The sequence below is a fragment of the Tindallia texcoconensis genome (assembly GCF_055383815.1).
Genome location: NZ_AP042431.1, coordinates 2,248,898 through 2,479,583 on the forward strand (window position 1 = coordinate 2,248,898; position 230,686 = coordinate 2,479,583).

Consider the following 230,686-nt stretch of genomic DNA (forward strand, 5'->3'; position numbering starts at 1 on the left):
AAGCATTGCGGTTTATGAGGAATTAAAATTAGTTCTTGAGAGGGAACTGTCTGTTTCTCCTGATGATGAAACAAAAGAACTATTTGATCAGATTCTTTGTCTGAAGAGAAACACGGGTAAGGGTATAAAAACATCGGATATAGGGTTTGGAGATATATTTTATGGAAGAGAACAACAACTACAGATCATGGATTCGAATCATCAACGTTTTTTAAATAATGAAGGAGCGCAATCTATCTTAATAACCGGTGAAGCTGGGATTGGCAAAAGTAAACTTATTGAAGAATTTATAAAAAAAACAAATCGAAATACTTGCAGCTGGATTCTTTCGTATTGCTATAAGCCAGAAGAGAATGACTATTATAAACCATGGATGCCAGTTATTTCGAAAATAGTAAGCGTGGCTGAACGTCTTCAAATAGATATTCCGATGCAAACAATTGAAATTTTAGAAGGAGTATTTCCAGAGTTAACCCGCATGAAGAAAAAATCATATGAAACAAAGGAATATAGAAGATACAGAGATCAGATGATTGAAAATCAGATACTTCAATTGATTAAAACAATAGCTGAAAAAAGCAGGTTATTTATTATTTTTGAAGACATTCAATGGATGGATGAAAAAAGTCGATCATTACTACATTATGTACTAATAAACACTGGGTATGATTTTTACATGATTACTTCACTTCGATATGAGAGTGCTTATGAAGATCATAGTTGCTTTGATCAGCTTCAGATAAAAGGTGTTTTGAAAAAAATTGCATTGGAACCTTTTAGTGAAGAAAAAACCATCGATTTTTCAAAGAAACTATGGAAAAGAGCTGATTTTCCTAAAAATTTAGAAGAAGCGGTTTATCCAGAAACTCAGGGGAATACATTTTTTATTAAAGAGTTATTAAATTGCTACATGAAAACAAGTGAACAAAGAATGGGGAATATTCCCATGGAAAATGCTATTAAATCAAGGTTTCTCGATTTAACAGAAGAAGAGATTAAAATAGTTAATATGGCGTCTCTCTTTTTTGATAAAATTTCTATAGAAAATTTAAAGCAATTGACTGGAAAGGATGATTTAGAATTAATTGATTTGTTGGTTAATCTCCAGCAGAAGAATATTTTGAAGGAAATTGTTGGATTTAATGAAGCGCCTTTTGAAAGCAAGTTTATTTTTACACATCAGAAAGTTCGTGAATATGTTTACAGCCATATTCCAGTTTTCAAAAGAAAAGTACTTCACCTGAAAATAGCAAAAATGTTGGAACAACGTATGGAAAATCAACATAATCCAATAGTGTTGTACACGAAGCTGATGCATCATTATAAGAACGCATCTGACGAAGTGAATTTTCTACATTATAAAATCAAAAATGTAGAAAAACACTTGGATTTTAATCATGAGATGTTTCCGATCCTGAAGCATGAAGGCGATAGTATAAATCTATCGTGGGATAGGGAGAGGGTTACTGTTGAGCTGAAGCAAGTTCATAAGTTATTGGTAGAAATTCGGAAAAAGAATCCTGTAAGAGTTTATGAGGAGATGGAGGTAAAGTATTTAAACATCTTGTCTAGATTTCAAATTTTGCAGGGTAATCATGAAAAAGGGATGGCTATTAATCGAAATATGATCGAAAAATCAGAAAAAATCAACAACCCAGAAACCATGCTTCAGGGCTATAAGCATGCCATCTATTATTGCATAAACATTCGGCGACCTGAGGAAATGAGACGTTGTATTCATAAAGCATTTCAAGTCCTTAGAAATAATGAGTTTTTGAATGTAAAGGAAGAGACAGCAATTTTTTTTCGATTAAAGGGTAAAATGAAAATTATGACAGGAAATTATCATGAAGCGGAAGGCTATTTTAAAAAAGCCCTAAAGCTCTTTATAAGCGCTGACCATATCCATCCCTACATTTTAAATATAGCAGCTTGTTATAGTTTTTTAGGAGAATGTCGTAGACTAGTGGGGGATCTAGAAGGAGCGATGACCCATTATCGAAAAGCTGTTATTATATGCGAAAAAAAGAAATTGAAAAAAGGTCTCTCGGTTTTCTATGTGCACTTAGGGAAACTATACTTTGATACGAACCAGTGGAATGAGGCAGAGAAATGTTTTTGCAAATATATTGAATATTATAAACATTCAGACTGTTTGTGGAAAAAATCGATACCTTATGGATGTATGGCAGTCATACTTCTAAAAAAAGATCGAAAAATGGAAGCTCTTCAATACTTTAAAGAAGCATCTGTTTGTGTTGAACGTTTTCAGAATCCATATGAAATAGGAACGCACTATCGAATTTGTTGGATGATTGCAAAAAAAATGAGGGAAGACAAGGGGTTGAAAAAAACATTTAAAGGGGTTTTGTCGAAAGATCCAGATTTTTATTTGCAAGGGATTAGAGAAAATGCAGATAAGACAAGTTCAGATTATGAATTAAATCAGTCACTAGACAGCCCTTCGACACTTTATTGACGCTCACGCCGTATAATAAAGGAAAACAATAGGAATATATGCCATAGAAGAATGGATGAAAGGAGCGAATACTATGTTAGATAGAAAAAATATTGGGCAAGCTATGACGATTAAGCTAGAAGGCCCCCTGCCAGAGAAGAAATCATTTCTTGAAGGAATTAGAAGGGCTCCAGACAGAGGGTTTAAGCTAACACCAGCTCAGACGGAGGTAGCGTTAAAAAACGCATTGCGATACATTCCAGAGGAGTACCATGCGGAGATGGCTCCAGAGTTTCTGGATGAATTGTTGACCATGGGACGCATATATGGCTATCGGTTTCGTCCTGAAGGAAATATTAAAGCAAAATCAATTAATGAATACCCAGGGAAATGTACAGAAGGCAAAGCATTTCAATTGATGATGGATAATAATTTGGATTTTGAGGTGGCGCTTTACCCCTATGAATTGGTTACCTACGGCGAAACAGGAAAAGTTTGTCAAAACTGGATGCAGTATCTTTTGATTCAAAAGTATCTACAAGAACTGACTCAGGATCAAACTCTTGTTGTTTCTTCTGGACATCCAGTAGGGCTTTTCAAGTCTAAGCCAGACAGCCCACGGGTGATTATTACCAATTCGTTGATGATAGGTATGTTTGATAACGCAAAAGATCAAGATATTGCAGAGCAGATGGGTGTTGCTAACTACGGTCAAATGACTGCTGGTGGATGGATGTATATTGGCCCTCAAGGTATTGTTCATGGAACGTTTAATACGCTGCTGAATGCTGCGAGGTTGAAGATGGGTCTCGCCGATGACAAAGATTTAGAGGGTATTCTTTTTGTATCTTCAGGACTGGGTGGAATGAGTGGTGCTCAGCCAAAAGCTGTAGAGATTGCCAACGGCGTAGGGATTGTTGCGGAGGTAGATGAATCCAGAATTAAAACACGGCATGATCAAGGATGGGTTCAAAAAGTGAGTGGAGATTTAGAAGAGGTTTATAGGTGGGCAAAAGAAGCTCAAAAGAATAAAAAACCACTATCTATTGCTTATCATGGAAATGTAGTGGACTTACTGGCTTATGCTGTAGAAAAAGACATTAAAATTGATCTGCTTTCTGATCAAACTTCCTGCCATGTTGCCTACGAAGGTGGGTATTGTCCACAGGGCATGACATTTGAAGAACGAACGCAGATGCTAAAAAATGATCGAGAAACTTTTATTCAGCGAGTAGACGAAACCCTGAAGACTCATTTTAAAGTTATTCAAAAACTAGTCGATAAAGGAACTTATTTCTTTGACTATGGCAATGCTTTCTTGAAAGCTGTTTTTGATGCTGGTGTTCAAGAAGTGTCTTTGAATGGTGTAGATGAAAAAGATGGGTTTATATTCCCTTCCTATGTGGAAGATATTTTAGGGCCAGAATTATTTGATTATGGGTATGGTCCTTTCCGTTGGGTTTGCCTCAGTGGTGACCCAGAAGATCTAAGAAAAACAGATGCAGCAGCCATGGAATGCATTGATCCAGAGCGTAGGGGACAAGATAGAGATAATTATGTCTGGATTCGAGATGCAGAGAAGAACAAAATGGTGGTAGGAAGTCAAGCTCGTATTCTTTATCAGGATGCTTATGGCAGAACCAATATAGCTCTCCGTTTCAATGAAATGGTGCGGAGGGGCGAAGTTGGCCCCATAATGCTAGGGAGAGATCATCATGATGTAAGTGGAACTGATTCGCCTTTTAGAGAGACTTCCAACATTAAAGATGGCAGCAATATCATGGCAGATATGGCTACACAGTGCTTCGCTGGCGATGCAGCAAGAGGAATGAGCTTAGTAGCCCTTCACAACGGGGGAGGCGTAGGTATTGGAAAATCCATTAATGGAGGATTTGGAATGGTATTAGATGGCAGCCGTAGAGCCGATAAAATTCTTGAAACTGCCATGTTGTGGGATGTTATGGGCGGTGTTGCAAGACGTGCCTGGGCTACCAATGAAAATGCCTTGACAACTAGTATGGAGTACAATGAACTGAATAAGGGTCAGGATCACATCACGCTACCCTATTTGGCAGATGATGAAATGGTGACAAAACTAGTAGCTGAGAAACTAACGTAACTAGTACAAAAGTGGAGAAGTCTTTACTTTGCAAATTGATTGCAAGGTAAAGGCTTCTGGCTATGAAGGACGAGTTTTGGTTTATGATGGTTTCATTAATCACTAGACTTACTGGAGGGATACGTATGAAGAAAGGTAAAATGATCATAAAAAACGCAGGTCAGTTGGTAACCTGCAGCGGTCATCATGCCAAACAAGGGAAAGAAATGGAAGAACTGCATATTATTGAAAAAGGAGCTATCATCATAGAAGATGGCATCATTCAATCTGTTGGAATAGAAGAAGATCTTCTAAAGGGTGTAGATCAGAGCCAATATGAAGTGGTAGACGCAGAGGGAAAGGCGGTGCTTCCTGGCTTCGTTGACTCCCACACCCATTTTGTTTTTGGCGGATACCGAGCGGAGGAATTCACCTGGAGGTTGCACGGTGTTGACTACATGGATATTATGAATCGTGGAGGCGGTATTATTAGCACCGTAAAAGCCACCCGAGAAGAAACCCAAGAGGAACTCTATGAAAATGGCTATAGGCGACTAACGTCTATGTTGTCTTTTGGTGTCACAACGGCGGAAGGAAAAAGCGGCTATGGTCTTAATAAAGAAACAGAACTAAAACAGCTAGAGGTCATGAAAAGGATTAATGAAAAACATCCGGTGGATGTGATTCCTACGTTTATGGAAGCCCATGCCGTGCCAGAAGAATATAAAGGCAAAGAAGATGAAATGATTGACAAAATCATTCAAGAAAGTTTGGTAGAAGTAAAAGAAAAAAATCTAGCAGAATTCTGCGATATTTTCACAGAAAAAAACGTCTTTACTATTGAACAGTCCCGAAAATTATTGACAGCAGCGGCTGAAATGGGCTTTAAACTAAAAATGCATGCAGATGAAATTGTGCCACTGGGGGGAGCGGAATTAGCCGCTGAAGTAGGAGCTGTTTCGGCTGATCATTTGCTACAAGCCTCGGATGCGGGTATTGCTGCCATGGCAGAAAAAGTGGTAGTGGCAACGTTATTACCAGGAACCGCATTTAGTTTAAAAGAACCATATGCCAGAGCCAGAGATATGATCAATGCCAATTGTGCTGTAGCATTGGCTTCGGATTTTAATCCAGGGAGTTGTCATACAGAGTCTATTCCACTTATTATTGCCTTAGCAACCCTTTATATGAAAATGACACCAGAAGAAGTCATTACAGCTTTGACTATTAATGGAGCTGCTGCAGTAGACAGGGCAGATCAAATAGGAAGTCTAGATCCTGGTAAAAAAGCAGATGTTATTATTTTGCAGGATGCTTCCTACCATTTCTTAGCCTATCATATAGGTGTTAATTCTGTTGAAAGGGTCATAAAAGATGGTATACTAGTAATGGATAACCGGCATAAACTTTTATAATTTGAAAATAATCAAGGACATAAGGAGGAAGTAATATGAGTGAAAAAAAACAAATTGTGCAGTGTGTTCCAAACTTTAGTGAGGGGCGAGATCAGAGTATTATTGAAAAAATTGCAGATGCATTTCGAAACACTGCGGATGTAAAATTATTAGACTATAGCAGCGATGAAGATCATAATCGTTGCGTTATCACAGCTTTAGGCGAAGCTCAAGCCATGAAAAAAGCCGTGGTGAAAGCAGTAGGAACAGCCTATGAACTAATTGATATGACAAAGCATGAAGGTCAGCATCCTCGCATGGGTGCCGCTGATGTGGTGCCTTTTGTACCAATCAAAGATATTACCATGGAAGAAACCGTAGCGTTGGCAGAAAGTGTGGCCAAAGAAATTGCAGAAACCTATGGCCAACCAATCTTCTTATATGAAAAAGCAGCCAAGACACCAGGTAGAGAAAACTTGGCAAAAGTTCGAAAAGGTCAATATGAAGCTATGGCAGCAAAAATTAAAGAACCTGAATGGAAGCCGGATTTTGGTCCCACAGAAATGCCTCCTCAAACTGGAGTAACCGCAGTGGGAGCACGTATGCCTTTAGTGGCCTATAATATCAACCTAGACTCTGCTGATTTAGCAATAGCGGATAAAATTGCTAAGCAGGTGAGACATCTTAGTGGAGGGTTGCGTTACTGCAAAGGAATGGGCGTTGAGTTAAAAGACAGAGGGATTGTTCAAGTTTCCATGAATATGACGGATTACAGCAAAACAGCCCTATATAGAGTGTTTGAACTAGTTAAAATTGAAGCTCAGCGATATGGTGTTAATGTGGTAGGAAGTGAAATTGTTGGAGCGGTTCCTATGGAAGCGTTAATTGATTCTGCTGCTTACTATTTACGCTTGGAAGAGTTCACCATGGAACAAGTATTAGAAACATCTTTAATGGAATAGAAAACCTATAATCTATGAAAGGAAAGGTGATATATATGTTAGCGGATAAAAGTGTAAAAGATTTTTTGCAGGAAACAGCATCGGATGCTCCCGTTCCAGGTGGAGGAAGCATTGCTGCTATGAGTGGAGCCACAGCAGCAGCTTTGACAGCCATGGTAGCAAATCTAACCATTGGCAAGAAGAAGTATTTAGAAGTTGAAGCACATATGAAAGAAATTCATGAGCGAGTGAATGCATCACGTCATCAGTTGATTGAATTGATTGATAAAGATGCTGAATCTTTTAATGGTGTGATGGCTTGCTTTAAAATGCCAAAAGAAACGGATGAAGAAAAAGAATCTAGAAAAGAAGCGATCCAGCAGGCGACAAAAGAAGCTGCAAGAGTTCCAATGAGTATTGCTGAAACTGTAATGGAACTGATGATTGATATTGAAATAGTAGTACAAAAAGGTAATAGCAATGCGATTACAGATGGAGCTGTTGCTGCAATGATGGGACGTACAGCCATTTTAGCGGCTCTGTATAATGTTAAGATTAACCTGGGAAGTATTAAAGACGAAAGTTTTGTCAAGGAAATGGCTGAAAAAGCTGCAAGTTTAGAAGAACAGGCGCAGATTCAAGAAAAACAAATTCTTCAACAGGTTGTTCTAGACTAGATTTAAAGTATATCTATTTGTTATCATTTAAGCTTTGCTCCTAGGAGCAAGGCTTTTGCCTTTGAACTATTCTCATTGAGGGTATTAATCTGGTGTGAATCATTATGAAAGGAAGTGGAAAAATGAGATTAACAAAAGAAAATACAGCGGCGGTTATCATTGATATGCAAGAAAAGTTAACACCTCATGTTCAAAACCACAAAGATCTTATTGAACGAATAAAAATTCTTATTAAAGGATTGCAAGCCTTAGGAGTTCCTATGATTGTGACGGAACAATACCGAAAAGGACTTGGTCCAACGATACCTGAACTAACAGAGGTTTTAGATGTAGGGGAGCCTCTTGAAAAAATGGCTTTTAGCTGCTGGGATGACCATGAGTTTCAAAAGGCAATGGATCAAACTGGAAGAAAACAAGTAATAGTAGCAGGAATTGAAGCTCATGTTTGTGTGTTGCAAACAGTTATCGATTTAAAAGAAAAAGGATTTCAGCCAGTGGTGGTAGAGGACTGTCTTTCATCTCGTAAAACAGCAGATAAAGACATTGCCATGAAAAGAATGATTCAAGAAGGCGCATTGATCGTAAGCTGTGAGTCGATTCTATTTGAATTATGTCGCTACGCTGGAACAGAAACCTTTAAGAAAATTTCTAAATTAGTAAAATAAGGGCATGTAAAATAAAAGCGTAGAATCTTTGAATGAAAATGAATGCATAGAAAAAAGGGTGCGAGTGATAACGACTCGCACCCTTTTTGTGCCCAATGAAAACAGATGATTTTAGTAATTCATAGAAAATAGGGCCAATTCATGCTAAGATATATTCGAATCAAGTAGGTGATACGAAAAAAGGGAGTGAGAGTGTGTCTAAAATAACCACCCAAAAACTTAAGAAAATGAAAGAAGAAGGCAGGAAAATAACCATGGTAACGGCGTATGATTATCCAACAGCAGTACTGGCAAATCAAGCTGGCATTGAAGTGATTCTAGTGGGAGATTCCTTAGCGATGACGGTTCTTGGAGAGGAAACCACGGTATCCATAAGCATGAAAGAAATGCTGCATCATATTCGACCAGTTGTTAAAGGTGCACCTGATGCCTTTATTGTGGGAGATTTGCCCTTTGGATCCTATCAAATATCTCCCCAAAAGGCAGTTAAAAATGCCATTAAGTTTATGAAAAAAGGTGGTTGTGACACGGTCAAACTAGAAGGGGGCAAGGAAGTTGCTGGAATTGTTAAAGCCATAGTTGATGCAGGCGTTCCGGTTATGGGACATATTGGCCTTACACCTCAAACGATATCAAAACTAGGTGGATTTAAAGTTCAAGGAAAAACGGTGGAAGCAGCTGAAATCCTTCTAGAAGATGCATATCAGCTTCAAGAAGCTGGAGCATGGGGATTGATTCTTGAAGCAATCCCTGAAGAAGTAGGGAGACTCATTACGGAAAACGTGACCATACCTACTATTGGGATAGGTGGTGGACGATATTGCGATGGTCAGGTTTTGGTTTTTCATGATATGTTTGGTCTTTTTCAAAAATTTGTTCCAAAGTTTGTCAAACAATATAGACACTTGGGTGAAGAAATAGTGAGTGGTCTGGAAGAATTTAAGAAAGAAGTTCAGGAAGGGCAATTTCCGGAAGAGAAGCATACATTTGGTGGTATAAGCCAAGAAGAGTTGAGGAAGCGGTTTCATTCAAAAAAAGCAGGAGGGGAAGAGTGTTGAAAATTGCCATTGTAGGATCTGGTGCCATGGGATGTCTCTATGGGTATCTTTTGAAAAGGATAGATTGTCAGGTTACCTTGATAGACACCTGGGAAGAACATGTGAAAGTTATTAAGGAAAAAGGATTGACAGTAATGGATGGCCTTGAAAGAAAGACAATATCCATGGAGGCTGTGACCGATGCCAGTAGCCTTACAGAAAAAATGGATTTAATCATTCTTTTTGTAAAAGCCTATGACACCAAATCTGCTTTTGCTCCTTGTTTGCACTTGATAGACCAAGATACTCGAGTATTGACATTGCAAAATGGAGCAGGGAATATTGAGGCAATTAGCTGTTTTGTACCCAAGAATAAAATCCTTAGTGGAACAACGGCCCATGGCGCGACCATGCAAGATAAAGGAGTAGTAATACATGCGGGGAAAGGGAAAACCTTTATTGGATGCGTAGAGGGTGAAAATGAGGAAGAAGTGAAGGAAATCCTTGCCATATTCAACAAGGCAGGGATTGAGACAGAACTTAAACCTAATATAGAGGAAATAATGTGGGATAAACTACTGGTGAATGTGGGGATCAATGGGTTAACAGCTATTCTGGAAATTGAAAATGGAAAATTACTAGAAATGGAGGAAACTCAAAAGTTAATGGGCTCCTTAGTAGCTGAGGCGGAAGAAGTGGCTAGGCATGAGAATATAAAGATATCTCATAAATTGCCGCTGGAACATGTTAAATCAGTTGCTAAAGCAACTGGGAACAATCAATCCTCAATGCTCCAGGATTTGAAGAGAGGTAGAAAAACAGAAATCGAATACATCAATGGTGCTATTGTGAGAAAAGGCCACTCACTAGGGGTTCCAACACCCTACAACGAAACCGTAGAGTTGCTGGTGAAAGCAAAAGAAAAATCATGGCTGTTAAGTGACCTTGATAGAACTAAGGAGCTGAAAAGAGAAGAATAAGGAGGGTTTTGATGCAGATAGAATCCAAAGAAAGAAAAAAAGGACAGGTATTTGTGGAGGATCCCCGATACAAGCAATGCAATCGAGAAGCTTTAATGGGAGTTGGCTTAGGGCTTTTAAACCTTATTTGGTGGTATGCATGGGGATATGGACTAGGTTCTGGACCTCCCGAAAATTACAGGTATATTTTAGGGTTTCCTGCATGGTTTTTTATGAGCTGTATTGCAGGGGCGGTCTTGTTTACTGGATTAACTATTTTGATGGTCTCTAGGTATTATAAAGAGATGCCTTTAGGAAAAATAACCAAAGAGGAAGCTGCTCATATAAAGAAAAACTTGGAATGATCTGGAGGGTAGTAGAATGGAAACTGTGAATTATGGAGTCTTGATGGCCTTGGTGGGATATTTTGCTATTGTTTTTGGCATTGGATTTTATAGCCTTGGCTATGTTTCCAAAGCACGGAAGGATAATGAAGCAGGTCCCAGTGGGTTTTTAACAGAATATCTGGCGGGTGGTCGTGACCTGGGTGGTTTTGTTTTGGCCATGACAATGGTGGCTACCTATCTTAGTGCAGGCAGCTTTATTGGAGGGCCAGGTACTGCCTATACCTTTGGTCTTGGTTGGGTATTTCTTGCCATGAGTCAAATGCCAACCGGGTACTTTACTTTGTCAGTTTTGGGTAAAAAATTTGCAATTATCGCAAGGAAAATTGAGGCGGTAACCGTGACGGATTTTCTACGGGCTAGGTATCAGAGTAAAGCCATTGTTATTCTTTCTTCGCTATCAATTATATTCTTTTTTATTGCCGCCATGAGTGCTCAATGGATAGGCGCTGCTCGATTGATAGAAGGCTCTGTTGGATTGAGCTATCAAGCAGCTTTATTTTTCTTTGCGGTAACGGTTTTAGCATATACAACCATAGGAGGATTTCGTGCCGTAGCCCTTACGGACAGTTTGCAGGGAATTGTGATGACCATTGGAACGATTGTTCTTTTAATTGCTACCATTATGGCTGGTGGTGGAGTCAGCAATATTATCCAAGGAATGTATGCAAAAGATCCGGGCCTTATTACTCCTTATGGGATTGAAGAAGGTTTTATGACAAAAGCATGGGTAACATCTTTCTGGATTTTGGTTGGATTTGCAATTGTTGGACTTCCGCAGGTAGCTACAAGAGCCATGAGTTATAAAAATAGCAAAAGCCTGAAGAATGGCATTATTTATGGCACTGTGGTATCCATGGTTTTGCTCTTGGGCATGCATTTTGTAGGTGCCTTTGGCAGTGTTTTGGTTCCAGGCATCGAAGCGGGAGATTTGGTGGTTCCCATTTTAACGACGGAACTTTTTCCTAGTGTGATTGCAGGGATCATTCTAGCAGGTCCGCTGGCAGCGGTGATGTCCACCGTAGACTCTCAGCTTTTGGTTGTTGTAGGGGCTATGGTAAATGATCTTTACACAAACTATATAAATCCCAAAGCTAAAAACAACGCTAAGCTTACCGCTAAAGTGAGTTATGGGGCTACGGTAGTGGTGGGAGTTATTATTTTTATGATCGCTTTTAATCCGCCACCATTGATGGTATGGCTTAATCTTTATGCCAACGCAGGACTCATTTCTACTTTTATTTGGACGGTTATTCTGGGGCTATATTGGAAAAGGGCGAATGCATCTGGTGCCCTGGCTTCTATTATCGTGGGTACAGGATCCTATATTCTGTTCGACAACATATGGGTAAGACCATTTGGGACCCATAATATTGTATTGCCTTTAGTCTTATCATTGATTGCTTTTGTGTTGGTAAGCGTATGTACGGAAGCACCGGATGATGAAGTGATGGATTTGTTTTGGGGTATTTAGGGGATGGGAGTTGGAATGTAAAATTGTGGGAAAGCCTATTTCTAGGAGAGGAACTTGAAGATCTTTAGGTGGTGGCCATTAGAGGATGGATAGGTTAAAATTGAAGGAAAACAGGTAGATTTCTATAAATCAACCTATAGGAAGGAGAAAGAATATGTCGGTTTTAGTTACGGGAGGTGCTGGATATATTGGTAGCCACACCTGCTTGCAATTACTAAAGGAAAACTACGAAGTAGTGGTATTAGACAATTTGTCCAACAGTAGTGTGAAAGCAGTAAAAAGAATAGAAAAGATGTCAGGTAAATCTGTTGTGTTTTATCAGGGGGACTTGCTGGATCCTAAGGTAGTAAATCAGGTTTTTCGAGAAAATAAGATTACTGAAGTCCTTCATTTTGCAGGCTTAAAAGCAGTGGGAGAATCTGTGGAAAAGCCTCTTTGGTATTATCACAATAATATTACAGGCACTCTTATTTTGTGTGAAACGATGAAATCTTTTGGCGTAAGAACATTGGTTTTTAGTTCGTCGGCGACTGTCTATGGAAGGCCAGAAGGGGTGCCTATTTCTGAAGAAGCGCCTACGGGGGCAACGAACCCGTATGGTCGAACGAAATGGATGATTGAAGAAATACTTCGGGATATGCATCAAGCAGATCCCGAGTGGCGGATTGCACTACTTCGATATTTTAATCCCATAGGAGCGGATGAAAGCGGTGAAATAGGAGAAGATCCAGAGGGGTTGCCTAACAATCTGATGCCTTTTATTACACAGGTAGCCGTAGGGAAACGAGATAAATTAATGGTTTTTGGGGACGACTACGATACGCCGGATGGCACTGGTGTCCGGGACTACATTCATGTAACGGATTTGGCAGAAGGCCATTTGAGGGCTTTGGAAAAAATTAAAAAAGATACCGGTGTGAAGACCTATAATCTTGGAACGGGAATTGGTTATAGCGTGATGGATATTGTAAATGCCTTTGAAAAAGCAACAGGTATTTGTGTGCCCTACGAAATAACAGAAAGAAGACCAGGAGATATTGCTAGTTGTTACGCTGATCCATCTTTATCTGCACAAGAATTGGATTGGAAGGCAAAAAAATCCATTCAGGATATGTGCTGTGACGCATGGCGCTGGCAGCAAAATAACCCGAATGGTTACCGATAAACTGAATTTCTTGTTTTGTAGTCTGGCAAGGATTCATGAAGAGCTGGCTGGGAAGCCAGCTCTCAGACTTGTAAAAGGATTTTTTCCAATTCAAAGGGGGTTATTTGTCGGCCTTTCTCATAGGCACGCATATTGCCACCGGAAATTTCGTCGATTAATACAATTTCTCCGTTGGATCTTCCGAATTCAAACTTAATATCATATAAGGTTAGTCCCTTGGCTTCCATTAATTCTCTCACAATGGATGCAATTTTTTTGGTCAGTTCTTTGAGGGAGACGTACTCATCCTTAGAGAGGATGCCCAGCATCTCCAGAGCGTCTTCTGAAATAGGCGGATCTTGTCTATGGTCATCTTTCAAGGTAACTTCCACAAAAGCATCTAAAGGTTGACCTTCTTCTACATATTGGCCATAACGCCGATAAAAACTACCGACTGCTTTATAGCGGCATATTACTTCCAAGCCTTTACCAAATAGGTTGGCAGGTTTCACTGTCATGGTAGCAGTATCCAGGTCTGCATCTATATAATGAGTGGGGATGCCTTTTTCGTGAAGCTTTTCAAAGAAAAACTTACTCAGTCGAAGCCCAGACTTGCCAGCTCCTTCTATGGAGAGTCCGATTTCGTTAGAGCCAGGATCAAAGACCCCATCCTTACCTGTCATATCGTCTTTAAACTTCAATAAAATAAATCCATTGGGCAGCTGAAATACATCTTTTGTTTTTCCTGTATAAATTCGTTTCACTGTGAAAAAAACCCCTTTCCTTATTGTCTTGATTCTATTATGCTCTATCATGATGATTTTTTCAATGTTTAGGATTATTCGAGGGTACTTGCCAGTGAAATGAGAACATGGTAAGGTACAATAGGAATACACGAAATGCAACCTTAATAGACGAAAGAGGTGGACCATGAAATTAATATCGTGGAATGTAAATGGGTTAAGAGCTTGTGTTAAAAAAGGATTTTTGGATTATTTTAATGCTGTTAATGCAGATATATTCTGCCTTCAGGAAACAAAATTACAGCCGGATCAAATCGATCTGGAACTGGAAGGGTATTTACAGTATTGGAATTCTGCAGAAAAAAAAGGATATTCTGGAACTGCTGTCTTTAGTCGCATAAAGCCATTATCCATTCAATATGGACTTGGATTAGATGCTTATGACGGGGAAGGTAGAGTCATTACTTTAGAGTATGAAGATTTTTATTTAGTGAATGTCTATACTCCCAACTCACAAAGAGAGCTAACCAGGTTGGATTTCAGAATGGATTGGGAAGATGTGTTTCGATACTATTTGATGACCCTAGATGAAAAAAAGCCTGTGGTATTATGCGGTGATTTGAATGTAGCGCATCAAGAAATTGATTTAAAGAACCCCAAAAACAATCGTCGCAATGCAGGATTCACGGAAGAAGAGCGCGAAAAAATGACACAGCTTTTAAACACTGGATTTGTGGATACCTTTCGATATTTTTATCCAGAGAAAGAAGGTGCCTATACATGGTGGTCTTACATGAGGCAGGCGAGAGATCGGAATGCTGGATGGAGAATTGATTATTTTATTGTGTCCGAAACCCTTCAGTCCAAATTAAAAAAAGCGGAAATCCATGCAGACGTTATGGGAAGTGATCATTGTCCTGTTATGCTTGAATTATGAGCAGCAGGGAATGAGTGTTGACATTGAGGAATGCGTGGCCTATAATAGATATTGGAAATGTGGTTACTTTTTTAACAGCAATTAAAGCAAAAGGCATGTGGTATCATAAATAGAGGAGCGGTCATAGGGTAATCGGAAAATGATAAGGAGGCACACCTCCGACGATTCTGGTGAAGGCTTTGACTGCCGAAAGAACAATACTGGTGTGCGGTGGGTTCTTGACAGGTCAGGACAGTCCTGGGTTGTTGTCATGCCGTTTTCTGTGCATGGAGAGCTATTTATGTAATGAGGCATCATTACGTAGATGGCTTTTTTTATACCCATAACCATTGATGCCTAAAGCCTGAGTACGTTAATAATCAGCGAAAAGAAAGGTGGTTATTTCATGAACAGTGTACCAAAATTAAACCTTGAGAAGTCGATGAAGATGTTTGAAGAGGCTAAAGAAGTTTCGCCTGGAGGATTGCTAGGTATTAGACGTCCATACAACTTTGTAGAAGGTGAATATCCGATTTTCATTGAAAAAGGATATGGCGGGCATATTGTCGATGTGGATGGAAATGATTACATTGATATGCTTTGTGGATATGGGCCTATTATCCTGGGATACAGAGAGCCAGAAATAAATCAGGCTGTCATTGAACAGATGGAAAAAGGTTTTTGTTTTTCCTTAGTACAAGAGATACAAAATACACTGACGAAGCGTCTTATTCGTTTGATTCCATCAGCAGAGATGGTTGTGCTGGCTAAAACTGGATCGGATGTTACCACCATGGCGGTTAGAGTAGCTCGAGGCTTCAATGGTAAAACCAAGGTTCTGCGTTGTGGTTACCATGGATGGCATGATTGGTGTGTAGAAGTTCCAGGTGGGGTGCCAGAAGAAATTCAAAAGATGACCGTAGAGTTTCCTTATGGAGACTTAGATGCATTAGAAGCAACCTTAAAAGAACATGGCGATGATGCGGCTTGTATTGTGCTTACGCCAGTGGGTCATCCACTTTCTGCTCCTGTAGAAGAACCTCCGGCTGGATACCTAGAAGGAGTTCGGGAATTAGCAGATAAATATGAAACGGTATTGGTCTTTGATGAAATACGCACCGGTTTTCGTGTTGCCATGGGTGGAGCTCAGCAGCGTTACGGAGTAACACCAGATCTTTCTACCTTTGGAAAAGCAATGGCCAATGGTTACCCTATTAGTGCACTGGTTGGGAAAAAAGAAATCATGAAAGTAATTGAAAAAGAAGTATTTATCAGTTCTACTTTCTTTCCGAACAGCTTAGAAATGCAGGCATCTATGAAGTGTATCGATATTCTGGAAAGAGATAATGTATTAGAAAGCATTTGGGAGCGGGGAGAAGATTTCCTTAGCAAAATGGAAAAAATCGTACAAGAATCTGACGTGCCTGCAACGGCGTCTGGAATTCCTCCTATGCCTTACATTACTTTTGATAAAGTGGATGATCAGTATAAGGAAAGAAGGAAATTTTTCTATACAGAGACTATCCGTAGAGGTTTATTTATTCAGCCATATCACCATGGCTATATTTGTCATCGCCACACAGATCAAGACTTAAAAGATGCCTTGGGTGCAATGGAAGAAGCGTTGAAGCATACCCATCAGGTGTTTCCGCAGAAAAAATAAAAGCATTACTTGAAGAGTTGAGTCCTTGTCGAAGCAGAACGTTTGTCGACAAGGGCTTTTTCAGCTCTATTGTAACCAATTTAGAGTTTCGTTTGAAAGTTTACTTATTCTATGTTAAAATAGCCTTCATGCTTAAAAAGGATATGGAAAGGGGTTATCAAGTGAAGTTCAATAAAAAAGGGTTTTTAATAATGGTGGCACTTTTGGTAGTGATGCTTACAGCGTGTGGCGACTCAGCAGAGGAAAAAGATTATGAAGAAGCGGCTGAAGTGGATCAAGGCGAAGTAGCGGCTGAAGTGGATCAAGGCGAAGTAGTGGCGTTGGTTAACGGAGAAGAAATCTATGAGATGGAGTTTCAAAGACAGGTTGACAGAATGATCGCAGCCAATGAAAACCAAGGAATGGTGTTGGAAGACAACGAAGAAGGAGAAATGGTGAAAGCTCAGATAAAAGATCAGGTAATTCAGTATCTGATCCATCAGCAATTGTTTATGCAAGAAGCCCAAAAACGCAATATAGAAGTGACGGATGAAGAGGTAGAGAATGACCTGAAAACGATTAAGGATCATTTTGGTTCAGAAGAAGAGTTTGAACAGACCATGGAAGAAAATTTGTATACAGAAATGGAATTGAAACAAACCTTGAGAACTGAACTCACAGTGGAAGCGTTGCTAGAAGACGAAAGTCCAGATGTGGTCGTGGAAGAAGATGAGCTAAGGGAATACTATAGTTTTTATGAAATGCAGCATCAACAGCAAATGGCAATGATTCAACAGCAAGAGATGGAGATTTCCGAAGAGGAGATGGAGTTGATGCAACTACCGTCTTTTGAAGAAATGAAAGACGATTTGCGTCATCAAATCATCATGGAAAAACAACAGGAATATCACATGAAGATGGTTGATGAGCTGATGGAAGCCAGTGAAATAGAAATACTTATTTAAAGATGAACACCTCATTTGAATGGGGTGTTTTTTTATATGGTTTTGTCATCACCCTAGATTTATTGCAATATTTAGATGAGTTGATGAAGTTCGAATTTTGCTTGACATCATAAAGCAGTTAATCGTATGATAAACAGAAAGTATGTCTTAAGAGATTAGGCATTTCTATTTTTCTGAACTACAGAGCATGTAGGAAAGAACCACTGTTATCGTGAGAAAAGAGAAAATGATTCAGGTTACTGGTGGGATTCATTTGATTAATAAGATATTCCTAGGTTGATTTTTCGAAGGATGTTGCTCGGATAAAGGACCGAAAAGAAAGAGGGGAAAGGATGGGACTAAAAAACATATTAAAAAAGGAAGTAGAGAGTTTCAAAGAAGAACTTATTCAGCTGCGAAGAGATTTTCATCAACATCCGGAGTTGGGGTTTCAAGAATTCCGCACTTCCAGCATAGTAGCATCTTATTTACAAGATTGTGGAATAGAAGTAGAGATGGTGGCTGAAACTGGTGTAGTAGGCGTTTTGAAAGGCAATTCGCCTGAACCCGTACTGATGCTCCGGGCAGATTTGGATGCACTGCCTATCGAGGAAAAGACGGATGTTCCTTTTAAGTCGGTTTATGAAGGGAAGATGCATGCGTGTGGTCATGATGGCCACACGGCGATGCTGATGGTAGCGGCTAAAATAATGGCAAAACATCGGGAAGAATTAGATGGAACAATAAAATTTGTTTTTCAGCCTAATGAAGAAGACGCTGGTGCGGCCATTATTATCGAAGAGGGTGTGATGGAAACTCCAAAAGTAGATGCAGCTTTGGGACTCCATTTATGGACGCCGATTCAAAGTGGAAAAATAGGAGTAGCAGCGGGACCATTGATGGCATCCAGTTACTATTTTTGGTTAACGATAAAAGGCAAGGGAGGGCATGGAGGGGCACCACATTTGGCCATAGATCCAATATTCTGTGGAAAAGAAATAATGAATGCCCTCCAATCTATTGAGACGAGAGAGCAGGATGTGTTGAAACCTACCTTAATTAATTTTGGCCAGTTCCATGCAGGGACTAATCCCATTATTATATCTCATCAAGCAGAACTGGCTGGATCAGTGCGTTGTTTACACGATGAAGATGCAAAAATTCGGAAGCGTTTCGAAGAAATTGTTTCTCAAGTGTGTGATATGTATGGAGCTAAATACGAGTTAACCTTTAAGTGTGGCAATGAGTTATTAGATAATGATTCAACGATGACGGATCTGGTGAAAGAGAGTGCTGTGGAAGCCGTTGGAATGAAGAATATTCAAGAGACTGGACTGACGGTAATGCTAGGGGAAGACTTTGCCTCTTTTGCAAACATAGTACCAAGTGCCTTCTTTTTTTTAGGCGTAGGAGATTCGGAGAAAAAAACAGATTTGCCTCATCATCATCCAGAGTTTAAGTTGGATGAAGAGGTGTTGCCATTAGGAGTAGAGATGCATATTCGGGGAAGCATGGCGTATTTCGAAAAATTCAAGAACAAGAAATGATGGCGACAAAATATTTGACAACAATCCTTCTTATGTGTATAATCAGATCAATTAATTTAATAAGATAAAATGAAGATCAGGAAGAGTAAGGATCTTTTTCGAAATAACAGAGAGTCGGTGAAGGTGGGAATCCGACATTTCGATGGATGCTGAATGGGCCTGTGAGTGGGGAACTGAAATTCTTTAGTAAGTGACCTCGGGATTCTCCCGTTACAGAGATAGAATATCGATCTTAGGATCCGTATTTGAAAAAGATAAATTGTTGCCTGCAACAATTTAATTGAGGTGGTACCGCGAGAAGTCGCCCTCTATGCTTTGGCATAGGGGGTTTTTTGTTTAGAAAAACAATATTTTGGAAGGAGAGATAATAATGAAAAGAGTTCCGTATCGTGTCTATCTTGATGAACAGGAGTTGCCAAAACAATGGTATAATATACAAGCAGATATGCCTGTAAAATGCAAGCCACCATTGCATCCAGAAACTCAAAAACCTATAGTGCCAGAAGACTTAGCATCTATTTTTCCCATGGAATTAATCAAGCAAGAAGTTACTCAAGAACGCTATATTGACATACCAGAAGAAGTGCAAGAAATGTACAGATCTTTTCGCCCATCGCCACTTTGTCGGGCTTACCGTTTAGAGGAAGCTTTAGGAACACCAGCAAAAATATACTACAAATATGAAGGGACAACCCCTTCTGGCAGTCATAAAATGAATACAGCTATTCCTCAAGTATACTATAATAAACAAGCTGGAATCACCCGGTTAGCGACGGAGACTGGGGCTGGACAATGGGGGTCAGCCTTAAGCATCGCATCCCAAATGTTTGGGTTGGAATGTATGGTTTATATGGTGCGAATTAGCTATGAACAGAAACCATACCGCAAGTCTTTGATGCAGACGTATGGAGCCAACGTGATACCGAGTCCTAGTAAACAGACGAATGCGGGCCGTACTATCCTTGAAAAAGACCCTCACTCTCGAGGAAGTCTTGGCATAGCCATTGGCGAAGCAGTAGAAGACGCAGCTTCCCGCAAAGATACCAGTTATGCCCTTGGGAGCGTTTTAAATCATGTGATTTTGCATCAGACAATCATCGGGGAGGAAGCTATTAAACAGATGGAAAAAATCAGTGAGTATCCAGATATAGTCATTGGATGCTGTGGAGGTGGCAGTAATTTTGCTGGAATTTCATTTCCTTTTTTGAAAAAAAACATTCAAGAAGGAGCAAAAACTCGATTTTTAGCTGTGGAGCCAGCGGCTTGTCCCACTCTGACCAAAGGGAAATTTGCTTACGATTTTGGGGACACTGCAAAAATGGCACCCATCACTAAGATGTATACCTTGGGGCATGATTTTGTGCCAGAGGGAATTCATGCTGGAGGTCTTCGATACCATGGCGAGTCTCCTTTGGTGAGTCAGTTATACAACGATGGATTGATTGAAGGCAGAGCTTTGCCGCAGACAAAGGTATTTGAATCGGCGATTCAGTTTGCTAGAGCTGAGGCAATTCTTCCAGCACCAGAGTCTGCACATGCCATTCAGGCAGCAATAGATGAAGCGTTAGAATGTAAAAAAACTGGTGAAGAAAAAACAATTCTTTTTGCGCTGAGTGGACATGGACATTTTGATTTATCCGCCTATGAAGCTTATTTATCCGGCAGTATATGCGATGTTGAGTATACAGAAGATATGCTTCAAGAAGGGCTAAGATGCGTTCCATCTATTGGCTGTTAGGGAAATTTTTTACGAATGCTTTCTGCTTGTGATATATAGATAGGATGTTCAGATAGAAAAGGGCCAGCCTATTTTGCATAGGAAAGATAACCGCCCCTATAGAGGGCGGTTTATGCGTGCAAAGAGAGAGATAATATTGTATGATGGAAGGTGGATTCAATCCTATGTATCTAGGAGAGGAATAAAGGGTATTCGAAATTAGGGTTGAATCCACCGATGCACCAAGTAGCATTGAAAGAAAGTGGGGAGGTTAAAATGAATTGGACGGAATTGTTTAAACAACAGAAAAGACTGGATCAATTTATTCAGCAAAACCATGGTCTGGAGAGGGACGATTTAAGGGAACGAAAGATATTGGCTTTTGTTGTGGAGTTGGGAGAATTAGCGAATGAAACACGTTGCTTTAAATTTTGGAGTTTAAAAGAATCATCGCCAAAAGAAAAAGTTCTAGAAGAATACGTAGATGGCCTTCATTTTTTATTAAGTCTTGGCCTAGATATGGACTACGTTTTTAATGAACTGGAGCCAGAAGGCATCTGTGAAGATTTGACGCGTCAGTTTATAGTGGTGTATCAGGCGGCCATTCAGTTTCAACAGGAGATGGAATATGCTGGATATCATCAACTTTTTCAGGCTTTTGTTGCTTTGGGAGAAAAGCTAGGCTTTACCCGTGAAGAAGTGATACAAGCATATTTGGAAAAGAATAAAGTAAATCACCAAAGGCAAAAAGAAGGATATTAAAAATTCCTTTATGATAGAGCATTTCAAAGGATGTAAACGATTGCATGGCAGATGGGACTTGAAAAAAAATGGACAAATGTGTATAATGACGGTGAGAATAGTTTTAATATTATGTGCAGGTGGTGAAGGCGATGGTGAATTACTCCAACAATACGGTCTATTTTATTGCCTACGCTAAGCTCCCGGGAGAAATACCGGCTGCCAACGTTCATAGAGTAGTTGGTTTAGGGCTTATCATTGATCGCAATAGTGGAGAAATAGTGGATGTTTCCTGCACATTGCTTACTCAAGAGGCAAGAGATTTTATTAAAACCGTACTAGTTGGACACAATATTCATGAAGAAACTGCGGAACAGATTACGGCATCCATTAAAGATCGTTATCACGGGTTTGCACAAAAAGCATTGTGTGTTGCCTTGAGAGGTGGGATCGAAAGGTATCTTCAGTGGAAAAGTGAATCTAAGTAAGGATATTGGAAAAAGATGTACTACTTGATAGGTGCTGCTTAATATGTATGCTGCTTTATCCGCCGCTTTGGCATATCCTGCCAAAGGACTAGCGGGTGGAATCCAGTATAACCGAACCATTGATGCTAAGAGAGCAAATATGCTTATGACAAGCTTGCTGCTTAGGGTAAAATGGTATCTGTTGTACTGGTTTTTGTTTTATATAGAACAAAAACCTAAAACATACTAAAACATATAAGGGGGATTCGAGATGAGTCAGAACAAAGCTCCGAAAAATCATGTTTTTTATCGAAATCAGAACTGGATTTACCCAAGAATCGAAAGTGGAGAAGGTATTTACCTTTATGGAGAGGATGGAAAAGAATATATTGATGCCTGCTCTGGTTCTGCAGTTGCAAATATTGGTCATGGGAACACTGAAATAGCACAGTTTGCAAAAGAGCAAATCGAGAGGGTTGCGTTTACACATCTTTCAAGATGGACAGTAGACACCATCGAAAAATGTGCTGAAAAAGTGTGCCAATGGGCACCGGGCGACTTAAATCATGTTTACTTTGTGTCTGGTGGGTCTGAAGCCACAGAGACAGCAATAAAGATGGCGAGACAGTATTTTGTTGAAAGAGACGGAAAAGAAAGCAAAAAGTGGAAAGTGATAAGTAAATGGAATTCGTATCATGGTAATACGTTGGGAGCTCTTTCGATGACAGGCATACCAGGTCGTAGAAAAATTTACGAACCAATGCTAGTTGATTTCCCTAAGATTCCACAATTCTATCATTACAGAAATCCATGGGAGTGCAAAACTTTAGAAGAAACCAGTATCAAAGCAGCTGAAGCATTAGAGGAAGAAATCATCAAGCAGGGTGCTGAGAATATTTGTGCGTTTATATCAGAGCCGGTGGTTGGTTCAGCCATTCCGGGTGTTCATCCAGAAAAAATATACTTTGATAAAGTAAGAGAAATCTGTGATCGTTACGACATCTTGTTTATAATGGATGAGGTAATGGCAGGATTTGGTCGAACTGGCAAAAAATTCGCATCTGATCACTTTGATGTGGTACCGGACATCATTACGTGTGCCAAAGGAATGAGCTCAGGCTATACACCTATGGGAGCCGCCATATGTACAGGAAAGATCTTTAACACCATTATGGTAGAAGGAAGCGGGAACTTCATTCATGGGCATACCTATGCCAGTAACCCATTATCGTGTGGCATTGCACTAAAAGTACTAGAGATCATAGAGCGTGAAGGATATTTGCAAAATGCGGCAGAACAAGGCGATTACTTTGGGGAAAGACTAGAACAATTGTATAAATATCCTATTATTGGCGATGTTCGCGGAAAAGGTCTTATGTGGGGTATTGAATTTGTTCAGAATAAAGAGACGAAAGAACCTTTTGATCCAACGGTTAACTTAAAAGGTAAATTTACTGTAAATTGTCTGGCAGAAGGCGTTGTGCCATATCCTGGAGGAGGAGCTGCGGGCAATGGAAAAGGTGATGATACGCTTCTGGCTCCACCTATCAATATTACGCGAGAAGAAACAAAAGAAATGATGGACAGACTAGAAAGAGCTATTGACAAAACTTGCAAAGAGGTCCTGTAAATACTCGATAGAATAAAGGAGGCGTTATTGTTGGAAAAATTAATTATTACCTTGGCACCAACGGGAAATGTACCCACTCGAAAGCTTAATGAGAGCACACCGGTAACACCAGATCAGATTGTAGCAGATTTAGAAAGATGCCGGGAAATGGGTGTCTCTGTTGGCCATTTGCATGTTCGTGATGAGGAAGAAAAACCCACTTGTGATCGGGCTATTTTCAAGGAATTGATCGACAAGATTCATGAAAAGAAAATGGATATTATTACTCAAGTATCAACTGGTGCAAGAGGTGGAGGTAACACAGCAGAGTGGAGAAGTCAGATGTTGGACTTGAATATAGAAATGGCAAGTCTATCCACGGGTTCTTCAAACTTTCCAACTGCAGTGAACGCCAATCCACCAGAATTAATAGAGCATTTGGTATCTAAAATGAATGAAAACAATGTGAAACCAGAAATTGAAGCATTTGATGTGGCGATGATTGACAATGCAAAGTTTTTAATCAAAAAAGGTGTGTTAAAAACACCTGTTCACTTTAATTTGGTAATGAATGTGCCAGGCTCTATTAAAGGGACACCCAAAAACTTGATGCATATGATTGAGAGCTTGCCACCAGATTCAACCTGTAGTGTTATGGGCGTAGGGAATGCACAAGTGCAGATGCTTACCATGGCTATTGCTATGGGTGCTCATGTAAGAACAGGTTTGGAAGATGTTCTGGTAATGCCAGATGGCACACAAGCCACCAATGTGAAATTGGTGCAACAGGTAGTTAATATTGCGAAAGCAGTAGGTCGTGAGATGGCAACACCTGATGAAGCTCGTGTGATGCTAGGACTTCCGGCTAGATAAAGCAGTATATGGATCTTCGATAAAAGAAAGAAATGAATGTGAACTTGCAGAAACTATGCTAGTTGAAGAAAATATTGACTTTTAGATCTCGAAAGAGTAAAATATACGGTGAAAGTAAGTAAATACAGAAATATCACAAAATTAACACAGTACTCTAAGGGTACTGTGTTAATGATAAATTATGAAGTGAAGAAGAAAAGGGGGATTTTATGAACAAGAAACGTTTTGGATTGTTGTTAGTGGGATTGTTGGTTATTAGCTTGGCCTTCGTCGGTTGTGGTGGCGGAGAAGAGGCGCCAGCAGAAGAAAATGGAGATGAAGCAGCAGCACCAGCAGGAGAGGTACAAGAGTTGCTTTATGCTACAGGTGGAACAGCAGGTACGTACTACCCACTTGGAGGAGCTATGGCAGCAGTATGGAATGAGCATATTGATGCCATTAATGTGACCATTCAGCCATCTGGAGCATCTGTTGAAAATCTTCGCTTGTTGGATAGTCGAGATGCCGACATCGTTTTAGCCATGAATAACATTGCTGAAGATGCATGGCATGGAGAAGGATCTTTTGAAGGTGTTGAAGTTAAAGGATTCAGAGCTATAGGTGTTGTATATCCTGAAATTATCCAGGGTGTAGGACTAGTGGATAGCGAGGTCTTTACTATTGAAGATCAGGCAGGTAAAACCGTTGCAGGTGGACCTCCTGGAAGTGGTACGGCAGCAACAACTCCACATATCTTTGCTGCACATGGACTGGAAGAGGGCGACATGACCGTAGTGAATGATACCTTTGGAGATGCGGTTGACAAAATGAAAGATGGACATGTGGACGCTGCATGGAACGTATTGGGAGCACCTGCTTCTGCTATTGTTGACCTACTAACAGCTCGTGAAGTTGCTTTCTTGGAAATCACAGGGGATGAATTAGCCCAATTGCAGGAAGACTTCCCGCTAATTGCACCACATGTGATCCCAGCAGGAACCTACAACTATCGTGGAGAAGATTATGATGAGATTCATACCATCGCACTTCAAGCTGTTTTGTATGTAAGAGATGACTTAGACGATGATATTGCTTATGATCTGGCGAAAATTATGTATGAGCATAATGATCAAATTGCAAGATCTCACGCTACAGGAGAGCAAATCGTTATCGAAAACGCTCTGAATGGAATCACCACAGAATTCCATCCTGGTGCTATTCAGTATTATGAAGAACAAGGTATGATGTAAACTCCACAGAAGAGTAGTAAGGATTGTCATGTAAACCGGGCATGAACCATGCCCGGTTTGTTTTCCGGAACTTTTCAGAAAAAACAGTAATGAAAACGTTACCCCTAATCTTCGAGTAGAGATGTGAAGAAAAAATGGAATTTTATAACAATAAAAAAAATGGGTCAATGGTTTTGGAGGAATGCTTTTATTGGTTATTCTTATTATGTTGCTGATACCAGTGACAATTCTTCAAATCCGGGAGCCTGCCAACAATGATCAAATCCTATATAGGCTGAGGATTAGCATGGAGGATACTTTTTCAATCCATTGGAAGCATTCTGTAACAAAGCAACCTGTTATCGAGACTTATTTTATTCAGGAAGACCTGACAATAGGAATCAAAGAAATGTATTTTAATGAACACGGTCCAAATCTTCCGGCAGCTCCGGTAGATGGAACGAAATGGGAGATTGAAGATGGGATGTTTCGTGTTTTTAACTACTCTGTTTCTTTTGATAAAGTACCCGTTAGAATCGGTCAGGAAGTTGCAGATCACACTTTTTATTATGCCCATCATGAAATTCCCCTTAGGGAGCTGGCTAGGCCAGGAGGCTTTGTTGAAATTGAAGCAACAACCATTTCTTTATTGAAATATCTTATAGGGAGGGAAGTACATTGAGCAATGACAAATCAAAAAAAGACGAAAAACAAGCAGTGGACAAAGAGTTACCTGAAGAAGGAGAATCTATTCTTGATAAACAAAAAATTGATGAAGAACAGATGGCCGAGGTGGCGGCAAAATATGACCGTGAATTTACCAGTCGGAAGTTGGAAGGCGTACTAGGAAAAGCCATTAGCTTGGTAGCAATATTTTGGGCATTAGTACAGCTATATACAGCTTTGTTCGGAGTGTTTCCTACGACCATTCAAAGAGGTCAACATGTTGGGTTTGCACTTTTCTTGGTATTTGTTCTGTATCCTCTGAAAAGAACAATGCGAAAAGATAAGGTTCCTTTTTACGATTGGATTTTTGCCTTTGGAGGCGTATTTGTAGCTGGGTATCACTTGGTGAATTATCGGGAAATTATTCACCGGGCTGGAGCATACACTCAATTAGACATGATTGTTTCTGTAGTTGCGGTATTGTTAGTTTTAGAAGCTACTAGACGTATCGCTGGACCCGTGCTTATCTCTGTCGCCTCTTTTTTCTTAGTATACGCATTTATTGGGCATATGTTTCCTGGATTCATGTCCCATCGTGGTTATGCGATACCGAGAATCGCCACGTATATGTGGATGTCGACGGAAGCTATTCTGGGAATCCCTATCGGAGTTTCCTCTACTTTTATATTCCTTTTTCTGATATTTGCAACATTTCTCAAAAAGACAGGAATTGGAGATTGGTTGACTGCACTTGCCATGGGGGTAGCCGGAGGACTAACGGGTGGACCAGCAAAAGCAGCGGTTATTGCATCTGCTACTCAAGGAACTATATCTGGAAGTTCTGTTGCTAATACCGTTGGGACTGGATCCGTGACCATTCCGTTGATGAAGAGCATTGGATATCGACCAGAATTTGCTGCTGCAACAGAAGCTGCTGCTTCAACGGGAGGACAGTTAATGCCACCAGTTATGGGGGCTGCGGCGTTTATTATGACTGAGTTTACAAACTTGCCGTATATTACGATTGCTTTATCAGCGGCGATTCCTGCTGCTTTATACTTTACTGGTGTCTTTATGATGGTTCACTTGGAAGCAAAAAAGACTGGTCTTAGAGGGCTTACTCGAGCCGAGCTTCCAAATCCAATTAAATTGCTCAAGCAAAAATGGTTTTTATCGTTGCCTATATTTGTTATTATGTATCTTTTAGTGGGTGGATATACACCCATGAGAGCAGCCTTGTTTGCAATTATTTCGGCAATTTTGGTGTCCTATATACGAAAAGATACTAGAATGAAGCCTATTGAAATAGTAAAAGGTTTGGATGAAGGTGCTCGATCTGCATTACCAGTTGTAATGGCTTGTGCTACTGCTGGTATTATTGTTGGGATTGTTACATTGACAGGCCTTGGAGTAAAGTTTTCGACGGGAATTTTAATTTTATCTGGTGGAAACGTGTACCTGGCTATGCTCTTTACGATGTTTGCTTCTATTATTCTGGGGATGGGGATGCCAACAACAGCTAATTATATTGTACAGGCCACCATTGCAGCACCGGTGTTAGTAGAACTGGGAATCCCAGTGATAGCTGCCCATTTGTTTGTATTCTATTTTGGTATTATTGCAGACATTACACCTCCAGTAGCCCTAGCTGCATTTGCTGGATCTGGAATAGCAGGATCCAATCCATTTAAAACAGGGGTGCAGGCTTCAAAATTGGCTTTTGCCGCCTATTTGGTGCCTTATATTTTCGCAACACATCCAATGCTTGTTTTAGTGGACTGGACTCCAATGGCATTGATTATGTCCTTAGCTACAGCTTTGATAGGGATGTATGCCATTGCCTCAGGGGTGAGTGGTTTTATGAACACCAAAATAAATGGGATTATGCGAATTATACTAGGGGTTGGTGGTCTTATGTTGATTGTGCCTGGGAACACCACAAACTTTGGTGGAATAGCCATTATCGGTCTTGCGTTTGTATATTTGAAAGCAAAAGAAAAAAGAGATACTAAAAATAGCGAAGCGACTTCCTCGTAGAATTTTGTGGAAGTTGAAAGCACAAAAAGAAAGCACTGTCAAAAGGCGGTGCTTTCTTTTGTTAAAACAGATTTGCAATTAATGTCGAATTTGATACAATTAAGTAGAAAATATAATGTGAGGAGTCGATGAAATGAAAATACCTCCCTTGCAAGTTGGAGACAAAACAGCGACCATACCGATTATCCAAGGAGGAATGGGGATAGGTGTATCCTTATCGAAACTAGCAGCTGCAGTGGCGAACGCTGGGGGAATTGGCGTCATGGCTGGTGTCCAGATTGGCTTTGAAGAATCGGATTTTTTCACTAATAGCAACGAGGCTAATGTCCGTGGACTTCGAAAACATATCAGGAAAGCAAAAGAGCTTAGTCCAGAAGGGATCCTTGGTGTGAATATTATGGTGGCTGTACAAAACTACAAAGAAATGGTACAGGCAGCCGTGGAAGAGAAAATTAATTTGATTATATCTGGTGCAGGCTTACCTTCTGAATTACCAGCACTGGTAAAAGGTTCTGATACAAAAATAGCTCCCATTGTATCCTCGGGTAAGGCTGCTGCATTAATTGCGAAAATGTGGGATCGTAAATACCAGGTGCTTCCAGACTTAGTGATTGTTGAAGGACCAGATGCTGGAGGACACTTGGGTTTCACGGAAGAGCAACTGAAGGCAGACGAAAAACCCAAGCTAGAAACAATGGTTCAAGAAGTAGTTACTGCACTAAAGCAGTACGAGGAAAAATATCAAAAGAGAATCCCTGTCATTGCAGCAGGGGGGATTTTTAACGGAGAGGATATTGCCAAGTATTTAAAGATAGGGGCTGCTGGTGTTCAAATGGCTACTCGATTTGTGACAACACATGAATGCGATGCAGATGAAGCCTTTAAACAAGCTTACGTGAGTTCAACGGAAGAGACGATAGGCCTTGTAAAGAGTCCCGTTGGAATGCCAGGGCGTGCTATTATCAATGAGTTTGTGGAAAAAATGAAAGCAGGAAACATCCCTGTCACAAGATGTACCAATTGCTTAAAACCTTGCAACCCAGCAACGACACCATACTGCATTACAGAAGCATTAATGAACTCGGTCACAGGAAGTGTTAAGGAAGGACTTATATTTGCAGGGAAGAATGCCTATCGAGTATCAGAGATTGTTAGTGTTCGAGATTTAATGGAATCCTTGGTCAAGGAGACGGAGACAGCTTTAGCAACCTAGGTAAGGAAGGTAGGGGATAAGTTTGATTCAAGGTCTTTCGGTCAAAGAATGGACGGGGAAATACCCTCAGATCAAAAAAATACTTGAGTTAGAGCCAACCTATTGGGTAAATCCACGATATGTTTCAGCAAACAAGGCTTTAGCAAAACTTCCAATGACCGAACAGGATATCATGGAAGCTTCTCATCGGTTGGAGCGTTTTGCACCGTACCTTGCTCAAGCATTTGAAGATGTTCAAGAAACAAAAGGCATAATAGAGTCACCACTAAAAGAAATTTCCACCATGAAAAGAGCGATGGAAAAAATGCTTAAATATCCGCTGGCCGGCTCTTTGTACTTAAAGATGGATCATCAGTTACCCATCTCTGGATCTATAAAGGCGCGGGGCGGTATTTATGAAGTATTAAAACATGCTGAAGCCTTGGCAATCAAGGAAGGGCTGCTGTTCCATAACTCGGACTATAGAGTATTGGATTCCAGGCCCTTGAAGAATTTTTTTTCTCAATACGCTATTTCCGTTGGCTCCACAGGAAACTTAGGCCTTAGCATTGGCTTAATGGGGGCTAAATTAGGCTTTAGAGTAACCGTTCATATGTCTAGGGATGCAAGGCCATGGAAAAAAGAAAAGCTTCGCAGCCATGGCGTAAAAGTGCGAGAATATGATTCGGATTTTGGAAAAGCCGTAGAAGAAGGGAGAAGACAAGCTCAACAGAATCGAAGAAATCATTTTATTGACGATGAAAATTCAAAGGATTTATTTCTAGGATATTCCGTTGCATCGTTACGTCTTAAAAAGCAGTTGGAAAACATGAAAATTACTGTAAATGAAAACCATCCTCTTTTTGTCTATCTTCCTTGTGGTGTCGGTGGTGGACCAGGTGGTATTGCTTTCGGATTGAAACAGGTATTTGGGGATCATGTGCATTGCTATTTTGCGGAACCAACAAGAGCTCCAGCGGTGATGCTGGGAATGATGACAGGAATGCATGAAAAAATTTCGGCTACTGACTTTGGTATCGAAAGCAAAACCGAAGCAGACGGCTTGGCGGTATCCCGTCCCTCTGGTCTGGTGTGTAGAATGATGGATGAGTTGATAGAAGGAATATATACCGTTGAGGACGACCTGTTGTTTAAAATGTTGGCATTGTTATCCCAAACAGAAAAAATTTGTTTAGAGCCTTCTGCGCTGGCAGGGATGCCAGGTCCTTTCCGATTTTCTAAAGATGCGGTCGTAAGACAAGCCGTTAGAAAAGGTGGAATGGATCCATTTATGAAACAGGCCACTCATATTGTTTGGGCAACTGGTGGATCTATGGTGCCGAAGGAAGAGATGGATGGATATATCATGAAAGGCGAAAAAATGCTTAAATAAAACAGCAGGCCAGGAATGGCCTGCTGTTTTATTTGTTTATTCAACTGTGTAGATCCAGCCTTCTGGAGCTTCGATATCTCCAAATTGAATACCACAAAGGGTTTCATATAGTTTTTTTGTAACGGGAGCCACTTCACTTTCGCTATAAAATACATGGAGTTGATCCTTATAATCAATGCCGCCAATGGGGGTAATAACAGCAGCAGTTCCACAAGCTCCTGCTTCAGCAAATTCATCTAGTTTGTCAATATAGACATCTCTTTGTTCTACCTTCATTTTCAGGTAGTGTTCTGCAAGATAAAGCAAAGAATACTTAGTGATACTGGGAAGAATAGAAGGAGAATCTGGTGTAACAAAAACATTGTCTTTAGTGATACCGAAGAAATTAGCGGCTCCCACTTCCTCAATTTTGCTATGTGTCTGTGGATCTAGGTAGATACAATCCGCAAATCCTTTCTTGACTGCCAATGAATGAGGATACATACTTGCGGCATAATTTCCGCCAACCTTGGCTGCACCAGTGCCATAAGGAGCAGCACGATCAAATTCGGACACAGTGAAGTTGACTGGAGCCATTCCGCCTTTAAAATAAGGGCCCACAGGCAAACAGAAAACACAGAAAATATACTCAGGAGCAGGCTTGACACCTATATTGTCCCCAACACCTATCACAAAGGGTCTTAAATATAATGTAGCACCAGTTCCGTAGGGAGGCACATAGGCTTCATTTGCTTTGACAACTTGCTTGCAAGCATCTATAAACTGTTCTTCAGAAACTTCTGGCATTAAGACACGTTTACAGCTTTCTTGCATTCGTTTGGCATTTTGATCAGGTCGAAAGAGTTGCAAAGCACCTTCTTTAGTTCGGTAAGCCTTAAGGCCTTCAAAGCATTGCTGTCCATAATGTAGAGCCGATGAAGCTTCGCTAATTTTAAGTTGATTATCTTCTGTTAAAGATCCTTGATTCCACTGACCGTCCTTCCAGGTCGCAACATACCGATATGGTGTTTTCATATAACTAAACCCCAACTGACTCCAATCAATCGATACGGCCTTGCTCATAAAATCCCTCCTGTTCATAGTGTCCATATAAGGTTACATCCATTGTATTATATCAAAGATTTCAAGAAAGAGGAAATGGATAAAGGGCAAGAATCTATTTCTATGAAGGAAGACACCAGTTAACAGCCTGGATTCCTCGCTTCATAAGGTAGGCGTTGGCCTGGGAAAAATGACGACAGCCTAAAAAACCTCTGTACGCAGAGAGTGGACTTGGATGAGGGGCTTGAAGAATGAGATGATGTGGATTAGTAATCATAGGTGCTTTGTTAGCAGCCTGCTTGCCCCAAAGCAGAAATACCGTGGGAGTATTTGATTGATTAATGATTTCGATAATACGATCCGTAAATATTTCCCAGCCTATGCCTCTATGAGAAGCAGGTTCTTCTTTACGGACTGTAAGAACTGTATTTAGCAGTAAGACCCCTTGTTTTGCCCAAGCAGATAAGCAACCATGGGTAGGGATGGGGCACTCCAAATCAGAATGAAGTTCTTTGAAAATATTGACAAGAGAAGGAGGTGGCTTAGTACCTTCCTGAACAGAAAAACACAGGCCATGTGCTTGCCCCTTTCCATGGTAAGGGTCTTGTCCTAGGATCACTACTTTCAGGGTATGAAAGGGAGTTAGCTCAAGGGCGTTAAAAATATTGTTAGATTCTGGAAAAACATTATGCTCTTTGTACTCTTTTTCTAAAATTTGTCTAAGGTTCAAGTAATAAGGTTTTTGAAATTCTTCATGTAGCAACAGATTCCAGTCGTTTTTTAAAATAGACAATGGATCGCCTCCTCTCTTTTATCCTAACACAGCAAGTGTTAGAATTGAATAATTAATGACGGAAGCAAGGGTGAAACTTAAAATAACACATGTCAATCAAGGTGAAGGAAACTGGATTCAAATGTTAGAAGATATCAGGAGGATGAAATGTTTTTTAAAAAAGAATGAGAAACAAAAGAACAGCGAGCCCTTAATGGACTCGCTGGTTTTAAATCTTAAATACTGCAATAGCACTTTGAAGTTCTTTTGCCAAAGAGGCAAGGTTTGTTGCGGAATTGGATATTTCTTCAACAGCAGAATTCTGTTGCTGGGCACTAGCGGATACTTCTTCAGAGGAGGCAGCCGTTTCCTCGGATATGGCGGACATATTCCCAAAGCTCTCAACGACTTCTTGACTATTTTGGGTGACTTCTTGAACTAATTGGGTGACTTTTCCCACTTGATCAGAAATACCAGAAACTTCATCAGCTATTTTTTCAAAAAGACTACTGGCATGATGGACGATTTCAGTTCCTTCTTTTACTTGAAGGCTGCTGCTTTCCATGGAATGAACAGCTTCGCTGATTTGAGATTGAATCCCACCAATTATTTGTGCGATTTGGCCTGAAGAGTGTGAGGTTTCTTCAGCTAGTTTTCGAATTTCTTCCGCAACAACAGCAAATCCACGGCCTGCTTCACCAGCACGTGCAGCTTCAATAGCTGCATTGAGTGCAAGGAGATTTGTTTGATTAGAGATGGAACTGATGCTATCGACAATCTTGACTATTTCTGAGGAAGCTTGATCCAAGTCTTTTACGACGACGGCTGTTTCTGTAGAGGATGTTTGGATTTCACTCATCTTAGATACGGCCATTCGGGCTGCATCGCTTCCTTTTATAGCAGATTGTTGCGTGTTATGAGAGACGCTGCGGACTTCTTCGATGCTGTGTGCAACTTGCCCCAAATCACGGGAAATGGTACCCATGTGACGGTTACTGCTTTCTACAGCAGTTGCCTGTTCTTCCGTTGCTCTTGATACTTCATCAATGGTACGAGAAACTTCTTGAGATGTAGCAGAGGCTTCCTGTGAGGAGGCGGCAAGAAGTTCACTAGTACTTGCTACTTGTTGGGCAATTGAGCCGCTGGATTTTATGAGAGATTTTAAATTATCAACCATTTGATTGACTGACTCGGCAACTTGGCCTGTTTCATCTCGGTTTTTTAACGTAACTTGACGAGTTAGGTCGCCTTGTGCTACTTCATCAACGGTTTCTGCCAAAGATTTAAGTGGTTTTGTTATGCTATTGGAGATCATGAAAGCTAGGACAATAGAAACTAGGATGGCTACTCCGATGGCTACAAGAACGAGCATTCTTATTTCTTCTTGTGTATTCATGACTTGTGCGCCGATGGCTAACACATTTTCTTGACCTTCGTCGGCCATGTTTCTGGCATAAATCATTAAGGTGTTGCCCTCTGGTGCCATACGGTCAGAAATAACACGGACGGCATCATCGTAGCGTCCAGTATTAATCATTGGAACTACTTCTGCAGTTGCAATACGCCGCCATGCTTGGCTTCGATCTACAAAGCCTTCATTATCATCCGTGCTACTAAGTTCCAGAAGTTGGCGTTCCAGTGAATCGCTGGTGCTAGAAACTCGAACAAATTGATTCAAGTAAAATTCATCCCCAGTGAGGACGAAGTTACTAATATGGGAACTTCTTTCGGCAATGGTTAATGCCAGCTCATTATTAATACGGTAAAAATTCATTTCGTCTTCTAGTAAACCCCTTAATTCGTCCTGCATAGCACTTAGTTGCATAAAGCTGAAACCGCCCAGTGCCATTAAGATTAAGGTGATAGCAAAAAAGCCCATAAGAATTCGTTTGCGAATGCTGGTTTTTTTCATAAGTCAATGACCTCCCAAAGATTGGATTAAGGATAGCTGTATAAAAAGATAACAATATAAAAATGTTAAACAAAAAGACTAAGAAGAAAAGGAACCTAATAGGTAAGCTTAGAACAATTAGGGATGGGTAGATAAATCTTATAAACACAAAATGCCAAGCAATAAGAAAATAATATTTTAACAACTTTCTATATTTTACGACATTACAACAGAAAAATCCAGTCATATTGACGAGATTTATGGCCATAAGGCAAATATTGTTTGTAAAATAAACGAATACAAGATTATGTCAAGATAATACTTTGGAAAATCGCTATGCATAAGATTTTTTTAAAGAAAGGGAGTGAGTCAAAATTGAAATACGAGAAGGTTGTGGAAGGAATTTTTTTAAAAAGACCGAATCGTTTTATTGCGCATGTGCTTATAAGAGGAAAAGAAGAAATAGCCCATGTGAAAAATACCTCCAGATGTAGAGAACTTCTCATACCTGGAGCTAAGCTGTATTTAGAGGACAAAAGACATATTTTGGGAAGAAAGACAAAGTACTCTGTGATTAGTGTGTACAAAGGGGATACGCTCATTAATATAGATTCTCAAGTGCCAAACGAAGTGGTATCGGAGGCCTTGATGGCTAACAAAATATCCCTTCATCAAGATGTCGATTTTCTTAAAAGAGAAGTGGTATATGGACAATCACGATTTGATATTTATATGGAAAGAGGGCAACAAAAATGCTTTATAGAGGTGAAAGGCGTTACCTTGGAAAGGGATCGGGTGGCGGCTTTTCCAGATGCACCAACAGAAAGAGGAGCTAGACATGTGAGAGAAATGATGGATGCTGTCCAAGAAGGATACCACGGAATTATATTTTTTTTGGTTAAAATGCAAACGCCGGATCATTTTACTTTGAATAGAAAAATGGATCCGGTGTTTGCGGATGCAGTGTGTCAAGCACAAGAAAAGGGAGTGGAAATACTTGCTTATGACGCTGCAGTGTCAAGAAATGAAATATGGATTGGCAAGAAGCTTCCTATAAAGCTGGATTGCCCATAGTACTAATCAGTGTCATAGAGAGGGGTGCTTAGGTAACGTTCGCCATTACTAGCGGTCATCACAACAATATTTTCCTTTGGATCCATTTGAGAAGCCAGTTTAAGTGCAGCCGCAATGGCAGCACCAGAAGAAATGCCAAGCAGTAGCCCTTCTTGTCGAGCCACTCGTCGAGCAGTTTCCATGGACTCCTCAGCCGTTATTTGCATAATTGTATCAATGAGATGGATATCTAAAACCTCAGGAATAAATCCAGCACCAATTCCCTGAATTTTATGGGGACCTGGTTGACCACCAGACAGCACAGGTGAATCAGAAGGCTCTACGGCTACGAGCTGAAGGGAAGATTTTTTTTCTTTTAGAAAACGACCTGCACCAGTTATGGTTCCGCCTGTTCCGACACCGGCAACGAAGGCATCGACTTTGCCATCTAAATCTTCCCATATTTCTGGACCGGTAGTTTTGTAGTGAACTTCAGGGTTAGCTGGGTTTGTAAACTGGCCTGGGATTATGGCATTTGAATGTTGATGAAGGAGTTCTTCGGCCTTTTCTATAGCGCCTTTCATCCCTTTTGCTCCTTCCGTAAGAATTAACTGAGCTCCGTATGCTTTTAAAATTTTTCTTCTTTCTATGGTCATAGTGTCAGGCATAACTAGGGTTAAGGAATAGCCCTTGGCGGCGGCAACCATAGCCAGACCAATCCCAGTATTGCCACTGGTAGGCTCTATGAGCATGGTGGTCGGGTCAATGATTCCTTTTTGCTCTAAAGACTCGATCATATTTAATGCAATACGATCTTTTACAGAGCCACCTGGGTTCTGAAACTCCAGTTTTACATATACACTGGCTGTTTCTTTAGACCCTTGCTTAGAAAGCTTGACCAACGGTGTTTTTCCAATTAGTTGATTAACGTTTTCTACGATCATTTTAAACATCCTCCTATATCCTAGTAATTTGGTAGGGATAATTGGTTTTGTTCATTTTACATAGATTCATAAAAGATGTCAAGTCTTAAGGGGTGTCATTACAAAGTAGGAGGGAAAAGGAAGGCCTCTTTTGGTTAGTTTCCACTAAACAGGTGGTATTAAAGGTTTAAAAATGATACAATATCCATTGGAATAAGAGGGAAATCCAACGAGATATCGGTTAAGGAACTATATGCACATACCATAGACAGCAAGGGTGCTACTAACAACAAGATAAAGGGGAGAAAGCAGCATGAAAGTGAACAAGGCGATTATACCAGCAGCAGGCTTAGGCACTCGATTTTTGCCAGCGACAAAGGCTCAGCCCAAAGAAATGCTACCAATTGTTGATAAACCAACACTCCAATATATTATTGAAGAAGCAGTGGATTCTGGAATTGAAGAGATTTTGATTATTACTGGTCGAAATAAACAGTCCATTGAAGATCATTTTGATAAGTCTATTGAACTGGAATTAGAATTGGAAAAAAAGGGAAAAGAGGATTTACTGAAAATCGTTCGAAATATTTCGGATATGGTGAATATCCATTATATTAGGCAGAAAGAGCCAAAAGGACTAGGTCATGCTATTTATTGCGCTAAAAGCTTTATTGGGAAGGAACCTTTTGCGGTGATGCTGGGAGACGACATTGTGGATGCAGATCCCCCTTGTTTAAAGCAGATGACCAAAGTATTTGATGAATATAAAACAACCATTCTAGGCGTTCAAGAAGTGCCTCATTCAGAAGTGGATAAATATGGAATTGTGGACGGCAAAAGCATAGAAGATAATGTGTATAAAGTAAAGGATTTGATAGAAAAGCCTGAGGTTCATGAGGCACCAACCAATATTGCGATTTTGGGTCGCTATATTATCAGCCCCAGTATTTTCGATGTTTTGGAGCATACACCTCCTGGAAAGGGAGGAGAAATTCAATTAACAGATGCATTAAAAACCTTGGCAAAGCAAGAAGCAATGTATGCATATACCTTTCATGGGAAGCGATACGATGTAGGAGACAAAATGGGCTTTCTTCAGGCAACCGTCGAATTTGCTCTAAAACGTAATGAATTGAAAGCTCCCTTTATGGATTATCTACAGCAGATCGTAAAGGAGAATGAGTGAGGAATACTGAATGGCAAGGAGTAATGAAGATGAATCTGTTGCATATACGAATGAGTGATTTAAAGAATTGGCTTAAGACCTGGCCGCTACATCCGATAATTCAGGGTGTCTGCGGTCTTTTTGCCGTACTGATTCTGATTTACGGTGGATTTCAGCGAGGGCCAGAACTTCTCAAATATCCTACAACGCTTTTAATTGGATTTTCCTTGGGGTTGGCTGTGGTCTGGATCGGTGTTTTTAAGAGTATTGAAAAATGTAGGTTTTTACATAAACCCTTTGTATTTCCAGTTCTTGTGACAGGGATTGCGTTGGTTCCACGTTATATATGGATTAGATTAGTAGAAACAACCCCCATGTGGGATTTTGCTAGATACTTTAACTATGCAGTTTCCATCGTGAATGGAAACCCAGGTGCCATTTCAGATATTCGAGGGGTATTTCCTCACTTAACGGGTTATCCACTGATGCTTTCTTATGTTCTTCGGATTTTTGGAACGGAAGTGGAAGTAGCTCGATGGTTTAATTTATTTTGTACGTTAATTTCGATTTTGCTTCTTTATCAATTGGGAAAAATAATGTTTTCTCCAAAAACCGGGAGAGCAGCAGCCCTACTATTTGCTTTTTGGCCAGGACAAATTTTTTATAGTGCAGTCTTAGGAGCGGAGCATCTTTTTACCATGCAGTTTCTATTTGTTTTGCTATTGTTTTTTTATTGCATTAGAGAAAAAAAACAAAACAAATCCATCCTATTGGCCGTGGCAACAGCCATGGCATTGACTTTCGCTCATGTTGTAAGACCCGTGGCTTCCTTGCTTTTCCCAGCTTTTTTTCTTTACTTGCTAATACTACCTTTAGAAACAAACAAAGAAGAATGTGTTTCAGGAGGAAAGAAAAAAGCATATGTTCATCGTGGGATTCTATTTGTTGTGATACTTCTTACATTCATTGGCTCTTTGCAAGGATTGAATCGTATCTATGAACCTATGGTTCAAGTTCCTTTAGGGAAGACCGGGGCAGGATTTAACCTATATGTGGGAACAAATAAAGAGTCTCAGGGCATGTGGAGTGCGGAAGACTGGGAAATCATTAAAGAGTATCATTATGATTTTCAACGTATTCATGAGGAAGGTTGGAATCGTGGAGTAGAGAGAATTAAAGAAGATTATATTGAATTTCTGCTGCTGGCAGAGCAAAAATTTTCGATTCAGTGGTCTGTATCAGATTATGGACTGTACTGGGGATTGTTGGAAACAGATAGAGTAACGGCAGTAAGTTTATGGGCTGAAGAATATCGACAGGAATTGCAGGTGGCTTCCCAAGTCTTTTACATGAGTCTGATCTGGCTTATTGCTTTTGGAGCATGGAAAGAAACTCGTCGCAATCAAGTGAATGCAGGTGATTTTATAGCGGTGCTTTTTTTTGGCTTTATTGCCATGCATACATTAATTGAAGTGCAATCCCGTTATCATCATAGCCTGATGCCTCTTTTTATGCTATTAGCTGTCGGGAATCAAAGGAGTGAAATCCTGTCACCGTTACGTAAAAATGATACAATAAGTAGGGAGGGAAGCTTAAAATGAAAAAAACACTAATTTCTGTGGTGGTTCCTATGTACAATGAAAGCGAAGTGGCAAAAAGCTGCTATCAGCGATTAAAGGAAGTCATGACAGCTCATCAATCAGAGTATGAATATGAACTTATTTTTGTTAATGATGGGAGTACTGATGATACATTAGTGATTATCAAAGCCATTGCTGAGAATGATGAAGGTCTTCGAGTCATAAATTTTGCCCGTAATTTTGGCCATCAAATTGCTGTGACGGCAGGCATTCACGGTGCTAAGGGGGATGCTGTTGTTGTCATTGATGCAGACTTGCAAGACCCACCAGAGTTAATTCCAGAAATGATAAGTCATTGGGAAAAAGGATACCACGTAGTTTATGGGCAAAGAAAAAAGAGAGAAGGCGAAACCTGGTTTAAATTGATGACGGCTAAAGTGTTTTATCGAGTGTTAAATCGCATGACGGAAGTGGTGATCCCTATGGATACCGGCGATTTTCGTTTAATGGATCGAAAAGTAGTAGACGTGTTTAAAAATATGCCAGAACGCAGTCGTTTTATCCGAGGTATGGTTAGTTGGATTGGTTTTAAACAAGTGGCATTGCCCTATGAACGAAAAGAACGGTTTGCTGGAGAAAGTAAATATCCCCTAAGGAAAATGTTGAAATTAGCAGCAGATGGGATTTTTGCTTTTTCAGGAAAACCAGTAGAGTGGATTCGAAACTGGGGACTCTTTGTGACAGGGATTAGCAAAGGGATGTTCTTAGTTTGGCTCATTACTTGCATCATAGGAAATGAAGCCGCCTTATTTTATACGGGATGGCAAAGTGTTTTAGGTATCTTGCTGGGAATACAACTTTTAGCCATAGGCATATTGGGAGAATACTTGCTTCGCGTGTATGATGAAGTTCGCAATCGACCACTTTATATTATAGAAGAAGAGATTTCTATTAAAAATAAACGTACTGGACCTAGAGATTGGGAAAAAGAAACATTTGGAAAAATAGAAATCGACTAATCGTTTAAGGGAGGTGTCGGAGTGGCATTGAAAGAAAAAATTCGACATTACAGCTTGTATATTCTATTTGGCGTCATTACGACACTCGTTAATCTCGTTGTTTTTCGTGGTTTTTTAGAGTTGGGCTTGCACTATACCATCAGTGCGACTATTGCTTTTATGGTTGCGGTCATAACGGCGTATTATACTAATAAAACCTGGGTTTTTGGCAGTCAAACAAAAGGAATGTCTGCCGTTGTAAAAGAGCTTACTAGTTTTTTTAGTGCTCGCATTTTCACCTACGTTGTGGATATTGCAGGACTTCTTTTGCTAGTAGAATTACTAAAACAAGATCCCTTTACGAGCAAGCTACTAATGAATGTGGTAGTGGTAATCCTTAACTATATCCTAAGCCGCTGGGTAGTTTTCAAAACTCAGCAAGAATACTAAAAACAAAGGCGTACAGCGCCTTTATTTTTTTGTCGTGAGTGAAGAAGCTCATAAGAGAATAGAACTTGACAGGATTCTTTAAAATACTTAGAATGGGAACAGGTTCTTAATAGTTTACCGCTTTAGCGTGGTGAAGCAAAACGAGGAGGATTATTCAAGATGGAAAAAAGAAAAATGTTTCTGCCGCAAGGGGTGCAGGACTTATTGATAGATGACTGTTTATTAAGGCGAAAAATAGAAGATCGATTAATGGAAACTTTTAATCAGTGGGGATACATGGAAATTAGTAGTCCTACCCTAGAGTATTATGACTTGTTTACCAAACCACCCATGTTAGCTGATGGAGATGCAATGTTTAAGATGATTGATGCGGATGGAAAAATTTTAGTGATGCGACCTGATTGCACAATTCCTATGGCAAGAATTGCTGCGACTAAAATGAAAGACTTTGTATACCCATTAAAACTATGCTATGTAGAAAATGTATATCGAATTGACCGGGAACAGTCGGATCAAAAGAGAGAGTTTCGTCAGGCTGGGGTAGAATTGTTTGGTGTTTCCTCGGTTAAAGGAGATGCAGAAATCTTGGTCACAGCCATTGAATCTCTTAAATCCATGGGATTGGAGAATTTAACAGTGGAATTGGGCCATATGAAATTCTTAAGGGCTTTGTTTGAATTATTAAATTTGGAAGAAGAAGCAGAGAAAGAAATGCTGCATTTATTGGAAGAGAAGAATATTACCGGTATTCAAGAAAGGGCTTTAGTGTATGGCATAAAGGAAGAAACGAGTAGATTATTGGCTAGGCTTCCTCGTCTTTTTGGAACACCGCAGGAAGTTTTCACAGAAGTAAAAAACTATTCACTAACAGAGGAAATGGAAGAAGCCTTAGAAGAACTTCAGAAAACCATACAAATGGTTGAAGAATATGGTTTGGGACGTTGTCTGGGCATCGATTTAGGGATGGTAAGTCAGCTTGAGTATTATACTGGGATAACGTTTAAGGGGTTTACAAAAGACCTAGGGGCCATTATTTTAAGTGGTGGTCGGTATGATAAACTTTTGGGTAAGTTTGGGATGGATTGCACTGCTACAGGATTTGCTATTGTCGTGAATAAACTGACAAAAGCTCTTAAAATTCAAGAAAACATACATGTAATTAAGCGAAAGCATATTCTAATTCTAGAGAGTCAATACAATAATGGAACCGTGAAAGAAGCCGTTGATCGGTTAAGGGATGGCGGCAATATTGTGGAGTTTTGTATGCTAAAAGAACCGAAAAAAATTCAGGAATACATGAAACGACGGGAAGTGGATGAGTTAGTACGTATTCGGAAAGATGGAAGTATTGAGAAGGTAGACATTGACTAATGATAGAAGGATGTGAAACCAATGAATGGGAAAATAAGACTGGCATTGACAAAAGGCCGTTTAGAGAAGGATACGGTTAAGTTACTTGAAAAAGCAGGCCTAAATACAGTCATGATTAAAAATCCAGAAAGAAAGCTAATTTTGGATATTCCAGGTTACCCGCTGGAAATTATTTTGCTGAAAGGGATTGATGTGGCAACTTATGTAGAACATGGGGTAGCAGATTTAGGGGTAGTGGGAAAAGATATTTTGTTAGAAAAACCAAAGCCAGTCTATGAAGTAACCGATCTGGGATTTGGAAGCTGTAGCATGGCAGTAGCAGGGCCACCAGCAGCTGCAGAAAACGGGAAGAAATTACTTCGAGTAGCTAGTAAGTACCCGCGAATTACCAGGGATCATTTTGAAAAGAAAGGACAGTCTGTTGAAATTATTGAGCAGCAAGGCTCTGTTGAATTGGCTCCTTTATTGGGGCTTACGGATGTAATTGTTGATATTGTCGAAACCGGGAACACATTAAAAGCAAATGGCCTAGTTGTTCTGGAAGAGATTGTGAGAATAAGTGCCCGATTAATCTTGAATAAAGTAAGCTATAAAACCAGAAGAATTGAAATGAATGGGCTGATTGATCTATTTGAAAAGCAAGCCCTACAGGGAGGAAAAGAACAATGAAAATCATTAATTGGTCTGAAACTGAAGGGAAGCAGTATTTAGAAGCGTTGAAAAAAAGACAACAGGAGACCAATCGAGAAATTGACATCAAGGTGCAGAGTTTGTTAGATCAAGTAAAGCATCAAGGAGATGAAGCGGTACTAGAGCTGACACAGAAATATGATTCCGTCGTACTGACGTCTGAAACCATGAAAGTATCTGTTGAGGAAATGGAAGAAGCCATGAAAGCTGTGGAACCTGAATACCTAGAAGCTTTGAGAAACGCTAAGGATAGAATTACACGTTTTCATCAACATCAGCGTCAGCTTTCTTGGTGGGATAACTCAGAATCAGGGGTGACATTAGGTCAAAAGGTAACACCCTTGGAAATAGTGGGGATTTATGTTCCGGGAGGCACTGCTGCCTATCCTTCATCTGTACTTATGAATGTAATCCCTGCACAGGTGGCTGGTGTTGAACGGTTGGTGATGACCACGCCACCAGATCAAAAGGGAAAAATAAATCCAGCTATATTAGTGGCTGCCCATATAGCTGGGGTCAAAGAAATATATAAAATAGGTGGAGCGCAGGCGATTGCAGCCTTGGCCTATGGGACGGAAACAGTGCCTCAAGTAGATAAAATCACTGGTCCTGGCAATCAGTATGTGGCTACGGCAAAAAAAATGGTCTATGGACAGGTAGATATTGACATGATTGCGGGACCTAGCGAAATATTGGTTCTGGCGGATGAAGAGGCAGATCCAGCTTATGTGGCTGCAGATTTGCTATCTCAGGCAGAACATGATGTTTTATCCTCTTCTATTTGTATTACGACCAGTCAATTATTGGCGGAAAGAATACAGAAAAAATTGGAAAAACAACTAAAAAAAATGACCAGAGAGACAATTGCCAGAAAATCCTTGGATGATTATGGGGGTATTTGGATTGTGGATACCTTAGAACAAGCGGCAGAGCTCTCAAATCAGATAGCACCAGAGCATTTAGAGTTATGTGTGGAGAAGCCTTTTGAATTATTGGAAAAAATCAAACATGCAGGTGCTATCTTTATGGGGCACTACTCTCCTGAGGCCTTAGGAGATTATTTGGCTGGACCTAATCATGTTTTACCCACAGGAGGGACTGCACGGTTTTATTCTCCCTTATCTGTAGAAGATTTTGTCAAAAAGAGTAGCATTATTTATTATACACAAGAGGCCATGGAAAAAGTAGCGGAAGATGTGATGATACTGGCAGACAAAGAAGGGCTTAGCGCACATAGAAAAGCTATAAGTATCAGAAGAAGGTAACAAAATCCAAAGAAGCATCAGAAAGGAGGACATAGGAAGGTGACACAAAAGAAGACAGATGTTTATAAATTGCTACGTAAAAATATTCAGCAGTTAAAGCCCTATGATGTGATGCCAGAGACTTGTGAAATAAAGATGGACGCCAATGAAAACAATTGGTTAAATGGTTGGTTTCAGGAAGCCTTCGCTAAAAGAGTTGAAGAAATTCCATTGCATCAGTATCCAGATACGGACTGCTTGGAGATAAGAAAAAAGTTGGCCACATTAAATCAGGTACATAGCGATCAAATTCTTACTGGTGTTGGTTCAGATCAAATTATTGCCTGGATTATTCAGGCTTTTGTTGAACCTGGAGATGGGGTAGTAACCATGCACCCAACCTTTGGTATGTATGCCATCGATACATGGATGGCGGAGGGTTCTATCATTGAAGTACCTTTGAATGAGTGCTTTCAGTTTCAGCCAGAAGTATTTTTGACAGCCATTCAACAGGAAGATCCAAAGGTTGTATTTATTACAAATCCAAACAATCCTACCGGTGGCGTCATTCCTAGAGTCACTCTAAACAAATTACTAAGAGAGATTCCTTCAGAAACCATCATGGTGATTGATGAAGCCTATTATGAATTCTACGGAGAGTCTATGGTAGGTAAAATTGAAGAATATCCAAATCTCATTGTGTTAAGAACCCTTTCAAAAGCATACGGACTGGCAGGTGTTCGAGCTGGTTACGCCATGGCTTCTGAGGATATGATAAAAGCCCTTAGTCGTGTAAAACCTCCATATCATATGAGTAGTTTAGATCAAACGGCTGCTCTAGTTTGTTTGGAAATGGTTCCCCAAATAAAGGAAGAACTAAAAAAAGTAATCCATTGGAGAGAAAAAATAAGCCTCTTTTTCTTTCAGTTAAAAAAAGAAGCTACAGATACGGAGCTGGAGATCTTTCCTTCAGCTACTAATTTTCTGCTGATCCGAAGCCCGCAGGCGGAGAAATTAAATGCAACACTGAAAAAACATGGAATTCGTGTAAGAGGATATGGAACTCAGGGGGTATTGGCAAACTGTCTTAGGATTACTATTGGAACAGAAAAAGAAAATAGGAAACTTCAAGAAGTTGTCAAAAAACACTATGAAGAAGGGGAATAGCCATGGCAAATCGAAAGGCAAGCATCATACGAAACACATTGGAAACTAAGGTAGCAGTCACGCTGAATGTGGATGGTTCTGGAAAAAGCGAAATAAGTACCGGGGTTGGTTTTTTTGATCATATGCTAGATCAAATCGCGAAACATGGGCTATTAGATATAACGGTTAAGGCTCAAGGGGATGTCCACATTGACGATCATCACACGGTAGAAGATGTAGGCATTGTGATAGGAAAAGCACTTTATGAAGCACTGGGAGAGAAGCAAGCCATGAGACGATACGCCTGCGTTCATACCCCTATGGATGAAGCGCTCTCACGAGTCGCGTTGGACTTTAGCGGCAGAGCTTATTTACACTTTGATGTGGACTATACAGCGGATCGAACTGGAAACTTTGACGTACAATTAGTGGAAGAATTTTTCCGAGCCGTTGCGGTGCATGCAGGCATTACACTTCATATAACCACTTTATACGGTAAAAATGATCATCATATTATTGAGACACTTTTTAAAGCTTTTGGACGGGCGGTAGACGAAGCTACTCAGATCGATCATCGAATTCAGGGAGCGCTTTCTACCAAGGGAGACCTGTCATCCCACTAGAAATGACTAGGGTATGGGTTTAAAAAAGATGGGAAGCGATTTTGATCAAGAACGGAGGGGACCAGTTGATTGGCATCATCGATTATGGAATGGGTAACTTAAAAAGTGTTGAAAAAGCCTTTGCACGCATGGGTTATGATGCTAGGATAACGGATCAAATTCAAAAAGTAAAAGATGCTAAAGCTTTGGTGATTCCAGGGGTTGGCGCATTCCCTGATGCGATGGATCAATTGGAAAGAACGGGATTGATTCAATCTATTCGGCAGGGAGCTGCTGCAGGAAAGCCAATCTTGGGGATTTGTCTTGGGATGCAGGTCATGTTTGAAAAAGGGTTTGAAGGCAATGAACGAGAGGGTCTTGGGTTGTTTAGGGGAAAGATTCAGAAAATTCCTCCTGGATTTAAAATTCCTCATATGGGATGGAATCAGCTTGATGTGTATAAAAAGAATCCCGTATTGAATGGGATTGAAAACAGGACATTTGTCTACTTTGTTCATTCCTACTATGCGGAGGAGGTAGAAAAAGAAGATTTAGTGGCAACAGCAGAATATGGAATCCAAATTCCTGCTGTAGTGCAGAAAGGAAACATGATTGGATTACAGTTTCATCCAGAAAAAAGTAGTGAAAAAGGGCTTCAAATGATTAAAAATTTTGGGGAGTTGAGCAAATGCTGATTTATCCGGCAATTGATATAAAGAATGGAAAATGCGTTCGATTAACCCAAGGAATGAAAGAAGAAGAAACCATTTACTTTGAAAATCCTTGGCAAGTGGCCCTAGACTGGCAAAATAAGGGTGCTAAACAACTTCACCTAGTGGATCTGGATGGAGCCTTTGACGGGATATCCGGAAATTTAGAAGCTGTTAAAAAAATTATAGAAAAAGTTGAAATTCCCGTACAAATTGGTGGCGGTATCCGTCAATTGGATACCCTATCAAGGCTTCTGGATTTGGGTGCTTGGCGCTGTATTTTGGGTACCAAAGCCTTGGAAGATCCAGAAATGCTCAAGGAAGCCATAAAGAGGTTTGGAGATAGAGTTGTGGTTTCTGTTGATGCGAAGGACGGAAAGGTAGCCATTGAAGGATGGACAAAAGTAGGGAATCAGGATGCCCTTGAGTTTATTCTTCGATTAGAGGAAATGGGTTTGAAAACCTTGGTGTATACAGATATTGCTAGGGATGGGATGCTGAAAGGCCCTAATATTGATGCTCTGAAGCGACTCTTAAGTGTTGTTTCCATGGAAATTATTGCTTCTGGAGGCGTCTCTTCTCTAGAGGATCTTTTTGATCTTAAGTCTATTGGAGCTAATGGAGCCATCGTCGGAAAAGCTTTATATGAAGGTGCTATCACCATGAAAGAAATAGAGGGTGCGGGCCTATGATTACAAAAAGAATTGTACCATGCTTAGATGTAAATCAGGGCCGCGTCGTAAAAGGTGTTCAATTTGTGGATTTAGTGGATGCTGGGGATCCAGTGGAAGTGGCATCGGAATACAATCGACAGGGTGCGGATGAGCTGGTATTTCTAGATATTACGGCTTCCAATGAAGACCGCAATATTATTCTGGATGTAGTAAGCCGAACAGCGGAACAGGTGTTTATTCCATTAACTGTGGGAGGGGGTATTCGATCTGTTGAAGATTTTAGGGCCGTGTTAAAAGCTGGAGCAGATAAAGTATCCATTAACTCTGCAGCTGTAAAAGAGCCAGAACTCATCACCCGATGTGCAGAACGTTTTGGAAATCAGGCGGTGGTGTTGGCGATTGATGTTAAACGGCAGGAAAATGGTGAATATCATGTATATATTAAAGGCGGTCGGGAGAATACAGGCAAGAAAGCCGTTGCTTGGGCAATAGAAGGGGTAAAAAGAGGAGCTGGAGAAATTCTACTCACCAGTATGGATAAAGATGGTACGAAAACTGGGTACGATCTTGAAATTACGAGGAAAATCAGTGAAGCAGTTAATGTTCCGGTGATTGCATCTGGAGGAGCTGGTACAATGGAGGATTTCTATGACGCTTTTACAGAGGGAAAAGCAGATGCGGCCTTAGGGGCATCCTTGTTTCATTTTAAGGAAATTGACATTCCTCAGCTGAAAAAGTATTTAGCAGAAAAAGGTGTGATCATACGTTAAGGAGGAAAAGGATTATGGGAAGGGATGAGCAAGCAAAAAACGATGATTTGGCAGAGGGCTTGGATTTGATTTTTGATGAAAAAGCCTTAATACCAGCCATTATCCAAGAAGAATCAACGGGTCAAGTTCTTATGATGGCCTATATGAATCGGGAATCTCTGAAAAAAACACAGAAAACTGGAACCACTTGGTTTTATAGTCGTAGTCGGCAACAGCTGTGGAATAAAGGAGAAACCTCAGGGCATACACAAGAGGTGTGCAGTATTCATTATGATTGTGACGGAGATACATTGCTTTTACAGGTACGTCAAACTGGAAAGGCCTGCCATACCGGAGAAAAAACATGCTTTTACCGGCAGTTGGGAAAAGCTGAAAATCGAAGCAACCATTATCCGATATTAAAGACCTTGGAAAGTATCATAAAAGAACGTCGAGTACATCCGAGAGAAGGATCGTATACCAACTACCTGTTTGATAGTGGTTTAGATAAGATGTTGAAAAAAGTGGGAGAAGAAGCTTCGGAAGTAATTATAGCTTCTAAAAATGAAAACAAAGAAGAATTGATAGGAGAAATAAGCGATCTGGTGTACCATATGATGGTATTGATGGAAGAAAAACAGGTTACATTGGGAGAAATAGCAGAACAACTAAGGAATAGGCATGGAGAATAGAATTTTTTAATAAGTCATTATGGGAATGATGGATTTTGTCCTGGCATTACAAAAAACAACATATTTATTAACAACAGGTGATGTGATATGCTGTAGTAGGAAAGTAATATGAATAACAGACAATCGCATGGCGGGTGGAGCAGGAGGAAATCATGAGTAAGGTACGAGGAGCTACATTAGGGTTTATGTTGCTGGTAGTGATGGCATTGCTAGCCTTAATGCTGTGGCAGCAATGGGAAAAAGGAAACATGAAACAGGAACTAAATCAGATGCGTAAAGAAGTTACTAAATATGAAAAATATATGGCGCGATATGAAGAAGAGTACGATTTGATCTTTGCAGGAAGTCGTACTCAAATTATGCAAGAAACAGAAGAATGGCAACAGGTGGCTCAGCAAATTGACTCCAAGCAGCAAGAAGAGATGATAGAGCAATTAGAAATGCGGAGCGAAGATCAACAGTTTTCCTTCTGGGTTCCAGGACCAGAATATGGGTTGGTTGTTTTTCATTATTATGGAAATACTGCAAACGCCTTTCAGGTCCGATCTGTCATGACTAGGCCTTATCATCTGCATGTTTATATGGAGCAGATAGAAAGAAATACTTTCAACGGACAAAGGCAAGGACAAGTCATGATCATGAAACTAGAGGGTGAATATCAGCAACAATTTTTGCAAATCCTTAAGTGGTAGTCCTGCTGGGAGTAGCGAAAATGTAAGGCTACAACATGTATAATACGAGTGATTCTTTCATGAAATTTTTAAATTGAAATAAGATTGTAATGGCTTATTCTGCCTAAAGCCACTATACTAAGTATAGTGGCTTTAACTTCGAAAGAAATCAAACTTGAGGAGGCGAGGGAATGGAAAAAATAGATCGTTTGATAGAGAAACATCAAGAAGAACTCATCGAATCCGTTTGTGAACTGGTTCGGATCAAAAGCGTTAAAGCAGATAAATTTGAAGGCAATCCCTTTGGTAATGGGGTTGGACAGGCTTTGGAATATATGCTAGATAAAGCCAGATCCATGGGGTTTGATGTAGAAAATGCCAACGGATATGCAGGGCATGTAGATTTTGGTGAAGGAGAAGAAACACTGGGGGTACTGGTGCACTTGGATGTTGTTCCAGAAGGAGATGACTGGGACTTTCCACCCTTTGGTGGCGAAGTGCATCAGGGGAGAATCTATGGACGTGGAGCTATTGATAATAAAGGGCCTGCTGTTGCATCTCTTTATGCGATGAAAGTACTCAAAGAACTTGGAGTTGAACCAAACCGAAAAATTAGATTGATTTTTGGTACAGATGAAGAATCTGGTTGGGAAGACCTAGAGTATTACTTTAAGCATTATCCAAAACCCGATCTAGGTTTCAGTCCAGATGCTTCTTTTCCAGTGATTCATGGTGAAAAAGGCATACAAATCTTTCGATTGATCCACGTACTAAAAGAGGATGAACAGCCTATTCAAATGATTCGAATGGAAGGTGGAAATGCTGCCAATATGGTGCCAGATCGTTGCGAGATTGAGTTGGCTATGGCAGAAAATGTTAAACAAATGTTGGGGAATGCACTGGACGAATTTGTGAAAAAAACAGGGTATACGCTTCACTTGGAATCCAAGGGCGAACATATAATTATCAAAGCCAGAGGCATATCTGCCCATGGGAGTAGGCCTCAAAAAGGAAAAAGCGCTATTTCGCATTTGTTCCTATTTTTAGCCCAATGCCCAGGGCTAAATGCATCTTTAAAGGAATTTGCAGGATGGTATCAGGAGAAAATTGGTTTAGAAGTAAATGGGGAGTCTATTGGCTGTGGGTTTGAGGATGAAGTATCCGGCAAATTAGCGTTTAACGTGGGAGTGCTCTTAGCCAGCTCCACTGGTCTTAGTATGACTATTAACACAAGATCTCCTATTAGTATCAAAGCCAAAGAAGTATTTGAAGGGATACAAAAAGAGTTGAAGGAAGATGGAATGCGATTAGAAATTGATGAAACGATTGAGCCTTTATACGTACCAAAAGAAGATCACCTAGTACAGCAGTTGATGGGAGTTTATCGGGAGGTAACAGGAGATATGGATAGCCAACCCATCACAATTGGAGGAGGCACTTATGCTAGAGCACTACCTAAAGGAGTTGCTTTTGGTGCTTTGTTTCCAGGACAGGACGAATTGGCTCATCAGAAAAACGAATTTGTCGCTATTGAGGACTTACTTAAAATGACTACTATTTATGCTAGAGCATTGTATGAATTAACTCGATAGAAGGACAAATACATTATCCGATTAACAATTGACCCTGGGACTTCAATAGGGTAAAGTGGAAAGCAAAGGCAAAGAGAGACGACATAGAGGAGTGCTGATCCATGGCTGCTATTAAAAGACAGTCTTTCAGAACGTTACGGAAAATGCTGATGCCAAGAACCTTTTTTCTCATGATTGCTTTGTTAGGGCAGATGGTAATTCTGGTGGCAGTCATTAGTAGGTTTAATGAATACTTTACCGTATTCTATGTATTTAGTATTTTTTTGAGTTTGATGGTATTTTTGTGGGTGATGAATAGTAAGATTAATCCGGCATATAAAATTGCATGGATTATACCAATCTTGTTGTTTCCTATTTTTGGAGGATTATTTTATCTGTTTTTGGGTCGAAGTCGATTAAGTCGAAAAATCACACAACAGATGAAGGCTTATGAAATGAATACAATGAAAGCCTTAAGGCATCAACGAACCAAAACAGAGGAGTATTTAACCGAATTAGAAAAAACAAATTATGATTCCGCCATTCAAGCACGATATATTAACCATTATGGCGGGTATCCTCTATACCCAGATTTCTATAGCCAATACTTGGGTACTGGTGAAATTAAATATGAACGGCTGCTGGAAGAGTTGGAAAAGGCTAAGCATTACATTTTTATGGAATATTTCATTATTGAAGAAGGACTCATGTGGAACCGTATCTTGGATATTCTAAAAAAGAAAGTCAATCAAGGGGTAGATGTTCGTCTGATTTACGATGATGTAGGATGTATCTTTACACTTCCACATGGGTATAACAAAAAGCTAGAGGCTATGGGGATAAAATGTTGTATTTTTAACCCTTTGATTCCTATTTTATCCTTAAGGCAGAATAATAGAGATCATCGTAAAATAACCGTGATTGATGGCTTAGTCGCCTTCACTGGGGGAATCAACCTTGCGGATGAATATATTAATGAAATTGAGAAATTTGGACATTGGAAAGATACGGCTATTCTTATTAAAGGAGAAGCTGTATGGAGTTTTACAGTTATGTTTTTATCCATGTGGGGCTATTTGAGAGGCGTAAAAGAAAGTTTTAATGATTTCTATTTAACATCTATATTGCAAGATGAAAACTGCCTTCTTTCTTCTACAGGAAGGCCGTTTACATCAACGGGTTATGTTCAACCCTTTGCTGATAGCCCTATTGATAATGAACCAGTGAGCGAAACTGTGTATTTAAATTTGATTGGCCGTGCGAAAAAATATGTCTATATTACTACTCCCTACTTAATTCTGGCCAGTGAAATGGTAACGGCACTTTGTGCTGCTGCCAAGGGAGGTGTGGATGTTCGGATTATAACTCCACATAAATGGGATAAACGATTGGTACATGTTGTAACACGCACTTTTTATAAAACATTAATTGAAAGTGGTGTTAAAATATATGAGTATACACCTGGTTTTATGCATTCAAAAACCTTTGTGGTAGACGATATTCATGGGGTGGTAGGAACCATTAATATGGACTATCGTAGTTTGTACCTTCATTTTGAATGTGGAGTATGGATGACAAATACGAATGGGATTCATGAATTGAAAGACGATTTTATAGAAACCTTAAAAGTATGCCAGCGGGTAACCATAGAAGAGTATCGGGAAATCAAATGGTACAAAGCTCTGGCCGGTTCAATTCTCAGGATTTTTGCACCTATGTTGTAAAAGGATGTGTAAGAAAAAGACTAAAAACAGGGTACGATGGGATTATATAGATAGAGATATTTGCAGGAGGGTGTTGGCTTAGGAATGATGGATAAACAAGCAAGAAAGGAAAAAGAGATAAAGGAAGAAAAGGTGCTGCTGGAAGAAATGCAACATCTTTATCAGGAATGCCGTAACTACAAACTTATGGTGGAGGGTTCCAACGATGGTCTGTGGGTCTGGGATTTAGAAAAAGATCAGTATGAAGTATCAAAAAAAGATCTGGAGCGCTATGCTTTTCGTTTGGATTCCTCAGAAAAAAGCATAGAAGAATGGAAAATCCTTATTCATCCAGAGGATCAAAGGAAAGCCAAAGAAACCCTTGAAAGTTTTCTTTGGTGTGGGGAAGGTATTTACGAAAGTGTCTATCGTTTGAAAGGGAGAGATGGGCATTATTACTGGGTTCTTAGTAAAGGCGTGGCACAAAAAAGCGATCAAGGAAAAATTATTCGTATGGCAGGATCGCACACAGATATTACTCAGCAAGTGAAGTTGGACAAAAAGTTGTACCAGATGGCATATTACGATAGCCTTACGCACCTGGCAAATGCAGAAAAACTGAGAGAGTATTTTGAATCGGAAAAAGAAAAAGCGGATAAAGAAACAAAAATGGCATTGCTGTACATAGATATTGACAATTTTAGTTATGTGAATAATACCATGGGATATAAAATTGGAAATAAAATGATTAAGCAAACAGCAACCTTGTTAGAATCGCATTTTGGAAATGAACATTATGTGGCTAGAACAAGTGCAGATGAGTTCATTATCCTTTTGATGGACTTTACCAAGAAAGAAGAACTTTTAACAGAAGTAGATCGTTTTATGAAAAAAATAGGGTCACATCCTTTTTATTTGAAAAAGCAGCCTATTTTGCTGACTTTTAGTGCAGGAGTTGCGTTGTTTCAAGAACATGGAAATACATTTTTTGAACTACTACAAAAGGCGAATACAGCCCTCTACTGTGCCAAACGCAATGGGAAAGATCAGTCTGTTCTATACAACGAAGAGATGGAGACATATGCCTACACCTATATTGATTCTATTCAACAGATACGCTACGGGATTGAAAATTCTGAGTTTAGAGTGTATTACCAACCTATTGTAGAGGCACCTTCTGGAAAGTTATCAGGTCTAGAGGCTTTGGTGCGGTGGTATCATCCTTTTAAAGGGCGAGTATCGCCGGATCAATTTATTCCACATGCAGAACAGTCTGGCCAGATCATTCAAATTGAACAGTGGGTCGTGGAGGATGTTTTTCGTCAATGTTGTGAATGGATGACGACCCATGAAATGCCAAGTTTTATATCGATTAACCTTTCGGCCAAAGGATTAATTGAAAAAGGAATCAATGGATTTTTAGAAACTCTTTTACAAAAGTACCCAATCGATCCAGGAACAATTGAATTTGAGATTACTGAAACAGCACTGCTGGATAAAATTGATACAACCATGAAAGTGTTGGAAAAGTTGAAAAAACAAGGATTTCGTTTGGCTTTAGATGACTTTGGAACAGGGTATTCCTCCTTGAATTATCTCAATCGATTACCTATTGATCGCATTAAATTGGATAAGAGTTTTATTGATACCGTGGAAAATATGGAAAAAGATCGGATGATGGTAGAGGCAATTATTCAGTTGTCTCATAAGATGGGATTAAAAGTAGTGGCTGAAGGGGTGGAAACGGCATCACAGCAAGAAGCATTGATGGGATTAAGCTGCGATTTTATGCAGGGATACTATTATGGCAAGCCACAGCCTTTTAAAACGTGGAAAACCTATTTGGCTGAGTGTAGCTTTTTATTAGGCGTATTGTTTTCCTATCATTAATATGACAGCGAACAAAAGGAGTGTATTAAAGATGGATAAAACCATAGGATTTATTGGTGCTGGTAATATGGGGAGTGCCATGATAGGTGGAATTATAGATGCAGGATTTACACAAAGGGAAAAAGTTTTTGTCTTTGACGTAAACAAAGAAAAAGTGCAGTCTCTGGTTAAAGATTACGGAATTCAGACAGTAGATTGTCTGGAGGATCTGTTGAATCAGAGTCGGATGATAGTCGTGGCTGTAAAACCAAATATGTATTCGTTGGTTTTGGAGGAATTGAAAGAAGGATTAACGTCGGAACATATGGTCATTACCATTGCAGCTGGTATTTCATTAAGACAAGTTGAAAAGGCAATTGGTAGCCATCAGAAAATCCTTAGAAGTATGCCAAATACACCTGCTTTAGTTGGGAAAGGAATGGCTGCATTATGTGCCAATAACCAGGTATTAGCAGAGGAATTTCAACTGGTTGGTGAGATGTTTAGCAGTTTTGGAAAATGGGAAAAAGTAGATGAAAGCCTAATGGACAGCGTGATCGCTGTAAGTGGTTCTGCGCCAGCCTATGTATTTCTTTTTATTGAGGCCATGGCGGATGCAGCAGTACAGGGAGGGATGGATAGGAAACAGGCCTATGCATTTGCATCTCAAACGGTGATGGGGGCAGCTTCTATGGTGAGTGAAACTGGTAAACACCCAGGAGAACTAAAAGATATGGTGTGTTCTCCTGGTGGAACTACCATCGAAGCAGTGCGAAGTTTGGAAAAAAATGGGTTTCGTAGTGCTGTGATGGAAGCGATGGTGGACTGTATGAATAAATCGGTGAAGATGACTGGGGGAGAAGGAGATGACAGCCTTTAACCAAGGGCTATAAACACAAGAAAATAATGGAAAAGCCCACCTGCTAGAATAAACAGATGGAAAATTTCATGAAAACCAAAGCCAGGTGAAATCACTGGCTTTTTTACTATATAAAAAATGGAACCAATGGTGAAAGCGGCGCCACCAGCGAAAAGCATTATAATAGAAGGAATATCCATGGCGATCATCAAAGGCCTGATGGTAAAAATGGCAGACCAACCCATTAATAAGTAGATAACCGTGTAGAGCAATCGAGGGGCTTTGAGATAAAAAAACTTGAAAAAGAAACCAGTTAAAACTAAGGTCCATTGAAAAATTAAAATGCCCCATCGAAGGCTACCGGATAAATAAGCCCACACTATAGGCGTGTAAGTTCCAGCGATCATAACAAAGATAGCGAAATGATCTAACTTTCTCCAGAAGGAAGCTTCGCCCTCTTCTTGTTTATGATAATGATAAAGAGAACTAGCTGTGAATAAAAATGTGATGGAGGAGCCATATATAAGGGCCAATAGCCGATAGGAAAGTTGATTTTGGGCTTGGAAAAATAAAACGATAGCCCCTAAGGCTGATGCTACAGCGCCTATAAGATGGGTATAGAATGAAATACGTTCTGTTGGTTGCATAGTGAAACATTCCTTTCTGATGTTAATCGATTCCCATAGAAAAGTAATAAATGGAATATCCAGATTGAAAGTCTGTGATGTATTATAGTATATCTTATAATCCTCTCGAATCATAGGCACAAAAAAGCGACGATATTAATCGTCGCTTTTTTGAATAAGTTCAAGCAATGAGATGTTTTCGGTGGATTCACACGCATCGGTGAGGCTTAAGGAATCGGTTTTTTTTAGATAAGTGCCAACGGCAGGAATCTTGGCTCGATAGTAGTCAGGATTTTCCAATCGAACTTGGTCAAAGTTCATTATAGCTACCAATGTGCTATTATTTTTAGATTTTAATACCTGTACGCCTACGGAATTGCGTGTTGTTTTAGGATTGATTTGTGAGGTATCGAAAATCAGTACTTTATTGATGCTACTGACAGCAATTAAGGGTTGCTCTTCCGTAAGGAATCGTATTCCACGGAGAGGGTGAGAGGCGTAGGCATTTGCCAAGACCTTACGATTCGTTTTAGTTTCGTAAGCACTTAGTGGGATTTTAGCCATTTTTCCATTCTCATAAGCAAATAGAAAATGCCCTACATAGTCTGAAGTTGCAACAGCAAAAAGAATTTTTTCTTCAGGATCCATGGCCACTAAGTTAGGTAAATACAAGCCTAAGTCACTGGTTTTAAGATCGTCAAGCTCGTAAAGCTTGAGTTTATAGGCCTTTTGAGCCGAAGAGATAAGCAGGAGATCATTTTTGTTTTCGCCTTCGATTTCTCGGATAATGTAATCGTTAGGTTTTAGTTTTTGCTCAAAATTTCCTCTTAAAGAGGTAAGAGGTATTTTTTTTAGGTAGCCATCTCTTGTTAAAAAAACTTTTACATTATAATGACTAATCATGACTGTTGGTGCTGATTGAGGAAGGTCATCCAGATGGACAATTTTTGTACGCCTTGGTTGACCATAGGTGTCTCGAACACGTTTTAAATCATTGATGATATACTCTTTTTGTCGATCAGGACTATTAATCAGATCCTCTAAGTTCTTAATGGTAGAACGAAGGTTTTTTAGTTGTTTGGTTTGCTTCAATAAATGCTCACGGTTTAAATGGCGTAGTTTGATTTCAGCTACATATTCAGCCTGCATTTCATCAATAGAAAAAGCTTCCATTAAATTCGGGACTACTTGTTTATCTTTCTGTGTTTCTCGGATGATTCGGATAGCTTTATCGATATCCAGAAGGATTTTTTCTAGTCCTTTCAATAAGTGAAGGTTTTTTTCTTGTTCTGCCATCTCGTAGGCAAACTGTCGCTTTAAGCAACCTTGTCGAAAGGAGAGCCATTCTTGTAAAATGCCTAAGACGCCTAAGACTTTTGGATTACCATTTACAATTAAGTTGAAATTACAGCTAAAGGTGTCTTGAAGGCTAGTTTGTTTAAAGAGGCGTGTCATGAGCTGTTCTGGGTCTGTATTCTTTTTAAGGTCGAGGGTAAGCTTAAGTCCTTTTAAATCCGTTTCATCACGTATATCATTTATTTCTTTTAGTTTTCCTGCCTTAATAAGGGTCACTAATTTTTCCATAATTGCTTCTAAGGTAGTGGTATAGGGGATTTCAGTGATTTCAATGCAATTATCTTCTTTATGATGGGTATAGACGGCTCTTAAAGAGAAACCGCCATGACCAGTTTTGTAAATCTGGTGTAGTTCTTTTTCGTCATAGAGCAATTCGCCACCAGATGAAAAGTCTGGTGCTTTCAGGATAGAAAATACATCTTCTTTACGATCTTCTAAAAAAGCAATGGTAGCATCGCATAGTTCTGTTAGATTGAAGGAACAGATGTTGCTGGCCATCCCTACGGCAATGCCTTGGTTAGGATTAGCAAGGATGCTAGGGAACGTTACCGGGAGTAATACTGGCTCCTTAGTAGTGTTATCATAGTTTGGAACAAAGGGAACCGTATCTTTGTTAATAGCTAAAAAGAATTCGGATGCAACCGGCATTAGCTTGGCTTCTGTATATCTTGGAGAGGCAAAAGCCATATCTCGGGAATAGCATCGACCAAAATTTCCTTTGCTTTCTACTAGGGGAAGCAGTAGGCTTTCGTTTCCTTTCGTCATTCGCACCATGGTTTCATAGATGGCCATATCTCCGTGGGGGTGAATTTTCATTGTCTGACCAACGATGTTAGCAGATTTGGTGAGGCTACCTTTTAACAGGCCCATGCCATACATGGTATATAGGAGTTTTCGGTGAGAAGGCTTCAATCCATCAATCTCTGGAAGTGCTCTGGAAATAATAACGCTCATGGCATAAGGCATATAGTTAGTTTCTAATGTGTCCAGCACATTTAATTGTTGTATGGTTGGTGATTTCAAGGGAATTCTTCCTTCCGGGAAATATACTCAGTAGTTCGTCTAGTCTAGATCAGCCTGGTCTATATAGGCAGGTCCTTTATCGGTGATGAATAATTTTCGACCAGGCAAATTGTTGCCTAGCAATACATCAAACATTTCTTTTGTTTTTTTGGCTTCCGAAGGTGTCACTTGAATTAGGCGACGGGTATCTGGGTTCATGGTTGTTTCCCACATCATTTGAGGTTCGTTTTCACCAAGACCCTTTGATCGTTGGAGGCGATAAGAGCCTTTGATACTCTTTAAAAGGTTGTTTTTTTCTTGCTCAGAATAGGCAAATAAAGTCTTTTTAGACTTATGGTCGGTTATTTCATATAGAGGGGACTCTGCAATGTACACATACCCTTCCTCAATCAATTGGGGAGTTAAAACGTAAAGCATCGTTAATATTAAAGTACGTATCTGGTACCCGTCGACATCTGCATCAGTGCAGATAATGATTTTATTCCAACGAAGTTTGTCGATATTGAAGGTAGCTAAATCAGAATGACGTGATTTGATTTCTACGCCGCATCCTAGGACTTTGAGCAAGTCAACAATAATATCGTTGCCAAAAATCTGGGCATAAGAAGCCTTTAAGCAGTTAAGAATTTTTCCGCGAACAGGAATAATAGCTTGGAAATTAGCATCTCTTCCCATTTTAGTGGCACCTAGGGCGGAATCTCCTTCCACGATAAAAAGTTCACGTTTTTCCAAATCTTTGCTTCGGCAATCCACAAACTTTTTGACTTTTGTTGCGAAATCCATTTTGCCGTTCAATTTTTTCTTGATATTGAGTCGCGTTTGTTCTGCAGTTTCTCTACTGCGCTTATTCGTTAGCACTTGATTAAGAATTTTTTCTTTATCCTGGCGATTTTCTGTAAAATAGATCTCTAACTTTTCTTTTAGTAACGCGGTCATGGCTTGTTGAACAAAGGAGTTATTGATGGATTTTTTTGTCTGATTTGCATAGCTGGTCATGGTGGAAAAAGAGTTGGAAATTAGAAGCAAACTATCTTCTATATCCGTAAAAAGGACTTTTTTCTCGTTTTTTCGATAAAGGTTTTCATCGCGGATAAATTGGTCAATGACCGAAACAAATCCACTCTTAATGGCTCTATCTGGGGCACCACCATGCTCTAAATAGCTAGAATTATGATAATATTCAATTCTAGGATGATGATTATTAAAACAAAAGACCAGCTCCATTTTAACTTTATACTCAGGTTTATCCTCACGATCTCGGCCGGAAGTGGTGCGACTTAAATGGAGAATATCCGTTAGTTCTTGTTCTTGGTTAAGTTCTTTGATGTAGTCCATAATGCCTTCCGGATAGTGGTATTCAAAAGTTTCGTCAGATATTTTGTCGTGGAAAACAAAATGAATGCCAGCATTGACAACGGCTTGGCGCTTTAGGGTTTCGAGAAAATAGTCTTGGGGAATGTTAATTTCAGTGAATACATCAAGATCTGGTAACCAATGAATTCGTGTACCTGTTTCTTGATGGAGTACTTTTTCCTTTTTTAAACCACCTATATTATGGCCTTTTTCAAATCGCAGTGCATAGCGATGTTTATCGCGAAAAACTTCTACATCTAGCCAAGAAGAAGCAAACTGTGTGGCGCAGGCCCCAAGTCCATTTAATCCTAAGCTGTATTCGTAGGTGAGGCCCTGAATGTTCTGGTATTTGCCTCCAGCATAAAGCTCGCAGAAAACAAGCTCCCAGTTAAAGCGCTCCTCTTTCGGGTTGTATTCCAAGGGAATCCCACGGCCATAGTCGGAGATTTGAATGGAATGATCTGTGAATCGGGTGACATGAATGGTGTCTCCAAAGCCTTCCCTAGCTTCATCGATGCTATTAGCCAGTATTTCAAAAACCGCATGCTGGCAGCCAGCAATATCATCTGAGCCAAAAATAACCCCTGGTCGGAGCCGGACTTTGTCTGGACCTTTCAGGGATGAAATACTTTCATTATTATATGCCTTTTGACCTTGAACCATAATTTCGTTCCTTTCCATGCGTGCTATTGCAGCCTTTTTTCTTTGATGCTCTTGGTATTCGCAAGAATTTATTTTCGCTAGATTGGCTGATCATTGTTCTTGCATTAGCATATCATTAAATGGATCTTCCTGCCAGAATAAATTAGTCCCGAAAGTATTTCATGCTGGTTTTTTTTAGTTCTCGGAGGCTGTTTAGCATATGATAAGACTTAATTCCTGTGGTGGTGGAAAGTTCCTGGACCACTTTCTCGCAATCGCCTGGATTTTTGCCATGGATCATTGTATATAGATTATAGGGAAAGTCTGGCATGGTATGGCGTTGGTAGCAATGGGAGACAGATGAGTGGGAGGCCATTATTCTCCCGATTTCGGCTATTTGATGATCTGGAACGAGCCAAACCACCATAGCATTAGAATGGTAACCTAATTTTTGATGGCGGACAATACCGCCAACACGTCGAAGAATGCCTGCCTTTTGATAATCTTTAATTTTCTGGTGTAGTTCTTTTTCGGTGATAGCTAGATCTTTAGCCATATCGGCATAAGGCGTAAAGCTTACAGGGAAATCGTCTTGTAATGTATGGATTATTTTTTTGTCCAGGGATGTTAAAATCATAGAGGTCCTCCTGTCGAATCTGCGTTGAACTGTACTTTGATTTTAAAGACTCGTTGTGCCGGTAAATTCATTATTTTACTGGAATCTGCAGAGTTCTGTAACTGGTTCTGCAACTGAGAAAGCGTTTGTTGCTGCTGTTCCAAGGAAGGTGAAATCAGGGTGAACCAGAGGTTATAGGTATGTTGACGGACATAATGATGCGTAACACCGGGCAAGGCATTAATAAAACCAGCGGCGGTATCAATTTTGTCATCAGGAACGCGGACGGCACATAAAGTACTGACATAACCAAGTTTTTTAGAATCGAAAACGCCACCGATGCGTCTTATTTTGCCTTCTTTTCGAAATTGTTGCAAACGATGGAATACGTCTTCTTCTGTGGTTCCCAGTTGGGTTGCCAAATCCAGATAGGGACGGGAAGAAACTGGGAAATGATGTTGGATAATGGTGAGTAGTTTCTGATCTAGGGCATTCAATTAAAACTTCTCCTTTCTACCGCCTTGGTATAAACACCAAGGCTCTTCTGCCATATAGTCGTCCTTATGATAAAAAGCGGCACGAGCACGACATCCGCCGCAGCTTCCTTTGTATTGGCAATGGCCACAGTAGCCAGAATATTCCATGCTACGCAGGGTTTGAAAAACAGGACTCATCTGCCATATTTCGCTGAAAGGTGTCTGCCTCACATCTCCAATTTCTATGTTCATGTAGGCACAAGGCTGTACTTTTCCTGTGGGGCTGATAATGCAATAGCTGGTACCAGCTAAACAGCCTCTTCTAAAACGGGTTTTCACGTCTAGTTCTGCAGCAATTCGCATAAATTGAGGAGCACAAGTAGGCTTTAATTCAATAGAGACCTCTTTTTGTTTTTTCATAATTCGAGTGATGACGGATTCATATTCAGCGGCACGTAGGGACGTGTTTTCAATATTGGCACCACGGCCTGTAGGCACCAAGAAAAAAAAGTGATGAGCCACAGCTTTTTGTTCAATGGCAAAATCCGTTAAGGATTCCAGTTCAGACTTATTCCAATCCATCACGGTTGTGTGAATCTGAAAAGGAAGTTCTGTCTTCCGGCAGATATCCATGCCATCGACAGCTTCTTTCCAGGCACCTTGATACTGTCGCAGTTTGTCATGCTTACCTGCGTCCAGACTGTCTAGGCTGATGCCAATACCCATGGCCCCAGCTTTCTTTAAATCTAAAGCAAGCTGGGGTGTTAGTAAGGTGCCATTGCTCCCCAATACAGGTCTAAGACCAAGAGAAGTGGCATAGGTTACTAACTCAACTAAATCATCTCGCATCAAGGGTTCACCGCCGCTAAAAATCATAATTTTAAAACCAGCTTTTTTGATTTCATCTAGCAAAGCTTTTGCTTCCTCCGTGGATAATTCTAGACTAGAACGCAGGCCAGAATCACGATAGCAGTGGTGGCAACGCATATTACATTGGTTGGTACTGTTCCATGATATGATCAAAAGACATCACCATCCCATCGTATCTCATCATCTGTTAAGTAACAGGCTGGGTCTGATTCCCAAAAATCTCCAGTAATAGCTTCTGCCCGCGCCCTAAAATTGCCATTACAAAGATCTAGCCAGCGACAGGTGGCGCAACGGCCTTTCAGCAGAGGTTTACGGTTTTTCAAACCAGCCTGGATCGGGTGAGTAGTACCTTGCCATATATCACTAAAAGAGGATTCTTTTACATTGCCAAAAGTGTGGTTTTGCGTAAATTGATCTGGGTGAACATTTCCTTGGCTATCTACGTTGGCAAAGGCCATGCCGCTACGGTTCCCACCATTTCGTTTCAGTAGTTTTAAAACAGTAGCTGCTTTTTCTGGATGGGATTCTCGTAGTTTCAAATAGAGATACACGCCATCCGTGTGGTTATCCACGGAGAGCACTTCTTTTTGGAGGCCACGTTGATAAAAATCCATGGTTCGGTGTATAATTCGGTCTACCACCTGCCTGGTTTCTTCTGGTGTAATATCATCGGTTGTCATTTGACTTCCACGACCGGAATAAACTAAATGATAGAAACAAATTCGGTCAATATTTGCTTCTTCCACTAGATCAAGAATTTCATCTACATCATTCATATTATGACGGTTGATGGTGAAACGAAGGCCGACTCGCTGCCCTTCGGCCACACAATTTTCAATTCCTTTTAGTGCTTGTTGAAAAGCCCCCTTTTTTTGACGAAACTGATCATGTACAGCTTCTAGCCCGTCTAAACTAATACCGACATATCCAACGCCAGTTTGTTTCAAACGTCGGGCCACTTTTCGAGTGATTAAAGTGCCATTCGTGGAGAGGGTGGGTCGTATGTTTAAGCGAGCAGCTTCTTCTGCCAATTCAAAAAAATCTGGTCGAATGAGTGGTTCGCCGCCAGAGAACAAGAGAACTGGTACGTGAAAGGTCGATAGAGAATGGATAAACCTTAAGGCTTCTTTGTGGTTTAATTCTCCCGTGTAATGCAAATGATCAGAACTCATATAACAATGCACACAGTGTAAGTTACAAGTTCTAGTGATATTCCATGCGACCACAGGGCCACACCCTTTTCGAATGCCATGAGGCCATTTTGACGCATCTTTTTGATACCGAAGTTGATCGCCAAAATGCTGTGCACCTGTTAAAAACTTTGTAAAACTTATCATAAAATACAAGCCACCTTTCAAATAAACAAAGAGAGAGGATAGAATCTATAGGGCAACCTATGGTATATTGTGTAGTGGTACCCTTTATTATAATATAAGCAACATAGATTATCAGTATTTTTTTTAAAAATATTATTGTCAGCGTAATCCAAAGAAGCGAGGGACATGATGAATCAACATTATCCAATTGTTCTTAAATTGATGGGAAAAAACTGTGTCGTTATTGGTGGTGGAAAAGTAGCAGAAAGAAAAGTGAATGCCTTAATGGACTGTGGGGCTGAGGTCAGAATCATCAGTCCTTCTGTGACGAAGCATCTTCTTGATATGGCAAGAAAAGAGGAGATTCATTGGGAAAAAAGAAACTATTGCTTTGGTGATTTATCGGAAAGTCGAATTGCATTTATTGCGGTCGGAGATGAAGAAGTTACCCTGGAATGCAGAAAAGAAGCGAATATCACGGGGACACTTTTAAATATAGCAGATAAGCCAGAATGGTGTGACTTTATTCTTCCATCGCTGCACAGGCAAGGAGAATTGATGCTGATGGTGTGCACAGAAGGCAATAGTCCGATGTTGGCCAAAAGGATTAGGCAGGAGCTAGAATCTCAGTATGGGGAGCCCTACGGCATTGTGGTGAAAGCTCTTGGAAAGATTCGTAAGGACTTGGGAAAAAGGACAGTGGATCAGAAAAAGCGACAGGAATTGTTTCAACAATTAGTGTACCATGGACCTGTGGAGGAAGCGTTAAAACTTCCGACGGATGCAATTGAAGAGTACTTAATGAAGGTATATAATAATTGGTTAAGGCATTTGGAAACAAGTTCTTAAGGGACTTATAAGCAAAGGTAGGAGGGTATATGGTGAAAAAAATGAAAATAGGTTCCAGAGGAAGTCGGCTAGCGCTAATACAAGCCCAATGGGTTAAGGAAAAACTGGAATCTCTCAATCAAGATTTGGAAATAGAAATACAAATCATAAAGACAAAGGGGGATCTGATTCTGGATCGGACCTTGGATAAAGTGGGTGGCAAAGGTCTTTTTGTTAAGGAGATACAAAATGCATTATTTGATGGTAGCATCGACTTGGCGGTTCACAGTATGAAAGACGTACCAGGAAAGTCGCCAGAAGGACTAGAAATGGTTGCGATCCCAGAAAGAGAGGACCCTAGGGATGTGCTGGTGACAGAGGATGGAAAGTCTTGGGAAGCTCTGCCGAAAGCTGCGGTAATAGGCACTAGCAGTGTTCGAAGACAAGCTCAAATAAAAACGCTTCGACCAGACTGTCAGGTAGTCCCCATTCGTGGAAATATCGAAACTAGAATGAGAAAAATGAAGGAACAACAAATGGACGGAATTATTCTGGCAGCAGCTGGATTGATTCGATCCAGTTATTTTAATGTGCATCAGCACTATGCTTTTAAAGAAGAAGAATTTATTCCTGCCGTTGGACAAGGGGCCTTGGGCTGCGAAATTCGAAAAGGAGACTTGGAAACGGCGGCTATGGTTCAGGCATTAGATCATAAAGAAACACGCCGTGTGGTTGAAGCCGAACGAGGATTCCTTAACTATTTGGAAGGGGATTGCCATGTGCCTGTGGGCGCCTATGGATTAATGAAGGAGAACACCATCACCCTCACAGGGATGGTGGCATGTATCAATACGGGGAGACGTTTGACGGCCACTATGTCTGGAAATGGTGAACCGAAAGTGCTGGGTATTAATGTTGCAAAAGACCTACTTCGACAAGGTGCAGAAGCATTGCTAGAAAGAAAAAGAAATACTAATGGGAGGTGAAACCAATGAAAAAGGCAATGGTCTATCTAGTGGGAGCAGGACCAGGAGCAGAAGAGTTGATCACAGTAAAAGGGATGAACTGCTTAAAACAAGCGGATGTTGTCATGTATGATCGTCTTTCGGGAGTCGGACTCTTAGCCTACGCTCCAGCGGGAGCCGAAATGATAGACGTTGGGAAAAAACCAAATCATCATCCAGTTCCGCAGGAAGAGATTAACAATATTTTGGTGAATAAGGCGAAAGAGGGCAAGGTAGTGGTTCGTCTGAAAGGTGGAGATCCTTTTGTTTTTGGACGCGGTGGTGAAGAGGCGATGGCCTTAGAAGAAGAAGGTTTACCCTTTGAAATCGTACCTGGAATAACCTCATCTATTGCTGTTCCAGCCTATGCAGGAATACCGGTTACTCATCGACATATGAGCCCATCTTTTCATGTTATAACAGGTCATGAAGATCCGATGCAGGAAGAGTCTTTGGATTATAAAGTTTTAGCACAATTAAAAGGTACCTTGGTATTTTTGATGGGAGTAGGAAAACTGGAAAAAATAGTGGAACAATTGCTGACCTATGGCAAAGATTCTGAAACGCCAGCGGCTTTGATTCATCGGGGCACCACTTCAGATCAAAAGACAGTGACGGGTACCTTGAAAAACATTGTGCAGCGTGTGAAAGCAGCTGCTCTTAAAGCACCTTGCATCATTGTAATAGGAGAAGTGGTATCGCTTCGATCAAAATTAAAATGGATAGAAAAAAAGCCGCTATTTGGAAAGCGGGTGATGGTCACCAGAAGTCGTAGTCAGGCCAGTAACCTTTCCACTTCTTTAAAAGCCCTAGGCGCTGAAGTCGTGGAATGCCCGACGATTGAGATTCACCCCATTGAAAATCCTGATAATCTGAAGCGGGTGCTGGAGACTTTAAAGGCCTATCAACATATGGTCTTTACCAGTGTTAATGGGGTAGATGCATTTGTTCGGTTACTTTTAAAAAATGGTAAGGACCTTCGTTGGATTTCTTCAGATTGTCGCATTACAACGGTTGGAACCGCAACCCAAAAGAGACTTCAAGAAATAGGGGTTTATTCAGATTACGTGCCGGAAGTCTTCACTGTGGAAGGCATATTAGAAACAATGCAACCTATTATTAATCCAGGAGATAAGGTTTTAGTTCCTCGGGCAGGAATAGGTCGTCAGAACTTGTTAGATGGCTTAAGACAGATGGAAGCAGAGGTAGAAGAACTGAAACTCTATGAAACCATGGTGCCTGTTCAAAATAAACAACGCCTCCTAGGGCAGTTGCAGAGTGGGATGGACTGGATTACTTTTACGAGTGCATCAACGGTCAATCATTTTGTAGAAATGATTGGAAGAGAAAATGTAGAAAATGTAAAGCATACCAAAATCGCCGTTATTGGTCCGATCACAGCAAAGGCTGCACAGGATCAAGGACTCGTTGTTACATGTGAGGCAAAGCCCCATACGATTCCGGCATTAGTAAAAACCATGAGAGAGGAGTCGATGATGCATGACAAACACTAAGAGACCAAGGCGATTACGAGAGACGGAAAACATTCGAAAATTGGTTCGAGAAACCATCGTTCATAAAAACGATTTGGTACAACCGCTATTTGTTGTGCATGGTCAGAAAGTGCGAAGAGAAATAACTGGAATGCCGGGACAATACCACTTGTCCGTGGATGAGTTGCTTAAGGAAGCAGCAGCATTAAAAGCGGTGGGGATTAATGCCTTCATTATATTTGGCCTTCCTGCACAGAAAGATCCTTTTGGGTTAGAAGCCTACGATCCAGCAGGTATTGTTCAGCAGGCGGTGAGTGCTCTTCGAGAAGCATTTCCAGACCTACTAATCATAACAGATGTATGTCTTTGTCAATATACGGATCACGGCCATTGTGGCATTGTTGAAAATGGAAAAATCCTTAACGACGAATCACTAGAACTTATGAAACAGGTGGCGTTGACACATGCAGAAGCTGGGGCGGACATGGTTGCGCCTTCAGATATGATGGACGGGCGAGTAGGTGCCATAAGAGAAGAACTTGATAAAAATGGGTATCAACATGTCAGCATTATGAGCTACAGCGTTAAATATGCATCAGCTTTTTATGGCCCCTTTCGCCAAGCCGCTGGAAGCAGCCCACAATTTGGCGATCGACGTAGTTACCAGATGGATCCGGCCAATGCACAGGAGGCATTACGCGAAGCGGAATTGGATATAGAAGAAGGAGCCGATATTTTGATGGTAAAGCCAGCTTTGGCTTATTTGGACATTATTCGAGAGATAAAGCAAAGATTTTCCTTGCCCTTAGGGGCCTATCAGGTTAGTGGTGAATATGCTATGATCAAAAATGCAGTACAGCAGGGACTCTTGGAGAACGACCAAATCATGGTAGAAACGTTGACCAGCATTAAAAGGGCCGGCGCAGATATTATCCTTACTTACTTTGCTAAAGAAATGGCAATTTGGATAAATGAAAAAAATGTTTAAGGTATTGATTGAAAAAGCTTGGTTGTCACGTAAGACTTATGATATACTTAAATAGACATATGTGTCGAAAAAGGAGGATAAAGGTGCCTAAAATCGTAAACCACGAAGCAAAAAAACAAATGATTATGAATCGATCCGTGGAATCCTTTCTTGAAAAAGGAATCGATGGAACCCGTCTTATAGATATTGCGAAAGCTTGCGAAATGGGAAGAACATCCATTTATCAATATTTTCAAAACAAAGAAGAAATAGTAGGGTTTACCATTCAGCATCTTTTTAAGGAACTGAGAGAAGATATAAGAGGAGCCGTTTTAGAGGAACAAGATGATGCTTATGAAAAAATAAGGAAATTAACTTCGGCCATTATTCAACAGTATTTAAAAAATAAAAAACTAATTGTTTTAGTAGACTTATGGTTAGTGTTAATCCGAGAAAATAGTCCTTTAGTAAAACATTTGCATGACCACATGGAAGAATCGCGAAAGGTATTTTGTCAGCTACTGGAAGAAGGGATACAACAAGGCGTGATTCGGCAAATGAATCCGGATAGCATGGCGTTTACTATTTACGCTACGATTGAGTCTCTTTTACTGCACATGGCCCTTCATAAAGAACGTAAAGTAAGCGATCATATTGAATCTTTAAACATTTTATTGGATGGCTTGAAAGCGTAAGTAAGCCAATAACTTACCCTTATCCTTGTATTCAAAACACTCCTGGCATTACTAAAAAACACCCTTTAAGAGGGTGTTTTTTAGTAATGCCAGGGCGGGTCATCGATCTCCATAATCTTATCTTTAATACAGAAATTATCGATGATGCGCGCATAAATCTCAGTGGTGTTAATCAAATCTTTAATTTCAATTCTCTCTGCTTCGGTATGGGACATTCGGATATCCCCAGGGCCAAAGACTACTGTTGGGGTTTTTGCATAGACCTTAAGCAACGCAGCGTCGGTCCAGCCGCGGCCCCGAGTGATTTTAGGTTCGCGTTTAATGACTTCGCTGATAGACGTTCTGACCGCATGCACAATAGGTTCTGTCATAGGTGTAACCAGCGGTGGGTGGTTTAAGGCCGTATCATTGGCGGAGCTCTTTTTAATCTCGGCCTGTAGTTGAGGATCTTGTTTCTTCATATCATCAAGAATATCTTGGTATTCTTTCATGACAGACTGAATCGTTTCTCCAGGGATGTACCGTCGATCAATTTTAACTGTACAGGAGTCTGCAACGGTACTTTGTCCCACGCCACCCTCAATAATACCGATATTCATTAAGGAAACCCCCATGAACTCATCTTCACGCTGGCGAATTTTGGGGTACAGATCTCGTTTAGCACGGTAAATGAATTCCGCTGCTTTTTCGATGGCATTAATGCCGCTGTCAGGGCTTCCGCTGTGAGAAGCTTTGCCTGTAAAGATTACATCAAACCACTCTAGGCCTCGATGTCCTATGGCATATTCATAATTGGAGGGCTCGCCAACAATGGCCGCATCCGTTCGAATACCGGAATTAATTAAATGTTCTGTGCCCTCGCTCTTTCCTTCTTCTCCGATAACACCTGCGAATAGAATATCCCCATCAGGGGTAATGCCTGCCCGTTTATAAGCCAATAGTGTAATCAACATGGAAGCTAGACCACCCTTCATATCGGCAGCTCCGCGTCCCCAGACAAAGCCACTGTGAACCCCTTCGTTGAAAGGGTCGATGGTCATCCGATAAGGCGTAATAGTATCTAAATGACCATTTAACATGAGCGAGTTGCCGGTTCCGGAACCGCGAAGAAAAGCAAGGACATTTTTGCGTTGTCCAGTTACTTTTTGGAATTGAACCTCCAAACCTTGAGCGCCGCAATAATCATAAATAAATTCGGCGACTTCTTTTTCCTGATGAGGAACATCCGGATGGCTGGGGATTTGTATGAGTTGATGTGCCAACTCGATAATTTCATCATGGTTATAATAATCATTTACATAAAACAAGGATAGACACTCCTCGACTAATTTAATTCCTCTGTAAGAGGCAAACCTCTTTCTATATGTGACCATATGTAGGGCCAAAAAGCAAGGTTTTTTATGGCTGTAAACCAGAAAAAAATTACAAAAACAGAGATTAACCCTCTGAATCAAGGCTATAAGCTGGAATCCTAGGTATCACAGCTCATTTGTTTGAGATCATTGTTTAAAACTATGTGAAAGCGGTATTTATTGGGCATGGAGATGAATGGCCTTTACTAGGTTGATGAGCTGCCATCTATCGGATTTTTGGAGGAAGGAGAAAAAACAATGATGAATCAAGATTTAAAAACGGAATTAGCCACCTTTGGTTTAGGTTGATTTTGGGGACCCGATGCCCAGTTTGGGCAATTGCCAGGTGTAGTGCGCACCAGAGTGGGTTATGCTGGAGGAAAAAAACCAGATCCCACGTATCATAACATTCAGGATCATATAGAAATGCTTCAGATTGAATACGATCCATCTCAGATTGCTTATGAAGAATTGCTGGAAATATTTTGGGAGACTCATAATCCCACCCTTTTGCCGTATTCTCGTCAGTATATGAGTGCCTTACTTTATCATAACGAAATGCAAAAAGAAAGGATAGTAAAAAGCCGTGAGGCCTATGAAATTAGAACAGGTAGATCCGTTGTGACTGAAGTAGCGGCACTGAATCACTTTTACTCTGCGGAAGGATATCATCAGAAGTATTACTTGCAAAACAGACCAGGTATAGGAGAGGAAGTTAGAAGCATGTATCCTGACTTTACAAGTTTTGTTGATTCTACAACAGCAGCTCGATTGAATGGATATATAGCTGGTAAAGGGAATAGAGAAGATTTTGAAAGAGAGATCAAAAAAATAAACCTCTCTCAAAAATCTGAAAAGCAACTGAGGGATTTGTTGGAGATGATATGGTAAAGAGAAGCCGGTTTCTTACAAGAAGCCGGCTTCTCCAGTGGTTAAGAAGGCTATTTTCTTTTGTTTTTCTTTTTGGACATCGTAGGGGCAGAAGCTTTTTTTTGCGATTGCTCTGGAGGAACAAGGGCGTCTCGGTGAAATCCAATTAAATCTTGGCGATCAGCGAGTTTAAGTGCTTTTCGGATCAGCCCGTGGTTTTGTTTTTTTCCAGATTGAAGAAGCCCACGTTGCATCTGCTTTTCAATGGGATCCTTAGGAATATAGATTTTTTCGTTGTTTCTTGGATCCAATTCTGTATAGTACATACAAGTGGAAAGGGTTCCAGGGGTAGGATAAAAATCCTGTACTTGCTCAGGTTGGTGTCCTAATTTTTTTAGGTATAAGGCTAAATCAATGGCAGCGTTTAAGTCAGATCCAGGGTGGCTGGATATAAGATAAGGAATGAGGTATTGTTTTTTCTGTTCTTTTTCATTAAAACGACGGTATCGATCTCGAAACCCATCGAAAACTTGAATTTTGGGTTTTCCCATAAGGTCTAAGACTTTTGGGTCTGAATGCTCAGGTGCAACCTTAAGCTGACCACTGATATGATGACGGCATAAGTCTTCAAAAAAAGAGGGGTCAGTATCTGCCATCAAATAATCATACCGAATACCTGATCGAATAAATACTTTTTTGACGCCAGGGAGCCTTCTAAGTTTTCGTAATAAATGAATATAATCTTTATGAGTGACGTTGAGATTAGGGCATATCTTTGGAGCCAAGCACTGACGGTGGGAGCAGGATCCGCTTTTAATCTGTTTTTCACAGGCGGCTTGTCTGAAATTTGCTGTAGGGCCGCCAACATCATGTATATAGCCTTTAAAATCAGATTCCTTTGTCAGTCTTTGGGCTTCTTCCAGAATGGATTCGTGGCTTCGGCTCTGAATTTGTCGTCCTTGATGAAAGGTTAAAGAGCAAAAATGACAACCGCCAAAACATCCACGATTGCTGATCAGACTAAACTGTACTTCAGAGAGAGCTGGAACAGAACCTTCCTTTTGATAAATAGGATGTGCTTTTCGAGCAAAGGGAAGACGATAGACTTGATCCATTTCTTCTGTTGATAATGGATAGGCAGGAGGCATTTGAACGATAAAGCCTGCATCATAAGGTTCTGCCAACACCTCTCCCAAAACAGGATCCGTATGGTGCATTTGTTTTAGAAAACTAGACCCCACTTGTTTTTTGGAATGTTGAAGGGTTTTCCAAGCAGGTAGTACGAGGGGGTTGTCCAAGGTTTCTAAATCACGGGAATAAAAGACGGTTCCTCGAATAAAGGTCAAATTGGATATGGTTAATCCGCTGTCTAGTGCTTCCGCAATTTCAAGGATAGCTCTTTCTCCCATACCATAAATCAACATATCCGCCTTGGTATCCATCAAAATAGAGGGCTTTAAACGATCTTCCCAATAATCATAATGGGCCATTCGTCGGAGGCTGGCTTCAAGTCCTCCCAGAATCACAGGCACTTTAGGAAACTGTTTTTTTAGCTTTCTGGCGTATACTGTCACAGCTCTGTCTGGTCGTTTGCCTATGGTACCACCAGGAGAAAAAGCATCCGACTTTCGACGCTTTTTGGCAACGCTGTAATGATTTACCATAGAATCCATATTTCCTGAAGTGACTAAAAAACCAAGTCTGGGAGTACCCAGCAAAGAAAATGATTCGGATATTGTCCAGTCTGGTTGAGCGATGATACCAACTCGAAAACCAGAAGCCTCTAGCCACCTTCCAATAATGGCAGCTCCAAAAGAGGGATGATCGACATAAGCGTCGCCGCTAACGAGCACAAAATCCAATTGATCCCAGCCGCGTTGTTGCATATCTTGTTGACTGATAGGTAAAAAATCATAGGGCATATGAATGTTCCTTTCAAGAGTATTCATTACTATTGTACCACATTTGATATTTGAACATTTTCAAATGTAAAGAAGGGTGTGATACAAAGGACTTCCATAAGCCGATGATGAAATGCCAGAGAAAAAAGCAAGCAGATGCGTTGAACAACTTGGTAACATAAATCTTTTTAATGCACTGGACCATTATAGGATTTAAACAAATCCAAATTTTGGCTGTTTCCAATCAATACTAAATCATCTCCTTTTTCCAGGATGACATTTGCAGCAGGATTTAGCAAAACCAGAATACTGGAAGTGATCCCAATGATAAAGAATAAGTCCCAGATTTAAATGCGTCTTTTTATTTTTGAGGCGAGATGCTTCGCAAGCAACAATCTTTATTCTATTATTTTGTGATGCGGCTTAATATAGTCCGTATGCCTTGCTAACGTTTTGGACAAAAATAATTCCTTTGCCAGGCGTATCAATATCCATATGTTCTCTAATAGAATTAGTAATAGGATCTGTCGTTTCCTTTTTAGAAATAATTAACACGATTTCTTTTTCAGGCTCAATTTCCATGGCAAAAAGCTTACTGGTCTCATGAATACCAGCTCCCCTGGCACCAATAATGGTTCCGCCTTTGGAGCCGGCCTTAACAGCTGCCTCGATAACCAATTCTGCATTTCCACGGTCTACGATAACCATAATAGATTGATACATGGTATTGCTCACCTCTCCTTTTTCGTCCTTAGGATCACATGGAAGCATTTCAGCTCCTAAAATACCCATTAATGGAATACTGAAAGCAATTCCGTGATTTTTTTTATGAAACCCAAATTTTTGATTCAGTGATTGTAAAGTATTCTGTGCAACGACTTTTTCAGCACCTATAAGAACGATCTCTTTTCGGACTGTATTCAGTTCAAGAAATTCCAAAAGTAGATTTTTGACGGTGCCTTTACCGATGACGACCGTTCCACCTGTGATACCACAGCTTTTGGCATGCTTTAAAACCTTACTACCCTGGCCTGAATTGATAATAACATAGATAAGTTCGTATTCTTGGCAGATAGTATTGTTCATTGTCAAACCCCCTCTTTTCCTGTCTTAACTTTAAAAGCTAAACCCAACAGTTGCATTGTAATGATGGGTGTAAGAGCTACCGTGGCAATCATTCCAAATCCATCGATTAATACGGTTGCGTTTACAGCAGCGTCGGCTACGCCGTTGGTGAAAGCAAGAATAAAAGTGGCGGTCATAGGTCCTGTGGCAACGCCGCCAGCATCAAACGCTATTCCGACAAATAACTTAGGGACAATAAAGGTCAACCCTAAGGAAATTATATACCCTGGGAGCAGATAATGCCACAACTGTATAGCGGGAATCATGATACGTAGCATTGAAAGTGCAATGGCAACTCCAACGCCTAAGGAAAGAGAGATCAAAACCGCCTCTCGTTTCACATAACCACTGGTGACATCCTCGATTTGTTGGGTTAGCACATACACTGCAGGTTCAGCCAATATCGTAGTTACTCCAAGAAAGAAACCAATACAAGCAATGAGTGGAAGGTTATCTCGGAGGGCTAATTGCGAGCCAACAACACTACCCACATCCATGAATACGCCATTAACCCCGATTAGAAAGATCAAGAGTCCAATGAATGTGTAGATAAATCCTTTGAGAACCCGAAAAAACTCTTTACGTTTAAGCTTAAAAGAGATTTTCTGAAGAATCAACAAAATGAATAAAAGTGGCATAATGGAAAGGGTAGTTTCTTTTATCATATCGGGAATCAGGGTTATGAATGGCTTGAATAATCGATCGGACTCATATAAAGTGGTTTCTATGGTTCCAGAGATCTCTCGTGTATCGGTGAAGAGATTTAGCATAAGAACGGAAAGAATCGCGCCCACAGAAGCGATGGCTACTAGGCCGAAACTGTCTTTTTCTGATGCTTTCCGATCTTTTTTTAGATTGGAGACGCCAACAGACAAAGCAAGGATAAAAGGCACCGCTAAGACACCTGTGGTGGCACCGGAAGCATCGAAGGCGATGGTAATAAATTCGGATGAAGCAAACAAAGAGAGCGCAAAAACGAAGCCATATAGAACCAGCAGTAGGATATAGAGAGGTACATTATAAACGATTCGAACAAACCCCAAAGCCAACATTAATGCAATACCAGCAGAAACCGTAATCAGCAGAACGGGGCTAGATAGTTGGCCTGTTGTAATAAGGGAAACTTGATTCGCTAATACAATTAACCCTGGCTCAGCGATGGAGATGAAAAAACCGAGGATTATTCCTGCGCCAATGACAATCCAAAGCTTGTTAGACTTTGCGATGGAATGGCCAGTTAAATCACCAAGAGGTGCAATTCCTATATCTACACCAATTAAAAAGAGTGTCAGCCCCCACACAATGAGGATGGACCCTATGATAAAGCGAATCATTAAAGGGAGTCCCAGTGGTGTTAATGTAAAGTGAAATAGAAGGACGATAGAGGATATAGGCAATACGGAAAAAAGTACTTCTTTAAATTTTTCAGTAAAAATATTCAAATAAAATCACGACCTTTCTGGAAGCAAGGAATAAAAGCAAAAGAGAGAAAAAATAAAATTAAATCAAGTATTTGTATACCCTTTTTTACTGTTCAATTAACAAGGACATTCATTGTAAGCCTATGTTTAATCCGTTACAATAAATATAGATGAAAAAAGAGAATGAATTGGGAGGAGAATAGGTTTGTTAAAATCATATGCTTTTAAAGAGGAAGATTTAAAAATGATGAAAATATATGAGAATAGTAGTGTTATTCAAGAGATAGAAAAAGCCAGTAGCACTATGGAAACACCTGAAAAAATCACTAAAAACTATGGAGATCTGTTTTTTCCAGATATCTTTTCGTTGAAAGCCCGTCCTTATTTCGTAGGTTCCGTGATCTTGACGATGGATGGCCGGATGGGTTTCGAGAATGACCCTAGCAGCAGAACCTTGGCCCAATCCAATGAGTTGGACCCCACGAAAGGGCTGACGGACTTGTGGATGGTAAACGTATTGAGGACTTATGCAGATGCCATTCTTTTAGGGAGTGCTACCTTGCATGCAGAACCAAACTTTACAGGCCATGTGTACGACTGGGATTTACAACAATATCGTTTGGAAAGGTCGGAACAGTACAAGCCAATCCCTTGGAATATATTGATTACAAGAACGCCGGAGAAACTCCCTTGGAAACATCCGGTTCTCAATACAGCTAAGATCCCTGTCTTGATGGTTATACCAGCAAATAAAGCCGAAACCCTCTCTCTTTGTACTTCGAAAGAATTTTGTTTTCAGCAGGTGAAGGTGGAAAACAAATCAGATATAATGAAAGAAGAATTAACTCCAGACCCATTGGAACAACACCTGGTGCTTATATTACCAGAAAAAGGTTTTCCGGATTGGTCTTTATTGATGGAATCTATGAATAGGCTGAGAATTCGTCAGGTTACGGTAGAATCCCCTTATTGGATGTATGAACTAATGAAGAATCAGGCACTAGATGAAATTTTTGTCACACAGACAGGCGTATACGCTGGTGGAAATAATGTACCAGGGGTGAAACAAGCTTTTATTTCCGATGATGCCCCATTGGCAGAATTGGTATCCATGCATATGACGGGAAGCAACGTATTAATGATGCGTCAATTACTAAGATATGGACAAAGAGAAGGTATCACAGAATAAAGGATGTATATTGAAAGGGGATTTGGCCATGGCTGATTTAAGAGAAAAAGTAGTGGAACGTTGGTTTTCAAAGGATGAAACATGTCCTACAGTGATGTTAGCCAACATAACAACATCTTCAAACCGAGAAAGAAATATGAAAAAAATTGATGAGATTGTTCAAATTGCACATGAAAAGGGCGTAAACATCCTGATTCTACCAGAGCTTACCATCTCAGGCTACCTGTGGGAAACAGAAAATCCAAAGATCATAAGAGATCACTTGAGGTATTGCGCTAACAGAGAAATTCAGCCTTGGCTAGATAGCATTCGGGATAGCCTAGTGGATAGTGGAAAAGGACTGGAATACGTATTTTTTAATAATGCCAGACCGTGTAACGGCGATTTCTATAATTCCACCTATTTTTTGCATCCTGCAGGAGATTGCAACGATCAGGAACGTATTTACGATAAGATATTCTTGACACCCATCGAAGTTCCTTACTTCCGAAGAGGAACGGATAGAAGATTAATTCTAGATACTCACTGGGGGAAGTTTGGTTTTTTGACTTGTTATGATCTTTGCTTTATGGAACTTCCTAGAAAATATGCTATGGTGGATGAGGTGGATGCTATTATTACAGTGGCAGCATGGAGGTCTCAGGCTGTAAGAGAGTACGCCATGATGAATGTACGGACAGACAATTATTACGGCTATATATGGAATCTCATGAACTCATCTAAAGCCGCTTACAACCAGGTGTGGAGCTTAGGGGTGAATTGCGTAGGCAGCCATGAAGTAAATGGCAGTCTTTTTTGGGGTGGTAGTGGGGTATGGGCTCCTTCTGGATTACCATTGCTGCAGGCTTCTAATATGCGTGAAGAACTATTGGTGATTCACAATTTAGACATTGCAAACTATGAAGAAAAACATTCTTTGGAATTTAATTATCGGCTGGAGTTTAATAATGTCTACAAAGAAATCAAGGAAACATACCCGGAGCCAGTGGTAGTAGATGGAATTATATCGGAGTAGTCTTTTAAAATAAAAATGCCGCCAGTAAGGATTGGCGGCCACTGATTATTTGACAGAAATAATGTTACGACCATAAAAAATTTCTGTCATTTCTTTTTGGATTTTTTCTTTAATTTTCTTTCGCTCTATAGGCTTAAAAGCGTTCTTGGGCGTATCGAATAAGTAATCATCCAAATCGAACTCTCGTAGAATCATTTTGGTATGAAAGATGTTTTCTTGATACATATTCACATCGATCATCTGGTATTGGTTTCGTGTCTTCGCAGGAATATAGTTTTGGATAGAATTGATTTTGTGATCGATGAAATGCTTTTTGCCATCAACATCCCGCGTAAACCCACGCACCCTGTAATCAATGGTGATAATGTCTGAATCAAAGCTTTTAATCAAGTAGTTAAGCGCTTTTAGCGGAGAGATCTCGCCACAAGTAGAGACGTCTATATCCGCACGAAAAGTACTGACGCCTTCATCTGGATGGCTCTCGGGATACGTATGAACCGTTACGTGGCTTTTATCCAAATGGGCTACGACAGATTCCTTGTTTACGTGATCAGACTCTTTTCCCAGATGATCTACAGGTCCTTCTGCAATAAGCATGGTAACGCTGGCGCCTTGAGGCTCATAATCTTGTTGGGCGATGTTGAGGACGTTGGCACCAATCATATGGGTAACATTAGTGAGTATTTCTGTTAGTCGTTTGGCATTGTACTGAGAATCAATATAGCGGATATACTCTTTTCGATGCTCAAAGCTATCAGCATAAGCGATATCATATATATTAAAACTCAAAGATTTGGTTAAATTATTGAAGTCATATAGGCGAAGCTTTTTTATTTCTTGTATTTTCAATAGATAGCCTCCTTCCAATCGATATGCAGCTAATATTCATTCCATACATCATTATAACGATGCTGGCTTTTTGACGCAACCATAATTATTTTGAGGTTAAAAAATACTAGGTATAGAGACTTGAATAGTATTTTGCTTAATGATTTACTAGCGAAAAGGGGTTATATCTGTTAGAATCGGCCTATAAGAGAAACACTTCAACAGAAAAATGTGTTGGAAATTGATTTTAAAAGGAATGAGTAGAGGATGAAACGGTATGTAAAAAACGGGAAGATCCCCATCGTAATTGTCTTAGTAGCATTGATAATCCACTCGATTGTAGACAGCATTTCCATGGCAGCGCTTTTTAATCTGCATGCGATGGAAATTATTATAGCTGGTATTCTTTTATCTGTTATTGTAGGATTTTCCTTCCAAACTTTTTTGGACACGGCGGCACTTATCAAAAGAAGTTTTACGGAGCCAGTTCGTTATGAAGAAGATATTCACAAAGTTCATCAGGTGGCCATTAAGGTAAAAAAAGAAGGATTGTTATCGTTGCAAAAGGATATTGTAGACGAGGAAGATGCTTTTTTAAGAGACGCACTGATACTCTTAAATGATTATAGAAAACAGGAAGCCATTCGAGATGTCATGGAAAAAGACATTGAATCTAGACGTACGAATCTTTTTCGATCGTATAATCTACTTAAAGTCGTCTCCTATGTGGCTCCGTCTTTTGGTTTGATTGGAACACTCATTGGAATGATAGGCCTCCTTTCTCATCTGGATCAGACTCAGGCGATTATGAACCATATGGCTACGGCGCTGGTAAGCACCTTGTACGGCAGTTTAATTGCTAGTTTTATAGCAATTCCATTGATGGTCCGCGTTAAGGAATACAATGAAAAAATTATTCTAAGGCATCAGATTGTGATGGAAGGAATTCTTCTTATCGCTTCGAATGACTCCACAAGAAATGTTTTTGACAATATGAATGTCATGTTAGATGAAGAAGATCGTTTGATCTATCCAAGAAGGTAGTAGGCAGAAAGTAGAAAGTAGAAAGGAATTCTCTATAATATGGATTTGAATTTCAATAATCGCCAGAATCAAGATAAACATGAGCTGGAAATAACCAATAGCTGGATGATAACCTATAGCGACATGATAACCATTATGTTGTGTTTTTTCATTGTGTTTTTTATAATTTCTGATAACGAAAGTCATAGTTTGCAACAGATGAAAACCATGCTTTCGGCTCAAGTGGAAGATTTACAAGAAGAGAATATTCAATTGAAGGAAGAGCGAAATAAGCTGGCACAAAAAATATTTGGTATAGATGACTTTGAAGAGGAGCATGAAGCTCGTGATGGAATCTTAGCATTTTTACAGGAAAGAGAGCTAATGGATCATGTAGAAATTCTTCAGAATGAGCGGGGACTAATGATTCGATTTAAAGATAGTGTATTATTTCCTAGTGGGAGTGCAGATGTATCCGATCAAGGGTTAGAGCTACTAGAAGAAGTAGGGCAAAAGTTGACGGAAATCTCTAATCCAGTGATTATTGAAGGATATACCGATAATATGCCTATTCAAACAGCCACATACCCTTCTAATTGGGAACTTTCAACAGCTCGAGCTACAACCGTGGCGCGTTACTTAATATACGAGCTTCATGTGCCAGAGGAACGGCTGTCTGTAGCTGGATTTGGTGAACAAAATCCCATTGATAGCAATGAAACGCATGAAGGAAGAGCAAATAATCGACGTATTGAAATAACAGTCCTCACACAATAGACACTTAGTAAAAGCAATAGTCTATCGAGACCATATATTTCCATTTAAAGAAAGCAGAATACTTCAGGACAAAACTCCTTGAAATATATATTATGTCCTTCCTAGGTTTACACAGGAGTTTTAAAACGTATAATACTATATAAAGAAAGAAACATGGAGTTCACACATACGTGATTTTGGCAAAGAATTAACAAAGGTGAATTTTAAGGAGGAGGAAGTAATAATGAAAAAAAGTTTCTTGTTAATGGTGCTTGTATTGATGATATCTCTAGTAGTAGCTGGTTGTGGTGGTACAGATGCAACAGAAGAAACAGTGGAAGAATCAGCAGGGGATGTAGAAGTGCTAAGGGCAGAAGAATCTGAGTTTAATGAACGTGGGCATAAAGCGGTTATCGAAATTACTCGTGAAAATGGACAGATCATAGCAGTTGATTACAATGAGATTTATGAAGAAGGCGGAAGTAAGAAAGAAGACGAGGAGTATAATGCTAATATGGAAGCCGCATCTGGAACTGCTTTTGTAGACGGTGTTGCTGCATTGGAAGCGGCCCTGATTGAAACCCAGGACCCAGCAGAGGTTGATGTTGTCAGTGGCGCTACAAGTAGTTCTGGAAAATTTGTGGAATTGGCAATAGAAGCTTTACAGTAAAAATAATATGTCCCCCTACCCGACGAAAGTCGGGTTTTTTCATGGATAAGGAAATAGTATGCGCAAAACAAATGTGGATAAGCTGTGAATAAGTCATTGGAAACTTTGCGGAGAAACGATAGAATAAAAACATGGAAACGAACAGTAAATCCAAATATAAAATAAAAGACATCTTTCAGAAGAATTTTGAACCCTTCTGGGAACAAAACCAGAAGAAATACCCAGCCTATCTGCGCGACCAAATCCAGACACAAGTAAATAAAATGATCCACTTCGGAGACCCGCAACAAGGATATATGAAGTACAAATGTATCCAATGCGGCGAAGAAAAAACCATCGGGTTCACCTGCAAATATAATGCTCCCCATTGTCAAGACACAAAATGGAATTATTTAAGTTAAGCTCCTTTCCAGATTTGTGACTTTTGTGAAACAAGGTTTAGCTGGTTTTTTGGTAAAATACCTCCGGGCATAAACCACCAAGGGATGAATGCGGTCGATACGTGTTGTATTCATCTATGTAAACACCAAGGGCTCTGCGCAGTTGCCTGGGTGATTCAAATTCATTAATATAAATCAAGTCGTACTTCAGAGTCCGAAAGAATCGCTCTGTACGAACATTGTCTAAAACCTGGCCTTTACCATCCATGGAAATACGGATGCCTTGTTCTTCCAACAGTTCAATATAGGCTTCATTGGTAAAATGGCTGCCCAGATCGCTGTTCATGATGTCAGGCTTCTTGGTTGCAAAAGCTCTTTTTAAGCAGTTTAAGACAAAGGTTTTTTCAAGGGTGCTGCTGAGCTCGTAATCGATGATTTTACGGCTGTACCAGTCAATGATGACAAACAGGTACATAAATCCTTTTTCCATTCGAATGTAGGTAATATCAACACCCCAAACCTGATCAGGGCGAACAATATTCAAGTTCCTCTTTGGATTCCAGTTCCTTATCGGCATCAGAAAGTCCTTTCTTAAACACTTCTGGTGCTCGTTCCAGAAATTCTTTCTTCCAACGGGACAGCACTACTGGACTGACGCTATACTTTTCTGCGATCTGGTTCACGGTGAATTCCTCCGAAAGGATTTCAAGAACTGCTTTGGTTTTAAATTCTGCTGAATATTGGGTTCTTTTTCTCATAAGTACAGTATAACTTAAATTCCTTTTTTATGTGTCTCACTCTATGGGTTCATTATACTCATTCCCTTCTTTATGCACCCTTGGAATCCGCATCGGACTTTAGCGTTATGACATTAAATGAGTTAAGGATGACCTTTATTCTGGCCAGCATCAGCGGGAGAAAAGTAAACCCATTTAGGTTGGTCCCTGAAATACTGATTATGCTTGGTGGTGCAAAGTGAGCCCAGATGTTGGCAACCCAGCTCCTGGGAAAAGTTCCTGCCGGAGCAGGAACGGTTTTAAAAGCAGGCGTGGCCTTTGCCTTTACCTATGCCATCGGGGAAGCAGTTTTTCTGAATATGAATTACGGAATTACCTTCAATAAAACGGATTTAATGAATCGGGTTGAAGATTTGAAAGGCTACGGCGAAGAGATGGCAAAAAACGTTTTAAGCAATATTCGAAGAAAGAAAGAATAACCGTCGCTTGAAGGCCAAAAAACGTGAAGACTGTTGAAGGACAGGTTGCTCAATCCTGTTTATAGATTACCAATTAAGAGATGACAAAATGGAGGCGTGTTATCAATGGGAGTTAAATCCATCTACGGCGTGGTCGTGCTTTACAATCTGGCGTTGTCCATGTACTTATTCCTATTCCCCCTATACCTGGACCATCTGGTATTTAGCCCCATGCTCATCGGCGTTCTGGTTTCGGTGCCCGCTATCTTTGAGGTATTATTCCGTTTGCCTCTGGGGGCCTATACAGACTGCATCGGGGAACACAACGCAGCAAAAATCAGCAGTAGCACCTTTCTGCTGTCCATCATCTTCTTTTTTGCCAGACCTCTCCTTCCTATTTTTGTTCTGATCCAATTCTTTTCCGGCATTTCCAGGACGTTATTCTGGCCATCCACACAAGCCTATGTGGCGTCCATGAACTACCGAGACCTGGGTTACCGAATGGGAATTTTTAACCTATTGACAGGGGTTGCCGGCATTGTGGGGCCTCTGGCTGGAGGCTACAGCAAAGACCTGATTGGTCCGGAAAAATCTTTCTACGTATTGCTGGTCGGGTCGGTGGTGCTGGCTCTTTTCACTTTTACCTTGCCCCGGCTTGATAAGGACGAAACCTTTGGTCAATCACTGGGGTTTCTGGAAACCATGCTGGCGGTGGTGCGGGAAAAGTCGCTGTATTTTGCCGGGATTGCCACATTTTGTGGAGCCACCTCCTGGGCACTGGTCAGCTCCTTTTATCCCATTTACATGCAAAATCAAATAGGTTTTTCCTCCACGCTGGTGGGTTTGTTGGTGGGGCTACGGGCTCTTTCCTCAGCACCCGGCGGGTTCCTGGGTGGCATCTACCTGGAAAGAATGACGTTTAAATGGATGTTTCTATGGAGCATTTTAATGGGAGCGGCAGGCTTTTTCCTGATCCCCGTGACCAGTCATTTCGGCTTGCAAGTGCTGATTATTATGCTGATAGGTTTTTCCAGCGGTGCCCTGCAAACCGTCTCTTTGGTTTTTGTGGGCGAAGTAACTCCCAAAAACCAGATGGGGACCGCCATGGCTTTCATCGGCCTGTTCTGGTCCTTCTCCCTGGCACTGCTGCCACCAATCCTTGGTGCCTTTGACAGGTTTCATGCGTCTTTCAAATTCGGAGGCCTTGGGATGATGTTTCTATTACTGGGGGCTTTGGGCCTTTATTTTCTGGCGAAATATCAGCCGGTAAAGAGAATTTAGATATCAAAGAGGCGAATCGGTATGAGAAAATATTCTTTTGGGAGGCTATTATGAATCTTAATAAATCGGTTCGAAATCTGACAAAGTTTGAAAAAGGCTTATGGTTCTTTTCGATGATTACGGTTATTGCCGCGTTTACCCTGGGAAATGATCAGGATTGGTTGACTCTGTTTGCTTCATTGATTGGTGTGACTTCACTAATATTTGTAGCGAAAGGGGATGTCTTGGGACAGATCCTGATCATCGTTTTCAGTATTTATTATGCGGTCATTTCCTATCAATTCAGGTATTTTGGAGAAATGGTTACTTTTCTGGGAATGACAGCTCCCATTGCCATGTTATCAGTTGTAACATGGCTGAAAAATCCATACTCGGAAAAGGAAGTGAAAGTAAGTAGTATCAATAAAGACAGGTGGGTGATTCTGTTAGCGGTGACGGTAGTTGTAACAGTGGCTTCCTATTATATTTTGAGGTATTGGGACACAACAAACCTTGTTTTCAGTACCCTTTCCGTCTCCACAAGCTTCCTCGCTTCCAGCCTGATGATGCTACGAAGCCCCTATTATGCCCTGAGCTATGCAGCCAACGATCTCATTCTAATTGTTTTGTGGACTTTGGCCAGCATAAAGGATATTTCCTATATGCCCATGATCGTGTGTTTTAGTGTTTTTTTCATTAATGATTTGTACGGATATTGGAACTGGAATATCATGAAACGCAGACAAAATAAAGAAGTGCTTTCGACGGTGCAAAAATGAAGCGGAGAGTGTGAAGAAGGACGAGCCGAAACGAAAAAACTTTCAAGTAAAAGGAGCTTTTTTATGAAAAAAAGTCATTGGCTTAAGTGCAGGGAGAAAAAATAAAGTTACCGAGACAGTGATCAGAGCAATCTTAAATGGAATGAAAGAAGAAGAGGCAATCAAGGATGAAGTTGTTTCCTTGTCCGGGAAAGTGATCAGACCATGTGAGGCATGTAATGGCTGTGTTTCAACAAATAGTTGTATTTCAAAAGATGATTTCCAACCGGTCATGGATAAACTGATGGAAGCGGATGCCATTATTTTTGGAGCCCCTACATACTGGAACCGAATGAACGGAAAAGGACAAGCATTTTGGGAACGGGTCTGTTTTTCAGGGAGGCACAATAGCGTGTTTCCTTTGAAAAACATAAAAGGAATGGTTGTCGCTGTGGATGGGATCGGGGATGGCAGGTATATGATGCGTGATACAAAATTGTATTTTGAAGATGCAAGAATTGAATACTCCGATGATATCGCCGTCCAGGGAGAATATGCCTGCTTTACATGCAATTATGGTAATGATTGTGAAGTAGGTGGCTTTATCGAGCTTTTTCCATCAAATCCAACCATCACCAAAGAGATCACACCAGGCCCCGAAAACCAGCATCCAGAGAAGAAGGATCACAACTTCAAGAGGAATATTTTGCCGGAAGCCATGGAAAAAGGGAGGCAGTTTCGAAAGAAGCTTTAGCGGTGAATTGAATCATCCAGACTGCCCAGCATCGGTTCATACATCATAATGGCGTGATTTTCGGTAATATATTCATCATCAATGAGTTCTCCAGACAGATTGAACATCTTTCTGAAGATGCGGTTGTGCCTGACATAACCACCCCAAAACTCATGCGTTATCCAGTGGTCTTTTTCGTAGATTTCATAGGTTTGCATCGGTGGTTTTTCCGATCGCCATTCTCCCACCAGATGCGTATCTGTCAGATAAACCACCAGCTGGTAGGGATCATGTGTCTCGTTTTTTATTTGCAAATCAAGATAATTATAGGCGCAGGTCGCACCACTTCCAAAGGGTTGATCTCTGTCGGCGTCAGGAAACACATCATAACTGTGCCGATACCTTTCCGTTACAGTCAAAGGGGAATGCAAGGTCATCCAGTAAATCAGGTTCGATAATTGACAAAGACCTCCACCAATTCCTGTTGATACGTTTCCATAAAATAGAATCATTGCATCAACATACCCTTTATTTCTCGTGGTGTTTCCAATCAAGCGCCAGTAAGAAAACGTCTCCTGTGGGTTGATCTTTGAACGATTCAGTGCATTTGCTGCAATCTCCAGATTTTTAATCTTATTGTACTGAAGCCACATATCCACTCCCCTGAGTTTCCTCAACAGCGGTGTTTTATGCTGATAAACAATATGAGGCAAATAAGTGTATTCTTTTTTTAATGCATATTTTTTCTCGTCGAAGTACCATTCTACATAACGCACGAAGCGGTAATACAGCTTTCCACAGAATACTCTTAGCCTGCTTCTTTGAATCGGTTTAAGCGAAGGCATTTTTGAATCGATCTCCTTTCTGCCGCAAGCTTCATCTCCTCTCAATTCTGACATGGAGTGGTGCTTATTTCAACCAAATCAACTAATTTCCAAAAGAACTTCCATTATGAACTTGAAAAAAGCCAGTGACTTTGTTATCCTGTGGGCAGTTTGATGGATTTGATGAAACAAAACCATCGAGATGTGAGAGGTGATAACGTGTTGAGGAAAAAATGGTTGATCTTTCTATTGTGCCTTGGTTTATTTATGGCTGTCGCTTTTATGTCATGTTGTGCATATGACGAACAGGAAGTTGTGGAACAGGAGGCAGAGGAGCAGGAAACTGAAGATCAGGAAGTTGAGTTCCAGGGTGAACCGGAAGAAATGGTTCAGTTTCCGGATGAAGCCCTTGAATCTGCCATCAGTAATAAGGTAGACAAATCCCCTGAAAAAATCACAGACTCCGATATGAAAAATATCAAATCTTTACGTTTGTATATGAAGGAGATTACAGATTTAACAGGACTGGAATATGCCACCAATCTAGAAGACCTTCGTATAAACGACAATCAAATCGAAGATATCAGTCCTTTGGCTGAGCTCACAAAACTAACACGTTTGCAGCTGTGCCGCAATAAAATTACCGACATATCTCCCCTGGAGGCGCTTATCAACCTTGAAGAACTGTATATTACAAACGGAAAAATTGCATCACCTGCGGAGCATGCAGAAAATGAAATAAGTGACATCGGTGCATTAGCTGAATTACAAAAATTAAAGATACTGTACCTGGATAGCAATCAGATTAAGGATCTTTCTCCCTTGGAGGAAATGACCGTACTGGAAAGGTTAAAACTGGGAGATAACGAAATAGAAGAGATTGATGCGTTGGCGAATCTTAATAATCTGGAGCTTCTTGGATTGGCAAGAAATAATATTTCTGATGCCAGTGCATTAAGGGAATTGGATGATTTGAGAGAGATTGACTTAGGCTACAACTCGATTAATGAATGGGCTCCAATAACTGAATTAAAAAAGCTTGAGACACTCCGCGTCATCGACAATCCGGGAGACTTAGAGGAGCTTAGAGAAAAACTGGAATCAGAAGATGTGAGGATCACAGATGGGGATTTTTTGAGAGGCTGAGGTGATGGATATCTTGAAGAGAAAACTATCTATGCTAATACTATTCGGATGGATAGCGCTTGTGGTTTCATTTTTATCCGATGACAACCACCGCTAAGACTCCCTCTTCTGCAAGAGGGAGTCTTAGCGGTGCTATGTCCCTGGGTGAAAAAACTAAGTATCTGCCACCATATGATACCATTGCTCCTCAATCAGGCTTAACGTTCCCGACCTGGTCTAGCGAATATAGGTATCGCTAATCAAAATTGGTAAAAGGTTACTGGTGGGTATTTCGAACTCCACAACACCCATATACCCGGGAGCCACGTCGTATTTGTCGAAGGATATAACCAATTTGCTTTCTTCATTGATGTAAAAGCTTTGTTCTTTAAAGAAATCAGTTTTAGGATTATGGAACAGGGTATGTAGATTAAATGAAAAACATAGAATATTTTATTTACTAGAAAGAGAGTGGAGTCTATGACTTTGGATGAACGATATGTTCGTAATATGAATATGCTGACAGTAGAAGAGAACCATACCATTCAACAATCATGTGTGGCTGTTATTGGTTGTGGGGGCTTAGGTGGCTGTATTATTGAGATGTTGGCTAGAGTTGGAGTTGGAAAAATCATAGCCGTTGATGGCGATGTTTTTGATCGAAGCAATTTAAACAGACAAATACTATCACATCAAGGCAATATTGGAGAGAAAAAAGCAGAAGAGGCAAAAAAGCGAATGAACGTAGTGAATCCAGATGTGGAAATCCTAGGGATTTCAGAGCATATTGATGAAAAAAATGGTAGAAGGATCTTGAAAGATGTACAGGTGCTTGTGGATGCAACCGATGGGATTAAGACCCGACTAATGTTGCAACAATTGGCGGAAGACATGGAGATTGCCATGGTGCATGGGGCGATTGCTGGCTGGTATGGCCAGGTTACAACTATTTTGCCTGGCGATGCGACATTGAATAGCATTTATCCAGAAAGTACTAAGGATAAGGGAATAGAAAAAGACTTGGGAAATCCTTCCTTTACACCTGCATTAGTAGGTTCTATTCAAGTAAGCGAGGTCATTAAATTACTGATTAATCGAGGAGAAATCCTCAGACAAAGAATGCTCTATATTGATTTGTACGAACATGATTATACGTTACTGGAGCTGTCTCAACAACCCTAATGATAGCTTTTAATCTAAGGTTTTGACCACTTGACATAGATGGATGAATAACGTATGATTAAAAAAAGTTTCTTTTAATGTGGTACCGTGAGATCGCAAAAGAAAAATATAAAAGTATGCAAATGCTTATCTCGCGGTAAGCATTTTTTGTGGAAAAACACAATAAATAGTATGAAAGAGGTGAGGCAAAATGAAAGGTCAGCCTAAAAATGAATTAATGGATGAAGAAAAGATCAAAAGAACCATCACCAGAATGACACATGAAATTATTGAAAAGAATAAAGGAACAGAAGACTTGGTGTTGGTAGGTATTAAATCTCGTGGAGTTCCTTTAGCCAGAAGACTCCGAGATAAAATATTTGAATTTGAGCAGGTGGAGATTCCCTTGGGAGAACTAGACATTACATTTTATCGCGATGATCTGGAGAAGAAGCATGAGAGACCACTTTTAAAGGCGCCAGACTTTGATTTTTCCATTGAAGGCAAAACCATTATATTAGTGGACGATGTTCTTTATACTGGCAGAACGGTAAGAGCTGCTATCGATGCATTGATGGATAGCGGAAGAGCTCAAAAAATTCAGTTAGCTGTGCTAGTAGATCGTGGACACAGAGAGCTTCCTATCAGAGCTGATTACGTAGGTAAAAATGTTCCAACTTCTCGGAATGAAATAGTGGTGGTACATCTTTCTGAGACAGATGAGCTGGATAAAGTAAACATAGAGGAAAATCATGTTTAAGGAGGTAGCAATGAAACCATTACGTGCATCTGACCACTTAATAGTAGCTTTAGATGTTAGTACAGCAGCAGAAGCGAAAATCCTGACGGAAACCATTGGAGATAATGTGACTTGGTACAAAGTGGGAATGGAGTTGTTTTATGCAGAGGGGCAGAAAGTGATTGAAATGCTAAAAGAGAAAGAAAAGAAAGTATTTCTAGACTTGAAATTTCACGATATTCCTAATACGGTGGCAGGTGCAGTGCGCAGTGTATCAAGGTTAGGGGTTGACATGTGCAATCTCCATGCCTGTGGTGGGAGAGAAATGATGCAACGAGCCATGGATGTAAATATGGAAGCTGCAGCCCAACGGGGAACTTCTCCAACAAAATTAATTGGTGTAACGGTGTTAACCAGTACAGATCAACATATGTTTCAAACTGAAATAGGCTTTACTGGTGAAATCAGTGAAAAAGTATTGAGTTGGGCGGATTTGGTGCAATCGGCTGGTCTTGATGGCGTTGTGGCTTCTGCTCAAGAAGCAGAAATGATTAAGAATAAGTGTGGGAGTGACTTTTTAATTGTAACTCCAGGGATTAGGCCAAAATCTAGTGAAAAAAACGATCAAAAGAGAGTGATGGATCCGGAGCAGGCTATCACTAAAGGAGCTACCCATTTAGTGGTGGGAAGACCAATTACCAAAGCAGAAAATCCTGCTCAATCTGCAGAAATAATATTGAAAGAAATGGAGGAAGTCCTATGACGATGGAAGAAATACTAAAAGTGTTTCAAGAGTCAGAAGCCCTACTAGAAGGCCACTTTTTGCTAACGTCAGGTAAACATAGCAACCGATATATACAATGTGCCCAAGTGTTGAAGAATCCTAGGTCGACAGAAGCTCTGGTAGCTGAGTTGGCCAAAAAACTGAAGGGTGAATATGATTTGGTTGTTGGCCCAGCCATGGGCGGTGTTATTGTAGCCTATGAAATGGGACGGCAATTAGGAGTGCCAGCTCTTTTTACCGAACGAGAAAATGGAAAAATGACGTTACGGAGAGGCTTTGAAATTCCAAAAGACAGTCGTATTCTTGTGGTGGAAGATGTGATCACGACAGGCGGTTCTGTACAAGAGGTGATAGATTTAGTGAAAGAGGCAGGAGGAATTGTGGAATCCGTGGCGGTATTAGTAGATCGAAGTGGAGGAAATCATGTACTCCAAACATCGCCAGTTTCTCTTGTGAATCTTCAAGTGGACACGTATCCCTCAGAAGTTTGTCCGCTATGCAAAGAGAGCAAGCCGGTTAAGCCTGGCAGTCGTCAGATTTAATAGAACAAAGATTTCTGAAACTTTATTTTGAGAGATAGTCCGCTTGGTATAATTATTATAAAAGAGCCATCCAGCAACTTTTTGCTGGATGGCTCTTTTATAAATGGGAATATCTTGGATTTAAGGAGAAGCACTAGCTGTTTTCATCAAAAAAAGAATCGAGTAGAATACCCTAAAAAGGGTATTAAATTACTTAAGAAAAAACCATTAATCCTTGAAGGAAAGGTGGGTACAATAGGAGGATACATATGGTTGGGATTCAAGAAATACTTCGATCCAGACGAATGAAGCAAGCCAAAATGCTTCTAAAAAGAATCCAAGAAAATGAAGTAACCGCATTGGCAGCTCAGTCAACCTACTATTTGATTCTATCGTTTTTTCCGTTTTTGATTTTTATGGTAACGGTCATCAGTTATACGCCTATCCTGGATGAAGAAGTTATTTTACAGCTGAGACCATTTATGCCAGAAGAGGCTTTTGAACTTGTTCTTACTAATGTAGAGGGAATGCTTAGTGCCAGAAGAGGAACCTTAATGTCTACTGGTATGATTACAACGCTTTTTATTGCCTCTAATGGAGTTGCAGCAATGATGAAAGGTGTGAATAAAGCCTATAGATCCTCTGAAAATAGGCCCTTTTGGATGGTTCGAGGATTAGCGATCTTATTTACCATAGCCCTTTCGCTGGTGATCGTTCTTTCCTTATTAACCCTTGTTTTTGGAGAAATTATTGGCACCTATGTGTTTGAGTGGATAGGGATCTCAGAGTTTTTTAAGGATGTTTGGCAAGTTTCTAGAATTGCCATTACCTTAGCCGTGATGGGATTAGTGTTTTCGACCTTCTACAAATTTAGTCCAAATGTGAAGGTTCAGTATAAAGAAACGGTTCCTGGAACCATCTTCACCATTGTTTGTTGGATTCTTTTTTCCTTTGGTTTTGCCTATTATGTGAATCACTTTGGCCATTATACAGTGACTTATGGTAGTATAGGTGCTATTATTATTTTGTTGATGTGGCTTTACTTAAGTAGTATTGTTGCATTGGTAGGTGCAGAAATAAATGGGTGGTATCATGAAATGAAAATAGAATAATATGTTTTATAGTATTTGCATCAGTTGGTCGGATCGTGTATAATACGCATATACAATCAGAAGGAGTGGTTTTTTTGTATTTAGAAGAAGCGTCGAAACTACCCAAAAAAGTGATTGAAAATCTTGATGGAGACTTGGGAAACTTAAAAGTGTATCTGGTACAGGACTATAATGTTAATCTACTAAAACGCATGGTTAATTTTGGTCTGGATATTTTTGGGGATTTAGGAATGGATGAGTGGGGCTTGGTTCCACAAATTAGACATGGGAATGTCTTTGTACTTCGAGAGGAAAGCAAAAAGAAAATTATTGGAATTGCAATATTGATGAGAGATTGGGAAGATTTACAAAAATGCTATCTTTTCGATTATGCTATTTCAGATGAATTGCAAGGTCAAGGCCTAGGATATCATTTTTTAGTAGCGATTATTAGAAACTTAGAGACCCAAGGGTTTACTAAAATGGGCTTAACCGTCGACATTGATAATGCGCCTGCTATTCGATTGTATAAAGATAAAATAGGTTTTGAGACCGTAGGGGAAAATGAGGATGAGTATGGCGAGGGGCATCATCGCTATATTATGAATCTACACTTTGATAAATTAAATGCACCTAAGTAGACAGATAGAAAAAGCCTCCTTTGGGAGGTTTTTTCTATCTCATGATCCAAGGAGTTGAACATTATGAAGCGGAACCAATTATATATTCACCATGGAACAGAGGCTAAAAAAATGGCTTCATATTTGCTTGAAGCATCTGAAATCCAATCAGAGATTAAACCAGCGTATCATGTTGGTATAAAACCCAATTTAGTGGAGGCTAAACCTGCATCTTTAGGAGCTACTACCCACCCAGAGCTTGTAGAAGGGGTTATTGAATTTCTTCAAGGTATAGGGGTGAAAAAAATTACTATTATGGAGGGTTCTTGGGTAGGCGATGATACCAGAGAGGCTTTTAGAGTATGTGGATATCAAGACTTAGCACAGCGAAAAGGAGTAAATCTTCTGGATTTAAAAACAGATGTAGCCGTTCAAAGAAAAACCAGCTTATTTGACTTGAAGGTGTGTAAAAGCCCTTTAGAAGTAGATTATTTTATTAATATGCCAGTAATGAAGGGACATTGTCAGACGAGAATCACTTGTGCACTAAAGAATATGAAAGGATGCATACCAGATGCTGAAAAAAGAAGATATCATAGATTGGGACTTCATGAACCCATTGCAGCTGTGAATAGTATTCTTCGACCAGATTTAATTCTTGTGGATGCACTAAATGGTGATTTGACCTTTGAAGGTGGTGGATCGCCAGTCCCTATGGATCGGATTTTAATAGGGAAAGATCCAGTGTTGGTGGATACTTGGGCCGCTCAAACTATGGGGTGGAAAAAAGAAGAGATCAAATATATTGAACTGGCAGAAAAACTTGGCATTGGAAGGAGTTCATTGGAAGATGCAGAAATAGTGGAATTTGGTAAAGCTAGCCGCATAATAGAACCGGCAGAGTTGAGAGGATCTGCAATGGTACTTGATGATTTTATTGATTCCGGTGATGCGTGTTCTGCCTGCTACGCTACCTTGTTATATGCCCTAAAACGATTAGAAGAGGAAGGGAAACTGACATTATTAGTAGAAAATCTTAAAATTGGGCAAGTCTATAAGGGGATGAGGTTTTCGGGACTAGGAATTGGAGATTGCACGTCCTCCTTTAAAGAGTATATACCAGGTTGTCCGCCAGAAGCTGCTGTGATTTTAGAGTATCTGAGAAAACAAGGGCGGTAAGCACCTATGCAGTACAAAATCTTTACAGAAATACGGTTGATTTTTATTAGATAGGGTGATAGGGTTTATTTATTAAAAATAATCCAAAAGGAAAGGAGTGTAAAGCATGAAGAAAAAAGTGGCCTTTGTTTGCGTTCATAATTCTTGTCGATCCCAAATGGCAGAAGCTTGGGCAAAGCATCTAGGAGGAGATATTATGGAAGCGTACTCGGCAGGGACCCAGGAATATCCAGAGGTGAAGCCAGGAGCACTTCAGGTAATGGAAGAGGAAGGGATTGATATGAAAAACCATTACCCAAAGCTATTGACGGATATCCATGAACAAGTGGATATACTGATAACCATGGGATGTGGAGTAACATGCCCTTATTGGCCTAATCAGCATCAGGAAGATTGGGGGCTGGAAGATCCTTCAGGAGGCCCTATCGAGGGGTTTCGTAAGACTAGAAACATAATTAAAGAAAAAGTAGAGGAACTTATCCACCGAATTCAAAAAGAGGAAATATAGGGAAGGACTATTGTCATAGAAATGATCAAGAGCAGAACTTCTATTGACAATAGCTTATTTTCAGCTTAACATATAGATATAATACAATGTGATTATAAAAACACAAGTGGAGGTGCGTACCGTGAATAATGAAAAAACAGTAGAGGTAAAAGAAGGGATTGGATTTTTTGAGAGATACCTAACAATTTGGGTAACCATATGTATTATAATTGGGGTGAGCATTGGTCAGTTTTTTCCCATAGTTCCGGAAATTTTGAGTCAGTTTGAATATGCACAAGTATCTATTCCAGTAGCCATATTGATTTGGTTGATGATTTATCCAATGATGCTAAAAATTGACTTTAAGAGTATTGTGGCAGCAACAAAAAAACCAAAAGGCCTTATTCTTACATGTGTGATCAATTGGCTGATAAAGCCGTTTTCCATGTATCTGATTTCCGCTTTCTTCTTTAAAATAGTCTTTAGTGCCATCATTCCACCAGAACTTGCCAATCAATACTTAGCAGGTGCAGTCCTTTTAGGTGCAGCGCCATGCACGGCTATGGTTTTTGTTTGGAGTCATTTAACAAAAGGAGATCCAGCGTATACGTTGGTACAAGTTGCGGTGAATAATCTAATTCTTTTAATAGCCTTCACACCAATTGTTGCATTTCTTTTAGGAATTAGTAATGTGACGGTGCCTTATGATACCTTGTTTTTATCCGTGGTCTTGTTTATTGTCATTCCTTTGGTTGCCGGGTACCTATCAAGAGAGCGTATTATTAAAAATAGAGGATTACAGTACTTTGAAAGTGTTTTTCTTAAAAAATTTGACAATGTTACCATTGTTGGACTGTTGCTAACACTGATTATTATTTTCACATTCCAAGGAGAAGTAATTCTTGGAAACCCACTGCATGTTCTCTTAATCGCGATTCCACTAACGATACAAACTTTCTTTATTTTTTCACTCGCCTATGGATGGTCAAAAGCGTGGAAATTACCTCACAATATAGCCTCTCCTGCATCGATGATTGGGGCTAGCAACTTTTTTGAACTTGCTGTTGCTGTTGCAATTACTTTGTTTGGATTGAACTCAGGGGCTACACTTGCAACGGTTGTAGGTGTCTTAGTGGAGGTGCCAGTGATGCTTGCATTAGTGAGAATTGCCAATAGTACCAAACATTGGTTTCCGAAGCCAAAATAGTCAACAGTCGAAAGGGCAGAAAGAGTTCTGTGAGTTGGCTTGACAAATCATAAGTTAGTTGTTATGGTTTAAGCATAAGGAAATTATTATGAATCTAAAAGGAGGATTACCATGGAAATTAAAATTTTAGGAACTGGATGCAAAAAATGTGAAACCTTAGAATCCAATGCAAAAGAGGCTGTTAAGGAGTTGGGAATGGAGGCGAGTTTTGAGAAGGTAACAGACTTTAAGGCAATCGCCTCTTATGGAGTTTTAAAAACTCCAGGACTGGTTATTAATGGAAAAGCTGTTTCCTCAGGGAAGGTGCTATCCTCGGAGGAAATACAAAAACATTTATCAAAATAGTGTTAATACTTGGAGGTCCTTAGAATGAGCGAGCGCAATAAATTTTTAGCGATTTTAGGTGCTTTTCTGGTGGTATATTTTATGCCAGCAGAAAATCCAGTCTTGCAAGGAGCTATATTGGAAGCTTTTGCACTCTTAAACTACTATGCTAGGGAACATGTAATCCTTTGTTTGATCCCTGCGTTTTTTATTGCTGGAGCCATGAGTGTATTTGTTTCACAGGATTCAGTAATTAAGTATTTTGGAGCAAAGGCTAAGAAGTGGGTTTCTTATTCTGTAGCCTCGGTATCTGGTGTTATTCTGGCTGTTTGTTCTTGTACAGTCCTTCCGCTATTTGCAGGGATCTATATGAAGGGGGCAGGTTTAGGACCCGCTATTGCATTTTTGTATTCTGGACCAGCTATAAATGTACTAGCCATTACCATTACGGCTCGTGTCCTTGGAATTCACCTTGGGATTGCTAGGATGATTGGTGCCATCGTTTTTAGTGTTGTAATAGGTGCTCTGATGCACTTCATTTTTAGAAAAGAAGAAGACAGAAACAATAATGAAGAAGATATGTTTCAAGAGGAAGAAATGGAAGAAGATCGGCCTTTATGGAAAACAGCATTATTTTTCTTTTCTATGATCGGTTTTCTTGTGTTTGCTAATTGGGTAGAGCCTTCAGAACCTGGTGGCATATGGGGATTGATGCATGGGATTAAATGGACCATGTCAGGAATTTTTCTGATGGCTGTCTTATACATGTCTATTCGTTGGTTTAATAATGAGCAACGAAAAGAATGGTTTGACGAAACCTGGGGATTTGCAAAGAAAATAATGCCACTTTTGTTTATAGGGGTTCTGGTAGCAGGATTATTGCTAGGAAGGCCTGGAGAATCTGGATTAATTCCAGAAGAGTGGGTTGCTGGATTAGTAGGAGGAAACTCCTTGGGGGCCAACTTATTTGCGTCTGTGGCAGGTGCTTTTATGTATTTTGCAACATTGACAGAAGTTCCTATCTTAGAAGGGCTTATAGGTGCAGGGATGGGAAGTGGGCCAGCCTTAGCGCTATTACTGGCAGGTCCAGCATTATCTCTTCCTAATATGTTGGTGATAAGAAGTATTATTGGAACGAAAAAGACATTGGTATTTGTTGGATTGGTGATGATTATGGCCACTGTTAGTGGGCTAGTGTACGGGAATTTCTTTTAAAAGTCTTTAGAAGAGGGATTAAAGGAGGCAATGAAATGAGAATGTTAGCAGAGTTTTTTCCTGAGTTTACACAAAAATTGGATGAGATAGATGAGCTGTATAAAGAAAAAAGGATGATTGATGAAAAAACATATCAGTTTATTTGCTTTGCATTGTCAATTAAGGCGAGATCGAAGCCTTGTGTCTTGAAGCATTTTAAAGAAGGGCTTGAAGCAGGTGCTACGGTAGAAGAACTGTCCTATATATTTGCTCTGGTAATGCGCGAAGCAGCTGGAGCTGATGATTGCTGGACTCATGATGTACTAGGGGATTGGCAAGAGATTGTGGCAGGCAATATTAAATGCGATTGTGCAAAATAGAAAAAGCTCCCAAATTGGGAGCTTTTTCTATTGGTCGGAATGGTTTAGGATCCTTGCACAATCTGGATTTTTACATATAGCGATGGAGGGATCTTTGGAAATTTCTTGAATACGCTTAATTTCTTCCTGAAATTCTGGAAGTTCTTCTAGAGGCTGTCTTAAAAATTGTTGAAAACCACTGCAAACTTCATCAAACACAGGTTGATTCAAAGAATAGATGGTTCGCTGTCCTTCTTTATGGGCTTTTAATAAGTCAGCTTGTTTTAAAATTTTTAAGTGCTGGGATATTCTGGGTTGGCTAATTTGAAGAATTGATTCCAACTCACATACATACATCGGTTTGATGGATAAGAGCTTAACAATCCGAATTCGCGTTCTTTCTCCTAGGGCTTTAAAAAGCGATTCAAAAAACACAATGCCACCTCCATGAAGACTATAAATTTTAAACCCTTAGTTTAGTATACCATATTCAGGATGAGGTGACGAGAAGACAAAGAAAAGCCCTGTTTTTAATAAAACAGGGCTTTTCTTTGTCTTTATTATTCTACAACAACTTCTTTGCTGTTCTCCCAGACACCATGGATATTACAGTAACTTATAGCATATAGGGTTCCGGATTTAGCGAGCTTAACCTGTGTTGTTCCCACATAGTCGGTGATATTATCTAATTCACCGTGGGCATCAAAGGTGAAATTGGCTAGCTCAACAGGGAATTTATCTCCCTCTCCATGGAAAAAGAGTTTGAACCATTTGATGTGGTGCTCTAAAGTATTGGGATGTCCAATGGCATCTCCAAGGGTTATTTTAACCTCAACAGCTTCGCCGCTTTCTACTCTTTCTGATGCATGAATAATTGGAACGTGTTTTTCGCCTTTCCAGTCTCCAGACTGTAAAAATTCTCCAAAACTTTTCATAAATCATCCTCCTTTAAATGTAAAGAACTAACAGTATAGTCATCATTAGTATGTATAGCCAAAATATCCGGATTTAAACAAGGGAAAATAGCCTCTTCGGCAAAGGAATGAAGAAAAACATGATATACATCCCAGCGTTGGTATAGGGTGGAGATGGCTTGTCGTAGAAAGGGTATAATGATATAAAAACAGTGGTCAATAATGATTATATGGTTTAAAAATCAAAACGATAGGGTATATTGCCTATGTGCGGATTTGTTCCATAAAAGACAGTAGAGGAAGATACATTACAATGAGGAGGCGAATTGAATGTCAAATTATCACGAACCAATGGAGTTATTAGATGAAAAAGCCAGGAATATTTCCAGGGCCCTGAATAGTCTGAAAGAAGAAGTGGAAGCAGTAGACTGGTATAATCAACGGGTAGCGGCCACTCAAGACCCTACACTTAAAGAAATTCTTGCCCATAATAGAGATGAAGAAATTGAGCATGCTTGCATGACCTTGGAATGGTTGCGCAGAAACATGGATGCATGGGATGAAGAATTGAAAACGTATCTGTTTACAGATACCAATATTTTAGAAGCAGAAGAATCCGTAGAAGGCAAGGATGCAGGAATTGGTGGTAAAGGCGGATTAAAGATCGGTGATCTGAAATAGATGCGGATTTATAAACGAAAAGGAGGACAACAATGGATATTTTAAAACGAGAATTAGCACCTTTAACACAAGAAGCATGGGATGAAATTGATGAAACCGCAGTAGATGTGCTAAAAACACATCTTTCAGCCAGAAAAGTAGTGAAGGTAGAAGGTCCTAAAGGTTGGGATTACACGGTTATTCCAGAAGGAAGATTGTCTTTGTTAGACAAAGAAGAAAATCAAGTTCATACAGGAAAATATGAAGTAAAGCCCCTAGTGGAAACTCGTATTTCCTTTAAGCTAGAACGTTGGGAAATGGATAATTTAACCCGTGGAGCCAGAGATATTAAATTAGATGCATTGGAAGAAGCTATGGAGAAAATAGCAATTTTCGAAGAAAATGCTGTTTATAATGGGTATGCAAAAGGCGGTATTAAGGGACTGGTAGAAAGTGCTGGTCAAGATGCCATTTCATTTGGAGCTGATGGGGAAGCAATATTGGAAGCTCTTTCTCTAGCGGTGCTAAAAATGAAAGAAGCCTATCAAGATGGCCCCTTTACATTGGTAGTTGGAAAAGAAGGATGGAAACGTGTGAATAAAGGAACACAAGGATATCCATTAATCAAGCGAATCGAAAAATTGATTGGAGGATCTGTAGTTTACAGCAGTGTCTTAGAAGGTGCTTTGTTGGTGCCTCAAGATCATGAAGATCTGGAAATGCTTGTTGGTGGAGACTTTTCGATTGGGTATGAAAGTCATGATGCTCATACCGTCACTTTATTTGCAGCAGAATCCTTTACATTCCGCGTAGTAGATCCAGATATTATTATCCCCTTTACCTTGTAATGTGAAAGAAAATCAATAAATTAATTATGTTATTTTAAACAACCGGTTAATGAGGCAATGCTTCATTGCCGGTTGTTTAATTTTATTATTTTTAATGGTATAGCCACTAAGGAAGAGGTATAATAAGAATAATCATAATCATTAGACTTAAATCGATGGGGAGGATTCTTGTGACGGCTTTTTCTGTATTGTTAGCAATTGTCTTAACTCTTGTAATGGGTTTAGGGGTATATGTGTTTTATCGGTATATATAGGTGGAGTCAAAGGGAAAAGTCGTAAGGCTGCAAGAGGCATTGATAGATGAAAACAAAGAGGAGTGTGAGTAATATGTTGCAAAACTACACGGAAACTTTAGTTCGAGAAGTGCTGGCCGAATATAAAAATAAAGATAAGATTTGTGATTGCGAGTTCTGTGAAGAAGATATTGTGGCGACAGTGTTGAATCAACTTACTCCGAAATATTTTCTATCAGGTGCCTCTGAAGGAGAAAAGATTTCGTATATACTGGATAAAAAACTTAGATTTGATGCACTTATACAGATTACAGAAGCTTCTAAGAAGGTATATGAAAATAATCATACAGAATAATAGATGGTGTCTTATGGAAAAATTTTGTTGCGAATTGATTATGGATGGAGGGTGATAGACTTGCAGATAATTGAAACCGGGCTTCTGTATCACCATACGGCAGAAGAGATAACGGAAAAACCTTATCAAATGGTGAGATTGGATCCCGGCAGAGCACAGGAAATATTTGACTTGCAGAAGGTGGTATATGAGGCTCAGGATGATCCGCAAAAATTTGTGCCAGATCCTATCGAATCTTTTCAAGAGGTTATGTTGGTGGAAGGAAAAGGGTTTTCTCTTGGAGTCTTTGTTGAAAACCAGCTTATTGCAGTTAGAACTGTAAGTTTTCCAGGGGATACTCAAGGCAATATGGGCAGAGAAATTGGTTTAACAGAAAAGAGGGATCTGGAGAAGGTAGCAATCTTAGAAGCCACCATGGTCAGACCAGATTACCGAGGGAATGCCCTTCAAAAGAAAATGCTTGTTCACACCATGAAAATGATTGAAAACTATGGCTACGGTTATGTGTTGTGCACCGTATCTCCTTTTAACTATCCGAGTTTAAGCAGCGTCATGTTTGCTGGTTTGTATATAAAAGATCTTAGGCTTCGGACTGGCGTATATGGTGGAAAACTACGATTCCTATTAGCAAAAGGGATTTGTCGGCAAGAGTCCTTATCCTTTGGCGATGTCCTAGTGCTAAAAAACACAGAAATAAAAAAACAAAAACTGTTGTTGGAGATAGGGGGTGTAGGATTTAAGTTAGAGGAAATACAGGAAGAGCCAGATCAATTCATGGTCTCCTATGGTTTCCCTGAAACAAGAACCTAAGAAACTTTGTTTTGTCCAGCAGTTACTAAAGTTTTGTAGTAATCATGGTGGTTCAGTAATTCAGCGTGAGTCCCACAAGCTTCTATTTGTCCATTTCTAAGAATGCAAATTCGGTCCAAGTTTTGGATTGTACGGATTCGGTGAGAAATGATGATAGCAGTTTTGCTGCCGATGATGTCATCTATTGATTGAAGTAGCAGATCTTCAAGAAAAATATCCATGCTAGAAGTAGCTTCATCTAAAATAAGAACTTCAGGTTCTTTTAATAAAGCTCTAGCAAAAGAAATTAACTGACGCTGGCCACCAGATAGACCAACGCCACCTTCTCCTAAAATAGTTTCATATTGATTTGGAAGCCTCATGATCATATCATGAGCCTTCGCTTTTTTTGAGGCTTGCTGGACTTGGCATAAACTTGCTTTGGGGTTACCTTGTCTAATGTTGTTGGCAATAGTATCGGAAAAAAGAAAAGTGGTCTGGGGAACCACCGCAATTTTTTTTCGAAGGAATGAAAGTGGAATAGTCGAAATCCTTTGATCATCCAATAGTATTTCTCCTTGTAGCGGATTATCCAAAGCCGTAAGAAGTCTTATGAGAGAGGATTTACCAGTGCCGCTTTCACCAACAATACCAATTCGCTCTCCTTTTTTGATGTCTAAATGGAGCCCCTTTAGTACAGGTTCAGTATCATAGGAAAAATATAAGTGCTTAAACGTTATTTGGAACTGAAATAAATTAGAATTCAATTGTACTGATTCGGGGTTAAGCTTGAGAAGTCGAGCTTCTTCGCTTTCAATAGACATTACATCCACAATTCGATGCAAAGAAGCGAATGCAGAAAGATAAATGTTGTATAAATCACTAAGATTTCTCATGGGCATGTAGAATTTGCGAATATAGGCTAGAAAAGCAACGAAAATCCCTAGTGTAATTCCGCTGGTTTGAACTTGAATGCCGCCGTACCATAAAAGAATGGCATTACCAAAGCCTGTGGTTAGAGACATAATGGGGAAAAACAAAGCTAGTAGGACCATAGCCTTTACATTAGCGTGAACGCTTTTTTGGCTTATTTGATCAAAATATTCCTCACTCTTTTCTTGTATGCCAAGGGACTGGATGACTCGAATTCCAGAAAAGTTTTCTTCTACCTGAGCGTTTAAATCGGCGGTTTTTTCTCGTACTTCAGTGAAGGCTTCTCTTATGCGACGTCCTAGTAAAGCCATGGTAATTAGAATTAAAGGTAGGGTAGCCAGTAAAAGCATGGTTAACTGTGGCTGCATTCGATACATCATTAAGGTGATTCCCAAAAGGATTAAGAGGTCACTCATTAAGCCAATGATACCTTCTGTAATCGCTTTTGATATGGAGGATACATCGTTCATTAATAAAGAGGAGAGAGTCCCTTTTTTATGGTATTCGTGAAAGCGTAAGGGCAGAGAAACAATTTTTTTGTGAAGTTCATTACGAATGGTAAAGACAGCTCTTTGACCAGCGGCTTGGCTCCAAATACGTTGTTGATAAGCAAAGTACCAAGAGGCTCCATACAAGGTGAAAAACACGCTCATTAAAAAGATCATTCCTTCTGGGTTACCGGGTAAGATATAATCATCCACCACCCGTTGTGTTAAATAAGGAGGGATGAGCACCGTAAAGCTATGAAGAAATGTAAATAATGCGGCAAGTAGCAGTTCTTTTCGGTACTTGCTGACAGCACTAAAAAAGAAATGGATATTTTCTTTGCGTAAATAGCGGATATGAAATTTATGTTCATTCCTATGCGTAGACTTGTTAAAAAAACTACCTCGCATGTATTTCCTTCCTTTCTGATTAAAGATCCTACAAGATGCTAAGTTCCACAAATTTCCTGTAATCTTCGCTAGAGTGCATCAGTTCTGTGTGAGTACCCTGGGCTTTTATAAGGCCTTCCTTCAAGAACACTACCCGATTTGTTTTTTGAAGTGTTGAAAGGCGATGTGCAATAATGATGGTTGTTTTTCCTTTCATGATACGTGAAATTTCATTCATGATGGTATTGTCTGTGAGAGTATCTACGCTGGAAGTAGGCTCATCTAAAACGAGTATTTCTGGTTTTTTGAGTAAGACACGGGCTAAGGCTAATCGCTGAGCCTGGCCACCAGAAAGACGGACACCTCTTTCGCCGACAGGCGTTTGATAGCCTGAAGGAAGGGATTGGATAAACGAGTCTAACCCAGCGGCTTTAGTAGCTTCTTGTAAGGCAGAGAAAGAAGCTTTAGGTGATCCAATAGAGATGTTTTCCTCAAGGCTGCCATCGAATAAAAAAGGATGCTGCATGACAAATCCAATTTTTTCTCGTAAGCTTGCCAAGGTATAGCAGGTGACTGGATCATCGTCAACCAGCACTTGGCCGGTATTGGGCTGGTAAAATCGAAGCAATAGCTGAAGGAGCGTTGTTTTACCAGCACCTGAAGGTCCTATTATTGCAGTGGTTTCACCTAAGTGGATTTGGAGATTAATACGATGTAAAACAGTTTCTTGATCATAAGAAAAAGATATATCTTTCATGACAATGGATTTTTTTAGCTTTTGGAAAGGGACAGCACCTGGCTCATCTTTGAGAGAAGTACTTTGATTCAAAATATCCATAATTCTGCTGGCTGCTGCATCACCTTGACTAAAAAGGTTGAGAAGAAACCCCGTTTGACGAATGGGTCGTCTTAACATATTTACATAAGCAAGAAATGCCACTAAGGTCCCAGGGGTCATATGATTGTAAGCAACTAACCATCCGCCTGCCAGCAGCACTAGTCCTGTAAAAAAACCAAGCAGAGTCTCTGCATAAGGCATCCAAAAGCCAGTTATGCGGTTGGCTTCAAGGGTTTCATTTAAAAGACAAGTATTTTCTCCAGAGAATTGAAGTTGTTGCCACTCTTCATTTCCAAAGAGTTTGGTTACTTCGATGCCAGCCAGGTTTTCTTGCACACGTGAAGTGAGAGTTCCTGTCTGTTTTCGAATTTCTTTGTAAGCTGGTCTAACTTTCCTGGCATATGTCCACATGGCGTGAATCATAGGCGGAATTAAAACCAAAAAAAGCAGACCCATGTAGGGGTTCCAATAGAATAAAGTGAGCAGAATCCAAAGGAGGACGAGACTATTGGTGATTACTTTCATCAATCCAAACCCAATGAAACGATTTAATGTATCCGTATCCGAGACGATGCGAGCCATTAGGTCACCAACACGGGCTTTGTCATAAAAAGAAAAGGATAATTGATTTAAGTGATGAAAAAGCTGGTTGCGTAGGTTGTGAATTACTTTCTGGCTAAGTAGTTCACTGAATACCTGTTGAGTAAAACTTACCAATCCTTCTAACAAGGAGAGTAGTACCATGGCTAAAGCTAACCAGATAAGCCATGTGGAGCTTCCTGATGGAAGGACGTGATCAATAGCATACTGCATAATCCAAGGAGGCAAGGTTGTTAAAAATGCAATCAATAGGAGCAAAAATCCGATGGCAAAAAAATGCCAGCCATAGGGCTTTAGAAAGGGCCATAACTTCATTGGTAACCCCCCTTTATAGTGTAGATTTCGTTTATTCATTATACCCCTTGCAGGATAAAATAACAAAGGCAAAACAATTTGTGTAACAATCATTGAATTTTCTTGAAAGAAAGGATACAATAGAATTAACTTAATATGCTAGGAGGAACATGGCGAGAGAGTCCGATACGGTGCCGAAGAAGCAATATGTAGAGTTGGGAACTTTGCATAGAATCTTTCAGGAAAAAGGATCGCCATGGGACAAAACTCTGGAAAGATCCAGTATGGACGCCGAAGGTGCAGTGCAGTCGCAATGTATTCTGGTGTGACTGTAAAAACTCTCAGGCTTACTACAGAGGGCATGCAACTATCATTTCCCAAAAGATAGTTAGTGTGTTCTTTTTTATGTAAGAATAAGGAATATGTCGGGAACTCAGGTGAAGGCGGTTGCTAGAAGAAAGGAGGCGCAATATGGTTGAAGAAAAACACACACCATTATTTGAATGGCATAAAGCCCATGGAGGGAAAATGGTGGAGTATGCCGGGTGGAGTATGCCGGTATTGTATGAGGGTCTTATGGAAGAGCATCAGGCGGTGAGGGGAAAAGCAGGCATGTTTGATGTTTCCCATATGGGAGAAGTGAGGGTGCATGGAAAACAAGCACTGAACTTTATCCAACACTTACTGACCAATGACTTTTCTTCCATGAAAGATGGAGAGATCCTATACACCTTCATGTGTTATCCTGAAGGCGGTGTAGTAGACGACCTATTGGTTTACCGATTCAAGGAAGATGAATATCTTTTGGTGATTAATGCTGGAAACGTTTCAAAAGATTTAGATTGGATTCAAAAACAGGCAGAAAGCTTTGATGTGACCATCAAAGATGAGTCTGATGATACAGGGGAATTAGCGATCCAAGGACCCTTGGCAGAAGTAATTACCCAAAAGTTAACAACAATAGATTTATCGGACATCAAGTTCTTTCATTTTAAAGACAACGTTACCATCGCTGGAGTGAATTGTCTTATTTCCAGAACGGGTTACACAGGTGAAGATGGATTTGAGATTTATACTCGCTGGGATGACTTAGAACAGATCTGGAAGGCGCTTATGGAAGCAGGACAAGGAGAAGGCATTCAAGCTGCAGGACTTGGCTGCAGAGATACATTGCGTTTTGAGGCGGGTTTACCGTTGTATGGACATGAAATAGATCAAGATATTTCTCCTCTAGAGGCAGGATTTGGATTTTTTGTAAACTTGAAAAAAGAAAACTTTATAGGAAAAGAAGTTTTGATGCAACAAAAACAAGAGGGAACCCCCCGTAAGTTAGTAGGGTTTGAACTAATTGGAAGAGGTATACCTAGAAGCGGATATGATGTGATGCTGAAGGATGAGAAGATAGGTGTTGTTACCACGGGATATTTGTCTCCTACTTTGAATAAAAATGTTGGTTTAGCCTTAGTCCATCGAAAAGCCATAGGAGATGCAAAGGAAATTCAAGTTCAGATTCGGAAAAAACGAGTAGATGCTAAATTGATTCCCAAGCCTTTTTATAGAAAGAACACCAAATCTAGAGAGTAGGTATACGGATACAATAAAATTAATATAAAAAAGACGAGGAGGAATTAAAATGAGAGAAATGGAAAAACTATTATTTACTGCTGAGCACGAATGGGTGGATGTTCAGGGCGATGAAATGTATATGGGTATTACTGATTTTGCCTCTAAGGCCTTGGGGGACATTGTTTTTATTGAATTACCAGAAGTGGATGAATCTTATGAAAAAGGAGATTCCTTCGGTGTTATTGAATCTGTGAAGGCGGCAGCAGATATGTATATTCCTGTTGATGGAACGGTGCTGGAAATCAATCCAGCCTTAGAAGATGATCCTTCACTTTTGAATCAGGCACCACTAGAAAACTGGTTCGTGAAAATTAAAATTAAAGATCAATCACAGTTGGAAGAGTTAATGAAACCGGAGGACTATCGAAGATTTTGTGAAGAGGAGGCTTAATATGTTTCCATATATCCCGCATACGGAAGAAGATATTCAAAATATGTTAAATACTTTGGGAATGAAAGATCTTGAAGATCTTTTTACAGATGTTCCAAAAGACGTTCGTCTTCAACGAGAGTTGGACTTGGAAGAGCCTAAATCAGAAATTGAGATTAGAAAGCATATGCAAGAGCTGGTGAAGCAAAATAAAAGTGCAGAAGAATTGGTATGCTTTTTAGGGGCTGGTGCGTATGATCATTATATTCCATCTGTGATCAAGCATATTACCTCACGGTCAGAGTTTTATACGGCATACACCCCTTATCAGGCAGAAGCCAGTCAAGGAACCCTTCAGGCTATTTTTGAATTCCAGACAATGATTGCAAATCTTACAGGCATGGATATAGCCAATGCATCTATGTATGATGGGGCTACAGCTACGGCAGAGGCTGCGTATATGGCAGCGGCACAAACGAGACGTAAGCAGGTGGTTGTTTCTGAAACCGTTCACCCTGCAACAAGAAAAGTACTGGAAACTTATGGTCGATTTAACGGTATTCAAGTTATAACAGTTCCTTCGAAAGAAGGAGTAACAGATTTAGAAAAAATGAGCGAACTTGTTACAAAGCAAACAGCAGGAGTGATCATCCAAAATCCAAACTTCTTTGGGATCATAGAAGAGGTAGAAGAGGCAGAAAAAATTGCTCATCGGGATAAAGGTTTACTGATCATGAATGTGGATCCGATTTCCCTTGGATTATTAAAGTCACCAGGAGAAATAGGAGCAGATATTGTAATAGGAGAAGGACAATCCTTAGGGAACCCCATGAATTACGGTGGGCCACATCTTGGATTTATGGCGGCAACTACTAAACTTATGAGGAAAATGCCTGGAAGAATAGTGGGACAAACAACGGATGCAGATGGCCATACTGGATATGTCCTTACACTGCAAACAAGAGAGCAACACATTCGTCGCGAAAAGGCAACCTCAAATATATGCTCAAATCAAGCATTGAATGCATTGGCAGCACTTACGTATATGTCTTTAATGGGAAAGAAAGGACTGCGTCAAGTAGCAGAGCAATCCTTTAAGCAAGCCCATTATGCCTTAGAGAAAATTGAGAAAGAAACCGGATTTAAAAGAACCTTTGACAAACCTTTCTTCAAAGAATTTATGGTAACGGCTCCCAAAGAGGTCAAAGAAGTAAATGAAGAACTGATGAAACAGGGTATACTGGGAGGTTTCTCTGTTGAAAAACATTATTCAGATATTAAAAAAGGAATGCTTCTTTGCGTTACAGAAAAGCGAAGCCTAGACGAAATTCATCAATTAGTAAAAGGTTTGGAGGGGATAAAATGATGGAGTATACGAAATTACTGTGCGACATTTCGAAACCTGGCAGAACTGGCTATCGTCTGCCTCCCGATGAACTTAAGGATATGAATATTGAAGAAGGTATACCAGAAAGCATGAGAGCAACAAAAGACTTGTCTTTACCTGAAGTCAGTGAATTAGATGTAGTTCGTCATTTTGTGAATATATCGCAGAAAAACTTTGCTATTGATAAAGGGTTTTATCCATTGGGTTCATGCACTATGAAATACAACCCCAAAATAAATGAAGATATCGCTTCATTGCCTGGATTTAGTATGATGCACCCTTACCAACCTGAAGAAACGGCTCAAGGTGCTTTGGAAATGATGTATGAGTTGGAAAAAATGCTGGCAGAAATTACTGGTATGGCAGGAATGACGCTACAGCCAGCTGCTGGAGCCCATGGTGAAATGACTGGATTGATGGTGATTAAAGCATATCACGATAAACGAGGAGATACCAAAAGAACAAAAATAATTGTACCAGACTCGGCACATGGAACAAATCCATCCAGCGCCCATGTTGTTGGATACGATGTGGTGGAAGTGAAGTCCAATAAAGAAGGGGATGTTGACCTGGAAAGTCTCAAGTCTGTTCTTGGGGACGACATCGCTGGATTGATGCTTACTAATCCTAGCACCTTAGGGTTATATGAAAGAAACATCGTGGAGATAGCTAAATTAGTGCATGAAGCAGGAGGACTCCTTTATTACGATGGCGCTAATGCAAACGCAATCTTAGGCATATCTCGACCTGGTGATATGGGTTTTGATGTAGTGCACTTGAATCTTCATAAAACCTTTACAACACCACATGGAGGAGGAGGACCCGGTAGCGGGCCGATTGGGGTTCGTGAAGATTTGCTGCAATTTCTTCCTATGCCTGTGATAGCCAAAGAAGGTAACTCCTTTAAATTAGACTATGATCGGCCTGATAGCATAGGCAAAATCCATTCTTTTTATGGTAACTTTGGCGTTAATGTGAAAGCCTATACCTACATTAAAACCATGGGAGCTGAAGGATTAAAAAAAGTAAGCCAAATGGCGGTTTTAAATGCTAATTACTTGATGCACCATCTAAAAGATCACTATAAACTGCCTTATGATCGAGTGTGCATGCATGAATTTGTTTTGGCTGGCCTAGGAAAAAAAGAGTTGGAAGTCAATACGACGGATGTGGCTAAGCGATTGCTAGATTATGGATTCCATCCACCAACAGTTTATTTCCCGCTGATTGTGCCAGAAGCATTAATGATTGAACCAACAGAAACAGAATGTAAAGAAACCTTGGATGCATTTATAGAGGCCATGGCAGCGATTTCCAAAGAAGCAGATGAAAACATCGAACTTCTTAAATCAGCACCCTTGGATATGCCAGTAAAAAGATTAGATGAAGTAAAAGCAGCTCGTGAACCAGTTCTAAAATGTGAAATACCTGTATAAACCTTTAGCTTGATAAAGCCGAGTGCCGGATATGCCTGGCCCTCGGTTTTTTAAGATTTAGGGTAGAATAGACTTGAATTGTACAGGAGACGGAAGGTCAGCAATCCTAAAGAAAAGTCTAGAGTTAAAGATAGGATCATATGAACGTTCAACAAAATGGCTAGCACTTATATATCTTAGGAGTGGAGGGATTTTCGGATGAAAAAAGAGCTCATTATTATCGGAGCAGGTCCAGGAGGATATGTGGCAGCCATTCGGGCAGCCCAGCTAGGTGTACAGGTGACCCTAATAGAAGGTCGTGATATTGGTGGTACCTGCTTAAACAGAGGATGCATTTCTACAAAAGCGATGTATACAAATGCTAAAAAAATAAATGATCTCAAGAAAATGGATGAGTTTGGTATTAAGTTGGAAGGCTATAGCCTGGATTACGACAAAATTCAAAGTAGAAAACAATCCGTTGTCAATCAATTGGTAGGTGGGATTGAAAAGCTGCTAAAAGCCTATGGAGTTCAAGTGATTCAGGGATGGGCATCCTTTACTGGGAAAAAGAACATAGAGGTAAAAACAAAAGAAGGTGAAACCCTTGATTTAGAAGGGGAAAAGATCTTAATCGCCAGCGGATCCAAACCAACGATCCTACCTGTAGAGGGGGTTGATTTGCCTGGGGTTATTACCAGCGACGAACTTTTAGATATTGACCATATTCCTAAAAGATTAGCAGTGGCAGGGAGTGGAGTCATAGGTATCGAGTTGGCGGCAATTTTTAATGCTTTTGGTTCAGAAGTAACAGTGGTTTCATCAACGCTTCTGAAGCGAATGGATGGCGAAATGATTAAAAGAGTACAACCTTATCTGAAGAAACAAGGCCTTGATTTAAAGCAGGATTTCCGAGTGGAAGGGATTCGCCAAACTGAAACAGGCCTTCAAGTTGAGATGCGAAATAAAAAAACTGGGAAAGAAGATGTGGTGGAAGCAGATACTCTGTTGATGGCACCAGGAAGAGAGCCAATGCTGAGTGGGTTAAATCTGGAAAAAGCCAGTGTAGAATATGACCCAACAGGTATTAAAGTAAATGAAAAGCTTCAGACGAGTAATGAGAACATTTATGCTATTGGTGACGTACTAGGCGGAATGATGCTAGCACATGTGGCATCTCATCAAGGAATAGCCGCTGTGGAGTATATGCAAGGCCATGATTCATCTATTCGATTGGATATAGTGCCAGATTGTGTTTTTATAGATCCTCAATTGGCCGGGGTTGGTATGACGGAAGAAGAAATCAAAGAAAAAGAGATTGAGTATATTACTGGAAAATTTATGTTTGGTGCAAATGGGAAAGCACTTGGAATGGGAGAAGCGGAAGGATTTGTAAAAATCTTAGCTCGAAAAGACAATCATCAATTACTGGGTATGCATGTCATGGGGGCTCATGCCTCGGACTTGATTCATGAAGGTGCTTTGGCATTGAGCCACAATATGACACTGCAAGATATTACACAAACAATACACGCACATCCTACTTTAGCAGAAACGGTGATGGAAGCGGCCTTGGCAGCAACAGATGAAGCCATTCATATGGCTCCCTCACGAAAAAAGAAAAAACAATAATGAAAATTATTATCATTTACTGTTTAAAAACCTTCTGAGTGGATAACTATATAATGAGAACAAAATATTAAACAGGAGGTTTTAACATGACAGAAAGACTTGTAGGCAAACCAGCCCCGAACTTCCAGATGAAGTTTGTTGACGGAGAAGGCGAAAAATTTGGTGAGATATCTCTAGAGGATTACAAAGGAAAATGGTTAGTAATGTTTTTTTATCCCCTAGATTTCACCTTTGTGTGCCCAACAGAAATCACTGGTATTAATAAGCGAATCAAAGACTTCAAAGAATCCAATGCTGAAGTCTTGGGAGTTAGTACAGATAGTGAGCATTCCCATAAAGCATGGATTCATCAGGCTCATGAAAAAGGTGGCCTGGGGAAACTTGAATTTCCACTTGCTTCTGACATGACACAGCAAGTAGCAAAGAACTACGGTGTCTTAGTAGAAGAAGATGGAATTGCGCTTAGAGGCCTTTTTATTATTGATCCTGAAGGTATTGTTAGGTATGCTGTTGTCCATGACTTGAATGTAGGACGCAGCGTTGATGAAACTCTAAGAGTTCTCCATGCTCTAAAAAGTGGCGGTTTATGCCCTATTGATTGGAGTCCAGGAGAAGATACGTTATAGATTGATTATTTCAGTCACTCCCTTTCTGAATTTGCCGGTGTCCCGTGGACATCGGCGTTTTTTTATGATGTAAGAAATAAAATGAGTGTCTTATGAGATCCAAAATCTTATGTTGGAAAGATGAGGCTTCAAAGATATACTGTAGCTAACTGGTCACATGGGTTGAACTGTTTTAAAACTGTAGATGTAGATACACCTGTTATTTCATGATACAATAAAGAGCGATATTATTTTAAGGTGGTGCTCATGTGCAAACAACAGCTTTGCTGCTGATAGGGATTGTAATGATACAGATGTTTTTTCTGATCCTTCTAGTAAACAAAATGAATCAATTGAAAAAAATGGATATTGAATCAAAGTTAGAAAGTTTCCAAACCCTCTTTCGTGAAGAATCAGACCGAAATAGACAAATGTATTCACAAAACGAAAAAGAGGCTCGGATGGAATTAAAAGAGTCACTGCATCAATTTGAAAGATCTACAAGTGAACAACTAGGAAAAATGACAGAAATAATGACGAAGCGACATGATCATATGATAGGTTTAACCGAAAACAAGCTGGATAATATGAGAAACACCGTAGAGAATAAAATTACTGAATTACAGAAAGATAACAATGAAAAGCTAGAAAAAATGCGTGAGACCGTAGATGAAAAACTGCATAAAACCCTAGAAACTCGGTTAGGAGAGTCCTTCAAACAAGTAAGTGAACGATTGGAACAAGTACATCAGGGTTTGGGAGAAATGCAAAATTTAGCTACTGGTGTAGGGGACTTGAAAAAAGTATTAAGCAACGTAAAAACCAGAGGAGTATTGGGTGAGTATCAATTAGAAAGTCTGTTAGAACAACTCTTAACGACGGACCAGTATGAAAAAAATGTCGCGACCAAATCCGATAGCAACGATCGTGTGGAATTTGCAGTTAAGTTACCAGGAAGCAGCAAAGATCAAGTAGTGTGGATGCCATTAGATGCTAAATTTCCAACGGAAACATATCAACAATTACTGGACGCTTATGAAACCGGTGATTCAGAGGCTATTAGCATTGGAAGAAAAAATCTGGTCAATCGTATTAAATTAGATGCAAAAATGATTAAAGAAAAGTATTTAGAGCCGCCTGCTACTACAGATTTTGCCATTTTGTTCTTACCTTTTGAAGGTCTATATGCAGAGGTATTACGTCTTGGCATGTTTGAGGTTGTACAACGGGAATTTAAAGTAATTATCGCTGGTCCTACTACATTATCTGCATTGTTAAATAGTTTACAGATGGGTTTTCGAACCTTGGCTATTCAAAAAAGAACCAGTGAAGTATGGGATCTTCTTGGAGCAGTCAAATCAGAGTTTGGGAAATTTGGTGGCATATTAGATAAAACCAGAAAAAAACTACAGGAAGCCAGCAATGTTATTGATAGTGCAGGCGTACGATCCAGAGCTATTGAAAGAAGGCTTAGAGAAGTCGAAGAATTGCCAAGAGAAGAAACGATACAGCTTCTGGGAGATCATGGTTTTTCAAATAAATCGGAAGATAGCGAGGTGGAAGATTGACAAAACTATGGAAGCATCAACAATGGATTCCGCTTCTCTTGGAATGGTTTGATAAAGGAAATCGAAAAATGCCCTGGAGGAACACGAAAGAACCTTATAAAAGATGGGTTTCTGAAATTATGCTCCAACAAACAAAAGTGGATACAGTGATTCCTTATTTTAATCGTTTTATAGATCGATTTCCGAGTATCACTTCTTTAGCTATGGCTGAAGAAGATGAGGTATTGAAATTATGGGAAGGTCTTGGATATTATTCTAGAGCAAGGAATTTACTGAAAGCAGCGTTGGTGATTGAAGAGCAGTATGGTGGAAAATTTCCAGAAACAGAAAGCGAAGCCATGAAGCTACCAGGGGTAGGAGCGTATACTGCTGCAGCGGTGTTAAGTATGGCCTATGATGTGCCGCTTCCATCTGTAGACGGAAATGTGATGCGTGTATATAGTCGAATTTATGAACGAGAAGAAAATATATTGGATCCATCGGTTATGAAAAAAGCAAGAAAGCAGCTAGGGACGCTGATTCCGCAAGATAGACCAGGTGATTTTAATGAAAGCATGATGGAGCTTGGTGCGGTTGTATGTCTTCCAGGGACTCCAGATTGTCAGTCTTGTCCAGTGGAAGAGTATTGTCAAGCCAGAAGCAAAGGCAGGGAGCGGGAAATACCCATCAGAATTAAAAAACAGAAAAGAACAATATTGGAACAACATGTGTATGTGTTGTGGAATGAGCAAGGAGACGCATTGTTATTAGGAAAAAATCCATCAAAGGGACTTTTAGGAGGACTTTGGGTTTTTCCTACAGAAACTATGGAAATATCCGGAGATCGAAAAAGTGAACTGGTGCAGGAAAAGGAAATAGGATATAATATTGAAAAAATCGGTGTTACAAAGCATCTATTTTCCCATCAAGAGTGGCATATAACCATATTTGAAGCTCAGGTAAAAGCAAGCCCACATAAAGAATATCAATGGGTATCATTATCGGATTTCTCGAACTTGGCGTTTCCGGAAGCATATAGAAAAGTGCTTCGGAGAATTCCGAAGCTTGCTGAAGTAGCCGGAAAGGAATGAAAGAAATGCTAGAAGGGTATAGAGAAGAAGAAAAGAGAGAGCTTACATTAAAAAAAATTGTGATAAAAGTTGGTACCAGCACACTCACTCATGCCAATGGGCGAATTAATTTTTATCAAATGGACCACATTGCCAGACAGATTGCTGACATAAAAAACCAAGGCTATGAAGTAACGCTGGTTTCTTCAGGTGCTATTGGTAGCGGGATGGGAAAAATGGGATTGAAAAAGAAACCAGCAGGTATTCCGCAACGTCAGGCCTTAGCCGCTGTGGGACAAGGTGTTATGATGCATATGTATGAGAAGTTTTTTGGTGAATACAGCCAAGTGGTAGCCCAAGTATTATTAACTCGTGATGATATCAACAACCGAGAACGTTATTTAAATGCGCGACATACATTGACGGCCTTGCATCGTTACGGGGTGGTACCGATTATAAATGAAAATGATACAACCGCTTTTGATGAAATACGATTTGGAGATAACGATAATTTAGCAGCCCTTACAGCTGTTTTGGTGGATGCAGATTTATTAATACTCTTATCGGATATAGATGGGTTATATCGAGAAAATCCGCAGGAAAATCCAGATGCAGAGTTTATTAAAACTGTTTCTAGTGTAACCGGAGAGACGGAAAAAATGGCTGGAAAACCAGGATCGAGCCTTGGAAGTGGTGGGATGGTAACTAAGATTGAAGCTGCAAAAATTGCTACAAATAATGGAATTCCAATGATTCTAGCCAATGGATCAAGAAAAGAAGTGTTGGTGGATATTGTTTCTGGAAAGAACATAGGTACATTGTTTTTGCCTAAGGAACATCGTATGCAAGCTAGAAAAGGATGGATAGGGTTTGCTTCTAAAACAGAGGGTACAGTGGTGTTGGATGAAGGGGCAGAAAATGCTTTAAAGAACAGAGGGAAAAGTCTGCTTCCCAGCGGGATTGTTTCTGTAGAAGGATCTTTCGAAAAAGGGAGTGTCATCAGTATTATTGGTAGGAATGGTGAGTTTGCAAGGGGGATAAGCAATTATGATTCGGAAGAAATTGATCAAATAAAAGGGTGTCAAAGCAGAGATATAGAGGGCATATTAGGGTATTGTATTTATATGGAAATAATCCACAGAGATCACTTAACCTTACTATAAAGGAGACGAGAAAAATGAAGGATGAGTTGACCATCAAAGGGAAAATTGCTCAAGAGGCTGCTACGGCCCTTTCTATGCTATCCGGAGAAGAAAAAAACCAAGCGCTGCTTCAAATGGCCGATGCATTGGAGCAAGGCGTGCATCGAATAATGGAAGCTAATCGTGAAGACATGAGAAATGGTCGCGAGAATGGGTTGACCGATGCACTAATGGATCGGTTAATGTTGACAGAAGAACGTATTTTTTCCATGGCAGAGGGATTAAAAAAGCTCATAGATTTAGAAGATCCTATTGGAAAAGTGGAAGAAATGTGGATTGGTGCTCAAGGAATTGAAATTGGGAAGATGAGAGTCCCTATGGGTGTAGTGGGCATGATTTATGAAGCTCGACCTAACGTGACAGTAGATGCAGCGGGTTTGTGTTTAAAAACAGGAAATGCCGTTATTTTACGAGGCGGATCCGATGCATTACATTCCAATAGAATTTTAACAGAACTCATTGCAACTGCCGCTGAACGAGCAGGATGTCCTAAAGGAAGCATACAAAGCATAGATCAGCCAGGGCGGGAAATAATAACGGAATTTATTCAGATGAAGGAGTATCTAAGTGTTGTTATTCCAAGAGGTGGAGCAGGATTAATACAAACAGTAGTGAATAATGCTACGGTTCCAGTTATAGAAACTGGTGTAGGGAATTGCCATATTTATATTGATGAAATGGCGGAAAACCATAAAGCGCATAAGATTGTTTTGAATGCAAAAACCCAACGACCAGGAGTCTGCAATGCCCTTGAAACTCTTTTAGTACATCAATCGAAAGTGGATCAATGTTTGCCAGCCTTACTTTCTGAATTGATGGAAAAAGGCGTGGAAATACGTGGAGATGAAAAGATAAAGAAAGTTTTTCCTGATATAGTGGATGCAACAGAAGAAGATTTCAAAACAGAGTATTTGGACTTGATTTTAGCGGTTAAAGTAGTTGAAAGCTTAGATGAAGCACTGAATCATATTCGTCAATATGGAACAGGTCATTCGGAAGCAATTATAACAGAGCACTACGGAAACGCAAGAAAATTTTTAAGAAGTATTGATGCGGCGGCTGTATATGTTAATGCATCCACACGGTTTACGGATGGAGAACAGTTTGGATATGGAGCAGAGATAGGCATCAGCACTCAAAAGCTTCATGCAAGAGGCCCAATGGGTCTCAAAGAATTAACAAGCATAAAGCACGTGATTTATGGCGATGGTCAAACCAGAAAGTAACATAAAAACCCCCTTACCCTAACGGATAAGGGTTTTTTTATTGTGGTGTACCCGGCATGGTCATAATTTGATTCTAGAACTTTAAAAAGGTGGTATTGATGAACCAAAGGTATCGGTCCAAGGTTCTTGAGGTCCCTTGTTACGGCATTGCTAACTGAAGCGAGATTGGTGATGTGAAAATCCGATGCAAAGATTTGATTGAGTGCATATTAGCGGTATAATAGATAGGCAGAAAGATAAGTCGACAAATCTTGAAAAACATCACATAGAGGAAAAATATTGCAGAACCAATAGAAAAACTAGAAAAACAGAAAGGATAGATGCCAGATGACTACTAAAGAACATCCATGGAAGAATAAGATTAGCCAAATCATCTATCAAACCGATACAGCAGCAGGATATCTCTTTGATGTATTGCTGATCTTATCGATTCTAATTAACAGTTTGTTAATTATCCTGGAAAGTGTTGAGGGGATTCGCATGGTCCATGGTCAAATGATGGTAAACCTACAGTATATTTTTGTTGTCATTTTTACGATAGAGTATGGTTTGCGTGTGTATGTGGTAGAAAACCGACTTGCTTATGTCATGAGCTTTTTTGGTATCATCGATTTTTTGGCAATTCTTCCCTTTTATCTTGCCTTTGTGATGCCTGTAGCTCGATTGTTTCCTGTGCTGAGAACTCTACGGTTGTTAAGGCTGTTTAGTGTGTTCAAAATGGTTCGTTATGTCGACGAAGCAGGTGTGTTGTTAAAGGCCTTGAGGGCTAGTCGGCCGAAAATTATCATTTTCCTGTCTACGATCTTACTGATCTTAGTGATCATGGGAGCGTTAATGTATACCATTGAAGGACCGGAAAATGGTTTTGTAGATATTCCTGAATCAATGTATTGGGCGGTTGTTACCGTTTCGACAGTGGGATACGGAGATATATCTCCTCAGACAGAGTTGGGGAAATTGCTTGCAAGCGTTTTGATGATTACAGGCTATGGCATCATTGCCGTTCCTACTGGCATTATTACCAGCGAAATGAGTCGAGTTTCCCGAGAAGCAGAAAAACAAGAGAATCTTCCGCTGGCCAGATGTCCTCAGTGCGGTCAAGGAAAACATATGAAAGAAGCAATGTATTGCTATGCTTGTGGAGTAAAGCTTTCATAAAGATCAATAGGTGCATCCTTTTATTAGGATGCGAAATCCTTTAATGCTGAAATTACTCCAGTCCGAGAAGAGGAAGAGGTGCTAAAATCATGGAAAAAACGACTTTAGATGGCTTGAAACTATTTATCTGGTTTCATGCTCAGTACAAAGTGATTCGAAGGCTGCTTTATTTTATAGCTGTAACGATCATCGCTATTCCTATATCGATTGTTTTAATCGATGAAGGAATAAAGTTTAGTCCTTTAGTGGGAAATATAGTCATCAATTTGTCCAGTGGTTGCTTTATTTTAGGGAAATTGATTACCCTGTATGATAAGTGGTACAAAGAACAGCCTGTTTCCTATCATGTAGCCTTTATACTAGGCACGATTCTTGTCCTGTTGAAGAGAGGATAGCTTCTTAGATAGGTTATACTTATTTGATTCAAGATCCCAAAAGAGTTGTTGCTTTTTTTCGAGGGATGGGTAAATAGAGACAGAACTTTCAGCATAGCGTTAAGCAGTTTGTCGTCTTCTTGGGCAAATTAATCCAGTGTCTGGTAGATGGTGGGCAGAGAAGCTAGGAATTCACGGAATAAAAGCAGACCAGAAGCTGAGGTCTTTTCTTGTTTTTGGCTCTCCAGCCATTTACAATAGATGGGAAGTATCTTTGTTCATAGTATTTGATTCATAGCAGGAAGACCGTGAGTTGACGGTCTTTTTTTTATTTGATATAGTATACCTCGGATCTGAAGATGATAATGATAATCGATATCGGAATCGAGGTGGAGCAAAGAGATTCATCCTATCAACTCAGACATTTCTCGTTCATCATACGAAAAAAAGGAGAGAAAAATTAATGAGAAACTATTATATAGTTAAAATAGCGGCTTTTCTTGTCGTGAGCACACTGATGCTGTCAGCTTGCGCCAGTTCATCGGCGGATGAGGTGGCGGAAGTTGCCGAATCTATAGAAATACCGACGGTAGAAATTACGGACATGCATGGAACTGTTACCGTTCCGGTAAATCCACAAAATGTGGTGGCGTTGGATAATCGAACCTTTGAAACCCTATCAGATTGGGGTATTGAATTGGCAGCGGCACCTAAGCCTTTACTGCCTCCAACCTCACCCTATCTGACAGATGATTCCGTTCAGGATATTGGGAATCATCGTGAACCAAACCTTGAACTACTGGCAGCCGTAGATCCAGAACTTGTTATTATTGGACAACGGTTTGCTAGTTATTATGAAGATATTAAGGCCTTAGTACCACAGGCAGCTGTGATAGATCTGAACTTTGATGTTTCGGAGGACGCGATGGCACCTGGAGAAAACTTAGTCAATGGATTAAAGAACTCCACCATTGCCTTAGGGCATATTTTTGATAAAACCGAAGAAGCCGAAGTCTTGATCGCCGAACTAGATCAAGCTATTGCTGATGTGAAAGATGCTTATAATGGAGAAGATTCCATACTGAGCGTTGTGGTTTCAGGTGGAAATATTGGCTTTTCTGCACCTGGTTCCGGACGTGTATGGGGACCAATGTACGAAATCTTTGGCTGGAAATCAGTGCTGGAAGTTGAAGGAGCAACGTCGGATCATAAAGGGGATGACATTTCTGTAGAGGCAATTGCCCAAAGTAATCCGGACTGGATTTTTGTCTTGGATCGGGATGCAGCAACAGCTACAGAGAGCGATGCTGTTCCCGCTCAGGATGTTATCGATAACTCCCCTGCTCTTCAAAATGTTACGGCTGTTTCCGAAGGTCAGATTGTTTACGCACCAAAGGATACGTATATCAACGAATCCATTCAGACCTATAAGGCTTTGTTTGAAGATCTTGCCAAGGCCTTATCCAATTAGTTTAAAGGAGCATGATGAAGTGTCAGCAAACACAACGCATAATCAAAATCATAAACAATGGACAAAACCCTTCATAGCAGCCGTTATGGCTGTACTTGCTCTAGCCGTCATCTCCTTGTTCACCGGGTATTATGATATCCGGGGACAAGAAGATGGTATGAAAATGCTATTGATAACCCGTGTGCCGCGAACCGCAGCTCTTATGCTTACAGGAGCAGCTATGTCAATGGCAGGGTTGGTAATGCAACTGATCACACAGAACCGCTTGGTAGAACCTACCACAACAGGAACCATCGAATGGTCAGGCTTAGGACTTATGTTTGTCTACCTTTTCTTTCCTGCCCCCAGTTTGCTACTTAGAATGACAGGGGCCATCATCTTTTCTTTTGTAGGAACAATGATCTTTTTCCTGTTTTTGAGAAGCGTAAAGCTTCGTTCCTCTTTAATCGTTCCCATTATCGGGATGATGCTTGGTGCTGTTATTTCCGCCATTTCCACCTTTATCGGCCTGGTTTTTGATAGGACACAAAATATTGAAACCTGGTTTGTCGGTTCTTTTGCACCGGTTCAAATAGGCAGGTATGAGTATTTATGGCTGATTGTTGGCGTGGTGCTGCTGATTTTTCTTTATGCAGACAGACTGACCCTGGCCGGTTTAGGAGAAGATATTGCCACCAATCTTGGTGTTAACTATAACCGGATAGTGCTGATGGGCACCGGCCTTATTTCATTGGCTGTAGGGATTGTGGCGGCGGTCATTGGTAACTTGCCTTTTTTAGGGTTGATTGTTCCAAATCTTGTGTCGATGTACAGGGGAGATGATCTCAGAAGTAATCTGCCCTGGGTATGTGTATTGGGCATGGGCACCTTAACGCTTTGCGATATTATTTCCCGCACCATTATTATGCCCTTTGAAGTACCTGTCTCCTTGATCCTAGGAATGGCTGGATCTGTTGTCTTTATTGTCATATTACTGAGACAAAGGAGGCTGCAATGAGGGAGATAGCATCCGATTCATACATCTATCGAAGGGCGAGTGCTTTTCGCTCTAAAAAAGAAGAAAAACAATACTGGATATTACTGGTGGTGCTCATCAGCCTTGGCCTTTTAGCTTCCTATGGGCTTTTAGTCTATAACAATCCTGTTCCAGTTACCTCCCCCTCTTTTATACCAGTAGTCAGAAGAAGAATGACCGCATTGACAGCCATGATTATTGCCGCCATCTGCCAAAGTTTATCCACCGTCGCCTTTCAATCGATTACCAACAACAGGATTATCACTCCCTCCCTTTTAGGCTTTGAGTCGCTTTACACCACCATTCACACAAGCACCATGTTTTTCTTTGGTGCAGGAGCCTTTATCAGTTTTCAGGGGATTGAATCCTTTCTCTTTCAGGTAGTGCTGATGGTACTCTTATCCTTGGCACTTTACGGATGGTTGCTTTCCGGAAAATATGGCAATTTACAGCTGATGCTTCTGGTTGGCATTATTATTGGAACTGGGCTGAGATCCGTTTCTTCTTTTATGAGAAGGCTTCTCGCACCATCTGAATTTGACATTTTGCAGGCAAGACTGTTTGCTTCCGTCAATCATGCAGATGCGGCCTACTTTCCGCTGGCAATCCCTTTGGTACTAGTGGCAGCTTTCCTTATTTTCGCTGCTTCAAAGCCATTAAACGTGCTGGCTCTTGGTAAGAATGCCGCCATTTCTCTGGGAGTCAGGCATCGTAGCAACGTTATTTTTATTCTGGTGTTAATTTCCATCTTAATGGCCATCTCCACCGCCCTGGTGGGGCCCATGACCTTTTACGGATTTCTGGTAGCAACCTTAAGTTATCAGGCAACACAAACCTACGATCATCGGTATCTTTTTCCCATGGCTTTGGCCATAGGATTTTTAATCATCACAGGTGCTTACTTTGTGATGTACCACGTCTTTGCAGCCCAAGGAGTGGTGTCTATTATTATCGAGTTATTTGGTGGAGTAACATTTCTAACGGTGATTTTAAGGAAGGGAACATTATGATAAACATTGATCATGCAAGAAAAATATATAGCGATGAAGTGAAGATAGGTCCCTTAAAGATTGATATTCCAAAGGCAGGCTTAACTTCTCTTATTGGACCAAATGGTGCCGGAAAATCAACCGCACTGTTGATGATAGGAAGGTTACTGGATATGGACCATGGCCACATCAAAGTAGCTAATATGGACGTTTCGCATTCAAAATCAAAAGACCTGGCCAAAATTATGACCATCTTACGACAAGAAAACCACTTTGTAACCAGACTAACCGTAAGACAATTAGTTGGATTTGGTCGGTTTCCCTACTCCCAGGGACGATTAACAAAAGATGACGAAGTGATTATCTCCCAATATATTGATTTTTTTGGTTTGACCTGTTTGGAAAATAGATATTTAGAAGAACTGTCCGGAGGTCAGAGGCAAAGAGCTTATGTGGCGATGGTTTTGTGTCAGGAGACAGAATATGTTCTTTTGGACGAACCACTGAATAACCTTGATGTTGCCCGGTCTGTTCAGATGATGGAACACCTGAGGCATGCAGCCGACCAATTTGGAAGAACCATCCTCATGGTGATGCATGATATCAATTTTGCCGCAAAATATTCGGATCGAATTTGTGCCATGAAAAACGGAGAAATCGCTACCTTTGGAACCGTGGAAGAGGTAATGAAGCCAACCCTGCTGACCGATATTTTTGAAACAAAAATCGATATTATGAAGGGACCATGTGGTCCAGTGGCCGTTTACTAGACTACCTCTTTTGGGTAGGTAGGTCGGAAGTGAATTTACTTTAGCTATACCATAAGAAATGCTGGTTTCCTTGATTGGAAACCAGCATTTCTTATGGTATAGGAAATAGCATGAGTGCCCTTTAGGGTATTTGAACTTAATTCTTCAGTCTCAATTCTCAATGACAGTAGGCGCCAAATATTTTAGTCTAACTGGATAATATATGATTAGTTTATGATGGAGTTGAAATGTTACTAAAAGCTAAAGATTCAGTTGGAAATTTACAATAGAATCTGATTGAAAACTTTCTAAATACTTATATAGAGATGGATATACTCTAGAATGATCACAGAATCATCACAAAATACAAGAAAAAGTATTGAATTAACAGATAATATCATATATAATAAAGAAAATGGAACGCAGGTTCACGATGTGGAACTAAAGAAAGGAGGTGATAGGTGTGATTCCTAAAGTACATACCTTATCCCGAATCTGTGAAATAGGAATAGTGGCAGTGGTACGAGCAAAAAATAGCCAATCAGCGGAAAAAATTGCCCGTGCATGTATTGATGGTGGCATTCCAGCTATTGAAATTACTTTTACAGTACCAGGAGCCGAGAAAGTTATCAATGAGTTGAAGCAGAAATTCAGCCCCAAAGAGTTAATCATTGGTGCAGGAACGGTCCTTGACAGTGAAACAGCACGGATTGCCATTCTTGCCGGAGCTGAGTATGTGGTAAGTCCTGGTTTTGATCTGGCAACAGCAAAACTATGCAATCGTTATCAAATTCCTTATATGCCCGGTTGCATGACATTGACAGAGGTAATCCAAGCGGTGGAGGCTGGTGCAGATGTCATAAAAGTTTTTCCGGGAAGTGCTTTTGGCCCAGACTATATTAAGGCAATTAAAGGACCTTTGCCTCAAGTACCACTGATGCCAACTGGTGGTGTTAGTCTGGAAAATGTGGGTGAATGGATTCATAATGGATGCGTAGCTGTGGGTGTTGGCAGTGAGTTAACAGGTGGTGCCAAATCAGGTGACTATGAAAAAATAACTCAGACAGCCCTTCGGTTTACAGAAAAAATTAAAGAAGCAAGAAATTTAAAAGTGGATGGAGGAGAGTAAGGATGAAAAAAGTGGTGACATTAGGTGAAATCATGCTTCGTCTTTCAACACATGGATTTCAGAGATTTATTCAGTCTGAAAACGTTGATGTTTGTTATGGCGGCGGAGAGGCAAACGTTTGCGTATCCTTAGCTAATTACGGATTAGAAGCTCGTTTCGTAACAAAGGTACCTAAACATGAAATTGGGCAAAGTGCTGTTAATGCATTACGTCGTTTTGGTGTCGATACTAATTTTATAGCCCGTGGTGGTGATCGACTAGGCATCTATTTTCTAGAGAGTGGCGCTTCTCAGCGTGCTTCCAAAGTAATCTATGACCGTGCTCACTCGGCTATTGCAGAAGCCGATCCATCCGATTTTGATTGGCAACAGATTTTTAAAGGAGTAGACTGGTTTCACTTTACTGGCATTACGCCAGCTCTTGGAAGCAAAGCTACGGATATTACCATGGAAGCTTGTCAAAAAGCCAAGGAAATGGGCGTGACAGTGTCTGTGGACTTGAACTATCGTAAAAAACTCTGGACACCTGAAGAAGCGGAGAATGTGATGTCCCAGTTAATGAAATATGTGGATGTATGCATTGGCAATGAAGAGGATGCCGAGAAGGTTTTTGGTATCAAAGCCGGCGGAACAGATGTGGAGTCGGGTCAGATTGATCACGCAGCATATGAAAAAGTTGCCAACCAGTTGATCGAAAGATTTGGTTTCAAATATGTGGCTTCTACATTGAGAGAAAGCTACTCCGCATCAGATAACGGCTGGTCTGCAATGCTATGTGATGGAAACAAATCATACCTGTCACGCAAATATGATGTACGGATTGTAGACCGGGTCGGCGGAGGAGACTCTTTTGCTGGCGGATTGATCTACGGATTGCTGACGGAGAAACCATTACAAGAGGCGTTAGAGTTTGCCGTGGCCGCTTCCGCAATGAAGCATACAGTGCCTGGAGATTTTAATCTGGTGAATCCTGACGAAGTGGAAACACTAGTAAAAGGTGACGGTTCAGGAAGAGTACAACGTTAAAAGCTTTGAATATGTCAGGTAAAAGACGGAGGTAACAAAATGCGTTATAGTCAGAAAATGAGAGAAGTAGCCGTCGAAATGGATGCATTGAAAATGGGGATGGGATGGTCAAGTGATGATTTAAGTAAAACCCAGATATTCCTGCAAAGCACTTGGGGAGATAGTCATCCAGGAAGCGTTCATCTCAATAAACTTGTGGAAGTGGCCGAAGCAGTTATCAATAATCTTGGTGCGAAAGCAGCAAAGTACACGACTACCGATATCTGTGATGGAATTGCACAAGGGCATGATGGGATGAATTACTCTCTTGTATCAAGAGAAATGATTGCAAACATGATTGAAATTCAAGGCAAAGCCACTCCCTTTGATGGAGGCATGTTTATCTGCAGCTGCGACAAAGGAGTGCCGGCTCACTTGAAAGCGATTGCTCGTATTAATATGCCCTCTATAATAATGACAGGCGGAGTAATGAAAGCAGGTCCACAAATGTTGACCTTGGAACAAATAGGAACCTATAGTGCAATGTTGAAAAGAAAAGAAATGACAGAAAAAGAATTCCGAGAAAAACAACATACAGCATGTCCAACCTGTGGTGCTTGTGCTTTTATGGGGACGGCAGCGACGATGCAGATTATGTGTGAAGCCCTGGGCCTGGCAATACCAGGTTCGGCACTTATGCCTGCAAGCCTTAAAGAAATGGAAACAATGACAGCGAAAGCGTCTCGTCAGTTGATTGAAGTAGTGAACATGAACCTGAAACCTTCCGATATTTTGACAAGGAAAGCATTTGAAAATGCAATTATGATCCATGCAGCTATAGCTGGTTCCACCAATGCTATGCTCCATCTACCAGCGATTGCTTATGAAGCAGGAGTAGAACTTCCAGCTCAGCTATTTGATGAAATTCATCGCAAAGTACCCTATCTTGTCAACATACGACCAAGTGGAACCTATCCAGCCGAATATTTTTGGTATGCAGGTGGTGTGCCAGCTGTGATGATGGAAATACGGCATTTTCTCCACTTGGATGCAATCACTGTTACAGGTAAAACAGTTGGTGAAAATCTAGAAACACTTGAAGCTGAAGGTTACTTTCAACGGAGCGAACCAGCCTTAGAGCGACTTGGGCTTTATAGAGAAACAATTATCAAACCAATAGACCGTCCCATAAACCCCCAAGGCGCCGTTGCTGTCTTGACAGGAAATCTGGCACCTGAAGGAGCGGTTGTAAAACATTCTGCTATTGCAGAGAGGATGCAGCAAGTTGTTTTGAGAGCAAAGCCTTTTGATTCAGAAGAAGAAGCATTGGAAGCCGTGATTCAAAGACAAATCCAACCAGGAGATGCGGTGATTATCCGTTATGAAGGGCCAAAGGGTTCAGGAATGCCGGAAATGTTCTATACGACAGAAGCCATTGCGTCGGATCCTGAGCTTGCTGAATCGGTGGCACTTATTACAGATGGTCGCTTCTCTGGAGCAACCAGAGGTCCTGCAGTGGGCCATGTGTCACCAGAAGCGGTTTCCGGAGGACCTATTGCATTGATACAGGAAAACGACTTAATACAGATCGATATTCCGGAGCGTTCTCTTAAATTGGTAGGTATAGAGGAAGAAGAGAAAAAGGAAGAAGAGATTGCGACCATATTAGCCGAAAGACGTATTCACTGGAAAGTACCAGATATAAAGCGTAACGGCGTTCTTGCTGTATATACCCGCATGGCAACTTCGCCGATGAAAGGGGCTTACATGGATCCAGAGACGAATTTGTAGTAAGGATAAGTGCTATATAAATTGGTGTTTAGCCTTGCTGTAGAGAGTTTACGGCAGGATTTCAAACATAAATTACAAGAAGAAAAGAGGAGAAAAAATGAAAAAATCGAGGATGGCATTGTTAATAATGGTGTTAGTCATGACCCTTACCTTGGCAGGTTGTGGATCGCCGGATACAACTGAAGAATCAGCTGCCAACGGGGATGTATTATCAGCAGAAACAGCTGTTGAACCAATGAAGATTATTGCAGCGCATAATCAGACAGATCCTACAAATCCGTACCAAATTGGTTTGCTTGAATTTAAGGAAGTAGCAGAAAAATTGTCCGACGGTGCTATTGAAGTAGAAGTTCATGCAGGTACGCTGGGCACTAATGAAAATGAGTTGGTCGAAAAATTAACTCTTGGAGCTGCCGATGTGGTGATTGTGTCTCCGGGATTTATGACACAAACAGGTATTCCTGAAGTAGATATTTTTGCACTACCCTACCTTTTTGACAATTACGAGCACTGGGAAGCTGTGGTAGATGGGGATATAGGGCAACAAATGGCAGAAATGATTTTGGAACGCTCCAATAATCAATTTAAGATTTTAGGTTACTGGACTGCCGGTGTTCGTCATTATTATGGGCGTCAGCCGCTGAATAGTATTGAAGATATAGAAGGTATGACCATTCGAACTCAAACCTCTGGAGTGGTTGCTGACTTCTGGACACAGGTAGGTGCTATACCAACTTCTGTTGCATGGGGCGAATTATACCAAGCACTGCAACAACGAGCGGTTGATTCTGCTGAAAATGCGTACCCTTACTACGTACAACAAAATCACCACAGAACGGATAATGGTAAGTACACAACCGAGACAGCTCATGATTATACCACAAGATTCATGCTGATCAACGGAAATCGCTTTGATACCATGTCTCCTGCTCAACAGGAAATTATTCTAGAAGCAGCTGAAGCCTCTGTGGAGGCGGAGCGATCTGCACTTTACGCACAAGAAGATGAATACAAAGAGAAACTGATTGATGAAGGTGGCGAGGTAAATGAAATTGATCGAACGCCGTTCATCGAAGTGGCTATTCCTATTCAAGATGCAGCAGCTGTTGAAATGGGCGTTGAAGAAATAATTGAGCAGATTAGAGAGATGAAATAAGAGGCTAAAGGCGAAAACATAATGCATAGCACATAACCTCGCATCAGAGATAGAGGGACACTAGCAGTGGTGTCCCTCTATCATGAGGAGGTGATAGGAGGGAAAAGAGCTATGAAAACGATAATTGACCGGCTTGAAAAAATTCAATTAACATTTGGGGTAATATGTCTGTCGACTTTTTTAGCAGCGGTTTTGTTGCAGGTAGCCACAAGATATTTGAGGATTCCAATGATCTGGACAGAAGAAGTGGCTAACTATTCATTTATATGGACTGTTTTTATGGGAGCGGCAATCATGCTTCGTAGTAAAAGTCATTTTAGATTCACAATGCTGTCTCAACGGTTGAATGGTAGGAAAAAAGCATTATTAGAGCTGATAATTAATCTCATGATTCTTATTTTTGCCATCCTTATATTATTTTATGGCATCAGGGTTGTTAGGACATTTTGGAACTACCGGTGGATCGCCATACCTCGACTCAAAATGGGATATGTTTGGCTCTGCCTCCCTATTTCAGGAGCGACGATGGCAATTTATACAATGGAACATATCTATCATGACTTTTTGCAGCTGATGGGCAAGGAAAAGGTTACAGTGGAAGATCCAGTGGAAGATATTTTATCATCGGTCGAAGAAGTTAATGATCTTGATTTGGAAGGGGGCAAATAGATGAGTGGTTTACTGTTGGTTGCAGCCTTTATATTATTAATATTCATAGGAATGCCTATTGCTTTCGGTATCGCTATTATTGCATTTCTGGGTATAGCCTCCATCCCTTATATTCCAGAAATTACAGTTCCTATGAAAATGTTTAATGGCCTTAATTCTTTTGTATTGTTAGCGGTTCCCTTATTTATTTTGGCGGCTAATCTTATGAATAGAGGGCAAATCTCTCAAAAGCTGATTGATTTCTCAATAGCTTGTGTGGGTCATATTCGTGGTGGGTTAGCACATTCCAATATTCTGGTGTCGATGATATTTGCCGGTGTTTCGGGTTCGTCGCAAGCAGATACGGCAGGTGTTGGTAAGGTGCTAATTCCTAATATGATTAAGACAGGTTATGATAGAGAAACAGCAGTTGGAGTGACGGCAGCTTCATCCACTATTGGTGTTATTATACCGCCTAGTATTCCAATGATCGTTTATGCTGGTCTTACCAATGCACCTATTGCCTCTTTATTTCTAGCAGGGATTATTCCCGGTGTCCTTATTGGCGTGGGAATGATGACACTTACGTATGTGTTGGCTCTTAAAAAAGGGTATCCTAAATATGAACGAACTAAACTGAAAGCATTTCTAAAGCTTTTTTACGAGTCCTTCCCAGCATTATTGACACCTGTCATTATTATAGGAGGGATTTTAACGGGGTGGTATACAGCTACAGAGGCAGCTGCCTTTGCCTCCCTCTATGCTTTGTTTGTAAGTATGTTTTTCTATAAAACCTTGAAATTGAAGGACATTCCAGAAGTATTGGTAGAAACACTTAAACTTAGCTCGTTGTCTCTTTTTGCCCTGGCAGCAGCCAGTGCACTTGGAGAATTACTGGGATACTATCAAGTTGCTTCAATCACCAGAGAGTTTTTTGCCACTTACATTAATCATAAATGGATGTTCTTGTCCATCGTTATTGCATTTTTCCTTTTCGTAGGAACTTTTATGGACGCCATTCCAGCTATGATTCTGTTTGTACCTGTCATTTTACCTGTTGCTCTGGATTTTGGTGTGAGTAGCGTTCTTCTAGGTATTATTGTTGTCATTACCCTTGCCATTGGGCTAGTCACTCCCCCTTATGGACTATGCCTATTAATTGCTGCTACAATTGGTGATATATCTATAGAAGAATCTTTCAAATCAGTGGTGCTTTACCTTTTAGTAATCTTTGCTGTATTATTTTTCATTGCGTTTTTTCCAAACATTGCCTTTTACCTGCCTAGGTTAATCGAACCTGGACTGATATAAGGTTAAATAAAAGCATCAAATCGATGATGAAAAGAGGGATAATAGTGAAAAAAATTGTTATTTATCATGTGCCTGCGTATGACGTGCCACTGAATGTAAAACAGCAACTTGAATGCAGGCAAGATATCACAATAGTGTCGTCAAGTGATCGGACCATTATCATGAAAGAATTGGTTGATGCAGAAATCCTATTTACCTTTCAGTTCGACAACGAGATGTTGGATCAAGCTCCACAGTTGAAATGGGTACATAGCTTTAGCGCTGGTGTTGATTCCATGCCATTGCAGCGAATGAAAGAAAAAGGGATTCTGTTAAACAATGTTAAAGGGATGCATAAAGGACATATTGCTGAGTACGCAATAGCGGCAATGATAAACCTGGCTCGAAACTGGCACTTCATGTTCCGGAATCAAGTTGAAAAAGTATGGGACAGAAGTGTGGAACAAGATGAGATTTCAGGAAAAACCTTGGCAATTCTTGGTGTTGGACAAATAGGCTCTGAACTTGCTAAAAAAGCGAAGGGTATGGGGATGACTGTTATTGGCATGGCAACTACTAAAGAGCGGCAGGAAAACTTAGACGCAGTATACCTTCAAGACGAAATAACAACTATTTTTAATCAAAGTGACTATGTGGTTAACCTGCTTCCTTCTACTCCCAAAACGGAGAAGCTGATCAATCGAGAAGCTTTCAATGCCATGAATACTAGTGCTTGTTTTATTAATATTGGTCGTGGCACTACTGTGGATGAATCAGATTTGATTGAAGCGCTTTCGAATGGAAACATAAGAGCGATGGTTTCAGATGTTTTTGAAACTGAGCCGTTACCAGAGGATCATCCTTTCTGGAAGATGGATAACGTAATAATAACGCCACATATATGTGGCGATAACAAACGTTATCTGGAAAAAGCTTTTGAGATTGTGCTGCATAACCTAGAGATATATCTCTCTGGAAAAGGTACTATGCTAAACCGTATTGATCTTGATAAAGGATACTAATGTCTGAAACGAATGATTGAGATTGACAAAAAGTGCTAAACTGCCGTAAAATTCAAGTATAAGGGTTTCTTTACACATACTTAACGCATATACTACAAATGTCTATTCAATGGAGGAGTGCTCAATATGAAAGACTCAATCAATACGGTTCAATCGGTAGATAGAACCATCGCAATCATGGAACTACTGTCGACTCATCAGGATGGTTTGGGATTAACCGAAGTCAGTCAGTTGATCGGTCTTCATAAAAGCACCGTTCATCGCTTACTATTGACGCTGATCCATCATGGATACGTCAGTCAAAGTCAGCATAATCAGCGTTATCATTTAAGCATTAAAATGTTTGAAATTGGAAGCCGTATCATCGATCGTATGGAACTATTAAAAGTGGCAAGACCTTATATTGAAGCGATTCGAGATGTTACTAACGAAGTAGTTCATTTGGTCATTCCAGACGGTACGGACATGGTTTATATTGACAAGGTGGAGTCGAACAATAATATACGCATGCATTCACGCATTGGCGCACGCAGTCCGCTGTACAGTACTTCAGCAGGAAAGGCAATGATGGCGTACTGGCCGGAGCCAAAAGTGCGGGAAGTATGGGAAGCCAGTGAGATTATTCAACGCACCCCTAACACCGTAGTCGTTTATGATGAATTGTTAAAGGTGCTGGAGAAGGTTCGGGAAGCTGGATATGCTTTGGATGAAGAAGAAAATGAGTTCGGAATTCGATGTATCGGGGCTCCCGTTTTTAACTATCGTAATGATGTGATCGGAGCCGTTAGTATATCTGGTCCTACTATTCGTGTCACCTGCGAAGTGATAGATGCCTTTAAAGAACATTTGTTGAAATATACCCGTTTGATTTCAAATGAAATGGGATATCGAAATTGAAGAATCTTTCTAATGCAAATCCCCGCCAATACCCTTTCACCGCTTAATCCTTTGGGAAAACCAGAAGATGTAGCAAATGCCTATGTTTTTCTGGCATCGGAAGAAGCGGGATTTATCACAGGTTCTGTTCTGAGTGTTGATGGTGGCGTTGTCTTATAGGCATGGGACTGAAAAGACATTTTTCGAATAAACAAAAAAGTCATTAAAGGTATTAAGGACGAAATAGAATTAGTGCCGAATGTGAGTACTAAAAAAGATAGCTAGTAAGTGTAGCTATCTTTTTTAGTGTGGTAGTATAATATTTCTTTCGCTTTCAGCACCTGATCATCAGTGGTCATGCAACCAGTTACTTCCTCACTTTGCTTGATAGTATCAAGGCTAATAGCCCTAGGATTCATTAGTTACCAGGTTTCTCCCTTTTCTTTCTATTCATAAATGGATATCCAAAACGCTCATGTTGCATACAACAATATAAAAACACAAAGAAGAGACGACTCTGTTTAGATAGAAGTAGAGGCTTCTCGAAGCTTAGCAAAATGTTTGGATAAGTAATGGCTGCTTACTTTCATCCAAAACCAGGATAAGGCCAATGCTCCTATGGCGAGAAAAGAACTTATTCCAAAGTGCCAATGCAGCTTGTATCCCCCAAAAATCAAGATTCCAAAATGAAGGATTCCAGGTAGGAATACGATGACTATCCGAAACACTCCAATAAATCGAAAACCAAGAAGATACCCTAAAAGTCCAAGAACGGTAGCTAGCAGATTAAGTGGTAAAAGCATCAAAAGAAAAGAAGGTAATACATAGACGACGGCATCCAGGCTCTCAATTCCTTTGAAAAAGACAATCGTAAAAATCACTGCCGTTAAGGCGACTAAATGGTAAATCATTCCTTCCAACGCTGATAATATGCTTACGCCGAAAAGTTTCTGAAACCAAGACCCTGGAAGCTGGCAGACAAGGGAGTGAAAGACGCTGATGGATGGTTTGCTAGCACCCAGACAATTGAGAAGGGCCGGAAGCAAAAAAATGGTTACGGGTATCTTGAGAAAAACATACAAGAGACCACCGATGATTCCCAAAATAAATGCAGAAATCCCTCCAAGCTTAAACTCTGAAGATTTTAACCGTTCCAAGGTAATTAATTCCTTCCAAATCAAAGCGGATACAATGCCGGGAGTCCATGAGCGACTTGCGATCCAGCTTTTATTTTGGGCTCCAAAAAACTGAAGCATCACTTCATCGGGATCTTTTATTTTGCTGGATTGATCCATCACTTGCTTTGCTTTATATATTTCGCTGGTGAGTTCTTCTCTCGTATATTCCAGTCTCCAAAAGGCTAAAGCGAAGGTCAGGAATGTCAAACATCCTGTAGTAAACAAAATAGGCCATAAAGAAGATTCTGATGGCTGAAATACATCAACAATCAATAGATAAAAACCTTTTACAGGCCACCAGTTCTGAGGATGAATGAGGTTCCAGAAAATCGAAAAATTGGCTCCGCTCTCGATAAAGCCAATGATCAGCACCATTAAAAGAAATCCCCACAGGTAAACCTTATCAAAAGAAAAACGGCGCATTATGCGATGCAATAGGAGAGAAACGGCCGTCACCCAAATTCCTAACAGTAAATAACCTATCCACGCAAAAAAATAACCTGAAGGAAAAAATGATCTTCCCAGGCTGGACACCATAAAATATACGAAATACAATTTTCCGACAGCCTGGATAAAAAACTGTTTCAGTAAATAATATAGGATTAGTCCTCGACTAGATATCGGAAGGCTTAAGAGTAAAGAAGGGCTATATCCTGGAAGTTTTACAGGGAATCTGGTACTGGCCATCATAAGCTGCATGATTAAGGTTCCCAGAAGCATACCGCCGATAATATGTTCGCTGTATTTCATTACTGTTTGGGAAAAATCAGGGCTTTCACCAGCTGGAATGCTAAAAAACATCAATCCGAATAAAGCAAACCCTAACAAGATCAATCCACTTTGGATTTTATACCTCCGATAGTTTCTTATTTTATTAGCAATGGTTTTACATTCGAGAAAAAGGAAAGATTTAAGGGCTCCCAATGGTGGTCACCTCCAGAAAAAAATCCTCTAAGGTTTCAAAACCCTTTTTCCTGGTTTCATTGAGAATAGCACTCATCCTCTGATCTCTTATTAAAACGCCATGCTTCATGATCAAAACCCTATTACAAATTGATTGGATGGTGTTTAGGTTGTGACTTGATACCAGAACAATTCGGTCTGGACTCTTTAACCCCTGAATGCGATGCTGTAGTTCTCGGCTGGATAAAGGATCTAGACCAGAAAATGGCTCATCCATTAGTAAAACAGAGGGTTTTCGCAGTAGAGAAATAGCAATCATCACCTTTTGTTTCATACCTTTTGAAAGTTCTCCCGCTAAGGAATTCTTTTTATCCGTCAGTTGAAAAGCTTCTAGATATTCCTTCGCTTCCTGTTCCCAGTGATTGATCTGATATGCTAAGGAAATAAACTTAAAATGCTCCCATACGCTTAATACGGGGAACAAATCAGGAAACTCCGGTACATAGGCAACAGAGCCCAAAGAAACCTTCTTTTCATTGAGTCGTATTTTCCCTTGATTCGGTTCAAGAAACCCTGCTACTATCTTGAACAAAGTAGACTTTCCAGCACCATTGGGACCGACTAACCCAATAATTTCATCGTCTTCCCATCGACTGGTAAAATCATCAATAGCTAATAGATCTCCATATTCTTTTGACAGCTTTTCAATCTCCAGATGCATTGGTTCACCCCCCTATCTTTGAGCGTTTTAAGCGTTTGACAGATTTCTTCCCGCTGCTTTTATCCAGCAAAGTATATGATCGGCATTTTTATGGAAGGAATCGATCAGCAGGATTTTTGGCTAATGGCTAAAGAAGCAACTAATGATTTTTATTTTATCACTACAGATACCTTTTTGACCAATAAAAATCTAGTATAGGCCTAAGCTGTAAGTCCTATTTATCTTCCTTTGTTGCAAAGAATATTTTGAATGGAGTATACTTAAATAGACATATCCTTAACTTTGTTCTAGGAAGGGTGAGGGTTATACCAAGACATCGTAAGAGATGTTTCAATAAAGAGATTTGACAGGGAGGAAAAGCAATGTGGGTAAGAAGCCAAGATAAAAAGAAAATAGGGAACTATACTGGGTTTTCAGTAACGGGTAATTGGGGAAGCGAAAAAAAGGGCGCTATTGTAGGTACTATTCCTAATAGTAGTTTTTTGGGCAATGAGACCGAGGAGCTGGGATTATACGATACAAAGGAAGTAGCGTTAGAAGAGTTGGAGAAAATTCAATCAGCCATCATGAAGGGTGAAAAAGTATACGAAATGAACTAGTTAATCAATGACAGATATGGGCAAACGTATTACAAAATGATAAATATGTTCCTGTTTCCTAGGTAGTTTCAATTTCCGTCACACACTGAGTTTTGATTTTCTCCACAAGAAACTGAAGACCATGGATCACGTTCGGCCTGATGTCACCACCAATGAGGATATACATAATATCATCACCCACTTCAAGTTCACCTTCGTTAAGCCATACCCGAAGGTAGAAAATCCCTTCTAATTCTTTTGCTTCGGCGATGGCTTTCTCCACTTTTTTGGCATCGTAGGAAAAAATCATTCCTTTTACGGAAGTACCATCATTAATCCCTTGACGCACCTGGGATTTTGGTGTCTCTCTAACGACACCATTATGAGTTAGAAACATTCCTACCTGAGTAGCACTGGAATCTCTTTTAGCTTCTCTGAGCCATTGATCCATGGATGGAGAAGGTCTCTTTTTTAGGTTCATTGTCAACACTCCTTAAATAAATAGTTAGGCGTACCAATCTAAATTTCCAGCTAAACCTTTGATCGGATGAAGATACTCCTTTACCTTCTGGCTAGGTGAAATCTCTAAGTTTTTTTAGGTCCTACAAGATAAAAATCCATTGGTATAGGAAGGGACAGTGGAGTCTACACTCTCTCTATGATAAAATGGTGTTTGGGATTTCTTTCTTGATTGTATCATGTTGCATACCGATGTCAACCAAGGAGCATCAATAGCCTTCGGTTGACAAAAACACATGCAGGAGATACAGTGAAATAAGAAAGTGATAAAAAACAATGATTTACAGGAGGTAGATAAAATGTATCGAAACAAAGGATTACTAATAACATTGGCTTTATTGCTCCTCTTTGCACAAACATCCATGGTGCTAGCAGAGGAAATAGACCAGAGTGAACCGAAAGTATGGGTAGACGGTCAGTTATTAAGGCCAGAGGTTTCTCCCACTATTGAAAGTGGCAGAACCTTGGTCGAAATGCGATCTATCTTTGAAGCATTAGGAGCCGAACTGGAGTGGGATGGGGAAACTCGGAAAGTGACCGCCCATCATGGGGACAAGGTAATGATGTTAACCATTGATCAGATGACCGCTATCCTGCAAGGCCAAGCGCATGAATTAGAAGTGCCGCCCCGCATTGTGGAAGGCAGAACCGTGGTACCTCTTCGTTTTGTTTCAGAAGCCTTAAGTGCTGACGTGAAATGGGATGAAGAAACAAGAAGCGTGATGATTACCACGGATCATGAAGAATCGTCGGTTGTTGAGGAAGTGGTACAGGAAGAGTTGCCGGAAGAGGTAGCGTCATGGATTGAAAATTCCCAAAACACCTGGCTGGCACAGGAAAAAGTGGTTGAGGACATAATGTACCTGCTGGTTACTTACGGTGAAAAGCCTACAGGTGGTTATTCCGTAGATATTCAACAGGTAATGGAATCTGAAGAAGAAATTATTGTAAAACTTTCTTTTACACAGCCTGGAGAGGATGATATCGTGACTCAGGCCATCACTTATCCTTACGACCTGTTTTCCATGAAACCTACAGAGAAACCAGTGGTTTACGAAGTTATAGGAGATGAAAGCTATGTTCCAACACTGGTAGGGCTGGAAACATTATCGCCAGTGATGGTAGAATCCCGAGGCATTAAAATCTTCAGTCCTGCACCGGAGGAAAAGGTATCCAATTCCTTTACTTTTAAAGGAATCGCTAATGTGTTTGAAGGCAATGTCCTGTACCGTCTTTCTGACGAAGAAGGAGAGGAACTGGTTTTTGACTTCACCACTGGAGCCATGGGCGACTGGGGAGCCATTGAAGAAACCATTGAAATCCCAGAAACCATAGAAGATGGAGAAACCCTGCTACTGGAATTTTTTACGGAAAGTGCAAAAGATGGAAGTATTCAAGATTTAATCGAAATACCCTTATATGTTGAGAAAACATTATAAGCCATAGAACCTAATTCAACGCCCTAAGCACTGTTTAAAAAACAAGCTGCTTAGGGTTTTTATTATCCCTGAAAAGGACATCGATTACTATAGGCATGCATCATACAATTCGCATGGAGATTCTCAGAATTGGTTTTTTGTGAATAAGCATAGCGTGTGTTAAAATGAAAACCAATGGATTAAAAGAAACGAGCAATTTTATTTTAAACAATGCCTCCTTATGCAAGTAGTCTTAATTATGCCTAAAAGTTATGGACTTCGGCATTAAACGAAGAAAACTTTCCAGACGTAGATACAAATAAAATATTCACTAATAGCAAAAATAAAGTTGATTTGAATTGACCTAAAATTACAAAATTAAACTATAATAAATAGAAAGATGCTATAAAATCATAAAAAGAGAGAGGAGACTAGGAATGAAAATAGGCATGCGTACACCCAACTTTAAAAAACGAGTAAAGGCAAGGACCACCGGGAAACTAAAGCGAAAAGCAAAAGGAGCGGTTAATCCACTGTATGGCAAGAAAGGCATGGGATATGCAAAAAATCCAAAGAGAGCGATTAAGAATAAAGTATATAAAAAAACTACCTTTGATTTGTTTAGTGTCATCAAAAAACTATTCAAGTAAAGGTGATATCGCTGGTCTTTAGCGAAATAGTTGGATTGAAAAGATAAAAATACTTGGAGACATCAGTACCTTTGTAGGATAAAAATACTGGATTGTGAGAATTAACCTTTCAGGAACAAGGATTGAAACGCATAAAGGGGGAACGGATCAATGAAAATGAGTGACTTTAAACTGGAATGTTATTTTGGAAAGTATGAATTTACCGCACCCTATCTCCTTACTCAGTCTGACTGCGAAGCTATGTCAACAGGCGAGCTGCTGGCACTGGAACCTGGTGCCCAGGAAGATTTTCTGAACCAGTGGCTGGGGTATACAGAAACCTGGGGAGATCCGGAACTGCGAAGACTTATTGCCATGCTGTACCAAAACATGACCGATGAAGATGTGCTGGCTTTCCATGGAGCTCAGGAAGCTATTTTCGGATATATGAATGTGATGCTGGGGGAAGGGGATCATATGATTGCCATGTACCCCAACTATCAGTCTGCTTATGAAGTGGCCAACTCCATTCCAAATTGTGAGTATTCCAAATGGTATATTCGGGATAAGGGCAGTCATTGGGAAATGGATTTTAACGAATTGGAATCCTTGATCAAACCCAACACAAAACTCATTGCTGTTACTTCTCCCAACAACCCCACCGGGTACACATTTACCAATGATGAAATAAAGCGATTGTGTGCTATCTGCAAAAAACATGACCTCTACCTGTTTTCCGATGAAGTTTATAAAGGCTTGGAACTGGAAGGGGAAAAGCGGGATTGGATGGCAGACCATTATGACAAATGTGCCTCTTTAGGAGTCATGTCCAAAGCTTACGGGCTGGCAGGACTCCGGGTGGGATGGTTGGTGTCAAAGGACCATGAAACACTGGAAAAAGTAGTAAAGTTTAAGCATTACATGAGTATCTGCAATTCTGCCCCTTCAGAATTTTTGGCAAAAGTAGCCTTGAAACATGGGGAGACATTACTGGAACGGAACCGTCAGATTATACGGGAAAACATCAAACAGGTAAATAAATTTTTTGACAGGTATCCTCAAATTTTTGAGAAAAAAGTCATTACCTGTGGGCCTGTTGCATATCATAAACTCCTCTTGGACATGCCGGTGAAAGACTTCTGTCAGATGGCTGTTGAAAAGAAGGGAGTACTACTACTGCCTTCTGAGATCTATGACATGGAGGACCAATACTTTAGAATGGGTTATGGTCGGAAAAATGTAGCAGAAAGCCTGGCAAAATTTGAAGAATTCCTGATAGAAGAAAAATTTGTATAGAGAAGTAAATGGTAAATGGGGTCAGGCTTGAATCATTCTCTTACGGAGGATAAAACAACATTTAACCTGAATCTGTATTCTTCGAAACAGATCTGAAGATTGAGACAAGACAGGACAGAGAGAAATCTCCTCGTATTCTCTCTGCTCCCCGTATCCGAACAAAGGAGTGAAGTCATACGATGAATTCAATCAGAAGATTGACAGAGCAAGATATAGAAGCATTCAAACCCCTAACAGCCTACGCCTACGCAGGACAAGGAATGGACAGCAAAGCCTTTAAGAAACGGGAAGAAATGGCAAAGAAAGTTTTATCCTTGGGGGAAGAAGACATTCTACTGGGCCACTTTGAAAAAGACGGAACCTTGTCAGGATCCGTGCGGCTTTTGACACAACCCCTAAATTTTCTGGGGACCGAGGTAATGGCCCTAGGCATTGGCACTTTAGCGGTGGATTTACTCCATAAAAAGGAAAAGATTGCCCTGAAACTGATGAAGCACTCTCTGGAAATGGCAGGGAAGAAAGGTGTCGCCATGTCGGTGTTAGATCCTTTTCACCTGGGCTTTTATCGAAAAATGGGCTATGGTTTGGGGGCAGAAATTAAAAAGTACCGATTAAAACCTCAACAGTTTAAGCATTATGGAACCAAAGAAGGACTGAAGAGACTTTGTGCAGCCGCCACATCGGACATGGAGGAAATAAAAGAGCTTTATGACCGGTTTTATGGACAGCATCATGGTAGTATGAAACAGTCTGACGTGGAGATAGCCGAATTGCTGGAAGGTGACCATATAATCTTAGGTTTTAGAAAGGATGGAGTGCTTCAGGGTATTCTGATGTTTGAATTTGAACAAATTGGTGAAAAAACCCTTTACGGAACCGATCTTATCATCGACGAAATGATTGCCCTGACATCCGATGCCTTTCAAGCTTTTTCTACCTTTATTCACTCTCAGGCTGATCAGGCTCGCTACGTTCTCATCGAAACCCAGGATCCTCACTTTACCCACTATTTTGAGGATGCTTCCTCCGATGATGTCACCACATTCCAGACCCGCTATCAGGAGCTGTACCGAGCTGGTGCCGGAATGATGTATCGGGTCATTAACGTAGAAAAAATGCTGAAAGTCCTAACGGCAAAAACAATTGTAACAACAAAAACATTTCCATCCTTGCGTATCCGAATAAAGGACCAACTCCTGCCGGAGCAGGAAGGTGACTATTATCTATATGAAAAAGAAGGTCGGTATGCCTATTCCCGGAAAACCAGACCAGTTGAGGTGGAATTAGAGATGGATATCGCTGATTTTTCTGCTCTGGTAATGGGAAGTGTCACGCTTCAGGCTTTGATTTTTTCCGGGAAAGCAACCCTGTCGAATCAAGAGCATACCTCTGTTTTAGAGGGGATACTGGGAACAGAAGCCTCTCCTGTCTGCATCAGTCGATTTTAACTGGATGCTTTGACAGATCACTGAAAAATATAGGATTCGTCCATGAAGCATTCAAATAAATCCATATATCCTGTGTTACTTATATGCTTCCAACAGAAATAATTGCTTTATCTAGCACAAAATCAACTATTTGCTTAGAAGGATTCGTCAGATAGAGGCAAATTTTCTTTAGAGATCCAGAATCTTGTACACACGGTATGTCAAGATTTAAAATAGAACACAGGGATTGACAAACAGGGTAAGAGACGATAAGATACTATTGTTAATTATATAACAAATTAGTGACGAAATTTTTGTCACCTAGGGAAATAAGCAAAATTCTTGGATTCTGGTGGAGTTTTAATCTATCAGAGGATTAGAATGCCTTATGGACAGCCATAACCCTGCTTAGCTCTCTCTTGTAGAAGAGTGAGCCGTTAAATGACGCCATGGATAGTTAAAAAAATAACAAGCTTAGCATCTCAGGTAAAAAACATGGAGGAGTTGACTGAATCCCTGAGAAAATAAACCATGCGGGTCCCGCATGAACACAAGGAGGAGATTGTAATGGAACAAGTACAAAAAGAAACGCTTGACAGGATTCTGGAATCCTCGGATTCCGGAAACGCTGCGCTCATTCCCATTATGCAGGAAATTCAAAGCGAATATCGCTACCTTCCCCGCTATGCTCTGGAGTACATCGCTGAAAAAATGGACATCAGTATTGCCAAAATTTACAGTGTAGCCAGCTTTTATGAAAACTTTTCTCTGGAGCCAAAAGGTAAATACATTATCCGGGTGTGTGACGGTACTGCCTGTCATGTGCGTAAATCCATTCCTATTTTGAATGCACTAAGGGCCAATCTGTCCTTAACCGATGAAAAGCACACCACTGATGATATGCTCTTCACCGTGGAAGCAGTGTCCTGCCTTGGGGCATGTGGTTTGGCGCCAGTGATAGCTGTGAACGAAGAGATGCATGCAGCTATGACGCCGGAAAAAGTACAGACTCTGTTAGCAGATCTCAGAAAGGAAGGTGACGCAGATGAATCTAATTGCTGATAGGCAGTCTCTGGTTGACGTCAGAAAAAGCTTTAGGGAGCACTTATCCCTTGAAACAAAAAAAATACTTGTCTGTGCCGGAACGGGCTGTGTGGCTGGAGGTGCTAATGTGGTTTTTGATACCTTCAAAAGGCTATGTGAAGATCATGGAATTAACTGTTCCATTGAGCTTGGTCATGAACTGGAGCATGAAAGCATCGGTCTGAAAAAAAGTGGTTGCCATGGCTACTGTGAAGTGGGACCTTTGGTACGTATTGACCCTGCCGGCTGGTTTTTCATGAGAGTCAAGCCAGAGGATTGTGCAGAAATCATTGAAACCAGTATTATAGGGAATCAGCCGGTTGAAAGGCTGTTGTATAACGAGAATGGTATGACTTGTGATACCCAGGAAGAAATTCCTTTCTATAAAAAACAGACACGGCTTGTCCTTTCAAATTGTGGGCATATAGATGCTGAATCCATTGAGGCGTATATTGCTAATGACGGTTATAAAGCACTGGAGCTGGCTCTCTTCGAAATGACGCCAGAAGAGATTTGTCAGGAAATGAACCAAGCGGAACTCAGAGGCCGGGGTGGTGGTGGATTCCCTGCTGGTACCAAATGGCAACAGGTGAACCGTCAGAAAGAAAAAGTGAAATATGTGGTGTGCAACGGAGATGAAGGAGATCCAGGTGCCTTTATGGACAGAAGTCTTATGGAAGGTGATCCCCATAGAATCCTTGAAGGCATGATGATTGCAGGTATTGCCACAGGAGCAGAGGTAGGATATATCTATGTGAGAGCTGAATATCCTTTAGCCGTTAACCGATTAAAAAATGCCATTAATCAGGCGGAAAAATACAACCTTTTAGGCAAAGGGATTCTAGGAACAGAGTTTCATTTTAAGATTCATATCAGCCAGGGTGCTGGCGCTTTTGTATGCGGAGAAGGTAGTGCTTTGACAGCTTCTATTGAAGGAAACCGAGGGATGCCTCGGGTAAAACCTCCTCGTACCGTTGAAAAGGGACTCTTTGGAAAGCCTACGGTGTTAAATAATGTGGAGACTTTTGCCAATGTACCGGTTATTCTTACTATGACGTCTCAAGCCTATAAAGAGATAGGCATCGAAAAAAATTACGGTACCAAAGCCTTTGCCTTAACTGGTAATGTGAACAATACGGGTCTGATTGAAGTGCCTATGGGTACCACCATCAGGGAAGTGGTATTTGATATTGGTGGCGGGGTGAGAGATGGTCGTGAGTTTAAGGCTGTACAGATTGGTGGACCATCAGGAGGATGTCTCACGGCTCAGCACCTGGATTTGTCTTTAGATTTTGATACTCTGGTGAAAGCAGGTGCCATGATTGGTTCAGGTGGTTTGGTGGTCATGGATGACAATACCTGCATGGTAGAAGTAGCTCGCTTCTTCATGAATTTTACCCAGAATGAATCCTGCGGTAAATGTGTTCCCTGTCGGGAAGGTACCAAGGCTATGCTCCATATATTGGACAGAATTGTGGCAGGAGAAGGGGAAGAGGAAGACATCGATACCCTCCTGAGCCTTGAAGAAACCATTTCAGAAACGGCTTTGTGCGGTTTGGGGAAAACAGCTGGTTCTCCCGTAGTCAGTACCATTACACATTTTAAGGACGAATACCTGGCTCATATTCTGGATAAAAAATGTCCAACCCAAAATTGTGAGGCTTTGGGTCGTTATTATATTGATGAGTCCTTGTGTCGTGGGTGTACCAAATGTGTTCGTGGCTGTCCAGTGGACGCCATCAGTGGTGAAGTGAAGAAACCGTTTCATTTGGACGAAACAAAGTGCATCAAATGTGGTGCTTGTGTACCGTTATGTCCATTTAAAGCGATCTTGGAGGGATGACAAAATGAACAACAAAAATCATGATAAGAAATGTATGTGGGTAGATGGCCGTCGAGTGGATTACACCGATGAAAAAAATGTGTTGCAGGTAGTACGCAAAGCGGGTGTTGAGCTGCCTACCTTTTGCTATTATACCGAACTATCCGTATTTGGTGCTTGCCGGATGTGCGTCGTGGAAAATGAATGGGGAGGCGTAGAGGCTTCCTGTTATACTCCGCCTCGGGAGGGTATGAAAATTAAGACCAACACCCCTAAGTTGCAAAAGCACAGAAAGATGATTCTGGAGCTGTTGTTGTCTTCGCATTGTCGTGATTGCACCACCTGTTCCAAGAATGGGAAATGCCGCTTGCAAGAGCTAGCGTTGCGGTACAATGTAAGCAGAGTTCGGTTTGACGGCGGAAATGGCTTCAGGCATGATCATCCTGTTGATCGCTCCAGCCGGGCAATTACAAGGGATCCAAACAGATGTATTCTTTGTGGGGACTGTGTTAGGATGTGTGATGAAGTACAAAACGTAGCAGTCATCGATTTTAAGGGAAGGGGATCAAAGATGACCGTTAGTACGGCTTTTGAGGAGCCCATCGCCAACACCCCCTGTGTGAGCTGTGGTCAGTGTGCGGCTGTTTGTCCAACTGGTGCCATCGCCGTCAAGGATGACAGAGCTGCTGTGTGGGAGGCTATTTACAATGAGGACAAGCGGGTTGCCGTCCAGGTGGCTCCTGCTGTGCGAGTGGCTCTGGGGGAAGAGTTTGGCCTTCCGTCTGGAGAAAATGTCATGGGTGAAATGGTGGCGGGTTTGAGAAAGTTGGGCTTTGATGAAATATATGACACCTCTGTTTGTGCGGATTTAACAGTGATGGAAGAGGCTGCAGAATTAAGAAAAAGGCTGAGTAGCGACGAAAAACTACCTATGTTTACTTCTTGCTGTCCTGCTTGGATTAATTACGTGGAAACAAAATACCCAGAATACAAGCACCACGTATCTTCCTGTAAATCTCCCATGCAAATGTTTGGGGCTATCTTGAAAGAACACGCTGAAAGCATGAAAAAGGTAGATAGTCGAGAAATAGTCAGTGTAGCAATTATGCCTTGTACGGCCAAAAAACAGGAAGCCGCTCGGGAAGAATTTAAGCGTAACGGCGTTTCAGATGTTGATTATGTTATCACCACTCAGGAATTGGTCCTTATGCTTAAGGAAGCCGGGATTGTTTTCAGTCAGTTGGAACCAGAAGCTACGGATGTTCCTTTTGGCATCTGCAGTGGAGCTGGCATCATTTTTGGTGTGACAGGCGGTGTGTCAGAAGCGGTGATTCGCCGGTTAATGGAAGACAAAAGCAGGGAAGCAATGATGGACATATCCTATACAGGTATCAGAGGTGTAGAGGGTGCCAAAGAAGCAGAAATTACATTGGGAGAAAAAACCATCCGAATAGCCGTCGTCCACGGGTTGAAGAATGTAGATGACGTTATTAAAAAAATAAAGGCAGGCACTGTTCAATACGATTTTATCGAAGCCATGGCCTGTCCCGGTGGCTGTATCGGTGGTGCTGGTCAGCCCTATGCTCTGCAAAGAAATACTCGGGAACGTTCTGGAGGCCTATACAAAGCCGATAAATTATCACAAATCAGGCGATCTGAAGAAAATCCCATTATCATGCCATTATATAGTGGATTATTGAAAAATAAGGTTCATGAACTGCTCCATGTAGAATACAGTCAGCCCAGCAACGGTATAGAGGAGGGGTAAGAATGACCATTATTCATGTGTGTGTAGGAAGTGCATGTCATCTGAAGGGTTCTTATAATGTTATCAGTGCCATGCAGGAAATGATTATTCGGCACGGAGTGGGTGATCAGGTGGAAGCTAAAGCCTTGTTTTGCATGGATCAATGTGGCCAGTCTGTTTCGGTGAGAATTGGTAACGAAGAGACTGTGTACTCTCTTACGGAAAATGAAGTAGAAGGGTTCTTTGCGGAACAGATTGTGACACGGTTTAAGGAGTAAAATAATTCTCTGACGGGTCCTAAAACAAGCAAAAATCATTTGCGGAAAAAAGCCCCACTCCAACATTGGTGTGGGGCTTTTTCTTAAGGTGCTGAAGTGCTGGAAGTGCTGGGGTCAGGCTTGAATAATTTACTTATGTACTTACGGATTCGGATCGAAGACAATCATCTCTTTAGTCGTTATTGTCATTACCATAGTTGTTGGAAGTGAGTAAGGGCATCTCCTAAGGGGTTCTCGAAAAAGAGTTATGATCCGGATCCGTACTTCTCTACAGCCTTAGTCTTAGCATAAGCTGAAAAAGGACAGGAAGAAACATCTGCGTGTCAACCTGGCATATCCATCTGACTGGTATTAAAATAGTTCCGTCGATCTTGGAAGAATGCCGTTTAGGTATGCGAGGATCACACCGTAATTGGTGATTGGCACACTCTTCTCCAGGCACATATTCACCCTGCTCTGCATCACTTTTCGGTTCAGCATACAGGAGCCACAGTGAATAATCAGGTCATACTGACCATAATCCTCCGGAAAGTCCTGGCCCATCCTAAAATCATACTTCAGTTCCTTACCTACATGCCGGTTCAGCAACGCTGGAATTTTGACTCTGCCGATATCTTCGTGGGAATGATTGTGGGTGCAACTTTCACTGATGAGTATTTTGGAGGTCTCGTTAAGCCGGGGGATTGCCTTCACCCCCCTAAGAAACGCATTTAAATCTCCTTTGTGGCGGGCAAAAAGGATGGAAAAACTCGTAAGCGGGATCTCTGGAGGCACCCGTTGGTTTACTTTTTTGAACGCCTGTGAATCCGTTACTACAAGATCAATTCCTTTCAGATCCTCAAGGGCATCCTCAAGTTCTGTGTCGCGTACCACATAGCTTTTGATGCCGTGGTCTAGGCAATCTCGTATCAGCTGCACCTGGGGCAGAATGATGCGACCTTTTGGCGCTTCCGAATCTATGGGTACTACCATGACGATGGTACTGCCATAAGGTAGCAGGTCACCAAGGATAGGTGGATCGGATTCTTCCTGTTGCAGCCGTTGGATCAGCTGGTCCTTGAGTTGCAGGAGGTTTTCGCCTGTGGAGGCAGACACAACCATCGCGTTTGGGTGGAGGGATTTGGCTCTTTTCAGTTCTTCGGCGTCAACAGCGTCCATTTTATTTAGTACCGTTATATAGGGAATACGATATTTTTTAAAGCGACTGACGGTATCGTGATAAGCGGATAAATCATAATCGGTAACGTCCAGGACATAGATGGCAAAGTCCGTTCGCTGAAGGACCTGGATGCTTTTTTTCATGCGCAACCCACCCAGCTCCGTTTCATCACCCATACCGGCAGTATCAATGAACAGGACAGGTCCGAAGGGAAGAAGCTCCATGGATTTTGTGACGGGATCTGTGGTTGTTCCTCCGATGGCTGATACAATCGATACGTTCTGACCAAGGATGGCATTAAGCAGTGAAGATTTGCCAGAGTTAGTCTTGCCGTAAAGAGCAATATGTTTTCTGTTGGATTGTGGTGTCTGGTTCATAGCAGCCTCCTAAAAGTATAAATCTCTTTCTCCGTTTTTAAGGTTTTCCAGGTTTTTAAGCGTGAGGTTCCGTAGGTCTTCCTCTTCGATTTTCATAGTCTCCTCACGGATGACAGCCTCAACCATGGTCAGTAGTTCTTTGTCTCCATAGTCCAGTGCAAATTCCATTAGGGTCATCAGAGCGTTGGGGCCACATATGTTCTGAATCTGACCAGATTTTGCCAATTGCATAAACCGGTCACCGGTTCTATTTTGGCGATAACAGGCGGTGCAGTAACTGGGAATGTTACCGTCAGAAATAAGTTCTTTTAATACTTCTAGAGGACTACGATGGTCTGTCAGTTCAAACTGGTTCACCTTTTTTCCTGAATCAGATTCTTTATAACCGCCAACACCGGTACAGGAGCCGGCACTGATCTGGGTGACACCATAACGGAGAACTTCCCGCCGAACTTCTGGAGTTTCCCGGGTGGATAAAATGAGGCCGGTATAGGGAACCGCCAGCCTAATAATGGCTACTATTTTTTTGAATATGTCGTCGGATACAAGGTGAGAGAAACTGTCCAGTTCCATGCCTTCGGCTTTTTTGAGCCTGGGTACGGAGATCGTATGAAAGCCTACCCCGTATTTTTGCTCCAGATATTCATTATGAAGCATCAGAGCCATTACTTCAAACGTATAATCAGCCAGTCCGAAGAGCACACCTGCACCAAAGTCATCGATCCCTGCCTCCATGGCACGGTCAAAGGCCGATAAATGATATTCGTAATTTCCCTTGAGGGATTTTGGATGCATAGCCTCGTAGGTGGGGTGGTGATAGGTTTCCTGGAACAGGATATAAGTGCCAATGCCTGCCTCCTTCAGCTTCCTATAGTTTTCAGTGCTGGTGGCGGCGATGTTGACATTGATCCGCCTTATTTCGCCCCTATCTGTGTGGGTTGAATAGATGGCATTCATGGCGTCCAAAACATAATCTATGTCACAGTTGACTGGATCTTCACCCACCTCCAGAGCCAGACGTTTATGGCCCATTTGCTCAAGTAGTCGGACTTCGTGTTGTATTTCTTCCCAGGACAGACGACGTCTAGGGAAATCATTGTCTCTTCTATATCCACAGTATAAACAGTTGTTGACACAATAATCACTGACGTAAAGGGGAGCAAATACCACTATTCTGTTGCCATAGATAGACTTTTTAATATCACCGGCAATCTTGAAGATTTCCTGGAGCTGATCTTTGTGCTGCACCTGTAACAGTATAGCAATATCCCTGTGGTTCAGTCCTTCCTTCCTTTGTGCCTTATCCAGGACTTCTTGGATCCTTTCTTTGGAAGTGTGTTTAGCTTCATCCAAAAGGTTTTCAATATATTGATGATCGATCATGATAATCCTCTCCAATCTATGTGGTCTCCACGGGACATGTCCACTGTGAAGCCAGCGTTCCTAATCTTGTCTTCAATACAGATCCTGCATTCGGCAGCTTCATCTCCCGTAGAAATTTTACCATCATAAAGGGCGTACTTGGCTCGTGCGGTGGTTGGTGAAAGATTGGGCATGACAACGTTAGCGCCTGCCTTAAGTCCTTTTTCACGTCCTATAGGATCAATGCTACCAAGAGCTGTGGTAGCGGGCAGCAGCACATCGGGAAGCAACAGTCGGATGATGGCGAGTAGCGTTATCACATCCGTCAGGGAACCGCCTTGTTCATGGCTCATCGGGGTGTGCTGATGGGGAATAAAAGGACCGATGCCAACCATATGGGGTTCTAATTCTTGTAAAAAGATTAAGTCTTCGACATAATCCTCCAAGGTTTGTCCAGGAAGTCCTACGAGGAATCCTGTGCCCACTTGGAATCCAATCTCTTTAAGATTCTGAAGGCATTTTATTCGGTTATCCAGAGTCATGTCAGGATGAATTCTTTCGTAGAGGTGTCTTGAAGCGGTTTCATGGCGCAAAAGATAGCGGTCGGCACCTGCGTTGTAAAACTTCTGGTAAGATTCCCTGGACTTTTCGCCAATGGAAAGTGTAATTGCCGACTCAGGATACTGCTCTTTGATGCGTTCCAGTATTTCGACGATCCGTTCGTCGTTGTAGTAAAGGTCTTCGCCACCTTGAAGCACAAAAGTTCGGAAACCAAGTTCGCTACCAATTCGGCAAGAATCTAGAATTTCATCGAGGGATAGACGGTATCTTTCCGCTCGTGGATTTCCGCTTCGTATGCCGCAGTATTGGCAGTTCTGGTGGCAGTAATTGGTAAACTCAATGAGTCCCCGCATATAAACCAGGTCTCCATACCGATGCATCCTGGTAGCGTGGGCTTTCTTAATCAGATGGTTACGAGTAGGTGCTTCAATGTCCCTAAGGAGTTGGATCAGTTCATGTTTCCGGAGGGAGTTGTTGGTATAAAGTTTCTCAACCAGATCAATCATGTTGCAACCTCTTTCTTTGAGAATGACGTTTTAAGAGCACATAATGCATAAGGATTTCCATGAAACAGTAAACTTGTTAATATTTTATCAATACACCAACAACAAGTCAATGTCTATAGTCAGTGGGTCAGGCTTGAATAATTCAATTAGGGCTGATAGACTGACTGTGATGATGGAAATGGTGAGAGTCTGTTTTCTCAAAGGAAAAGGGAAGCAGTGGGGGAATATCAGAGGCAAGGATGATCCGTAGGGAAAGGGTACGGTTTATAATAGAGAATAGAATAAAGGATGTAGAGAGGATTTTTGTGATAAAATTGTTATTAAACCTGGTGGGGAAGGAGTAGAGGTATGATTAAAAATACTGTTCTACTGTTGTTTATTGCTTTGTTGATTCTTGGTGGAACTGTGTGGATTCTGACTACTCAGCAGCCCGAAACAGTTTCTCTTCAGTTGACTGAGGAAAGTGAAGCATTTAAGAACCCAGGCCGAGAAAAGCCACTCCTGGATTTTATAGAAGCATTTTTTCTCGTGGAGGATACCTTGCTAATGCGTACCAGTCTGGTGGAAGAAAGGGAAATGATGGCTACGGGAGAAGAGGTGCTTTCTGAATCTCTTGGGCTCTATATGGAGTATTTCCGGCGCAGAGAAAAAGAGAATGAATTTCATCAGTTAGTAACCTTGCTGGAAAAATATTTTGTGTGTGAAGAGAACCTTATTGCATGGAAAATAAATCCCAGTGAGATGAATTCCAAGGAACCGACCATTAATGCTCCAGTGGACGACCTTCGCATTATCAACCAGCTGATCATAGCCCATGAAAAATGGGAGGGGTATGGATATGCGGACCTTGCTAGAGTCCTTGCAGATGCTCTTTATGTCCATAGTGTAAGGGAAAAACAAATGCTGGTGTTTAATCATCCAGAGGCGGAAGTGGCCCCGTTGGTTTACAATGATTTTGAAGCGTTGCTACGGCTTTCAAAGATGGACGATAGATGGCAAAAAGTATTACAAAAGGCCCTTCACCATACTCTGGAACAGCAGATTTCCGGAGTTCCTTTCTATAAGGATGATTATTGGGTGAATCAAAGGCTGGTGGAAGAAGGAGAATATCTGGTGCTGGAAAATCTCTGGATCATGTATTACAAAGCCACAGTTGGGGTAAAAGATAAAGAAGCCTTTGAATGGCTGGTCGTCCAAATGGATCAGGGTCCGGTTTTAGGACGGTATCGTTTGACGGAAGAATCTTTTTCTGGTAACGAATCACCAGCTATTTATGGATTGATTAGCCGCATTGCAAAAATATACGAGGATGAGCAACTTTACTTGTTAGCAACAGAAGCTCTGGATCGAATGGTTACGAAAGAAGGGATCTATGCCGGTGGTTTTGTGGATAGTCTCACAGGCCAGGCTTATTCTTACGATCAGTTGATCTCTTTGCTAGGTTATTAACAATCCTTAAGGAGAAAACACGAGTAAAAGGAAGAAAATATAAGATGAAATAGGGAGGGAAAGAATGAAAAAGCATTTACTGGGCATAGAAATATTTACATTACTGTTGTTTGGGTTTTTTTCAGTTTTATTGTTCTATAGCATTGGGTTTTCTATCCAGTCTCTGGAGCAAATAATCCTGATGTCGCTGATTTTATTGATGATGCTTTTAACCTTTGCTCTTGGATTTATCAGAGGGGTGGTTATGAGCCTTTTGGTTCTTATTCTGCTGGGTATTTATATAACCTACGAAGTTGTGCTGAACCAAAGGCAGCTGCCCTGGGATTACTTGATGCTGATGATTGCTATTCCCGTAGGCTCCTTTATTATTGGCAGTATTCAAAGATTGGTTCACCAGTCAAAAATAAAATGTGAGAGATGCAGCTATATTGCAGATAAACTGGTACATATTGATGAAACAACTGGTTTTGGAAACGGACGGGAATTTTTAGTAGATCTGGAAATTGAGATGGCTAAGTCCAAGCGATACCAATATCCTTTAACAGTGGGGATTCTGGAAATACAATACTATCAAGAACTGTTACGGCTTTATGGAGATAACGCGGACAGAGTATTTGAAAAACTGGCGGAAGCTATTAATGCTACCATTCGGATTGAAGATACTAAATATCGGGTTGAAAAAGACCGAATCGCCCTGATCTTACCTCACACCAGCTTGAAAGATGCCAAAATATTAAAAAACCGTTTAAAGGATGGAATCGCTGAAATAGAAATCCCAGCAAGCAAAGACGTGAAAAAAAGCTTTCTGATTACCTCTAAGCTGGCTTTTTTGGAATATCATAAGGATATTATCAATAATGTGGAGTATAAAAGCCTGGCGGTGGCGGAGCTTGAGTATGATGTGTAAGCAATGGAACCTCATGCTATGGTGCGGGATCCTGTGCTTAGCTGCTGTTTTTTTAAAACCTGCTTATGGAAATGCATTTCAGCAGGATGATCGACAACCTTATGCATTTATCTTTACCGGGATTCATTCCCAGGTTCAGCGGGAGAACATTCAACAGATGGCCAATCGTTTTCAAAGCTGGGATATTCCTTTATATCTTGGTTTTGACGAAGAACTGCAATCTCTCATGGAGCAAGAGCAATCCTTGATTTCAACTGATAAAAGGGAATATCTACACTGGTTAAAGACCCTACAGGAACAGCATGTGTACTTTCTACTACCAGAAACCGCTAATTCAAGGGAGGCTGCCAGCTATCTGAAAAGACTTTTCCAATGGGGGATTACTCCTTTGGGATATTATTACGAAGAAAAAATGGAACCAGAGCCGGAATCCACTGAAGAAAAAAGGATGGTCTTCAGCTTTTCTATACCGCTGACGGCAAGGTGGGATTCTTTGTCTTATTTTCCACCAGAACTGGTGGTACAGCGTCAACTGGAGGATCAGGAGCCCCTGTTTTTAATGATGAGGGACGTGCCCAGCGGCGAGGAGCTTAAGCGATGGTTTAAAGCACTTGAGGTTCCAGAGATGATCCCCTTGACGCCTGGCCCTTCTGAATTTATTCGTGTAGATGGGTCTCTTGTCGCTATTCAGAACGGCGAATTTAGAATACCAGAAAACCTGCTGGCAGAAACCAAAGCTCTTCAGGAAGAAATAACGTGGATGGACAGCTTTGCTCGGATTTTCATCATGTTGTTGACGGGCATTATTTTTTCCTTAATTGTGATATTTATGAGATCAAAAAAAAACAGGGATCGCTCGCTGTTTGGGTAATCTAAAGGAGATCTTACCGATGGCTGAAACTATTATTTTTGGTCTGTTTTATGCAGCAATGCTGGGGATCTGGACACTATTGCTGTTGAATGTTTTTTTGTTGTATGGTGGCTATCAGTATTCTAGGGAGGCAGAAGAATATACATTTCCGAAGCTCTCGGATTATTTGGGACTAAAGAAAGTTTCCATCCTGATCCCTGCTCATAATGAGGAAATGGTAATTGGTAGAACCCTGACGGCTATGTGTGAAATGAATTACCCCAGGGATTTACTGGAAATAATCGTTATCAATGATAATTCGAAGGATGCAACCGGCACAGAAATCGAGCGGGTAAAAGCCGAGTTTCCAGATACAAAGGTGATCCATTTGGAGATTATTGGCGACCGTGGTGGAAAAGGGAAGTCAAATGCTCTGAATATCGGTTATCAGGAAGCCAGCGGGGAATATCTGGCGGTATATGATGCCGATAATACTCCCAACGCCAATGCCCTTTATTATTTAGTATATACCATGGAACAAAACGATAAATACGGCGCAGTGATAGGGAAGTTTCGAACCAGAAACAAAAATAAAAACATACTGACGGCGTTTATCAATATAGAAACCCTTAGTTTTCAATGGATGGCTCAAGCTGGTCGCTGGAAATATTTTCGTTTGTGTACCATACCAGGAACCAATTTTCTGGTACGGCGAAGGATCATCGATGCTATCGGTGGCTGGGATCCAAAAGCCATTGCAGAAGATACGGAGATTTCTTTTCGTATTTATAATATGGGGTATCAGATAGCCTTCATGCCAAAGGCGGAAACCTTCGAGCAAGAGCCAGAATCCCTAAAGGTTTGGATCAAGCAACGGTCTCGTTGGGTAAATGGGAATTTTTATGTCTTATTTAAAAATTTGTTAAACCCCAGATACATTAAGAGCTTTAAAGTAATAGTAGATATTGCTTACTTTTTTACGGTCTACGTCTTGTTTCTCAGTGCGGTGGTACTTTCGGATATTATTTTTATCATCGGAATCTTTTCGGGTATCCGGTTGGCTATTCCCAACGGATTCTTCATTATTTGGGCCCTCAGTTACGTGGTATTCCTTTTTCAAATTGCCATTACACTGTCCATCGAAAAAGGTGAAGTTCATCGAAAAAACCTGTTTTTAATAAGTATTATGTATTTTACCTACTGTCAGCTGTGGCTGGTGGCAAGTGTAAGGGGATTGTTCCTGTTTCTAAAAGAAACCATATCCGGCAAAGGAAGCAAATGGTATAAAACAGAAAGATTCTAATCAATCAGAAAAAAATGGAGGAATGGGTATGAAGCATATGAAAAGAATCCTGGCTGGCTGGGTGATTCTGTTGATGCTGGCGACAACATTGGTAACACCAGCATTTGCAGAGGGGGATAACATCACTGTTGGTGACTATGTGATCCAAGCGGGGATGTTTATGACAGAGCCCTATGCCGATGTCTTTAAAGCGAGGGTAGAAGAAACCGGCCTTACGGCTCATATTATAAAAGAAACCGGATATCGGGTGGTTGTGGGACCCTATCAGAGCGAAGCAGAAGCCCGTCAGGATCTGGACAGGGCAAGAAGCATTGACTCCAATGCTTACGTGTATCAATTGCCAGAAAGAAGCAGACAGATCCTTATGTCACAGATGGATGGAGGGGAAGTTGCCAATCATCAGGAAACAGCGTTTATAGAGACGGAAAGGGAAGAAAGGGAGATCCTTGAGAAACCTTCTGTTAAGACGGTTTCCCTTGAAAACGATCAGATTCTCAGAGGGTTTTCTGGAAGCGGAAGTCTTAATGTGAGCCTTCGCAATAAAAAGCCTGTGGATGACGGGATCCTGCATCTTTACTACCATCATTCACCCCTGGTGGATTATCCATATTCTTCGGTAACAGTTATGCTTAATGGAATGCCAGTAGAATCCTTTTTTCTGAGGGATAAAGAAGGGATGTTTTACAAAAAAATTCCCATCAAAGCAGCATTTTTGCAGGAGGAAAACCAGATCAGTCTGCTGACCTACCACCGACTGACGGATGAACTGTGTGAAGATGAAAACAACCCGGCTCTCTGGCTGACATTGCTGAAGGAAACCTACTTTGAAGTAGCTTATGAAAGGGAAGGAGCAGATCAGATTTTTCCTTATCCTTTTTTGAGTCATGAAGCGGATCCTTGGCTGCAGGCTACCTTTGTTTTGGATTCTTTTACAGAGGCGAATATAGAAGCCATGTATACCATGGTGTATTCCTTAGCTTCTTATGCCAATGTTTCGGAAAAAGAAGTAGACTTCCAGGTGGTTTCCCTGGAGGATGTTGGAGACTTGGAAAGCTTGAAGAATCATTTTATCTATATAGGAAGTCCTGATTTTGAAGGTTTTTTGCCGGAAAGAGATAAAGAGGATATAAAACAAGGGACTTTGGGGCTTTATCAATCTGTAAAAGAAAACACTACTGGCCTTTTTATTCTTTCTTGGGATGAGTCACTTCGATCCAAAGGAAGTCGGATCTTTCTGAGGGATGATTTTATCGGTGAATTTAATGGGGCGATTCTTCTTGATCAAGAAGAGATACCAGAAATTTCAGTAATGAATAGAGAAGATGAACGAATGACACTGGAATCCCTAGGTTATGGAAATATGTTGATTGAAGGAAGAGAAGGACAATCAGAGATATTTTTGCAGACACCGCCAGGATATGGACTGGATCAGAAGAGCTCTATCGTGATTCGGAGCCGTTACCATCCAGCCTACCATGAAAATGGAGTGATCACCCTCTCTATCAATAACGAACGAATCGGAAGTCAGAGAATCATTCCTAATGATCAGGAGCAGGAATACACCTTTTCCATTCCTTCTTCTTTACAGGGATTATCGGATTTTAATCTGCAAATAGGCTTCAACTCTGGTGCTGAAGATCCATGTTTAACCGGAAGCAGTCAAAACATATGGGCTTTTGTTTCCCAGGCATCCTACCTGAAAGGCCCTTTTGATCATAAAGAAAGTTTTTTTCTGGAAGACTTTCCCAGACCTTTTGCATCCATCAACCAAACCCATGTTGATTATATGGTGTTTCCTGAAAAACCTTCAAAGGAGTTGCTGTCGGAGGGAATAAGACTTGTATCCCGAATGGCAGGAGACCGCCAGCGACAGTTAAAGCCTTTTCAGGTATTATTGGGAGATTATGCCGAAGCAGGGAACCGGCTGATATTTCTTAACGGAGAAGCTGGTATCCAAGGGAAGTACCTTGAAGAAACGCTAATTCAAGTTGACGATACCCAGTCCTATATTATAAACGAAGAAGAGATGACCCGATTTTTAAGGTTGGATACAACCTTAGCAGCAGCACAACTTTTGTACCATGAGGGGAATCACAGCTTGTTTGTAGTGGGAACCCATGAAGGAGCCTTAAAACGTGGGATCCAAGAGCTTCTTGAGCGGGAGGATAACAAGGTAGCTGGTGACGTTTTTTTCATGGATCAGGATTTTCGGATCAAGAGTGACTACCGGTTAAGAAGCTTTCAGCAAAGATGGATGGAAGAAGATGTGGAAGCAGAAGCCCAGGACAGCCAATTTTTGGAAAAAGAAGGAGAAATCATCAATCTGAGGGCTTTAACACTAGGGACATTTGTCGTACTGTTGATATTTATTCTAATAGTCTCCATCTGGAAATATAGAAGTTATTGAAAGTGGGGGCAAAAAACCCCCTCAGTCCTAATGGATGAGGGGGAGTCTTAGTTTAATTCAGTAAGAATAGATCTGCCTGAATCAATTTGGCGTTTCACATCGGATCGTGCTGTGCCGCCAAAGCTCTTTCGACGATCAACGGCAGATTCTACAGTGAGTAGAGGGAGTAGATCTTCTTCAATAGAAGAGCTGAATTGTTTCCATTCGTCTAAGGATAAGTCCTGAAAATCTTTGTCTTTTGCCAAGCAATATTGAACCACTTGTCCCACAATATGATGGGTTTCTCGGAACGGGACTCCTTGAGCAACCAGATATTCTGCTACATCCGTAGCTAATAGAAACCCTTTTTTTAGATGTGGTTCAATAGAGGCAGGTTTCATTTGAATTTCTGATAGAAAATCAGGTAATATTCCAAGGACTTCTTCCATGGTTTTCAGTGTATGGAAGACAGGGCGTTTATCTTCTTGTAAATCACGATTGTAGGTAAGGGGCAATCCTTTTAAATTCATCATGAGGTCTTGCATGGATGCAACGACTCCGCTGGTTTTACCTCGCATAAGTTCCAGTGCATCTGGATTTTTTTTGTTAGGCATCATACTAGAACCAGTGCAGTATGCATCAGGTAGATCAATAAAATCAAATTCTTGTGTATTCCATAAAATAAGGTCTTCGCATAAGCGGCTGACATGAAGCATAAAAGTAGAAGAAGCAAAAAGAAATTCTAAGAGATAATCTCGATCCGATACGGTATCCAGACTATTCTCTGTAACGCTGGAGAATCCAAGGGATTGAGCAGTGCAGTGCCGGTCGATAGCCAGAGTGGTACCTGCTAAGGCTCCAGCTCCAAGAGGACTTTGATCTGTCTGATGAAAAGCCGCCATCATTCGTGATAAATCTCTAGAATATTTCCAAAAATAGGCCATCCAGAAATGTCCGAGAGAAATAGGTTGTGCATGCTGTAGATGTGTAAATCCAGGTAAGATGATATCCATATCCATCTCTGCTCTCTTTAATAATGATTCAAGTAGCAGTTTTTGTTGATGCAAAATGGACTGTATCTTTTTTTTCATAAATAACCGATAGTCTGTTGCGACTTGATCGTTCCTGGATCTACCTGTATGAATTTTAGCACCCATGGGACCAAGTTTTTCGATAAGCCGAGATTCAATATTCATATGAACATCTTCCAAGGCTATATCTGGAACAAACTCACCTTTATCTATTTCATCCTCGATTTCCCGAAGTGCAAGATCGATTTTTTCCTGTTCGTCTTCTGACAAAAGACCCATTTTAAAGAGCATGGCACCATGTGCCCGGCTTCCTGCAATATCTTCTCTAAAAAAATACCAGTCTGTATCCAGAGACTGGCTGAACTGCTGCATTTTCTCTGCTGTAGAGCCAGCAAAACGACCACTCCACAGTGCTTTTTTTTCCATAGAGGTCCCTCCTCTTTTTCTTACCATCATAATTCATGAGGATGTTAACGTCAAGAGAAACCCTTGATAGATGGTTTCTAGTTTTCCTTATGATTAACGATTAGAAAGAATGGGTTGAAGTTGAGGGACGAGCTTCCATGCCAACAAGACAGCCATGAATAATTTTAGAATACCACCAGGTAGAAAGGGCAAAAATCCCAGGGTTAAAGCTTGAGAAAAGCTTATTCCTGCTGAAAAGGCTAACCATGGCACACCTACGAGATTAAGAATAACCAAGCTGCCTAAGGCAGAAACAATAAAATACCGTAGAAGGTGGGGATGAGTGCCTTTAAAATAGCTAATAAAAAAGGCCATAGGAATAAACCCAATTAAAAAACCACCTGTCGGACCCAAAAGGACTCCTGGTCCTGCGGTGCCACCTGCAAACACAGGAACACCAGATACGCCTATAAGCAAATAGATAACCAAGGTTAAAACAGATTGTTTTGGTGTTAAAAGCAATGCACATAACATAATGGCTAGTGTTTGCCCTGTGACGGGAACAGGGGAAAAAGGAAGTGGGATAATAATGTAGCTAGATACTGCAATAAGAGCAGAAAGCAAGGCAATACGTGTACAATCGTAAACAGAGAGTTTGGTAGACATGGATGTAACCTCCTAAAAGTATATTCTATAAAAAGTATAGTGGATGAAAAAATCTTTGTCAACCACAACGATAAAAATAGTTAACAAGACTTCTAGGGAAGCATTGAAAAGCATAATAAAAAAACCCGCGAAAGCGGGTTTAAGAGGAAAGCCTAAGAATAGATTTTATGCTTCGTCATAAGATTTTATCAAAATGCAGGCATTGTGACCACCAAATCCAAGGGAGTTGGAAAGTGCATACTGAAAGGATGCTTGTTGCGCTTTATTGGGCACATAATTTAAATCACAGGATTCATCTTTGTTTTCGTAATTAATAGTGGGTGGAATAGTCTGTTCTTGAAGAGCTAAGACACAAGCAATAGCCTCCACTCCTCCAGCTGCACCTAATAAGTGACCTGTCATTGATTTGGTAGAACTAATCTTTAGGCTAGAAGCATGAGAACCAAAAACATTTTTAATAGCCAGGGTTTCCAATCGATCATTGTAATCGGTACTTGTACCATGTGCATTAATATAACCAATGGAAGTGGGGGCGACTTTAGCGTCTTCTAAAGCTTTTTCCATAGCTTTCGACGCTCCAGCACCATCAGGATCTGGTGCGGTAATATGATGGGCATCTGTATGTGTACCATAACCCACTAATTCAGCTAGAATCCTTGCTCCTCGTTGTTGGGCATGCTCGAGAGATTCTAGCATGATAATTCCTGCGCCTTCTCCCATCACAAATCCGTCTCGCTCCCCATCGAAGGGACGGCTGGCAGAACCGGGACTGTCATTTCTAGTGGATAATGCTTTCATAGATGCAAAGCCAGCAATGCTCAGGGGGGTGATAGAAGCTTCGGTTCCGCCGGTGAGAATAGCTTTTGCAGCCCCTCGTTGAATCATTTTAAAGGCTTCTCCAATAGCATTAGTAGCGGATGCGCAGGCTGTGACAATGGTCATATTAGGTCCCTTTGCATTAAGTAATATGGCTACCTGACCAGCTGCAAGATTGGAAATCATCATGGGAATGGTAAACGGGCTGACCCGTCTAGGCCCTTTGTTAAGCAGATTGGTGTGCTGTTCCTCCAGGGTAGCTAAACCACCGATACCACAACCCAGAATAACTCCAAACTCATCTGGGTTCAGATTGTCCTTTGTAAAACCCGCATTTTCCATTGCCTGATAAGCGGCAACAGCTGCAAATTGTGTGAAGCGATCCATTTTTTTAGCTTCTCGTTTATCTAGATAAAGGGTAGGATCGAAATTTTTTACTTCCGCAGCAAATTGAACACTATAGTCTGTTGTATCAAAAAGAGTAATGGGGGCTGCTCCGCCCACTCCATTCATTAAAGATTCCTTAAAAGTGCTTACTCCGGTGCCAATGGGAGTGACACAGCCCATGCCGGTAATGACCACGCGTTGGTTCATGATAAGAGCCTCCTTCTAATTAAAGGAAACAGGGGTATTATCCCTGTTTCGATTCGACATATTTTACGATGTCACCAATGTTTTTAAATCCTTCGGCATCTTCGTCAGAAATCTCGATAGCAAAAGCATCTTCAATTGCCATGACGATCTCGACGGCATCCAAAGAATCTGCTTCTAGATCATCCATTAAGGATGTCTCTGCCTTTATTTCCTCAACACCTTCTAACTCCAATTGTTCTGCGATAATTCCTGCGATTTTTTCAAATACCATTTTATATTCCTCCTTAGATTTTATATTCCCATTCCGCCGTCTACTTGAAGCACCTGTCCAGTCATATAACGGCTTTTATTCGTCGCTAGAAAAATAGCGATTTCTGCGATATCTTCTGCTTTACCTAGGCACTTCATTGGAATTTCATGAAGGATTTGTTCCTTCATTTTTTCCGATAAGGCATCTGTCATTTCGGTTTCGATGAACCCAGGTGCAATGGCATTAACGGTGATCCCTTTTCCTGCAAGTTCTTTGGCTAAAGACTTTGTAAAACCAATTACACCAGCTTTTGAAGCACTGTAATTACATTGGCCTGCATTTCCTGATAGTCCCACAACAGAGGATAAATTAATGATTCGTCCGCTCTTGGATTTTATCATATCTCTAATGACTGCTTTTGAACAAAGATAAGTGCCCGTGAGGTTGATATCCATGACTGACTTCCAGTCCTCGTACTTCATTCGAAGCAGAAGGCCGTCCCGGGTAATACCAGCATTGTTTACTAGGACATGGATTGGGCCAAGCTTTTCATGAATGTCCTCCATCATTGTTGCAACCTGAGCTTCGTCAGAGACATCGGATCTAACTGCTATGGCATTAACGCCTAAAGCTTGGATATCTTTAACCACACTCATGGCAGCCTCTTCATTATGAGCATAATTAACAGCGATATTAGCTCCTTCGGAGGCCATTTTAAGAGCAATGGATCGTCCGATTCCCCGAGAGCCCCCCGTAATCAACACATTTTTGTTTTGTAGAAGCATCTAATTCCTCCTTGTTAATGGTTTCCATTACCGATAAATACTGTTCAACAGTTTCTATATGATAGGATGCATAAGGCATTTTGTATTCTTTTGCTGTTCGTTTTACAAAACCACTTAAACTATTGCTAGGGCCTATTTCAATAAAAGTATGGCATCCTTGTTCCATCATGTACATAAGGCTGTCTTCCCAAAGAACCGAATGACTCACCTGTTTGATTAAGGATGGAGCAATTGCTTGTACATTAGGAATAGGAGTCGCGGAAACATTACTTACAACCACTTGATTTGGAACTTGGAGTTGGAGTTGGTTTAAAGCCTCGGATAATTTGTCGCCAGCAGAAGAGAGCATGGAAGTATGGAATGGTGCACTGACAGGCATCAAGACTACTTTTTTAGCCCCGTGTTCACGACATGCTTCCATGGCAACCTGGACTGCTTTTGTTTCGCCAGATAGCACAATTTGTCCTGGACAATTGAAATTAGCAACAGACACCTGGCCGAAAGCTGATCCAAGATCCAGACACGTCTTAAGGTGTTCTCTTTTTAAACCAAGAATGGCAGCCATTCCGCCTTTTCCTTGAGGAACGGCTTCTTGCATATATTTTCCCCGTAATCGAACCAGATTTACCGCATCTTTAAAATCCATAGACTCGGCATTAATCAATGCAGAATACTCTCCAAGACTCAATCCTGCTGTGTACTCCGAATAAAAGCCTTCTTTTTTTAACAATCGCAACATGGCGATACTGGTCGTTAGGATGGCAGGTTGTGTAATTTCGGTTTGATTTAATGATTCGGCAGGGCCTTCCAAACAATAGCGTGTTAACGGCATTTGAAGTATTTCATCTGCTTCTTCAAAGGTTTCTCGAGCCGATTGATACTGTTGAATAAAGTCCTTTGCCATGCCTACGTATTGAGCGCCCTGACCTGGAAAAATAAATGCGAGGCGATTCATTTTTCTTCTCCTTTCCATAGATTCAGCTGATTAAATTGGTGATCAGCTTCCTGTAAAATGGAATCGATAATCTCTTTACAGGGCCTAATATCCTTGATTAGACCAGCTATTTGACCAGCCATAACAGAACCATCCTGAACATTGCCATCTTGAACAGCCATACGAAGTTTACCAGCCCCTAACTGTTCGAGTTTTTCTAAGCTGATCCCTTCTTTTTCCAAAGCGATAAGCTCTTTTACAAAACGATTTTTCAAGACGCGAACCGGATGTCCAGTGCTTCTTGCCGTTACGACGGCATCTCTGTCCCCTGCTTTTACAAGCATTTCCTTATACGCATCGTGGGCGATGCATTCTGTAGAACAGACAAAGCGTGTGCCAATTTGTACGGCTTTCGCCCCTAAGGATAGTGCGGCAAGAAAACCTCGGCCATCTGCAATTCCACCAGCTGCGATGACTGGAATCGAAATACTCTGTGAGGTTTGTGGTACTAAAGCCATAGTGGTTAATTCGCCAACATGACCACCAGCTTCGGTGCCTTCTACGATAATGGCGTCAGAACCAGCACGTTCCATTCGTTTAGCCAAAGCTACGGAAGGAACAACAGGAATAATTTTTGCACCATATTCTTTCAAATAGGACATATATTTTCCTGGGTTTCCAGCTCCCGTAGTGACAACAGGTACTTTTTGACGATGAACTACTTCTACGACTTTATCAATAAAGGGGGAGAGTAGCATGATATTCACACCGAAAGGTTTGTTCGTTAACTCTCTGGTTTTTATAATTTGTTCTTCAACGATATGGGCGGGAGCATTGCCGGCTGCTACAACTCCTAGCCCTCCAGCGTTGGAAACGGCTGCTGCCAATTCTGCTGTAGCAACCCAAGCCATTCCTCCTTGTAAAATAGGCACTTCAATGTTTAATAACTCACAGATTTCTGTTTTGAACATAAAATTCCTCCTACTGGTTATTCTGAGATTCCATCGTCCAGCGAAGCAGAGACGATCCCCAGGTTAATCCGCCGCCAAAAGCTACCATGAGAATAAGTTGGTCTACTTTTAGCAGGTTTGATCGGTATGCTTCATCGAGGGCTACGGGAATGGAAGCTGCAGACATATTACCATAATGTTGTAAATTAATAAAAACTTTCTCCTTGGGAATACCCATTTTTTTGCCCAAAGTATCAATTATTCTTTTATTTGCTTGATGAGGAACTAACCAGTCCACTTGATCTATGTGGTAACCTGTTTTTTTGAGTAACAATCCTGCACTGTTGCCCATACCGCGAACAGCCATTTTAAAAACTTCGCTTCCGTTCATATCGATAAAATGTTTTCTAAAGGGAATTGTCTCTTCTGTCAAAGGCTGCCTTGTTCCACCACCGGGAACAGATAGGATATCTCCGTGACGACCATCAGATCCTAGTTCTGTATGGATAATACCTGCATCAGTGGTGCTACTGCTTAAGATAATGGCTCCAGCACCATCACCAAACAGCACGCAGGTGTTACGATCCTGAGGATCTGTGATATGAGACATTTTATCAGCTCCAATGAGTAGAACGTGACGACACATTCCTGATTGGATATGTTGAGAGGCAGTGGATAATGCGAAAAGAAATCCAGCACAGGCAGCGCTTACATCATAAGCAAAGGCATGAGAAGCTCCGATGTTTTTTTGAACAATGCAAGCCGTAGAGGGAAACGCCATATCCGGCGTTGTGGTGGCAACAACAATGGCGTCCAGTTCTTCAGGAGATATGCCTGCTGAGTTCAAGGCGTTGTGGGCTGCTTTTGTTGCTAGATCTGAAGTTGCCTGAGAAGAATCGGCTTTTCTTCGTTCTTGAATTCCCGTTCTTGTTTGTATCCACTCATCGTTGGTATCGACAAGTTTCTCCAGATCATGGTTTGTTATAATATGATCTGGAACATAACTACCAATGCCACTTACGATGGCACAGCACTGTTTAATCAAATGGCCACGCTCCTATCATTAACAGATAAAATCAGATATTAGTACCAGATACTAAAACAGTATATCGTGTATTTTTTGAAAGCGCAAGATTTTTTTAAACATTTTCTGAAAAAATTCAGCAAAACCTTTTGAAAAAGGTTATGTAAGATTCCTGGTGTAGAAAAGAGGAAAGAGTGATGAATAAGAAGCTATTAGGAAATACTGTTCTATAATAGAACTGTATTTCCTAGTAGGCCGTGTCAAATTGGCGCACTTAACTTGAAAAAGGGGAGGAGTGTATGATATAGTAAATAGTAAGAATTTTCATTTTGCTTTTGAGGTAAGAATAACATTGTAAAAAGAGAGGTTGATGAGAAGATGGAAAAAGGGATTAAGGAAATAATGGAATGTATACCCCATCGGTATCCTTTTTTACTTATTGATAAAGTGGAAATTTTGGAAGAAGGAAAGACGGCGGTAGGTTTCAAGAATGTAACGATGAATGAGCCTTTTTTTCAAGGACATTTTCCAGAAGAACCTGTTATGCCAGGGGTGTTAATTCTGGAGGCTTTGGCACAGGTAGGTGCAGTCCTTCTTTTGAATGAAGAATCCTTTAAAGGGAAAACCGCCTATTTTGCTGGTGTTGATTCAGCTAGATTCAGAAGAAAAGTAGTGCCGGGAGATATACTGAAGTTGGAAATAGAGATTACCAAGGTTAGGAAATCCTTTGGGGCTGGAAAGGGCATAGCGACGGTTAATGGAGAAAAAGCAGCCGAAGCAGAGATTCTATTTGCTATTTCATAGAACCTCAGTAGGCTGCTTATGGATTTTAATCTGTTAGGAAATTGCTACTTTACCAAGCGACAAAAACAATCATTATAGGTAGCCTGCTGGCCTCTATCTGTCATCTGTTGAGAAGTTAATTGGTTGATACTACCATGTTTATGCCACCATCCCTGAACAACCTTTACTACATTGTGAGGAAGTGTTTCATCGATGACGACACGGCAAGTTAGTTCCCCAGTAGTCGAAACAAGTCGAAAAATATCGCCGTTAGCTAATTCATCCGTATTTAGAGAAGAGGATGAGAGGAAAGCTTCTGGAAGGTCGGACTCGCTACGGTTGGAAAAATGCTGTGTATGCATGGAGTGCCTATAGTGTACGGAAATTAGATGCAGTGGATAATGGGAATCCTTGGTTTCGACAGCTGTTAGATTGTTTTTTTCTCTGGGAATGAAAAAATGGTAACGGCCATCATCTGTTTCAAAAATTTTGTTTTTCCATGGAATTTCATTTCCTGGAAAAAAATGCCGCTTACCAACTAATTCTTCTGGGCTACAATTTAGTTCTCGACACAAGGGTTTTAGACTGGTATTAACGTAATTAGAAATAGTTGGATATTGCTGAGTAAAGGATGTAAGGTTTAGCTTTTCTGCTAAGCCATGAAAAATTTCGAATTCGTGCTTTACATTGTAAGCAGGAGCCACCACCCGCTCTGTATACGTAAAATAATTGTGCCACATGGAAGACATAATAAAGTCGGATTCTTCCATAATATGAGTACAGGGTAAAACGTAATCTGCTCTTTGAGCTGTGTCTGTCATGCGCTGGTCAATCACTACCTTAAAAGGAATGGATTCAAAGGCTTCAATACTTTTTTGAGTATCTGGCAATTGTACAAGTGGATTGGCTAAGGTAACAAAGATTCCTTTAATTTGTTCGGGACGTGTTGAAAGAACATAGTCTGCAAAAATTGGCTGAGGGAATGTTGGTGTGGCTTTTTTGATGGAATGATGCAAGTGATCTTTATTAATGAACTGGTTCATGTAATGATTTGCGTAATTAACGCCGCCGCCTTTTATCCCGATATTACCAGTTAAGGCGGCTAGTGCATCGATGAGGCGCACATTTCGGCAACCATATCGGTTGCGTTGTAGACCATATCCCATAAAAATAGTAGCTGAAGCGGAAGATCCATACAAATTTGTTAACTCATTGACTTGTTGAATTGATAGACCTGTTTTGGAGATAAGTTCTTCTAATGAAAATTGCTGGAGGGATTTCAGAAACAGATCTGCATCTAGACAGTGATGTTCTATAAAGTGGGTATCGATCATGTTTTTTTCGGCTAGTAAAATGGCCATTGCTAATGCCAGATGTCCGTCACTACCAGGTAGTAGTGGGTAATGATGGGTGGCAAGGGAAACACTGGCACTCTTTACTGGATCAACGACTAAAATCGGAATATTTTTCTTTGAAGCTTCTTTTAAAATAGGGACCATGTGAGGACTCGTATCCATTGGATTTTTGCCCCATAGAAGGATACATTGACTATTTAACATATCCGATGGATGATGGCTGTAGACTTGGCCAAAGTCAAGTTGTTGGGCTTTCATTCCAGCCCCCCAACATAGGCTTCCAGTAGAAGTGGTGACACCACCTAAGGCGTTGAAAAAAGCTGTGTCGATGTTTTTTGAAAGACCACCATGACCTGCATCTTTATAATGAATGAGGCTGTGGGATCCGTGGGTGGAAAGGATATTATTTAGTTGTTCGCTGATTTCTAAAAATGCTTGCTCCCAAGTGATTTTTTGCCATAGAGAATTGTGCTTTTTCATTGGTTGAGTAATACGGGTGGGATCCTTGTAAAAATTAGCCGAATGCAATCCTTTTTTACAAAGGAATCCTTGGGTGATGGGATCTTCAGGATCTCCACTGATGAGCACAGATGAGTCTTTCTTAACCTCAGCCTTTATGCTGCAAACATCCCAACAGTCAAGACTACAGGCGCTTTTATATGTGGTCATAATACACCGCCTTTCTAATGATAGTATACCCGTACAGAGGGAAAGGGAAAAGAGGATTTTTGAAGAATTCTTTTTTAGATAAAGGAATAATTTGTTTCAATGTAGCCTTAAGAGTAGTCAGTAAAATCAAAATAAAAGGAGTGTTGAAGATGGAAAAAAGAAAAGGAATTGTAACGATGAAAGGAAACCCGGTAACGCTGGTAGGGAATTCATTGACAGTGGGGCAGATGGCTCAAAATTTTACAGCACTGAACCTGGACTTAACCCCTTTTGTACTAAAGGAAAATCTAGGTAAAAAAATTATTATTAGTGTAGCTCCATCTTTAGATACGGATGTATGCGATTTACAGACAATGCATTTTAACACGGAAGCCGCCTCTCTTGATAACACACTCTTGATCAGCATCAGTATGGATTTGCCTTTTGCCCTTAAGCGATACTGTGCTGCGAAAGGTATTGATAATGCTTTGGTCCTGTCGGACCATAGAGAAGCAGATTTTGGTCTGAAATTTGGATTTTTAATGGAAGAGTTCCGTTTGTTGGCAAGAGGTGTGGTTATCATTGATGAGAAAGGCGTTATACGCTACTTGCAAATGGTTCCGGAAATTGGGGAACAACCCAACTATGAAGAAGCCTTGGCTTTTTTAAAGCAATTATAGAACATTGCTGAATATGAATGTTAGATGTTTTGAAGGGTAGGGCCATGCGATGAAAAACGTAGAAGAGGTATTTCGAATTCATAGAAATGACGATTCTGATAATACGAAAGAATATATAAAACGATCCCACGCCAGGAGTTTTGAGTATGGTGTAGAAATGGGGAGAATCTATAGTTCTAAAATTCTCCGAGGAGAAGAATTACACGAGAAGATGGAAGAAAATCATGAATTGATTCAAACAGCTACACCGTTTTTAGAACAACTCTGTGATTTTGTAAAAGGCTCTGGTTTTTTTGCTATCCTGACAGATTGGGAAGGATGTATTTTAGATATACAGGGGGATGAGAAAGCATTAAAAGAAGCCGAAAGACTTCAGATGATCCGTGGTGCATATATGCATGAAAAACATATCGGAACCAATGCCATGGGGATAGCCCTAGTGGAAGAAGTTCCTGTGCAAGTAGATGGGGAGGAACACTACGTTACGGCATATCATCGTTGGACGTGCTCAGCAGCCCCTATTCACGATCCTAAAGGACGGATTATTGGAACTCTAGACTTAACTGGTTGTTCTCATCTTGTGAATTCTCATACCTTGGGGATGGTAGTAGCGGCTGTTAATGCCATAGAACATATGATGACAATTCGAGAAGCAAATCAAAAATTGGAATTAGCAAGAAAATCAATTTCAACCATTGTGGATTCCATTACATCTGGGATCTTCACAGTAGGGCCTAAAGGCTATATTAAAACGATTAATAGTGCGGCTATGGAAATGATAGGGTATGACTCTGATGAGACACAGGGAATGCATGTTTCGCAAGTGGTAGAGACCTGGGATAGAATACAGCAAAACTTGGACAGAGGAGTAAATTATCTAGAGGAAGAATTGAGCATTGCAGGAAAAACAAAAAAAAGTCGATGCTCCTTTACAACCCATCCTATTCCTTATAAAGATGGTCGATTTCATGGGGTGGTATGTGTCATAAATGAAGTTAAAAAAGCTCGTAAAATTGCACATAGAATTGTTGGAAGCAGAGCCGTGTATACGTTTGATAAAATCATTGGTCGGAACAAGAGGTTTTTGGATATCATTGAATATGCTAGGCGTGCTGCAGAAAGCAGTTCTACTATTCTCATTACAGGTGAAAGCGGAGTGGGGAAGGAAGTGTTTGCACAAGCCATTCATAATGCCAGTAATCGTAGAGATGAAGCTTTTGTTGCCATTAATTGTGGAGCCTTGCCAAGAACACTTATTGAATCTGAGTTGTTTGGGTATGAGGAAGGCGCTTTTACAGGAGCCAAAAGAGGTGGTCAACCTGGAAAGTTTGAATGGGCCGATGGAGGCACTCTGTTTTTAGATGAAATAGGCGAGATGCCTTATGATATGCAAACGAATCTCCTTAGAGTGATAGAAACAGGAAAGCTATATCGAGTAGGAGGCAATAAAGAACTAGAGGTGGATGTAAGACTTGTAGCGGCAACCAATAAAAATTTAAAATTAGAAGTAGAAAAAGGGAATTTTAGAAGGGATCTCTACTATCGATTGAATGTAGTGCCACTGGAAATCATTCCTCTTAGAGAGAGAAAAGATGATATAAGCCTTTTAGTGGATTATTTTATCACTGTAAAATCCATTAAACTAGGAAAAAGTCCAGTTGTTTTAACTTCTGAGCAACTAGACATATTGATGGCTTACACGTGGCCCGGAAATATAAGAGAGTTAGAGAATGCCGTAGAACAAATTATAAACCTAGATACATGCCATCTTTGGGAAGAAGATGATGAGAAGGAAGAACTTTTACAGCACCATGAACAGGAAGATCCCCGTATTGTTTCCCTAGAAGAGATGGAAAGAAAACATATTGAACGAATATATCGATGTTTTAATGGGAATATTTCTTTGACGGCAGAAGCGTTAGGTATAGGAAGAAATACTTTCTATCGAAAAGCGAAAAAATATGGTATAGACTGTTACAAAACGAAACAGTGATCCATAAACGAACAGGTTGACCGCTGCTAGTCGTTCTGATATGGAACAAATAATGAAAGGAGGAAAGAGACGATTGTTAATATTGAATATTTTGAAAAAAAGGCATTGCTGAGAATGTGCTTTTATCAATCATCCAGGTAGAAACTAGGATAAGGATGGAAGATAAAGAAAAAGTTGGCATGCGACTTGCAATGGAATTATGATAGGATACGTTACTAGCCCATGAAGCATAGATGTAAAGGAGGAAAAATATGTACGGTTATACAGGGAAAATCGCAAGAATCAATTTGTCAACAGGTGATATTAAAACAGAAACACTCGACAAAGAACTAGCGAAGCTTTATGTAGGTGGTCGTGGATTGGCAACAAAAATGTTTTCGGAAGAAGTGGATGCAAAGGTAGATGCCTTGAGTCCTGAAAATAAGCTGTTTATTGCAACAGGACCGCTGAGTGGAACCCCAACGCCTACAGGTGGAAGGTATATGGCCATTACAAAATCTCCACTAACAGGTACTATTGCTTCTTCTAATTCAGGTGGAAGATGGGGAGCGGAGTTGAAATTTGCTGGTTTTGACATGATCATTCTTGAGGGTAAATCCGAAAAGCCTGTCTACATTAATATTGTTGATGATAAAATTGAGATAAAAGATGCAACGAATTTGTGGGGGAAAATGACTAGTGAAACCACGGAAATGCTTTTAGAAGCAGAAGGGGAGAAGACAAAGGTTCTTAATATTGGACCTGGTGGCGAGAAGCTTTCCAAGATAGCAGCCATTATGAATGACTACGATCGTGCTGCAGGACGTTCAGGTGTTGGTGCTGTTATGGGCTCTAAAAATCTTAAAGCCATTACTGTTAAAGGTTCAAGCAAACCTGAAGTTGCGGACAAAGAAAAACTTAAAGAAGTGGTCAAACGATCTACTGCAAAAATAAGAGAAAACGGCGTAACGGGAACTGGACTTCCGACCTACGGTACTGCTGTATTAGTAAACATCGTTAATGAAAGTGGTGTATATCCAGCTAATAATTTCCAGATGTCTACTTTTGCAGGAGCAGAAGAAACCAGTGGTGAAACCTTGGCTGAAAAGTACCTGATTAAAAATACAGGATGTTTTGGATGTCCAATTGCTTGTGGTCGTCATTGTAAAGTGGATGAAGGGATTGAAAGCGGTGGTCCTGAGTATGAAACCTTATGGGGATTCAGCGCTGACTGCGGGGTGAATGACCTTGGAAGTGTAATCAAAGCAAACTACTGGTGTAATGAAGTAGGGTTGGATACAATTTCTGCTTCGGCTACGTTAGCTGCGGCTATGGAACTATATGAAAAAGGCTATATCAAGGAGGATGAACTAGATGGACTCTCCTTGGAATTTGGTAATGCAGAAGCAGTTATTGAGTGGACAAAACGCATGGGTCTTCGTGAAGGTCTAGGCGATAAAATGGCTGAAGGTTCTTATCGAATGGCTGATATGTATGGGCATCCAGAACTTTCTATGAGTGTTAAAAAGCAAGAACTTCCTGCCTACGATCCTAGAGCTATTCAAGGCCAAGGGCTTGCATATGCAACTTCAAACCGTGGTGGATGTCATGTCAGAGCCTACCTGATTTCTCCTGAGATATTAGCATTGCCAGAAAAGCTTGATCGCTTTGATGTAGCTGGTAAACCTGAATGGGTTAAAATATTCCAAGATCTTACAGCAGCTATTGATTCTTCAGGTCTTTGCCTATTTACTTCTTTTGCCATGACAGCAGATGATTACGCAGATATGCTTTCGGCAGTAACTGGATTTGATTATGATGCGGGCTCTTTGTTAAAGGCAGGGGAAAGAATTTGGAATATGGAAAAAATGTTTAATATGGCATCGGGAATTGGACAGGATCAAGATACTTTACCGTCGAGACTTCTTAATGAAGCTATTGCTGAAGGCCCCTCTAAAGGAGAAAAGTCCAGATTAGGTGAAATGCTTCCAGCGTATTATGAAATACGAGGTTGGGATGCACAAGGAACTCCAAGCCAGGCTAAATTAGATGAGTTAAGTATTAAAAGATAGGAATCAATAAACCACATTATTGTGTAGAAGAGCTTCTTTATTTAAAGAGGCTCTTTTTCCTATAGGAATACAACGTCGATGAGAATCGAAATTATTGATAGAGTATTTATTGGAATTTAGGGATTCAGATTCAGTAGATGGGTATAAAAAGCCTATCCATAAATAGGGAGGAGAGGAAGAAAAAAATGAATATAAAAGTTAGATTATTTGCTACGTTGCGTGAAGGAAGAGGGAAAGAATTAGAAGTGGAAGGTGGAGTCGGGATAACCGGAAAAGAATTAATTGAGAAAATAGAAATAGAAGAAAAAGATGTTGCTATTTACCTAGTAAATGGAAGAGATGGAAAGCTGGAAGCTGCCATAGAAGAAGGGGATGTTATTTCTATTTTTCCACCAGTAGGGGGTGGGTGATTGTGGTTTTGGAGGATGAAAAAATTGGAACCGCAAATAAAGAATGGCTTTGAGATGTTTTACGAAAAAAGCAAAAATATATGGAGGAAAAGAAATGCTTAAAGAAAAAATAGTAAATAGGCAATCGGGAATTTTATTGTATGGCATAACCCCCCCTAAGAACAATCATTCACCTGAAAAATTAATGGAGATTTCTAACCGACAAAAAGACCGGATTAAAACCATGGAGATCGATGGACTGATTATTTATGACATTCAAGATGAACAGGAACGGTGTCAGGAAAAAAGGCCTTTTCCATATATGAAGACAGTGGATCCAGACAGATATAGCGAGCATTACTTAAAGGAGCTGGAAGTTCCTAGAATTATTTACAGATGCGTTGGGAAATATTCGGAAGATAGGCTAGAAGACTGGGTGATCAATTCGAAAGAAGCCACTCGGTTTTCTGTTTTTGTAGGAGCGGCTACGGGAACTCAACGCGTAACCGTTAGTCTGGAAAGTGCATATGAATTGGCAAAAAACAAAAGCAGCAACTTTATGCTGGGTGGCGTTGCGATACCAGAGAGACATCTAAGGAAGGAAAGTGAGCATACAAGAGTATTGCATAAAATGGAAAACGGTTGTCAGTTCTTTGTCTCACAGGCAGTCTATCATATTGAAGCATCTAAAAATTTTTTATCGGATTATTATTATCTTTGTCGAGAAAAAGAAATTGAAATGGTACCAATGATTTTTACGTTAACTCCTTGTGGGTCTGTAAAAACCTTGAATTTTATGAAGTGGTTAGGGGTTAGCATACCAAAGTGGATGGAAAATGAACTAGTATATTCTTCGGATACTTTAAAACAGTCCATTAAACTATCTCAGAATATTTTTGAAGAATTGTTAGATTTCGCCACTCAAAAACAAATTCCCATTGGATGCAATGTAGAAAGCGTTTCGATTAAAAAAGAAGAAATAGATGCTTCGGTTGAGTTGATGAAGGATATAAAGAAACTGATGAAATGAAAGGAAAATTGAAATGAGGAAATCAGCCAACCGAGGGAAAGCATTTGTATGGGGGCTATTTCATCGACCATATATACCACCAGTCCTTTTGAAAAGTAAAGGGCCAAGGATTTTGCATATCAGTGACACTCCGACTCAGATTTATCCATTTATCTATAAGATAATTGAAAGATTGAATCCAGCAGTAATCATTCATACAGGAGACTTAGCGGATAACTATAAAATACAATACTGCAAGCAGCATATAAGGGAATATAAAGAGTCGGCTGTTTCGTTTCTAAATACGATAAAAAGATTGGCACCTGCAGCACACTTGGTGGTTGTTGCTGGAAATCATGATCAAAGTGAAGTGATTCGGCAAGTATGTACGGTGACAAATGAGGGGGATATACCCTTGAATTTATATGGAAGGGATTTTTATTTTAGCCATTCCTTAGAAGAAAGTCCAAAAAAAAGAGGTTATTATTGTTTTGGACATGAATACGAACCATCCCACGAAGAAGATGAGCATGTGGTTATGTTAAATGGAATATTAAATATTAATGTGATTGATGTGGATACTTGGAGGATTTTTCATCTTGAATATCCTTATGGGACGAATGAATATCGGAAAATGTCTCATAGTAAAACAGGTCTTTAGAATTAGGAGGAATCTAATGATTGCACTTCGCAAAGGCCCAAATATGTTGTTTATTCGTACGCATGCACCAGTAGATACCTTGGAGAAGATGGAAAAATATGGAATTGCCAGCAGGGTAACGCTGGAAGAAGGGATACGTAATTCAGACGAAAAATGTAGTTTGTTCTTTCTTACGGATGTGAGATCTATTACCACGAATGTAGAGGAAGCATTATATATTCTTTTGTCAGAAAGCAATAGTTCGGAAGCACTTTCACAATTAATTAATACGAAGATGGCTCCTCTTCTTAGCCGTGTTGATATTGCCACCAGATCCTTGGTCATGAGAATACCTGGGAATGAAGATAGAATCATGAAAGCATTGATAGAGAACTATGGTGGAAAGACGATTCATTGGAAAGAGGGAATTAGACAGGGAAGAAGTGACCAGTCTCTTGTTTGGTTAACGAATAAACCTTTAATGAGCAGGTTAAAAGAGGAGGATGTTCTAGGAGATCATCTTCTTATAAATGTTCCAGCGGAGGAGCTCTATGATCATTTAAGGCGTAATGTCCTGCTTTACATCAGTCATAGCATGGGAGAAGATGATTGGTATGAGTATCGAATTAATATTTATGACAGCTATGGGGACTATGATAAACACTATAAACGCCTGATGCATGTAGTGACGGCATTGGAAATGGGCTATGTGCTGGGTGAGAGTTGGACAAAAGACCATGCCTTGATATTATTATCGGTAGTAGCCTATCAAATTAGACTGTTTTCTTTTATGCCGCCAGAGGAAACAAAAGCCATTCTGATGGGATTAGAATATGATGAAAAAGGGAACCGGTTGGTGGATATGGACCTATATTATCGAAACAATAAAATTGGATGGATAGAAACGCAAAAGAAAACAAAAACAGCTAAAGATAAAAGATCTAAAAAGGAAGAAGGAATCTATCAACATCAAGCCCTTAAAAAGAAATTGAATTCTTGAGTGTAAAGTCGAAAAATTCCTATCAATTCCTCTCTTTAAATGCCGATATTTAATTTGTTAGGAGGATGTTGAAATGATGGTTAATCACAATGTTGTGGCTTTTAGACAAGTTCAAATGAATCGGAAAAAGGGTGATGAATGGCAGTTAGAAATCAAGTCTCAAAAGTTAGGGAAAAATGAGAAGGTAATTCAAGACAAAATGGATTCACAAAAGTCGGTTGAAAAAGTCACCTATGATAAACCGATGTATGTGCCAGACGATAAAGCTATCGACAAGTTATGGGAGGAAAGTCAAGCAGCTCATCAACAGTTGAAGGATATTGTGAGGGCGTTGTTGGAACGACAAGGAGTATCGACGGAGCAAATTGATAAGATGGAAAGTCTGGAAGTGGATGAAACAGCTAAGATAGAGTTAGAAGCAATGATTGGACCAGATGGAGAGTTGGGGGTTGAAAAAGTTAGTGATCGGATTGTTGATTTTGCCATCGCATTATCTGGTGGAGACACCTCGAAGGCAGCATTATTGAAGGATGCTATTATCCAAGGATTTAAAGCAGCAGAGGAAGCACTGGGTGGGCTGCCGGATATATCTAGACAGACCTATGATCGGGTCATGGAAAAGTTTGATGCATGGGTTGATGGAAGAAACAAGGAAGCTGAATAAAGACGGTACACATAGAAAACACAAAAAAGCAGCCTGCGAAAACAGGCTGCTTTCTGCAATGAGAGGCTAAATCGATATTGAAAATGTGAAGCAAATATGGTAGTATGTACTTGGGTTAAATACGATTGTCTTATTCACAAAGACATTTGCAAAGGTGTGAAAAAATGAATTCGAAAAAAAATACATATTATTTAGTACATACGTCAGCGATGCCAGAAGTATTGGAAAAAACGGTTCAGGTTAATGAGATGCTAAGTCGTGGAGAGGTAAAAACAATCTACGAAGCAGTGGATAAAGTGGGGATTAGTAGAAGTGCTTACTACAAATATCGAAATCATGTATTTCCATTTTACGAAATGGGAAAAGGACGGATTGTTACAATCGCTTTAGTGATGGATCACATTGCCGGCTGTTTAATGGCTGTTTTAAAAGAAATTGCTAGGGTCCAAGGAAGCATTGTAACCATTAACCAGAATATCCCTTATTTACAGGTAGCGAATGCAACGATTTCTCTTGAAACCAAAGATTTAATTGTTCATATAGAAACATTAATAAAAAATCTACAAAACATTGAAGGGGTACGAGAAGTAAAAATAATGGGGAATGAATAAAACAAAAAGGTATTGATAATGACAACAAAATATAAAAAGGACGTGGACATAGGATGGAAAAAGTAAAAATTGGATTGCTTGGATTTGGAACCGTAGGACAGGGTCTTTGGAAAACAATCCAACTGAATAAAAAAGAGTTAAACCAGAATTCGGATATAGATGTAGAAATTAGCAAAATATTGGTAAGAGATATGGAGAAAGAGCGTGAAATAAAACTTCATAAGGATTTTCTGACAACCAATCCCATGGATATCATTGAGGATCCTAGCATTCAAGTAGTGGTAGAATTGGTGGGCGGAATAGAAGAGGCAAAAGCATATCTCGACAAAGCGATTGAAAATGGGAAGCATGTTGTAACAGCCAACAAAGCACTCTTAGCACTTCATGGAAAAGAGTTAACAGAAAAAGCTGAAATCAAAGGTCTTCAGCTTCGTTATGAAGCGAGTGTTGCTGGAGGAATTCCAATTCTGCACTCTATTCGTGAAAGTCTTTCTGCCAATCGAATCGAAAAAATAATGGGAATCGTTAATGGGACGACGAATTATATTTTAACGCGAATGAGTCAAGAGGGAATCAGTTTTGAGGAAGCACTACAAGAGGCGCAAAACAAAGGATACGCAGAAGCAGATCCAACAGCTGATGTTGATGGTTTTGATGCAGCCCATAAGTTAACTATTTTGGCTTCGCTTGGCTTTAAATCTGGTGTTAAGTTTGAACAGGTATACCGAGAAGGGATTCGGTGCATGACACCAACGGACATTGAGTATGCAAAAGAACTTGGATTTTCCGTAAAGTTACTAGCCATCGGCACAGAGTGCGAAGGAGAGATTCAACTGAGGGTACATCCAACGCTTATTGATGAAAAACACCCCTTAGCCGCAGTGAATGATGCCTTTAATGCTGTTTTTGTTGAAGGGAACGCAGTAGGAGAGCTAATGTTTTATGGAAAAGGGGCTGGTGATATGCCAACAGCCAGTGCGGTGCTAGGAGATATTATCAGTATATCCAGAAATTGGCATCATCCTCACCCACAAGGCTATCAGTTAGATTTTCCACAGAATAGAAAAAGCGTGATGCCTATGGAAAAAACTAAAACAGCCTATTATATTCGATTTATGGTGAAGGATAGCCCAGGGGTACTTGGTAGGATTGCTAGTACTTTTGGAGAAAATGGTGTTAGTTTATCATCAGTTATTCAAAAAGGAGAAGGAGAAGAATCGGTACCCCTTGTCTTTATTACTCATAAAACACACGAAGCTGCGGTTCAAAAAACAATTCATCAGATTCGAAAGTTTCAAGCTGTTACAGAAGTAGCTAATCTTATTCGAGTTGAAACATTATCATAAGAGGAGTCGATATAATATGAAAAAGATAGAGTATATGAAAATGAGAAAAAAAGTATGATTCGAGTAAAAGTACCAGCTACCTCGGCTAATATGGGTCCAGGATTTGATTGCTTGGGAGTGGCCCTAGGGTTATATAATCGAATTGAAGTGGAAAAAAGAGAAGAAGGACTTTTAATTGAGAATTTGGGAAGAGATGTTGAAATGCTTCCAGTGGATGAAACCCATCTGGTTTATCAAAGTATGAAACGAGTGTACGATGAAGTGGGTCAACAGATGCAGGGGTTGCATATTAAAGTTTTTAATGAAATACCCGTATCGAGGGGGCTTGGAAGCAGTGCTGCATGCATTGTAGGTGGCATTGTAGCGGCAAATGAATTGTTAAATAAACCAATGAGTCCAGAGAAAGTGCTGGAACTATCTGTAGAAATAGAAGGACACCCTGATAATGTAACACCTGCGTTGCTAGGTGGAGTGGTGGTATCCACTCAAGACCATGGCAAAACCGCCTACTTGCAGTTTCCAGTTTCAGAAAAGTTGGAATGGACTATTGCAGTGCCTAATGTAAGCCTGAGTACAAAGGAAGCTAGGTTAGTGTTGCCAGAAGTTGTTCCTTTTGAAAATGCTATTCAAAACGTGGGAAATGCTTCCTTGTTGGTTGCATCCCTTCTAACAGAAGATTTTAGTGTTTTAAATAGCGCCCTGGGGGATTTATTGCATCAGCCCTATCGGAGTAAATTGATGCCAGAACTGGACTATATTTTTACCGAAGCAAAAAAAAGGCAAGTCGCTCAGTTGTATTTAAGTGGTGCAGGTCCGACTCTAGCCCATCTAAATTGGCAGAAAAACCATGGAGAGAAAAATGACTTTTTACGCTTGCTTCAGGAAACCCAGGAAAAATGGGGGAGAAAGTGGGAAGTATTAACGCTGAAAGGCGATAATAAAGGTGCAGAGGTGTTATCGTAGAGTTTCGTTCGAAGTAAAAGAAGGGGGGGACAACCTCCTTCTTTTTGCATTTAAAAAGAAAGGGACATTATTCCCGTAATTTCGTGATAAACCTTTGAAAATGGGTACAAACCATGATATATGATCACAGAAGGTAGAGAAGGGGGAATGAAATTGAAAAAACATGATGTAATCGCTATGTTGCTGGCTGGAGGTCAGGGAACACGTTTAGGCATCCTTACTCGTAAACTGGCAAAGCCAGCGGTTCCTTTTGGTGGTAAATATCGAATTATAGACTTTCCCTTAAGCAACTGCTCCAATTCTGGAATATATACAGTTGGGGTCTTAACACAGTATCAGCCATTAATATTGAATTCGTATATTGGAATTGGGAGTCATTGGGATTTGGATAAGAAGTATGGCGGAGTTACGGTGCTTCCACCTTATGTCCGTCAAGATGGTGGACATTGGTACTTGGGAACTGCCAATGCGGTTTACCAGAATATAGAATTTGTGGATCAATATGATCCAGAATATGTGTTAGTACTGTCTGGTGATCATATTTATAAAATGGATTACTCTAAGATGGTAGATGTTCATAAAGAAAAAAATGCAGATGCAACTATTGCGGTGATTGAAGTGCCATGGGAAGAAACCCATCGTTTTGGAATTATGAATACAGAAAAAGATAATCGCATTGCGGAGTTTGAAGAAAAACCGAAAGAAGCCAAGAATAATTTAGCCTCTATGGGTGTCTATGTCTTCGACTGGAAAAAACTGCGTAAGGCATTGATTGAAGATGACTTAGACCCAAAGTCAGAACATGATTTTGGAAAAAATCTTATCCCGAAAATGCTTAAGGAAGGTAACCGAGTGTACGCTTATCCATTTGAGCACTATTGGAAAGATGTGGGAACCATTGAAAGCTTGTGGCAAGCGAATATGGACCTTCTGGACGATAGTCCAGAGTTGGATCTGTATGAAAGAGACTGGAGAGTCTATTCCGTTAATCCGAATCAGCCAGTTCAATATTTTGGAGCAGAAGCTTCGGTAAAGAAATCTTTGGTCAATGAAGGATGTCAAGTATATGGTTCTATTGAAAGGTCTGTGTTGTTTCCAGGCGTTACTCTTGGAAAAGGCAGTGTTATTAGAGATTCTGTAATCATGTCAGATGTATCTATTGGAGAAAATGTGGTGATTGAAAGAAGTATTATCGGCGAGGAGTGCACCATTGAAGATGACTGTCAGATAGGGAAGCCTGGGAACGGCCAAGAAGGGATAACTGTACTGGGAGAAAATGTAGTGGTTAGCAGGGAAAAAACTCTTCCAGCTGGTGCTGAAATTAATATCGACAACTGCCATGAATTTGGATGCTGTCCTAATGGGATCCAATATGAGGAGGTGGAGAAGTGAAAAATGTGGTAGGGATTATTAACGATACAGATATAAAGCAAAAATTAAAGGATTTGACTAGAGCAAGATCCACAGCAGCGGTTCCTTTTGGGGGACGATATCGAATTATTGATTTTGTATTATCAAATATGGCGAATTCAGGAATTAAAAATGTTGGAATTGTAACCCAGAGCAACAATCGTTCCCTGTTGGATCATGTGGATTCTGGAAAAGAATGGGAACTACTCAGCAAACGAGATGGTTTATTTATTTTACCACCTATTTTTCGATATGATCAGTTTACTGGGAACTTGGGAGATATAGATCACTATTATAATCACATGGATTATTTGAATCGAAGTCGGCAGGAATATATTCTCATTAGTAATAGCAATATAATATATAATATGGATTATAGTAAGATTGAAACTTTTTATCATAAAAAGAGAGCGGATATTGTGATGGTGTATAAAAACCTACATGAAACGGAAAAAACGAATTATCGGATGCTTTCTTTGCTTTTAGATAACAATGATCGGGTCCATGATATGGCAGCAGCCAGAGGTAAAATGCTGAGCCCAGCGGCAGCCCTTGAAGTAGCATTCATGAAAAAAAGTCTTTTTATGCAACTAATTGATGATTGCATTGCCCGAGGCTATAGAGATTTTACCAAAGATGCCCTTATTAAAAACTTAGACCGGTATAAAATATTTGCCTACGAGCATAAAGGGTATGCGGCTAAAATAGATTCCATTAAGACTTATTACCATCATAGTATGGACTTGCTGAAGCCAGAAGTCTGGAAGGACGTATTTTTAAGTCATGGCAGTATCAGTACTAAAGTTAAAGACGAACCACCAGCTAAATATCAAGAGTCTGCACAAGTACGTAATTCCCTGATGGCCAATGGATGCCATATTGCAGGGGTGGTAGAAAATAGTTTACTTAGTAGAGGCGTTATCATTCATGAGGGGGCTGTCGTACGTAATAGCATTATTATGCAAAAAGGACAGGTTCATCAGGGTGCAGTGGTAGAGAATGCCATTTTGGACAAGGATGTTGTGGTTACCTCTGGTAAAAAAATTATTGGGGATGCAGAATATCCAATAGTAGTGGAGAAACAAGCCGTTATTTAACGCATGGGAGAAAGAAAGAGGTGCTAAAGAATGATAAAAGTGCTAATGGTAGCATCGGAGGCGGCACCCTTCGTGAAAACAGGTGGGTTGGGCGATGTGATTGGCTCTTTGCCAAAAGCATTGAAAAAAGAAAATGTAGACGTACGAGTTGTCTTGCCTAAATTTCAAGAAATGCCAGCAGAGTTGGAAGATCAGATTAAATGGCAAGAAAGCATTTATGTCCCTGTTGGATGGAGGAACCAGTTTTGTGGGCTAGAATATATGACTTACCAAGGTGTTCCTTTCTATTTCTTAGATAACAAATACCATTTTAATCGTCCAGGATACTATGGATACCCAGATGATGGGGAACGATTTTCTTTTTTTAATCGAGCGGTTCTAGAAATGTTGCCTTTTATCGATTTTTATCCGGATATTATTCATTGCCATGATTGGCAATCGGGGATGGTGGCACCGCTGCTTGACGTGGTTTTTCGGGAAAAACCAGCCTATCAAACCATTAAAACGATTTTTACCATTCATAACCTTAAGTATCAGGGAGTGTTTCCTAAGAGCATCTTGTCGGATCTGTTGACTTTGGGAGAAGAACACTTTACTGTGGATGGCTTGGAATTCCATGGGAATGTGAGTTTTCTTAAGGGAGGGATCAATTATTCGGATTTGGTAACCACCGTAAGCCCTACCTATGCTGAGGAAATACAAACACCATATTTTGGAGAGCAGATGAACGAGCTTTTAGGAAGTCAAGGGCATAAATTAACAGGGGTCATCAACGGATTAGATTATGACGAGTTCGATCCATCAAAAGACCCGTTGCTTCCATTCACTTACGATATTCAGAATATTGAAGGAAAAAGAAAAAATAAAAAGAACTTGCAAAAGGAACTGGGATTACCAGAAAAAGAGGTTCCTTTAATAGCGATGATCACCAGGCTAGTGCCACAAAAAGGCATAGATTTAGTGATGCATGTACTGCATGAAATGATGGAATTAGAGATGCAGTTACTGGTTATAGGGACGGGAGATTCTTATTATGAGGAACAACTCAAAGCAATAGCTGGCCTATATCCTGATAAATGTTCCATACAACTTAAATTTGATAATCCGTTGGCACATAGAGGATATGCAGCTTCGGATTTGTTTCTGATGCCATCCCAATTTGAGCCCTGTGGCTTGGGACAGCTTATTGCCTTACGATATGGAAGTCTTCCTATTGTTCGTGAAACCGGAGGCTTGAAGGATACGGTCAATCATTATAAGGATTTATCTGGAGAAGGTTGTGGATTTACGTTTTCAAATTACAATGCCCATGAGATGCTGTTTACCATAAAAGAAGGATTGGAACTTTATCAGAAACCTGCAGAATGGAAAAAACTAGTAGAAAAAGCGATGCAACAGGATAATAGTTGGAAAAAGTCGGCACAGCGCTATAAAGAAATCTATGAAAATTTAAAAGCTACTAGTAGCAAGTAAAGGAGCGGTAAAAGAATGAAACACAAACAGCGGGAAGAGTTAAGCCAAGAAGAAAGAATCCATCTGCTTCAAGAGGATATTGAAATGAAGCTACAAAGCTTATTTGCCAGAACCTTGAAAACAGCAACAGATGGACAGCTCTATAAAGCGATGGGCATGCTTTTACGCGATCGTCTCATGGAAAAGTGGGCATATTCAAAGGAAATAGAACAAGAAGCAAATAGTCGGCAAATGTATTATTTATCCATGGAATTTCTAATGGGTCGGCTTTTTGGAAATAATTTAATGAACTTAGGAATAGACGAAGTAGTCATGCAAGCTTGTGAAAAGTTGGGCATTGACTTAGATAAAGTTAGGAATAGTGAGCCAGATGCTGGTCTGGGGAATGGAGGCTTAGGACGTCTAGCGGCATGTTTTTTGGATTCTCTAGCGACCTTAGGATTATCTGGTCATGGAAATGGCATTCGGTATGAATATGGCCTCTTTAAACAAAAAATTATAGATGGCTATCAAGTAGAAGTACCAGATCCTTGGCTTGAAGATGGAAATATCTGGGAAGTGGCTAAACCAGAAGAGCCAGAAATTATATGTTTTGGAGGAGAAGTGGAACGTGTTATAAAAAATGGAAAAGAATATGTGATGCTCAAAAATGCACAATGTGTCAAAGCGATTCCATACGATGTTCCAGTGGTGGGGTATGATTCGGATGTAGTCAATACATTGAGGCTTTGGGGAGTAAGGGCTTTGAAGCCAATGGATATGGGTCTTTTTGGCCAGGGACGATATGTGGATTCGGTGGCAGAGAAAGAATTGGCAGAAGTTATTACAAAAGTCCTTTACCCAGAGGATAATCACCCAGAAGGAAAGTCTCTCAGACTCAAACAACAGTATTTTTTTGTTTCAGCTTCCATTCAGAGTATTCATAGAAGGTTTAAAGATGCTGGCAATAATATTTTTGACTTTCATAAAAAAGTGGTCATTCATATTAATGACACTCATCCAGCCTTGGGAATACCAGAACTCATGAGAATACTAATGGATAAAGAAGGGCTGGATTGGCAAGATGCTTGGCGAATTACGCATCAAACCTTTGCCTATACCAATCACACGCTGCTTCAGGAGGCTTTAGAAAAATGGCCTGAAGCCATGTTTAAAACATTGCTTCCTAGAATTTATGAAATCATTAATGAAATTAACGAAATGTTTTGTCAAGATTTATGGAAAGAAAATCCGGGGGAATGGGAAAAAATTGCAGGGATGGCCATTATTTCATACGGGGAAATTCACATGGCAAGATTGGCTATTGTAGGCTCTTTTTCTGTTAATGGCGTTGCCAAGCTCCATACGGATATTTTAAAAGCAGAAGTATTTAACGATTTTTATCAAAGGGAACCCACAAAATTTAGGGCGATTACCAATGGGGTGACGCATCGACGCTTTCTTGGCAAAGCGAATCCCAAATTGGCTGAATTGCTGACAGATCATATTGGTGATGGATGGATGAAAGAGCCCCATCAATTAGAACGATTTAAAGAGTATGCAAAAGATAAAAAAATACAAAATACCATCGCTGAAATTCGATTAACGAATAAAAAAGACTTAGCAGCTCATATAGAAGAGAAATACAAAGTGGAAATAAATCCAGAGTCTATTTTTGATGTACATGTGAAACGTCTTCATGAGTATAAACGACAGCTGCTGAACGCAATGCATATTATGTACCTATACAATAAAATATTGGAAAATCCTGATTTTTCAATGCATCCGCGCACCTTTATATTTGGTGCAAAGGCTGCACCTGGGTATCATAACGCCAAAACAATCATAAAGCTCATTCATACCTTAGCAAAAAAAATTAATAACGATCCACGGGTACAGAATAAAATCAAAGTGGTTTTCATGGAAAACTATCGTGTTTCTTTAGCGGAAAAGATTATTCCAGCTTCTGATGTCAGCGAACAAATATCAACGGCGGGAAAAGAAGCATCTGGCACTGGGAATATGAAGTTTATGTTGAATGGAGCACTTACCATTGGAACCCTAGATGGAGCAAATGTAGAAATGAAAGAGGCTGTTGGTTCGGAAAATATGTACATTTTTGGCCTGACAGCGGAAGAAGTATCCCAATACTATAAAAGAGGCCATTATCATCCCCAGGAGCTATATGAGACAAGTCCTGACCTAAAGCGAGTGCTGGATCAGTTTGTTAATGGATTTCTAGACTCGGAACATCCAGATATGTTTCGGGGTCTATATGAAGGATTGATTTATGGGAACTACGGAATGGCGGATCCATACTTTTTGTTAAAAGATTTTGAGGCATATTGTCAAGCACACACTCGATTGGGATTAGACTATAAAAAACCAGAAGTGTGGTGGGAAAAAGCGGTTCTCAATATTGCAGCAGCAGGTTCTTTTTCCAGTGATAGAACCATTAAGGACTATAATGAACAGGTATGGCGGTTACCGGTCCTTAAATCTAAGAAAGCAGTTGATAAAAAATAAGAAAGCAGGTGTTAAAATGCAAGATTCTCTTTTGTTGCATGACTCTCACCAAAAAAAATATCGCAGCCCTTTTGGGGCTGCTCCTTGTTTTCAAAAGGTAGCCATAAGCATTACTGGATCTTTACTTTCTTTGGCCCATACTGTCTATCTCAGGGTATGGCGAGATCATCAAGGTGAAACGCTTTATGAGATGACTCCAATTGCAGACAAGGAAGACATTTTTCAGGTCCAAGTGAAGAGTTCTGAAGTTCCTTGTTTGCTTTGGTATTACTTTATCATTGAAACAGCAGAAGGAGTTTATTACTATGGGAATAATAGGAAAAGACAAGGAGGAGTAGGGGCGATAAGCCGCAACATTCCTTATTCCTATCAAATGACCGTCTACAGAGAGTCTGAAATCCCATCATGGTATAGGGACGGGGTTATGTACCAAATTTTTCCAGATCGATTTTTTAACGGGTTAGAAAATGAGTGTATACGGGCTGTGAAAAAAGACAGCGTAATCCACGGAAGATGGGAAGATGATCCTATTTATATAAAAGACCCATCAAAAGGTAATGTTATGAAATGGGATTTTTATGGGGGGAATTTGGAAGGAATTATTCAAAAATTAGCGTATCTCCAAGAATTAGGCATTAGCATCATCTATCTTAATCCGATTTTTGAAGCAGCGAGTAATCATCGATATGATACTGGAGACTATATGAAAATAGATGCCTTACTTGGAACAGAAGCGGTGTTTCAGAAGCTCTGTGAGGAAGCGGAAAAAAAGGGAATAAGAATAATTTTGGATGGTGTTTTCAGCCATACGGGAAGTGACAGCCGATACTTTAATCGTGAAGAAAACTATGATACCATAGGAGCCTATCAATCGAAGAATTCTTTTTATTACCCGTGGTTTCGGTTTAAAGAACATCCCCAAAATTATGATTGCTGGTGGGGAATTGACACCATGCCAAATACCAATGAGTTAGAACATTCCTACAAGCAATTTATCTATCAAAATGAAGATAGTGTTGTTCGACATTGGATAAAAAAAGGGGCAGCAGGATGGCGTTTAGATGTAGCAGACGAACTTCCTGCTAAGTTTATCAAAGAATTAAAAACAGCGTTAAAGGAAGAGAATGAAGAAGCTGTTTTAATAGGAGAGGTATGGGAAGATGCTTCCAATAAATCAAGCTACGGTGAAAAGCGAGAATATTTATTGGGAGATGAGTTAGATGCAGTGATGAACTATCCATTTAGAAACATTCTGTTGGATTTTTTGTTAAGAAATACAACTGGGAATGAAACTCATGCCTCTCTAATGAGTTTGTATGAAAATTATCCCAAAACTCATTTTTATAGTTGTATGAACTTAATCGGAAGCCATGATCGACCAAGAGTCTTAACAATTTTGGGAGAAGCTCCAGACCCTGAATCCCTGACAGAAACAGATAAAATAAAATTTAAGCTTTCAGATGAAAAACGTGCAATGGCAATAGCTAGGTACAAGATGGCTAGTTTGTTTCAAATGACATTTCCTGGAGTTCCATCGATTTACTATGGGGATGAAGCGGGATTGGAAGGTTTTTCAGATCCATTAAATAGAAGAACTTTTCCTTGGGGTCGTGAAGATAGGGAATTGATGGAATGGACAAAAAAGATGGTCAATTTAAGAAATCAATATCCAACACTTGGCAAAGGTGAATGGGAAACATGGACAGTAGGCCATAGTCATTACGGATTTGCTAGAACAATGAAGGGGCAAGAGACGGTTTTGTTAGCTTTTAATGCTTCAGATAAAGAAATAACCATAAAAGAAAGGGTAAGCTTTCTTAATGCTTCGAAAATATTTGATTTAATTCATGAAAAGGAAGTTTCCGTTGAGGATCGCTTAATCCAAATTACCTTAGCTCCCAGGTCTGGGGCAGTTTTTGTGACGATTTCAGGTGGTCCTTAATGTAGCGTGGGTTTTAGAAGTGGCAAAAAGAATAAGAAGCAGAGGTGATCCTGTGGCATATGAGTCTAAATTAAAAGATCCTTTCGTGGATGATTTTTTCAAAGCAGTACGAAGCTTGGAAACAGAAGAAGACTGTTATCGATTTTTTGAAGACATTTGTACCATCAAAGAAATACAGTCTATTTCCCAAAGATTGGCAGTGGCCAAATTACTTAAGGAAAAAAAGACTTATACAGAAATAGAAAAGCAGACAGGTGCTAGCACGGCAACGATTAGCCGAGTGAATCGCTGTCTGCTTTATGGTGCAGATGGATATCAGCGGATTTTACAGCGTTTAGAAGGATGATGCTTATTTCTTATGATGGAGACTAAAAAAATGGTGAAGGCTTTGTACTGCTTTGGTGGCGTGGTCTTCTACTACGAGGCAGGAAATAGTGGAGTGAGAGTCTGAGCTTTGAAGAATCTCTATTTTTTCCTTTGCCAAAGCAGAAAAAACCCTTGCCATAACACCCGGTATACCGGTCATTCGGTTGCCGATGACAGTAACTTTGCTAAGGTCCGTGGTCACGCTGAACTTTACAGGGTACTTTTTTAATAAATCGGTTAAGGCAGAAACTTTTTCATTACTGATGGTGAACATTTTGCGTTTTGGGGAAAAATTGATCATATCAATGCTGATTCCTAAGTCGGCCATTGTTGAAAAAAGATGGCTTTCATCCTGAAGCCCTGTTTCAATTTGAGAAATGATAACTTGAGCAATATTGTTTTTTTGCGTTACTGCAGTTAAAAGATTTTGTGGATCATGGGAAGCATAACCCAGATCAAATTGTTGGCGCTGAGAACATATTAGTGTGCCAGGATGATTAGAATGGGTATTTTTTATCCGTAAGGATAAGTTGTTTTGACGAGCAATTTCAACAGCACGGGGATGGATAATTTTTGCGCCTTGATCAGCCATTTGGAAAACTTCGTCATAATGGATTTCATCCAGAATACAGGCATCTTGAACGACTTGAGGATCTGCTGTCATAATGCCATCTACATCCGTATATATCTCTACGCATTCAGCAGATAATGCGGCACCAAGGGCTGTTGCAGTTGTATCGGATCCACCACGACCTAAAGTAGTAACTTTTTGGTTGGCGGTTATTCCTTGAAAGCCTGTTACTACAGGGATAATTCTTTTATCCAGATAGAGCTGCAAAACATCCTTTTCGATAGACAATATTTCTGCACAACCAAAATGATCGTTGGTGACAATGCCAGCTTGCCATCCAGTAAGGGCTTCAGACTCATAGCCTGTTTTTTGAAGCTGGTTGGAGAGTACGACGGCTGAAATTACTTCGCCACAGCTTAACAGTAAATCCATGTGGCGAGAGTCTGTTATGGAACCATCAATGGATAAAAGATTTTTTAGTGTGTCCGTAGCGTAGGGAGAACCATTTCGCCCCATAGCGGAGACCACTACAACGGGGATATAGCCAGCTTGAATAGCATGGACTATTTTTTTTACAGCCATTTCTTGACTGTGGGGGGTTGCTAAAGAAGAACCACCAAATTTTTGTACAATGATCTTCATCTCTCTTTTAGGCCAGGATTCCCCCCACTTCTCTAAGGGGGGGGATGGCTACCCGGCCAGCCTCCTTTCTATCAGTAATGTGTTGGTTGGTTGTAGCAGTTGAAGCTTTTTGTGGCTTGCACTGGCATGAATTTTTGTACCATCCAGCTTTCGGATGTCAAAATAACCACTGGTTCTTCGACCAAAGATAAACCCCGTTTCTCCCAGGTAGTCCACCTGGTCATAAAGCCGAAACCCCTGCACCTGGTAGGGTGCCTGGTTTTGCTTCTTTCTCCCGCCTTTAAGGAAGTTGGCTTTATGGATTTGGCGGTTGTTTTTTCGCTTAAACGCACACAGGTAGGTTTCTGTGACCCGCTTAGCGTTCAGGTTGCCGGCGATACAATATGCGTCGTTGATGTGGGATTTTTCCATCCTGCAGCGATGCGGTTGTTCTTCGTCAGGTAGCCGTAAGTCAGGTGAACCTGTGGGTGCTTTTCTTTCAGACGGTTGTAACAACTCCACCGCATGATGCCCATGAAGGCAGCATTCCTGAAACTGGGGGATGGTTTTAAGTGAAGTTCAATCTTGCCCCGGTGGTAGGCCTTGTGGCAGGTTTCGCATAGGGTGACCAGGTTCCCTGGGGAGTCCCCGCCCATTTTGCGGCTTTCCTTGTGGTTCACCGAAGGTGCTAACCAGCCTTTCTTCTTTGATTTGACCCGATTTAGAAATCGAGGCTTTCGGTACCGCAGGCGATTTCTCCTTGTTCGGCGGTTTTGACGCCTGGTGGAGAGTAAATCTACCATGTCAGTGCGAAGATTTACCTCTGCAGCATAAACCTCCTGCTTCTTAGTGGAAGCACTTAGCCCCACGGTTTTACTCCCAGCGTCCACGCCCAATGTGATGGGTTGTGTGTAGCTGGTGGTTTCAAAAAGAAGCTGGATGGTAAAAGGTGTTTTCTGAACCACTTTAGCCTTTCCAGCGTTGAGCATGTGTCTGACCTTCCCATGCCGATTGGTGGGCATGAGAAGCTTTCCTGTAATTGACAGCACGTACACCATATAGAATTCTTCCTTTCTACAAATTACTTGTAAGGCTGACAAACAAATGCTTGCCAGTAAGGTATCCCTCGCCAATGTTAGCCAAGCTTGCCTTCCCTCTGTGAGGGTTCAGTTCGCCACACGGTCCCTACCCAACAGGACTGTTTAATGACGGACAATAGTGCCGCAGACTGGGATAGACATCCACGGATATTATGACAAGGCTAACGGAGTGCTCGAAGCACTTAGGCTAATCAACATGGGCTTGCCCTAAAACAAGCCCCCAACTTTCATGCCCATCAGGGCATAAGTGGTGGGTTATTGACCAAATCCCTCTTTCTATATAATAATATGGTTGAGTTTTCATTAGCTTTCACTTCTGATATAATCCTACTACAAGATAGATTTTTTTAAAAGCTATTTAGGATTTCTTTTCTCAATTCAAAAACGAATTATCTGTTTCGTGTATTGGAGGAAATAAGATGAAATTACATGTGGACACCCATTGTCACACGATTGCAAGTGGACATGCCTATAGTACTGTTCAAGAAATGGCACAACAGGCATCAGAAAAAAAATTGAGCCTTATTGCCATCACCGATCACGGCCCTGCCATGCCTCACGCTGCATCGAAGCTATACTTTCGGAATCTAAAAGTCCTACCGACATTTATGTATGGAGTGGAAGTGTTAAAGGGAGCAGAAGTGAATATTGTTGGAATGGATGGCAGCTTGGATTTGCCAGATAGTATTTTACAGCAGTTAGATCTTGTTATTGCTAGCTTTCACCTTCCATGCATTAAACCTGGAAGCGAAAAAGAGAATACCAATGCGTTGATCCAAGTAATGAAAAATCCTTATGTTCATATTCTAGGGCATACTGGAAACCCAGCATATCCAGTTCAAATAGAAAGAATGGTAGAAGCTGCTGGGAAATATGGAAAACTCATTGAAATCAATAACAGTTCCTTAACATCGGATAGCTTTAGACAAGGTAGCTGGGATCGTTGTTTTAAAATATTGGAAACCTGTCGAAATTACAAAGTGCCAGTGGTAGTCGGAAGTGATGCTCATATTTCTTGGGATGTAGGAAAATTCGAAAAAGCTCATGACATGATTCGGCAGCTAAACATGCCAGAATCCTTGGTACTCTGTAGTGAATCCGAGAAGCTAAAAAAATATTTGGAGACTTTGGATGGGGAAAGACGGATTAAACCACAATAGCAGGGTTAAAGGAATCAAAGGTGATTAAAAGAATTCTAAATATCGGTTGACAGATCCTTAAAAGATGTTTATAATGTTTTTTAATTACTGAAAATTTCCATAAACTAATCAAAGAAAGCTGTGTGAAGCCATGTTGTCATTAACTGGAAAGAAACATAAAAATATATGTGAAGCATATTTCTTTACCTACTTCTGGGGCTATTTTTATTTTAGCGCTGGAACTTTTGCGTTGGTAAAAACTTCAAAGAAATATGTTCTTTCTAGGAACAAATGGACCCTATCACCAGTGTAGACTACAAGTGTATAGTCATGGTACAAATGATGATGGTGTGTACGCAAAGAGTGTCTCTTAGAAAGAGGCACTCTTTTTTTATTGATAAGAAACCAAGGAGGTAATCGTATGGTAATTGTGATGAAGTCTGGTACACCCAGAGAAAAGGTGGAAAAAATCATGAAAAAAATGATCAGTCTAGGTTGTGAGGTTCATGAATCCCAAGGATCCAATCATTTTATTCTAGGATTAGTGGGAGACACCCGAAAAATCAATCCAGGGCAAATTGAAGCAAATGAAAACGTTGAAAGGCTGATTCATGTGTTAAATCCTTTTAAGTTAGCATCAAGAGATTTTCATCCAGAGGATACTGTTGTTAAAGTAAATGGAACCAAAATTGGAAATGGTAGCATGGTAGTAATCGCTGGCCCGTGTGCAGTTGAAAATGAAGAACAGTTGTTAGAGATAGCAAAAAATGTAAAAGAAAGCGGCGCTAATATGATTCGAGGTGGAGCGTTTAAACCAAGAACCTCTCCTTACAGTTTTCAAGGTTTAGGAGAAGAAGGGCTAAAGATCTTGAAAAAAGCCAAGGAAATGACTGGCTTATCCATTGTGACAGAAGTAATGGATCAAGACGATGTGAACATGGTTGCTGAATATGCTGATATTCTTCAAATTGGTGCTCGTAATATGCAAAACTATGCCCTTCTGAAGCAAATTGGTCTTAGCAAGAAGCCAGTCATGTTAAAACGAGGGTTGAGTGCCACTATTGAAGAATGGTTGATGTCGGCAGAATACATTCTCTCCAAAGGGAATCCTAATGTGATTTTGTGTGAAAGAGGGATACGTACCTTTGAAAAACACACTCGAAACACACTGGATTTAAGTGCGGTACCAGTAGTGAAGGAGCTTAGCCACTTGCCGGTTGTCGTTGATCCAAGCCATGGTACTGGAAAATGGTCATTAGTGGAACCAATGGCAAAAGCTGCTGTAGCGGCTGGTGCTGATGGCTTGATGGTAGAGGTTCATAATCATCCAGAAGAAGCCATGTCTGATGGAGGTCAGTCACTTAAATACGATAATTTCAAATTAATGATGAATACGATTCAAAAAATATATTCAGTTCGATAAGGTCTGGGAGGTGGTGTGATGGATGACTTTAAGGAAGTAGCCTTGATAGGCACAGGGCTGATGGGAGGTTCTTTTGCACTGGCATTAAAAGAAAGAAACCTTTCTTGCAAGATCACTGGATTTGATATCAATCAAGAAGCCCTAGTGATGGCTAAAGCGATGGGGGTTATTGATGAAATTGGAACATCTTTATCAGTAACTGTAAAAAAAGCCGACTTGATTATGCTGGCCGTGCCTGTTGGGTATTACGAAAGAATATTGACAAAAATCACTGAATATGTGCCTAAAGGGGCTATTATAACAGACCTAGGGAGTGTGAAAGAAGCAGCAGTAAATGCGGCCAGTGTCTTAAACAAGGGTGTTCAATTTGTGGGCGGACATCCTTTGGCTGGCTCTGAAAAAGGCGGTGTAGAAGCAGCCAGCCCATATTTATTTGAAAATGCCTATTATTTTTTAACACCAACAGCAGACACATCGGATGTAGCAGTGGGTCGATTAAAATCCCTGGTGTCCATGATTGGTGCTTTTCCTGTCATCATCAGTCCTAAAAAGCATGATTATATTGTGGCGAGGACCAGCCATTTACCTCATTGCTTAGCGTCTGTATTGACCTGCATGATGGAAGAAGAACAGGATGAAGAGTTGAAGAACTTTGCAGGAAGCGGATTTAGAGATACCACAAGGATTGCTTCTGGAAATCCAGCAATGTGGGAGGAAATTTTTTTCTATAATCAGCGGGAGTTGCTCTTAGGAGTTGAAAAATTTAAAAAAGTATTAAATGATTTTCATGAATACCTCAGCCAAGGGAGGAGAAGTGAGATGCTTGAATCCCTTGAAAAAGGAAAGAGATATCGAGATTTTTTGTCGGAGACGGGAAAAGATTACTTACCAGAATGGTATCAGCTTTATGTGGAAGTTAAAGATGAGCCAGGTGCTTTGGCTCATATTACCAGCCTGGTGGGGACAGCAAAGGCCAATATAAAGGAAATTGAAATAGTACATGCCAGGGAAAGTCAAAAAGGCGCCGTACGTCTGGCTTTTGCGGAAGCAGAAGAAGAAAAACGTGCGATGAAGGCCTTGGGAGAAGAAGGATTTGTGTTCACCCGGCAAAAAGGAGAGGGAAATCATGTTAACCGTACATCGTGTGAAGAAACTAAAGGGGAAATGTCGAGTTCCTGGGGATAAATCCATTAGTCATCGAGCTGTCATGCTAGCTGGAATCAGCGAGGGAAAAACCACCATCGACGGGTTTTTAAAAGGTGAAGATTGTCTTTCGACCATTGCATGTTTTAAACAAATGGGTGTACAGGTACAAGAGGAAAAAGATAGGCTATGCCTTATAGGCAGAGGTCAAAGAGGTCTTATTGAACCTCAAGATATTTTGGATGCTGGGAATTCTGGAACTACTATGAGGTTGATGGCTGGAATTCTCAGTGGTCAAAATTTTCATTCGGTTATCACTGGAGATGGTTCCTTGCGCAGCAGACCTATGGAGCGAATTGCAGTTCCGTTACGTAAAATGGGTGCTATTATTGATGGAAGGGAAAATGGGAGAAAAGCACCCTTAGCAATTCGCGGCGGACAGCTAAAGGCTATTGAATACGAACTGCCCGTAGCAAGCGCTCAGATTAAATCAGCTGTATTACTGGCTGGTCTCTTTGCAGATGGTACTACGTGTGTTACTGAACCAAGAGCCAGCAGAGATCATACAGAGCGCATGCTGGGATCCTTTGGTATATCTGTGGTTTCTGACGGCTTAAGTCGAAAGGTAACACCAGGAAAACTTAAAGGTACTCATATTGAAGTGCCAGGAGACATTTCCTCCGCTGCTTTTTTGATGGTGGCAGCTGCCTGCTTAGAGGGATCTGATGTTATTCTAGAAAACATAGGCATTAATCCGACAAGAGCAGGAATTATAAATGTCCTTCAGCAGATGGGTGCAGAAATTAAAATAAACCACCAGAGAGAGGTTGGTGGAGAACCAATAGCAGATATTCATATCATGGGAGCAAAGCTGGATGCTGTTGAAATCGGTGCAGAAGTTATACCCAGCTTAATTGATGAAATTCCTGTTTTAGCCATAGCTGCTGCCTGTGCCAAAGGAACTACTAAAATCACTGGTGCTTCAGAGCTTCGGGTGAAAGAAACAGATCGAATAAGCGCCATGGCAGAGGAATTGGAAAAAGTAGGAATTGAAGTAACAACCCTGGAAGATGGAATGGTGATCCATGGACCGCAGAAAATAAAAGCTGGACGCATAGACAGCCATGGAGACCATCGAATTGCAATGGCCATGGCAGTAGCAGGTTTATTGTCAGAAGATACCATTGAAATTACCAATGAATCTTGCATGGCGGTATCCTTCCCTGGATTTATGGAAGTTATCGGTGAATTGATAAAATCATAAATTAGGAATAAGTGGGAAGGAGATCAAGGGATGGAATGTGGATATTTAGGACCCAAAGGGTCTTATAGCTACTTAGCACTTGCAGAAGCTTTTCCAGAACTGGAACCAGTGGCGTGCGAATCTTTTATGGATGTATTGGAAAAAATGGAGCATGAGGTTTTACCTTTTGGGTGGTTGCCAGTGGAAAACTCCACAGAAGGTGCGGTGACAGCAGTTATGGATAGTTTGCTGGATTTAAAGGATATTGTACTTCAGGGAGAAGTTACCTATCGGATTAGGCATCATCTATTTAATGATTCAGGGGATATCTCTGGAGTGGAGTATGTTATTTCTCACCCGCAGGCATTAGAACAATGTCGTCGTTACTTTCGAAGAGAATACCCACATATAAAATTAATTGGATCCGAAAGCACTTCAGCTGCATGTAGGACAGCTAAGGAAAAAGGAAGTCAGTATGCCGCGATCGCTAGCATGTGGGCTGGTGATCACAACAGATTGAAAATAGCGGCGATGGATATTCAGGACAATCGATTTAATCAGACAAGGTTTATTAAGCTGGGGAGAGGACGAAAAGATCCGACGGGAGCAGACAAAACAGCAATAGCCTTTTCTTTTGAACAAGATCAGCCAGGCAGCTTATATCAGATATTAAAAATATTCGCGGATGAGAACATCAACTTATCAAGAATTGAGTCCAGACCAGCAAAGCAGGAGTTAGGCCAATACATTTTTTTTATTGACTTTTATGGACATCAAGAAGAAGATCCAATCAGAGAGATTTTGTTAAAATTAAGAATGAAAACAAGGAAACTGTATGTTTTTGGATCTTTTCCAAGGTCAGAAAAACCATTATAGAGGAGGGCGATCATGCTACGATTACTAACTGCCGGTGAATCCCACGGTCAGGCTGTTGCCGGCATTATTGAGGGAATGCCTGCTGGTGTGCCAATATCAAAAGAAATCATCGACCACCATCTTTCCAGAAGACAAAGGGGATACGGAAGAGGTGGACGAATGAAAATTGAGAAAGATAAAATTCAGATTTTATCTGGTATCCGAGGTGGCATTACTTTGGGAAGTCCCATTGCCTTTACGATCCCGAATAAAGACTATGAAAACTGGATACAAGGGATGGATCCTTTTGAAGGGGATTTAGACTATAAAAAAGTCAGCCATCCAAGGCCTGGGCATGCAGATTTAGCAGGTGCCATCAAATATGGTTTTGAAGATATGAGACATGTATTGGAAAGAAGTAGTGCCAGAGAGACAACGGCTAGAGTGGCAGCCGGAAGCATGGCAGGACAGCTCTTATCCCAATTTAATATGGAGGTAGCCAGCCATGTGCGCAGCATAGGAAAGGTTGCCATAGAGAATAAGCCAGTGACATTTGAAGCTTTAAAGGCTGCTGAAGATTCACCTGTGCGATGCGTATGCAAAAAGGCGGAAGCATTGATGATGGCAGCCATTGATGGTGCCAAGAGTGATGGAGATACACTGGGAGGTGTTATTGAAATCCAGATAAAAGGGATTCCTGTAGGCCTGGGGAGTTATGTTCATTGGGATCGGAAACTGGATGGCAGGTTGGCTGGTGCGCTAATGAGCATACAAGGTATTAAAGGGGTGGAGGTGGGAGATGGGTTTGAATCAGCTTTAAAACCCGGTTCTTTGGTTCATGATGAAATATTTTATAAGGAAGAGGATGGATTTCATCGAAGAACTAATCATGCTGGTGGAGTGGAAGGTGGCATGTCCAATGGAGAGAATTTGGTATTACGTTGTGCCATGAAACCGATTCCCACATTAATGAAACCGTTGAAAACCGTGGATTATATTTCGAAAGAAACTCATCTAGCAGCCGTAGAAAGAAGCGATACCTGTGCTGTACCAGCAGCAGCGGTTGTTGCAGAAGCGGTTGTAAAAATGGCAGTTACAGAGGTTTTTTTGGAGTCTTTTGGAGCAGATTCCTTTAAGGAGATGAAACGTAGATGGATCGAATAATAGCAGATTTTCAAGGGAGATCCTACCCGATTTTGATTCAGCCACATCTATTACAACAATCACTGCTGCCAGAAATGGAAGAAATCTTGAAAGAGCGACGCTGGATATTGTTAACGGATGATCATGTTTCCGTTGTATTATCGTCACTGGTGGAGAAACTAAAAGGATATTGCATTCTTAAGATTCAAGTTCGTCCTGGTGAAAAAACAAAAAGCCTTCATCAGGTTGAAGAAATCATGGAAAGAATGGCAGAAGCGGGGATTAACCGATATGATGGAATTATTGCTTTAGGTGGTGGGGTCGTTGGAGATCTAGCTGGGTTCTGTGCTTCGATTTATATGCGGGGGATTTCTTGGATCCAAATACCAACCACACTTTTATCTCAGGTCGATAGCAGTGTTGGCGGCAAAACCGGAGTTAACCTGCAATCTGGAAAAAATATGGTGGGAAGTTTTTATCAGCCCCAGGCTGTTTGGATCGATCCAGTTGTTTTGGAAACGTTGCCGGATACAGAGTTTTGGGGTGGATGTGCAGAGGTCGTTAAGTATGCCATTATACAAGGTAGCGAAATGACTGGATGGATCCGTAATCATTGGAATGATGTGATGCGAAGAGAACCAGAGGTCATGACTAAACTCATTAAACGTTGCATTGTGTGTAAAAATACAATTGTGATGGCAGATGAACGGGAAAAAGGACTGAGAAAAGTACTGAATTTCGGTCATACAGCTGGTCATGGGATAGAAAAGCTTTCTAACTTCAGGATGATTCATGGGGAGGCAGTAAGAAGGGGGATGCTCTACGAATTAGATTTGGCCTGTAGGCTGAACTGGATTCCACCAGAAAAATGTGAAGAATACAAGAAACTGGTTGGCTTGATTCCTACGGAAGAAGAGTGCGAGTTGTCCTCTTCAGAAGCTTTAGTGAAAGCCATGGTCAGTGATAAAAAGAATCGTGATCATTATATTTCTTTCCTACTTCCCAAAGAGCCAGATCAGGTGGAAGAGATTTTATTGTCCCAGGAAGAAATCTTACGATTAATGGCGTGAAAAAGGCAAAACCCATGAAATTAGGGTTTTGCCTTTTTAATTGTGGGTTTTATCAATCTAGCAGCGATCCAAACCTTCTTCTTCAAGCTTTTTCATAAAGAGATTGGTGATGTAATGTGTATAGACAGGCTCTTGGAACATAGGTGCATCTGCCACCGTCTGCAAGTGTGCCTTTTTTGATTCAAAACCAAACCCATCTGTATATAAAACTGGAGATTGTCCAAGCGGCCAGAAAACAGACTGACCATTCATATGCTGAAGACCTTGGTATCCGGTGACATTAATAGCCATATCGGTTGTTACGTCTTCTGTTGTTTCATACCCAAAAGGCTTCCGAAGGATGGCTGCCATTTTAGCAAGTACTTCCCAGTTTTCCATGGACTGGGCAGGTTCAAGTGCTTTCACCAATGGCTGAATGCGTCTTTCGAAGCTGGTATAAGTACCTTCGCTTTCAGCATAGGTTGCTGCTGGAAGGACAACGTCTGCCATTAGAGCAGTTTCCGTCATATGAGTATCCATTACCATCAGGAACTCTAATGTCTTCAGTTCGTCAGCAGGCAAGTCTTCGCCCAGCACCAGCATTCCTTTCAGCTGGTTCTCTCTGATAGCCTTTAAAGTGGTTTTAGCATCTTTGTTGGCACCAATTAGTGGCAGTGCCTGGCTGTTATTCTGTGGCTGCAATTTCAAGATGCCCCGACGTGGTGCACCAATCTGTCCGGAAAGTACTGCTATATTAGCCAGCATGATTTCGGCTTCTGGGGTTACCACTTTACTGTCAAATAATATCATGGCTGACTTTGCGTCTTTATACATTGCTGCAATTTTCTTTGCCTCTTCACCGGGCTGGATATGGGCAAGGTTTTGCTTTAGGGCTTCAAAGCCCTCTGCTTGTTTAGGCTGACATCCCAACTCGATAAGAGAAGCAGCAATTTCTTTTAGGAAAGAAAGCTGATTTTCCGGTTTAACCTGCATGGTTGCCCATTCATCTGCTTTTGTTTTGCATGGATTGATGGTAATCAGCTGGGCTCCATTTTCCTGCACAGCTTTATTAACTTTGATACCTGCCATGGCATGGTCACGCATAATTTGTGATCCTACCAATAAAATCACTTGAGTTCGCAAAACTTCTTCCAAAGTATTAGGAGAAGCATCAACCCCTAGAACACTCTGCAAACCTTCAGATCTTCTGTTAAGAGATCCGAACCATGGTGTATGAAGCACTTCGTGGGCAAAGCGTTTGGCAGCAAATATTTCTTCGTTGGTCCAATGGTCAGATACTGTAAGGGCAACTGCATCGGATCCATTTTGGAAACCAAGACCCTGAGCTTTTTTGGCAGTCAGCAATAAGGCTTCTTCCCAGGTTGTTTCTACTAATTTACCGTCTTTTCGGATCATAGGCTTGGTAATTCGATGGTTCTTTTGTGCCATGTCGAAACCAAAACGACCTTTGACACACAGGAGACCGCCTGAAGCAGGACTATCCAGCTTAGGAAGTGAACGAACCAGCATATTACCACGTACTTCCAGAGTGGTTTCACATCCTACGCTACAATAGCCACACAAAGTATCAAATTGCTCTGTTTCAACAGGTACAGATTTTTCAATTAACAATCGTTCCTGCAAAGCTCCCGTTGGGCAAACATCGACACATTGTCCACAGGAAATACAATCTGTATCTTTCAAAGGTTTATCCATGGCAGGTTTGACAATGGTATCAAAACCTCTGTCCACCAGACCAAGCGCTGTTACGTCCATAACTTCGCTGCATACTCGAACGCAAAGTCCGCATAGAATACACTTGTCTGGATTGCGGTCAATAAAAGGATGACTGTTCTCAACATTTCGTTGGTGAATTTCTCCCGCTAGTCGTTCTGGCTTTACATCGTAGTCATTTGAGTAATCCAGCAGTTTGCATTCAAAATAATCATGACAGCCGCATTCCAGACAGCGTTTAGCATCTTCCACAGCTTGTTCTGGAGTAAAACCAAGACCAACCTCTTCGAAATTTTGTCTACGGAATTCCGGTGACAAGTGTGCCATATGAGGGCGGTTTGCGGTTTCCCGATGGTCAAATTCCTCCGCTTTAATATCGTTTGGATCTCGTGTTACCAGGTAAGGCTCTTCATAACGAACATGTACACCATTTACATATTCATGAATTACCTGAGACGCTATTTTAGCATCTCCAATGGCTTGAATAGCAATTTTTAAATTGTCGTTTATGGCATCTCCGCCAGCAAAAACTCCAGGAATACTGGTAGAGAAGGTTTTTTCGTCGGAAATGATGGTATCCCATTTAGTTCGTTCTAATGCTTCAAATCCTTCTATATTAACATTCTGTCCAATGGCAACGATGATGGAGTCCAGTTCAAGGATCTCTTCATCGCCTTCAATTGGTACTGGGCGGCGTCTGCCACTGGCATCTGGTTCGCCTAATTCCATTTTTTGTAGTCGTATTTTGTTGGCTTTTCCATCTTCTCCCAATACCTCTAAGGGACTTACCAAAAACTTAAAGAGTACGCCTTCTTCTTCAGCTTCTATAATTTCAATTTCTTCTGCTGGCATTTCTTCTCTCGTTCTTCTGTATAGATTATACACTTTATCAGCCCCAAGTCGCACAGCCGTACGACAAGCATCCATAGCTGTATTTCCGCCACCGATGACGGCTACTCTTTTACCGATTTTTACAGGTTTGTTTTCAACAACATCCCTCAGAAAATCAATTCCACCCATTACTCCATCAAGTTCTTCCCCATGACATTTCATGGGAGAGCTTTCCCAACAGCCGATAGAAAGATAAATTGCATCGTTATTGTTTCGAAGATAATCCAGGGTTAGATCTTTCCCAATACGAACATTATTGATCATATGGGCACCCATTTTTTGTATAATATCAATTTCTTTATTTAGAATATCTTTTGGTAGCCGATACTGTGGGATTCCATACTTTAACATGCCACCCATTTCTGGCATCATGTCGTAAATCGTAACATCATGACCTTCCTGAAGTAGGTAGTAAGCAGTGGTTAACCCTCCAGGACCTCCGCCCACAATAGCGATTTTTTTGCCGCTGGCAGGCTTAATTTCTGGCATAAAGACTTCTGGGTTCCCTAAGTCTAGATCTGCAACAAAACGCTTATGCCATGCAATGGCTACGGGTTCGTCCTTTAACTCTCTTCGACATGCATCTTCGCAAGGGTGGGGACAGACACGACCAATGGAGGCAGGTAGTGGCAACTGTTCTTTTATGAGTTTTAGGGCTTCTTGATACTCTCCGTTAGCAATTAATCCTACATAGCCCTGACAATCTGTCTTTCCGGGACATTCCAAGACACAGGGAGGACGACAGTCGCCGGTATGATCTGATAGAAGCAGTTCCAGTGCGATTTTTCGATTTGCTTTCAGCTTTTCAGTATTGGTTTTAATGATCATATCAGAACCGATTTCTGTGGCACAGGCTCTTAATAGTTTGGGAATGCCTTCTACTTCCACAATACACAGGCCGCAGGATCCATAAATCTTCATTCGATCATCATAGCAGAGGGTCGGAATTTCAATACCGCTTTCACGAGCCACCTGAAGAATGGTTTGTCCGCTCTGCCCTGTGACTTCTTTTCCGTTTATGTTTAATGTAATCACAGACATGCTTTTATTCACCCCTATTCCTTATTCTACGTCAATTGCCTTGAAAGGACAGACGGTTTTACATTTTCCGCACTTGATACATAAATCTTCATGAATCACATGAATTTCCTTATTTTCACCGGAGATCGCATTCGTTGGGCAGTTCTTTTTACAAAGGCCACAACCAACACAGGTGGTTTCTGATACGGTATACGTTAGCAGTTGAGTACATTGGTGAGAAGGACATTTTTTATCATAAATATGAGCTTCGTATTCATCTTTAAAATATTGAAGGGTTGTCAGTACAGGATTTGGTGCAGTGCCTCCTAATGCACATAGAGACCCTTCTTTAACCCGTTCGCATAATTCCTCAAGCAATTCAATATCGCCTTCTTTTCCTTGACCTTCTGTAATACGGGTTAGAATTTCCAACATGCGTTTGGTGCCCATTCGACAATGGATGCACTTTCCGCAAGATTCCTTACGGGTAAAGTCGAGGAAAAACTTGGCCATACCAACCATACAGGTGGTTTCGTCCATCACTACCATTCCGCCAGAACCCATAATGGCACCAGTTTTGGTGATGGACTCATAATCCACAGGCGTATCCAATAGGTGAGCTGGAATACATCCGCCGGAAGGGCCGCCCATTTGCACCGCTTTAAATTCCTTATCATCTAATATTCCGCCACCGATTTCGAAGATCACTTCTCGAAGGGTTAACCCCATAGGAATTTCTACTAAACCACCTTTTTTAGTTTTGCCGGCTAGTGCAAACACTTTGGTTCCTTTGCTTTTTTCGGTTCCCATAGCTGCAAAAGCAGCACCGCCATTACGGAAAATCCAGGGAACGTTTGCCAATGTTTCAACATTATTGATATTTGTTGGTTGCTGCCAAAATCCTTTTTGAGCTGGGAATGGCGGCTTTAAACGAGGCATGCCACGCTCGCCTTCCAAAGAGGCGATTAAAGCAGTTTCTTCCCCACAGACAAAGGCACCGGCACCAGCTTTGATCCAAAGATCAAAATCAAAGCCCGATCCCATAATATTTTTACCTAAAAGCCCTCTTTCACGAGCCTGCTCAATGGCGATTTCCAATCGTTTAATGGCCAGTGGATACTCGGCACGAACATAGAAAACACCTTCATTAGCTCCCATGGCATAGCCGCCAATCATCATTCCTTCTATAACACCGTGAGGATCGCCTTCTAGAATACTCCGATCCATAAAAGCCCCAGGATCTCCTTCATCTGCATTACAAACCATGTACTTTGGTGTGGAATGTTGCTGATAAGCTGCATTCCATTTAAACCAAGTAGGGAATCCTGCTCCACCTCGGCCACGTAATCCAGAAATTTTAATTTCTTCGATTACTTCAGCAGGAGTCATTTCTTTGAGACAGCGTTCGATTGCTGTATATCCTTCTTTTTCAATGTATTCATGGATATCTTCTGGGTTAATATTTCCAGCATTTTGTAAGGCGATTTTCTTTTGCTTTTTCTGAGCATCGAGATCTTCTTGACTAATACGTGCGCTTTCAATAGGCGCTTTGCCATGGAGTTCTATATCAATGATTTCTCCAGCCATTTCGGGAGTAACCATGACATAGGTTTTCTTTTCGTTCTGGTGGTCATATACCTCTACTACAGGTTCCAAATAGCAGGTTCCACAACATCCAGTTAACTCAAGTGTGACCGGTGCCTTTCGGGATTCGATCTCTCTTTCGAAAGCTTCGCTGACTTTACTGGCACCTGCAGCAATACCGCAACTCCCTTGTCCAACAACAATTCGCATATCTACGCCTCCTTACCTGCTTGTTCTTTGTCATATTTGCGCAATTCACGCAGGATTTTTCGAGTGCTGTCTGGAGTTAATTTTGCATGGGTTTCTCCGTTTATCATCATGACAGGAGAAAGACTACAACATCCAAGACAGGCAACATTGTTTAACGTAAACAAGCCATCCTCTGTTGTTTCGCCGTCTATGATTTTTAGTTCATCACATATGGCATCATAAACTGGTCCAGCACCATTTACATGACAGGCTGTTCCCATACATAGCATGATCAAATATTTACCGATAGGTTCCAGTCTGAATTGGGTATAAAATGTGGCAACACCATAAACATTTGGGGCTTTAATACCTGTTTCCTTAGAGACGTGATCCAGCACATCCATTGGCAGATACCCATAAATGTCCTGAGCTTTTTGTAAAATGGTAATAAGACTACCCGGTTTATGCTTATACTGATCTAAGACCGGGCGAAGCAAAGACATATCCGCACCGGAAACAGTTTGATCCGGAGCTTGAGGGCCATTTCCTCCACAACATTGCATCCAATATCACTCCTTCTATGATTTTTTCACAACTAACTGAATTATAACATAAGTAAGGGATGCCGTCATTCTGTTACGGAACAATAAAAAACCAAGGAAAATCATAGTGCCCTATACCTGTTGAAACAATTTACCCTCAGCGATAAAAAAAATAATAAATTGATAAAAAATAAACGAAATCCTTCAAAAGAAGGAAAGAATCTATTGATAAAGCATGATTTAATAACGGGTGAATTGAAATAGATCAAATTCTGAAAAGTAAATTCAAGCGATTGGATTGAAAAGAATATTAGGGTGAGAGAATAAATAGAGAATGAACCACAGGGCAATCGGGTATTAAGAAAGTACTATCCTTCGGAAAGAATCAGAAATGAGTAAGTGTATAAAAAGATCAAGGATAATAAAGAATCGAGGTGTTAAAACATGAAAAAGCTATGGATTCTATTTATTGTTGCAGGGGTTTTAGTGGGACTTTATCCATTAGCGAGTGATCTGTACAGTGGATTTGGACAAGCACGTTTAATGAGACAGATAGCAGACAAATCTAGCCTAGCACCATCTATTGAGGCTGAAGGAGAGGTGCTGAAAGACTATGAGAATTTACAGAATATATTTAGCCTCTATGAGGAGAATGATGAAAAAGAGGAGGAAGAAATTCAGCTTAAAACACAAGAGGGTGAGTCAGGAGAGTTATTAGGAGCTCTTAAGATTCCGAGAATTAATGCTGAGATGCCTGTCGTTTTGGGGGCGAATCAAGAAAATTTAAAAATAGCTGCAGCTTTAATGGAAGGAACTACACCCATAGGAGAAATTGGAAATGCAGCCATTGCAGCCCATAGAAGTCATAGCTATGGCAGGTTTTTTAACCGATTAAACGAAATGGAGATAGGAGATGAAATTATTGTAACAACTGATAAAGATACTTTTGTTTATACGGTATATGATATAAAAATTGTAGAGCCAGAGGATCTTTCTGTTCTCAATCGTAATCGAAGAGATCGTGTGGTGACACTTATCACGTGTGATCCTATTTATGAAGCTACTCATCGACTGATTGTTCATGGAGTCATAACAGATGTTTAGCCATACTTGCTGAACATCTGTTATGAGATTGAGGATAGTTTATCTAAGAGTGACTGGCAGAAACAATAGGGCTTTGTGGTGGGAGTATTTGACGGACTTCCAGTCGAATAGAAGCGTTTATCTGTCTGTCTCCGTGGTGTTTTTCATAGTCTTGCAATACCCGAGACATAACTTTGTTCATCATTTCTTCCCTTAAGCCAGGAAGCAAAACCAAAATCTGCTTTTCATTCCATTGAGTCAATACATCGCCTTTTCGAAGTGAATGTGTCAGGTGTTTTATGAAGGGTTTTAGGTCACACTCCTTGGTTGATAGGTGGGGCGAGTCAAGGTCACCTACGGTCACAAGACTGATGATTGTTTGATAACCATTTCGATCACTTCTTCGTTTCTCTAAGTCATAGATAGATCGAAACGTAATGGGCTCGCAGTAAAAAGCAAATTCAGCTGTTTCATCAGACTCTAGCTCGGAATGAAGTGTATCGATAGAATGATGGAGTTTTTCAGCGGCCAAAATTTTTTTATACATAGATTTTAGTGGACTAGAAGGTGCAACGCCCATTTCATGATAGAAAAAACCGGTTACTTGTTCGTAATGTTGCAAAGCAGTTTTTTTTTCTCCGAGTTGCATCAGTGTATCCATATACAAGAGGTGAAAGTCTTCTTCATAATAATCTAATTGTATTGATTTTTCGTAGGTAGAGAGGAGTATAGGGGCATCTATTTTACGATCAGCTAATTCTCCTAACAAAAGAACAGCTTTGTGAAAGATACGGCGATATGAATTGCGAACCGAAAAAACCCATTGATGTTCAGTACAGTCAGGAAGATATTCACCCTGGTACAGTTCGATAGCTTTCTGATAATGGTTCAAAGCTTCTTTTGGGTTGGAATGCTTCAAAGAATCAGCTCGTTGCACTTCTTTTTCAAAAATTTCAACATCAATGACAGTTTTAGCATGATGATTCCAGCGGTAATAACCATTTGAGTATAGGATGAGGTTGTTGTTTTCATCAGTGGAGTCGGACTCTCCTAGGATTTGACGCAATCGGTGCATTTGACGCCTTAAAGTGCCGCGGGGATCGGCGTAACTTTCTGAAGGCCAAAGAGATTCCAACAGTGCTTCTGGTGTAAAGGAGCGGCTTTGATGGGTTAACATAAACTTGAAAAGCTCCCATATCTTTTTGGATCCTGGATGCAAAGAAGTAAGAGACGTATTATTTTTAAGGACATTAAAGCTACCTAAAGTAGTAACGATAATTTGACTACAGGACTTAGACATAGAGCATCCTTCTTTCATACGGAGTTTCTTCCTATTATACATGGTTTAATGTATCGTTACCCTTTTTTGGCGAAAATCAATCATAGAAAATTCAGATAGGCATAAAGGCTAGACGATCTATAGTGACGAATACAATTGGAGATGCATTCATGAAAAATAAAAAGATTGAATATTCAAAAATGGTTTAAAGATTAAAATGAATAAGGTATAATAACGGGGACATAAACGATAAGGAGGAATCTGAATGAGTGAAAAATGGAAACAATATAAAGGGCTTCCTTTAGTGGTAATAACAATCCTATTATTCATTATTTTTAATACGTATTATTCTATTCCAAAGCTACAAAGTAATATGATGCAAGAAAAAGAAAATCAGATACAGGATCATACACGAATAGGGGTTTCAATCCTTGCTCATTTCTATTCCATGGAAGAAGAAGGGATGATGAAAAGGGGTGAAGCTCAGGAACAAGCAAAACAACTAATTAGAAGTCTACGCTTTGGACCTCATCATAAAGATTATTTTTGGATCAATACCCATGAGCCAATATTAGTGGTTCATCCCTTTAGACCAGATTTAGAAGGCATGAATCTGGCGGCGGCAGGAGAAGAAGAAAAAAACCAGTTGTTTACTACTTTTGTACACATGGTTGAATACCATGGCGAAGGTTTTGTTGAGTATCAATGGCAATATTATGGGGAATTAGATCGGAAAGAACCCAAAATATCCTATGTAACTGACTTTGAGCCGTGGGATTGGATTGTTGGCACGGGACTGTATACAAATGATATAGAAGAATCTGTTGCGGCACAACGAAATATCAATTTTATTTTTATCATTACAGCGATTCAGTTTTTTCTAGTAGCATGGGTGGCTTATCGCTTAGTGGGCAATAGGCAAAAAAAGAATAAAAATGGTTAGAACTACTTACCTCGATAGGATCTAAGAATGGCAAACATGAGTAAAATACCCATAACAGCAGAACTTCCGTACCCCACAAACCCAAGAAGAGAAATACCTTTCATGCTAGGACCTGCTTCTGCATTGATAACAATGGAGGAACCTACCAATAACGCTGCGATCAAAATGGCTAAAACAAGCCTGTTGACCATATCTTGCAAGGCAGAGATGCTTTTCTCCAGATTTCGATGCTCCATCTGAACCGTTAACTTGCCAGCTAATGCCTGATTCATTACTTCGGTTAGCTTTATTGGAAGGCGAGGGATATGACGGGAAACAGTGGCCCAACTTTGCAATTGATCTTGCAGTTCTTCTTTCCAACTATGGGATGCCATCAAGTGAGCTTTGGCATAGGGAACGGCGATGTCCATTAATTGTATTTCAGGCGCTATTTCTGCAAGCACGCCTTCTAAGGTCATCAGGCCTTTTAACATCATAGTGAATTCGGAGGGCATCGATAATTTGTTTTTTTGGGCAACACTAAAAAGCTCATTTAGTAAAGAAGTAAGCTCGATATCGGAAAGCGATTGGTCAATGTATTGATTAAAAAGTCGTTCAAGATCGGAATGAAGAGCTAGACTACTTACTTCCCCCCGACGTACGCCAATGGATAAAACAGCTTGGGTCATTTGCTCCGTATTTCTACTTGCGATGCCTAACAACAAGTAGTTTAGTTTTTTTTGCATAACAACAGAGAGTCTTCCCACCTGACCAAAGTCAAGGTAAAGGATTTGTTTTTTGCGGATCATTAAGTTTCCGGGATGCGGGTCACCATGAAAAAAACCGTCTGAAAGTATCTGTTTGCAATAATGATCTGCTAGTTGGGTGGCTAGTTTATGCAAGTTATATTGATGTTTGAGGAGTATGGTTTTAGAAGTAATAGGAATTCCATCAATGTACTCCATGGTTAATACTCGAGAAGTAGTGTATTCCTCATATACTTTTGGAGCATTTACATAGGAAACCTCTTTATTTTTATTGCGAAATGTTCGAATGTTATGGGCTTCTGCTAAAAAGTCTAGCTCCTTTTCAGCTGCAATACGAAGTTCATCAACAACTTCCTGTGGGTTGACGACTTGACTACGAAGTAAGGGTCGTAACAGCCGCGTTAAACGTCCAAGAAGTTGAATGTCACTTAGCATGGTTTCGCGAACACCTTCTCGTTGGATCTTTACGACTACAGATTCGCCACTGGTAAGCGTAGCCTTATGGACCACCGCTAGGGAAGCACTTGCAAAAGGCTCTGGTTCAAAGACAGCAAATAGAGTTTCAGCAGACTCTCCTAATTCCTCCTGGATTAAAGCCTTGGACTTTTCGGATTTTTCTGGCTTAACATGGTTCCTCAGTTTTTGGAACTCAAATAAAAACGGTTCCGAAAGAAGATCCGGTCTACTAGATAGAATTTGCCCGATTTTGATAAAGGTAGGCCCTAATTCTTCCAAAGCGATACGCCATTGAACTGGATCTTGGATTCCTTTAAGCCCCTCTTGAATTCCATGTTTGATTAAAACAGATAGTATTTCTTTGATTCGACTGGCTTCTCCAGAACCTTTCATAAATAGGTGCACTCCTTTGTTAGTCGTCTGTCTTTTGAACTGTTTCTAGTTGTTTTTCAAGGATAGATATTCGTGTCTCTAAGGATACAACTTGATCCTTTAATTCATTCATCTCTTCCTTAGAAGCTACGTGCATTTCTTCTAAAATTCGGTTGATTGTATCTTCAAACCAACTGGTAGCAGCCTCTTTTGGGCCTTCTTTTTTAAAATAACGTTTTAATTCCCAGTCTAGTGCTTCGCCTTCTTGGATTGTCAGTTCACCTTTTTTAACCATTTCATCCACTAAATCTCGTCCTTTTTCGTAAGAATAGGATACCGTACCGATTCCAGCTAAAAGGATGTTTTTCAAAGTACCTTCTACAGATTTCATAAAATTACCTCCTAGAGTATTGATAAATGAGTTATTTGGTTCCTAGATCTTCTATATAATCAATACCCGATGTTCATTTGAACAAACAAAGCTGGTCATTTTCATAACCAAAGATGACCAGGGGTGATTTTCTTTATCATTTTAAATATGATATTCTGACCTTGGAGGGGATATAGATGAATGATAGTAGGATAAAAGAAATTCGAGAAATGCTCCAGAAATCAGATAATATTGTTTTTTTTGGAGGTGCTGGCACTTCGACGGAGAGTAATATTCCGGACTTTCGATCGGCTGAAAGAGGTCTTTATCAGAGAAGTAATACTTTGGAATACCCACCAGAAGAGCTGTTAAGTAGTACAATGATAAATTCGAAGCCAGAGCTTTTTTTTGCATATTATTTCAAACATTTAGTGCACCCAGAAGCTAGGCCTAATAAAACTCATCAGGTGTTGGCTAAATGGGAGAAATCAGGAAAACTTCAAGCGGTGATCACGCAAAACATAGATGGGCTGCATCAAATGGCAGGGAACCAAAACGTGTTAGAATTACATGGGTCTCTCCGAAAACACTATTGCATAAAATGTGGAGGGGAAGAAACCTTAGAAACATTATTAGCAGAGAGAAAAGATATTCCTAGATGTAAAATATGTGAAGGGATGATTAGGCCTGATGTGGTTTTGTATGGAGAAACTTTGAAATCAGAAGTGTTAGAAGCTTCAGTTCAAGCGATTTCCAAGGCAGACTTTTTAATTGTAGGTGGGAGCTCTTTAATTGTGCACCCGGCTGCGGGTTTGATCAATTACTATAGAGGAAATAAGTTGCTAATTATTAATCATGATCCGACTCCTTTGGATCATCGGGCAAGATGGGTTATTCATCACTCTATTGGTGAAACCATGGAGAAGTTGGATGGTGAAGTAATAGAGTGATTCTGAAGGGACCCTCTTGAGAAAAAGGATCTTTTGTGATACAATTATGACTGAGGGTCAGTCACTGAAAGGGTGTTACTATTAATACAAAAATAAAAATTGAAAACAAAAATAAAAAAGAACAAATTAGAAAAGCAGCCATTAAAGTACTATCAGAAAAAGGCTTAGAAAAGACAAAGGTGTCGGATGTTGTAAAAGAAGCTGGGGTAGCCCAAGGAACATTTTACCTTTATTACCCTTCAAAGAATGCACTTATTCCTGACATTGCAGAAACAATGCTGTTGCATATGTTGGAAGAAATGGAAGGACGAATTTCTGGTAAGAAGACTTTTGCAGAAGAGCTAGAAGAGATTATTCGAATAACTTTTGAGATCACATATCTATATAGAGATGTGCTAGGCCTATGTTATTCAGGATTAGCAACGGCTGGTTTTTTTCAGGAGTGGGAAAGAATTTATGAACCATATTATAAATGGTTGGAGTTGTGGATAGGAGAAGCACAAAAAAAGAAAAAAATTAGGAGGGATATGAAGCCTACGATTATTGCTAAAATACTAGTAGAGATGATGGAGGGGATAGCAGAACAAGCATATTTGTTTGAAGGCAAAGAAGATGGAGTCAAGGAGTATCAGAAAGAATTAATGAACTTTGCCATAAGTGGGTTGAAATGTTGAGAAGAAAAAAAGAAATTGAAAGGAACGTTAGATATGGAAAGCGATGAACCGAATAATACGGACTTTATTAAAAAAGTGTTGAAATTTTCTATTGCGGGCACATTCATTTTTGCGGTTACGGGAATTTTCTGGGGAATGATGGCCAACTCACGAATGATTATTTTGGATGGCCTTTACTCTGGTATTTTGATCGGAATGTCTTTGCTATCTTTATGGGTTGTTCATTTCGTCGAAAGAGTCAAACAGAGTGAGACCAAAAAATTTCCCTTCGGCAAAAATGTTGCAGAAGCAGCGATTATATTTTTAAAATCCTTGGTTGTACTAGGATTAGTTGTGACAGCTGTTGTCTTTGCTTTTCAAGATTTGCTAAATGGAGGAAGGATAATCAAGCTGAATTATACGCTGATATATGCTGGTTTTTCTGCATTTTTCTGTTTGGTGGTATTTTATATTTTGCGTAAAAAGGGGAAGAATTATGAGTCGGATTTACTGAAGCTGGAGGCCCTTGAGTGGAAAAATGATGGATTGATCTCATTAGGTAGTACGGTGGGCTTTATCGTAGCAAAATTTTTATCCAACTCAACCTTATCTTGGTTGATTCCCTATGTAGATCCACTGATGGTACTGGTGATGTCCACATTCTTAATTAAAGCACCACTTCAGTCAATGATTAGTGGCATGAGAGAACTGATGAGAATGGCACCAGAAGAAAAAATGCAACAACGCATGGAAAAAGTAGTATCGGAAATTCGCGAAAAATATCAAATTCAGGACTCGTATTGTCGTGTTAGCAAAGTGGGATCAGCACTTTTTATTGAAATTGATTTTATAACAGATAATGAAGCTCGTGTATATACAATCAAAGATACAGATCGGGTACGGGAAGATCTTTTTAAAGAGATTCGTGATATTCCCTATGACCCTTGGTTAACAGTTAGCTTTACGGAAGATAAAAAGTGGGCTGTGTAGAATAAAGATAGAGAATTAAATGGATGAAAAACGCCTCCCTTTTACGAGGGAGGCGTTTTAAAATAGAGAAAGATGTCTAATAGCGGAAGATTGCTGCTAAGGTGCTGTCACCAGGCATTTCTTCTGGCGTCAAAACATACACATTGCCGCTGTTCAAATATGTTTGCTGAGCTGCCAAATTCATCAAGTCATTGTTTTCTGGAGAAGGGGCTTCTTCGAAGGCAACATCCGTAGCGTCTTTATTAACAATCCCCCAACAATGCGGCCCTTTTGCCACAAATAGGGATTCAATCCTTCCGTGAAAGGAAGCCAGTACAATATCTTTGATTCGACGGGAAGCGCGGCCGGTTCCTTCTAACTCTGCAAATTGATGGAGAGCTTTTTCTTCTGCTTGTTTAAAAAGCGGATGAACAACGGATAATGCGCTTTGATGCAGCTTTTTCAGGGTTAAATCTTCTGGGTTACCGGTGATGCCGTTTTCTACTAGCTTAGGATAGGTGTTGGCTTCGCGGTAGATTGGAAAAAGATAATCAACGCCAGCTAGCACCAAGGGAGCTTCCGGTTGAGTGATTTTTTCTTGAATTCCCTTGTCCACTTTGTGAAAAAACTGCAATAGGTCTTTCTTTGTATTTTCCATGCCGATTCCTTGGCCATGAAAAGATGCAGCGCGTTTCCCGTCGCCGCCTTGAGGGGAGCGGGTATTAAACTGCAATTGTTTTTCTAAATCGTCATAGCGAAGAGCTTCGCTTAGGCTTTCAGGGATACCATCTAAATTCATTGGATAAATACTTTGTGGGGATCCTTGAAAAAGACGGATTTGATTTTGACTCAACGTTAATAAATAAAATTGTTGATCTTGAGTGAGTAAAGGCATTAAAGGTTTAAGATGGAACTGTTTACCAACTTCTGTGACCATATCAAAGCTCAATGGTAAGCGATAGTAACGAAATTCACTAGGGTTGACAAAAACAGCCAATCCATCCTGTTGATGGCTCCAGAAAATACTATCCTTAAGCAGTGTATCAATAGGGCTAAGTACTTTTTGAATTTCTGCGTTTCGATAACCGCTTTCTTTCAATTGTTCTTCTGCTTGACGAAGGAGATTTTTTAACCTGATCCGATTTTGTTGAGCCTCTGTACCCACCGGATCTGTTGGTAGGAAAAAAGAGATACAGGGCTCCTCTCCAATATTCATCAATTCTCTTAATTCTTCTTTAGTGAATTGTTTCATCGGTATCCTCCTTTACAGATAGGTTGCGTTAGTTTGATTAAACTAATTACTCATGTTTTTGTACCATTACCCTTGTGAAGGTATAAATAAACCTTAGATAATCTTGTTTTGATGGCATCTGTTCTTTTATAGAAATTTACTTCTTTAAAAGATGGTTTTATTGTATAATGTGAATAGTCATACCTATAACGAATTGAAAGTTACTAACGAAATCCATTGGACCAGTCTGTCGAAGAGGGAGAGAATGATGAAGGAAAAATCCTTGATTTTGCATGCTACACATGACATTGCAGCCCTAATAGATGTTTGTGAAGACGGTCGTTTTCGATATCATTCTATCAACTGGGAGTATTCCAAAGTAACTGGCCTATCAGAAAAAGAAGTGATTGGAAAGACGCCAGAAGAAGTGTATGGACAGGCCCATGGGAAACTCCTTGCTTCATATTATGAATCATGTGTTCGCAAGCGTGATGTTGTGGACTATACAGGCGCTATTAATATTGTCGTAGATATCCGCAATGTGGAGACAAGACTTACTCCAATCATTGAAGATGGAAAAGTCATGCAAGTCCTTAGTTGTGCCCGAGATATTACGGAACACAAAAGAGTTAAAGCTCAGAGCGACGAACAAAAAAAATACTTGGAAACTTTGTTTAGAAATTCTTCGGATGGAATTGTACTCTTTGATAAAGAACATAGAATTGTGGATATAAATAATTCTTTTGAGGAAATATTTGGATATAAGATAGCAGAAATAAAAGGCATGAATGTTGATGATGTGGTGAGTAAAGGGAATACCAAAAAAGAAGCTGAACAAATCACAGAGGAAGTTATGAAGGGGTCAGAAGTATCAACAGAGGGAATTCGATATAGCCAACAAGGTGAAAAAAAGCACCTTAAGATCAAAGGGATTTTAGTTAAAATTGATGGAAATCCAAGAGGTGGTTTTGGAATATATACAGATATAACTCGGCAAAAAGAAAGTGAAGCCGTCTTAAGACACCTTAGTTATCATGATAAATTGACAGGCTTATATAACCGTGCTTACTTCGAAGAAGAGTATATGAGGCTGGATAAACCATTTAACCTTCCTATGACTATTATGATAGGAGATGTGGATCACTTAAAAGTAGCTAACGACGGATTTGGTCACTTTGTTGGGGATGAGTTGTTGATTCGTATTGGGAAAATCCTTCAAAAAAGTTGTCGAAAAAAAGATGTAGTGGCTAGATGGGGTGGAGATGAGTTTGCAATTATTTTGCCTCATACAGATAAAGAACAGGCACAGCAAGTGTTATGCAGAATTAAAAAGAATTGCCAAGAAGATAATTTTGAAGTAGTGAGGCCAAGCATCTCTATGGGAATGGCAGTGAAAGAGAAGCCAGAAGAGTCTTTAAACAGTTTGATACAACAAGCGGAAGAGGAGATGTATCGGACAAAAGTCAGCAAGGTACGTAAGGAAAAACCTAAAGATGGAAGAAGAGTAAAGGCCACCAGGATTTCCCAAAGAAAAAAAACAAATTAATCAAGGAGGTTGTATGAATGATAAGAGAATTAGTGATGAAAAACAGAACCTATCGTCGATTTGACCAGACAGCGGACATTGAAATCCAGCAACTAAGAGAATGGGTAGATTTAGCTAGAATGACAAGTTCAGGGCAGAATAATCAACCACTTAAATACTTTTTATCCTGCGAGGAAGAGACCAATGAAATGATCTTTAAACATCTGAAATGGGCAGGAGCATTAAAAGAGTGGGATGGACCAAAAGAAGGAGAAAAACCTGCAGCTTATATTGTGATGCTGGGCGATACAGAAATCAGTAAGAATTACTGGTGGGATCATGGTTTAGCGGCTCAAAGCATTTTGCTGGCAGCTGTAGAAAAAGGGTACGGTGGTTGTATGTTTGGGTCCGTAGATCGAAAAAATTTGGCTAAAGAAATGAATTTATCTGAACAATATGAGATTATTATGGTGATTGCTTTAGGAAAACCAGTTGAAAATGTAGAAATGGTACCAGTGGGTCAAGAAGGAAGCATGACGTATTATCGTGATGAAGAGGGGAATCACTACGTACCAAAGCGTTCATTGGATGAAATCATTATTTGATTTAGATTGTAAGGAATTTTAAAACAGGGGGAAACGTCATGGGAGATGTGATTTATCCGCAATCCAAAACCATCATGGTTAGTGAACTGTTGGATGGGATGATGATAGATGAAGAAGTGTATAGTTTGCAAGGCAGTATTTTAATCCCCAAAGGCCAAATCATAGAAGATGCAGAACGAGTTAGAGACATGCTTGTGCAGCATGATGCCGTAATGATTAAAGTAAGGCTGCCTAAAAAGTTTGAACTGCCAGAGGATCTAAGGATAAAAAATCAAACATCTGAGGAGACGACCCAAGAACGTCAGCTTCGACAATTTGCGGAGTCCTTTGATAAAAAATGTGATCGGTTAAAAAGTGAATTTGAAAAAATACTGTTGAATAAAAATGCCAGTCAGGAAGCGGTAGAAGAACGGATGGAAGAAGCTTTGACGGCTTTTGATGCAAACATTAATGTGATCCAGTTAATGCAGAAAGTGCGAGGAACAGATGATGCGACGTATATGCACTCACACAATGTTGCCCTTACGAGTCACTTGATGGGGCGCTGGCTCAAGATGCCAGAAGATGAAATTAAAGAACTGACGATGTCAGCACTGCTGATTGATATTGGAAAAATAAAAGTTTCAGAGACTGTTATCAATAAAAAAGAGCAACTGACAGCAGAAGAGTATGAAGAAGTAAAACGACATGTGGTTCATAGCTATGAGGCAGTGAAAGGATTTACCTTCCTTTCAAAAGCCGCCCTAGACGGCATTTTATATCATCATGAAAGAATGGATGGAAGCGGCTATCCTCAAGGACTAAAAGGAAAAGCAATACCTCTGTTTGCTAGAATAATTGCCGTTGCCGATGTCTACAATGCGATGACCTCCAAGCGGCCATACAGAGAAAAGCTGACTCCATTTCAGACTATTCAAGTGCTTGAGACAGAATATAACGAAAAATTGGATCCAGAAATCCTTTATCTTTTCCTAAATCGGATAGCCACTCTTTTTATAGGCCAACAGGTGAAACTGGAAGATGGAAAAACAGGAGAAATTATTTTCATCCCCAAGAACCACATATATAGGCCTATGATTCGATTGATAGATACAGAGGCTGTAATAGATCTTAATCAGCCAGATCAAAAGCATCTTCAAATCGTTGAGTTTGTTTAAGAAAGTAATTTTGGCAACGTTATTTTTAACCACCGAAGAGCGGCAGAAACAAAAACCTTTACAATGGCGGCCAGTGGAACGGCTATTAATAAACCAACAAATCCCCACAAAGAGCCTCCAATCAGCAAAGCTAAGATAATCATGGTAGGATGCAATCCTACACGTTGTCCCACAATTCGTGGCGATACCACACTGCTTTCGGTTTGCTGGATCACGACAAAAGCGATGATGACCCAAAAGGCTTTGGTAGGAGAATCAAGAAAGGCAATAATAGCGGCGGGGACACCGCCTATGATCGGTCCTAAATAGGGGATGATGTTTGTAATGCCGGCAAGAATACCGATAAGAATGGCGAATTCAACGCCTAATAAAACCAAGGCAATTCCGCTGGTGACACCCACGAATAAAGCAACCAATAATTGACCTCGAATAAATCCGCTTAAAACCTGGTCTACTTGACGAGACATGGAAAATATCCATTGTTGAGCTACTTTGGGAACAGAACTCTTAACAAAGTGACCAATTGTTTCTTCGTCTTTCATAAAATAAAAGGTGAGTACTGGGATGGTTACTAGGTAGACTAAACTGGATAAAAATGCACCTAAATGAGAGGCGACGCTTCCAAGAGAGTTGAAAAGAAAGTTTGTGATAGTGGCAACGTCAAGATTAAAGAACTCCATTACTTCCTGAGGATGATCTGGCAAATAATCTATGCTGGCGAGAGTGTGGCGATACCAGTCTTCAAATCCATTATAGAGAACCATTGTAAACTCGGGCAATTGATCACCAAGTTTTCGAAGCTCGTCGGCAACATTCGGTAACAAGGCATAAAAAAGAAACACCATCAAAAAAACACCAGAAAGAAATAATATCAGAACAGACCAGACTCGAGGGAGTCTGGTTATTTTCATGATCTTACGGATCACTGGGGAAAAAGCATAAGCAATGATGCCAGATATTACAAAGGGCGTCAGCATGGGAAGGATGGCTTCACGGCGAAAATAGAGCCAAAAAAGCAATGAAAATCCAAATAATCCAAGAATGACGGCTTTTAGATGATCTAATGTAAAGAGTAGTTGTTTTTTTTCTTCAAGATGTCGATTTCCAATATGGATAATATAATAGATGACAGTAAAGACTAAAAATAATATAGATACAAGCAATGATTTTGAAAGAAAAGATGCCAATAAGCCAGCATCAAATAATTCCAGTAATGTTTCTATTTCCATAGGATGTTCCTCCTTCGGTGATGTTGATTGGGTTCATAAACAGTATAACGTATTTAAGCTGAAAAAGCTTTACCTTCTTGCAACTTCCTTGATGTAAAAACGTATAGATAGATGATTAGATAGGGTGCATCAGATAAAACAAAGTAGAATGGAGGTAATGGGATGAAGGATAATTGGTTTTGGCGCATTGGTATGGTTACGTCGTGTTTGTTTCTTGCAACCAGTATATCTGCAGTTGCAGAAACAGAAATGGATGGAATGCAGATTATTCCGGATTTAGGGAGGACATCAGTCTCAAAGGTTGAAGTCATTGAGAGTAGATTGGTTGATGTGGAAGAGAATGCTGTACCAGAAATGAGTCGAGAAGAAGCCCTGGAAATCGCTGCAGAAGTGCTTAGGAACTATGCAGGCGTGGACATTGACAAAAAAGAGTATCAGATTGGAACTGAATATCGAAGAGATTGGCAAAGTCCCACAAGCTATGTATGGTCCCTTCACTTTCACTACAGTGATCCTAGTCAACATGTTTCAGCCTTCGTGACATTGGAAGCCTCCACGGGAAGTGTTCTAGATCTGCATCTTGATTCAAGTCGTTACCCAGACGGAGGGAGGAACCCTTTGTCTCTGACAAAAGATGAAGCTCAGGAACGAGCAGAGGAACTCCTTAGAAGATTGGCTCCTGGAAAGCTGGAGAAAAGTAGAAATATTCCAATTGATGGATATTACGGGTATGGTGATTCCTCTGTCTACCATTTTCAATATTTTGAAGAAAAGGAAGGGATTCTTTATGATGCGAATTTCATGAATATAACCATTGATGGAGCCAGTGGTGCATTAAGAAGTTTTAATTATCGGTGGGATAAGGATGCAGAATTACCTTCACCAGATGCTGTAATAAGCCGTGAAGAAGCTGAGAGTATCTTTGATCAGTATACAGCTGTTGAATTGTTTTACTTGCCTATGAGAGATGAGTTTCGGTATGAATCGATTCCCAAGAACTTTCGCATTGCCTATCGGTTAGATCAAGGGATGGTAGGAATGATAGATGCTCACTCAGGTAAACCAGTAGATTGGGCTGGGAAAGAGGAAACAACCATCCTCCAAGTAGATATCTCGGATAAACGAAAAAGTGAAATAGTAGATAAAGCAAAAAAGCCAACAGCTTTACACAGTCCCCTTAAACAATTTGAAGCAGAAGAAAAAGCCGGGAAAATTGTGGAGGAGATAATAGGAGAATCGATTCAAATCAAAAATTCACAATACTCCCAAGGAGATGGATTATGGGAAAGTGCAGGTCGTAAAGTTTGGAATATGAATTTTGTTATGGAGACCCATGAAGAGGAGTTTAGGGGAACCGTTATGTTGGATGCAGAAACAGGATCATTAATTGCCTAGCATTATTGGAACCCTAGTGATCCGTCAGAGAAGACTGATAAACCTGTTCTTAATTGGGAAGAAGCATATGAAAAAGCCATTGGAAAGATTGAAAAGCATCATCCTTTTTTAATGAAGGAAATCAAGACGGAACAAAAATTAATGGAGTATCCTCAGCACACACAAAGTACAGACTGGTTTTCCCCAGAATACACCTATCAGTTTCCTAGAAAAATCCAAGGGGCTGTATACGATGAGAATCGTATTATGGTAAGTATAAATCGGTATACTGGTGAAATACAAAGCTATACAGTTCGCTGGACACCAGCATTAACCTTGCCATCACAGGAAAGTATTTTGTCTGCGGATCAGGCCTTGAAAAAACTCCTAAAACAGCATGAAATGGAACTGGTGTATAGTCGAATGCACATTGGCACAGATGATATGGATTCAGAATATAGCAATCGACTGGTGTATCGATGGAGACCTGTGGATCCATCTTATTCTATGAATTATATAGATGCACAAAATGGTGAGTTGTTGGATCATAGCGGCAGAAAGATTCCTCGAAGTGATATTCAAGCTTTTGAAGCAGCGATCAGTGGTCATTGGGTAGAAAGAACTGCAAGGCTATTGGCGCAGCAAGGTGTGATTGATATGGAGACATTTAACCCAGAGGAAAAGATAACTCGAATAGAAGCCATAAAAATGATGGTGAAAATCCATGGAAGCAGATCTTTTACAGGCCATGTGATGGAATCTAGTGGTGATGTAGGATTTGTGGATGTTATGGAGCAAGACGAAGACTTTCGATACATTCAATGGGCGATTCGATATGGGATTATGGAAAACAAATTAGAAGCCTTTCAGTGGCAGGAAACACTACCAAGAGAAGAGATGGCACAGATGATGATTAATCTCTTGCAATACGGAGAACTTTCCAAAGCTGCGGATATTTTCATTGTGCAGTACGAAGATTCAGAAGTGATTTCAGAAAAAAATTGGGGGGCGGTTGCCATCAGTAAAGGATTGGGACTGGTGGATTCAGATAAAAAATATTTCAGACCAAAGGAAGCAGCTACGATGGCTGAAGTTGCAGATATGTTGTATAAAGTTGCTGGATTGCTGCAATAAAACAATTAAGATAGAAGGATTCCCTTTAAAAAGTCAGACAGCTGTTATAATATAGTTGTACTGGCTTTTTGAATGAGGATAATTTCAAATCCGTTGGATTTAATAGGAAGAAAAGGAACTAAATAGGAGTTGGTTTTTTGTCAAGAATGGAAAAACGCAAAACAATCGAAGCGAAAAAAAGAAATAAATGGATTACATGGATGTTAATCATGGTTTTTATTGTCTCTACAGTGCTTTTTTATTATGTTGGGCCGTATTTTTTTGGCTCTTTGCCCTGGCAAAGGGAGGAAGAAAAACCATATCGTGTGATTTTTAACGAAAAAAAGTACAATATTCCCGTTGTTGTTGAAGATGAAGTTATTTTTTTACCGCTGTCATGGGTAGAAGATCAGATAACAGGCCAATTGGAAATAAAGAAGAATCCGCTTCGGGCTCGTATGATGATTAGGGAAGACTATATTGAATATGAAGACCAAAGCCTGAATGAATTCATGAAAAAGGACGCAATCCCTTTTGAAGTCAGCTTACTTGAGGAAGAAGAGGAAATCTTTTTTCCTGTATCTGGGCTGGATATGCTGCTAAACCACAAAACAACTCACCATGTAGAAACAGATTTGGTAACCATTGATCAATTGAAAAACCCCTATCAAACAGCCCTTATAAGAGAGGACTCATTTCTCAAGAAGGAAAAAGGCTTTTGGGGGAAACGCATAGCAAGTCTTAGGGAGGGAGATACCGTAAGAGTAGTGGAAGAAAGAGAAGAATACTTTTATATTAGAACTGAAAAGGGTATTTTGGGGTTCTTGCCAAAAGAGGCTGTTCAATCATTGCACAAGAACAAAGTGAAGCCAGATTCCTTAAGGATGAACCATGTGACACCAAGCTCTTTGGAAAAGCCTTTTGGTATGGTGTGGGAATATGTTGGCAGCAAACATCCAGATCGTAGCAAAGAGGAAGCTATACCAGCCCTATCAGTAGTTTCGCCTACATGGTTTGAGTTGGAAAATGATTTGGGAGACTTGATTGGAAAGGCACAATTTCGATATGCTTCGTATATGAAAGAACGAGGATATCAGATTTGGGGATTGGTGTCTAATGCCTTTGATCCAGATATGACAGAATCTTTTCTGATGAACATAGAAGCACAGGATCATTTTATTCGACAGTTATTATTGTATGCTTCTTTGTATGAGATGGAAGGGATTAACCTGGATTTTGAAAACATTCATTATCGAAACCAGCAGGAATTTACAGATTTTGTCCAGCGATTATCGGATAAACTCAGAGATCAGGGTTTAATTCTTTCCATTGATGTAACCATACCAGGTGGAAGTTTAAACTGGTCCCAGGTGTATGACCGAAGTAGTTTGGCACCATTAGTGGACTATGTGTGTGTGATGACCTACGATGAACATTGGGGGAGTAGTCCCGTTGCTGGATCGGTTGCATCTATAGGATGGGTGGAACATGGAATTCAACAAACATTAGAAGAGGTTCCAGCAGAAAAAGTGTTGATAGGATTACCTTTTTATACTCGGTTGTGGGAAGAAGTTCAGCTATCTGATGGTAGTGTATCTGTTTCGTCACGTGCCTTGGGGATGGATTATGCAGAACGTATTTTAAAAGAAAGTGGTGTGCAAAGAGAGGATTGGAAGTGGAAGGAGGAAACGGGTCAATACTATGTAGAATATGAAAAAGATGAAAAGCGCTATCGAATATGGGTAGAAGAAGAGAGATCCATTGCTTTAAAAGCTTCTTTAATAGAGGATTATGAATTAGCAGGATTTGCTGGATGGAGGAAAGGCTTTGAGAAAAATAAGATTTGGGATGTGCTGAAGAATGCACTATAATGATAGAAAGACAAGTAGTTTTATAGTCTTCCAAAGAATATAAAATAGTAATGTAGTAGAAGAGATGAGGGAAAGGGGATCTATATGAATTTCTCGTCCTTGGAATATCAATATCCATCAAAAAGAAACTTATTATATAGTAATAGAGGGATGGTGGCCACCTCTCAGCCTTTGGCAGCCCAAGCAGGACTGGATATGTTGAAAAAAGGCGGCAACGCCGTTGATGCCGCTATTGCAACAGCTGCCTGTTTGACTGTGGTGGAGCCAACATCCAATGGGATTGGTGGAGATGCATTTGCTATCCTTTGGATGGAAGGTGAGCTTCATGGCTTGAACGCAAGTGGCCCTGCTCCGGAAGCCTTATCTTTGGAATACTTTAAAAAACAAGGGTTAAAGGAGATGCCAAGTCTGGGAGCGTTGCCCATTACAGTTCCGGGTGCACCAGCTGCATGGGCAGCTCTTTCTCAGCGATTTGGAAACCTTTCTTTGCAAACCGTACTGAATCCCGCAATTCAATATGCTCGAAGTGGATTTCCTGTTGCTCCAAGCACTGCGTATTTTTGGAAGAGAGCGTATCAAAATGCTCTGAGGAACTATCAAGGAGATGTTTTTGAACCTTGGTTTCAGACTTTTGCTCCAGAAGGCAGAGCCCCTAGGTCGGGAGAAATATGGAGTTCCAAAAGCCATGGAAAAACCCTTGCTGCCATTGCAAAGTCAGAAGGCAGAGATTTTTATGAAGGAGAACTGGCAGAAAAAATAGAATCCTTTTTATGGAAACATCAAGGAAAGTTGACAAAGAAGGATTTGGAAAAATATAAAGTAAGATGGGAAAAACCCATTTCAGTTTCGTATCGAGGTTATGAGGTTTGGGAAACACCTCCAAATGGACAGGGGCTGATTGCTTTGCAGGCCTTGGCAATTTTACAAGGAATTGAGTTGTCTTCCGTGGAAAATGAAAAAGCGGTACACAGCATTATTGAGGCCTTGAAACTTTCTTTTTCAGATGGAAAAGCATACATCGCCGATCCAGACCATATGGAGGTATCTGTAGAAAACTTGCTTTCGGAAAAATATGTCCAATCTAGAAGGGATTTAATTAGAGATACGGCTCTAATGCCTGAAGCTGGTGTGCCACCACGAGGTGGAACCGTATATATGGCGGCGGCAGATGGCGATGGGAATATGGTATCTATGATACAGAGCAATTACATGGGATTTGGATCTGGGGTAGTGGTGCCAGAAACAGGCATTGCTCTACATAATCGTGGACATAATTTTTCATTGAATCCCCGACATCCTAATTGTTTAACTCCTGGAAAACGGCCTTACCACACTATTATTCCTGGATTTTTAACAAAAGACCAGAAGCCAATCGGTCCTTTTGGTGTTATGGGAGGTTTTATGCAACCTCAAGGCCACCTTCAGCTATTGACGAAAGTAATAGATTTTAATCTTAATCCCCAGGCGGCGTTAGATGCTCCTCGTTGGCAATGGATGGGTGGAAACAAGGTTGAAGTCGAACAGAATTTTTCGGAAACAATGATACAGCAACTGGTAGAAAGAGGTCACGATATTGTATTGCAAAGAGAGCGAGGAAGCTTCGGAAGAGGTCAAATGATCTTGAGGGATGAATTTGGCGTTTTATGCGGTGCAACAGAGCCTAGGACAGATGGATGTGTAGCGGTATGGTGATTTTGAATAGATTCTAATAGCGTTGGAGGAGAATAATGCAAAGATGAAAAAAAGAATTCAATCTGGTCTTTTACGAGTGAAATACTGGCAATTTTTTGTTTTTATGGCTGTATGGATACTTTTAGTGCTCTACCCTAATCCGTTTAAGTTAGGGCAGAGCCTTTACCGAATTATAAATCCGCCAGTGGATGCAGCTGGTGTGATGCACCTTATAGAAGAGGCTCCTTTGGATGCGGAGGAGCTGGAAGGTTTTGTCTTGATGAAAATACCCTATCAATATGACTGGGTTACCTTTGGGGTTCCATGGTATTTTCCTACCTTAGAAGAGGTATTAGAGAATGGAACAGGAGATTGTAAAAGTCGATTTGTCCTATTGGCCTCCTACTTTGAGGCTAGAGAGATTCCTTATCAACTTAGTTTTTCCTTGAGTCATTTCTGGGTAGTATACGAAGGGAAAACTGAAACACCTATGGAACAAGTTCAAAATGCTTTTTTGCTTCGTGGAGAAGACGGCACCATGAGCCTTCAGATTCCAAGGGAAGATAAAAATCAAGTCTGGAATAACTTTAGAGAAGGCTTTTGGGAATATATGCCAAGGAATCGAAAGCTACTCCTTATTCTTGGGGTGCTAGCTTCATGGATGGGTATAATCATGAAAAGGATGACTTCTTTTACAGCAATGCGATGACAGAGACGAAAAAGATATGATATAATGAAGGGATAAAGGAAAAAGAATAGTTTTATCATATAAGGAGGGACCTGCATGTCCAGCGAAAATCAAGGCTTCGTATCATCTAATTTTATCAAAAACATTATTAATGAAGATCTTAAAAATAACAAGAATGATGGTCGTGTTCACACACGATTTCCACCAGAGCCGAATGGCTATTTACATATTGGCCACGCCAAGTCAATTTGTCTGAATTTTGGTTTAGCCAACGAGTATAATGGTCTTTGCAATTTACGGTTTGATGATACAAATCCATCAAAAGAAGATGTAGAGTATGTGGAATCCATCAAAGAAGATGTTCGCTGGTTAGGTTTTGATTGGGAAGAAAGACTTTTTTTTGCATCGGATTACTTTGAAAAACTGTATGAATATGGTCTTGACCTTATTAGAGCAGGAAAAGCATATGTCTGCGACTTATCAGGTGAGGAAATTCGTGAAACCCGTGGCACATTAAAAGAGCCAGGCCAAGAAAGTCCGTATCGGGATCGAACCGTTGAAGAAAACGTAGATTTGTTTCAGCGAATGAGGGCAGGAGAATTTCCTGATGGAAGCCGGGTTTTGAGAGCGAAAATCGATATGACATCCCCCAATATGAACATGAGAGATCCTGTGCTTTACCGAATAGCTAAAGTAAAGCATCATCGAACAGGCGATGAGTGGTGTATTTACCCTATGTACGACTATGCACATCCGTTGTCAGATGCTTATGAAGGGATTACCCATTCCATCTGCACATTAGAGTTCGAAGATCATCGTCCTTTGTATGATTGGGTTATGGACGCCCTAGATTTCCAGCCCCATCCACAACAGATTGAATTTGCACGGCTGAATCTTACAAACACGGTAATGAGCAAGCGAAAATTAAGAGAGCTAGTAGAAAATGAAGCAGTGGATGGATGGAACGATCCAAGAATGCCAACCATTTCTGGTTTACGCAGAAGAGGGTACACGCCAGCCTCTATTAGAGATTTTTGTGATCGGATAGGGGTTGCTAAAAGCAATAGCATGGTGGATATCGCTTTACTGGAGCATTGTATTCGAGAAGATTTGAAACTGAAAGCACCACGTATGATGGGGGTTCTTAACCCTCTAAAGCTTGTGATTACAAATTATCCAGAACATAAGACTGAAGTTTTGACTGCGGAGAACAATCCAGAAAATCCAGAAATGGGTCAGAGACAAATTAATTTTAGCAGAGAGATCTATATTGAAAAAGAAGATTTTATGGAAGAACCACCCAAAAAATTCTTTCGATTGGCGCCAGGGAAAGAAGTGCGTTTAAAGTATGCATATATCATTCGCTGCGATGAAGTGATAAAGGATCCAGAAACAGGAGAAGTGTTGGAATTGCATTGTAGCTATGACCCTAACACAAAAAGTGGAAATGATACTAGTGGCAAAAAGGTAAAAGGAACGTTGCATTGGGTATCAAAAGAAGAAAGCATCCCGGCTAAAGTAAGATTGTATGATCACCTTTTCCATGAAAAGCAAGATGAGTCTTCAGGGGAAGTTCTTATGGAACTAAACCCTAATTCCAGAAAAGAAATAGGGTGTGCTATGGTGGAAAAAGGGTTCAAAGCATATAAAGCAGGTCAACAGTTTCAATTTATGAGACATGGTTACTTTGCATTGGACCCAATTGATGGGACGGATCAGGATGAACTAGTATTTAACCGAATTGTTTCTCTTCGGGACACATGGGCTAAAATTCAAAAGGCACCTAAATAGAGTTGAATAATTGCTGGAAGGTATGATAATAATGGTTGCAGACAGAGAAATGATGAATGAATCCTATAGAGCAGATAAATCCATGGAACAAATAAAGATCCATATTCAGCAGGAAAATCTCTTGGTGTTGGTTGTTGAAGACGATCCTATGAGCAGAATCTTTATGGAAAAAATTCTAGTGAGATTAGGCGTAGAGGCAGAATTTGCAAAAGATGGTCTTGAGGCCGTAAGGATGTACATGAAAAATGAGTATGATCTTATATTTCTGGACATTCAGATGCCGGTGATGAATGGCTACGAGACGGCTGAGTTAATACGACAACAGGAAAAAATGACATCTATTCATATACCCATTGTTGCGGTTACAGCATACGCACTGGAAGAAGATCGGGATAGATGCATGAAAGTGGGGATGGATGCCTATTTATCTAAGCCTGTTTCCATGGAAGAACTGCTTCGAGTCATGACAAAGTTTTGTTGTGGTGAAACAGGAACGACGATATGAGACGTTGGCAGCCACAAATGTTATTTCGAGTTAGAGCATCTGCCATTATTCTGAACCAGCATCATGAAATACTATTGGTTCTTCATAAAGATCCGTTGATGAAAGAAACCTATTTAATGCCTCCAGGTGGTGGATTGGAAGCTGGAGAAAATGCCTTAGAAGCTGTAGTCAGAGAAGTAAAAGAGGAATGTGGAGTATCCTGTCAACCAGGGGAGCTTTTGTATGTTCGCGAGTATATAAGCCACAACGCTGAATTGCATCACTTAGGAATGTTTTTTAGGGGAGAACTATTGGAAAAACAGGAAAAAGTGGTGACGGGAACTGATCCAGAGCTAGAGCATCAACTCATCCAAGAGTGTCGTTTTTATAGTCAAGAAGAGTTGAAAAATACAACTATGGATATTTATCCAGAAATTTTAAAGGATGTTTTTTGGGAAGATTTGAAAAATCAATTTTTGAATCATCGAGTATACCTTGGGCAACAGCGAGATTAAACTTATTCCAAGAATGACAAAGAAGAATTTACTCTTTGTCATTCTTTTTCTTTTTATAGAATAAAAAGACAGGGAAAGACCATGATTATCACGAAGGAATTGAGGTATCTAATAGAAAAAGATTTGGTTAGGAGGAAATTCAAAATGTTAGAAGAACTAGAAGAAATTGAACTTAAATTACGCCTATTAAATCCAGAAGAGGCACCGAAAATTTCCAAGACATTAGAGTTCATGTCGGGCATGGAATTGCCTCTTCTGGAGAATAGATTGGAATCCACTTACTACGATACTGCTGATCGTTTACTTTTTTTAGCGGGTTGGACGTATCGCATTCGAAAAGAAGAGGAAAGTTGGGTTGCGACGGTAAAAGGAATGGGAACTTCGGAAGGTGGGCTTCATAAGCGGAGGGAGTGGAATTTGTCCATTGCTGAGCCAGAGGCATCCATCGAAGCCTTTGATTATCCAGAGATTCAACAAACTTTACGGGAAGTAGTAGGAGAAAAAGCATTGGAACCGATGATAAAAACCATTTTTACCCGTACAAAAGGACTTTGGAAAGATGATGAAGGAAATATAGTTGAAATAGCAATAGACACTGGCTATATAGAGGCGGGGAAGAATAAGGAACGCATAGATGAATTGGAACTGGAATTAAAAGCTGGGAAAACCAAGACGCTGATGATTTTGGGGAAGGTGCTTTCAGAGCAATATGCATTAATGCCTGCAAAAGAGAGTAAATTTTTTAGAGGGGTAAAGCTTCTTGGGTTAAAAAAAGAAAGAGAAAATCCACAAAAGAAGGAAATACATACAGTTGATATCGATGGAATAAGCGTTTCTAAAGGACGATATAAAACAACCGTTAAAGCCTTTGAACAAATCAATGGAGCATTGGAATTACTAATCAAGCATCCAATGGATCTAGAGAAGCTTCATCAACTGCGGGTGGGCATAAGAAATCTCAGATCGATATTATTCTTATTTAAGCCATCGATTGATCCTAAAGACTATAATCGTATTAACCTACTTTTGCAACAGTGGCATCAGGAAACAAATGAAATAAGAGAGTTAGATGTCATGAAAATCAATCTTATGGAGTGGATTGAGAGCCTAGATCATCCAGAGAAAGTAACGTGGATGGTATTTGAAGTGGAAAAAGAACTGGAAAAAAAGAGGAGGGATTTCTACAAACGGTTAAAGGGAGGAGAGATGACATCGAAAATCTTAGAAATAGGCTATTTATTAGAAGGATTATCAAGTGCATCGTCAAAGATGGATACAGAAATAGCAGCAAAGGAGTTTGTTCATAAAAGACTTGATGAACAAATCAAAGCCTTCAATCGAAAAACAAAAAAAACCAGCATTGATAATTCTGAAGAGTTACATCGGTTAAGGATTCGAGGAAAGAAGATACGATATAGCATTCAAAATATTAAGCTCGGAAATGACGAAAAAAGGAAAACAAAGAAATCCATAGATAAAGCACTAAAAGCAGCAAAAAAGCTGCAGACCTTACTAGGCGATATTCATGACAGTCATTGTGAAACTAACTGGATGAAATTTTTAGCCAACAGAAGAGAGATGCTGCTGGAAGACATGGAGTATTTAGGCAGATATGTAGGGTGGCAAATATCTAAGCAGAATCGACTTAAAAAAACACTGGTTAAGCATTGGGAAAAGACTCAGGTAAGGAAGCTATGAAAAGGTACACATAGGATGGTGAAAAACACAGGAGATGGGTATATAATAAGAAGTGCAAAAGAATGTATCAGGAGGGATAAGATGAATGAGGTAATTTCTTTAATGAAAAGGCATACATCCATTCGGAAATTCAAGGACCAAGCAATAGACGAGCAAGTGCTGGAGGAGATAATTCATGCAGGAAGGCATTCAGCCACTTCTAGTTTTTTACAGCCATACACCGTTATAAGGGTGAAGGATCCTGTTAAAAGAGAGAAACTAGCGGAACTTTGCGGAGATCAAAAACATGTAAAGCAGGCTCCGGTATTTTTGGTTTTCTGTGCGGATCTACATAAATTGAATGTAGCCTGTGATATACAGAAAGAACACATGGAAAAGGGATACGTTGAGCAGTTGATTATCGCTTCTGTAGATACGGCCATTTGGGGGCAAAGTGTTTTATTGGCAGCCGAGTCCCTGGAGATAGGTGGTGTTTATGTAGGCGGGATCCGAAATAAACCTAAAGAAGTAAGTGAAATGCTGAAGTTGCCAGAACAGGTGTTTCCAATATTTGGCATGAGTTTGGGATACCCTGATCATACACCTCAGGTAAAGCCAAGAATGCCTTTGCCTTTGGTGTATAAAGAAGAGGTTTATGATACAACGAGAGAAAAAGAATTGCTAGAAACATACGATCAAAGGATATTGGAATATTTAAAAAATAGAAGAGGGAACCCTAGGGAAGAAACATGGTCAGAAGCTGTGGCAGCAAAAGTCAGTAAAGAGTCAAGGCCACATATGAAGTCTTTTTTAGAGCAACAAGGGTTTAACTTAAAATAAAGCTTAACATAATAGTGGAAAAAGAGATAAAAGGGGTGATTTGATGAAAAAAATAACGATTAAAATGAAAATTATGATTTCCTTGGTAGTACTGGGCACCTTAGCAGTAACGATTGGTTTCGCTGGATTTTATGCTTCCCAGACGATTGCTGAAATTGAAACACGAGTCCAAGACAATCTATTGATAACCAGAGAAATAAGAGAATTAGAAATTGATCATTTAGACTGGCGGCAAGAGTTGTCCGATGCGGTGAATGAGGGGGATCGTTTTGTAGGTGAAGTGGATTATACGCAGTGCAATTTGGGGCAATGGTATTATGGATTTATTGATTCGGATGAATTCTTAGCTTTACCAGCAGAATTAAAACAATCCTTTCATGAGATGGAAGAACCACATGCACTGATACATACTAGTGCCCATGATATTAATCAAGCCATACAGAATAATAATATTGAAGAAGCGGAGCGTATTTTTACTCAGGTGACGGTGCCTGGACTTCAACAGGTTAGAAGCATCATGACGGAGATCAATGATGGATATGGGCAGCTTTCGGATGAATTGATTCAGCAGTCTGAAGACACACAACAAACCGTAACGATGATCACAATTATCTTAATAAGTTTAGCGGCAGTAATTGCAGTGATAGTTGGGATCACCTTGAATCGGGGTGCTATAAAACCGATTCAAAATGTAACGAATATGCTAAAAGATATTGCAGAAGGAGAAGGAGATCTAACCACAAGGCTAGAGATTACAAGTCAAGATGAAATAGGGTTAATGGCTACGTATTTCAATCAGTTTGTTGGAAAAATACAAAATACGGTGCAGGATATTAACGCTACGACAGCCACTCTCAAAAAATCTTCGGATAATCTTGGTGAAGTAGCAGATACAATGGCGGCAAATAGTGAGGAACTTAGTTCCAAGATGGAAACGGTCAGTGCAGCAGTGGAAGAAATTACCGCGAGCATTGCCAGCACGGCAGGTGCTTCTGAAGAAGCGAAGACTAGTCTTGGTGTCGTTGTTTCTGCTGTAGAGGAAATGAATGCGACGCTTCGGAATATGGCATCTGCTTCTGAGCAGAGCTCAGCAGGAGCTCAGTCCGTTGCTGACCTTGTCAACGATATATCAAGAAAAATTCAAAATAGCTCTAAGTCTACCAGTCAAGTATCAACAGCCGTTAATAGCGTTGTGACTGCGATTAAAGAAATCAATATATCGTTGAACGAAGTGAGTAGTAGCTGTGAAAGATCCATGGAAATCACAGCAAATGCAGAAAGTAAGGCACAAGAGACCAATGAAATCATTGGAAACTTGGATCAATTATCCTTACAGATCGGTAAAATCATAGACGTTATCAACGATATTGCAGATCAAACGAATATGTTGGCGTTAAACGCTGCTATTGAAGCGGCTGGTGCTGGGGAAGCTGGAAAAGGCTTTGCGGTTGTAGCCAATGAAGTCAAGGAACTAGCTAAACAGACTGGGGAGGCAACGGAAGAAATACGAAGTCAGATTGAGAATATGCAAAAAAGAACCTCTGTAGCCGTAGAAGCGGTGAAATCGATTACAGATGTGATACAAGAAATCACAGAAATTACAAATTCTATTGCAGCAGCAGTGACAGAGCAGTCGGCGACTGCTGGTGATATATCGGAAGCTGCTGTAAGTGCATCCCAAGAAGTCAATGCAGTTAATAAAGAAATCATTGAAATAGCGGGAAATGCTGAAGATGCATCGCGTGGGGTCATGGAAATATCAGAAGGTGTCAATGAACTGGCAAGATCATCCAGTGAAATATCAACGGCATCAAATGAAGTGGCTAGCAGCGTAGACGCAGTCTCTCAGAAAGTAGATGAAGTGGCTAGATCCTCAGAAGAAATATCCTCTGGCACCAATGAAATTGCTCAAAATATTGTGGATGTTAATAGCGTGGCGGCTGATAATGCTACTGGTGCAACAGAAACAAGTAGTGCAGCAAAAGATCTTTCTAACATTACGAGTACCTTAGAGCAATTGGTAAATCAGTTTAAAGTTTAAGAGGTGTAATAGAAAAACAGTCTTTCCGGCTTACGATAGATAGGTGAGCCGGATTTTTTTATATACGTATTGACATTTAAGTATTGAAATACTATAATGATACAAGAAAGAAAGAAAGAAAGAAAGAGGAGGATACTTATGAATAGAAGAATTATTGAGATAAACGAAGAACTTTGTAACGGTTGTGAAAAGTGCGTAACAGCCTGTCATGAAGGTGCCATAGAAATGGTGAATGGAAAAGCCAGGTTAATCAGCGATACTTACTGCGATGGTCTCGGGGACTGTTTGCCAGAATGTCCTACAGGAGCTATAAATATGATCGAAAGAGATGCAGAACCATATGACGAAGCACTTGTTATGGAGCGAATTAAAGAAAGAGAGAGGCGCATAGCAGAGGATGCATCAATGCCTTGTGGGTGTCCTGGGAATATGTCGAAGGCTATTAAAAGATCTATAGGTGATGATTGTAACGATCAAGAAGATAAAGAGGAAGATTCAACCTTTGTTGTCCAAAGCAATTCATCTCAGTTATCCCAATGGCCAGTGCAGATAAACTTAATACATCCGCAAGCCCCATATCTAAAAAATGCGGATCTCTTAATTGCGGCAGATTGCACTGCTTATGCTTACGGAAATTTTCATCAAGAATTCATCAAAGGAAGAAAAACCCTAATAGGATGCCCTAAACTTGATGACAATCAACACTATCAAGAAAAACTCACAGAAATAATCAAGTACAATCAGCCTAAAAGCATCACTGTCATAAGAATGCAAGTTCCTTGTTGTGCTGGAATTGTGAGCACTGTAAAACAAGCTATGTTAGATGCTCAGACCATCGTGTCTTACAGGGAGATAACCATAACAACGGATGGACGACGGATAGAATAGACCTTAAAACAAGGGCTGTTTTGGTTGAAAATAAATTCCTAAAAAGAGTTGACAAAGAACAAAAGTCTCTGTATGATGGAACGAAATCAATTTGCTTCGAACCAATAGTAAAACAAGCAAACATATATAAATCTATGATAGAGAGCAGTAGACAGTGAAAGGTTTTAGAGAGCTGACGGATGGTGAAAGTCAGCACCAGAATCTGTTGAATCCACTCTGGAGATGGCGGAAAACCCGTCCGAAGGTCATCGTTAAAGGCCTA

212 protein-coding genes, 3 riboswitches and 2 other annotated features (2 of these 217 cut by a window edge) are annotated in these 230,686 nt (G+C 40.4%); of the genes, 162 read left to right on the forward strand and 50 right to left on the reverse strand.

Features of this window, described 5'->3' with window-relative positions; all coding sequences use genetic code 11:
* From ACZ47N_RS10100 to galE, 11 genes are all read left to right on the forward strand, one after another.
* Positions 1–2,479, forward strand: the 3' portion of a protein-coding gene (locus ACZ47N_RS10100; RefSeq protein WP_464886429.1) for a BTAD domain-containing putative transcriptional regulator. It extends 590 nt beyond the left edge of the window; only the last 2,479 of its 3,069 coding nucleotides appear in the window; the start codon falls outside the window, past its left edge; its stop codon occupies positions 2,477–2,479.
* 73 nt (positions 2,480–2,552) lie between these two features.
* The gene (locus ACZ47N_RS10105; protein ID WP_464886430.1) at positions 2,553–4,577 is read left to right on the forward strand and encodes a urocanate hydratase; all 2,025 of its coding nucleotides are present in this window, start codon (positions 2,553–2,555) and stop codon (positions 4,575–4,577) included.
* 125 nt (positions 4,578–4,702) lie between these two features.
* Positions 4,703–5,971: an imidazolonepropionase gene (gene hutI / locus ACZ47N_RS10110; RefSeq protein ID WP_464886431.1), complete on the forward strand. Its 1,269-nt coding sequence runs from the start codon at positions 4,703–4,705 to the stop codon at positions 5,969–5,971.
* Between the two features lie 35 nt (positions 5,972–6,006).
* Positions 6,007–6,912 carry a glutamate formimidoyltransferase gene (ftcD, locus tag ACZ47N_RS10115; RefSeq protein ID WP_464886432.1) on the forward strand — a complete coding sequence of 302 codons (906 nt, stop codon included), beginning with the start codon at positions 6,007–6,009 and terminating at the stop codon, positions 6,910–6,912.
* Positions 6,913–6,947: 35 nt separating this feature from the next.
* Positions 6,948–7,568, forward strand: a complete 621-nt coding sequence (locus ACZ47N_RS10120; protein WP_464886433.1) for a cyclodeaminase/cyclohydrolase family protein — start codon at positions 6,948–6,950, stop codon at positions 7,566–7,568.
* A gap of 122 nt (positions 7,569–7,690) precedes the next feature.
* On the forward strand, positions 7,691–8,233 hold the full coding sequence (locus tag ACZ47N_RS10125; RefSeq protein WP_464886434.1) for a hydrolase: 543 nt from the start codon (positions 7,691–7,693) through the stop codon (positions 8,231–8,233).
* 194 nt (positions 8,234–8,427) lie between these two features.
* Positions 8,428–9,291 carry a 3-methyl-2-oxobutanoate hydroxymethyltransferase gene (gene panB / locus ACZ47N_RS10130; RefSeq protein WP_464886435.1) on the forward strand — a complete coding sequence of 288 codons (864 nt, stop codon included), beginning with the start codon at positions 8,428–8,430 and terminating at the stop codon, positions 9,289–9,291.
* Positions 9,285–10,250, forward strand: a complete 966-nt coding sequence (locus ACZ47N_RS10135; protein WP_464886436.1) for a ketopantoate reductase family protein — start codon at positions 9,285–9,287, stop codon at positions 10,248–10,250. Before panB ends, ACZ47N_RS10135 begins: the two co-directional genes overlap by 7 nt.
* A gap of 11 nt (positions 10,251–10,261) precedes the next feature.
* Complete coding sequence (locus tag ACZ47N_RS10140; RefSeq protein WP_464886437.1) at positions 10,262–10,594, forward strand: YhdT family protein; 333 nt, start codon at positions 10,262–10,264, stop codon at positions 10,592–10,594.
* Between the two features lie 16 nt (positions 10,595–10,610).
* Positions 10,611–12,107, forward strand: a complete 1,497-nt coding sequence (gene panF / locus ACZ47N_RS10145; RefSeq protein ID WP_464886438.1) for a sodium/pantothenate symporter — start codon at positions 10,611–10,613, stop codon at positions 12,105–12,107.
* A gap of 154 nt (positions 12,108–12,261) precedes the next feature.
* The gene (gene galE, locus ACZ47N_RS10150) at positions 12,262–13,272 is read left to right on the forward strand and encodes a UDP-glucose 4-epimerase GalE (RefSeq protein ID WP_464886439.1); all 1,011 of its coding nucleotides are present in this window, start codon (positions 12,262–12,264) and stop codon (positions 13,270–13,272) included.
* Between the two features lie 62 nt (positions 13,273–13,334).
* Here galE and ACZ47N_RS10155 read toward each other — a convergent pair whose 3' ends face one another.
* Entirely contained in the window at positions 13,335–14,015 is a 681-nt protein-coding gene (locus ACZ47N_RS10155; RefSeq protein WP_464886440.1) for a phosphoribosylaminoimidazolesuccinocarboxamide synthase, read from the reverse strand.
* A gap of 166 nt (positions 14,016–14,181) precedes the next feature.
* Between ACZ47N_RS10155 and ACZ47N_RS10160 the strand changes: the two genes are divergently transcribed.
* The 15 genes from ACZ47N_RS10160 to ACZ47N_RS10230 all read left to right on the forward strand — a co-directional run bounded on the left by ACZ47N_RS10160 (position 14,182) and on the right by ACZ47N_RS10230 (position 30,946).
* Complete coding sequence (locus ACZ47N_RS10160; RefSeq protein WP_464886441.1) at positions 14,182–14,931, forward strand: exodeoxyribonuclease III; 750 nt, start codon at positions 14,182–14,184, stop codon at positions 14,929–14,931.
* 102 nt (positions 14,932–15,033) lie between these two features.
* Positions 15,034–15,216, forward strand: a riboswitch (Lysine riboswitch).
* Positions 15,217–15,316: 100 nt separating this feature from the next.
* Positions 15,317–16,573 (forward strand): aspartate aminotransferase family protein, encoded by a 1,257-nt coding sequence (locus tag ACZ47N_RS10165; RefSeq protein ID WP_464886442.1) that lies wholly within the window; start codon positions 15,317–15,319, stop codon positions 16,571–16,573.
* 161 nt (positions 16,574–16,734) lie between these two features.
* A complete protein-coding gene (locus ACZ47N_RS10170; RefSeq protein ID WP_464886443.1) occupies positions 16,735–17,517 on the forward strand; it encodes a SurA N-terminal domain-containing protein in 783 nt (260 codons plus the stop codon).
* Positions 17,518–17,849: 332 nt separating this feature from the next.
* Positions 17,850–19,043 carry a M20 metallopeptidase family protein gene (locus ACZ47N_RS10175; RefSeq protein WP_464886444.1) on the forward strand — a complete coding sequence of 398 codons (1,194 nt, stop codon included), beginning with the start codon at positions 17,850–17,852 and terminating at the stop codon, positions 19,041–19,043.
* Positions 19,044–19,106: 63 nt separating this feature from the next.
* Positions 19,107–19,355: a binding site (T-box leader), on the forward strand.
* A 58-nt stretch (positions 19,356–19,413) separates the two neighbouring features.
* Complete coding sequence (locus ACZ47N_RS10180; protein WP_464886445.1) at positions 19,414–20,781, forward strand: TrpB-like pyridoxal phosphate-dependent enzyme; 1,368 nt, start codon at positions 19,414–19,416, stop codon at positions 20,779–20,781.
* A gap of 255 nt (positions 20,782–21,036) precedes the next feature.
* Positions 21,037–21,522 (forward strand): dUTP diphosphatase, encoded by a 486-nt coding sequence (locus ACZ47N_RS10185; RefSeq protein ID WP_464886446.1) that lies wholly within the window; start codon positions 21,037–21,039, stop codon positions 21,520–21,522.
* A 131-nt stretch (positions 21,523–21,653) separates the two neighbouring features.
* Positions 21,654–21,989 (forward strand): DUF3870 domain-containing protein, encoded by a 336-nt coding sequence (locus tag ACZ47N_RS10190; protein WP_464886447.1) that lies wholly within the window; start codon positions 21,654–21,656, stop codon positions 21,987–21,989.
* A 43-nt stretch (positions 21,990–22,032) separates the two neighbouring features.
* Complete coding sequence (locus ACZ47N_RS10195) at positions 22,033–22,218, forward strand: hypothetical protein (protein ID WP_464886448.1); 186 nt, start codon at positions 22,033–22,035, stop codon at positions 22,216–22,218.
* Between the two features lie 21 nt (positions 22,219–22,239).
* The gene (locus ACZ47N_RS10200; protein WP_464886449.1) at positions 22,240–23,598 is read left to right on the forward strand and encodes an aminotransferase family protein; all 1,359 of its coding nucleotides are present in this window, start codon (positions 22,240–22,242) and stop codon (positions 23,596–23,598) included.
* 30 nt (positions 23,599–23,628) lie between these two features.
* A complete protein-coding gene (locus tag ACZ47N_RS10205; RefSeq protein WP_464886450.1) occupies positions 23,629–24,450 on the forward strand; it encodes a beta-keto acid cleavage family enzyme in 822 nt (273 codons plus the stop codon).
* Between the two features lie 209 nt (positions 24,451–24,659).
* A complete protein-coding gene (locus tag ACZ47N_RS10210; RefSeq protein WP_464886451.1) occupies positions 24,660–25,679 on the forward strand; it encodes a TAXI family TRAP transporter solute-binding subunit in 1,020 nt (339 codons plus the stop codon).
* Between the two features lie 181 nt (positions 25,680–25,860).
* Positions 25,861–26,340: a DUF1850 domain-containing protein gene (locus ACZ47N_RS10215; RefSeq protein WP_464886452.1), complete on the forward strand. Its 480-nt coding sequence runs from the start codon at positions 25,861–25,863 to the stop codon at positions 26,338–26,340.
* On the forward strand, positions 26,337–28,361 hold the full coding sequence (locus ACZ47N_RS10220; protein WP_464886453.1) for a TRAP transporter permease: 2,025 nt from the start codon (positions 26,337–26,339) through the stop codon (positions 28,359–28,361). Before ACZ47N_RS10215 ends, ACZ47N_RS10220 begins: the two co-directional genes overlap by 4 nt.
* A 133-nt stretch (positions 28,362–28,494) precedes the next feature.
* The gene (locus ACZ47N_RS10225; RefSeq protein ID WP_464886454.1) at positions 28,495–29,574 is read left to right on the forward strand and encodes an NAD(P)H-dependent flavin oxidoreductase; all 1,080 of its coding nucleotides are present in this window, start codon (positions 28,495–28,497) and stop codon (positions 29,572–29,574) included.
* 22 nt (positions 29,575–29,596) lie between these two features.
* Complete coding sequence (locus ACZ47N_RS10230) at positions 29,597–30,946, forward strand: D-serine ammonia-lyase (protein ID WP_464886455.1); 1,350 nt, start codon at positions 29,597–29,599, stop codon at positions 30,944–30,946.
* 36 nt (positions 30,947–30,982) lie between these two features.
* Here the strand turns inward: ACZ47N_RS10230 and ACZ47N_RS10235 are convergent, their stop codons facing one another.
* The 3 genes from ACZ47N_RS10235 to ACZ47N_RS10245 form a co-directional block, all read right to left on the reverse strand.
* Positions 30,983–32,008, reverse strand: a complete 1,026-nt coding sequence (locus ACZ47N_RS10235; RefSeq protein WP_464886456.1) for a branched-chain amino acid aminotransferase — start codon at positions 32,006–32,008, stop codon at positions 30,983–30,985.
* A gap of 100 nt (positions 32,009–32,108) precedes the next feature.
* A complete protein-coding gene (ung, locus tag ACZ47N_RS10240) occupies positions 32,109–32,780 on the reverse strand; it encodes a uracil-DNA glycosylase (RefSeq protein WP_464886457.1) in 672 nt (223 codons plus the stop codon).
* 208 nt (positions 32,781–32,988) lie between these two features.
* Positions 32,989–34,671, reverse strand: a complete 1,683-nt coding sequence (locus tag ACZ47N_RS10245; RefSeq protein WP_464886458.1) for a methyl-accepting chemotaxis protein — start codon at positions 34,669–34,671, stop codon at positions 32,989–32,991.
* Positions 34,672–35,025: 354 nt separating this feature from the next.
* Here ACZ47N_RS10245 and sfsA point away from each other — a divergent pair, with 354 nt between their 5' ends.
* On the forward strand, positions 35,026–35,724 hold the full coding sequence (sfsA, locus tag ACZ47N_RS10250; protein ID WP_464886459.1) for a DNA/RNA nuclease SfsA: 699 nt from the start codon (positions 35,026–35,028) through the stop codon (positions 35,722–35,724).
* A gap of 2 nt (positions 35,725–35,726) precedes the next feature.
* Here sfsA and cysK read toward each other — a convergent pair whose 3' ends face one another.
* Positions 35,727–36,647 carry a cysteine synthase A gene (gene cysK, locus ACZ47N_RS10255; protein WP_464886460.1) on the reverse strand — a complete coding sequence of 307 codons (921 nt, stop codon included), beginning with the start codon at positions 36,645–36,647 and terminating at the stop codon, positions 35,727–35,729.
* Positions 36,648–36,939: 292 nt separating this feature from the next.
* On the opposite strand from cysK, the gene galU reads away from it, so the two are divergent.
* From galU to proC, 18 genes are all read left to right on the forward strand, one after another.
* Complete coding sequence (gene galU, locus ACZ47N_RS10260; RefSeq protein WP_464886461.1) at positions 36,940–37,812, forward strand: UTP--glucose-1-phosphate uridylyltransferase GalU; 873 nt, start codon at positions 36,940–36,942, stop codon at positions 37,810–37,812.
* A gap of 29 nt (positions 37,813–37,841) precedes the next feature.
* On the forward strand, positions 37,842–39,392 hold the full coding sequence (locus ACZ47N_RS10265; RefSeq protein ID WP_464886462.1) for an ArnT family glycosyltransferase: 1,551 nt from the start codon (positions 37,842–37,844) through the stop codon (positions 39,390–39,392).
* Positions 39,389–40,390 carry a glycosyltransferase family 2 protein gene (locus tag ACZ47N_RS10270; protein WP_464886463.1) on the forward strand — a complete coding sequence of 334 codons (1,002 nt, stop codon included), beginning with the start codon at positions 39,389–39,391 and terminating at the stop codon, positions 40,388–40,390. Before ACZ47N_RS10265 ends, ACZ47N_RS10270 begins: the two co-directional genes overlap by 4 nt.
* A 21-nt stretch (positions 40,391–40,411) precedes the next feature.
* Complete coding sequence (locus tag ACZ47N_RS10275) at positions 40,412–40,819, forward strand: GtrA family protein (protein WP_464886464.1); 408 nt, start codon at positions 40,412–40,414, stop codon at positions 40,817–40,819.
* Between the two features lie 159 nt (positions 40,820–40,978).
* Entirely contained in the window at positions 40,979–42,190 is a 1,212-nt protein-coding gene (gene hisZ, locus ACZ47N_RS10280) for an ATP phosphoribosyltransferase regulatory subunit (protein ID WP_464886465.1), read from the forward strand.
* 21 nt (positions 42,191–42,211) lie between these two features.
* Complete coding sequence (hisG, locus tag ACZ47N_RS10285; RefSeq protein WP_464886466.1) at positions 42,212–42,859, forward strand: ATP phosphoribosyltransferase; 648 nt, start codon at positions 42,212–42,214, stop codon at positions 42,857–42,859.
* Complete coding sequence (gene hisD, locus ACZ47N_RS10290) at positions 42,856–44,145, forward strand: histidinol dehydrogenase (RefSeq protein WP_464886467.1); 1,290 nt, start codon at positions 42,856–42,858, stop codon at positions 44,143–44,145. Before hisG ends, hisD begins: the two co-directional genes overlap by 4 nt.
* Positions 44,146–44,184: 39 nt before the next feature.
* A complete protein-coding gene (gene hisC, locus ACZ47N_RS10295) occupies positions 44,185–45,291 on the forward strand; it encodes a histidinol-phosphate transaminase (RefSeq protein WP_464886468.1) in 1,107 nt (368 codons plus the stop codon).
* A gap of 2 nt (positions 45,292–45,293) precedes the next feature.
* On the forward strand, positions 45,294–45,893 hold the full coding sequence (hisB, locus tag ACZ47N_RS10300) for an imidazoleglycerol-phosphate dehydratase HisB (protein WP_464886469.1): 600 nt from the start codon (positions 45,294–45,296) through the stop codon (positions 45,891–45,893).
* A gap of 65 nt (positions 45,894–45,958) precedes the next feature.
* Positions 45,959–46,567 carry an imidazole glycerol phosphate synthase subunit HisH gene (hisH, locus tag ACZ47N_RS10305; protein ID WP_464886470.1) on the forward strand — a complete coding sequence of 203 codons (609 nt, stop codon included), beginning with the start codon at positions 45,959–45,961 and terminating at the stop codon, positions 46,565–46,567.
* Positions 46,561–47,274, forward strand: coding sequence for a 1-(5-phosphoribosyl)-5-[(5-phosphoribosylamino)methylideneamino]imidazole-4-carboxamide isomerase (gene hisA / locus ACZ47N_RS10310; RefSeq protein ID WP_464886471.1), 714 nt, complete (start codon positions 46,561–46,563; stop codon positions 47,272–47,274). Before hisH ends, hisA begins: the two co-directional genes overlap by 7 nt.
* Positions 47,271–48,026, forward strand: a complete 756-nt coding sequence (gene hisF / locus ACZ47N_RS10315; RefSeq protein ID WP_464886472.1) for an imidazole glycerol phosphate synthase subunit HisF — start codon at positions 47,271–47,273, stop codon at positions 48,024–48,026. Before hisA ends, hisF begins: the two co-directional genes overlap by 4 nt.
* 14 nt (positions 48,027–48,040) lie before the next feature.
* On the forward strand, positions 48,041–48,697 hold the full coding sequence (hisIE, locus tag ACZ47N_RS10320) for a bifunctional phosphoribosyl-AMP cyclohydrolase/phosphoribosyl-ATP diphosphatase HisIE (RefSeq protein WP_464886473.1): 657 nt from the start codon (positions 48,041–48,043) through the stop codon (positions 48,695–48,697).
* Between the two features lie 152 nt (positions 48,698–48,849).
* Positions 48,850–49,389, forward strand: coding sequence for a hypothetical protein (locus tag ACZ47N_RS10325; protein ID WP_464886474.1), 540 nt, complete (start codon positions 48,850–48,852; stop codon positions 49,387–49,389).
* A 170-nt stretch (positions 49,390–49,559) separates the two neighbouring features.
* Positions 49,560–50,960 (forward strand): dipeptidase PepV, encoded by a 1,401-nt coding sequence (gene pepV, locus ACZ47N_RS10330; RefSeq protein ID WP_464886475.1) that lies wholly within the window; start codon positions 49,560–49,562, stop codon positions 50,958–50,960.
* 101 nt (positions 50,961–51,061) lie between these two features.
* Entirely contained in the window at positions 51,062–52,663 is a 1,602-nt protein-coding gene (gene cls, locus ACZ47N_RS10335; protein WP_464886476.1) for a cardiolipin synthase, read from the forward strand.
* 84 nt (positions 52,664–52,747) lie between these two features.
* Positions 52,748–54,532, forward strand: coding sequence for a bifunctional diguanylate cyclase/phosphodiesterase (locus ACZ47N_RS10340; RefSeq protein ID WP_464886477.1), 1,785 nt, complete (start codon positions 52,748–52,750; stop codon positions 54,530–54,532).
* Positions 54,533–54,563: 31 nt separating this feature from the next.
* The gene (proC, locus tag ACZ47N_RS10345) at positions 54,564–55,391 is read left to right on the forward strand and encodes a pyrroline-5-carboxylate reductase (RefSeq protein WP_464886478.1); all 828 of its coding nucleotides are present in this window, start codon (positions 54,564–54,566) and stop codon (positions 55,389–55,391) included.
* Here the strand turns inward: proC and trhA are convergent.
* From trhA to nirJ1, 7 genes are all read right to left on the reverse strand, one after another.
* Positions 55,388–56,017 carry a PAQR family membrane homeostasis protein TrhA gene (trhA, locus tag ACZ47N_RS10350; RefSeq protein ID WP_464886479.1) on the reverse strand — a complete coding sequence of 210 codons (630 nt, stop codon included), beginning with the start codon at positions 56,015–56,017 and terminating at the stop codon, positions 55,388–55,390. The two genes, proC and trhA, sit on opposite strands and share 4 nt — an antisense overlap.
* Before the next feature lie 135 nt (positions 56,018–56,152).
* Positions 56,153–58,375, reverse strand: a complete 2,223-nt coding sequence (locus ACZ47N_RS10355) for a DNA gyrase subunit A (protein ID WP_464886480.1) — start codon at positions 58,373–58,375, stop codon at positions 56,153–56,155.
* A gap of 39 nt (positions 58,376–58,414) precedes the next feature.
* Entirely contained in the window at positions 58,415–60,391 is a 1,977-nt protein-coding gene (locus tag ACZ47N_RS10360) for a DNA gyrase/topoisomerase IV subunit B (protein WP_464886481.1), read from the reverse strand.
* A 142-nt stretch (positions 60,392–60,533) separates the two neighbouring features.
* Positions 60,534–61,007 carry a siroheme decarboxylase subunit beta gene (gene ahbB, locus ACZ47N_RS10365; RefSeq protein ID WP_464886482.1) on the reverse strand — a complete coding sequence of 158 codons (474 nt, stop codon included), beginning with the start codon at positions 61,005–61,007 and terminating at the stop codon, positions 60,534–60,536.
* Complete coding sequence (ahbA, locus tag ACZ47N_RS10370; protein ID WP_464886483.1) at positions 61,004–61,483, reverse strand: siroheme decarboxylase subunit alpha; 480 nt, start codon at positions 61,481–61,483, stop codon at positions 61,004–61,006. Before ahbA ends, ahbB begins: the two co-directional genes overlap by 4 nt.
* Positions 61,484–62,485, reverse strand: coding sequence for a putative heme d1 biosynthesis radical SAM protein NirJ2 (gene nirJ2, locus ACZ47N_RS10375; RefSeq protein ID WP_464886484.1), 1,002 nt, complete (start codon positions 62,483–62,485; stop codon positions 61,484–61,486).
* Positions 62,482–63,669, reverse strand: a complete 1,188-nt coding sequence (gene nirJ1 / locus ACZ47N_RS10380) for a putative heme d1 biosynthesis radical SAM protein NirJ1 (protein WP_464886485.1) — start codon at positions 63,667–63,669, stop codon at positions 62,482–62,484. Before nirJ1 ends, nirJ2 begins: the two co-directional genes overlap by 4 nt.
* Positions 63,670–63,834: 165 nt before the next feature.
* Here nirJ1 and ACZ47N_RS10385 point away from each other — a divergent pair, with 165 nt between their 5' ends.
* The 5 genes from ACZ47N_RS10385 (at position 63,835) to ACZ47N_RS10405 (ending at position 68,635) form a co-directional block, all read left to right on the forward strand.
* Entirely contained in the window at positions 63,835–64,497 is a 663-nt protein-coding gene (locus ACZ47N_RS10385; RefSeq protein WP_464886486.1) for a precorrin-2 dehydrogenase/sirohydrochlorin ferrochelatase family protein, read from the forward strand.
* Between the two features lie 29 nt (positions 64,498–64,526).
* On the forward strand, positions 64,527–65,462 hold the full coding sequence (gene hemC / locus ACZ47N_RS10390; protein ID WP_464886487.1) for a hydroxymethylbilane synthase: 936 nt from the start codon (positions 64,527–64,529) through the stop codon (positions 65,460–65,462).
* 5 nt (positions 65,463–65,467) lie between these two features.
* Complete coding sequence (gene cobA, locus ACZ47N_RS10395; RefSeq protein ID WP_464886488.1) at positions 65,468–66,994, forward strand: uroporphyrinogen-III C-methyltransferase; 1,527 nt, start codon at positions 65,468–65,470, stop codon at positions 66,992–66,994.
* Positions 66,981–67,961 (forward strand): porphobilinogen synthase, encoded by a 981-nt coding sequence (gene hemB / locus ACZ47N_RS10400; RefSeq protein WP_464886489.1) that lies wholly within the window; start codon positions 66,981–66,983, stop codon positions 67,959–67,961. The genes cobA and hemB overlap by 14 nt, the downstream gene beginning before the upstream one ends.
* Before the next feature lie 83 nt (positions 67,962–68,044).
* Entirely contained in the window at positions 68,045–68,635 is a 591-nt protein-coding gene (locus ACZ47N_RS10405) for a TetR/AcrR family transcriptional regulator (RefSeq protein ID WP_464886490.1), read from the forward strand.
* Positions 68,636–68,715: 80 nt separating this feature from the next.
* On the opposite strand, the gene ACZ47N_RS10410 is transcribed toward ACZ47N_RS10405, so the two are convergent.
* The gene (locus tag ACZ47N_RS10410; RefSeq protein ID WP_464886491.1) at positions 68,716–69,942 is read right to left on the reverse strand and encodes a M20 family metallopeptidase; all 1,227 of its coding nucleotides are present in this window, start codon (positions 69,940–69,942) and stop codon (positions 68,716–68,718) included.
* Between the two features lie 396 nt (positions 69,943–70,338).
* On the opposite strand from ACZ47N_RS10410, the gene ACZ47N_RS10415 reads away from it, so the two are divergent.
* Positions 70,339–70,878, forward strand: coding sequence for a peptide-methionine (S)-S-oxide reductase MsrA (locus ACZ47N_RS10415; RefSeq protein WP_464886492.1), 540 nt, complete (start codon positions 70,339–70,341; stop codon positions 70,876–70,878).
* Between the two features lie 50 nt (positions 70,879–70,928).
* On the opposite strand, the gene ACZ47N_RS10420 is transcribed toward ACZ47N_RS10415, so the two are convergent.
* From ACZ47N_RS10420 to ACZ47N_RS10430, 3 genes are all read right to left on the reverse strand, one after another.
* Positions 70,929–72,779, reverse strand: a complete 1,851-nt coding sequence (locus ACZ47N_RS10420; protein WP_464886493.1) for a YgiQ family radical SAM protein — start codon at positions 72,777–72,779, stop codon at positions 70,929–70,931.
* Positions 72,780–73,181: 402 nt separating this feature from the next.
* Positions 73,182–73,844 carry a P-II family nitrogen regulator gene (locus ACZ47N_RS10425; RefSeq protein WP_464886494.1) on the reverse strand — a complete coding sequence of 221 codons (663 nt, stop codon included), beginning with the start codon at positions 73,842–73,844 and terminating at the stop codon, positions 73,182–73,184.
* A gap of 2 nt (positions 73,845–73,846) precedes the next feature.
* Positions 73,847–75,325 (reverse strand): DUF1538 domain-containing protein, encoded by a 1,479-nt coding sequence (locus ACZ47N_RS10430; protein ID WP_464886495.1) that lies wholly within the window; start codon positions 75,323–75,325, stop codon positions 73,847–73,849.
* A gap of 184 nt (positions 75,326–75,509) precedes the next feature.
* Here ACZ47N_RS10430 and ACZ47N_RS10435 point away from each other — a divergent pair, with 184 nt between their 5' ends.
* Positions 75,510–76,493 (forward strand): hypothetical protein, encoded by a 984-nt coding sequence (locus tag ACZ47N_RS10435; protein ID WP_464886496.1) that lies wholly within the window; start codon positions 75,510–75,512, stop codon positions 76,491–76,493.
* A gap of 28 nt (positions 76,494–76,521) precedes the next feature.
* Positions 76,522–77,508, forward strand: a complete 987-nt coding sequence (locus ACZ47N_RS10440) for a carbon-nitrogen hydrolase family protein (protein WP_464886497.1) — start codon at positions 76,522–76,524, stop codon at positions 77,506–77,508.
* A gap of 45 nt (positions 77,509–77,553) precedes the next feature.
* Here ACZ47N_RS10440 and speD read toward each other — a convergent pair whose 3' ends face one another.
* Positions 77,554–78,357 (reverse strand): adenosylmethionine decarboxylase, encoded by an 804-nt coding sequence (speD, locus tag ACZ47N_RS10445; protein ID WP_464886498.1) that lies wholly within the window; start codon positions 78,355–78,357, stop codon positions 77,554–77,556.
* A gap of 246 nt (positions 78,358–78,603) precedes the next feature.
* Here speD and ACZ47N_RS10450 point away from each other — a divergent pair, with 246 nt between their 5' ends.
* The 4 genes from ACZ47N_RS10450 to ACZ47N_RS10465 all read left to right on the forward strand — a co-directional run bounded on the left by ACZ47N_RS10450 (position 78,604) and on the right by ACZ47N_RS10465 (position 81,186).
* Positions 78,604–79,380, forward strand: coding sequence for a motility protein A (locus tag ACZ47N_RS10450; protein WP_464886499.1), 777 nt, complete (start codon positions 78,604–78,606; stop codon positions 79,378–79,380).
* A gap of 39 nt (positions 79,381–79,419) precedes the next feature.
* On the forward strand, positions 79,420–80,136 hold the full coding sequence (locus tag ACZ47N_RS10455) for an OmpA family protein (protein ID WP_464886500.1): 717 nt from the start codon (positions 79,420–79,422) through the stop codon (positions 80,134–80,136).
* Between the two features lie 223 nt (positions 80,137–80,359).
* Positions 80,360–80,785, forward strand: a complete 426-nt coding sequence (locus tag ACZ47N_RS10460; RefSeq protein ID WP_464886501.1) for an FMN-binding protein — start codon at positions 80,360–80,362, stop codon at positions 80,783–80,785.
* Between the two features lie 131 nt (positions 80,786–80,916).
* Positions 80,917–81,186 (forward strand): transposase zinc-binding domain-containing protein, encoded by a 270-nt coding sequence (locus ACZ47N_RS10465; RefSeq protein ID WP_464886502.1) that lies wholly within the window; start codon positions 80,917–80,919, stop codon positions 81,184–81,186.
* 37 nt (positions 81,187–81,223) lie between these two features.
* Here ACZ47N_RS10465 and ACZ47N_RS10470 read toward each other — a convergent pair whose 3' ends face one another.
* The gene (locus ACZ47N_RS10470; RefSeq protein ID WP_464886503.1) at positions 81,224–81,709 is read right to left on the reverse strand and encodes an IS3 family transposase; all 486 of its coding nucleotides are present in this window, start codon (positions 81,707–81,709) and stop codon (positions 81,224–81,226) included.
* Complete coding sequence (locus tag ACZ47N_RS10475; RefSeq protein WP_464886504.1) at positions 81,690–81,923, reverse strand: transposase; 234 nt, start codon at positions 81,921–81,923, stop codon at positions 81,690–81,692. Before ACZ47N_RS10475 ends, ACZ47N_RS10470 begins: the two co-directional genes overlap by 20 nt.
* A 227-nt stretch (positions 81,924–82,150) precedes the next feature.
* Here ACZ47N_RS10475 and ACZ47N_RS10480 point away from each other — a divergent pair, with 227 nt between their 5' ends.
* The 4 genes from ACZ47N_RS10480 (at position 82,151) to ACZ47N_RS10495 (ending at position 85,132) form a co-directional block, all read left to right on the forward strand.
* Complete coding sequence (locus ACZ47N_RS10480) at positions 82,151–82,381, forward strand: hypothetical protein (protein WP_464886505.1); 231 nt, start codon at positions 82,151–82,153, stop codon at positions 82,379–82,381.
* Positions 82,382–82,486: 105 nt separating this feature from the next.
* Positions 82,487–83,641 (forward strand): MFS transporter, encoded by a 1,155-nt coding sequence (locus ACZ47N_RS10485; RefSeq protein ID WP_464886506.1) that lies wholly within the window; start codon positions 82,487–82,489, stop codon positions 83,639–83,641.
* A gap of 50 nt (positions 83,642–83,691) precedes the next feature.
* On the forward strand, positions 83,692–84,399 hold the full coding sequence (gene pnuC / locus ACZ47N_RS10490; protein WP_464886507.1) for a nicotinamide riboside transporter PnuC: 708 nt from the start codon (positions 83,692–83,694) through the stop codon (positions 84,397–84,399).
* A gap of 118 nt (positions 84,400–84,517) precedes the next feature.
* Positions 84,518–85,132, forward strand: coding sequence for a flavodoxin family protein (locus tag ACZ47N_RS10495; protein WP_464886508.1), 615 nt, complete (start codon positions 84,518–84,520; stop codon positions 85,130–85,132).
* Here ACZ47N_RS10495 and ACZ47N_RS10500 read toward each other — a convergent pair.
* A complete protein-coding gene (locus ACZ47N_RS10500; RefSeq protein ID WP_464886509.1) occupies positions 85,129–86,010 on the reverse strand; it encodes a VanW family protein in 882 nt (293 codons plus the stop codon). The genes ACZ47N_RS10495 and ACZ47N_RS10500 overlap by 4 nt on opposite strands.
* Positions 86,011–86,157: 147 nt before the next feature.
* On the opposite strand from ACZ47N_RS10500, the gene ACZ47N_RS10505 reads away from it, so the two are divergent.
* A complete protein-coding gene (locus ACZ47N_RS10505; RefSeq protein WP_464886510.1) occupies positions 86,158–87,081 on the forward strand; it encodes a leucine-rich repeat domain-containing protein in 924 nt (307 codons plus the stop codon).
* A 216-nt stretch (positions 87,082–87,297) separates the two neighbouring features.
* On the opposite strand, the gene ACZ47N_RS10510 is transcribed toward ACZ47N_RS10505, so the two are convergent.
* Positions 87,298–87,414, reverse strand: coding sequence for an RsiV family protein (locus ACZ47N_RS10510; RefSeq protein WP_464886511.1), 117 nt, complete (start codon positions 87,412–87,414; stop codon positions 87,298–87,300).
* A 132-nt stretch (positions 87,415–87,546) separates the two neighbouring features.
* Between ACZ47N_RS10510 and ACZ47N_RS10515 the strand changes: the two genes are divergently transcribed.
* From ACZ47N_RS10515 to ACZ47N_RS10570, 12 genes are all read left to right on the forward strand, one after another.
* Positions 87,547–88,242: a HesA/MoeB/ThiF family protein gene (locus tag ACZ47N_RS10515; RefSeq protein ID WP_464886512.1), complete on the forward strand. Its 696-nt coding sequence runs from the start codon at positions 87,547–87,549 to the stop codon at positions 88,240–88,242.
* Positions 88,243–88,432: 190 nt separating this feature from the next.
* A complete protein-coding gene (gene pyrR, locus ACZ47N_RS10520) occupies positions 88,433–88,981 on the forward strand; it encodes a bifunctional pyr operon transcriptional regulator/uracil phosphoribosyltransferase PyrR (RefSeq protein WP_464886513.1) in 549 nt (182 codons plus the stop codon).
* Between the two features lie 10 nt (positions 88,982–88,991).
* Entirely contained in the window at positions 88,992–89,723 is a 732-nt protein-coding gene (pyrF, locus tag ACZ47N_RS10525) for an orotidine-5'-phosphate decarboxylase (protein ID WP_464886514.1), read from the forward strand.
* Positions 89,720–90,286, forward strand: a complete 567-nt coding sequence (gene pyrE / locus ACZ47N_RS10530; RefSeq protein WP_464886515.1) for an orotate phosphoribosyltransferase — start codon at positions 89,720–89,722, stop codon at positions 90,284–90,286. Before pyrF ends, pyrE begins: the two co-directional genes overlap by 4 nt.
* A gap of 248 nt (positions 90,287–90,534) precedes the next feature.
* Positions 90,535–91,377 (forward strand): YihY/virulence factor BrkB family protein, encoded by an 843-nt coding sequence (locus ACZ47N_RS10535; protein ID WP_464886516.1) that lies wholly within the window; start codon positions 90,535–90,537, stop codon positions 91,375–91,377.
* 74 nt (positions 91,378–91,451) lie between these two features.
* The gene (locus ACZ47N_RS10540) at positions 91,452–91,997 is read left to right on the forward strand and encodes an N-acetyltransferase family protein (RefSeq protein WP_464886517.1); all 546 of its coding nucleotides are present in this window, start codon (positions 91,452–91,454) and stop codon (positions 91,995–91,997) included.
* Positions 91,998–92,060: 63 nt separating this feature from the next.
* Positions 92,061–93,155, forward strand: coding sequence for a DUF362 domain-containing protein (locus ACZ47N_RS10545; RefSeq protein WP_464886518.1), 1,095 nt, complete (start codon positions 92,061–92,063; stop codon positions 93,153–93,155).
* Positions 93,156–93,261: 106 nt separating this feature from the next.
* Positions 93,262–93,663 (forward strand): arsenate reductase ArsC, encoded by a 402-nt coding sequence (locus ACZ47N_RS10550; RefSeq protein WP_464886519.1) that lies wholly within the window; start codon positions 93,262–93,264, stop codon positions 93,661–93,663.
* 121 nt (positions 93,664–93,784) lie between these two features.
* Positions 93,785–94,849: an ACR3 family arsenite efflux transporter gene (gene arsB / locus ACZ47N_RS10555; protein ID WP_464886520.1), complete on the forward strand. Its 1,065-nt coding sequence runs from the start codon at positions 93,785–93,787 to the stop codon at positions 94,847–94,849.
* Between the two features lie 111 nt (positions 94,850–94,960).
* On the forward strand, positions 94,961–95,194 hold the full coding sequence (locus tag ACZ47N_RS10560; RefSeq protein ID WP_464886521.1) for a thioredoxin family protein: 234 nt from the start codon (positions 94,961–94,963) through the stop codon (positions 95,192–95,194).
* A gap of 24 nt (positions 95,195–95,218) precedes the next feature.
* Complete coding sequence (locus tag ACZ47N_RS10565; RefSeq protein ID WP_464886522.1) at positions 95,219–96,388, forward strand: permease; 1,170 nt, start codon at positions 95,219–95,221, stop codon at positions 96,386–96,388.
* 35 nt (positions 96,389–96,423) lie between these two features.
* Positions 96,424–96,747, forward strand: coding sequence for a carboxymuconolactone decarboxylase family protein (locus tag ACZ47N_RS10570; protein WP_464886523.1), 324 nt, complete (start codon positions 96,424–96,426; stop codon positions 96,745–96,747).
* Between the two features lie 27 nt (positions 96,748–96,774).
* On the opposite strand, the gene ACZ47N_RS10575 is transcribed toward ACZ47N_RS10570, so the two are convergent.
* Entirely contained in the window at positions 96,775–97,161 is a 387-nt protein-coding gene (locus tag ACZ47N_RS10575; RefSeq protein WP_464886524.1) for an ArsR/SmtB family transcription factor, read from the reverse strand.
* 125 nt (positions 97,162–97,286) lie between these two features.
* Positions 97,287–97,661, reverse strand: coding sequence for a class II SORL domain-containing protein (locus ACZ47N_RS10580; protein WP_464886525.1), 375 nt, complete (start codon positions 97,659–97,661; stop codon positions 97,287–97,289).
* A gap of 309 nt (positions 97,662–97,970) precedes the next feature.
* Here ACZ47N_RS10580 and ACZ47N_RS10585 point away from each other — a divergent pair, with 309 nt between their 5' ends.
* The 4 genes from ACZ47N_RS10585 to ACZ47N_RS10600 all read left to right on the forward strand — a co-directional run bounded on the left by ACZ47N_RS10585 (position 97,971) and on the right by ACZ47N_RS10600 (position 100,546).
* Positions 97,971–98,321: an encapsulin-associated ferritin-like protein gene (locus tag ACZ47N_RS10585; RefSeq protein WP_464886526.1), complete on the forward strand. Its 351-nt coding sequence runs from the start codon at positions 97,971–97,973 to the stop codon at positions 98,319–98,321.
* Between the two features lie 32 nt (positions 98,322–98,353).
* Positions 98,354–99,148 (forward strand): family 1 encapsulin nanocompartment shell protein, encoded by a 795-nt coding sequence (locus tag ACZ47N_RS10590; protein ID WP_464886527.1) that lies wholly within the window; start codon positions 98,354–98,356, stop codon positions 99,146–99,148.
* Positions 99,149–99,475: 327 nt separating this feature from the next.
* Positions 99,476–99,736 carry a late competence development ComFB family protein gene (locus tag ACZ47N_RS10595; protein WP_464886528.1) on the forward strand — a complete coding sequence of 87 codons (261 nt, stop codon included), beginning with the start codon at positions 99,476–99,478 and terminating at the stop codon, positions 99,734–99,736.
* 60 nt (positions 99,737–99,796) lie between these two features.
* Positions 99,797–100,546 carry a hypothetical protein gene (locus tag ACZ47N_RS10600; protein ID WP_464886529.1) on the forward strand — a complete coding sequence of 250 codons (750 nt, stop codon included), beginning with the start codon at positions 99,797–99,799 and terminating at the stop codon, positions 100,544–100,546.
* Here the strand turns inward: ACZ47N_RS10600 and ACZ47N_RS10605 are convergent.
* Together ACZ47N_RS10605 and ACZ47N_RS10610 are read right to left on the reverse strand one after the other, a co-directional pair.
* On the reverse strand, positions 100,543–102,354 hold the full coding sequence (locus ACZ47N_RS10605) for an ABC transporter ATP-binding protein (protein WP_464886530.1): 1,812 nt from the start codon (positions 102,352–102,354) through the stop codon (positions 100,543–100,545). The two genes, ACZ47N_RS10600 and ACZ47N_RS10605, sit on opposite strands and share 4 nt — an antisense overlap.
* A gap of 28 nt (positions 102,355–102,382) precedes the next feature.
* Positions 102,383–104,086, reverse strand: coding sequence for an ABC transporter ATP-binding protein (locus ACZ47N_RS10610; protein WP_464886531.1), 1,704 nt, complete (start codon positions 104,084–104,086; stop codon positions 102,383–102,385).
* A gap of 143 nt (positions 104,087–104,229) precedes the next feature.
* A riboswitch (glycine riboswitch) is annotated at positions 104,230–104,329 on the forward strand.
* 3 nt (positions 104,330–104,332) lie between these two features.
* Positions 104,333–104,423: riboswitch (glycine riboswitch) on the forward strand.
* A gap of 113 nt (positions 104,424–104,536) precedes the next feature.
* Here ACZ47N_RS10610 and gcvT point away from each other — a divergent pair.
* The 25 genes from gcvT to ACZ47N_RS10735 all read left to right on the forward strand — a co-directional run bounded on the left by gcvT (position 104,537) and on the right by ACZ47N_RS10735 (position 130,997).
* Positions 104,537–105,649: a glycine cleavage system aminomethyltransferase GcvT gene (gcvT, locus tag ACZ47N_RS10615; protein ID WP_464886532.1), complete on the forward strand. Its 1,113-nt coding sequence runs from the start codon at positions 104,537–104,539 to the stop codon at positions 105,647–105,649.
* Between the two features lie 49 nt (positions 105,650–105,698).
* Positions 105,699–106,082 (forward strand): glycine cleavage system protein GcvH, encoded by a 384-nt coding sequence (gene gcvH / locus ACZ47N_RS10620; protein WP_464886533.1) that lies wholly within the window; start codon positions 105,699–105,701, stop codon positions 106,080–106,082.
* 1 nt (position 106,083) lies between these two features.
* A complete protein-coding gene (gene gcvPA / locus ACZ47N_RS10625; RefSeq protein WP_464886534.1) occupies positions 106,084–107,427 on the forward strand; it encodes an aminomethyl-transferring glycine dehydrogenase subunit GcvPA in 1,344 nt (447 codons plus the stop codon).
* Complete coding sequence (gene gcvPB / locus ACZ47N_RS10630) at positions 107,424–108,884, forward strand: aminomethyl-transferring glycine dehydrogenase subunit GcvPB (RefSeq protein WP_464886535.1); 1,461 nt, start codon at positions 107,424–107,426, stop codon at positions 108,882–108,884. Before gcvPA ends, gcvPB begins: the two co-directional genes overlap by 4 nt.
* A 198-nt stretch (positions 108,885–109,082) precedes the next feature.
* Entirely contained in the window at positions 109,083–110,495 is a 1,413-nt protein-coding gene (gene lpdA / locus ACZ47N_RS10635) for a dihydrolipoyl dehydrogenase (RefSeq protein ID WP_464886536.1), read from the forward strand.
* Between the two features lie 86 nt (positions 110,496–110,581).
* Positions 110,582–111,121 carry a peroxiredoxin gene (locus ACZ47N_RS10640; RefSeq protein ID WP_464886537.1) on the forward strand — a complete coding sequence of 180 codons (540 nt, stop codon included), beginning with the start codon at positions 110,582–110,584 and terminating at the stop codon, positions 111,119–111,121.
* A gap of 248 nt (positions 111,122–111,369) precedes the next feature.
* Positions 111,370–112,668 carry a DNA recombination protein RmuC gene (locus ACZ47N_RS10645; protein WP_464886538.1) on the forward strand — a complete coding sequence of 433 codons (1,299 nt, stop codon included), beginning with the start codon at positions 111,370–111,372 and terminating at the stop codon, positions 112,666–112,668.
* Complete coding sequence (gene mutY / locus ACZ47N_RS10650) at positions 112,665–113,738, forward strand: A/G-specific adenine glycosylase (protein WP_464886539.1); 1,074 nt, start codon at positions 112,665–112,667, stop codon at positions 113,736–113,738. Before ACZ47N_RS10645 ends, mutY begins: the two co-directional genes overlap by 4 nt.
* A gap of 5 nt (positions 113,739–113,743) precedes the next feature.
* Positions 113,744–114,880: a glutamate 5-kinase gene (gene proB, locus ACZ47N_RS10655; RefSeq protein ID WP_464886540.1), complete on the forward strand. Its 1,137-nt coding sequence runs from the start codon at positions 113,744–113,746 to the stop codon at positions 114,878–114,880.
* A 14-nt stretch (positions 114,881–114,894) separates the two neighbouring features.
* Entirely contained in the window at positions 114,895–116,145 is a 1,251-nt protein-coding gene (locus tag ACZ47N_RS10660; RefSeq protein WP_464886541.1) for a glutamate-5-semialdehyde dehydrogenase, read from the forward strand.
* A gap of 327 nt (positions 116,146–116,472) precedes the next feature.
* Entirely contained in the window at positions 116,473–117,303 is an 831-nt protein-coding gene (locus ACZ47N_RS10665) for an ion transporter (RefSeq protein WP_464886542.1), read from the forward strand.
* 89 nt (positions 117,304–117,392) lie between these two features.
* On the forward strand, positions 117,393–117,698 hold the full coding sequence (locus ACZ47N_RS10670; protein ID WP_464886543.1) for a hypothetical protein: 306 nt from the start codon (positions 117,393–117,395) through the stop codon (positions 117,696–117,698).
* 442 nt (positions 117,699–118,140) lie between these two features.
* Positions 118,141–119,148 carry a siderophore ABC transporter substrate-binding protein gene (locus tag ACZ47N_RS10675; RefSeq protein WP_464886544.1) on the forward strand — a complete coding sequence of 336 codons (1,008 nt, stop codon included), beginning with the start codon at positions 118,141–118,143 and terminating at the stop codon, positions 119,146–119,148.
* Positions 119,149–119,167: 19 nt separating this feature from the next.
* Complete coding sequence (locus tag ACZ47N_RS10680) at positions 119,168–120,145, forward strand: ABC transporter permease (RefSeq protein WP_464886545.1); 978 nt, start codon at positions 119,168–119,170, stop codon at positions 120,143–120,145.
* Complete coding sequence (locus tag ACZ47N_RS10685; protein WP_464886546.1) at positions 120,142–121,173, forward strand: iron chelate uptake ABC transporter family permease subunit; 1,032 nt, start codon at positions 120,142–120,144, stop codon at positions 121,171–121,173. Before ACZ47N_RS10680 ends, ACZ47N_RS10685 begins: the two co-directional genes overlap by 4 nt.
* Entirely contained in the window at positions 121,170–121,922 is a 753-nt protein-coding gene (locus tag ACZ47N_RS10690) for an iron ABC transporter ATP-binding protein (protein WP_464886547.1), read from the forward strand. Before ACZ47N_RS10685 ends, ACZ47N_RS10690 begins: the two co-directional genes overlap by 4 nt.
* A 442-nt stretch (positions 121,923–122,364) precedes the next feature.
* Entirely contained in the window at positions 122,365–123,030 is a 666-nt protein-coding gene (locus tag ACZ47N_RS10695) for a bifunctional 2-keto-4-hydroxyglutarate aldolase/2-keto-3-deoxy-6-phosphogluconate aldolase (protein ID WP_464886548.1), read from the forward strand.
* 2 nt (positions 123,031–123,032) lie between these two features.
* Positions 123,033–124,055, forward strand: coding sequence for a PfkB family carbohydrate kinase (locus ACZ47N_RS10700; RefSeq protein WP_464886549.1), 1,023 nt, complete (start codon positions 123,033–123,035; stop codon positions 124,053–124,055).
* A 39-nt stretch (positions 124,056–124,094) separates the two neighbouring features.
* Positions 124,095–125,825: a dihydroxy-acid dehydratase gene (gene ilvD, locus ACZ47N_RS10705; protein ID WP_464886550.1), complete on the forward strand. Its 1,731-nt coding sequence runs from the start codon at positions 124,095–124,097 to the stop codon at positions 125,823–125,825.
* 97 nt (positions 125,826–125,922) lie between these two features.
* The gene (locus ACZ47N_RS10710) at positions 125,923–126,981 is read left to right on the forward strand and encodes a TRAP transporter substrate-binding protein (RefSeq protein ID WP_464886551.1); all 1,059 of its coding nucleotides are present in this window, start codon (positions 125,923–125,925) and stop codon (positions 126,979–126,981) included.
* A 111-nt stretch (positions 126,982–127,092) separates the two neighbouring features.
* On the forward strand, positions 127,093–127,650 hold the full coding sequence (locus ACZ47N_RS10715; RefSeq protein WP_464886552.1) for a TRAP transporter small permease: 558 nt from the start codon (positions 127,093–127,095) through the stop codon (positions 127,648–127,650).
* Entirely contained in the window at positions 127,651–128,940 is a 1,290-nt protein-coding gene (locus ACZ47N_RS10720) for a TRAP transporter large permease (protein WP_464886553.1), read from the forward strand. It begins immediately after the preceding gene.
* A gap of 44 nt (positions 128,941–128,984) precedes the next feature.
* On the forward strand, positions 128,985–129,941 hold the full coding sequence (locus ACZ47N_RS10725; protein WP_464886554.1) for a D-2-hydroxyacid dehydrogenase: 957 nt from the start codon (positions 128,985–128,987) through the stop codon (positions 129,939–129,941).
* A 126-nt stretch (positions 129,942–130,067) separates the two neighbouring features.
* Positions 130,068–130,838, forward strand: coding sequence for an IclR family transcriptional regulator (locus ACZ47N_RS10730; protein WP_464886555.1), 771 nt, complete (start codon positions 130,068–130,070; stop codon positions 130,836–130,838).
* 12 nt (positions 130,839–130,850) lie between these two features.
* Positions 130,851–130,997: an SDR family oxidoreductase gene (locus tag ACZ47N_RS10735; RefSeq protein WP_464886556.1), complete on the forward strand. Its 147-nt coding sequence runs from the start codon at positions 130,851–130,853 to the stop codon at positions 130,995–130,997.
* A 341-nt stretch (positions 130,998–131,338) separates the two neighbouring features.
* Here the strand turns inward: ACZ47N_RS10735 and ACZ47N_RS10740 are convergent, their stop codons facing one another.
* Positions 131,339–132,919, reverse strand: coding sequence for a hypothetical protein (locus ACZ47N_RS10740; protein WP_464886557.1), 1,581 nt, complete (start codon positions 132,917–132,919; stop codon positions 131,339–131,341).
* Complete coding sequence (locus ACZ47N_RS10745; protein ID WP_464886558.1) at positions 132,906–133,619, reverse strand: ABC transporter ATP-binding protein; 714 nt, start codon at positions 133,617–133,619, stop codon at positions 132,906–132,908. Before ACZ47N_RS10745 ends, ACZ47N_RS10740 begins: the two co-directional genes overlap by 14 nt.
* Before the next feature lie 362 nt (positions 133,620–133,981).
* On the opposite strand from ACZ47N_RS10745, the gene ACZ47N_RS10750 reads away from it, so the two are divergent.
* Complete coding sequence (locus ACZ47N_RS10750) at positions 133,982–134,218, forward strand: hypothetical protein (RefSeq protein ID WP_464886559.1); 237 nt, start codon at positions 133,982–133,984, stop codon at positions 134,216–134,218.
* 58 nt (positions 134,219–134,276) lie between these two features.
* On the opposite strand, the gene ACZ47N_RS10755 is transcribed toward ACZ47N_RS10750, so the two are convergent.
* Positions 134,277–134,678 carry a molybdenum cofactor biosynthesis protein MoaE gene (locus ACZ47N_RS10755; protein ID WP_464886560.1) on the reverse strand — a complete coding sequence of 134 codons (402 nt, stop codon included), beginning with the start codon at positions 134,676–134,678 and terminating at the stop codon, positions 134,277–134,279.
* Between the two features lie 337 nt (positions 134,679–135,015).
* Here ACZ47N_RS10755 and ACZ47N_RS10760 point away from each other — a divergent pair, with 337 nt between their 5' ends.
* From ACZ47N_RS10760 to ACZ47N_RS10795, 8 genes are all read left to right on the forward strand, one after another.
* Positions 135,016–136,155 (forward strand): stalk domain-containing protein, encoded by a 1,140-nt coding sequence (locus ACZ47N_RS10760; protein ID WP_464886561.1) that lies wholly within the window; start codon positions 135,016–135,018, stop codon positions 136,153–136,155.
* A gap of 416 nt (positions 136,156–136,571) precedes the next feature.
* Complete coding sequence (locus ACZ47N_RS10765) at positions 136,572–136,784, forward strand: hypothetical protein (RefSeq protein ID WP_464886562.1); 213 nt, start codon at positions 136,572–136,574, stop codon at positions 136,782–136,784.
* A gap of 150 nt (positions 136,785–136,934) precedes the next feature.
* Entirely contained in the window at positions 136,935–138,059 is a 1,125-nt protein-coding gene (locus tag ACZ47N_RS10770) for an aminotransferase class I/II-fold pyridoxal phosphate-dependent enzyme (RefSeq protein WP_464886563.1), read from the forward strand.
* A gap of 179 nt (positions 138,060–138,238) precedes the next feature.
* A complete protein-coding gene (locus ACZ47N_RS10775) occupies positions 138,239–139,507 on the forward strand; it encodes a GNAT family N-acetyltransferase (RefSeq protein ID WP_464886564.1) in 1,269 nt (422 codons plus the stop codon).
* A gap of 546 nt (positions 139,508–140,053) precedes the next feature.
* A complete protein-coding gene (locus ACZ47N_RS10780) occupies positions 140,054–140,548 on the forward strand; it encodes an NADH-quinone oxidoreductase subunit NuoE family protein (RefSeq protein WP_093314850.1) in 495 nt (164 codons plus the stop codon).
* Positions 140,532–142,412, forward strand: a complete 1,881-nt coding sequence (locus ACZ47N_RS10785; protein ID WP_464886565.1) for an NADH-ubiquinone oxidoreductase-F iron-sulfur binding region domain-containing protein — start codon at positions 140,532–140,534, stop codon at positions 142,410–142,412. Before ACZ47N_RS10780 ends, ACZ47N_RS10785 begins: the two co-directional genes overlap by 17 nt.
* 4 nt (positions 142,413–142,416) lie before the next feature.
* Positions 142,417–144,159: a [FeFe] hydrogenase, group A gene (locus ACZ47N_RS10790; protein ID WP_464886566.1), complete on the forward strand. Its 1,743-nt coding sequence runs from the start codon at positions 142,417–142,419 to the stop codon at positions 144,157–144,159.
* A 2-nt stretch (positions 144,160–144,161) separates the two neighbouring features.
* Positions 144,162–144,416: a (2Fe-2S) ferredoxin domain-containing protein gene (locus ACZ47N_RS10795; protein WP_464886567.1), complete on the forward strand. Its 255-nt coding sequence runs from the start codon at positions 144,162–144,164 to the stop codon at positions 144,414–144,416.
* A 351-nt stretch (positions 144,417–144,767) separates the two neighbouring features.
* On the opposite strand, the gene hydF is transcribed toward ACZ47N_RS10795, so the two are convergent.
* From hydF to hydE, 3 genes are read right to left on the reverse strand one after another with little or no spacing between them, the layout of a single operon-like run.
* Positions 144,768–145,952, reverse strand: coding sequence for a [FeFe] hydrogenase H-cluster maturation GTPase HydF (gene hydF / locus ACZ47N_RS10800; RefSeq protein ID WP_464886568.1), 1,185 nt, complete (start codon positions 145,950–145,952; stop codon positions 144,768–144,770).
* Between the two features lie 9 nt (positions 145,953–145,961).
* The gene (gene hydG, locus ACZ47N_RS10805; protein ID WP_464886569.1) at positions 145,962–147,335 is read right to left on the reverse strand and encodes a [FeFe] hydrogenase H-cluster radical SAM maturase HydG; all 1,374 of its coding nucleotides are present in this window, start codon (positions 147,333–147,335) and stop codon (positions 145,962–145,964) included.
* Positions 147,332–148,381 (reverse strand): [FeFe] hydrogenase H-cluster radical SAM maturase HydE, encoded by a 1,050-nt coding sequence (gene hydE / locus ACZ47N_RS10810; protein ID WP_464886570.1) that lies wholly within the window; start codon positions 148,379–148,381, stop codon positions 147,332–147,334. Before hydE ends, hydG begins: the two co-directional genes overlap by 4 nt.
* Before the next feature lie 348 nt (positions 148,382–148,729).
* Between hydE and ACZ47N_RS10815 the strand changes: the two genes are divergently transcribed.
* The 5 genes from ACZ47N_RS10815 (at position 148,730) to ACZ47N_RS10835 (ending at position 155,297) form a co-directional block, all read left to right on the forward strand.
* Entirely contained in the window at positions 148,730–149,830 is a 1,101-nt protein-coding gene (locus tag ACZ47N_RS10815; protein WP_464886571.1) for a hypothetical protein, read from the forward strand.
* Positions 149,831–149,894: 64 nt separating this feature from the next.
* Positions 149,895–150,737 (forward strand): diguanylate cyclase domain-containing protein, encoded by an 843-nt coding sequence (locus ACZ47N_RS10820; RefSeq protein WP_464886572.1) that lies wholly within the window; start codon positions 149,895–149,897, stop codon positions 150,735–150,737.
* Complete coding sequence (locus ACZ47N_RS10825; protein WP_464886573.1) at positions 150,727–151,608, forward strand: hypothetical protein; 882 nt, start codon at positions 150,727–150,729, stop codon at positions 151,606–151,608. Before ACZ47N_RS10820 ends, ACZ47N_RS10825 begins: the two co-directional genes overlap by 11 nt.
* A gap of 19 nt (positions 151,609–151,627) precedes the next feature.
* Positions 151,628–152,890, forward strand: a complete 1,263-nt coding sequence (locus ACZ47N_RS10830) for a glycosyltransferase family 2 protein (RefSeq protein WP_464886574.1) — start codon at positions 151,628–151,630, stop codon at positions 152,888–152,890.
* Positions 152,891–152,918: 28 nt separating this feature from the next.
* A complete protein-coding gene (locus ACZ47N_RS10835) occupies positions 152,919–155,297 on the forward strand; it encodes a cellulose biosynthesis cyclic di-GMP-binding regulatory protein BcsB (protein ID WP_464886575.1) in 2,379 nt (792 codons plus the stop codon).
* 47 nt (positions 155,298–155,344) lie between these two features.
* Here the strand turns inward: ACZ47N_RS10835 and argH are convergent, their stop codons facing one another.
* The 8 genes from argH to ACZ47N_RS10875 all read right to left on the reverse strand — a co-directional run bounded on the left by argH (position 155,345) and on the right by ACZ47N_RS10875 (position 162,752).
* The gene (argH, locus tag ACZ47N_RS10840) at positions 155,345–156,733 is read right to left on the reverse strand and encodes an argininosuccinate lyase (RefSeq protein WP_464886576.1); all 1,389 of its coding nucleotides are present in this window, start codon (positions 156,731–156,733) and stop codon (positions 155,345–155,347) included.
* Positions 156,734–156,826: 93 nt separating this feature from the next.
* Entirely contained in the window at positions 156,827–157,378 is a 552-nt protein-coding gene (locus ACZ47N_RS10845; protein ID WP_464886577.1) for a biotin transporter BioY, read from the reverse strand.
* A gap of 165 nt (positions 157,379–157,543) precedes the next feature.
* A complete protein-coding gene (fabF, locus tag ACZ47N_RS10850) occupies positions 157,544–158,788 on the reverse strand; it encodes a beta-ketoacyl-ACP synthase II (protein WP_464886578.1) in 1,245 nt (414 codons plus the stop codon).
* 37 nt (positions 158,789–158,825) lie between these two features.
* Positions 158,826–159,059, reverse strand: a complete 234-nt coding sequence (gene acpP, locus ACZ47N_RS10855; RefSeq protein WP_464886579.1) for an acyl carrier protein — start codon at positions 159,057–159,059, stop codon at positions 158,826–158,828.
* A gap of 20 nt (positions 159,060–159,079) precedes the next feature.
* A complete protein-coding gene (gene fabG / locus ACZ47N_RS10860; protein ID WP_464886580.1) occupies positions 159,080–159,823 on the reverse strand; it encodes a 3-oxoacyl-[acyl-carrier-protein] reductase in 744 nt (247 codons plus the stop codon).
* On the reverse strand, positions 159,753–160,778 hold the full coding sequence (gene fabD / locus ACZ47N_RS10865; protein ID WP_464886581.1) for an ACP S-malonyltransferase: 1,026 nt from the start codon (positions 160,776–160,778) through the stop codon (positions 159,753–159,755). Before fabD ends, fabG begins: the two co-directional genes overlap by 71 nt.
* Positions 160,775–161,728 carry an enoyl-[acyl-carrier-protein] reductase FabK gene (gene fabK, locus ACZ47N_RS10870; RefSeq protein WP_464886582.1) on the reverse strand — a complete coding sequence of 318 codons (954 nt, stop codon included), beginning with the start codon at positions 161,726–161,728 and terminating at the stop codon, positions 160,775–160,777. The genes fabD and fabK overlap by 4 nt, the downstream gene beginning before the upstream one ends.
* A 10-nt stretch (positions 161,729–161,738) precedes the next feature.
* Positions 161,739–162,752, reverse strand: coding sequence for a beta-ketoacyl-ACP synthase III (locus ACZ47N_RS10875; protein ID WP_464886583.1), 1,014 nt, complete (start codon positions 162,750–162,752; stop codon positions 161,739–161,741).
* A 357-nt stretch (positions 162,753–163,109) separates the two neighbouring features.
* Between ACZ47N_RS10875 and fabZ the strand changes: the two genes are divergently transcribed.
* Positions 163,110–163,535: a 3-hydroxyacyl-ACP dehydratase FabZ gene (fabZ, locus tag ACZ47N_RS10880; RefSeq protein WP_464886584.1), complete on the forward strand. Its 426-nt coding sequence runs from the start codon at positions 163,110–163,112 to the stop codon at positions 163,533–163,535.
* Between the two features lie 44 nt (positions 163,536–163,579).
* Here fabZ and ACZ47N_RS10885 read toward each other — a convergent pair whose 3' ends face one another.
* A complete protein-coding gene (locus ACZ47N_RS10885; RefSeq protein WP_464886585.1) occupies positions 163,580–165,538 on the reverse strand; it encodes a molybdopterin-containing oxidoreductase family protein in 1,959 nt (652 codons plus the stop codon).
* Positions 165,539–165,687: 149 nt separating this feature from the next.
* On the opposite strand from ACZ47N_RS10885, the gene tpx reads away from it, so the two are divergent.
* The 17 genes from tpx to ACZ47N_RS10970 all read left to right on the forward strand — a co-directional run bounded on the left by tpx (position 165,688) and on the right by ACZ47N_RS10970 (position 185,636).
* Complete coding sequence (gene tpx, locus ACZ47N_RS10890; RefSeq protein WP_464886586.1) at positions 165,688–166,197, forward strand: thiol peroxidase; 510 nt, start codon at positions 165,688–165,690, stop codon at positions 166,195–166,197.
* Positions 166,198–166,246: 49 nt separating this feature from the next.
* On the forward strand, positions 166,247–168,190 hold the full coding sequence (locus ACZ47N_RS10895; RefSeq protein WP_464886587.1) for a sigma-54-dependent Fis family transcriptional regulator: 1,944 nt from the start codon (positions 166,247–166,249) through the stop codon (positions 168,188–168,190).
* 251 nt (positions 168,191–168,441) lie between these two features.
* Complete coding sequence (locus ACZ47N_RS10900; RefSeq protein ID WP_464886588.1) at positions 168,442–170,241, forward strand: aldehyde ferredoxin oxidoreductase family protein; 1,800 nt, start codon at positions 168,442–168,444, stop codon at positions 170,239–170,241.
* A 185-nt stretch (positions 170,242–170,426) separates the two neighbouring features.
* Entirely contained in the window at positions 170,427–170,651 is a 225-nt protein-coding gene (locus tag ACZ47N_RS10905; protein ID WP_464886589.1) for a MoaD/ThiS family protein, read from the forward strand.
* A 94-nt stretch (positions 170,652–170,745) separates the two neighbouring features.
* Positions 170,746–171,660, forward strand: a complete 915-nt coding sequence (locus ACZ47N_RS10910) for a methylenetetrahydrofolate reductase (protein ID WP_464886590.1) — start codon at positions 170,746–170,748, stop codon at positions 171,658–171,660.
* Between the two features lie 13 nt (positions 171,661–171,673).
* Entirely contained in the window at positions 171,674–172,300 is a 627-nt protein-coding gene (locus tag ACZ47N_RS10915) for a metallophosphoesterase (protein ID WP_464886591.1), read from the forward strand.
* 16 nt (positions 172,301–172,316) lie between these two features.
* Positions 172,317–173,279: a hypothetical protein gene (locus ACZ47N_RS10920; RefSeq protein ID WP_464886592.1), complete on the forward strand. Its 963-nt coding sequence runs from the start codon at positions 172,317–172,319 to the stop codon at positions 173,277–173,279.
* A gap of 73 nt (positions 173,280–173,352) precedes the next feature.
* Complete coding sequence (locus tag ACZ47N_RS10925) at positions 173,353–173,943, forward strand: hypothetical protein (RefSeq protein WP_464886593.1); 591 nt, start codon at positions 173,353–173,355, stop codon at positions 173,941–173,943.
* A 164-nt stretch (positions 173,944–174,107) separates the two neighbouring features.
* On the forward strand, positions 174,108–174,554 hold the full coding sequence (locus tag ACZ47N_RS10930) for an ACT domain-containing protein (RefSeq protein WP_464886594.1): 447 nt from the start codon (positions 174,108–174,110) through the stop codon (positions 174,552–174,554).
* A 53-nt stretch (positions 174,555–174,607) separates the two neighbouring features.
* Positions 174,608–175,900 carry a homoserine dehydrogenase gene (locus ACZ47N_RS10935; RefSeq protein ID WP_464886595.1) on the forward strand — a complete coding sequence of 431 codons (1,293 nt, stop codon included), beginning with the start codon at positions 174,608–174,610 and terminating at the stop codon, positions 175,898–175,900.
* Between the two features lie 54 nt (positions 175,901–175,954).
* Positions 175,955–176,863, forward strand: coding sequence for a homoserine kinase (gene thrB / locus ACZ47N_RS10940; protein ID WP_464886596.1), 909 nt, complete (start codon positions 175,955–175,957; stop codon positions 176,861–176,863).
* 147 nt (positions 176,864–177,010) lie between these two features.
* Positions 177,011–178,255, forward strand: a complete 1,245-nt coding sequence (locus ACZ47N_RS10945; protein ID WP_464886597.1) for a glucose-1-phosphate adenylyltransferase — start codon at positions 177,011–177,013, stop codon at positions 178,253–178,255.
* Entirely contained in the window at positions 178,252–179,370 is a 1,119-nt protein-coding gene (gene glgD, locus ACZ47N_RS10950) for a glucose-1-phosphate adenylyltransferase subunit GlgD (RefSeq protein WP_464886598.1), read from the forward strand. The genes ACZ47N_RS10945 and glgD overlap by 4 nt, the downstream gene beginning before the upstream one ends.
* 30 nt (positions 179,371–179,400) lie before the next feature.
* Entirely contained in the window at positions 179,401–180,843 is a 1,443-nt protein-coding gene (gene glgA, locus ACZ47N_RS10955) for a glycogen synthase GlgA (protein ID WP_464886599.1), read from the forward strand.
* A gap of 15 nt (positions 180,844–180,858) precedes the next feature.
* Complete coding sequence (locus ACZ47N_RS10960; protein WP_464886600.1) at positions 180,859–183,348, forward strand: glycogen/starch/alpha-glucan phosphorylase; 2,490 nt, start codon at positions 180,859–180,861, stop codon at positions 183,346–183,348.
* A gap of 16 nt (positions 183,349–183,364) precedes the next feature.
* Entirely contained in the window at positions 183,365–185,290 is a 1,926-nt protein-coding gene (locus ACZ47N_RS10965) for a glycoside hydrolase family 13 protein (RefSeq protein WP_464886601.1), read from the forward strand.
* Between the two features lie 19 nt (positions 185,291–185,309).
* Positions 185,310–185,636: a YerC/YecD family TrpR-related protein gene (locus ACZ47N_RS10970; RefSeq protein ID WP_464886602.1), complete on the forward strand. Its 327-nt coding sequence runs from the start codon at positions 185,310–185,312 to the stop codon at positions 185,634–185,636.
* A gap of 3 nt (positions 185,637–185,639) precedes the next feature.
* On the opposite strand, the gene dapG is transcribed toward ACZ47N_RS10970, so the two are convergent.
* Complete coding sequence (gene dapG, locus ACZ47N_RS10975; RefSeq protein ID WP_464886603.1) at positions 185,640–186,869, reverse strand: aspartate kinase; 1,230 nt, start codon at positions 186,867–186,869, stop codon at positions 185,640–185,642.
* A 362-nt stretch (positions 186,870–187,231) separates the two neighbouring features.
* Complete coding sequence (locus ACZ47N_RS10980; protein ID WP_464886604.1) at positions 187,232–187,906, reverse strand: RRXRR domain-containing protein; 675 nt, start codon at positions 187,904–187,906, stop codon at positions 187,232–187,234.
* 461 nt (positions 187,907–188,367) lie between these two features.
* Here ACZ47N_RS10980 and ACZ47N_RS10985 point away from each other — a divergent pair, with 461 nt between their 5' ends.
* From ACZ47N_RS10985 to aroB, 7 genes are all read left to right on the forward strand, one after another.
* Positions 188,368–189,108, forward strand: coding sequence for a phosphatase (locus ACZ47N_RS10985; protein WP_464886605.1), 741 nt, complete (start codon positions 188,368–188,370; stop codon positions 189,106–189,108).
* 400 nt (positions 189,109–189,508) lie between these two features.
* Positions 189,509–190,510, forward strand: coding sequence for a 3-deoxy-7-phosphoheptulonate synthase (gene aroF / locus ACZ47N_RS10990; protein ID WP_464886606.1), 1,002 nt, complete (start codon positions 189,509–189,511; stop codon positions 190,508–190,510).
* Positions 190,511–190,528: 18 nt separating this feature from the next.
* Complete coding sequence (locus tag ACZ47N_RS10995; RefSeq protein ID WP_464886607.1) at positions 190,529–191,695, forward strand: prephenate dehydrogenase/arogenate dehydrogenase family protein; 1,167 nt, start codon at positions 190,529–190,531, stop codon at positions 191,693–191,695.
* A complete protein-coding gene (gene aroA / locus ACZ47N_RS11000) occupies positions 191,637–192,917 on the forward strand; it encodes a 3-phosphoshikimate 1-carboxyvinyltransferase (RefSeq protein ID WP_464886608.1) in 1,281 nt (426 codons plus the stop codon). Before ACZ47N_RS10995 ends, aroA begins: the two co-directional genes overlap by 59 nt.
* 30 nt (positions 192,918–192,947) lie before the next feature.
* Positions 192,948–193,772: a prephenate dehydratase gene (gene pheA, locus ACZ47N_RS11005; RefSeq protein WP_464886609.1), complete on the forward strand. Its 825-nt coding sequence runs from the start codon at positions 192,948–192,950 to the stop codon at positions 193,770–193,772.
* 12 nt (positions 193,773–193,784) lie between these two features.
* Complete coding sequence (aroC, locus tag ACZ47N_RS11010; protein ID WP_464886610.1) at positions 193,785–194,915, forward strand: chorismate synthase; 1,131 nt, start codon at positions 193,785–193,787, stop codon at positions 194,913–194,915.
* On the forward strand, positions 194,903–195,964 hold the full coding sequence (gene aroB, locus ACZ47N_RS11015) for a 3-dehydroquinate synthase (RefSeq protein ID WP_464886611.1): 1,062 nt from the start codon (positions 194,903–194,905) through the stop codon (positions 195,962–195,964). The genes aroC and aroB overlap by 13 nt, the downstream gene beginning before the upstream one ends.
* Before the next feature lie 57 nt (positions 195,965–196,021).
* On the opposite strand, the gene ACZ47N_RS11020 is transcribed toward aroB, so the two are convergent.
* The 3 genes from ACZ47N_RS11020 to nuoE are packed head-to-tail and all read right to left on the reverse strand — an operon-like array spanning position 196,022 to position 201,924.
* A complete protein-coding gene (locus ACZ47N_RS11020; RefSeq protein ID WP_464886612.1) occupies positions 196,022–199,609 on the reverse strand; it encodes a molybdopterin-dependent oxidoreductase in 3,588 nt (1,195 codons plus the stop codon).
* 21 nt (positions 199,610–199,630) lie between these two features.
* The gene (locus ACZ47N_RS11025) at positions 199,631–201,382 is read right to left on the reverse strand and encodes an NADH-ubiquinone oxidoreductase-F iron-sulfur binding region domain-containing protein (RefSeq protein ID WP_464886613.1); all 1,752 of its coding nucleotides are present in this window, start codon (positions 201,380–201,382) and stop codon (positions 199,631–199,633) included.
* Between the two features lie 2 nt (positions 201,383–201,384).
* Positions 201,385–201,924 carry an NADH-quinone oxidoreductase subunit NuoE gene (nuoE, locus tag ACZ47N_RS11030; RefSeq protein WP_464886614.1) on the reverse strand — a complete coding sequence of 180 codons (540 nt, stop codon included), beginning with the start codon at positions 201,922–201,924 and terminating at the stop codon, positions 201,385–201,387.
* A 423-nt stretch (positions 201,925–202,347) separates the two neighbouring features.
* On the opposite strand from nuoE, the gene ACZ47N_RS11035 reads away from it, so the two are divergent.
* The gene (locus tag ACZ47N_RS11035) at positions 202,348–203,007 is read left to right on the forward strand and encodes a class D sortase (protein ID WP_464886615.1); all 660 of its coding nucleotides are present in this window, start codon (positions 202,348–202,350) and stop codon (positions 203,005–203,007) included.
* A 43-nt stretch (positions 203,008–203,050) separates the two neighbouring features.
* On the opposite strand, the gene ACZ47N_RS11040 is transcribed toward ACZ47N_RS11035, so the two are convergent.
* A complete protein-coding gene (locus ACZ47N_RS11040) occupies positions 203,051–204,304 on the reverse strand; it encodes an AfsR/SARP family transcriptional regulator (RefSeq protein ID WP_464886616.1) in 1,254 nt (417 codons plus the stop codon).
* Positions 204,305–204,530: 226 nt separating this feature from the next.
* On the opposite strand from ACZ47N_RS11040, the gene ACZ47N_RS11045 reads away from it, so the two are divergent.
* A complete protein-coding gene (locus tag ACZ47N_RS11045) occupies positions 204,531–205,208 on the forward strand; it encodes a cache domain-containing protein (RefSeq protein WP_464886617.1) in 678 nt (225 codons plus the stop codon).
* A gap of 2 nt (positions 205,209–205,210) precedes the next feature.
* Here the strand turns inward: ACZ47N_RS11045 and ACZ47N_RS11050 are convergent, their stop codons facing one another.
* Both ACZ47N_RS11050 and ACZ47N_RS11055 read right to left on the reverse strand, forming a co-directional pair.
* On the reverse strand, positions 205,211–206,803 hold the full coding sequence (locus ACZ47N_RS11050; protein WP_464886618.1) for an ABC1 kinase family protein: 1,593 nt from the start codon (positions 206,801–206,803) through the stop codon (positions 205,211–205,213).
* A gap of 19 nt (positions 206,804–206,822) precedes the next feature.
* Positions 206,823–207,173, reverse strand: coding sequence for a phasin family protein (locus tag ACZ47N_RS11055; RefSeq protein ID WP_464886619.1), 351 nt, complete (start codon positions 207,171–207,173; stop codon positions 206,823–206,825).
* Between the two features lie 176 nt (positions 207,174–207,349).
* On the opposite strand from ACZ47N_RS11055, the gene ACZ47N_RS11060 reads away from it, so the two are divergent.
* The 3 genes from ACZ47N_RS11060 to ACZ47N_RS11070 all read left to right on the forward strand — a co-directional run bounded on the left by ACZ47N_RS11060 (position 207,350) and on the right by ACZ47N_RS11070 (position 209,745).
* Positions 207,350–208,102 carry an NAD-dependent protein deacylase gene (locus tag ACZ47N_RS11060; RefSeq protein WP_464886620.1) on the forward strand — a complete coding sequence of 251 codons (753 nt, stop codon included), beginning with the start codon at positions 207,350–207,352 and terminating at the stop codon, positions 208,100–208,102.
* Positions 208,103–208,281: 179 nt separating this feature from the next.
* Positions 208,282–208,776: a TetR/AcrR family transcriptional regulator gene (locus ACZ47N_RS11065; RefSeq protein WP_464886621.1), complete on the forward strand. Its 495-nt coding sequence runs from the start codon at positions 208,282–208,284 to the stop codon at positions 208,774–208,776.
* 33 nt (positions 208,777–208,809) lie between these two features.
* Positions 208,810–209,745 carry a cation diffusion facilitator family transporter gene (locus tag ACZ47N_RS11070; protein ID WP_464886622.1) on the forward strand — a complete coding sequence of 312 codons (936 nt, stop codon included), beginning with the start codon at positions 208,810–208,812 and terminating at the stop codon, positions 209,743–209,745.
* 76 nt (positions 209,746–209,821) lie between these two features.
* Here ACZ47N_RS11070 and ACZ47N_RS11075 read toward each other — a convergent pair whose 3' ends face one another.
* Positions 209,822–210,976 carry a baeRF7 domain-containing protein gene (locus ACZ47N_RS11075; protein WP_464886623.1) on the reverse strand — a complete coding sequence of 385 codons (1,155 nt, stop codon included), beginning with the start codon at positions 210,974–210,976 and terminating at the stop codon, positions 209,822–209,824.
* A gap of 244 nt (positions 210,977–211,220) precedes the next feature.
* On the opposite strand from ACZ47N_RS11075, the gene ACZ47N_RS11080 reads away from it, so the two are divergent.
* From ACZ47N_RS11080 to ACZ47N_RS11090, 3 genes are read left to right on the forward strand one after another with little or no spacing between them, the layout of a single operon-like run.
* The gene (locus tag ACZ47N_RS11080; protein ID WP_464886624.1) at positions 211,221–212,501 is read left to right on the forward strand and encodes a sensor domain-containing diguanylate cyclase; all 1,281 of its coding nucleotides are present in this window, start codon (positions 211,221–211,223) and stop codon (positions 212,499–212,501) included.
* A gap of 17 nt (positions 212,502–212,518) precedes the next feature.
* Positions 212,519–213,085, forward strand: a complete 567-nt coding sequence (locus ACZ47N_RS11085) for a nitroreductase family protein (protein WP_464886625.1) — start codon at positions 212,519–212,521, stop codon at positions 213,083–213,085.
* Positions 213,086–213,123: 38 nt separating this feature from the next.
* Positions 213,124–214,242 carry an HD-GYP domain-containing protein gene (locus tag ACZ47N_RS11090; protein ID WP_464886626.1) on the forward strand — a complete coding sequence of 373 codons (1,119 nt, stop codon included), beginning with the start codon at positions 213,124–213,126 and terminating at the stop codon, positions 214,240–214,242.
* On the opposite strand, the gene ACZ47N_RS11095 is transcribed toward ACZ47N_RS11090, so the two are convergent.
* The gene (locus ACZ47N_RS11095; RefSeq protein WP_464886627.1) at positions 214,239–215,471 is read right to left on the reverse strand and encodes an AI-2E family transporter; all 1,233 of its coding nucleotides are present in this window, start codon (positions 215,469–215,471) and stop codon (positions 214,239–214,241) included. The two genes, ACZ47N_RS11090 and ACZ47N_RS11095, sit on opposite strands and share 4 nt — an antisense overlap.
* 162 nt (positions 215,472–215,633) lie before the next feature.
* Between ACZ47N_RS11095 and ACZ47N_RS11100 the strand changes: the two genes are divergently transcribed.
* The 12 genes from ACZ47N_RS11100 to ACZ47N_RS11155 all read left to right on the forward strand — a co-directional run bounded on the left by ACZ47N_RS11100 (position 215,634) and on the right by ACZ47N_RS11155 (position 230,424).
* Positions 215,634–216,866: a YcdB/YcdC domain-containing protein gene (locus tag ACZ47N_RS11100; RefSeq protein WP_464886628.1), complete on the forward strand. Its 1,233-nt coding sequence runs from the start codon at positions 215,634–215,636 to the stop codon at positions 216,864–216,866.
* A 111-nt stretch (positions 216,867–216,977) separates the two neighbouring features.
* A complete protein-coding gene (locus ACZ47N_RS11105; RefSeq protein ID WP_464886629.1) occupies positions 216,978–217,979 on the forward strand; it encodes a hypothetical protein in 1,002 nt (333 codons plus the stop codon).
* A 146-nt stretch (positions 217,980–218,125) separates the two neighbouring features.
* The gene (locus tag ACZ47N_RS11110; RefSeq protein ID WP_464888438.1) at positions 218,126–219,829 is read left to right on the forward strand and encodes a glycosyl hydrolase family 18 protein; all 1,704 of its coding nucleotides are present in this window, start codon (positions 218,126–218,128) and stop codon (positions 219,827–219,829) included.
* A gap of 84 nt (positions 219,830–219,913) precedes the next feature.
* Positions 219,914–221,521 (forward strand): gamma-glutamyltransferase, encoded by a 1,608-nt coding sequence (ggt, locus tag ACZ47N_RS11115; RefSeq protein WP_464886630.1) that lies wholly within the window; start codon positions 219,914–219,916, stop codon positions 221,519–221,521.
* A gap of 43 nt (positions 221,522–221,564) precedes the next feature.
* Positions 221,565–222,209 (forward strand): hypothetical protein, encoded by a 645-nt coding sequence (locus ACZ47N_RS11120; RefSeq protein WP_464886631.1) that lies wholly within the window; start codon positions 221,565–221,567, stop codon positions 222,207–222,209.
* 75 nt (positions 222,210–222,284) lie between these two features.
* Complete coding sequence (locus ACZ47N_RS11125) at positions 222,285–223,979, forward strand: glutamine--tRNA ligase/YqeY domain fusion protein (RefSeq protein ID WP_464886632.1); 1,695 nt, start codon at positions 222,285–222,287, stop codon at positions 223,977–223,979.
* A 22-nt stretch (positions 223,980–224,001) separates the two neighbouring features.
* Positions 224,002–224,484, forward strand: coding sequence for a response regulator (locus ACZ47N_RS11130; protein ID WP_464886633.1), 483 nt, complete (start codon positions 224,002–224,004; stop codon positions 224,482–224,484).
* Positions 224,481–224,978 carry an NUDIX domain-containing protein gene (locus ACZ47N_RS11135; protein ID WP_464886634.1) on the forward strand — a complete coding sequence of 166 codons (498 nt, stop codon included), beginning with the start codon at positions 224,481–224,483 and terminating at the stop codon, positions 224,976–224,978. Before ACZ47N_RS11130 ends, ACZ47N_RS11135 begins: the two co-directional genes overlap by 4 nt.
* 144 nt (positions 224,979–225,122) lie before the next feature.
* Positions 225,123–226,676 carry a CYTH and CHAD domain-containing protein gene (locus ACZ47N_RS11140; protein WP_464886635.1) on the forward strand — a complete coding sequence of 518 codons (1,554 nt, stop codon included), beginning with the start codon at positions 225,123–225,125 and terminating at the stop codon, positions 226,674–226,676.
* Positions 226,677–226,757: 81 nt separating this feature from the next.
* A complete protein-coding gene (gene nfsA / locus ACZ47N_RS11145; RefSeq protein ID WP_464886636.1) occupies positions 226,758–227,495 on the forward strand; it encodes an oxygen-insensitive NADPH nitroreductase in 738 nt (245 codons plus the stop codon).
* A 43-nt stretch (positions 227,496–227,538) separates the two neighbouring features.
* Entirely contained in the window at positions 227,539–229,536 is a 1,998-nt protein-coding gene (locus ACZ47N_RS11150; protein WP_464886637.1) for a methyl-accepting chemotaxis protein, read from the forward strand.
* Positions 229,537–229,674: 138 nt separating this feature from the next.
* Entirely contained in the window at positions 229,675–230,424 is a 750-nt protein-coding gene (locus tag ACZ47N_RS11155; RefSeq protein WP_464886638.1) for an ATP-binding protein, read from the forward strand.
* 125 nt (positions 230,425–230,549) lie between these two features.
* Positions 230,550–230,686: a binding site (T-box leader), on the forward strand (it continues 77 nt past the right edge of the window).

What these genes read in the sequence shown, in the direction of transcription:
- ACZ47N_RS10105 (WP_464886430.1), top strand. Translation starts at nt 2,553, where the DNA reads ATGTTAGATAGAAAAAATATTGGGCAAGCTATGACGATTAAGCTAGAA.
- hutI (WP_464886431.1), top strand. Translation starts at nt 4,703, where the DNA reads ATGAAGAAAGGTAAAATGATCATAAAAAACGCAGGTCAGTTGGTAACC.
- ftcD (WP_464886432.1), top strand. Translation starts at nt 6,007, where the DNA reads ATGAGTGAAAAAAAACAAATTGTGCAGTGTGTTCCAAACTTTAGTGAG.
- ACZ47N_RS10120 (WP_464886433.1), top strand. Translation starts at nt 6,948, where the DNA reads ATGTTAGCGGATAAAAGTGTAAAAGATTTTTTGCAGGAAACAGCATCG.
- ACZ47N_RS10125 (WP_464886434.1), top strand. Translation starts at nt 7,691, where the DNA reads ATGAGATTAACAAAAGAAAATACAGCGGCGGTTATCATTGATATGCAA.
- ACZ47N_RS10140 (WP_464886437.1), top strand. Translation starts at nt 10,262, where the DNA reads ATGCAGATAGAATCCAAAGAAAGAAAAAAAGGACAGGTATTTGTGGAG.
- panF (WP_464886438.1), top strand. Translation starts at nt 10,611, where the DNA reads ATGGAAACTGTGAATTATGGAGTCTTGATGGCCTTGGTGGGATATTTT.
- galE (WP_464886439.1), top strand. Translation starts at nt 12,262, where the DNA reads ATGTCGGTTTTAGTTACGGGAGGTGCTGGATATATTGGTAGCCACACC.
- ACZ47N_RS10160 (WP_464886441.1), top strand. Translation starts at nt 14,182, where the DNA reads ATGAAATTAATATCGTGGAATGTAAATGGGTTAAGAGCTTGTGTTAAA.
- ACZ47N_RS10165 (WP_464886442.1), top strand. Translation starts at nt 15,317, where the DNA reads ATGAACAGTGTACCAAAATTAAACCTTGAGAAGTCGATGAAGATGTTT.
- ACZ47N_RS10175 (WP_464886444.1), top strand. Translation starts at nt 17,850, where the DNA reads ATGGGACTAAAAAACATATTAAAAAAGGAAGTAGAGAGTTTCAAAGAA.
- ACZ47N_RS10180 (WP_464886445.1), top strand. Translation starts at nt 19,414, where the DNA reads ATGAAAAGAGTTCCGTATCGTGTCTATCTTGATGAACAGGAGTTGCCA.
- ACZ47N_RS10185 (WP_464886446.1), top strand. Translation starts at nt 21,037, where the DNA reads ATGAATTGGACGGAATTGTTTAAACAACAGAAAAGACTGGATCAATTT.
- ACZ47N_RS10190 (WP_464886447.1), top strand. Translation starts at nt 21,654, where the DNA reads ATGGTGAATTACTCCAACAATACGGTCTATTTTATTGCCTACGCTAAG.
- ACZ47N_RS10195 (WP_464886448.1), top strand. Translation starts at nt 22,033, where the DNA reads ATGTATGCTGCTTTATCCGCCGCTTTGGCATATCCTGCCAAAGGACTA.
- ACZ47N_RS10200 (WP_464886449.1), top strand. Translation starts at nt 22,240, where the DNA reads ATGAGTCAGAACAAAGCTCCGAAAAATCATGTTTTTTATCGAAATCAG.
- ACZ47N_RS10210 (WP_464886451.1), top strand. Translation starts at nt 24,660, where the DNA reads ATGAACAAGAAACGTTTTGGATTGTTGTTAGTGGGATTGTTGGTTATT.
- ACZ47N_RS10215 (WP_464886452.1), top strand. Translation starts at nt 25,861, where the DNA reads ATGCTTTTATTGGTTATTCTTATTATGTTGCTGATACCAGTGACAATT.
- ACZ47N_RS10225 (WP_464886454.1), top strand. Translation starts at nt 28,495, where the DNA reads ATGAAAATACCTCCCTTGCAAGTTGGAGACAAAACAGCGACCATACCG.
- ACZ47N_RS10235 (WP_464886456.1), bottom strand. Translation starts at nt 32,008, where the DNA reads ATGAGCAAGGCCGTATCGATTGATTGGAGTCAGTTGGGGTTTAGTTAT.
- ACZ47N_RS10245 (WP_464886458.1), bottom strand. Translation starts at nt 34,671, where the DNA reads ATGAAAAAAACCAGCATTCGCAAACGAATTCTTATGGGCTTTTTTGCT.
- cysK (WP_464886460.1), bottom strand. Translation starts at nt 36,647, where the DNA reads ATGATCGTAGAAAACGTTAATCAACTAATTGGAAAAACACCGTTGGTC.
- galU (WP_464886461.1), top strand. Translation starts at nt 36,940, where the DNA reads ATGAAAGTGAACAAGGCGATTATACCAGCAGCAGGCTTAGGCACTCGA.
- ACZ47N_RS10265 (WP_464886462.1), top strand. Translation starts at nt 37,842, where the DNA reads ATGAATCTGTTGCATATACGAATGAGTGATTTAAAGAATTGGCTTAAG.
- ACZ47N_RS10270 (WP_464886463.1), top strand. Translation starts at nt 39,389, where the DNA reads ATGAAAAAAACACTAATTTCTGTGGTGGTTCCTATGTACAATGAAAGC.
- hisZ (WP_464886465.1), top strand. Translation starts at nt 40,979, where the DNA reads ATGGAAAAAAGAAAAATGTTTCTGCCGCAAGGGGTGCAGGACTTATTG.
- hisG (WP_464886466.1), top strand. Translation starts at nt 42,212, where the DNA reads ATGAATGGGAAAATAAGACTGGCATTGACAAAAGGCCGTTTAGAGAAG.
- hisD (WP_464886467.1), top strand. Translation starts at nt 42,856, where the DNA reads ATGAAAATCATTAATTGGTCTGAAACTGAAGGGAAGCAGTATTTAGAA.
- hisB (WP_464886469.1), top strand. Translation starts at nt 45,294, where the DNA reads ATGGCAAATCGAAAGGCAAGCATCATACGAAACACATTGGAAACTAAG.
- hisA (WP_464886471.1), top strand. Translation starts at nt 46,561, where the DNA reads ATGCTGATTTATCCGGCAATTGATATAAAGAATGGAAAATGCGTTCGA.
- hisF (WP_464886472.1), top strand. Translation starts at nt 47,271, where the DNA reads ATGATTACAAAAAGAATTGTACCATGCTTAGATGTAAATCAGGGCCGC.
- hisIE (WP_464886473.1), top strand. Translation starts at nt 48,041, where the DNA reads ATGGGAAGGGATGAGCAAGCAAAAAACGATGATTTGGCAGAGGGCTTG.
- ACZ47N_RS10325 (WP_464886474.1), top strand. Translation starts at nt 48,850, where the DNA reads ATGAGTAAGGTACGAGGAGCTACATTAGGGTTTATGTTGCTGGTAGTG.
- pepV (WP_464886475.1), top strand. Translation starts at nt 49,560, where the DNA reads ATGGAAAAAATAGATCGTTTGATAGAGAAACATCAAGAAGAACTCATC.
- cls (WP_464886476.1), top strand. Translation starts at nt 51,062, where the DNA reads ATGGCTGCTATTAAAAGACAGTCTTTCAGAACGTTACGGAAAATGCTG.
- ACZ47N_RS10340 (WP_464886477.1), top strand. Translation starts at nt 52,748, where the DNA reads ATGATGGATAAACAAGCAAGAAAGGAAAAAGAGATAAAGGAAGAAAAG.
- proC (WP_464886478.1), top strand. Translation starts at nt 54,564, where the DNA reads ATGGATAAAACCATAGGATTTATTGGTGCTGGTAATATGGGGAGTGCC.
- trhA (WP_464886479.1), bottom strand. Translation starts at nt 56,017, where the DNA reads ATGCAACCAACAGAACGTATTTCATTCTATACCCATCTTATAGGCGCT.
- ACZ47N_RS10360 (WP_464886481.1), bottom strand. Translation starts at nt 60,391, where the DNA reads ATGGTTCAAGGTCAAAAGGCATATAATAATGAAAGTATTTCATCCCTG.
- ahbB (WP_464886482.1), bottom strand. Translation starts at nt 61,007, where the DNA reads ATGATTTTAACATCCCTGGACAAAAAAATAATCCATACATTACAAGAC.
- nirJ1 (WP_464886485.1), bottom strand. Translation starts at nt 63,669, where the DNA reads ATGATAAGTTTTACAAAGTTTTTAACAGGTGCACAGCATTTTGGCGAT.
- ACZ47N_RS10385 (WP_464886486.1), top strand. Translation starts at nt 63,835, where the DNA reads ATGATGAATCAACATTATCCAATTGTTCTTAAATTGATGGGAAAAAAC.
- hemC (WP_464886487.1), top strand. Translation starts at nt 64,527, where the DNA reads ATGGTGAAAAAAATGAAAATAGGTTCCAGAGGAAGTCGGCTAGCGCTA.
- cobA (WP_464886488.1), top strand. Translation starts at nt 65,468, where the DNA reads ATGAAAAAGGCAATGGTCTATCTAGTGGGAGCAGGACCAGGAGCAGAA.
- hemB (WP_464886489.1), top strand. Translation starts at nt 66,981, where the DNA reads ATGACAAACACTAAGAGACCAAGGCGATTACGAGAGACGGAAAACATT.
- ACZ47N_RS10420 (WP_464886493.1), bottom strand. Translation starts at nt 72,779, where the DNA reads ATGCCCTATGATTTTTTACCTATCAGTCAACAAGATATGCAACAACGC.
- ACZ47N_RS10425 (WP_464886494.1), bottom strand. Translation starts at nt 73,844, where the DNA reads ATGAACAATACTATCTGCCAAGAATACGAACTTATCTATGTTATTATC.
- ACZ47N_RS10440 (WP_464886497.1), top strand. Translation starts at nt 76,522, where the DNA reads ATGGCTGATTTAAGAGAAAAAGTAGTGGAACGTTGGTTTTCAAAGGAT.
- ACZ47N_RS10450 (WP_464886499.1), top strand. Translation starts at nt 78,604, where the DNA reads ATGAAACGGTATGTAAAAAACGGGAAGATCCCCATCGTAATTGTCTTA.
- ACZ47N_RS10455 (WP_464886500.1), top strand. Translation starts at nt 79,420, where the DNA reads ATGGATTTGAATTTCAATAATCGCCAGAATCAAGATAAACATGAGCTG.
- ACZ47N_RS10460 (WP_464886501.1), top strand. Translation starts at nt 80,360, where the DNA reads ATGAAAAAAAGTTTCTTGTTAATGGTGCTTGTATTGATGATATCTCTA.
- ACZ47N_RS10465 (WP_464886502.1), top strand. Translation starts at nt 80,917, where the DNA reads ATGGAAACGAACAGTAAATCCAAATATAAAATAAAAGACATCTTTCAG.
- ACZ47N_RS10475 (WP_464886504.1), bottom strand. Translation starts at nt 81,923, where the DNA reads ATGAGAAAAAGAACCCAATATTCAGCAGAATTTAAAACCAAAGCAGTT.
- ACZ47N_RS10480 (WP_464886505.1), top strand. Translation starts at nt 82,151, where the DNA reads ATGTTGGCAACCCAGCTCCTGGGAAAAGTTCCTGCCGGAGCAGGAACG.
- ACZ47N_RS10485 (WP_464886506.1), top strand. Translation starts at nt 82,487, where the DNA reads ATGGGAGTTAAATCCATCTACGGCGTGGTCGTGCTTTACAATCTGGCG.
- pnuC (WP_464886507.1), top strand. Translation starts at nt 83,692, where the DNA reads ATGAATCTTAATAAATCGGTTCGAAATCTGACAAAGTTTGAAAAAGGC.
- ACZ47N_RS10500 (WP_464886509.1), bottom strand. Translation starts at nt 86,010, where the DNA reads ATGTCAGAATTGAGAGGAGATGAAGCTTGCGGCAGAAAGGAGATCGAT.
- pyrR (WP_464886513.1), top strand. Translation starts at nt 88,433, where the DNA reads ATGAAAGGTCAGCCTAAAAATGAATTAATGGATGAAGAAAAGATCAAA.
- pyrF (WP_464886514.1), top strand. Translation starts at nt 88,992, where the DNA reads ATGAAACCATTACGTGCATCTGACCACTTAATAGTAGCTTTAGATGTT.
- pyrE (WP_464886515.1), top strand. Translation starts at nt 89,720, where the DNA reads ATGACGATGGAAGAAATACTAAAAGTGTTTCAAGAGTCAGAAGCCCTA.
- ACZ47N_RS10535 (WP_464886516.1), top strand. Translation starts at nt 90,535, where the DNA reads ATGGTTGGGATTCAAGAAATACTTCGATCCAGACGAATGAAGCAAGCC.
- ACZ47N_RS10545 (WP_464886518.1), top strand. Translation starts at nt 92,061, where the DNA reads ATGAAGCGGAACCAATTATATATTCACCATGGAACAGAGGCTAAAAAA.
- ACZ47N_RS10550 (WP_464886519.1), top strand. Translation starts at nt 93,262, where the DNA reads ATGAAGAAAAAAGTGGCCTTTGTTTGCGTTCATAATTCTTGTCGATCC.
- ACZ47N_RS10560 (WP_464886521.1), top strand. Translation starts at nt 94,961, where the DNA reads ATGGAAATTAAAATTTTAGGAACTGGATGCAAAAAATGTGAAACCTTA.
- ACZ47N_RS10565 (WP_464886522.1), top strand. Translation starts at nt 95,219, where the DNA reads ATGAGCGAGCGCAATAAATTTTTAGCGATTTTAGGTGCTTTTCTGGTG.
- ACZ47N_RS10570 (WP_464886523.1), top strand. Translation starts at nt 96,424, where the DNA reads ATGAGAATGTTAGCAGAGTTTTTTCCTGAGTTTACACAAAAATTGGAT.
- ACZ47N_RS10580 (WP_464886525.1), bottom strand. Translation starts at nt 97,661, where the DNA reads ATGAAAAGTTTTGGAGAATTTTTACAGTCTGGAGACTGGAAAGGCGAA.
- ACZ47N_RS10585 (WP_464886526.1), top strand. Translation starts at nt 97,971, where the DNA reads ATGTCAAATTATCACGAACCAATGGAGTTATTAGATGAAAAAGCCAGG.
- ACZ47N_RS10590 (WP_464886527.1), top strand. Translation starts at nt 98,354, where the DNA reads ATGGATATTTTAAAACGAGAATTAGCACCTTTAACACAAGAAGCATGG.
- ACZ47N_RS10595 (WP_464886528.1), top strand. Translation starts at nt 99,476, where the DNA reads ATGTTGCAAAACTACACGGAAACTTTAGTTCGAGAAGTGCTGGCCGAA.
- ACZ47N_RS10605 (WP_464886530.1), bottom strand. Translation starts at nt 102,354, where the DNA reads ATGCGAGGTAGTTTTTTTAACAAGTCTACGCATAGGAATGAACATAAA.
- ACZ47N_RS10610 (WP_464886531.1), bottom strand. Translation starts at nt 104,086, where the DNA reads ATGAAGTTATGGCCCTTTCTAAAGCCCTATGGCTGGCATTTTTTTGCC.
- gcvT (WP_464886532.1), top strand. Translation starts at nt 104,537, where the DNA reads ATGGTTGAAGAAAAACACACACCATTATTTGAATGGCATAAAGCCCAT.
- gcvH (WP_464886533.1), top strand. Translation starts at nt 105,699, where the DNA reads ATGAGAGAAATGGAAAAACTATTATTTACTGCTGAGCACGAATGGGTG.
- gcvPA (WP_464886534.1), top strand. Translation starts at nt 106,084, where the DNA reads ATGTTTCCATATATCCCGCATACGGAAGAAGATATTCAAAATATGTTA.
- gcvPB (WP_464886535.1), top strand. Translation starts at nt 107,424, where the DNA reads ATGATGGAGTATACGAAATTACTGTGCGACATTTCGAAACCTGGCAGA.
- lpdA (WP_464886536.1), top strand. Translation starts at nt 109,083, where the DNA reads ATGAAAAAAGAGCTCATTATTATCGGAGCAGGTCCAGGAGGATATGTG.
- ACZ47N_RS10640 (WP_464886537.1), top strand. Translation starts at nt 110,582, where the DNA reads ATGACAGAAAGACTTGTAGGCAAACCAGCCCCGAACTTCCAGATGAAG.
- proB (WP_464886540.1), top strand. Translation starts at nt 113,744, where the DNA reads ATGCTAGAAGGGTATAGAGAAGAAGAAAAGAGAGAGCTTACATTAAAA.
- ACZ47N_RS10660 (WP_464886541.1), top strand. Translation starts at nt 114,895, where the DNA reads ATGAAGGATGAGTTGACCATCAAAGGGAAAATTGCTCAAGAGGCTGCT.
- ACZ47N_RS10665 (WP_464886542.1), top strand. Translation starts at nt 116,473, where the DNA reads ATGACTACTAAAGAACATCCATGGAAGAATAAGATTAGCCAAATCATC.
- ACZ47N_RS10670 (WP_464886543.1), top strand. Translation starts at nt 117,393, where the DNA reads ATGGAAAAAACGACTTTAGATGGCTTGAAACTATTTATCTGGTTTCAT.
- ACZ47N_RS10675 (WP_464886544.1), top strand. Translation starts at nt 118,141, where the DNA reads ATGAGAAACTATTATATAGTTAAAATAGCGGCTTTTCTTGTCGTGAGC.
- ACZ47N_RS10685 (WP_464886546.1), top strand. Translation starts at nt 120,142, where the DNA reads ATGAGGGAGATAGCATCCGATTCATACATCTATCGAAGGGCGAGTGCT.
- ACZ47N_RS10690 (WP_464886547.1), top strand. Translation starts at nt 121,170, where the DNA reads ATGATAAACATTGATCATGCAAGAAAAATATATAGCGATGAAGTGAAG.
- ACZ47N_RS10700 (WP_464886549.1), top strand. Translation starts at nt 123,033, where the DNA reads ATGAAAAAAGTGGTGACATTAGGTGAAATCATGCTTCGTCTTTCAACA.
- ilvD (WP_464886550.1), top strand. Translation starts at nt 124,095, where the DNA reads ATGCGTTATAGTCAGAAAATGAGAGAAGTAGCCGTCGAAATGGATGCA.
- ACZ47N_RS10710 (WP_464886551.1), top strand. Translation starts at nt 125,923, where the DNA reads ATGAAAAAATCGAGGATGGCATTGTTAATAATGGTGTTAGTCATGACC.
- ACZ47N_RS10715 (WP_464886552.1), top strand. Translation starts at nt 127,093, where the DNA reads ATGAAAACGATAATTGACCGGCTTGAAAAAATTCAATTAACATTTGGG.
- ACZ47N_RS10720 (WP_464886553.1), top strand. Translation starts at nt 127,651, where the DNA reads ATGAGTGGTTTACTGTTGGTTGCAGCCTTTATATTATTAATATTCATA.
- ACZ47N_RS10730 (WP_464886555.1), top strand. Translation starts at nt 130,068, where the DNA reads ATGAAAGACTCAATCAATACGGTTCAATCGGTAGATAGAACCATCGCA.
- ACZ47N_RS10735 (WP_464886556.1), top strand. Translation starts at nt 130,851, where the DNA reads ATGCAAATCCCCGCCAATACCCTTTCACCGCTTAATCCTTTGGGAAAA.
- ACZ47N_RS10745 (WP_464886558.1), bottom strand. Translation starts at nt 133,619, where the DNA reads ATGCATCTGGAGATTGAAAAGCTGTCAAAAGAATATGGAGATCTATTA.
- ACZ47N_RS10750 (WP_464886559.1), top strand. Translation starts at nt 133,982, where the DNA reads ATGTGGGTAAGAAGCCAAGATAAAAAGAAAATAGGGAACTATACTGGG.
- ACZ47N_RS10755 (WP_464886560.1), bottom strand. Translation starts at nt 134,678, where the DNA reads ATGAACCTAAAAAAGAGACCTTCTCCATCCATGGATCAATGGCTCAGA.
- ACZ47N_RS10760 (WP_464886561.1), top strand. Translation starts at nt 135,016, where the DNA reads ATGTATCGAAACAAAGGATTACTAATAACATTGGCTTTATTGCTCCTC.
- ACZ47N_RS10765 (WP_464886562.1), top strand. Translation starts at nt 136,572, where the DNA reads ATGAAAATAGGCATGCGTACACCCAACTTTAAAAAACGAGTAAAGGCA.
- ACZ47N_RS10770 (WP_464886563.1), top strand. Translation starts at nt 136,935, where the DNA reads ATGAAAATGAGTGACTTTAAACTGGAATGTTATTTTGGAAAGTATGAA.
- ACZ47N_RS10775 (WP_464886564.1), top strand. Translation starts at nt 138,239, where the DNA reads ATGAATTCAATCAGAAGATTGACAGAGCAAGATATAGAAGCATTCAAA.
- ACZ47N_RS10780 (WP_093314850.1), top strand. Translation starts at nt 140,054, where the DNA reads ATGGAACAAGTACAAAAAGAAACGCTTGACAGGATTCTGGAATCCTCG.
- ACZ47N_RS10785 (WP_464886565.1), top strand. Translation starts at nt 140,532, where the DNA reads ATGAATCTAATTGCTGATAGGCAGTCTCTGGTTGACGTCAGAAAAAGC.
- ACZ47N_RS10790 (WP_464886566.1), top strand. Translation starts at nt 142,417, where the DNA reads ATGAACAACAAAAATCATGATAAGAAATGTATGTGGGTAGATGGCCGT.
- ACZ47N_RS10795 (WP_464886567.1), top strand. Translation starts at nt 144,162, where the DNA reads ATGACCATTATTCATGTGTGTGTAGGAAGTGCATGTCATCTGAAGGGT.
- hydF (WP_464886568.1), bottom strand. Translation starts at nt 145,952, where the DNA reads ATGAACCAGACACCACAATCCAACAGAAAACATATTGCTCTTTACGGC.
- hydG (WP_464886569.1), bottom strand. Translation starts at nt 147,335, where the DNA reads ATGATCGATCATCAATATATTGAAAACCTTTTGGATGAAGCTAAACAC.
- hydE (WP_464886570.1), bottom strand. Translation starts at nt 148,381, where the DNA reads ATGATTGATCTGGTTGAGAAACTTTATACCAACAACTCCCTCCGGAAA.
- ACZ47N_RS10815 (WP_464886571.1), top strand. Translation starts at nt 148,730, where the DNA reads ATGATTAAAAATACTGTTCTACTGTTGTTTATTGCTTTGTTGATTCTT.
- ACZ47N_RS10820 (WP_464886572.1), top strand. Translation starts at nt 149,895, where the DNA reads ATGAAAAAGCATTTACTGGGCATAGAAATATTTACATTACTGTTGTTT.
- ACZ47N_RS10825 (WP_464886573.1), top strand. Translation starts at nt 150,727, where the DNA reads ATGATGTGTAAGCAATGGAACCTCATGCTATGGTGCGGGATCCTGTGC.
- ACZ47N_RS10830 (WP_464886574.1), top strand. Translation starts at nt 151,628, where the DNA reads ATGGCTGAAACTATTATTTTTGGTCTGTTTTATGCAGCAATGCTGGGG.
- ACZ47N_RS10835 (WP_464886575.1), top strand. Translation starts at nt 152,919, where the DNA reads ATGAAGCATATGAAAAGAATCCTGGCTGGCTGGGTGATTCTGTTGATG.
- argH (WP_464886576.1), bottom strand. Translation starts at nt 156,733, where the DNA reads ATGGAAAAAAAAGCACTGTGGAGTGGTCGTTTTGCTGGCTCTACAGCA.
- ACZ47N_RS10845 (WP_464886577.1), bottom strand. Translation starts at nt 157,378, where the DNA reads ATGTCTACCAAACTCTCTGTTTACGATTGTACACGTATTGCCTTGCTT.
- fabF (WP_464886578.1), bottom strand. Translation starts at nt 158,788, where the DNA reads ATGAACCAACGCGTGGTCATTACCGGCATGGGCTGTGTCACTCCCATT.
- acpP (WP_464886579.1), bottom strand. Translation starts at nt 159,059, where the DNA reads ATGGTATTTGAAAAAATCGCAGGAATTATCGCAGAACAATTGGAGTTA.
- fabG (WP_464886580.1), bottom strand. Translation starts at nt 159,823, where the DNA reads ATGCTTCTACAAAACAAAAATGTGTTGATTACGGGGGGCTCTCGGGGA.
- fabD (WP_464886581.1), bottom strand. Translation starts at nt 160,778, where the DNA reads ATGAATCGCCTCGCATTTATTTTTCCAGGTCAGGGCGCTCAATACGTA.
- fabK (WP_464886582.1), bottom strand. Translation starts at nt 161,728, where the DNA reads ATGTTCAAAACAGAAATCTGTGAGTTATTAAACATTGAAGTGCCTATT.
- fabZ (WP_464886584.1), top strand. Translation starts at nt 163,110, where the DNA reads ATGGAAAAAGGGATTAAGGAAATAATGGAATGTATACCCCATCGGTAT.
- ACZ47N_RS10885 (WP_464886585.1), bottom strand. Translation starts at nt 165,538, where the DNA reads ATGACCACATATAAAAGCGCCTGTAGTCTTGACTGTTGGGATGTTTGC.
- tpx (WP_464886586.1), top strand. Translation starts at nt 165,688, where the DNA reads ATGGAAAAAAGAAAAGGAATTGTAACGATGAAAGGAAACCCGGTAACG.
- ACZ47N_RS10895 (WP_464886587.1), top strand. Translation starts at nt 166,247, where the DNA reads ATGAAAAACGTAGAAGAGGTATTTCGAATTCATAGAAATGACGATTCT.
- ACZ47N_RS10900 (WP_464886588.1), top strand. Translation starts at nt 168,442, where the DNA reads ATGTACGGTTATACAGGGAAAATCGCAAGAATCAATTTGTCAACAGGT.
- ACZ47N_RS10905 (WP_464886589.1), top strand. Translation starts at nt 170,427, where the DNA reads ATGAATATAAAAGTTAGATTATTTGCTACGTTGCGTGAAGGAAGAGGG.
- ACZ47N_RS10910 (WP_464886590.1), top strand. Translation starts at nt 170,746, where the DNA reads ATGCTTAAAGAAAAAATAGTAAATAGGCAATCGGGAATTTTATTGTAT.
- ACZ47N_RS10915 (WP_464886591.1), top strand. Translation starts at nt 171,674, where the DNA reads ATGAGGAAATCAGCCAACCGAGGGAAAGCATTTGTATGGGGGCTATTT.
- ACZ47N_RS10920 (WP_464886592.1), top strand. Translation starts at nt 172,317, where the DNA reads ATGATTGCACTTCGCAAAGGCCCAAATATGTTGTTTATTCGTACGCAT.
- ACZ47N_RS10925 (WP_464886593.1), top strand. Translation starts at nt 173,353, where the DNA reads ATGATGGTTAATCACAATGTTGTGGCTTTTAGACAAGTTCAAATGAAT.
- ACZ47N_RS10930 (WP_464886594.1), top strand. Translation starts at nt 174,108, where the DNA reads ATGAATTCGAAAAAAAATACATATTATTTAGTACATACGTCAGCGATG.
- ACZ47N_RS10935 (WP_464886595.1), top strand. Translation starts at nt 174,608, where the DNA reads ATGGAAAAAGTAAAAATTGGATTGCTTGGATTTGGAACCGTAGGACAG.
- thrB (WP_464886596.1), top strand. Translation starts at nt 175,955, where the DNA reads ATGATTCGAGTAAAAGTACCAGCTACCTCGGCTAATATGGGTCCAGGA.
- ACZ47N_RS10945 (WP_464886597.1), top strand. Translation starts at nt 177,011, where the DNA reads ATGAAATTGAAAAAACATGATGTAATCGCTATGTTGCTGGCTGGAGGT.
- glgA (WP_464886599.1), top strand. Translation starts at nt 179,401, where the DNA reads ATGATAAAAGTGCTAATGGTAGCATCGGAGGCGGCACCCTTCGTGAAA.
- ACZ47N_RS10960 (WP_464886600.1), top strand. Translation starts at nt 180,859, where the DNA reads ATGAAACACAAACAGCGGGAAGAGTTAAGCCAAGAAGAAAGAATCCAT.
- ACZ47N_RS10965 (WP_464886601.1), top strand. Translation starts at nt 183,365, where the DNA reads ATGCAAGATTCTCTTTTGTTGCATGACTCTCACCAAAAAAAATATCGC.
- dapG (WP_464886603.1), bottom strand. Translation starts at nt 186,869, where the DNA reads ATGAAGATCATTGTACAAAAATTTGGTGGTTCTTCTTTAGCAACCCCC.
- ACZ47N_RS10980 (WP_464886604.1), bottom strand. Translation starts at nt 187,906, where the DNA reads ATGGTGTACGTGCTGTCAATTACAGGAAAGCTTCTCATGCCCACCAAT.
- ACZ47N_RS10985 (WP_464886605.1), top strand. Translation starts at nt 188,368, where the DNA reads ATGAAATTACATGTGGACACCCATTGTCACACGATTGCAAGTGGACAT.
- aroF (WP_464886606.1), top strand. Translation starts at nt 189,509, where the DNA reads ATGGTAATTGTGATGAAGTCTGGTACACCCAGAGAAAAGGTGGAAAAA.
- ACZ47N_RS10995 (WP_464886607.1), top strand. Translation starts at nt 190,529, where the DNA reads ATGGATGACTTTAAGGAAGTAGCCTTGATAGGCACAGGGCTGATGGGA.
- aroA (WP_464886608.1), top strand. Translation starts at nt 191,637, where the DNA reads ATGTTAACCGTACATCGTGTGAAGAAACTAAAGGGGAAATGTCGAGTT.
- pheA (WP_464886609.1), top strand. Translation starts at nt 192,948, where the DNA reads ATGGAATGTGGATATTTAGGACCCAAAGGGTCTTATAGCTACTTAGCA.
- aroC (WP_464886610.1), top strand. Translation starts at nt 193,785, where the DNA reads ATGCTACGATTACTAACTGCCGGTGAATCCCACGGTCAGGCTGTTGCC.
- aroB (WP_464886611.1), top strand. Translation starts at nt 194,903, where the DNA reads ATGGATCGAATAATAGCAGATTTTCAAGGGAGATCCTACCCGATTTTG.
- ACZ47N_RS11020 (WP_464886612.1), bottom strand. Translation starts at nt 199,609, where the DNA reads ATGTCTGTGATTACATTAAACATAAACGGAAAAGAAGTCACAGGGCAG.
- ACZ47N_RS11025 (WP_464886613.1), bottom strand. Translation starts at nt 201,382, where the DNA reads ATGCGAATTGTTGTTGGACAAGGGAGTTGCGGTATTGCTGCAGGTGCC.
- nuoE (WP_464886614.1), bottom strand. Translation starts at nt 201,924, where the DNA reads ATGCAATGTTGTGGAGGAAATGGCCCTCAAGCTCCGGATCAAACTGTT.
- ACZ47N_RS11035 (WP_464886615.1), top strand. Translation starts at nt 202,348, where the DNA reads ATGAAAAAGCTATGGATTCTATTTATTGTTGCAGGGGTTTTAGTGGGA.
- ACZ47N_RS11040 (WP_464886616.1), bottom strand. Translation starts at nt 204,304, where the DNA reads ATGAAAGAAGGATGCTCTATGTCTAAGTCCTGTAGTCAAATTATCGTT.
- ACZ47N_RS11045 (WP_464886617.1), top strand. Translation starts at nt 204,531, where the DNA reads ATGAGTGAAAAATGGAAACAATATAAAGGGCTTCCTTTAGTGGTAATA.
- ACZ47N_RS11050 (WP_464886618.1), bottom strand. Translation starts at nt 206,803, where the DNA reads ATGAAAGGTTCTGGAGAAGCCAGTCGAATCAAAGAAATACTATCTGTT.
- ACZ47N_RS11055 (WP_464886619.1), bottom strand. Translation starts at nt 207,173, where the DNA reads ATGAAATCTGTAGAAGGTACTTTGAAAAACATCCTTTTAGCTGGAATC.
- ACZ47N_RS11060 (WP_464886620.1), top strand. Translation starts at nt 207,350, where the DNA reads ATGAATGATAGTAGGATAAAAGAAATTCGAGAAATGCTCCAGAAATCA.
- ACZ47N_RS11070 (WP_464886622.1), top strand. Translation starts at nt 208,810, where the DNA reads ATGGAAAGCGATGAACCGAATAATACGGACTTTATTAAAAAAGTGTTG.
- ACZ47N_RS11075 (WP_464886623.1), bottom strand. Translation starts at nt 210,976, where the DNA reads ATGAAACAATTCACTAAAGAAGAATTAAGAGAATTGATGAATATTGGA.
- ACZ47N_RS11080 (WP_464886624.1), top strand. Translation starts at nt 211,221, where the DNA reads ATGATGAAGGAAAAATCCTTGATTTTGCATGCTACACATGACATTGCA.
- ACZ47N_RS11085 (WP_464886625.1), top strand. Translation starts at nt 212,519, where the DNA reads ATGATAAGAGAATTAGTGATGAAAAACAGAACCTATCGTCGATTTGAC.
- ACZ47N_RS11090 (WP_464886626.1), top strand. Translation starts at nt 213,124, where the DNA reads ATGGGAGATGTGATTTATCCGCAATCCAAAACCATCATGGTTAGTGAA.
- ACZ47N_RS11095 (WP_464886627.1), bottom strand. Translation starts at nt 215,471, where the DNA reads ATGGAAATAGAAACATTACTGGAATTATTTGATGCTGGCTTATTGGCA.
- ACZ47N_RS11100 (WP_464886628.1), top strand. Translation starts at nt 215,634, where the DNA reads ATGAAGGATAATTGGTTTTGGCGCATTGGTATGGTTACGTCGTGTTTG.
- ACZ47N_RS11105 (WP_464886629.1), top strand. Translation starts at nt 216,978, where the DNA reads ATGAAGGAAATCAAGACGGAACAAAAATTAATGGAGTATCCTCAGCAC.
- ACZ47N_RS11110 (WP_464888438.1), top strand. Translation starts at nt 218,126, where the DNA reads ATGGAAAAACGCAAAACAATCGAAGCGAAAAAAAGAAATAAATGGATT.
- ggt (WP_464886630.1), top strand. Translation starts at nt 219,914, where the DNA reads ATGAATTTCTCGTCCTTGGAATATCAATATCCATCAAAAAGAAACTTA.
- ACZ47N_RS11120 (WP_464886631.1), top strand. Translation starts at nt 221,565, where the DNA reads ATGAAAAAAAGAATTCAATCTGGTCTTTTACGAGTGAAATACTGGCAA.
- ACZ47N_RS11125 (WP_464886632.1), top strand. Translation starts at nt 222,285, where the DNA reads ATGTCCAGCGAAAATCAAGGCTTCGTATCATCTAATTTTATCAAAAAC.
- ACZ47N_RS11130 (WP_464886633.1), top strand. Translation starts at nt 224,002, where the DNA reads ATGATAATAATGGTTGCAGACAGAGAAATGATGAATGAATCCTATAGA.
- ACZ47N_RS11135 (WP_464886634.1), top strand. Translation starts at nt 224,481, where the DNA reads ATGAGACGTTGGCAGCCACAAATGTTATTTCGAGTTAGAGCATCTGCC.
- ACZ47N_RS11140 (WP_464886635.1), top strand. Translation starts at nt 225,123, where the DNA reads ATGTTAGAAGAACTAGAAGAAATTGAACTTAAATTACGCCTATTAAAT.
- nfsA (WP_464886636.1), top strand. Translation starts at nt 226,758, where the DNA reads ATGAATGAGGTAATTTCTTTAATGAAAAGGCATACATCCATTCGGAAA.
- ACZ47N_RS11150 (WP_464886637.1), top strand. Translation starts at nt 227,539, where the DNA reads ATGAAAAAAATAACGATTAAAATGAAAATTATGATTTCCTTGGTAGTA.
- ACZ47N_RS11155 (WP_464886638.1), top strand. Translation starts at nt 229,675, where the DNA reads ATGAATAGAAGAATTATTGAGATAAACGAAGAACTTTGTAACGGTTGT.